The sequence below is a fragment of the Shewanella halotolerans genome (assembly GCF_019457535.1).
Classification (GTDB): domain Bacteria; phylum Pseudomonadota; class Gammaproteobacteria; order Enterobacterales; family Shewanellaceae; genus Shewanella; species Shewanella halotolerans.
On the sequence record NZ_CP080417.1, the window covers coordinates 3,342,530 to 3,573,215 of the forward strand.

191 protein-coding genes, 1 tRNA gene, 1 pseudogene and 1 other annotated feature (2 of these 194 cut by a window edge) are annotated in these 230,686 nt (G+C 53.0%); of the genes and pseudogenes, 85 read left to right on the forward strand and 108 right to left on the reverse strand.

The features are described 5' to 3' along the window. On the reverse strand, positions 1-1,017 hold the 5' portion of the coding sequence (locus K0H81_RS14530; protein WP_220058784.1) for a beta-N-acetylhexosaminidase. 1,650 nt of this gene lie to the left of the window's left edge; the window shows 1,017 of its 2,667 coding nt (coding positions 1-1,017); its start codon is at positions 1,015-1,017; its stop codon lies beyond the left edge, outside the window. Positions 1,018-2,294: 1,277 nt separating this feature from the next. On the opposite strand from K0H81_RS14530, the gene K0H81_RS14535 reads away from it, so the two are divergent. Further along, positions 2,295-3,014: a SapC family protein gene (locus K0H81_RS14535; RefSeq protein ID WP_220058785.1), complete on the forward strand. Its 720-nt coding sequence runs from the start codon at positions 2,295-2,297 to the stop codon at positions 3,012-3,014. Between the two features lie 97 nt (positions 3,015-3,111). Here K0H81_RS14535 and K0H81_RS14540 read toward each other — a convergent pair whose 3' ends face one another. From K0H81_RS14540 to K0H81_RS14550, 3 genes are all read right to left on the reverse strand, one after another. Beyond that, the gene (locus tag K0H81_RS14540) at positions 3,112-4,638 is read right to left on the reverse strand and encodes a tryptophan halogenase family protein (protein WP_220058786.1); all 1,527 of its coding nucleotides are present in this window, start codon (positions 4,636-4,638) and stop codon (positions 3,112-3,114) included. Between the two features lie 137 nt (positions 4,639-4,775). Next, positions 4,776-5,210, reverse strand: coding sequence for an IS200/IS605 family transposase (gene tnpA / locus K0H81_RS14545; RefSeq protein ID WP_220058787.1), 435 nt, complete (start codon positions 5,208-5,210; stop codon positions 4,776-4,778). A gap of 161 nt (positions 5,211-5,371) precedes the next feature. After that, a complete protein-coding gene (locus K0H81_RS14550; protein ID WP_220058788.1) occupies positions 5,372-7,996 on the reverse strand; it encodes a TonB-dependent receptor in 2,625 nt (874 codons plus the stop codon). 412 nt (positions 7,997-8,408) lie between these two features. Between K0H81_RS14550 and K0H81_RS14555 the strand changes: the two genes are divergently transcribed. Beyond that, entirely contained in the window at positions 8,409-9,428 is a 1,020-nt protein-coding gene (locus tag K0H81_RS14555; protein ID WP_220058789.1) for a LacI family DNA-binding transcriptional regulator, read from the forward strand. A gap of 83 nt (positions 9,429-9,511) precedes the next feature. Here the strand turns inward: K0H81_RS14555 and K0H81_RS14560 are convergent, their stop codons facing one another. Beyond that, positions 9,512-9,850 (reverse strand): P-II family nitrogen regulator, encoded by a 339-nt coding sequence (locus K0H81_RS14560; protein ID WP_011864914.1) that lies wholly within the window; start codon positions 9,848-9,850, stop codon positions 9,512-9,514. A gap of 250 nt (positions 9,851-10,100) precedes the next feature. Between K0H81_RS14560 and K0H81_RS14565 the strand changes: the two genes are divergently transcribed. After that, complete coding sequence (locus tag K0H81_RS14565; RefSeq protein WP_220058790.1) at positions 10,101-10,613, forward strand: GspH/FimT family pseudopilin; 513 nt, start codon at positions 10,101-10,103, stop codon at positions 10,611-10,613. A gap of 136 nt (positions 10,614-10,749) precedes the next feature. Next, on the forward strand, positions 10,750-11,235 hold the full coding sequence (locus K0H81_RS14570) for a GspH/FimT family pseudopilin (protein WP_220058791.1): 486 nt from the start codon (positions 10,750-10,752) through the stop codon (positions 11,233-11,235). 40 nt (positions 11,236-11,275) lie between these two features. Here the strand turns inward: K0H81_RS14570 and K0H81_RS14575 are convergent, their stop codons facing one another. From K0H81_RS14575 to murJ, 12 genes are all read right to left on the reverse strand, one after another. Further along, a complete protein-coding gene (locus K0H81_RS14575; protein WP_258406301.1) occupies positions 11,276-11,542 on the reverse strand; it encodes a TapY2 family type IVa secretion system protein in 267 nt (88 codons plus the stop codon). A gap of 29 nt (positions 11,543-11,571) precedes the next feature. Further along, complete coding sequence (locus tag K0H81_RS14580) at positions 11,572-11,964, reverse strand: type IV pilin protein (RefSeq protein ID WP_220058793.1); 393 nt, start codon at positions 11,962-11,964, stop codon at positions 11,572-11,574. Positions 11,965-11,967: 3 nt separating this feature from the next. Continuing rightward, entirely contained in the window at positions 11,968-15,516 is a 3,549-nt protein-coding gene (locus K0H81_RS14585) for a pilus assembly protein (RefSeq protein WP_220058794.1), read from the reverse strand. Between the two features lie 4 nt (positions 15,517-15,520). Further along, entirely contained in the window at positions 15,521-15,955 is a 435-nt protein-coding gene (locus K0H81_RS14590; protein WP_220060869.1) for a pilus assembly PilX N-terminal domain-containing protein, read from the reverse strand. Positions 15,956-15,960: 5 nt separating this feature from the next. Beyond that, positions 15,961-16,947: a PilW family protein gene (locus K0H81_RS14595; RefSeq protein ID WP_434086870.1), complete on the reverse strand. Its 987-nt coding sequence runs from the start codon at positions 16,945-16,947 to the stop codon at positions 15,961-15,963. Next, complete coding sequence (gene pilV / locus K0H81_RS14600; protein WP_220058795.1) at positions 16,948-17,469, reverse strand: type IV pilus modification protein PilV; 522 nt, start codon at positions 17,467-17,469, stop codon at positions 16,948-16,950. It abuts the gene before it with no gap. Positions 17,470-17,700: 231 nt separating this feature from the next. Further along, a complete protein-coding gene (gene ispH / locus K0H81_RS14605; RefSeq protein ID WP_186300593.1) occupies positions 17,701-18,630 on the reverse strand; it encodes a 4-hydroxy-3-methylbut-2-enyl diphosphate reductase in 930 nt (309 codons plus the stop codon). Positions 18,631-18,653: 23 nt separating this feature from the next. Further along, positions 18,654-19,076, reverse strand: coding sequence for an FKBP-type peptidyl-prolyl cis-trans isomerase (gene fkpB / locus K0H81_RS14610; RefSeq protein ID WP_144201175.1), 423 nt, complete (start codon positions 19,074-19,076; stop codon positions 18,654-18,656). A 3-nt stretch (positions 19,077-19,079) separates the two neighbouring features. Beyond that, entirely contained in the window at positions 19,080-19,592 is a 513-nt protein-coding gene (lspA, locus tag K0H81_RS14615; protein ID WP_160794103.1) for a signal peptidase II, read from the reverse strand. A 9-nt stretch (positions 19,593-19,601) separates the two neighbouring features. After that, on the reverse strand, positions 19,602-22,424 hold the full coding sequence (ileS, locus tag K0H81_RS14620; protein ID WP_220058796.1) for an isoleucine--tRNA ligase: 2,823 nt from the start codon (positions 22,422-22,424) through the stop codon (positions 19,602-19,604). A 32-nt stretch (positions 22,425-22,456) separates the two neighbouring features. Further along, a complete protein-coding gene (gene ribF / locus K0H81_RS14625) occupies positions 22,457-23,392 on the reverse strand; it encodes a bifunctional riboflavin kinase/FAD synthetase (RefSeq protein WP_220058797.1) in 936 nt (311 codons plus the stop codon). A gap of 65 nt (positions 23,393-23,457) precedes the next feature. Continuing rightward, complete coding sequence (murJ, locus tag K0H81_RS14630) at positions 23,458-25,017, reverse strand: murein biosynthesis integral membrane protein MurJ (RefSeq protein ID WP_220058798.1); 1,560 nt, start codon at positions 25,015-25,017, stop codon at positions 23,458-23,460. A 247-nt stretch (positions 25,018-25,264) separates the two neighbouring features. Here murJ and rpsT point away from each other — a divergent pair, with 247 nt between their 5' ends. Further along, positions 25,265-25,531, forward strand: coding sequence for a 30S ribosomal protein S20 (gene rpsT / locus K0H81_RS14635; RefSeq protein WP_011864900.1), 267 nt, complete (start codon positions 25,265-25,267; stop codon positions 25,529-25,531). A gap of 219 nt (positions 25,532-25,750) precedes the next feature. On the opposite strand, the gene K0H81_RS14640 is transcribed toward rpsT, so the two are convergent. Further along, complete coding sequence (locus tag K0H81_RS14640; RefSeq protein WP_011864899.1) at positions 25,751-26,047, reverse strand: ArsR/SmtB family transcription factor; 297 nt, start codon at positions 26,045-26,047, stop codon at positions 25,751-25,753. A gap of 135 nt (positions 26,048-26,182) precedes the next feature. Here K0H81_RS14640 and K0H81_RS14645 point away from each other — a divergent pair, with 135 nt between their 5' ends. Beyond that, positions 26,183-27,589 (forward strand): M28 family peptidase, encoded by a 1,407-nt coding sequence (locus tag K0H81_RS14645; RefSeq protein WP_220058799.1) that lies wholly within the window; start codon positions 26,183-26,185, stop codon positions 27,587-27,589. 172 nt (positions 27,590-27,761) lie between these two features. On the opposite strand, the gene yaaA is transcribed toward K0H81_RS14645, so the two are convergent. Together yaaA and K0H81_RS14655 are read right to left on the reverse strand one after the other, a co-directional pair. Continuing rightward, entirely contained in the window at positions 27,762-28,538 is a 777-nt protein-coding gene (gene yaaA / locus K0H81_RS14650) for a peroxide stress protein YaaA (RefSeq protein WP_220058800.1), read from the reverse strand. Positions 28,539-28,665: 127 nt separating this feature from the next. Next, the gene (locus K0H81_RS14655; RefSeq protein ID WP_144201164.1) at positions 28,666-30,144 is read right to left on the reverse strand and encodes an alanine/glycine:cation symporter family protein; all 1,479 of its coding nucleotides are present in this window, start codon (positions 30,142-30,144) and stop codon (positions 28,666-28,668) included. Between the two features lie 426 nt (positions 30,145-30,570). Between K0H81_RS14655 and K0H81_RS14660 the strand changes: the two genes are divergently transcribed. The 5 genes from K0H81_RS14660 (at position 30,571) to K0H81_RS14680 (ending at position 37,588) form a co-directional block, all read left to right on the forward strand. After that, positions 30,571-32,937, forward strand: coding sequence for a phosphoketolase family protein (locus K0H81_RS14660; protein WP_144201162.1), 2,367 nt, complete (start codon positions 30,571-30,573; stop codon positions 32,935-32,937). A gap of 247 nt (positions 32,938-33,184) precedes the next feature. Continuing rightward, a complete protein-coding gene (locus tag K0H81_RS14665) occupies positions 33,185-34,288 on the forward strand; it encodes an OmpA family protein (protein WP_144201160.1) in 1,104 nt (367 codons plus the stop codon). A 272-nt stretch (positions 34,289-34,560) separates the two neighbouring features. Beyond that, entirely contained in the window at positions 34,561-35,517 is a 957-nt protein-coding gene (tal, locus tag K0H81_RS14670) for a transaldolase (protein WP_220058801.1), read from the forward strand. A 13-nt stretch (positions 35,518-35,530) separates the two neighbouring features. Further along, on the forward strand, positions 35,531-37,168 hold the full coding sequence (gene pgi / locus K0H81_RS14675) for a glucose-6-phosphate isomerase (protein WP_220058802.1): 1,638 nt from the start codon (positions 35,531-35,533) through the stop codon (positions 37,166-37,168). Positions 37,169-37,396: 228 nt separating this feature from the next. Continuing rightward, positions 37,397-37,588 (forward strand): DUF3545 family protein, encoded by a 192-nt coding sequence (locus K0H81_RS14680; RefSeq protein WP_011864891.1) that lies wholly within the window; start codon positions 37,397-37,399, stop codon positions 37,586-37,588. A 63-nt stretch (positions 37,589-37,651) separates the two neighbouring features. Here K0H81_RS14680 and K0H81_RS14685 read toward each other — a convergent pair whose 3' ends face one another. The 3 genes from K0H81_RS14685 to K0H81_RS14695 all read right to left on the reverse strand — a co-directional run bounded on the left by K0H81_RS14685 (position 37,652) and on the right by K0H81_RS14695 (position 41,436). Next, a complete protein-coding gene (locus K0H81_RS14685) occupies positions 37,652-38,194 on the reverse strand; it encodes a hemerythrin domain-containing protein (RefSeq protein WP_011864890.1) in 543 nt (180 codons plus the stop codon). A gap of 126 nt (positions 38,195-38,320) precedes the next feature. Further along, positions 38,321-39,415, reverse strand: coding sequence for a response regulator transcription factor (locus K0H81_RS14690; RefSeq protein WP_220058803.1), 1,095 nt, complete (start codon positions 39,413-39,415; stop codon positions 38,321-38,323). Continuing rightward, complete coding sequence (locus K0H81_RS14695) at positions 39,412-41,436, reverse strand: hybrid sensor histidine kinase/response regulator (RefSeq protein WP_258406302.1); 2,025 nt, start codon at positions 41,434-41,436, stop codon at positions 39,412-39,414. Before K0H81_RS14695 ends, K0H81_RS14690 begins: the two co-directional genes overlap by 4 nt. A gap of 132 nt (positions 41,437-41,568) precedes the next feature. On the opposite strand from K0H81_RS14695, the gene nfo reads away from it, so the two are divergent. Next, the gene (gene nfo / locus K0H81_RS14700) at positions 41,569-42,420 is read left to right on the forward strand and encodes a deoxyribonuclease IV (RefSeq protein ID WP_220058805.1); all 852 of its coding nucleotides are present in this window, start codon (positions 41,569-41,571) and stop codon (positions 42,418-42,420) included. On the opposite strand, the gene K0H81_RS14705 is transcribed toward nfo, so the two are convergent. From K0H81_RS14705 to thrA, 4 genes are all read right to left on the reverse strand, one after another. Next, positions 42,417-42,713: a hypothetical protein gene (locus tag K0H81_RS14705; protein WP_011864886.1), complete on the reverse strand. Its 297-nt coding sequence runs from the start codon at positions 42,711-42,713 to the stop codon at positions 42,417-42,419. The two genes, nfo and K0H81_RS14705, sit on opposite strands and share 4 nt — an antisense overlap. Positions 42,714-43,072: 359 nt before the next feature. Then, a complete protein-coding gene (gene thrC, locus K0H81_RS14710) occupies positions 43,073-44,356 on the reverse strand; it encodes a threonine synthase (protein ID WP_220058806.1) in 1,284 nt (427 codons plus the stop codon). A 13-nt stretch (positions 44,357-44,369) separates the two neighbouring features. Then, entirely contained in the window at positions 44,370-45,320 is a 951-nt protein-coding gene (gene thrB / locus K0H81_RS14715; protein ID WP_220058807.1) for a homoserine kinase, read from the reverse strand. Beyond that, complete coding sequence (gene thrA, locus K0H81_RS14720; protein ID WP_220058808.1) at positions 45,317-47,785, reverse strand: bifunctional aspartate kinase/homoserine dehydrogenase I; 2,469 nt, start codon at positions 47,783-47,785, stop codon at positions 45,317-45,319. Before thrA ends, thrB begins: the two co-directional genes overlap by 4 nt. A gap of 717 nt (positions 47,786-48,502) precedes the next feature. Between thrA and slyD the strand changes: the two genes are divergently transcribed. Both slyD and K0H81_RS14730 read left to right on the forward strand, forming a co-directional pair. Next, complete coding sequence (gene slyD / locus K0H81_RS14725) at positions 48,503-49,117, forward strand: peptidylprolyl isomerase (RefSeq protein WP_220058809.1); 615 nt, start codon at positions 48,503-48,505, stop codon at positions 49,115-49,117. A gap of 117 nt (positions 49,118-49,234) precedes the next feature. Then, entirely contained in the window at positions 49,235-49,666 is a 432-nt protein-coding gene (locus K0H81_RS14730) for a hypothetical protein (protein ID WP_220058810.1), read from the forward strand. A 75-nt stretch (positions 49,667-49,741) separates the two neighbouring features. Here K0H81_RS14730 and trpR read toward each other — a convergent pair whose 3' ends face one another. Further along, complete coding sequence (gene trpR / locus K0H81_RS14735) at positions 49,742-50,017, reverse strand: trp operon repressor (protein WP_220058811.1); 276 nt, start codon at positions 50,015-50,017, stop codon at positions 49,742-49,744. 242 nt (positions 50,018-50,259) lie between these two features. On the opposite strand from trpR, the gene K0H81_RS14740 reads away from it, so the two are divergent. Then, complete coding sequence (locus K0H81_RS14740; RefSeq protein WP_434086889.1) at positions 50,260-50,709, forward strand: c-type cytochrome; 450 nt, start codon at positions 50,260-50,262, stop codon at positions 50,707-50,709. 169 nt (positions 50,710-50,878) lie between these two features. On the opposite strand, the gene K0H81_RS14745 is transcribed toward K0H81_RS14740, so the two are convergent. Beyond that, a complete protein-coding gene (locus tag K0H81_RS14745) occupies positions 50,879-51,562 on the reverse strand; it encodes a cytochrome b/b6 domain-containing protein (RefSeq protein WP_258406303.1) in 684 nt (227 codons plus the stop codon). Between the two features lie 274 nt (positions 51,563-51,836). Here K0H81_RS14745 and hpf point away from each other — a divergent pair, with 274 nt between their 5' ends. Together hpf and K0H81_RS14755 are read left to right on the forward strand one after the other, a co-directional pair. Continuing rightward, on the forward strand, positions 51,837-52,211 hold the full coding sequence (gene hpf, locus K0H81_RS14750) for a ribosome hibernation-promoting factor, HPF/YfiA family (protein ID WP_011864877.1): 375 nt from the start codon (positions 51,837-51,839) through the stop codon (positions 52,209-52,211). A gap of 824 nt (positions 52,212-53,035) precedes the next feature. After that, positions 53,036-53,158, forward strand: a sequence feature (Phe leader region). A gap of 40 nt (positions 53,159-53,198) precedes the next feature. Next, entirely contained in the window at positions 53,199-55,163 is a 1,965-nt protein-coding gene (locus K0H81_RS14755) for a chorismate mutase (protein WP_220058814.1), read from the forward strand. A 74-nt stretch (positions 55,164-55,237) separates the two neighbouring features. Here K0H81_RS14755 and K0H81_RS14760 read toward each other — a convergent pair whose 3' ends face one another. The 10 genes from K0H81_RS14760 to ffh form a co-directional block, all read right to left on the reverse strand. Next, positions 55,238-55,573, reverse strand: a complete 336-nt coding sequence (locus tag K0H81_RS14760) for a hypothetical protein (protein WP_144201128.1) — start codon at positions 55,571-55,573, stop codon at positions 55,238-55,240. Between the two features lie 273 nt (positions 55,574-55,846). Continuing rightward, positions 55,847-56,914 (reverse strand): FAD-binding oxidoreductase, encoded by a 1,068-nt coding sequence (locus K0H81_RS14765; RefSeq protein ID WP_220058815.1) that lies wholly within the window; start codon positions 56,912-56,914, stop codon positions 55,847-55,849. Positions 56,915-56,973: 59 nt separating this feature from the next. Further along, a complete protein-coding gene (hcp, locus tag K0H81_RS14770; RefSeq protein WP_220058816.1) occupies positions 56,974-58,638 on the reverse strand; it encodes a hydroxylamine reductase in 1,665 nt (554 codons plus the stop codon). A 245-nt stretch (positions 58,639-58,883) separates the two neighbouring features. Next, the gene (tyrA, locus tag K0H81_RS14775; RefSeq protein ID WP_220058817.1) at positions 58,884-60,023 is read right to left on the reverse strand and encodes a bifunctional chorismate mutase/prephenate dehydrogenase; all 1,140 of its coding nucleotides are present in this window, start codon (positions 60,021-60,023) and stop codon (positions 58,884-58,886) included. Between the two features lie 14 nt (positions 60,024-60,037). Next, positions 60,038-61,129 carry a 3-deoxy-7-phosphoheptulonate synthase gene (locus tag K0H81_RS14780; protein WP_220058818.1) on the reverse strand — a complete coding sequence of 364 codons (1,092 nt, stop codon included), beginning with the start codon at positions 61,127-61,129 and terminating at the stop codon, positions 60,038-60,040. A gap of 380 nt (positions 61,130-61,509) precedes the next feature. Then, a complete protein-coding gene (gene rplS / locus K0H81_RS14785; protein WP_011864870.1) occupies positions 61,510-61,860 on the reverse strand; it encodes a 50S ribosomal protein L19 in 351 nt (116 codons plus the stop codon). Between the two features lie 34 nt (positions 61,861-61,894). Then, positions 61,895-62,641 carry a tRNA (guanosine(37)-N1)-methyltransferase TrmD gene (trmD, locus tag K0H81_RS14790; protein ID WP_220058819.1) on the reverse strand — a complete coding sequence of 249 codons (747 nt, stop codon included), beginning with the start codon at positions 62,639-62,641 and terminating at the stop codon, positions 61,895-61,897. Between the two features lie 15 nt (positions 62,642-62,656). Next, positions 62,657-63,187 (reverse strand): ribosome maturation factor RimM, encoded by a 531-nt coding sequence (rimM, locus tag K0H81_RS14795; protein ID WP_011864868.1) that lies wholly within the window; start codon positions 63,185-63,187, stop codon positions 62,657-62,659. 20 nt (positions 63,188-63,207) lie between these two features. Beyond that, on the reverse strand, positions 63,208-63,459 hold the full coding sequence (gene rpsP / locus K0H81_RS14800) for a 30S ribosomal protein S16 (RefSeq protein WP_012154307.1): 252 nt from the start codon (positions 63,457-63,459) through the stop codon (positions 63,208-63,210). Between the two features lie 205 nt (positions 63,460-63,664). Next, on the reverse strand, positions 63,665-65,038 hold the full coding sequence (ffh, locus tag K0H81_RS14805; RefSeq protein WP_220058820.1) for a signal recognition particle protein: 1,374 nt from the start codon (positions 65,036-65,038) through the stop codon (positions 63,665-63,667). A 292-nt stretch (positions 65,039-65,330) separates the two neighbouring features. Between ffh and K0H81_RS14810 the strand changes: the two genes are divergently transcribed. Then, a complete protein-coding gene (locus K0H81_RS14810) occupies positions 65,331-66,119 on the forward strand; it encodes a cytochrome C assembly family protein (RefSeq protein ID WP_144201115.1) in 789 nt (262 codons plus the stop codon). A gap of 146 nt (positions 66,120-66,265) precedes the next feature. Beyond that, on the forward strand, positions 66,266-67,549 hold the full coding sequence (locus K0H81_RS14815) for an HlyC/CorC family transporter (protein WP_144201113.1): 1,284 nt from the start codon (positions 66,266-66,268) through the stop codon (positions 67,547-67,549). Positions 67,550-67,617: 68 nt separating this feature from the next. Here the strand turns inward: K0H81_RS14815 and K0H81_RS14820 are convergent, their stop codons facing one another. The 12 genes from K0H81_RS14820 to rpoE form a co-directional block, all read right to left on the reverse strand. Beyond that, positions 67,618-68,160, reverse strand: coding sequence for an Mpo1 family 2-hydroxy fatty acid dioxygenase (locus K0H81_RS14820; RefSeq protein WP_220058821.1), 543 nt, complete (start codon positions 68,158-68,160; stop codon positions 67,618-67,620). 266 nt (positions 68,161-68,426) lie between these two features. Continuing rightward, on the reverse strand, positions 68,427-68,828 hold the full coding sequence (gene acpS, locus K0H81_RS14825; RefSeq protein WP_220058822.1) for a holo-ACP synthase: 402 nt from the start codon (positions 68,826-68,828) through the stop codon (positions 68,427-68,429). A 51-nt stretch (positions 68,829-68,879) separates the two neighbouring features. Next, entirely contained in the window at positions 68,880-69,617 is a 738-nt protein-coding gene (gene pdxJ / locus K0H81_RS14830) for a pyridoxine 5'-phosphate synthase (protein WP_220044551.1), read from the reverse strand. Positions 69,618-69,745: 128 nt separating this feature from the next. Then, positions 69,746-70,441 (reverse strand): DNA repair protein RecO, encoded by a 696-nt coding sequence (gene recO, locus K0H81_RS14835; protein WP_144201105.1) that lies wholly within the window; start codon positions 70,439-70,441, stop codon positions 69,746-69,748. A gap of 104 nt (positions 70,442-70,545) precedes the next feature. Then, positions 70,546-71,541 carry a GTPase Era gene (era, locus tag K0H81_RS14840; protein ID WP_011864859.1) on the reverse strand — a complete coding sequence of 332 codons (996 nt, stop codon included), beginning with the start codon at positions 71,539-71,541 and terminating at the stop codon, positions 70,546-70,548. Beyond that, positions 71,538-72,215, reverse strand: coding sequence for a ribonuclease III (gene rnc / locus K0H81_RS14845; protein WP_220058823.1), 678 nt, complete (start codon positions 72,213-72,215; stop codon positions 71,538-71,540). The genes era and rnc overlap by 4 nt, the downstream gene beginning before the upstream one ends. Then, complete coding sequence (gene lepB, locus K0H81_RS14850) at positions 72,216-73,133, reverse strand: signal peptidase I (protein ID WP_220058824.1); 918 nt, start codon at positions 73,131-73,133, stop codon at positions 72,216-72,218. 153 nt (positions 73,134-73,286) lie between these two features. After that, complete coding sequence (lepA, locus tag K0H81_RS14855; RefSeq protein WP_144201101.1) at positions 73,287-75,077, reverse strand: translation elongation factor 4; 1,791 nt, start codon at positions 75,075-75,077, stop codon at positions 73,287-73,289. 108 nt (positions 75,078-75,185) lie between these two features. Continuing rightward, entirely contained in the window at positions 75,186-75,662 is a 477-nt protein-coding gene (locus K0H81_RS14860; RefSeq protein ID WP_220058825.1) for a SoxR reducing system RseC family protein, read from the reverse strand. A gap of 7 nt (positions 75,663-75,669) precedes the next feature. Beyond that, a complete protein-coding gene (locus tag K0H81_RS14865; protein ID WP_220058826.1) occupies positions 75,670-76,602 on the reverse strand; it encodes a MucB/RseB C-terminal domain-containing protein in 933 nt (310 codons plus the stop codon). A 65-nt stretch (positions 76,603-76,667) separates the two neighbouring features. Beyond that, a complete protein-coding gene (locus K0H81_RS14870) occupies positions 76,668-77,270 on the reverse strand; it encodes a sigma-E factor negative regulatory protein (RefSeq protein WP_011864853.1) in 603 nt (200 codons plus the stop codon). 39 nt (positions 77,271-77,309) lie between these two features. Beyond that, on the reverse strand, positions 77,310-77,888 hold the full coding sequence (gene rpoE / locus K0H81_RS14875; RefSeq protein WP_011864852.1) for an RNA polymerase sigma factor RpoE: 579 nt from the start codon (positions 77,886-77,888) through the stop codon (positions 77,310-77,312). A gap of 199 nt (positions 77,889-78,087) precedes the next feature. Here rpoE and nadB point away from each other — a divergent pair, with 199 nt between their 5' ends. Continuing rightward, on the forward strand, positions 78,088-79,701 hold the full coding sequence (gene nadB / locus K0H81_RS14880; RefSeq protein WP_011864851.1) for an L-aspartate oxidase: 1,614 nt from the start codon (positions 78,088-78,090) through the stop codon (positions 79,699-79,701). Positions 79,702-79,712: 11 nt separating this feature from the next. Here nadB and K0H81_RS14885 read toward each other — a convergent pair whose 3' ends face one another. From K0H81_RS14885 to rppH, 9 genes are all read right to left on the reverse strand, one after another. Continuing rightward, entirely contained in the window at positions 79,713-80,168 is a 456-nt protein-coding gene (locus tag K0H81_RS14885) for a protein YgfX (protein ID WP_220058827.1), read from the reverse strand. After that, positions 80,149-80,388, reverse strand: coding sequence for an FAD assembly factor SdhE (locus tag K0H81_RS14890; RefSeq protein WP_041406484.1), 240 nt, complete (start codon positions 80,386-80,388; stop codon positions 80,149-80,151). Before K0H81_RS14890 ends, K0H81_RS14885 begins: the two co-directional genes overlap by 20 nt. Positions 80,389-80,464: 76 nt before the next feature. Continuing rightward, positions 80,465-81,373 (reverse strand): transcriptional activator NhaR, encoded by a 909-nt coding sequence (nhaR, locus tag K0H81_RS14895; RefSeq protein WP_011864848.1) that lies wholly within the window; start codon positions 81,371-81,373, stop codon positions 80,465-80,467. A gap of 20 nt (positions 81,374-81,393) precedes the next feature. Next, positions 81,394-81,777 (reverse strand): hypothetical protein, encoded by a 384-nt coding sequence (locus K0H81_RS14900; RefSeq protein ID WP_220058828.1) that lies wholly within the window; start codon positions 81,775-81,777, stop codon positions 81,394-81,396. Further along, positions 81,774-82,949, reverse strand: coding sequence for a Na+/H+ antiporter NhaA (nhaA, locus tag K0H81_RS14905; protein ID WP_220058829.1), 1,176 nt, complete (start codon positions 82,947-82,949; stop codon positions 81,774-81,776). Before nhaA ends, K0H81_RS14900 begins: the two co-directional genes overlap by 4 nt. A gap of 306 nt (positions 82,950-83,255) precedes the next feature. Further along, a complete protein-coding gene (locus tag K0H81_RS14910; RefSeq protein ID WP_144201092.1) occupies positions 83,256-84,107 on the reverse strand; it encodes a thymidylate synthase in 852 nt (283 codons plus the stop codon). 115 nt (positions 84,108-84,222) lie between these two features. Then, positions 84,223-85,017 (reverse strand): sulfite exporter TauE/SafE family protein, encoded by a 795-nt coding sequence (locus K0H81_RS14915; RefSeq protein WP_144201090.1) that lies wholly within the window; start codon positions 85,015-85,017, stop codon positions 84,223-84,225. A 91-nt stretch (positions 85,018-85,108) separates the two neighbouring features. Continuing rightward, positions 85,109-87,340 carry a phosphoenolpyruvate--protein phosphotransferase gene (gene ptsP / locus K0H81_RS14920; RefSeq protein WP_220058830.1) on the reverse strand — a complete coding sequence of 744 codons (2,232 nt, stop codon included), beginning with the start codon at positions 87,338-87,340 and terminating at the stop codon, positions 85,109-85,111. A gap of 34 nt (positions 87,341-87,374) precedes the next feature. Next, the gene (rppH, locus tag K0H81_RS14925) at positions 87,375-87,899 is read right to left on the reverse strand and encodes an RNA pyrophosphohydrolase (RefSeq protein ID WP_011864842.1); all 525 of its coding nucleotides are present in this window, start codon (positions 87,897-87,899) and stop codon (positions 87,375-87,377) included. A gap of 694 nt (positions 87,900-88,593) precedes the next feature. Between rppH and mutH the strand changes: the two genes are divergently transcribed. Both mutH and K0H81_RS14935 read left to right on the forward strand, forming a co-directional pair. Continuing rightward, complete coding sequence (mutH, locus tag K0H81_RS14930) at positions 88,594-89,265, forward strand: DNA mismatch repair endonuclease MutH (RefSeq protein WP_220058831.1); 672 nt, start codon at positions 88,594-88,596, stop codon at positions 89,263-89,265. Positions 89,266-89,604: 339 nt separating this feature from the next. After that, positions 89,605-90,684: an adenylate/guanylate cyclase domain-containing protein gene (locus K0H81_RS14935; protein WP_041406482.1), complete on the forward strand. Its 1,080-nt coding sequence runs from the start codon at positions 89,605-89,607 to the stop codon at positions 90,682-90,684. Between the two features lie 2 nt (positions 90,685-90,686). Here K0H81_RS14935 and oxyR read toward each other — a convergent pair whose 3' ends face one another. The 3 genes from oxyR to mnmL form a co-directional block, all read right to left on the reverse strand. Further along, positions 90,687-91,604 (reverse strand): hydrogen peroxide-inducible genes transcriptional activator OxyR, encoded by a 918-nt coding sequence (oxyR, locus tag K0H81_RS14940; RefSeq protein ID WP_011864839.1) that lies wholly within the window; start codon positions 91,602-91,604, stop codon positions 90,687-90,689. Between the two features lie 231 nt (positions 91,605-91,835). After that, complete coding sequence (locus tag K0H81_RS14945) at positions 91,836-92,201, reverse strand: Hpt domain-containing protein (RefSeq protein ID WP_011864838.1); 366 nt, start codon at positions 92,199-92,201, stop codon at positions 91,836-91,838. A 173-nt stretch (positions 92,202-92,374) separates the two neighbouring features. After that, positions 92,375-93,310 carry a tRNA modification radical SAM protein MnmL/YtqA gene (gene mnmL / locus K0H81_RS14950; protein WP_220058832.1) on the reverse strand — a complete coding sequence of 312 codons (936 nt, stop codon included), beginning with the start codon at positions 93,308-93,310 and terminating at the stop codon, positions 92,375-92,377. 487 nt (positions 93,311-93,797) lie between these two features. Between mnmL and gltB the strand changes: the two genes are divergently transcribed. From gltB to K0H81_RS15005, 11 genes are all read left to right on the forward strand, one after another. Then, the gene (gene gltB, locus K0H81_RS14955; RefSeq protein ID WP_220058833.1) at positions 93,798-98,246 is read left to right on the forward strand and encodes a glutamate synthase large subunit; all 4,449 of its coding nucleotides are present in this window, start codon (positions 93,798-93,800) and stop codon (positions 98,244-98,246) included. Positions 98,247-98,251: 5 nt separating this feature from the next. Next, on the forward strand, positions 98,252-99,661 hold the full coding sequence (locus tag K0H81_RS14960; RefSeq protein WP_220058834.1) for an FAD-dependent oxidoreductase: 1,410 nt from the start codon (positions 98,252-98,254) through the stop codon (positions 99,659-99,661). An 836-nt stretch (positions 99,662-100,497) separates the two neighbouring features. Next, complete coding sequence (locus K0H81_RS14965; protein WP_220058835.1) at positions 100,498-100,842, forward strand: YggL 50S ribosome-binding family protein; 345 nt, start codon at positions 100,498-100,500, stop codon at positions 100,840-100,842. Positions 100,843-100,912: 70 nt separating this feature from the next. Continuing rightward, positions 100,913-101,308, forward strand: a complete 396-nt coding sequence (locus K0H81_RS14970) for a hypothetical protein (protein ID WP_144201074.1) — start codon at positions 100,913-100,915, stop codon at positions 101,306-101,308. 17 nt (positions 101,309-101,325) lie between these two features. After that, entirely contained in the window at positions 101,326-101,787 is a 462-nt protein-coding gene (locus K0H81_RS14975; protein ID WP_220058836.1) for a GNAT family N-acetyltransferase, read from the forward strand. Between the two features lie 938 nt (positions 101,788-102,725). Then, positions 102,726-103,145 carry a hypothetical protein gene (locus tag K0H81_RS14980; protein ID WP_220058837.1) on the forward strand — a complete coding sequence of 140 codons (420 nt, stop codon included), beginning with the start codon at positions 102,726-102,728 and terminating at the stop codon, positions 103,143-103,145. A gap of 817 nt (positions 103,146-103,962) precedes the next feature. Next, complete coding sequence (gene mtnN, locus K0H81_RS14985) at positions 103,963-104,655, forward strand: 5'-methylthioadenosine/S-adenosylhomocysteine nucleosidase (protein WP_220058838.1); 693 nt, start codon at positions 103,963-103,965, stop codon at positions 104,653-104,655. A gap of 37 nt (positions 104,656-104,692) precedes the next feature. After that, positions 104,693-105,676: a cobalamin biosynthesis protein CobD/CbiB gene (locus K0H81_RS14990; protein WP_220058839.1), complete on the forward strand. Its 984-nt coding sequence runs from the start codon at positions 104,693-104,695 to the stop codon at positions 105,674-105,676. 115 nt (positions 105,677-105,791) lie between these two features. Then, the gene (locus K0H81_RS14995; RefSeq protein WP_011864829.1) at positions 105,792-106,181 is read left to right on the forward strand and encodes a DUF2721 domain-containing protein; all 390 of its coding nucleotides are present in this window, start codon (positions 105,792-105,794) and stop codon (positions 106,179-106,181) included. Further along, complete coding sequence (locus K0H81_RS15000) at positions 106,178-106,798, forward strand: trimeric intracellular cation channel family protein (protein ID WP_011864828.1); 621 nt, start codon at positions 106,178-106,180, stop codon at positions 106,796-106,798. Before K0H81_RS14995 ends, K0H81_RS15000 begins: the two co-directional genes overlap by 4 nt. 1 nt (position 106,799) lies before the next feature. Beyond that, on the forward strand, positions 106,800-107,279 hold the full coding sequence (locus K0H81_RS15005; RefSeq protein ID WP_011864827.1) for a nuclear transport factor 2 family protein: 480 nt from the start codon (positions 106,800-106,802) through the stop codon (positions 107,277-107,279). Positions 107,280-107,424: 145 nt separating this feature from the next. On the opposite strand, the gene tyrS is transcribed toward K0H81_RS15005, so the two are convergent. Then, positions 107,425-108,621 carry a tyrosine--tRNA ligase gene (tyrS, locus tag K0H81_RS15010; protein WP_011864826.1) on the reverse strand — a complete coding sequence of 399 codons (1,197 nt, stop codon included), beginning with the start codon at positions 108,619-108,621 and terminating at the stop codon, positions 107,425-107,427. A 126-nt stretch (positions 108,622-108,747) separates the two neighbouring features. Here tyrS and K0H81_RS15015 point away from each other — a divergent pair, with 126 nt between their 5' ends. The 4 genes from K0H81_RS15015 (at position 108,748) to K0H81_RS15030 (ending at position 112,455) form a co-directional block, all read left to right on the forward strand. Further along, on the forward strand, positions 108,748-110,244 hold the full coding sequence (locus K0H81_RS15015) for a peptidoglycan DD-metalloendopeptidase family protein (RefSeq protein ID WP_220058840.1): 1,497 nt from the start codon (positions 108,748-108,750) through the stop codon (positions 110,242-110,244). A 37-nt stretch (positions 110,245-110,281) separates the two neighbouring features. Further along, positions 110,282-111,391, forward strand: a complete 1,110-nt coding sequence (locus K0H81_RS15020) for an anhydro-N-acetylmuramic acid kinase (protein ID WP_220058841.1) — start codon at positions 110,282-110,284, stop codon at positions 111,389-111,391. Positions 111,392-111,548: 157 nt separating this feature from the next. After that, positions 111,549-111,920, forward strand: a complete 372-nt coding sequence (locus K0H81_RS15025) for a DUF2750 domain-containing protein (protein WP_398351021.1) — start codon at positions 111,549-111,551, stop codon at positions 111,918-111,920. 61 nt (positions 111,921-111,981) lie between these two features. After that, positions 111,982-112,455 (forward strand): hypothetical protein, encoded by a 474-nt coding sequence (locus K0H81_RS15030; RefSeq protein ID WP_434086890.1) that lies wholly within the window; start codon positions 111,982-111,984, stop codon positions 112,453-112,455. Positions 112,456-112,560: 105 nt separating this feature from the next. Here the strand turns inward: K0H81_RS15030 and erpA are convergent, their stop codons facing one another. Together erpA and K0H81_RS15040 are read right to left on the reverse strand one after the other, a co-directional pair. Continuing rightward, positions 112,561-112,911 (reverse strand): iron-sulfur cluster insertion protein ErpA, encoded by a 351-nt coding sequence (gene erpA / locus K0H81_RS15035; RefSeq protein ID WP_011864821.1) that lies wholly within the window; start codon positions 112,909-112,911, stop codon positions 112,561-112,563. Next, entirely contained in the window at positions 112,904-113,821 is a 918-nt protein-coding gene (locus tag K0H81_RS15040) for a DUF6776 family protein (RefSeq protein ID WP_220058842.1), read from the reverse strand. Before K0H81_RS15040 ends, erpA begins: the two co-directional genes overlap by 8 nt. Positions 113,822-113,896: 75 nt before the next feature. Between K0H81_RS15040 and K0H81_RS15045 the strand changes: the two genes are divergently transcribed. Then, positions 113,897-115,606, forward strand: a complete 1,710-nt coding sequence (locus tag K0H81_RS15045) for a chloride channel protein (RefSeq protein ID WP_220058843.1) — start codon at positions 113,897-113,899, stop codon at positions 115,604-115,606. A gap of 55 nt (positions 115,607-115,661) precedes the next feature. Here K0H81_RS15045 and K0H81_RS15050 read toward each other — a convergent pair whose 3' ends face one another. Then, entirely contained in the window at positions 115,662-116,168 is a 507-nt protein-coding gene (locus K0H81_RS15050) for a 2TM domain-containing protein (protein ID WP_220058844.1), read from the reverse strand. Positions 116,169-116,696: 528 nt separating this feature from the next. Between K0H81_RS15050 and K0H81_RS15055 the strand changes: the two genes are divergently transcribed. From K0H81_RS15055 to nhaD, 3 genes are all read left to right on the forward strand, one after another. Beyond that, complete coding sequence (locus K0H81_RS15055) at positions 116,697-117,716, forward strand: aspartate carbamoyltransferase (protein WP_011864817.1); 1,020 nt, start codon at positions 116,697-116,699, stop codon at positions 117,714-117,716. Positions 117,717-117,743: 27 nt separating this feature from the next. Beyond that, entirely contained in the window at positions 117,744-119,030 is a 1,287-nt protein-coding gene (hemL, locus tag K0H81_RS15060; protein WP_220058845.1) for a glutamate-1-semialdehyde 2,1-aminomutase, read from the forward strand. Between the two features lie 587 nt (positions 119,031-119,617). After that, positions 119,618-120,865 (forward strand): sodium:proton antiporter NhaD, encoded by a 1,248-nt coding sequence (nhaD, locus tag K0H81_RS15065; protein ID WP_144201056.1) that lies wholly within the window; start codon positions 119,618-119,620, stop codon positions 120,863-120,865. A 131-nt stretch (positions 120,866-120,996) separates the two neighbouring features. On the opposite strand, the gene K0H81_RS15070 is transcribed toward nhaD, so the two are convergent. Continuing rightward, positions 120,997-122,109: a general secretion pathway protein GspB gene (locus K0H81_RS15070; RefSeq protein WP_220058846.1), complete on the reverse strand. Its 1,113-nt coding sequence runs from the start codon at positions 122,107-122,109 to the stop codon at positions 120,997-120,999. After that, positions 122,109-123,857, reverse strand: coding sequence for an ExeA family protein (locus tag K0H81_RS15075; RefSeq protein WP_220058847.1), 1,749 nt, complete (start codon positions 123,855-123,857; stop codon positions 122,109-122,111). Before K0H81_RS15075 ends, K0H81_RS15070 begins: the two co-directional genes overlap by 1 nt. Before the next feature lie 187 nt (positions 123,858-124,044). Between K0H81_RS15075 and K0H81_RS15080 the strand changes: the two genes are divergently transcribed. Both K0H81_RS15080 and K0H81_RS15085 read left to right on the forward strand, forming a co-directional pair. Next, entirely contained in the window at positions 124,045-125,286 is a 1,242-nt protein-coding gene (locus K0H81_RS15080; RefSeq protein WP_220058848.1) for a multifunctional CCA addition/repair protein, read from the forward strand. A gap of 209 nt (positions 125,287-125,495) precedes the next feature. Continuing rightward, a complete protein-coding gene (locus K0H81_RS15085; RefSeq protein WP_011864811.1) occupies positions 125,496-125,762 on the forward strand; it encodes an Lpp/OprI family alanine-zipper lipoprotein in 267 nt (88 codons plus the stop codon). 289 nt (positions 125,763-126,051) lie between these two features. On the opposite strand, the gene K0H81_RS15090 is transcribed toward K0H81_RS15085, so the two are convergent. The 5 genes from K0H81_RS15090 to folB all read right to left on the reverse strand — a co-directional run bounded on the left by K0H81_RS15090 (position 126,052) and on the right by folB (position 129,628). Next, positions 126,052-126,993 carry a L,D-transpeptidase family protein gene (locus K0H81_RS15090; protein WP_011864810.1) on the reverse strand — a complete coding sequence of 314 codons (942 nt, stop codon included), beginning with the start codon at positions 126,991-126,993 and terminating at the stop codon, positions 126,052-126,054. Between the two features lie 93 nt (positions 126,994-127,086). After that, positions 127,087-127,911 (reverse strand): putative RNA methyltransferase, encoded by an 825-nt coding sequence (locus tag K0H81_RS15095; RefSeq protein WP_220058849.1) that lies wholly within the window; start codon positions 127,909-127,911, stop codon positions 127,087-127,089. 32 nt (positions 127,912-127,943) lie between these two features. Next, a complete protein-coding gene (locus K0H81_RS15100) occupies positions 127,944-128,744 on the reverse strand; it encodes an undecaprenyl-diphosphate phosphatase (protein WP_144201047.1) in 801 nt (266 codons plus the stop codon). Between the two features lie 34 nt (positions 128,745-128,778). Continuing rightward, a complete protein-coding gene (gene folK, locus K0H81_RS15105) occupies positions 128,779-129,270 on the reverse strand; it encodes a 2-amino-4-hydroxy-6-hydroxymethyldihydropteridine diphosphokinase (protein ID WP_220058850.1) in 492 nt (163 codons plus the stop codon). 4 nt (positions 129,271-129,274) lie between these two features. Then, positions 129,275-129,628, reverse strand: coding sequence for a dihydroneopterin aldolase (folB, locus tag K0H81_RS15110; protein WP_011864806.1), 354 nt, complete (start codon positions 129,626-129,628; stop codon positions 129,275-129,277). A 295-nt stretch (positions 129,629-129,923) separates the two neighbouring features. Between folB and plsY the strand changes: the two genes are divergently transcribed. Then, complete coding sequence (gene plsY / locus K0H81_RS15115) at positions 129,924-130,535, forward strand: glycerol-3-phosphate 1-O-acyltransferase PlsY (RefSeq protein WP_011864805.1); 612 nt, start codon at positions 129,924-129,926, stop codon at positions 130,533-130,535. Between the two features lie 165 nt (positions 130,536-130,700). On the opposite strand, the gene tsaD is transcribed toward plsY, so the two are convergent. After that, positions 130,701-131,714 (reverse strand): tRNA (adenosine(37)-N6)-threonylcarbamoyltransferase complex transferase subunit TsaD, encoded by a 1,014-nt coding sequence (tsaD, locus tag K0H81_RS15120; RefSeq protein ID WP_220058851.1) that lies wholly within the window; start codon positions 131,712-131,714, stop codon positions 130,701-130,703. 346 nt (positions 131,715-132,060) lie between these two features. Here tsaD and rpsU point away from each other — a divergent pair, with 346 nt between their 5' ends. The 5 genes from rpsU to K0H81_RS15145 all read left to right on the forward strand — a co-directional run bounded on the left by rpsU (position 132,061) and on the right by K0H81_RS15145 (position 136,798). Continuing rightward, on the forward strand, positions 132,061-132,276 hold the full coding sequence (gene rpsU, locus K0H81_RS15125; protein ID WP_006080725.1) for a 30S ribosomal protein S21: 216 nt from the start codon (positions 132,061-132,063) through the stop codon (positions 132,274-132,276). A 6-nt stretch (positions 132,277-132,282) separates the two neighbouring features. Then, on the forward strand, positions 132,283-132,726 hold the full coding sequence (locus tag K0H81_RS15130; protein ID WP_144201039.1) for a GatB/YqeY domain-containing protein: 444 nt from the start codon (positions 132,283-132,285) through the stop codon (positions 132,724-132,726). A 97-nt stretch (positions 132,727-132,823) separates the two neighbouring features. Beyond that, positions 132,824-134,551 (forward strand): DNA primase, encoded by a 1,728-nt coding sequence (gene dnaG, locus K0H81_RS15135; RefSeq protein WP_144201037.1) that lies wholly within the window; start codon positions 132,824-132,826, stop codon positions 134,549-134,551. A gap of 125 nt (positions 134,552-134,676) precedes the next feature. Then, positions 134,677-136,518, forward strand: a complete 1,842-nt coding sequence (gene rpoD, locus K0H81_RS15140; RefSeq protein ID WP_144201035.1) for an RNA polymerase sigma factor RpoD — start codon at positions 134,677-134,679, stop codon at positions 136,516-136,518. Between the two features lie 203 nt (positions 136,519-136,721). Further along, a tRNA-Ile gene (locus tag K0H81_RS15145) sits at positions 136,722-136,798 on the forward strand. A gap of 104 nt (positions 136,799-136,902) precedes the next feature. Here K0H81_RS15145 and K0H81_RS15150 read toward each other — a convergent pair. From K0H81_RS15150 to K0H81_RS15165, 4 genes and pseudogenes are all read right to left on the reverse strand, one after another. Further along, positions 136,903-137,085, reverse strand: a pseudogene (locus K0H81_RS15150) (integrase core domain-containing protein); the annotation flags it as partial. A gap of 45 nt (positions 137,086-137,130) precedes the next feature. Continuing rightward, on the reverse strand, positions 137,131-138,657 hold the full coding sequence (locus K0H81_RS15155) for a M20 family peptidase (protein ID WP_220058852.1): 1,527 nt from the start codon (positions 138,655-138,657) through the stop codon (positions 137,131-137,133). Between the two features lie 439 nt (positions 138,658-139,096). Continuing rightward, on the reverse strand, positions 139,097-139,546 hold the full coding sequence (locus tag K0H81_RS15160; protein WP_220058853.1) for a response regulator: 450 nt from the start codon (positions 139,544-139,546) through the stop codon (positions 139,097-139,099). A 52-nt stretch (positions 139,547-139,598) separates the two neighbouring features. Next, positions 139,599-143,114: an ATP-binding protein gene (locus K0H81_RS15165; RefSeq protein ID WP_220058854.1), complete on the reverse strand. Its 3,516-nt coding sequence runs from the start codon at positions 143,112-143,114 to the stop codon at positions 139,599-139,601. Positions 143,115-143,355: 241 nt separating this feature from the next. On the opposite strand from K0H81_RS15165, the gene K0H81_RS15170 reads away from it, so the two are divergent. Both K0H81_RS15170 and K0H81_RS15175 read left to right on the forward strand, forming a co-directional pair. Further along, positions 143,356-145,806 (forward strand): EAL domain-containing protein, encoded by a 2,451-nt coding sequence (locus K0H81_RS15170; protein WP_220058855.1) that lies wholly within the window; start codon positions 143,356-143,358, stop codon positions 145,804-145,806. A 132-nt stretch (positions 145,807-145,938) separates the two neighbouring features. Beyond that, positions 145,939-146,877, forward strand: coding sequence for an SPFH domain-containing protein (locus K0H81_RS15175; protein WP_220058856.1), 939 nt, complete (start codon positions 145,939-145,941; stop codon positions 146,875-146,877). A 93-nt stretch (positions 146,878-146,970) separates the two neighbouring features. Here the strand turns inward: K0H81_RS15175 and K0H81_RS15180 are convergent, their stop codons facing one another. The 8 genes from K0H81_RS15180 to K0H81_RS15215 all read right to left on the reverse strand — a co-directional run bounded on the left by K0H81_RS15180 (position 146,971) and on the right by K0H81_RS15215 (position 155,804). Further along, positions 146,971-148,257 (reverse strand): NAD(P)/FAD-dependent oxidoreductase, encoded by a 1,287-nt coding sequence (locus K0H81_RS15180; protein ID WP_220058857.1) that lies wholly within the window; start codon positions 148,255-148,257, stop codon positions 146,971-146,973. 88 nt (positions 148,258-148,345) lie between these two features. Continuing rightward, positions 148,346-149,173 carry an ABC transporter permease subunit gene (locus K0H81_RS15185; protein ID WP_011864781.1) on the reverse strand — a complete coding sequence of 276 codons (828 nt, stop codon included), beginning with the start codon at positions 149,171-149,173 and terminating at the stop codon, positions 148,346-148,348. After that, complete coding sequence (locus K0H81_RS15190) at positions 149,170-150,075, reverse strand: ABC transporter permease subunit (RefSeq protein WP_011864780.1); 906 nt, start codon at positions 150,073-150,075, stop codon at positions 149,170-149,172. The genes K0H81_RS15185 and K0H81_RS15190 overlap by 4 nt, the downstream gene beginning before the upstream one ends. Before the next feature lie 10 nt (positions 150,076-150,085). Further along, positions 150,086-151,222 carry a polyamine ABC transporter ATP-binding protein gene (gene potA / locus K0H81_RS15195; RefSeq protein ID WP_011864779.1) on the reverse strand — a complete coding sequence of 379 codons (1,137 nt, stop codon included), beginning with the start codon at positions 151,220-151,222 and terminating at the stop codon, positions 150,086-150,088. Between the two features lie 98 nt (positions 151,223-151,320). Continuing rightward, a complete protein-coding gene (locus K0H81_RS15200) occupies positions 151,321-152,421 on the reverse strand; it encodes a polyamine ABC transporter substrate-binding protein (protein ID WP_144200993.1) in 1,101 nt (366 codons plus the stop codon). 277 nt (positions 152,422-152,698) lie between these two features. Beyond that, positions 152,699-154,048 carry a glutamine synthetase family protein gene (locus tag K0H81_RS15205; RefSeq protein WP_144200991.1) on the reverse strand — a complete coding sequence of 450 codons (1,350 nt, stop codon included), beginning with the start codon at positions 154,046-154,048 and terminating at the stop codon, positions 152,699-152,701. A 3-nt stretch (positions 154,049-154,051) separates the two neighbouring features. Continuing rightward, on the reverse strand, positions 154,052-154,816 hold the full coding sequence (locus K0H81_RS15210) for a gamma-glutamyl-gamma-aminobutyrate hydrolase family protein (protein WP_220058858.1): 765 nt from the start codon (positions 154,814-154,816) through the stop codon (positions 154,052-154,054). Between the two features lie 439 nt (positions 154,817-155,255). Next, positions 155,256-155,804 (reverse strand): cupin domain-containing protein, encoded by a 549-nt coding sequence (locus tag K0H81_RS15215; RefSeq protein ID WP_011864775.1) that lies wholly within the window; start codon positions 155,802-155,804, stop codon positions 155,256-155,258. A gap of 183 nt (positions 155,805-155,987) precedes the next feature. On the opposite strand from K0H81_RS15215, the gene K0H81_RS15220 reads away from it, so the two are divergent. Further along, positions 155,988-157,292 carry an NAD(P)/FAD-dependent oxidoreductase gene (locus K0H81_RS15220; RefSeq protein WP_220058859.1) on the forward strand — a complete coding sequence of 435 codons (1,305 nt, stop codon included), beginning with the start codon at positions 155,988-155,990 and terminating at the stop codon, positions 157,290-157,292. A gap of 69 nt (positions 157,293-157,361) precedes the next feature. Here K0H81_RS15220 and K0H81_RS15225 read toward each other — a convergent pair whose 3' ends face one another. Both K0H81_RS15225 and K0H81_RS15230 read right to left on the reverse strand, forming a co-directional pair. Further along, positions 157,362-158,222 carry a sulfurtransferase gene (locus K0H81_RS15225; protein ID WP_220060872.1) on the reverse strand — a complete coding sequence of 287 codons (861 nt, stop codon included), beginning with the start codon at positions 158,220-158,222 and terminating at the stop codon, positions 157,362-157,364. A 239-nt stretch (positions 158,223-158,461) separates the two neighbouring features. Continuing rightward, positions 158,462-159,958 (reverse strand): aldehyde dehydrogenase, encoded by a 1,497-nt coding sequence (locus K0H81_RS15230; RefSeq protein WP_220058860.1) that lies wholly within the window; start codon positions 159,956-159,958, stop codon positions 158,462-158,464. 246 nt (positions 159,959-160,204) lie between these two features. Between K0H81_RS15230 and aptA the strand changes: the two genes are divergently transcribed. The 4 genes from aptA to K0H81_RS15250 all read left to right on the forward strand — a co-directional run bounded on the left by aptA (position 160,205) and on the right by K0H81_RS15250 (position 164,337). After that, a complete protein-coding gene (gene aptA, locus K0H81_RS15235) occupies positions 160,205-161,545 on the forward strand; it encodes an omega-aminotransferase AptA (RefSeq protein ID WP_220058861.1) in 1,341 nt (446 codons plus the stop codon). A gap of 50 nt (positions 161,546-161,595) precedes the next feature. Further along, entirely contained in the window at positions 161,596-163,086 is a 1,491-nt protein-coding gene (locus K0H81_RS15240; RefSeq protein WP_220058862.1) for a CoA-acylating methylmalonate-semialdehyde dehydrogenase, read from the forward strand. A 55-nt stretch (positions 163,087-163,141) separates the two neighbouring features. Continuing rightward, positions 163,142-163,507: a cupin domain-containing protein gene (locus K0H81_RS15245; RefSeq protein WP_011864769.1), complete on the forward strand. Its 366-nt coding sequence runs from the start codon at positions 163,142-163,144 to the stop codon at positions 163,505-163,507. Between the two features lie 110 nt (positions 163,508-163,617). Next, a complete protein-coding gene (locus K0H81_RS15250) occupies positions 163,618-164,337 on the forward strand; it encodes a TorF family putative porin (RefSeq protein ID WP_144200979.1) in 720 nt (239 codons plus the stop codon). Positions 164,338-164,454: 117 nt separating this feature from the next. On the opposite strand, the gene K0H81_RS15255 is transcribed toward K0H81_RS15250, so the two are convergent. After that, entirely contained in the window at positions 164,455-164,625 is a 171-nt protein-coding gene (locus K0H81_RS15255) for a hypothetical protein (protein WP_186300584.1), read from the reverse strand. Positions 164,626-164,750: 125 nt separating this feature from the next. Between K0H81_RS15255 and K0H81_RS15260 the strand changes: the two genes are divergently transcribed. Beyond that, the gene (locus K0H81_RS15260) at positions 164,751-165,095 is read left to right on the forward strand and encodes a DUF3634 family protein (RefSeq protein ID WP_011864766.1); all 345 of its coding nucleotides are present in this window, start codon (positions 164,751-164,753) and stop codon (positions 165,093-165,095) included. A 44-nt stretch (positions 165,096-165,139) separates the two neighbouring features. Here the strand turns inward: K0H81_RS15260 and K0H81_RS15265 are convergent, their stop codons facing one another. Then, positions 165,140-165,331 (reverse strand): hypothetical protein, encoded by a 192-nt coding sequence (locus K0H81_RS15265; RefSeq protein WP_144200977.1) that lies wholly within the window; start codon positions 165,329-165,331, stop codon positions 165,140-165,142. A 15-nt stretch (positions 165,332-165,346) separates the two neighbouring features. Next, positions 165,347-166,297, reverse strand: a complete 951-nt coding sequence (locus K0H81_RS15270; protein ID WP_220058863.1) for a polyprenyl-phosphate transporter — start codon at positions 166,295-166,297, stop codon at positions 165,347-165,349. Between the two features lie 213 nt (positions 166,298-166,510). On the opposite strand from K0H81_RS15270, the gene K0H81_RS15275 reads away from it, so the two are divergent. The 4 genes from K0H81_RS15275 (at position 166,511) to bamJ (ending at position 169,726) form a co-directional block, all read left to right on the forward strand. After that, on the forward strand, positions 166,511-166,987 hold the full coding sequence (locus tag K0H81_RS15275) for a hotdog fold domain-containing protein (protein WP_220058864.1): 477 nt from the start codon (positions 166,511-166,513) through the stop codon (positions 166,985-166,987). 371 nt (positions 166,988-167,358) lie between these two features. Then, positions 167,359-168,588: a hypothetical protein gene (locus K0H81_RS15280; protein ID WP_220058865.1), complete on the forward strand. Its 1,230-nt coding sequence runs from the start codon at positions 167,359-167,361 to the stop codon at positions 168,586-168,588. Between the two features lie 227 nt (positions 168,589-168,815). After that, the gene (locus K0H81_RS15285) at positions 168,816-169,166 is read left to right on the forward strand and encodes a DUF1294 domain-containing protein (RefSeq protein ID WP_220058866.1); all 351 of its coding nucleotides are present in this window, start codon (positions 168,816-168,818) and stop codon (positions 169,164-169,166) included. A gap of 86 nt (positions 169,167-169,252) precedes the next feature. Beyond that, entirely contained in the window at positions 169,253-169,726 is a 474-nt protein-coding gene (gene bamJ, locus K0H81_RS15290) for a BamJ family beta-barrel-assembly machinery protein (protein WP_220058867.1), read from the forward strand. Positions 169,727-169,939: 213 nt separating this feature from the next. Here bamJ and K0H81_RS15295 read toward each other — a convergent pair whose 3' ends face one another. From K0H81_RS15295 to K0H81_RS15305, 3 genes are all read right to left on the reverse strand, one after another. Next, a complete protein-coding gene (locus K0H81_RS15295; RefSeq protein ID WP_220058868.1) occupies positions 169,940-171,193 on the reverse strand; it encodes a M24 family metallopeptidase in 1,254 nt (417 codons plus the stop codon). A 326-nt stretch (positions 171,194-171,519) separates the two neighbouring features. Further along, positions 171,520-172,299, reverse strand: a complete 780-nt coding sequence (locus K0H81_RS15300; protein WP_220058869.1) for an ROK family protein — start codon at positions 172,297-172,299, stop codon at positions 171,520-171,522. Positions 172,300-172,457: 158 nt separating this feature from the next. Beyond that, positions 172,458-173,687 (reverse strand): MFS transporter, encoded by a 1,230-nt coding sequence (locus K0H81_RS15305; protein ID WP_258406305.1) that lies wholly within the window; start codon positions 173,685-173,687, stop codon positions 172,458-172,460. A 506-nt stretch (positions 173,688-174,193) separates the two neighbouring features. Between K0H81_RS15305 and K0H81_RS15310 the strand changes: the two genes are divergently transcribed. Further along, on the forward strand, positions 174,194-175,981 hold the full coding sequence (locus K0H81_RS15310) for an aminopeptidase P family protein (protein ID WP_144200961.1): 1,788 nt from the start codon (positions 174,194-174,196) through the stop codon (positions 175,979-175,981). Between the two features lie 82 nt (positions 175,982-176,063). On the opposite strand, the gene K0H81_RS15315 is transcribed toward K0H81_RS15310, so the two are convergent. Beyond that, positions 176,064-177,263 carry an EAL domain-containing response regulator gene (locus K0H81_RS15315; RefSeq protein ID WP_220058870.1) on the reverse strand — a complete coding sequence of 400 codons (1,200 nt, stop codon included), beginning with the start codon at positions 177,261-177,263 and terminating at the stop codon, positions 176,064-176,066. Positions 177,264-177,582: 319 nt separating this feature from the next. Here K0H81_RS15315 and K0H81_RS15320 point away from each other — a divergent pair, with 319 nt between their 5' ends. The 4 genes from K0H81_RS15320 to K0H81_RS15335 all read left to right on the forward strand — a co-directional run bounded on the left by K0H81_RS15320 (position 177,583) and on the right by K0H81_RS15335 (position 182,132). Then, positions 177,583-178,881, forward strand: a complete 1,299-nt coding sequence (locus tag K0H81_RS15320; RefSeq protein ID WP_220058871.1) for a DEAD/DEAH box helicase — start codon at positions 177,583-177,585, stop codon at positions 178,879-178,881. 152 nt (positions 178,882-179,033) lie between these two features. Next, the gene (locus tag K0H81_RS15325; protein ID WP_220058872.1) at positions 179,034-179,702 is read left to right on the forward strand and encodes a peroxiredoxin-like family protein; all 669 of its coding nucleotides are present in this window, start codon (positions 179,034-179,036) and stop codon (positions 179,700-179,702) included. 160 nt (positions 179,703-179,862) lie between these two features. Beyond that, positions 179,863-180,495, forward strand: coding sequence for a DUF2913 family protein (locus K0H81_RS15330; RefSeq protein WP_220058873.1), 633 nt, complete (start codon positions 179,863-179,865; stop codon positions 180,493-180,495). A gap of 137 nt (positions 180,496-180,632) precedes the next feature. Further along, complete coding sequence (locus K0H81_RS15335; RefSeq protein WP_220058874.1) at positions 180,633-182,132, forward strand: carboxypeptidase M32; 1,500 nt, start codon at positions 180,633-180,635, stop codon at positions 182,130-182,132. Between the two features lie 139 nt (positions 182,133-182,271). Here K0H81_RS15335 and K0H81_RS15340 read toward each other — a convergent pair whose 3' ends face one another. Then, the gene (locus K0H81_RS15340) at positions 182,272-184,059 is read right to left on the reverse strand and encodes a flotillin family protein (protein ID WP_220058875.1); all 1,788 of its coding nucleotides are present in this window, start codon (positions 184,057-184,059) and stop codon (positions 182,272-182,274) included. A 54-nt stretch (positions 184,060-184,113) separates the two neighbouring features. Then, positions 184,114-184,749, reverse strand: a complete 636-nt coding sequence (locus K0H81_RS15345) for a YqiJ family protein (RefSeq protein ID WP_011864750.1) — start codon at positions 184,747-184,749, stop codon at positions 184,114-184,116. 355 nt (positions 184,750-185,104) lie between these two features. Here K0H81_RS15345 and K0H81_RS15350 point away from each other — a divergent pair, with 355 nt between their 5' ends. The 3 genes from K0H81_RS15350 (at position 185,105) to K0H81_RS15360 (ending at position 186,505) form a co-directional block, all read left to right on the forward strand. Beyond that, entirely contained in the window at positions 185,105-185,617 is a 513-nt protein-coding gene (locus K0H81_RS15350) for a GNAT family N-acetyltransferase (protein WP_220058876.1), read from the forward strand. A gap of 56 nt (positions 185,618-185,673) precedes the next feature. Continuing rightward, positions 185,674-185,934 (forward strand): DUF2960 domain-containing protein, encoded by a 261-nt coding sequence (locus tag K0H81_RS15355; protein WP_220058877.1) that lies wholly within the window; start codon positions 185,674-185,676, stop codon positions 185,932-185,934. Between the two features lie 61 nt (positions 185,935-185,995). Beyond that, positions 185,996-186,505: an RDD family protein gene (locus tag K0H81_RS15360; RefSeq protein ID WP_011864747.1), complete on the forward strand. Its 510-nt coding sequence runs from the start codon at positions 185,996-185,998 to the stop codon at positions 186,503-186,505. 75 nt (positions 186,506-186,580) lie between these two features. Here the strand turns inward: K0H81_RS15360 and lptG are convergent, their stop codons facing one another. Both lptG and lptF read right to left on the reverse strand, forming a co-directional pair. Then, positions 186,581-187,639: an LPS export ABC transporter permease LptG gene (lptG, locus tag K0H81_RS15365; RefSeq protein WP_011864746.1), complete on the reverse strand. Its 1,059-nt coding sequence runs from the start codon at positions 187,637-187,639 to the stop codon at positions 186,581-186,583. Beyond that, on the reverse strand, positions 187,636-188,748 hold the full coding sequence (gene lptF / locus K0H81_RS15370; RefSeq protein WP_220058878.1) for an LPS export ABC transporter permease LptF: 1,113 nt from the start codon (positions 188,746-188,748) through the stop codon (positions 187,636-187,638). Before lptF ends, lptG begins: the two co-directional genes overlap by 4 nt. 220 nt (positions 188,749-188,968) lie before the next feature. On the opposite strand from lptF, the gene pepA reads away from it, so the two are divergent. Beyond that, on the forward strand, positions 188,969-190,477 hold the full coding sequence (pepA, locus tag K0H81_RS15375; RefSeq protein WP_011864744.1) for a leucyl aminopeptidase: 1,509 nt from the start codon (positions 188,969-188,971) through the stop codon (positions 190,475-190,477). Between the two features lie 135 nt (positions 190,478-190,612). Here pepA and K0H81_RS15380 read toward each other — a convergent pair whose 3' ends face one another. Further along, a complete protein-coding gene (locus K0H81_RS15380; protein ID WP_220058879.1) occupies positions 190,613-191,002 on the reverse strand; it encodes a TonB-dependent receptor in 390 nt (129 codons plus the stop codon). A gap of 298 nt (positions 191,003-191,300) precedes the next feature. Between K0H81_RS15380 and K0H81_RS15385 the strand changes: the two genes are divergently transcribed. From K0H81_RS15385 to K0H81_RS15410, 6 genes are all read left to right on the forward strand, one after another. Beyond that, complete coding sequence (locus K0H81_RS15385) at positions 191,301-193,349, forward strand: winged helix-turn-helix domain-containing protein (RefSeq protein ID WP_220058880.1); 2,049 nt, start codon at positions 191,301-191,303, stop codon at positions 193,347-193,349. A gap of 181 nt (positions 193,350-193,530) precedes the next feature. Further along, positions 193,531-197,277: a S8 family serine peptidase gene (locus tag K0H81_RS15390; RefSeq protein WP_220058881.1), complete on the forward strand. Its 3,747-nt coding sequence runs from the start codon at positions 193,531-193,533 to the stop codon at positions 197,275-197,277. A gap of 69 nt (positions 197,278-197,346) precedes the next feature. Then, positions 197,347-200,949, forward strand: coding sequence for a S8 family serine peptidase (locus K0H81_RS15395; protein WP_220058882.1), 3,603 nt, complete (start codon positions 197,347-197,349; stop codon positions 200,947-200,949). A gap of 232 nt (positions 200,950-201,181) precedes the next feature. Beyond that, on the forward strand, positions 201,182-201,949 hold the full coding sequence (locus tag K0H81_RS15400) for an EAL domain-containing protein (protein WP_220058883.1): 768 nt from the start codon (positions 201,182-201,184) through the stop codon (positions 201,947-201,949). A 149-nt stretch (positions 201,950-202,098) separates the two neighbouring features. Further along, positions 202,099-202,983, forward strand: a complete 885-nt coding sequence (locus K0H81_RS15405) for a tetratricopeptide repeat protein (RefSeq protein ID WP_220058884.1) — start codon at positions 202,099-202,101, stop codon at positions 202,981-202,983. A 145-nt stretch (positions 202,984-203,128) separates the two neighbouring features. Further along, on the forward strand, positions 203,129-203,788 hold the full coding sequence (locus K0H81_RS15410) for a class I SAM-dependent methyltransferase (protein ID WP_258406306.1): 660 nt from the start codon (positions 203,129-203,131) through the stop codon (positions 203,786-203,788). Positions 203,789-203,845: 57 nt separating this feature from the next. Here the strand turns inward: K0H81_RS15410 and amrS are convergent, their stop codons facing one another. Further along, positions 203,846-204,934 carry an AmmeMemoRadiSam system radical SAM enzyme gene (amrS, locus tag K0H81_RS15415; RefSeq protein ID WP_220058886.1) on the reverse strand — a complete coding sequence of 363 codons (1,089 nt, stop codon included), beginning with the start codon at positions 204,932-204,934 and terminating at the stop codon, positions 203,846-203,848. 62 nt (positions 204,935-204,996) lie between these two features. On the opposite strand from amrS, the gene amrB reads away from it, so the two are divergent. The 7 genes from amrB to K0H81_RS15450 all read left to right on the forward strand — a co-directional run bounded on the left by amrB (position 204,997) and on the right by K0H81_RS15450 (position 216,622). Further along, positions 204,997-205,797 carry an AmmeMemoRadiSam system protein B gene (gene amrB / locus K0H81_RS15420; protein ID WP_220058887.1) on the forward strand — a complete coding sequence of 267 codons (801 nt, stop codon included), beginning with the start codon at positions 204,997-204,999 and terminating at the stop codon, positions 205,795-205,797. Then, on the forward strand, positions 205,775-206,350 hold the full coding sequence (amrA, locus tag K0H81_RS15425; RefSeq protein WP_220058888.1) for an AmmeMemoRadiSam system protein A: 576 nt from the start codon (positions 205,775-205,777) through the stop codon (positions 206,348-206,350). Before amrB ends, amrA begins: the two co-directional genes overlap by 23 nt. 1,005 nt (positions 206,351-207,355) lie before the next feature. Continuing rightward, positions 207,356-209,143: an amidohydrolase gene (locus tag K0H81_RS15430; protein ID WP_220058889.1), complete on the forward strand. Its 1,788-nt coding sequence runs from the start codon at positions 207,356-207,358 to the stop codon at positions 209,141-209,143. Positions 209,144-210,228: 1,085 nt separating this feature from the next. Beyond that, positions 210,229-211,764, forward strand: a complete 1,536-nt coding sequence (locus K0H81_RS15435) for a GmrSD restriction endonuclease domain-containing protein (RefSeq protein WP_220058890.1) — start codon at positions 210,229-210,231, stop codon at positions 211,762-211,764. 75 nt (positions 211,765-211,839) lie between these two features. Then, positions 211,840-212,229 (forward strand): hypothetical protein, encoded by a 390-nt coding sequence (locus K0H81_RS15440; protein ID WP_220058891.1) that lies wholly within the window; start codon positions 211,840-211,842, stop codon positions 212,227-212,229. Positions 212,230-213,256: 1,027 nt separating this feature from the next. After that, entirely contained in the window at positions 213,257-213,718 is a 462-nt protein-coding gene (locus tag K0H81_RS15445; protein ID WP_011864729.1) for a DNA polymerase III subunit chi, read from the forward strand. A gap of 24 nt (positions 213,719-213,742) precedes the next feature. Further along, positions 213,743-216,622 (forward strand): valine--tRNA ligase, encoded by a 2,880-nt coding sequence (locus K0H81_RS15450; protein WP_220058892.1) that lies wholly within the window; start codon positions 213,743-213,745, stop codon positions 216,620-216,622. Between the two features lie 136 nt (positions 216,623-216,758). Here the strand turns inward: K0H81_RS15450 and K0H81_RS15455 are convergent, their stop codons facing one another. Beyond that, on the reverse strand, positions 216,759-218,477 hold the full coding sequence (locus K0H81_RS15455) for a methyl-accepting chemotaxis protein (RefSeq protein WP_220058893.1): 1,719 nt from the start codon (positions 218,475-218,477) through the stop codon (positions 216,759-216,761). A gap of 523 nt (positions 218,478-219,000) precedes the next feature. Here K0H81_RS15455 and K0H81_RS15460 point away from each other — a divergent pair. Next, positions 219,001-221,970, forward strand: coding sequence for an ImpA family metalloprotease (locus K0H81_RS15460; protein WP_220058894.1), 2,970 nt, complete (start codon positions 219,001-219,003; stop codon positions 221,968-221,970). 300 nt (positions 221,971-222,270) lie between these two features. Continuing rightward, on the forward strand, positions 222,271-223,809 hold the full coding sequence (locus tag K0H81_RS15465) for an MFS transporter (RefSeq protein ID WP_011864725.1): 1,539 nt from the start codon (positions 222,271-222,273) through the stop codon (positions 223,807-223,809). A gap of 65 nt (positions 223,810-223,874) precedes the next feature. Here K0H81_RS15465 and tnpA (K0H81_RS15470) read toward each other — a convergent pair whose 3' ends face one another. The 5 genes from tnpA (K0H81_RS15470) to K0H81_RS15490 all read right to left on the reverse strand — a co-directional run. Continuing rightward, entirely contained in the window at positions 223,875-224,318 is a 444-nt protein-coding gene (gene tnpA, locus K0H81_RS15470) for an IS200/IS605 family transposase (protein WP_220058895.1), read from the reverse strand. Positions 224,319-224,498: 180 nt separating this feature from the next. Beyond that, positions 224,499-226,610, reverse strand: a complete 2,112-nt coding sequence (locus K0H81_RS15475; RefSeq protein ID WP_220058896.1) for an EAL domain-containing protein — start codon at positions 226,608-226,610, stop codon at positions 224,499-224,501. A 295-nt stretch (positions 226,611-226,905) separates the two neighbouring features. Then, complete coding sequence (locus K0H81_RS15480; protein WP_220058897.1) at positions 226,906-229,170, reverse strand: OmcA/MtrC family decaheme c-type cytochrome; 2,265 nt, start codon at positions 229,168-229,170, stop codon at positions 226,906-226,908. Positions 229,171-229,328: 158 nt separating this feature from the next. Continuing rightward, positions 229,329-230,294, reverse strand: coding sequence for a LysR family transcriptional regulator (locus K0H81_RS15485; protein ID WP_144200904.1), 966 nt, complete (start codon positions 230,292-230,294; stop codon positions 229,329-229,331). Between the two features lie 160 nt (positions 230,295-230,454). Further along, on the reverse strand, positions 230,455-230,686 hold the end of the coding sequence (locus K0H81_RS15490) for a pseudouridine synthase (RefSeq protein WP_220058898.1). The gene runs 479 nt beyond the window's last position; only the last 232 of its 711 coding nucleotides appear in the window; its start codon lies off the right edge, out of view — the gene reads right to left on this strand; the stop codon is at positions 230,455-230,457.

Here is a 230,686-nt window from a genome sequence, read left to right on the forward strand (position 1 = left end):
TAGGGTGTCGAGAGAGATAAGGCTTGTTAGCGACGCCAAGCCATAGGAGAAACCTGCATCATCGCTCGCGTCTATGGTGATGCCATCAGAGGTAATATCGAGGCGATAGCCCCCTTCGGCGAGTTTAGTCGTCGACGGCTCTAACTTGAGTAGAATACCTTGAGGCGATGACTTAACGCCAAGGCGGGCCAGGCGCGCCAAGGCCGCCTCGATAGACGCCTTAGCTACACCGCCAGCATCCAGATGATAGCCAGAGGCCAGGGATAACACTGGGCTTTGACTATTGATTATTTGTCGCTTGGGCGTTGGGATGATCGCGTTGACAGCAAGCTCTGGGCGACTCTCAATATCCTGGTTTGCATCAAACAAGACCTGAGGCGTCGCCCACTTAAGCTTATCGGTATCGCTACGCTTATATTGGCTCTCGGCGCTGACATAGGCCTCGACATAGGGCCGCTGCTCCATGCCGGTACTGGCATCGACAGTCAGCTGAGTGCTGCTGATGATCTCGGGCTTAAGGCCGGGAACGACGATATAGTAGTTGGGCATGGCATCGGTTTCCGACAGCTGCCACAACTCCCCGAGAAAGGCGATGTCGACCGGCTGACCTTTCTGGAAACTGCTAAATTTATCCGTGGGCGTGATGCGATGCAGATCCCCTTTAACCTGAGTCAGCTCAAAGGCATCGGTTAACACCTGTTTCACAGGCCGCATCTGGCTGTAGTAGATAGCCCAATCCTTACGGTCAAAATCGACACCCGGGACTAATTCGATCTGGGCGGCAAAACAGCGGCCATCGACACCTGTTGAGGTGCACTGCTGAGGATAATTGGTCAGGGTGTGATAATTAACGGCAAGGCTAGTAGCAAACTGATACAGTACCTGCTGAGCAGAACTTTCGCTGACCTGCTGCGCCGCGACGCCTTTATCCTTGGCAATTTGGTTAGTGGTTGGCTGACTGCACCCAAACAGTCCCAGGCTCATGAGTAATGTTATTGGAATGAGCTTATTATTCATTGTTATCCTCACTTTTCTCGACTTGAACTATCAAGTCTCATTGCAGCCACCCTTCCCCGTCAGCATAGGCAATCAGCTTCCTGCTATTGCGATATCTGAGATAGCCACCACTTTATGCCAATCCTAATAAATAACTGTTCAAGCTAACTTGTTAAAACGTTCGATAACTGCATTACTTTTTTGATTGTAGAATCACTACTTACCTAAAAATTCAGCCTTGCTCTCAATCGTTTTCCCTGCGCTATTGCTGATCACTTACTTATTGCACTTGGTCTTATTTGCCGCCGCATCTTGCCCTATTTGCAAATAGATGCAACGGCGAAAACAGATCATAGTCAGACTTTTATAAACCTTGCAGATCCCCGAAACCGACCTGACTACGGCTTGCAGTCTGGCTTTGAAAAGCCATCTGACAATGAAAGAAATCTGTTTATTTAATCTGAAGCTCTGCAAGACAGCGAACGCCCTGCTGTGCTTTGCTCGCTGTTGCGCGTTTCCCTAAAGCCCACTCGTCAGGAATCACTCCGATTCAGAAAAAAGCGCTAGATGCATCATGTATCAAGTGCCACCGATAAAGGCGCCTTTTGAGACATAACACATCTAGCCATCTCTAGTATCTGGGGAGAGACTATAGGAAAAAACAAACACAATAACCATTGCTACAAACTTAATGGCTACTGCCAATGCACAGGTTAGGAGACCTCTTCCTAACAATGCAAACCTTACAAAACGAACGTGCCACACAAGCAAATGACAACGCTGTCATTCATTAATCTACCTAATAAAGAACAGAATTTCTACATTTTTTTGACATTCTGAGGCAATTTTTTATCTGCCCGTTGAAAACCGCCAGTCCCAGACACAGCTACAAAGACAGTACCCAACATCAAATGCCACATAAATATGACAACGCTGTCAACTGTTGATAACATCCAGGAGATACTCAAAGCCGAAAACGAGCACCAATGCTAACGAAAAGGACCTATGAGTATGGGTGTGGCGCCAGATGATAGTGTGGAGAAAATGGGAGGTCTTATGAGAAGAGTATCAAAAAGAGCAAGCTTATGCCCTCCCAGTGATAAATTTAATTCGAAGCGCCGAACAGTGAAAATTGCTCAACTTAACGCCTTTATCGCACCACTTTAGCGCCTACTAGATTTAATAGTACTTGCACTATGGTCGCCACTAGCGGTAAAAGATTAACCCAGCGTTTCCCTGCCTAACAAACAATGGGCTGGGAACAGACACCACAAACTAAAATTAACTAAGGTAAAAACATGGCAAAGATTGTCCCCCTATCGACAGAAAAGCATCTCAACATCAAGCTGACTCATTCAAACGATTTCAGCCGTTTCAACAAGGAACACCTGATCCCTGTACTGGCCAGGGAGATCCCTAGCCTGGCAGCCGAATTTCCCATCGTTTTCGTGAAGAATGGCGAGACCGGCCAGTTTATTCCAGTAGCCATCATGGGGATCGAGCCCGAAGTTAACCTCTACTGCCAGAGCAACCAATGGGATGCGCCAATCAGCCCAATCGGCTTTAGCAATGCGCCGCTGTCCATCGCCAGAACCTCGGAGGAAGGCGACAATGTGATCGTCTGCATCGATGAGGAGAGCCCTATGGTGTCAGAGGACGCTGGCAATCGACTCTTCACCGACGAGGGTGAGCGCAGTGAATACCTGACGGCGCGAACCAATGCCCTGCTGGATGTTGCCGCCATGCATCAACAGACACAGGCCGTTTGCCAATACCTGGCAGATAAGAACCTACTGGTTTCTCAGCAGCTAACGATTAAGCTGGAAAGATCTGAGCAGAAGATCAACATCAATGGTGTCTACCTGATCGACGATAAGGTGCTGAATGAGCTAAGCGATGAGGATTTCCTCGAACTTAGAAAGAAAGGCTTGCTGCCTATCATTTATGCCCACAGAGCCTCGCTTAATCAGCTGTCTCGTCTCATCGCCAAGCAAAATGAGTTCGATAAGCTGCAATAAGCATCCGCTATAAGCTAATGACGGGACGTTGGAATTAACAGCGCCCCGCCAAAGCAATTGTGCCCATTCAAAAATCAGGCATCATGGCACTTTGAGCTCAACATTTTTGTAAGCCATATACCGCGATCTTCTCTAGCAAATCCCTATGTTCTGGCAGCTCCTTCATCAGGTGCTCACCCACACTCGTTATCTGCCTAGCCTGGGCCTGGCAGGCTTCTCTGCGATCTTTACCTGCAACTTGAGGCGCCGTTGGATAATGCATGCCATAGAGGACATAGAGATAGTTCTCTAAGTCGAACACCTCAAACTTGCTGAAGAAGTCTTGCCTTATGGGGTAATGGTTTTGCCACAGCTTGAGTCGAGTGGCGAGCTCACTCGGAATCGTTTCCGGATCGCGATTATCGACCCAGAACGGCGAATCACTCCTGTCTGACAGGCAGTAGTGCATCTTGATAAATTCGACGACGCGCTCCCAGGCATAGGTCATCACCTGATTAAATTGTTCAGAGAGCAAGGCAAGCGCCTCACTATCCTTAGGCATGCGATTAGCCACGAAGCCTGCGGCAAAATCGGTCAGCAAGATAGAGGTGGCTTCCAAGGGCTCGAGGAAGCCCTGAGCCAACCCCAAGGAGAGGCAATTCTTATGCAAGAACTCCCTGCGATAGCCAAGCTTCATCGGCAAGACCCGATACTGATACTGGGCGACATCCTGCCCCAGATATCGGGAGAGCTTGTTAAGCGCTGTGTCATCATCCATATGTTTAGAGGAGTAGACAAACCCGACACCGCGCCTATGGGTCAAGGCGATATCCCATATCCAGCCTGCCTGATGCGCCGTCGCCAGGGTATAAGGCGGGATCGCCTCGTTCTCATCGATAGGTACCTGCACTGCTATCGCCTTGTCGGCAAACAGCTGATGAGACTTATCGACAAAGGGCACCTTGAGCGTCTTGTCGATAAGCAAGGATTCAAAGCCACTGCAATCGATAAAAAAATCCGCGCCGATACTGCCCCGGCAATCGGTTTCCAGGGAGGCGATCTCGCCGTTCTCCGTTAACGTGACCTCTTGCACATTGGCCATGATATGTTCGACGTTGAAACGCCTGATGGCATTTTCGGCAAGCAGCTTGGCAAACTTAGCCGCATTGAGGTGATAGGCGTAACCCAGCGCTCCCTCATATTCGCTGTGGGTGATCCGCTTTGGCGCTCGCCCGGCTTCGCACACCTTGTGCTGAGGAGAGACCATGTCGCCGTATGCGGCATTAGCATTATCTAACCAATGTTGGGTCAGATCCTCCCCCAAAGGGCTCGGCATATCGAACAGGTGATGATAGAAATTCCCTGCCCCGTGACGGTCCTTATCCATCCAATTGACGAACTTGATTGACTGCTTGAAGGTGACGTCACATTGACGAATAAACTCAGATTCACTTATCCCAAAGCGTTTCAGGCTCTGACGAATGGCGGGTACTGTACCTTCGCCAACCCCTATGATGGGAATATCGGGAGACTCCACCAGCGTGATGCTCACGTCTTGGCGATGCTCAAGGGCCTTGCCCAAGTGATTGGCCGCTAACCAACCTGCCGTGCCGCCGCCCAATATAAGGATACGCTTAATGTCCATGGTTTCACCTCTGCCCTACTCTTTGTCTAATTAAAGGTCGGTGCGAATAACAAGTTACTACTAAAAAGCCGGTGCTAGTAAAAATCCACCTTCTGAAGAAGGTGGCTTTGTATTAGCCCCCTGAAAGGGGGCGTTGCCTAGTTCAATTCCAACTGCGGCTGTTCCTGCTTTTCAACCTTTTCCTGATGGCGAACATACCTTCTTATGACTTCTTCATTGATTCCTACTGTGTCAACAAAGTACCCTCGCTGCCAAAAGTGGTTACCCCACAACTTATTCTTTCTTAAATAAGGATATTTACTGAAAATTTTTAGAGCTATTTTACCTTTTAGAGCTCCCATCAATTTTGAAATAGACAGCTTTGGAGGCACTTTAATTACTAGATGTACATGATCTATTTGAACATTGAGCTCAACAACAGTGCAGCCTAGCTGTTCACTGTAAACTTGAATACAGCGGTATACATCCTTACCCAATTTGTTTTTTAGAAGCCTAAATCTATATTTAGGCGTCCACACTATGTGATATTGACATCGCCAATACACATGCGATGCTTTCTCATATCTACTCATGTTTTTTGTCCTCTGTTACTTCGCTAAAAGTCAGAGTCCAATTAACATGAGTAGATATTCAGGCAAAGCCTAAATTATGATAACCACCTACTGAAGTAGGTGGTTTAGGGCTGAAAATAAAAAGCCCAGCATAAGCCGGGCTTTGTACACTCATGTGTCGATTAGAAACGCAGTGCGACACCCACCTTGTATCTCGCTTCGCCTTCGAAGCTCCATACCGGGTAGTTATCTTTAAACTCGGCGATCACATCTGGGTTGTCGACAGGCGAGACACCGATCTGGATACTGTCTTCCTCTGTGAGGTTAACGGCTTCGAAGGTCAGATCCATCCAATCGGTCACGCTGTAGTTCATGCTCAGATCCAGCGAGCCATAGTCTTGGTGCTGACGGTTACCATAGAAACCTGGTAGCTCACGCATCATGTATTCGCTGCGCCAGTTGTAGGCCAGACGCGCAGAGAAGCTTTCCATCTCATAGTAGCCCACAAGGTTAACCGTGTGCTTAGAAGAGTCAGAGAAGACACCCACTTTATCTGGGTAGTTCTCGGCAGGAGAGCCTGCATCGGCGAAGGTATAGTTAACCGAGTAGCCAAGACCATTTTCGAACGAGTCTTGCAGCTGTAGTTCAACCCCTTCGATATGACCACCGTTAGCATTGTACTTCTCGCTGACAGTCCAGCAGTCATAGACGCCAACACCACAGGCGCTGTAGCCTTGATCTCTGAGGTTATCGTCTTCGATGCCAATCTGTTGATTTAGCTTCTGACGAGTGGTGATGAAAGAGCTCACGTCTTTGATGAAGTAAGTCAAAGAAGCCAGACCCTCACCGCCGAAGTACCATTCCAGGCTCACATCGGCCTGGGTCGCCTTAAATGGCTCCAGAGCAACAGAACCACGGTTAAGCTTCTCGTTACCTGGCGTGCCATCGTTCAGCCCAGGAAGAGTCGAAGTGGCAAACAGGTCTGCGTAGTTAGGACGAGACATCACCTGAGCCGCTGTGGTACGTAGCAAGAGATCCGGTGCTAAGTCGAACGTCACGTTGATGCTTGGCAATACGTCACTGTAGCTCGACTTGTCTGTGCTCAACTCATCGGCGAACTGACCGCTTGAACTCAGCGCATAGTAATCAGACTCGATATCGGTGGAGATGAAACGTAGACCAAAGTTACCGCGGATCCCTTCCGCCTCGAAGTTAGCCATGGCGTAGGCGGCCAGGTTCTTCTCATTCAGAGTACCGTAACCAGACTTATCGCGGGTGAAGCCATCAACAGAGGCCTTAGCGTCACGGATCATGGCATCGAAATTTGGCTTAGGCAGAGTAAAACCTGCGCCAGATGAGATGGTGCCTGAGTAGTATTCAGAGGCATCCTTAGCCACTATGTCACCCACTATTGCCGCGTCAGTTTGCTGTGTCACGTCATGGTCGGCATAGCGCACGCCGGCTTTAATCGAGGTGATGGCACCAAAATCAACCGGGAAGGTCAGATCGAACTGAGCATAGGTCTCTTCGTCGGTGTTAGGCTGTTTCTTCAGCGCCCAACCTGCAGTTTCTAGCTGACCATTGAAGTCGCCCGCATCGAAAGACTTGTTGGCAATGTCGATAATAATCTTTTCACCGGTAGCGTCATAGTGACCGGCGAAGTCACCAGGCTGACCGATAGAGTTACCATAGTTAGAAGTTAGGCTGGTACCACCATCCGCCTTGGTATTACCTACACGACCTTCGAGGGTAAAGTTGTCACCCTCATATTTAAAATCCAGATCATAGGTGTCAGACGACATCTCGGCTTCACGTGCCCAAGTCTGTGCCCAGGCAAAGCCACCCTCACCCGTATGGGTGATATCGGTACAGACACCTGCGGCGTTGGTCTGATTACAGGTGCTTACGCCTTGCTGAGTCGGGAAGAGGAAAATAGAGGTGTTGGCGTTGTTTGCCTTGAGATCCAGGCTAGTCACCGTTAGGCCAAACTCTAAATTATCGGTCGGACGATACTGGGCTGCTATATTATAGGCGGTGCGCTCACGATCTTGCTGAAAGGTAGTCGGCACAATTTCCCCCCAGCCCAGCAGGGTCTCGATACCGTTACGCTGATAATCGGTTTGAGAGCCAGCAGCTGAGACCAGAACACCGAAGGTCTCGTCCTCGTTTGCCCAGCTATACAGGCCAGAGAGGGCAGGATCTGTCTCTTCAGAGACAGTACCATAGTCGCCCTTGGCACTTAGAAATAGTGTATTGGCTTCTAAATCTAAAGGTTTACGTGTCTTAACCACCACGGTGCCACCAATGCCACCTTCGGTAATGTCAGCCTGAGAAGATTTATAGACTTCAATGCCACTGATCATCTCGGGCGGTAGCAGAGAATAGTTAAAGCTACGGTCGATGGCCTGTTGGTCAAACCAACCTGTCGAGGCAACAGAGTGACCATTTAACAGGGTACGGGTTAACTGAGCCGAGGCGCCACGAATCGACACCTGCTGACCCTGACCAAACTGACGGTTAACGCTAACACCAGGAATACGACCCAGCGACTCTCCTACGTCACCATCAGGGAACTTACCTATATCTTCCGCCGTAACGGCGTCGACAACGGCATCAGAGAATCTTTTGGCGTTAATTGACGCCTTCATCGAAGCACGCAGACCACGTACTTCAATTTTTTCAATATTATCAGTATTGACCGCTTCTGCATCGGCCTCTGCCGCTAAAGCAGAAACAGACACTGCACCACTCATCAGCAGGGCAATATTTGTAGCTAGTACACTTTTCTTAAAAGTAGATGGTCGCATCTCGTTTCCCTTCCATAACTTTATTATCTTTTTTCGTATTCATAACCATCCCCGAAGGAATGACAACGCTGTCATGTGAGTGCAAAGATTACACAACAATTAACAGATGCGCCACAACAAAATAACCAAAAGCAGGAATTTCTTTGGATTTATACATTTATCAAACAAAACACGCTCTTTGCATCTTGTTGCAATTTACTGATAAACAAGGATAAAAATCACTAGCTTTCGAAACGGGACAAATGTAATTCGGGATAGAAATCAATTTGATGATTGCTTAATAGCGTAAAACTCAGCAATATTGTCGCCAGGGGAAGTGAGATCTGCTGTGTAACCATACAGTACATTGTTTGAGACATATTTGAATTCTGAAGCAGCTAGACGCTGTGCAGACACAAAGAGTATCCGCTAGATGAAAGTCACCATTAATGACGTCGCCAAATATGCCGGCGTCTCCATAAAAACGGTTTCACGGGTCACAAATAACGAGCCTTCGGTTCGTCAGGCGACGATTGATAAAGTGAATCAGGCGATTACCGCACTTAATTACCAGCCTAATGTCGCTGCCCGTAATCTAGCCGGCACAAAATCCTATGTGATCGCCTTTGTCTACGACAACCCCAATGCCTACTATGTCATTGATATGCAAAATGGTATTTTGTCTTCCTGTAAGCAAAGAGGCTATGAGCTACTCATCCATCCCTGCGATGCCAAGTCAGATAATATTTGTCAGGAGCTGGTCGATATGGTGCGCCATGCCAGGCTGTCAGGCTTGGTATTAACCCCGCCGCTATCGGAAGACCCAAAAGTCTTGGCGGCCCTGGATCAGATTAACGCCAATTATGTACGCATTATTGCAGGGGAAGAGGTGAGCCCAACCGATGGCTTATCGATCCTGGTCAACGATAAACATGGCGCGGTTTCCATCACCCAGCACCTTATCGATCTCGGCCATAAAAATATCGCCTTTCTAAGCGGTGACCATCAGCACGAATCCACCAAGGAACGTCTCGCCGGTTTTAAGGCCGCCCTGCAAAGCAATCATCTATCCCTTGACGAGTCCAACATCATCAATGGTCAGTATTCTTTTGAGTCGGGTGTAGAAGGCGCTAAAACACTGCTAGCGAAAGCCAATCGGCCGACGGCCATAGTCGCCTGTAACGATGAAATTGCCGCGGGGGCACTCTTCGCGGCCAGATTAGCTGGAGTTGCGATACCCGAGGAACTCTCGATCGTGGGATTCGAAGATAGCCCCTTCTCGAGACAAACCTGGCCTAAGCTAACCACAGTCCATCAACCAAATAAGTTGATTGCGCAAACGGCAACCGAGTTACTTATCGAGAATCAGGGCAACAAGCAGAGTGAGACGACTCACCAGGTCTTCATTCCTGAGCCGGTACTGAGAGACTCATCGGCAAGCCCAAAGGCTTAGGAATTGGCATCAAACTTTGATTAATGATTTCTATAGACAATAAAAAACCGCTGATATCTCAGCGGTTTTTTATAACTTTAGACTTAAACGGCTTCTTCGTTCTCTTCGCCGGTACGAATTCGAATCACGCGTTCGACTTCGGTAACAAATATCTTACCGTCACCTATCTTACCCGTTCTCGCAGTATCGACGATGACTTCGAGCGCCTGATCTAGCTGCTCATCTTGAATAACCAGCTCAATTTTTACCTTAGGCAGGAAATCCACCATATACTCGGCGCCGCGGTAGAGCTCCGTGTGCCCTTTCTGGCGTCCAAAACCTTTGACTTCAGAAACCGTCATGCCGGTAATACCGATCTCCGCCAGAGATTCGCGTACATCATCTAACTTAAACGGCTTAATAATGGCCTCGACCTTCTTCATCAAACGCTCCCTAAAATTCTGCTAACCCAATTCGACAAAACCTAAGTTTATTAGGCACTAGCTTATCACGTCCACCCAAACCACCAAAGATGATTATATCGAGAGATAAAATGATTCAATATTCATAGAGCAGAACAATATATGCCCATCGCCTAAACTTGAGCTAACTCTTCTATACTCAATGAACTCGCCCCAAAAACGAGTTCAGGTCATTGCAGGAAGCATAGACTACATACAGCAAGGATTAGCTATGAAACATCATAATGGATTCACACTCATTGAATTAATGGTCACACTCACCGTTGCGACCATACTCCTCTCGGTTGGCCTACCAAGTCTTACAGATCTCTATCAGGCTTACCGAGCCGATTCAGCGATAAGATTAATCCAACAAACACTTCAGTTTGCTCGAAATTCGGCAATTAATTATGGCGTATGGGTAACGGTATGCCCAGTCAAAGATAATCAATGCGCTAATGATTGGCACTTAGGACTAAGTGTATTTACCGATTCGGGGACCAGCAACCAGCTCGATGGCACTGACAAATTACTGATACAAACAGGTTCATTTGATAGTGGTGACTTTGTCTACTACAACCGCGCCTCTGCTCGTTTTCAACCCGATGGACTTGCATCGGGCAGCAACGGAACCTTAAGGTATTGCCCTGGCTCGGCCAACAGTCCTTACTCCAAAGCCGTTATCGTCAATCAAGCCGGTAGGATACGCTTTTCAAAAGAGAAAAATATCAGCTGCAACCAATAACAGCTCCAAAGCTAACGACTCACGCCAATTTTAATCAAGCCGACAAATTATTGGCATTAAAAAGAATAGCTTATATATACTGAAATCCTAAAACTTCTCGCTTATACTAGTGTTAAGTAAATAGAGGATTTTACTCATGATGAAGAATAAAAATGGGTTCACGCTGGTTGAGCTCATGGTGACTATAGTCATTGCTGGAATTATTATAACAGTTGGGATCCCATCCTTAACAGCTGTATATGAAGGTGTCAGAGTAAATAGCAATATTGAACGAATCAATAGCATAATGTCGTTTGCCAGAAATCAGGCGATAAGTTACGGTGCGACAGTCAATGTCTGTCCTTTTGCCTCGACAACCTCTTGCGGGACAGATTGGAAAGGAGGAGTTAGAGTATATCTAACCGATGCGAGTGGAACCGACAAAGAACTCAGAGTGATTGATAGCTTCAATAGTAAAGACTCTGTCAAAGGTTCTGGCTCGCTGATAACCTTTCGCGCAGACGGCTTGTCTTCTGGAGGTTCGATAATCTATTGCCCGAACGGCAAAAGCAGCGAATCTAAAAGCCTACTCATTAGTAGCAGCGGCCTCATCTCATATGGTGCCGATGGAAATAGCTGCTAAAATTAAAGTCCCTAATAGCAGGGACTTCTATACCCAAATACTACCTGAGGGTACGTTTATCTACAGCATTTGCTTTATCGCTTGTAAAGGAGTTAGACAGCGGTACGCATTCCTCAACTTCTTTAATAAAGTACTTCTTTCCTTTAACATCTGTTAGTTGTTTTCCTGGCAATCCGGCTACTCTAAGCAATAACTGGCTTTCTTCCCACCTATAAAAAACAACTTGCCCTCCTTTTGGGGTGCTACTAATGAAACACTTATAGTCTTGCATCTTCGCATACGCTGGTGTTATCAGTGCAATCGACATTAGACATATCGTTGTGCTAAACAGCTTAATCATTTCCAACACTCCTTTGACGGGCCTTTAATTCCTGCATCCGTCATGGTTATAGTCGCACAAGCCGTATCCCTGCTAGCTTGAGTGCCAATTGCCGTAGCAGTTACCGTGAATGTCGCCCCACCAGTAGAAGCCACTTTATAGTGCTCATGCTCAGTAACCAAAGGATTTGCGCTCATCCCTAATTTGGTTAAATCACTTGCATAAGTTCTATTATCCAAATAATACTGCTCTTGAAGGTTTGCAACCTCCATCACCGCGGCCACGCCCTCAGCTCGTCCACTTTTTGTCACATAATCAATGTATGAAGGATAAGCAATTGCAGCTAATATCCCCACTATAGCTACAGTGATAATAACTTCGATTAAAGTAAAGCCATTTAACTTCTGCATTAATTAATTGCTCTCATCCAGGTGATAATAAATTCTATTTGTACTTAACCCACTACCTAATGATACAGTACCTTTACACTCACCCTCTTCACACTCCCCTTTGCCAACACCTATAATGTAAGCCGTAGATTCTTCCCCCTCTTCTGGCTTAGGTATTACAATCTGAGGCGTATCTGGTACCCGTTCACCAATCTCATAATAGGTTTCGCTGTAAGATCTGGTTCCCTTATGCAGATCAAACACGTATAAACGCCCTTGTCCGGCAAAGCCACATATTCCAGCATCCAAATCGACATCTGTTCGAGTCGGAGGAATAAAGGAAGTGAAGTAAACTTTTCCATCAAATATCAATGACGCAGATAAAGTTTTTTCCCCTGTTACACTATAGTCATAATACCAGCCTCGCTTAGTACCGAAAGTAATTTCTTCACTCTGTGATGACGGTGCTGCAGTGGTGACATCGTAGAGATTACTAATAGTTAATGCCGCTGGCGCATCTGTACTAGTAAAGGTTTTAGTAACTACATTACGATCTTGGAATACATAAAACATATCATTCGTATTTATATCAAGAGGATGAGTTCGATTTCCTGTCCCTATAGTCACAGCATCATATGGCACACTCTGATAAGTGAGTTCGCCACTATTATTATGAATATTATTAAACTGAGTCTGTGCGACAGATGGCTCTGCAAAAAACATCCTGTCATTTGGAGAGGTAGATGTCGCAATAGATGCAAATTTAAATGTAGACCAAGTCGATTGCATTTTTCCTGGCATATCTATACGCCAAATATTCCCACCAATATCGGCAGCATAGATTCTATCCGTTATACCATCATTATTGCTGTCTAAAACAGCAACTTTATTAGGCACACTTGCCATGCCAGTATCAGAAAACTTTTTAATGAAAGCACCAGATTTGGCATTAACAATATAAACCGCCTCTCCCGTACCTTCACTAGAGGCCATCCCCCCCCCAATAACTAACACGGGATCATCAATACCAGGCACAAAGGTGACCACAGGCTCTGACCAGGATTGACCTAGTTCTTCAAATCCAGTCGAATTTGAATCTATTTTCCATTTATAGCTAGGTACATCCGGATTCGTAATATCCAACGCATAATAAGAAGTTCCACCTCTTCGCATACCAAGGAATACCCAAGCCTTGTTGACTTTCCCACTAGAGTCCGTTTCCGTATAGGCTACTGGTGAAAGATCCATTCCATATACGCTATGCTCTCCTGTAGGAGCATTCTCTCTTAACTTAGGGATATTCATCCAAAGTTCTTGAGGCAAAAATGCCCAGGTTTCAGTGACCGAGCCAATGGAATAATCACCACTACCCGAATCAGAATCCTTAAACATGTGAACCAATCCCTGATTAGTTCCCACTATAACCCTCACATCCAGGTTTTCCGTTCCATCCGCATTTGGTTTCTCACCAAAGTTAATCGCTAAAGGTTTAGAATGCAGAGGATCACCCATAATATCTTCTCTGGCATCATAAATATTACCATCTTTGTCATCGTCGTCGACATCAACTCCAAACAACCAATCTAAATCCTCTTGCGAATAAGTTGAAGCAAAACCGGAAGTTCGAATATCCATAATACTAGAACCGGAATTAGTCTTTATATTACGATTTTTTAAAGTCGACCTCAAAATGGGCAGTACGCCGCCAGAATTAACCTTATTCCCATCGACATTATTTGCAGAACAAGTATTCCAATAGGTACAGGTAGACGCGGCAATGTTACCATTAGAATCAATTGCTTTAGAACTTCCTCCTGGACCAACAATCTCTCCTGAAGAATTGACCTTTAACTTCTTAAGATTTCCACTCCATCTTGGCCCCTTTCCGGGTAAGAACATTGCAAAATAAGCGGAGTTATAAGTCTGTGTCTTATCAAAGTTGTTACTAGCAATACTTGGTGAGGTGAATGATGAGTCAATTGATAAAATAGACTTTAAGGCATCATCCATTGCCGCAACAAGATCAAGACCATTCTTAGCAACATAATAACCTTTAGATATACCGGAATCATCTCTAGGGTTACCGCCCCTAAAAGCAGCCTCCTCCAATAATTTGGCCGCAACGTCAGCTCCTTCAGAAAAGCCTATCGTAAATAACCTAACATTCTGTTTATTATCTATACCATTAACATCTTTAACTCCCTTAACCATATCATTGTTATACATATAAGCGGCTAAAGCTGGCAAATAACTGGTTTCCGTATCTCCCCAAGAATTGACAAAATCAAATCCTGAATAGTTTGCACTATTTTCAGCAGAGCTTGCTAAAGATATGATCGCACTATCTGCATTACTATCAATTGTCGGCGCTCCATCGGTAATATAAATAATATAGGCCGTATCAGGACATTTTTTAAATGGCGTAGTATAATTCCCGCCAGTAAGGATACTTGGAGGGGAGTTAGGAATATAGCCATCGATTTTATAACTGCCCTGAGCATTCTTATCATCATTACCAAAAGTAACGGGACCACCGCTAAAGTACTGGTAAGCCTCATAAAGAGTTTCGCATAAAGGAGTGTTGGTTTGAGCAGGCATGCCATTAATCAAAGAAATCAAAGAATTCTGATTTGTAGAGGTCATCTCCTTAATGTCATAAACAATACGCCCGCCATCAGCATCCCCTTCACTTGGATAATTCAAATTAAATACAGCTAACCCAGCATCAATAGGAATAGATAATGATGTCAATGCTGTAGTCAATGCATCTTTAGCAACTTCCAAACGAGTACCTGTCCCACCACTGTTCTGTCCTTCCTCTGTGGTAGTAACCCACTGATACCAAACTAAATAATGGGCTGTATAAAGGGTTACAGGAGTACCTTTGCCAAATTCTGTACCACCTAAACTTGATTCTCTATCAGCAGCAGTTGCTCCTGACGTATACATATCCTTGGTGTCTATAGGATAACCATCCGCAAAGGCAACTGTGCCCCCCCCTTGCTTTTTTCGTCCCGGATTCTTAGGATCGGATTCTAAAATATCCTGATGGCAATCGACAATTTGCCCAGTATTAAACCCTTCATTATCGGCAAGCGGATACCACTTACCAGTCTTCCCACTAGATTTAAACTCGCGTAAATATCCAGTATAACGTCCTCGTTCTTTGAGAGCTATTGCAGCTTTATTACAATTATTATTATCAGCATAAAAACGACGCGAATCCTTCGGCTCATCTGGAGTTGGCATGTTACTGGTATTATCTATACCGCCAGCATTCCAATAAATTCCTTTCTCATTTATATAGCCGGAATAGCCAGCTAAATAATCACCGAAACCATCAGCATAGTCACAAATACCATTTGCTTTATCATCAGCAGAACAATAGGAACTAGTCGCATTCTGATCCTCAGTTGACATACTACCTGAATTATCAAATACAAATAAAACTTGAGGCCTTTTACCCGAGCGAACATTCGAGTCAATCAAATAGAGCTCTGTATCATCAGCTACAGTCATTCCGGAAATTACGACCATAGCCATAACTGTGCTGCATAGTAATTTCTTAAACATAATCCTAGTTTCCTGTAAGTACTTGCTGTTCGATGCCGGAAGCCACTGTTAGAGAGCCAAGATTATCTCGGCCAAAAACGGCAGTACTGGTGACCTGAGCACGACGACAACTCACTAAATTAGCCCCTGTCGCATTGGTAGTTCTTTGACAGCCAACATCCTTAACTGCCGTCTCAGGGAGTGGGGTTATCACTTGCGTGCTACTAAAAGTCGTCTCGGTGACCTGATTAGAAAGATTTGCAAAAGCGGCGCCTGAGTAATTATCAATAACTTGCGAAAGCCCACCGTCCGCTATTGCCTTAGCCTCAATTCTTTCAGAGCCAGCACCAGACATACGAAGAGACTGTGTAGAGTTAACAGCTAACGCAACACCTATCACAGTCATGATAATGAGAATTATCAGGGAAAGAAAAAGCACTATCCCCTGCTGTTTTTTCATCATCTTTAGCTCCTTATCAGTACTGGGTTCTCCAATACCACCGTTGTCGACATAACCTTACGTCTAAAATTATCTTTGATAGGCTGTATCTGCTTATCACCAAGTTGATAAGTTGTCTCGTTCGTATACGAAGGGTCACTCTGGACGGAACGAACTAAGATAAAAACTTTTATCGCAACCAAGCGTTGAAATGATTCATTATCCCACATTAGTGAGGTCACTTGAGATTCGGGAATGTAGCGATCCGGCGTGCTATCGCCATCGTTGTCAAATCCATAAAGGAAACGAACATTTTCTATTCCTTCCACTAATTGCTCAAAATTATTCATTCCCTTATTTGTTAAGGTAATTCGTCGTAATACCGGAGTACCAGATGCATCATCGGCGATATAATAAACATGATGTTGATACTCCCAGATTCTAGGATTAGTTAGGGCTGCAGCAGGGTTAGCACCGACGAAAAATGCAACTTCACTAGAGTTCGTAGCGGCAAATATGGCATCACTATTACCATTTGCAACATTTGGCCCAATAAAGCGTTTCATCTGTAACACATCGGTATTTTTATTAACCGTCACACCAGCCAAGCAGCTTAAAGAGCTACCTCCAACGCCACTTTCATATCCCCACAATCGCCTGAAATGAGCAGGTTGTGTATTAGGAAGCGTCGCATTATTTAATCCAGCGCCAACACAATCAATGAAACCTGATGTGGGCACTTCTAGTACAGTGTTTGTCCCTACAACAAAATCCGTCCCTGTGATATCCCCCATAAATCCAAGCTGAGAGATATCTCGCTCCATTATGGCAAGCGCTATCCGTCCATTTTCTTGCAGCTGATTAAATTGACTTGTAGTCGTTACATTCGAAGACGACATACTAAACATAGTAATCAAGCCTCCACTTAAAAACAGACTTATAACGAGAGCCACCATCAACTCAACAAGTGATAAGCCCTTCTGTTTATTTGTTAATTTCAAAGCCATATCCATCTAAATGATCACTGTTTGTATTGAGTAAAGACGGCGTCGATTGCTTACTGTGCCGCAATCACCCGAGCTTCCGCCATCAGAGGTAGCTCTTATCCCTTTCCACGCCATAACAACATTTACGGTATTCCCATTAACCGTAACGCAAGCTGTCGGAGTATCGAGTCCTCCAACATTTTGCGCTCCCACGACCTCAGCCGCACCGATAAACGCTGAACGCCACTCATATAAATCCCAAGCGACAGTCTGAGAGGGAGAGCATAAGGCTGCGCCAGTACAGGCCGGATTTGGCAGAGTTGGCGCGCCACTATAGGTGCCAGCATAATTTGCTAACTGGCTAGGATTTAACTTCATGCGATTGATAATATCGTTGGCGTAGTAGGAAGCCTGGGTCTGCTGAAAAGACTCGAAGCTGCCTCGCTTGGAAACAACGTGTAGATTAAATATGCCGATCAGGCCAATAACAAGAATGACGAGCGAAACCATCACCTCTATTAGGGAAAACCCTTTCCCACGTTTTACCATGATGTCAAATCTCCGATATTAGCCATACTTTTGACAGTCGTTTCAGTCGTTTAGTCTTTTAAAATCTGAAAGTTAGCATAACTTTAAACTATACTAGTTAATCATAGATTAGTCGAATGTTACTCGCTAGTAATATTAGGTCTAAAAAGGAAATTCGATATGCCAAGGGCAATTTTTAGGCAACAAAAAAGGAGGCTTTAGCCTCCTTTTCTCATCAAAACAGCAAGATACCTAGCGTAGTTCAGCCGGTACGGCAAATACGGTATCTTCTTTACGCCCTTCCACCTCGGTGATCACGCTAGGTGCCAACTTGGCGATAGCATCGATAACCTGTTGTACCAACACCTCCGGCGCCGATGCGCCAGCGGTAACGGCAACCTTCTCGATATCGTTAAACCACTCGGGTTTAATGTCGTCGGCATTATCCACAAGATAAGACTGTGTGCCCTTCTTAATCGCCAGTTCCATCAAACGATTCGAGTTGGAGCTGTTCTTAGAACCCACCACAATGAAGAGGTCGACGTCATCGGCGACGTTACGCACCGCATCTTGTCGGTTCTGGGTCGCGTAGCAGATATCGTCCTTACGTGGTCCCTGGATTGACGGGAAACGCTTCTGCAAAGCCGCAATCACATCTGCAGTATCATCCATAGACAGAGTCGTCTGCGTCACGAAGCAGAGGTTTTCCGGGTCTTTCACCACTAAGGCTTCAACATCGGCCGGCGACTCCACCAACAACACGCCGCCCTCAGGGTTGTCGTATTGTCCCATGGTGCCTTCAACCTCTGGATGACCCGCATGGCCGATAAGGATACATTCGATCCCCTTACGGCTGGCACGAGTGACCTGCAGATGCACCTTGGTCACCAATGGGCAGGTGGCATCGAATACTCGCAGGCCACGTTTTTTCGCCTCGGCACGAACCGCCTGGGATACACCGTGAGCACTGAAGATCACTATGCTGTCGTCCGGCACTTGGTCTAGTTCGTCAACAAATACCGCGCCCCGGTCTTTGAGGTTTTGCACAACATATCGATTATGCACCACTTCGTGGCGTACATAAATTGGCGGCGAGAACAGCTCGAGCGCCCTCTCGACTATGCTGATGGCCCGATCGACACCGGCACAAAAACCTCGCGGATTGGCCAGTTTAATCTGCAGACTTTGAGGAGGTTGCGTCATGATTAGAGCTCCTGAACCACTTCCAATTCAAATGTCACCGCCCGGCCCGCCAATGGATGGTTAAGATCGACGGTTACCGAATCCCCTACTACCTCGCGGACGATACCTGGGATCTCACTGCCACCAGGACCGGCGAAACTGACGATTACGCCCGTTTCGAGCTGCATATCCGCAGGAAACTTACTCCTGTCCATATGGTGAATAGCATCCGGGTTTGACTCACCAAAGGCATCCGCAGCAGCCAGAGTAAAGCTATGCTTATCCCCTTGCTTCAGGCCCTTCAGCTCTGCTTCAAAAGCAGGACTCAAGGTTTGATCGCCTATGTTTAACTTGGCCGGTTTACCAGAGGCCTTAGTGCTATCTGCCGTCGAACCATCTTCCAGCAGGATATTCATATGGCACAATAATGATCGTGTAACTGTCACTTCTTACCCCTTTGCAACGTCTTCGCCATTTGGCTTACGCTCTGAAATAAACGAATCCAAGATGATGAGTCCGGCTCCGACACAGATCGCCGAATCGGCAATGTTGAAGGCGGGGAAATGACTCGTCTTCCAATAGAAATCGAGGAAATCGACCACAAAGCCATGCTGCAATCTATCAATTAAATTCCCCAATGCCCCACCAATCACTAAGGTATAGGCCAGATTCAGTCGCCATAATCCTTTCGATTGCTTACGCAGCCAGACGGTCAGCAAGGTACTAAAACCGACTGCTACCAAGGTAAACAGCCAACGCTGCCACCCACCGGCATCACTTAAAAAGCTAAAAGCCGCGCCATAATTTCTCACATAGGTGAAATTAAAAAATGGCAGTAAGTTGATTGACTCTCTCAGGTCAAAATTGGCTAGTACCCATTGTTTGGATAGTTGATCGGCGATGAACACCAATACAACTACCCAATACCAACGTAAGCCACTCTCTTTCCAGCTAGATGGCATTCGATTCCCTTATGCGAACTGGCGAACTTCGCCGTCACCTTCGATGTTGGTCACGCAGCGTGTACAAAGCAGTGGGTGCGCTTCAACCTGACCCACATCTTCTCTGTGATGCCAGCAGCGATCGCACTTGGCCGCCTCAGTCTTAGCCACTAATAGCTTAAGACCAGCCAGCTCTGTCTCAACTGCATCGTCACCGGCACTCGCCAGCGGGGCAATCTGAGTATTAGAGGTCAGCAGCACGAAGCGCAGCTCATCCCCCAGCAGCGCCAGAGACTCGGTTAGCGCGTTATCGGCATAGAGAGTCACTTCGGCTTCTAACGAACCACCGACACGCTGCTCGCGGCGCGCCTGCTCGATGGCCTTGTTCACCTCATCACGTACTGTGATGAGATTTGCCCAATACTCGTCGCTCAGGTCACTATCTAGGGTCACAGAGACCAGGCCTTCGAACCAAGTCTGAGTAAAGACAAACTCTTCACGTTCACCCGGCAGCGATTGCCATACCTCATCGGCGGTAAAGCTCAGAATAGGCGCAATCCAGCGCACCATGGCTTCGGCAATCAGGAACAGCGCGCTCTGGCAGCTACGACGTGCCAGGCTGTCACCCTTAGCCGTGTACTGTCTGTCTTTGATGATATCCAGATAGAAGCTGCCTAGCTCAACAGAGCAGAACTGCATCAGTTTCTGGGTCACCAAGTGGAAGTTATATTGCTCATAAGCCTCTAAGATCTCGGCCTGCAAGGCTGCGGCGCGGCGCACCACCCAGCGATCCAGCGCAACCATATCTTCGACGGCAACTGTGTCGTTAACCGGATCAAAACCGTTCAGGTTAGCCAGCAGGAAACGCGCCGTATTACGGATACGACGGTAAGCATCGGCGCTACGCTTGAGGATCTCATCGGATACTGTCATCTCGCCGCTATAATCGGTCGCGGCCACCCAAAGACGCAGAATGTCGGCACCTAGCTTGTTGGTGACTTGCAGCGGGGCAATCACGTTACCTATCGACTTAGACATCTTACGGCCCTGGCCATCCACGGTGAAACCATGGGTCAACACCTGCTTGTAAGGCGCCTTGCCGTTCATGGCAGTCGAGATCATCAGCGATGACATGAACCAACCACGGTGCTGGTCGCTACCTTCCAGGTAGAGATCCACCGGATGACCATTGTATTCAGGACGCGCGGCAACCACAGATGAGAAGGTAGAGCCTGAGTCATACCATACATCTAAAGTGTCTGTGACCTTACGGTATTGGTCGGCTTCTTCGCCTAACAGCTCTGCGGCGTCGAGATCCCACCAGGCCTGAATGCCTTCTTGTTCGATGCGATGGGCAACGCGCTCCATCAGGGCAACGCTGTCAGGGTGCAACTCTTCGGTATCACGGTGCACGAACAGGGTGATAGGCACGCCCCAGGTACGTTGACGTGAGATACACCAATCTGGACGATTCTCGACCATCTTCTCGATACGGCTCTGACCCCAGTCAGGGATCCATTGCGTCTTCTCGATCTCGCTCAGCGACTGAGTACGTAAGCCTTTTTGGTCCATAGAGATGAACCACTGCGGCGTCGCGCGGAAGATAATAGGTGTCTTGTGGCGCCAGCAGTGTGGGTAGCTGTGACGATAAGCCACATGATTCAGCAGTGCGCCCTTCTCTTCGAGCAGTGCAACCACATTATCGTTGGCTTTAAAGACATGTTGGCCGGCGAAGAACTCGGTATCTGGCTTGTAGACACCGTTATCCCCTACAGGGTTAGCCACTTCCAGACCATATTTTTGACCGATAACAAAGTCGTCCTGACCGTGGCCAGGCGCCGTGTGTACCACACCGGTACCCGAATCAACAGTGACGTGGTCGCCAATGATGACAGGCACATCAAAATCATAGAAAGGATGCTTAAAGCGCAGCAGTTCCAGCGCCTGACCTTTCACTGTGCCCAGCACGCTATGCGACTCGGCGCCGTAACGCTCGATGCAAGACTCAGCCAGCTCCTGCGCCACAATAATCGCGCGCTTGCTGCCATCTTTAATGAACTCAACCAGATCGTAATCGATATCACCGGCCATTGAGAGGCCGCGGTTAGCAGGCAGTGTCCAAGGCGTTGTAGTCCAGATAACGGTCGCCACTTCGGCGTCAAATTGCTCCAGGCCGAATTTAGCCAGCACAGCCGCTTGATCGACCGCCACAAAGGCAACGTCAATTGCAGGTGAAGTCTTATCTTCATATTCAACTTCCGCTTCAGCCAGTGCAGAACCACAATCGGTACACCAGTGCACAGGCTTAACACCTTTGTGCAGGTGGCCATTGTCGATCACCTTAGCCAAAGAGCGAACTATGTTGGCTTCGGTGTCAAAGTTCATGGTGAGGTATGGGTTTTGCCAGTCACCCAGCACGCCAAGACGGATAAAGTCTTCACGCTGACCATCTACCTGAGCCGCGGCATATTCGCGACACTTTTGACGAAACTCGGCCGCAGAGACCTTCTGGCCAGGCTTACCCACTTTCTGCTCGACCTTAAGCTCGATTGGCAGACCGTGACAGTCCCAGCCTGGAATATAAGGCGCGTCAAAACCCGACAGGGTCTTAGACTTGATAATAATGTCTTTAAGGATCTTATTTACTGAGTGACCAATATGAATGCTACCGTTAGCGTACGGTGGGCCATCATGCAGAATGAATGGCTTAGCACCTGTGCGGCTTTCACGAATCTTTTGGTACAGTTTCTTTTCTGTCCAAGATTTCAACATCTCTGGCTCACGTTGTGCCAGATTACCACGCATCGGAAACTCAGTTTCCGGCAAGTTTAAAGTAGATTTATAGTCGCTCATTGATCCTATACCGTTAATTTAGCTGATTGTTCTCAGCCTGCATCGCAGCCAAGCAGGGCCTTGGCCCTGTCAGCATCATCTTTAATTTGTAGCTTCAGCGCATCTAAAGACTTAAATGGCTGTTCATCCCTAATCTTTGCCACCAGTTCGACTTCGACGGTGCGACCATAAAGGTCTCCTTCAAAATCAAACAGATGGACTTCTAACTGACAATTTTGTCCGTTGACCGTTGGCCTAAAGCCAACGTTGGCCACCCCTTCATAGATATCACTACCATCCCAATACAGCTTAACGGCAAAGACGCCCCTGACCGGCGACACCTTGCGTTTCAAGGCGATATTGGCGGTAGGAAAACCTATGGTGCGACCAATTTTCTCGCCATGGGCAACTTTACCGCTCAGGGCATATGGATGGCCCAGCAGGCGCCTTGCTTGCTCAAGGTTCCCCTTGGCGAGCAGTCCACGAATCTCTGTGGAGCTCACCCGCTTATCCCCTAAGATAAAGCTATGGGTATTGACCACGGCGAAACCATATTTTTCACCGGCGGCCTTTAACATCGCAAAATTACCGCGACGCTGCTTGCCAAAACAGAAGTCATCCCCCACCACCAGGTATTTCACTCCTAGCTGTTTTACCAGGAGATCCTCGATAAAGGCTTCGGCGGGCATGGCGGCAAACTTCTGATTAAAATTGACGCACAGCAGACGATCTATGCCCAGTTCATCGAGCAAGACGATCTTATCACGCAGCAGACTCAGCCTAGCCGGGGCATTATCCCCCTTAAACAACTCTTGCGGCTGAGGTTCGAATGTCATGAGTGTTGCAGGAACCCCATGTTGCTTGGCTTTTTTTACAAGGGCAGCAATGACTTCGGCATGCCCACGATGCACGCCGTCAAAGTTCCCAATAGTCAGCACGCAACCCTGGTGTCTGGGTAAAATATTATGTATACCGCGGATCAGTTCCATTACATTCAATAACTAGCAAGCATAAGTTCGCGGATTATATACCAGCTGAGAAGGATAATCAGCAATCAAAAGCCAGCTTTCATCCTCCAGGGGCGAATTCCCAACAATAACATAGCCAGCAGGTAGACCACAGCCCCTGCGCCAATCAAATAGGCCAGCTGAGTTGCCCTGCCCACAAATGAAAGCGCTAGCCAGGTATCAACGCCTGGTAACAATAGATAAAGCACGGCGATCATCAGCGCGGCGGCAACCAAAGTTTTACCCATAAACACAAAAGTCTGATGCGAGATCTGATACACCCCGGCGCGATGCAGGCCACGATAAAGCAGGCTTGCATTGAGCAGCGCCGATAACGAGGTGGCAATCGCCAAGCCCACATAACCGAATGGAAACACAAAAATCAGATTAAACACCATGTTACTCACCATGGCGACTATGCCGTAACGCACAGGGGTTTTGGTATCCTGACGGGAGTAATAGCCCGGCGCCAGCACCTTGATCAACATGAAACTCAGCAGACCCGAACCATAGGCCATTAAACTATAAGAGGCCATATCCACATCATCTAGCGTGAAGGCGCCGCGCATGAAGAGCACCATCAACATGGGCTTAGCCAGGACGATCAGGCCGCACATGGCTGGCACCCCCATCAGCAGAATCGCCTTAATCCCCCAATCCATCGTCTTGGCAAAACCATCCCCCTCCGCATTAACATGCTTCTTCGACAGCGCGGGCAAGATAACGGTAGCGATGGCGATACCAAACAGACCTAAGGGGAATTCCAGCAGTCGATCTGAGTAGTAGAGCCAGCTGATCGACCCCGTCACCAAGAAACTGGCGATAAAGGTATCGAGCAGCAAGTTGATCTGCGACACAGACACGCCAAACAGCGCGGGTAGCATCAGGGTACGTATCTTAACGACGCCAGGGTGATGCCAGCCCCATGACGGCTTAACCAGAGCCTTCTCTCTAAATAGAAAGGGGATCTGAAACAAAAACTGGATCAGGCCACCGGCGAAGACGCCCCAGGCCAGGCCTATCTCCGGCTGATCGAGCTTAGGCGCCAGAAACAGCGCAGCACTGATGATGGCAACGTTTAAAAACACCGGGGTAAAGGCCGACACTGCAAAGCGGCCACGGGTGTTGAGTATCGATCCCGCCAGGGCGGTAAAGGTAATAAACCAGAGGTAGGGGAAGGTGATCTTCAACATTAGTGATGCCAGCTCGAACTTCTGACCATTTGGCTCATCGTTTAGCCAGGCCAGGAACCAGCCGCCACCAAACAGTGCCGTTAATAGTGGCGAAGCGATCACCCCCACCAGAGTCACTAAAGTCACCACCAGTCCAAGCGTACCTGCTACCTTGGCGAGCAACTCGCGAACCGCCTGGTCGTCATGTTTCTCTTGATATTCGGTCAAGACAGGCACGAAGGCCTGGGCAAAGGCGCCTTCGGCAAATAATCGGCGTAAAAAATTTGGGATCTTGTTGGCAAAAAAGAAGACGTCGGCGCTACTCCCTGCCCCCATTAAATTGGCGATAACCACGTCTCGCACTAAGCCTAAAACACGAGAAATCAGCGTCATAGCACTCACGATCATGCCTGACTTAAATAGTTTCTTGCTCAAAGTTCCCCCTGAAACGAGCACTACAGGTGTATCGAGCAAGTTAAAAAGTCGACTACCCCCTGTCACCAAGCAGCAAATACTGCTAGAATAGCGCACCATATTACACGAGTTAGGTTGAAGAACGCCAAGTCTGCTCTGATTAATTTATCTTTAGGATAAAGATCCGATCATTGTCATTGACAAACTGACGAAAAAAAGGCATATTCCTCGACCTTTAAAAATATCTAACCCTTTTAGGAGTTGCACCTTGGCTAATAGCAAGTCTGCAAAGAAGCGCGCGCTTCAATCTGAAAAACGTCGTCAGCACAACGCTAGCCGTCGTTCTATGCTACGTTCTTACGTTAAGAAAGTAATCGCTGCGATCAACACTGGCGATCACAAAGCGGCAACTGAAGCATTCAATGCTGCACAACCAATTGTTGACCGTATGGCGACTAAAGGTCTTATTCACAAGAATAAAGCTGCCCGTCATAAGGCTCGTCTAAACGCTAAGATCAAAGCACTAGCTGCTTAATCTTTTAGCGATATAAAAAACCGGCTCAGGCCGGTTTTTTTGTGCCTGTCGTTCGAGCACCAATCAATCTCGCCACTTCACACAAACAGCATTCAAGCGGCATTAGTGTCACTCGAAAATTCACAAACACCCTATACCAGCAAACTCCCAGAGCCAAAAAACAAAAAAGCTGACGGCCAGTAGCCCATCAGCTTTCTATCTGCGCTATTTTCAAGCCTTTTAGTGGCAATAGATAGTGTTAAGTAACTTAATAATTTCAGATACTTCCTTGCTTTTCAGCGAATAAAATACCGTTTGCGCTTCTTTTCGCGTTTCGACCAAATTGTCTTTACGAAGCCATGCTAAGTGTTGCGACAGCGCAGATTGGCTAAGCCCTAGCTTTTTATTCATCTCACCGACGCACATCTCACCTTCGCTCAACAAGTAGCATAAGATGAACAGCCGGCGTTCATTTGCTAAAGCCTTTAGCAATACAACAGCATTATCCGCTCGTTGCTGCATCAATTCTATATTCATTACGAGCAATTTCTCCTAAAACAAACCCCGGCACTAATATAGCGTTGACTTAAAGATATAGTCGGGACATAAAGCACACTTTTTGCTAGATTGTTTTCAAAAATGGGACATACGTAATAAAAATAAAGGAAACTCATGAAAAGCTCCCCTCTCATCCTCCTAACGACACTCTTTTTCGGCGGCCTATTTGCCTGTCAAAATGCGGCGGCAACAGACACAAATCAAAGTGTTAGTGCCAAGCTACAGCGGCAAGCACTCTCTTCAAGCCTGGCCTATGATATTGTCGAATCACTCACGGTCGAAGTCGGCCCTAGACTCGCCGGCAGCGACAAAGACTTGGTCGCCGTAGAGTGGGCAGAGAAAAAGTTAGGCTCACTAGGTTTTGATAAGGTCTATAAGGAAGCCGTTCAGGTGCCCGTATGGCAACGAGGCGAGGCCACGGCCAATATCGTCTCCCCTTATGCCCAGCCATTGGTGCTCACCGCCTTAGGTGGCAGTATCGGCACGCCGGAAGAAGGGATTAGCGCGCCAATCGTCCGCTTCGAGACTCTGGACGAACTGAAGCAAGCCGATCAGAGTCTGGTTGCGGGCAAGATTGTCTTTATCGACCACGTCACCCCTAGATTCAAGACGGGTAAAGGCTATGGCATGACGGTTGGCGGACGATCACGGGGCGCCATCGCCGCCGCAGAGAAAGGCGCACTCGCCATAGTGATCCGCTCCATCGGCACAGACCATGACAGAATGGCCCATACCGGCATGATGCGCTATCAAGAAGGGGTAAATAAGATCCCGGCTGCAGCCATGTCCAATCCTGATGCAGACTTGGTCACCCTGATGCTTAAGCGCGATCCCAACGTCGTGCTACATCTTGAGATGAGCCCTAAGAACCTTGGCTACGCCACATCCTATAATGTGATTGCCGAGGTTACTGGCAGCAGAAAACCCGATGAGATAGTGCTTATCGGTGCGCACCTGGATTCATGGGATGAAGGTACTGGCGCCATCGATGACGGTGCAGGCGTGGCCATTGTGACCGCCGCAGGCCATTACATCTCTCAGTTACCCGTTAAACCTGCCCGTACGGTTCGCGTGGTGCTCTACGCCGCCGAAGAACTGGGATTAATTGGCGGTAAGAGCTACGCCAAAGACCATCAAGCCGAGCTGGCGAAACACTATATTGCCACCGAATCTGATTTTGGCGCCGGGCGTATCTACCAGATCGACTTTAACGTTGCCGATAAGGCCTTTGCCGCCGTACAGGCCCATACCGGCTCGATGCAGGATAATGGCGTCGCCCCAGGCAACAACAAGGCCTCTGGTGGCCCTGATGTCTCCATGCTGCCAGGCTATGGCGTACCAGTTGCGTCACTCAGACAAGATGGCAGTGACTATTTCGACTATCACCACACGCCAAACGATACCTTGGATAAGATCGATCCTGAGGCGCTGGCGCAAAATGCGGCCGCCTACGCCCAGTTTGCTTACCTCATGGCGCAATCTGAGATTGAGCTAAGACCGCTAACCCCTAAGGCCAAATAATCAAAGCAAAGGCCTTGATAATCAGCCTCAGATGATAGCCAACGTGCGCTCATGGCCAACGAGAGCTCATTGCATACTTAAGTTAAGTTGGCTTAAAACTAAAAAAAGCAGCCTATGGCTGCTTTTTTTATCGCATTGACAGAGTCTTTCACTCTGCAAATCAGTTTTTAGCTTAGGCTTGCTCTTCTCGCAGAAACACAGGCTCATTAACGCTGGACTCCGCCTCACTGTAGTAATAGCCCGCGATGTCAAACTTAAGAAGCTCTTCATAGCGGCTCACTTTGTTATCAAGCATGTAGCGCACCATCATGCCGCGGGCCTTCTTGGCGAAGAAACTAATCACCTTATACTGACCATTCTTCTTATCCTTAAAGATAGGCGTGATCACCTGTCCCTGGATCTGCTTTGGCTTCACCGCTTTAAAGTACTCGTTTGATGCCAGGTTCACCAGGATATCATCGCCCTGCTCGGCCAGCGCCTTGTTGACCTCCTCGGTAACTATATCGCCCCAAAACTGATATAGGTTCGCCCCGCGGTCATTCGCCAGCTTAGTGCCCATCTCCAGACGGTAAGCCTGCATCAGGTCCAGAGGGCGCAGCAGGCCATAGAGGCCTGACAGGATACGCAGATGCCGCTGGGCGCGCTCCAGGCTCTCCTCAGACAGAGTATCGGCATCCAGCCCGGTATAGACATCGCCACGAAAGGCAAACAGCGCCTGCTTGGCATTGCCCAGATTAAAATCGCGATGCCACTGTGCAAAACGTGCGGCATTGAGCCCTGCAATCTTGTCGCTGACCTTCATCAAGGAGGCGATATCGGCTGGTGTTAGCTCTCGACACACCTTTATCAAGGCTTCACTGTGTTCGAGCAGTGCAGGCAAAGTAAAGGTTTGGGTACTTGCTGGCGTTTCATAATCCAGGGTTTTAGCCGGAGAGACTAAGATCAGCATAAATTATCCTTTGTATCTAACATTAAGCGAGGTGACTATCATACTGACGCAGACAGTAAAAAACCACGCCCTTGGAGCGTGGTTTTTTAGATGGAACTAATAGAGAGGCACGATTAACTCGTTTGGGCTAGACCTCGGGGACGGCAATCGACTTGCCTTCCTCTTTCGCCAAGACATCGGCACTGGGCTTGCCCTTCCAGATCTTCTCATCCAGACCGTTAAGCTCAGGGAAATGCGCCGCATCGAAGGTCGGTACCTTACCAGCCTTTAGCTGCACTTCGTAATCTTTGATCACCGCAAAGGCCACCTTAGAGAGCATAACGATGGCGGCAATATTCACTAGCGCCATCAAGCCCATAGAGACATCGGCAAAGTTCCACACCAATTGCAGAGAGGCCACAGAACCCGCCATCACCATGGCCAAAACCAAGGCGCGGAAAGTATAGAGCACCTTCTTGCTCTTACTCAGGAACAGGATATTACTCTCCGCATAGCTGTAGTTAGCGATGATCGAAGAGAAGCAGAAGAGAATGATAGCGAAGGCGACAAAATAAGCAGCCCAGCCACCCACCTCGTTGGTGAGCGCTAATTGCAACAGACCTATGCCCTTCTGCTCACCCGGCGCATCCAGTACGCCCGATAACAAGATGATGGCCGCGGTAGCGCTACAGATCACTATGGTATCGACAAACACGCCTATCATCTGCACGAAGCCCTGAGAGGCTGGATGGTTAGGATTTGGAGATGCTGACGCCGCAATATTGGCCGCACTGCCCATACCCGCTTCGTTAGAGAATAACCCTCTTGCGATACCCGCCATCATGGCGCCCATAGCGCCGCCGGCTGCTTCTTCCCAACCAAAGGCGCTCTTGACGATATAAGCTAGCGCCGCAGGCACCTGCTCAAGGTTCATCACCAGAACGATCAGGGCAATCGCCAGATAAGCCACCGCCATCACAGGCACGATGAGCTCAGAGGCCTTGGCCACTTTCTTCAGGCCGCCGCTGATGATATAGGCCGCAACAGCGACAATCACCAGACCCACCATAGTCTTATCTAGCCCAAAAGCATTGTTGAGTGCATCAGTCATGGTATTGGCCTGGGCCGCATTGAAGGCAAAACCGAAGGCGATGATCAGTAAGACAGAGAACAGGGAACCCATCCAGCGTTTGCCTAGCCCTTGCTCCATATAATAGGCCGGGCCACCACGGTACTGACCGTCGCTGTCTTTAACCTTGTATACCTGAGCCAGGGTCGACTCGATGAAGGCGGTTGCCATCCCAAGCAGGGCGATGAGCCACATCCAGAACACGGCGCCGGCGCCACCGACTGTAATTGCCACCGCGACCCCTGCCATGTTACCCGTGCCCACACGGGCCGCCATAGAGGTACAAAATACCTGGAACGACGAAATGCCATTGGTTTTTTCACGGCCTTGTAGCACTAACTTGCTACCGTGACCAAACATACGTAATTGGATAAAGCCCAATCTCAATGTAAACAACACGCCCGCAGCGACCAGCACGTAAATCAGCACACTGCCCCACAGCATGCCGTTTACCGCGTTGATAGTCGAATCGACTAAATTTAATACAGATTCAAACATAGAACTTCTATAACCCTTAGGACGTTTATGGTGACCTTGCCGAGCAAGCCGCCACCTTTGTTGAATTTCCTTCCCAATTTGATCGAATATTTTCGGCAGGATTATCTTTTCGAATTATCCTTTCATGATGCCAAAACAACATGCCTGCCGAATTCGACACGCCAAAATAGCATACCATCAAAAAAGCACCATGTGATACAGATCACAGTTACCCATTTACATGACATTGCCATCACGCAATCAGACATAAATAAGCTACTGTATTAACGTAACTAACATGGTGTTTACCACCAAAAAATTAACATTCGGCAAATTTAATGACTTTGCAAAAATAAGATATTGAACACATTTTTGTAATAAAATTACAAATATAGTGCCTCACATGAGCTTTGATTAACTTATTGCTTACTATAAATGGGGTTATTTATGTCACAACAGCAAGAGATCACCGCACTAAAGAAATTTGTAAGAGCGACCAACTTCCTGGCCACCTCGCAAATCTACCTTAAGCAGAACGTACTGCACAAGCGTCCGCTAGAACATAGCGACATCAAACCCAGACTGCTAGGGCACTGGGGTACTTGTCCAGGTATCAACTTCGTCTACGCAAACGTCAACCGTCTCATCAAGAAAACCAACCGTCCTTTCCTCTACCTTGTCGGCCCAGGCCATGGCTTCCCAGCCGTACAAGCTAACCTGTTTATGGAAGGATCTTTGAGTCATTTCTACCCAGAGACGATTCCATACAACGAGACAGGTATCGAAGATATCTGTAAGAAATTTTCAGCCGCCTATGGCTACCCTTCTCACGCTAACCCAGAAGCACCGGGTCAGATCCTCGAAGGTGGTGAGCTAGGCTACTCACTCTCAGTTGCCTGGGGTGCAGTGCTGGATAACCCTAACCTAATCGCTACCGTGCTTATCGGTGACGGTGAATCAGAAACCGGCCCACTGGCAGCCTCTTGGTATGCTAACCGTCTGGTATCTCCAGCCAACAACGGTGCCGTACTGCCAATCGTTCACATCAACGGCTACAAGATCTCTGGCCCAACCCGTATGGGACGCATGAGCCACGAAGAACTTGAGCTTGAATTCAAAGGCCTTGGCTACCACCCAATCATTGTCGACAGCGACCTTGAAGAAGATGTCTACGTGCAGATGACCAAGGCAATGGATGAATCCTATGCCATGATCGACGCCATTCAGACCAAGGCTCGTAGCGGCGAAGATGTTGTTAAGCCTCGCTGGCCAGTAATTCTGATGCGCACCGCAAAAGGTTGGACAGGCGTTGCCGAAGACAATGGTAAGAAGCTAGAAGGCAACTGTGAATCGCACCAAGTTATCGTTAACAAGTGTGCGAAAGACAAACAACACCTTGAAGCCTTAGATCAATGGCTTGCCAGCTACAAGTTCAACGAACTCTATAGCATCAACGAGCAAAACCAGATCGTGTTCGACAAAGACATTCAATCTTTGCTCCCACCAAAAGAGCTTTGCTGTGGTCGTCAGCACCTGAGCTACGGCGGCGAAGTGGTACGTTCACTGAACAATCCTAAACTGGAAGACCTGGCCTACGGTGCAGAAACACCTCGAGGCCAACGTGGTTACTCTATGCTGAAGATGGGTCAATGGATGCGTGATGCATTCAAGCTCAACAGAGACCAGCGCAACCTGCGTATCTTCAGCCCTGACGAAACCTACTCTAACCAGCTGCAAGCTGTGTTTGAAGAGACAGATCGTGCATGGCAGTGGCCTATCGAAAGCTGGGACGAAGATATGTCTCGCGACGGTCGCGTACTCGAGCTACTATCTGAAAACCTGCTGTTTGGTATGCTACACGGCTACACAGTAACGGGCCGTCACGGCATGTTCCCAACTTATGAGTCATTCTCACAGGTGGTCTCCTCTATGGCCGACCAATACTGTAAGTATGTCTATGCAAGCCAAGGCGTACACTTCCGTAAGCCGGTTCCCGCTTGTAACGTAGTGCTCTCTTCACTGCTCGAGCGCCAAGACCACAACGGTTATTCTCACCAGAACCCTTCTTTCCTGGGGGCTATGCTTGAGAAACACCCAGAGATCATCTCGGCTTATCTGCCAGCAGATGCTAACTCTACCCTGGTTTACACAGAACGTGCCTTCGCCGATCGCGATAAGCTCAACATCATCGCCGCCGGTAAGAAAGAGCTCCCACAATGGCTAACACTGGACGAAGCCCGTCAACAGGCTAAAGATGGTGTCATGGTGTGGGACTTCGCCTCAGATGAAAACCCAGACGTGGTACTGGCAGGCTGTGGTGACTATGTCACCCAAGAATGTATGGCCTCTCTGGTCATCCTGCGTGAGCTGCTACCAAGAGTGCGCGTACGCTTCGTCAGCGTAACCGAGCTAACCAGCAGCGGTTTGGGTAGCCGTAAGTTCCAAAGCAAGCCTTGGATGATGGATGAGATCTTCACCGCCGATAAGGGTGTGGTCTTCAACTACCACGGTTATCCAAACACCATCAAGAAACTGGTATTCGATTACAAAGGTAGCCACAGATTCCGCATCAAGGGCTATGAAGAGGAAGGTTCAACCACTACGCCATTCGATATGGGTGTGCGTAACGGTACTTCTCGCTACCACCTGGTTATCGATATGGCTTACAAGCTATTCCAACAAGGTGTGATCGACGAGACACAACACGTTGCCATCACCACTGACATGCTACAGCGTCTGGTTGACCACCGTAACTACATCAAGGCAAACGGTGTCGACCCAGAAAACATCGAAAACTGGATCTGGACACGTTAAGAATAGATTAACGCTACGTTAATTATTCTACTAGAAAAAAGGCGATTCCTAGCGGAAACGCCTTTTTTATTATCAAGTGACCAATGATCCTAAAAAAAATGCCTGTTAATCATGGCAATTTCTATATTCACGTAAGATAATACAAAGGCTAGCGATAATACCAAAGGAATCCCCCCACAAAGTGCTGGCATGTTTTTACAGGATAAAAACAGCATGGGGGAAGATAGTAAAACAAAGGAATTGGAAAATGATGAACAATACATTGAAAGCTATTCTGCTTACATCAATGCTCCCATTTGCAGCCAATGCAGCACAAGAACTCACCCCTTGGTACGTCGGTGGCGGTTTAGGCGTTAACAACTACGAGCCTAACTGCGATCAGAAGACCATGAAACAGTGTGGTGAAGACGATCCTTATGCTTGGGATGTATTTGGTGGTTACCTCTTTAACGACTATTTCGGTGTAGAACTAGGTTATCGTGACCTGGGCCGCGCCGAGTGGGTCGACTATGCCAACAAACTTAACGACGTCGGTGCTCGCGGTATGACACTCGGCCTGGTAGGTTTCTGGCCATTTGCCGACCGTTGGAGCCTGTCTGCCGAAGCGGGTGCAATGAACTACCTACTGTCGAACAACAAACAGTGGGGTAGCGAGTACTACAGCGACAGCGGTGTTGCACCATACTTTGGTGCAGGTATCGGCTACAACTTCACCGACAACCTCAAGCTGCAAGCCAAGTATCGTCGCTATGAGAATCTCGACGAAGACAAGTGGAACACACTTGATATGGAAAGCAACTACTGGGGTCTTGAACTGAGCTACCGTTTCGGTCGCGCAGCACCAGCCGCTGTGGCAGCACCTGTAGTTGTTGCACCAAAAGATTCAGACAACGACGGTGTGACAGACGACAAAGACCAATGTGCCAACACGCCAAGCAACCACAAGGTTGATGCCAATGGTTGTACGGTTTATCGCGAAGTCACCGAAAAGCATGAACTGGGTTCAATTCGCTTTGCCAACAACTCAGCCGAGGTGAACTCTGCGTCTTACGGTCAAATCGAAAAGTTGGCCAACTACATGAACCAAAACCCACGCGCAACCGTGTTAATCGGTGGTCACGCCTCTAACGTAGGTAACCCAGACTACAACATGGACCTGTCTGAGCGTCGTGCCAATGCCGTTGCCGAACTGCTGGTTAGCAAATACGGTATCAGCCAAGATCGCGTCAGCGCAAAAGGTTACGGTATCACTCAGCCTCTGATCGAGGGCCGTAGCGCCGAAGCCAACAAGGCTAACCGTCGCATCGAAGCCCACGTCACTGGCGTGCGTAAAGAGCCGGTTCTAAAGTAAGTCTTTACGATTAACTTAATGATCGACCTCACTAAAAATCGCTGCTTAGGCAGCGATTTTTTTTCCTGTCATAATTTAATGGTTATACTCTAAGTCCGTTTAGCACAAGCGTCGGTCAACTGAACGGCAACGGCTAAAATGCCTTTTACTGATATTTAGCAACTTTTCTGTAATTTTTTTTCATTCATGGTTGGAAATATCGGCAAAATCGCGTCTAATAGCCGTTAGTAAACCACACACTTAAGCTGCTTCTTAAGAAGGATGTAATTTTCATGGCTAATACACTAGAGCAATTCAAATCTATCACTACCATAGTCGCCGATACCGGTGACATCGAAGCCATCAAGCGTTATCAACCACAAGACGCCACCACCAACCCCTCTCTTATCCTGAAAGCAGCCCAAATTCCTGAATACAAGCACCTGATTGCCAATGCCATCGAATGGGCAAAGGCGCAGAGTAACGATCTTGCTCAGCAGGTCGAAGATGCCGGAGACAAGCTGGCGGTCAACATCGGCCTCGAGATCCTAAAGATTGTTCCAGGCCGCATCTCGACCGAGGTGGACGCTCGTCTTTCGTTCGACAAGGCTGGCTCTATCGAGAAGGCACATAAATTGATCAAGCTCTATGAAGAGGCTGGCATAGACAAGTCTCGTATCCTGATCAAACTCGCCTCAACCTGGGAAGGGATCTGCGCCGCCAAAGAGCTGGAAAAAGAAGGCATCAACTGTAACCTGACGCTACTCTTCTGTTTTGCCCAGGCCAGAGCCTGTGCCGAAGCCGGCGTTTACCTAATCTCGCCTTTCGTCGGCCGTATTCTCGATTGGTACAAGAAAGACACTGGCCTTGAATACAGCGCCGCTGAAGATCCAGGCGTTGTCTCAGTCACCAACATCTACAACTACTACAAGCGTCACGGCTACAAGACGGTTGTGATGGGCGCCAGCTTCCGTAACACGGGAGAGATCATCGAACTGGCAGGCTGTGACCGCCTAACTATCGGCCCTGCGCTGCTCGAAGAGATGGCCAACAGCGACACACCAGTCGTGCAAAAACTACAGGCCGCCAATGAAGTGGTCGCCCCTGGTGCGGCGCTGAGCGAAGCCGAGTTCCGTTGGGAATTCAACCAAGATGCTATGGCCGTAGAGAAGCTAGCCGAAGGTATCCGCAACTTTGCTATCGACCAAGGCAAACTTGAAACCATGCTAAAAGCAGAACTCGAAGCCTAAGGGAATAGACGTCATGACTAAGCTTACTCAGCAAGACGCGTGGGCCCAGCTAGAAGCGCAAACAGCTCAGCTGCCTCACATGCGCGAGCTATTTGAGGCCGATCACCAGCGCTTTGACAAGATGTCACTGTCTGCCTGCGGCCTGCTGCTGGATTACTCCAAGAACCGAGCCGATGAGCAGACGCTTGAACAGTTGTTTAAACTGGCCAAATCTGCCGGTCTAAGCGATAAGATCCGCGCCATGTTCAATGGCGAGATCATCAACAACACCGAAAAACGCGCCGTGCTGCACACCGCCCTCAGAGCCGAAGCCGACGAGGTCATTCTGGTCGATGGCCAGAATATCGTTCCCGAGGTAAAGCAGACTCAAGCCAAAATGGCCAAGTTCGTCGAGGCTGTCACCTCCGGCGAGTGGAAAGGCTACACGGGTAAGGCGATCACAGATATCGTTAGCATCGGAATTGGTGGCTCCTTCCTGGGACCTAAAATAGTTACTCAGGCCCTGAGACCATACTGGAATCCGGCGCTCAAGTGTCACTTCGTCGCCAACGTCGATGCCACCTCTCTGTGTGAGAAGCTGCGTCTGGTGGATCCGGAAACCACCCTTTTCGTGATGTCGTCTAAGTCTTTTGGCACCCAAGAGACGCTGACCAACACCCTGAGTGCCAAGGCCTGGTTCCTGGAAAATGGCGGCACCCAAGCGGATATCGCCAAGCACTTTGTAGCCGTTACCTCAAACGTGGCCAAGGCGACCGAATTCGGTATGGATGCGGACAACATCTTCCCTATGTGGGATTGGGTGGGCGGTCGTTATTCACTCTGGTCGGCCATAGGTCTGCCTATCGCCCTGTTGATCGGCATGGACAACTTCTACCAGCTGCTGGCTGGCGCCAAGTCGATGGACAAGCATTTTGTTGAGGCGCCGCTCGAACAGAATATGCCGGTGATCATGGGGCTGTTTTCCCTGCTCTATGGCAACTTCTACCAGGCACAGTCCCATGTGGTATTGACCTATGATCATTACCTCAGAGGCCTGCCGGCTTACTTCCAGCAACTGGACATGGAGAGTAACGGTAAATCTGTCACCCTCAATGGCGACAGCGTCGATCATGCAACCGGCCCTGTGATCTGGGGCGGCGAAGGCACCAATGGTCAACACGCCTACCATCAGTTACTGCACCAAGGCACGGCACTGATCCCGGCAGACTTTATTCTGCCACTGCAGAGCCATAACCCGCTCGGTGAACACCATGTGCAGCTGGCCTCCAACTGTTTTGGCCAGACTCAGGCGCTGATGCAAGGCAGAACCTTCGATGAGGCACTCGCCGAACTCGACGGCAGCTCACTGAGCCAAGAAGAGAAAGCATTGATCGCTAAGCACAAAGTGATGGAAGGCAATAAGCCAAGCAACACCCTGCTGATGGACAAGCTGACACCGAAAACTCTGGGTGCCTTGATCGCCCTGTACGAGCATAGAACCTTCGTTCAAGGTGCGTTATGGGACATCAACTCTTTCGACCAATGGGGCGTCGAACTCGGTAAGACCCTAGGCAACGATGTGCTCGCACGTCTGCAGAGCGATCAAGAGGCTAAGGCACTGGATGCCTCCAGCAACGCCCTCATCAATCTCTTTAGACGCGGCCACCTCTAAGCCTGCAACCTTAGCCGATAAAAAAGCCAGTTTTCACTGGCTTTTTTGTTATCTGCAGTAATATCCACCAGCAAACCTGCGCGACTTCCTATCCTACGGGCAAAAAACCGCTTGGTGCGCCATAAATGATTCACCCAGACTTAACATTATTGAAACATTTTTCTTGCACCATAAATTGGAAGTGTGATATTTAATTGTTGAGAAAAAATACAACAACAGGAGGTTGCCATGAATCGCTTAGATTATGGTAGTGCGCTAGATGATACCGTCATTGAAAGACCCAACAGTCGTTCGCGAAGCTCCAATAAGAAGCGAAAATGGCGAGAGATAGAGGCTATCAAAGAGAAACAGCGTTTGATTAAAGAGCTTCAGGATATCGACAGCAGTTTCGAATACGACTTAGATAACCTTCTGATGTAAATAGATACAAAAATAGCGCCTTAGGCGCTATTTTTGTATCTATAAGTTGTTAGTTGTTAGCTGTTAGTCATCGGCCTTGGCCAGATACTCTTTTAACTCTTCAAAGAGTAGGTTGTCGTCATCGCTAAATAAAGGGTCGCAGATCAGCTTCTCCTGGCATCTGTCTGCCACTTCCTGCCACTGGGCCTCTGTCATTCCCGCCTCCCAGATGGGGAACAACTTACCCTCTTCATACATCATGTGATTTCGCTGCGCCTCGACATACTCCTTCAGGGCCTGACTCAAGGTTTCATTCTGTACCGGGACGTCACTTAAGATAAGGTTTAGGGTAGACATCAAACTGGTTGAGCTTTCGATCAGGTTATGGTGCTCTTCTCCCAATTGCTTCTCCAAGGCCTCTTCGGGATGGGTCTGAATATAAAATTCGTTGATCAGATCCTCGAGCGGGTGATGACTATGCTCAGCATAGCTCTGCATATATTCGACGATATCTCGGATCAGATTAAAGTTGACGGCCTCGCCATGTTGCAGCCGCTGCTGCTTATTTTTGAGAATATTTAACAGTATCGCGATATGTTTATGGTCATTATGAAGTCTCGCTAACATCGTCACCTCCAACCTTCTAGACGCCTTTAGTTACTATAGTAAATTGTTGAACTTTTACTCACACTAATATGTAAGCCGTCATGATGACGTGACTCAGATCAAGAAAAATGAACATAAAATAATCACTTAAGGTACGCTTCCTCCGAGCACGTCCATCACCTTGCCTAGCGCAGATTGCAGGCGGGTAAAGGCCTCGGAGGCCGATTTCACCTCCTTCAGGTTACGCTCAATAAGCGCCGTAAAATAATCTTCCTGCTCTATGGTCATGTCCAGCACATGGAAGCTGCCGCGGATCTCTGTGGTCATGTTAATGAGCGCCGCACTAAATTTCTCATCATGCTCTAGGGTCGCTGCGTTGATATCACCTATCAGAGCTTCGATGTCGAGAAACACCTGTGTCAGCGTCTGTTGACGACTGATATCCAAGACGCGCGCCTCCAGACCTTCAACTACCACGGCGATGATATCCCTCAGCCTGCCGTAGAGAACCTCATCGTTTATCGGCATGTTCTTGATCAAGAAGGAGACATGCTTGTCGTTACATATGGTGCGGCAGCCAAAATCGTACAGGCGGCCATGCTTATCCAATAGCTCGAGAATATTCGACTCTATGGGGCTGATGGCGGCATGCCTGGGCGCAAAATACTCTACCTTCTCTGAGCGTATCTCCAGGCAGGTGTTGAGATTGAGCTGCTGCATCAGATCAAAAAAGGCATCCGCCAGGGTCTGATGATCGTTACAGAGAAAACACTGACGGAAAAACTGCAGCACACAGCCATACTGTGACGACTCAGTCATCGACTGAAAAGCCATGTTGCGTGAGACAGATTCCGCCTGGATCAGCTCCCGCTGCTTCATCACATAGTGGGCGACGCTGTGCACCTTGGCCAGCAACTCCTTGAGCTCAAACGGCTTAGCGATGAAATCCACCGCGTTCACCTCATAGGCCTTGAGACGCTCCTCCAGGGTATTCATCCCAGAGACAAACAGCACGGCCACCTCTTGGTTGCTGGCCTGTAGCTCACGGCAGAGGGTAATGCCATCGGTATCGGGCAGGTTGATATCCATCAGCAGCAGATCCGGCTTCTGGGTTTGCAGGGCGGCGCGAAAATCCGCCGCACCATAGAAGGGACTCACCTTGAACTCATCTTGCAACATCTCGACGATCAGCTCGCAGTAATCCCTGTCATCGTCTACAACCCAAATCTCCATGTTGTTCATCGCAATTCTCCTTGTACAAACTCAATCCCTATCTCCTCGAGGCCGCGTACGAAGGCGCGGATATCGAAGGGTTTCTGCAGCACCTGAAACGGCAGATCTTCCCGACTGCTGATGCCGACATCGCCGACATAGCCTGAGATCAGCAGCACAGGAATCGTTCGGTGCACGCTCAGATCCGTCACCAGCTCATAGCCGTTAATCCCCCCCGGCATCAAGAGATCTGAGATGATGAGATCGATATTATCTATACCATCCTTAAACTGCTCCTTGACCAGCAGAGGATCCGTATAGGCCAGCACCTCCATCCCCATCATCTGACAGTAATCGCACAGCACCTCGAGCAGATCCGGCTCATCATCGACGATAAGCACCTTGATGGGGCGCGCCACCTTGGGATACTCAAGCGGACTGTGCTGGCGCTCAATCTGCCGCTCGACCGGCTTGATAGCCGGAAACCAGAGACGGATCTCAGTGCCATCAGCCCCCGTATGCATGATGCTCATATAACCGTTGGAGCGTTTGACGAAACCATACACCATGGAGAGCCCAAGCCCGGTCCCCTTGCTCTTATCTTTGGTGGTAAAGAATGGCTCGAAGATCTTATCCAGCAGCTTATCTGGGATCCCCCCGCCCTGATCGATCACCGACACCCAAACATAATCCCGGTTATCTGTGCTGACGGTATTGCCCACCCCGGGAAGGTAGCCAGACAGATACTGCTCGCCGGTCACTATGGTGATCTGTCCCTCCCCATGCATGGCATCTTTGGCATTCAGCACCAGATTGATCAAGGCATCCTCAAGGTCGCCGCGATCGACACAGATATCCCGCATCGATGGCTGAGGCTGAATGTTGAGGCTCACCTGGGTGGTCAAGGATTTCTCCAGCAGCTCCTCCAGGCTCTGTAGCACCTCGTTGACCTGCACCGGCTGGGCACTGAATTGTTCCTGCCGGGAAAACTGCAACAGGCGCCGCGTCAGGTCGGTGCCCCGCTGACAAGCCTTGAGCGCCGTAGCCAGATAGCGGGCGATAGAATCATCCTTACCCTTAAGCTCCATCAGCTCCAGATTGCCTTTGAGCACACCTAAGATGTTGTTGAAATCGTGGGCCACGCCCCCCACCAGCTGGCCCATGGCCTGCATTTTTTGGGTGCGGGCCATAGTATTTTGCATCAGCTTCTGCTCCGTGATGTCCCGGCCCACCAGGGTAAACAGGCTGCCATCTTCATACTGCTCGTTGAGGGCAATTAGATGGGTATGCAGGATCACCTTCTCCCCGGTGGCGGTGGAGCAGACCAGCTCGCCGGTAAACTCAAGGCGCAGCTCAATCGCCTCCAGCAGTTCCAGCGCCTTGTCGTCTTGATCGCCGAAGAAGAGTTCGATCGACTTGCCGATAAGCTGACTGCGCGGATATTGGCTGATGGCGGTCGCCGCCGCGTTGGCATACATGATCACCGGCGCCATCCCCTTCTGACGCGACGCAACCACTATCATATCTTCGCTATTACTGACGATAGACTGATACATCTGGGTGTCGATAGACTTGATGATCTGCGCATTACGGCTCTGCAGCCAATCCTGGCTCTGCTGCAGCAACATGCCGCTGATGCTGTCGGCAATGAAGGTCTGATAGGAGGTGAGAAACGACAGCCAGCCCTTACCCGGGCGATAGAAGAAAATATTGACGTCGAGCCCCTCTATGGGCCAAACAACAAAGCGTTGCCACTGGTGTGCCCCCCGCTGGCCATCCAGCAGCGGCCAGTCTTTCACCTGTCGCCACAGGGTGATATAACGCATGGAATCCCGGCACCAACAGGTCACATCGGCCGGCATCTCATCGCTGGCCAGCAGGCGGCGAGAGAGAATCATCACAGACTCGGCGCCGCTGCTATCGGCCAGAATACGACACAGGGGCAAGAGCACATCGTCACCACGAATAAACTGTCCCTGTAACTTCCCCAACTGGGCGATCAAGGCCGGGCCAAAGTCCATAAATTCAGATTGAGAGAGATCCTTAAACACGCTAGAGTCCATTCCACTATTGAAAAATGAAGAAGTCGGGCGAAATGCCTTTCATTGAGCATAGTCCAGCTTAGGAAAATCGCTCAAAATACCGATAAAATTTATAAACTTGTTTAAAGTTAGTGAGGAAAAATGCCAGTCACTCATTGGGTCGGTGCCCATGTTAGCGCCGCCGGCGGTATCGCCAATGCGCCGCAGAACGCACAGAAGATAGGTGCCAATGCCTTTGCCCTGTTCACCAAGAATCAGAGACGCTGGCAGGCGGCGCCGCTCTGCCCTTCACAGATTGACGCCTTCAAGGCCAACTGCGAACAGGCCAATATTCGCCCCGATGCCATTCTGCCCCACGACAGCTACCTGATTAATCTTGGCCATCCAGATGAGGAGCAGCTAGCGCGCTCGCGAGAGGCCTTTCTCGACGAGATGCAGCGCTGCGAACAGATGGGATTGGCCCTACTCAACTTTCATCCCGGTAGTCATCTCAACAAGATAGGCATAGACGAGTGCCTGGCCCGCATCAGCGAATCGATCAACCTGGCACTGGATAAGACGCAAGGCGTCAGTGCCATCATAGAAAACACCGCAGGTCAGGGGTCAAACCTGGGCCATAGCTTCGAGCAGCTGGCGCAGATCATCGACAAGGTAGAAGATAAGAGCCGAGTCGGTGTCTGTATCGACACCTGCCACATGTTTGCCGCCGGCTACGATTTAACCACTTTCGAGGCCTGTGAAGAGAGCTTCGGCCAATTTGATGCCATAGTGGGCAACCATTATCTTAAGGCAATGCACCTCAACGACAGCAAGACACCGCTGAACAGCCGGGTCGACAGGCACCACTCCCTCGGCGCCGGTTATATAGGTATGGACGCCTTTAGCTATATCATGAAACATCCGGCGACCAGGCAGATCCCCCTCATATTAGAGACAATAGAACCTGAGATCTGGCCCCAAGAGATAAACTGGCTACGTAACCAGACACGCTAAAGCAGGCACTTGTAGACCACGGCAATCACCCTGACCTGATTATCCCTGTCGAAGTGATCTTCCTGTAGCCAGACGATATGAGTGCCCTGCAGGGCCTCACCTTGCTGCTTGGCATTATCCTGCGCCGCCCTCAGCGGCGCCTCCCCTCTGCCTATCCCAGTCACCATGGCGAAGCTATCACAATGGGTCACCTCGAAATCATAGGCCTCATTGATTCGAGAATAGAGCTGTGGCTCATTTGAGGCGCAGGCGGTCAGTAAACAAAGGCCAGGTAAAATCACTCTAAGATGCAACACGTCACGGCTCTGTCAAATAATGGCTAAAGAAAAAGGCCTGTAAGATAAGTGATTTAGCACAACTTGGTTGTGATAATCATCACGCCGGTCTCAAGGTCATTGATACATTTGGCAACCTAGGTAATTGGCGCGATTCGATGCAAACGCCTTGCTGATAATGCTAATAAAATACGGCGCAGAGGTTAGCAGCTGCCCCATCTAAACAACTGAATTGAAACAACTGGATTGTAACAACTGGATTGACAGAGCCTAATTGAACTAAAAAGCTGTGCTAAAAGATAAAACAGACAGAAGTGGGCAGAAAAAAGCCAAGGCACTATCGCCTTGGCTGTTAAGCATAAATAACCAGGTAGAAGCTAAGCTAAGGTCTCAAACAGATGAGCCTTGAGGCGGGCAAAATCGGCAGGCAGTTCGGCCGACAGGATAGGCTTATCCTTCACCGCTTGTAGCTCAGGCGGCAGCTTCAGTTCGATATCCAGCGCCTCTTCCACCACCTCTTTAAACTTGGCGGGGTGGGCCGTACCGAGGAAGATCCCCTGCTCATCGGCCGACATGGTTAACGACAGCGCCTTAGCCGCAATCGCTGCGTGAGGCTCGGATAGATAACCGCCACGATAAAGCTCATCCAGCGCCTCCACCGTATCTTGCTCGGAGAGACCGACGCCCACCAATTCGCTCAGCGGCCAGTTCATCACCTCCATTATGGTCTCAACCCTGGGCCAGTTGCTCGGCTCGGCCACATCCATGGCATTCGAGAGGGTCGCGACGGTTGCCTTAGGCGACCACTGACCATCGGCCAGATAGCGCGGCACAGTATCGTTACTGTTGGTGGCCGCCACGAAACGTTTCACCGGCAGTCCCATCGCCTTGGCAAACAGACCCGCCGTCAGGTTGCCGAAATTACCGCTGGGTACAGCAATCACAGGATCGCCTTGGTTAGCCTGTTTAAACTGGGCAACCGCCTCGAAGTAGTAGCAGATCTGTGCCAGCAAGCGGCTGATGTTGATAGAGTTGGCCGAGTTAAGATGCAGGCCATCACGCACATCGCTGTCTTCGAAGGCGGCCTTAACCATATCCTGACAGGCATCGAAATCACTCTCCACCGCCACGGTATGAATATTATCGCCCAGGGTGGTAAACATCTTCTCCTGTAGCAGGCTGATCTTGCCCTTTGGATAGAGCACCACCACCTGCACCTTATCCAGCCCATAGAAGGCATCGGCCACGGCGGCGCCGGTATCACCCGAGGTGGCGGTCAATATGGTGAGTTTATCTTCCTGGGCCAGGCTATTGAGGCACTGAGCCATGAAGCGGGCGCCGAAGTCTTTAAATGCCAGGGTCGGGCCATGAAATAGTTCCAGGCAGAAACGTCTGTCATCTGCCTTGGTCAGCGGCAGCTCAAAATTAAAGGCGCGCTCCACCAGGCCATCCACCATCTCCTGACCCAGCTCGTCGGCCAACCAGGCACCTAAGATCGCCTTAGAGCGCGAAACAAAGTCCATCGCCAGCAGCGCATCGACATTATCTAACTTGGGGATAGAGACAGGAAAAAACAGGCCGCGATCTTTCCCCAGGCCCAGCTTGACCGCCTGAGTGAAACTAACCTTCTGTGAGGGGTGCTTTAAGTTATAGAGTTCCATATTGATCCGCCTATTAATCTAAAATTGCTGCATCTACACGGCGCGTGCCGAGCATATCGATTTGACATATATGGGAAAAACCCGCGCCGGAGGTGACATAGTTTGCATCCAGCCAGGCCTTGGCCTTATTAGCAGTCTCCAGGTTATCTGTCACAGAGAACAGCGTGGGGCCACTGCCCGAGATCCCCGTGGTGGCCATACCGAGCTCGTCTAAGGCCGCGCGCGCCTGCTCATAGCCGGGAATTTCCGAGGCGCGGTAAGGTTCGGCCAGCACATCTTTTAATACCTCTATGGCCAGCGTGGCATCCTGACGGTAACTGGCGTGTACGAATGCGCTCAGGTAGCGGCCAAAATCGATAGCCACCGACTTATCATACTGCGCCGGCAGCAATGCCCGCATCTTAGCGGTCGACAGGGAGATCCCAGGATAAGCCACAACCCAATACCAGTCTTTAAACACGGGCAGGCCCTGACACACGGCGCTAGGGGTATCCAGCATCAGCTGCATGCCGCCAAGGTAACAGGGCGCCACATTATCATAGTGGACCGAGCCGCTGATCTTGCCCTCAAACTCCCCCATCAGCCTCAGTAAGGCGTCGCTATCATAGGGCCTGTCGAAATGCTCGTTAAGGGCGTACAGGGCGGCGACCACAGAGCTGGCGCTGGAGCCAAGACCGCTCCCCACCGGCAGGTTCTTCTCTAAGGTCATGGCAACGCCGGCGCGGCTACCTAGCTGCTCGAGAAAGAAACTCGCGCATTGGTAGACGATATTCTCTTCGCTGGCCGCCGGTAACTTGTCGGCCCAATGACCGGTCAGGGCAAGCGACACCCCATGGGGCGCCGATTCAATGGCGACGCGATCGCCGAGCAGGCTGCCATCTACCGGCGCCAAGGCGGCGCCCAGCAGATCGAAGCCGACTCCGACGTTACCCATGGAGGCCGGCGCATAAACCGTTAAACTCATACGCCCATCTCCCGCGTCCAGTTAAGGGTTCTCAACAGGTCGGCGAAGACACCCGCCGCCGTCACCTCTGTGCCCGCGCCATAACCGCGCAGCACAAATGGGATCGGCTGATAGTAACGGCTATAGAAGGCCAATGCGTTCTCACCGCCCTTGACGCTGTAGAGGGGATCCATCGCATCCACCTCGGCGATCTTCACCCGGCAGCCCTCTTCATCTATCTGTCCCACATAACGAAGCACCTTACCGGCCGCCTTGGCGCTATTTACGCGCTGGGCAAGTTCACCATCAAGTGCGCTCAGGTTCGCCATAAAGGTCTCGACATCGCCAGAGGCGTCGAAATGACTCGGCAAGACAGATTCTACCTGGATATCGCTCAGCTCTATCTGCATGCCTACCTCACGGGCAAGGATCAACACCTTTCTGGCCACGTCCATGCCGCTGAGATCGTCTCTGGGATCTGGCTCGGTAAAGCATTTCTCACGGGCGATACGTGTCGCCTCCGACAGGCTCATCCCCTCATCGAGCATACCGAAGATGTAGGAGAGTGAACCCGAGAGTATGCCGTTGAATTTCTGCAGCTTATCACCGGCGAACAACAGCTTCTTCAGGTTATCGATAACCGGCAGGCCTGCACCAACCGTGGTTTCATAGAGGAACTGGCGACGCTGATGCAAAGCTGTCTGTCTCAGGGCGCGGTAGTAGTCATAGTCACGGGTGTTGGCCTTCTTGTTAGGAGTAACCACATGCAGGCCGGCATTCATTACCGCAACATATTGGTCAGATACCGCTTCATTAGAGGTACAATCCACCAGCACAGGGTTTAGTAGCTGCTGATCTTTGGCCCAGGCGAGCATCTTATCCAAGTCACAGCCTTGCTGGCTGTCGGCCAGGAGTCCCTGCCAATGATTGAGATCTATCCCCTTGGCATCGAGCAGCATGTGGCGAGAGTTAGCCACGCCACAGACACGCACCGTAATGTGCTGGGCCTTCAACATCTCTGTCTGCTGCTTGATCTGCTCGAGCAGGCCGGCACCTACATTACCGCAGCCCACCAGGAAGACATCCAGATAGTGCTGCACATCGAAGAAACTCTGATGACAGGCGGCGATGGCATGCTTGGTCTTACGCAGCTCGATAACCGCCGAGATGGAGCGCTCTGAGGAGCCTTGGGCGATAGCCACTATGTTGACATTGGCCTGGGCTAATGCCTGGAAGAATTTACCGGCGACTCCCTTGTGAGTGCGCATGCCGTCACCGATCAGTGAGACGATGGCCAGATTGTGGCGCATGGCGATCTGCTCGAGGATCTCGCTCTTAAGCTCCAACTCAAACTCCTGCTCCAGCGCCAGACGCACCCGCTCGGCATCCTGGGTCGCCACACAGAAGCTGATGCTGTATTCCGAAGAGCTTTGAGTGATGAGGGAGACTGATACCCCGGAGCGGGAGATGGCGCCCAGGGTACGGCTTGCCATGCCCACCATGCCCTTCATGCCGGGACCGGCGATATCAAACATGGTCTGCTCGTCGAGATTAGAGATAGCCTTAACGTTCAGCCCTGTCTCGTCCACTTGATTCGACACTAAGGTGCCGGGCGCCTGAGGGTTGAAGCTGTTACGTATATAGCAAGGGATATGGTACTGGGCGATAGGGGCGATAGTCTTAGGATGTAGCACCTTGGCGCCGAAATAAGACAGCTCCATCGCCTCTTGATAACTGAGCTGAGTCAAAAGCTTGGCATCGGCGACGACGCGTGGGTCAGTGTTATAGACCCCATCCACGTCGGTCCAGATCTCGCAGCAGCTGGCATCGATACAGGCCGACAGCACGGCCGCCGAATAGTCTGAGCCGTTACGGCCCAGGGTGACCACACGACCATCCTTATCGCCGGCAGTAAAGCCTGGCATCACCCACACCTGATGGGCATCGAGAGAAAGCTCGGCAAAACGCTGCTTGCTGGCAGCGATATCGACAACCGACTCCAGCGCCGGCCCGTGTGCCACAAACAGCTGTTGTGGCACCAGCTGATTGGCCGACACGCCCGCGGCCAACATCAACTGCTCCATCAGCGCCGCAGAGAGGCGCTCGCCACCGACCACGATCTCGGCGCGAACGGAGTCGGGGCACTCACCCAGCAAGACCACGCCTTGCAGCTTGTCTTGCCAGTGCTTGAGCTGCGCCGCCAGAACAGCTTCTAGGCTATCGGACTGCTCGCCGCTCAGTACCTCACTGGCCGCCTGGCCATAGAGGGTCTTAAAGACCTCATGCACATGACTCAAGACGGGAGAGAAATCATCTCCGGCCACCGCCAGGTCGACCATCTCCAGCAAACCATTGGTCACGGTTGCCGGAGCGCTTAACACCACTGCCGTCGGCTGCTCTGCGGCCGAAGCCAAGACGATTTGCGCCGCACTACTAAACCTCTGCCAGTTGGCCAGCGAGGTACCACCGAACTTCATTACCTTCATCTTCTCTCCTTAGTACCGCGCCCCAGAAACAAAAAAACCCGCTCCTTGATGGGGAGCGGGCTTAGTCATTTCAAATCATTTCTTTCGAGTATGCTTAGCCGGCCCCCACGCTGGTAATCGTGGTGGTTGTAATAATGGTGGTTACTACGAGATTAAGGCTAAACATTTAAATTCTTTTTTGTCGTATCAAAACATATTCGTTGAAGTCTCTACAGAATTGCCTTTTTTGCCCCAAGGTGTCAACCCCTGAAATGAAACTTTATAAAAATACACTTTGGGCAGCGGGCGTGCCGCGGGCCTTAAAATCAAATGACGAGAGATAGACTTCCTGTCATTTGAGGGTGAATTAGACTTAACTTCACTGTCAAAACACCTTCATCAATTTGACATATAAAGCACTATTAAACAGCAAGATAAAAAAATGCGAACAATCTAACTCAGTATAAAGCCTGGCTTTAATACAACTAACTCGCCTACCGAAATGAGAGACCCAAAATCTACTGTTAACCCACTAATTTAGCCACCAACAAAATAAAATATTTTCCCACAAATAGTGAATAACAAATCAAAATGAAATTATTAGACCTGCCCGCCTTCTCCCAAAGCCTAGGCTAATGAAAAAAAATTTACCGATTTTCCCTCAAGAAGCTGCGCTAGGTCATCGCCAAGGCAAACAAAGCGAGCTAAAATGCCGCCACATTCTGAATTGGAGGCGATATGATAATCACCCAACACAAAGCTGTTAGCATCCATTACCGCTTAACGAACCAGCAAGGTGAGTTGATCGAGAGTTCATTTGAAGGTGAGCCAATGCTTTACCTTCACGGTGCAGAAAACATGATCCCAGGCCTTGAGCAGGCGCTCGAAGGCAAAAGTGTTGGCGACAAGCTCGACGTTACCGTAGAAGCCGAGCTGGCTTACGGTCCTTACCACGATGGTTTACGCCAAGATGTCCCATTAGCAGCCTTCGGCGATATCGAAGATATCGTGCCAGGCATGCGTTTTATCGCCGAAACAGAGATGGGCCAACGTCCGGTACAAGTCACCGAAGTGAAAGACGATGTGGTCGTCGTTGACGGTAACCACCCACTCGCGGGTCAAACCCTTAACTTTAGCGTTGAAGTACTATCAGTACGCGACGCCAGCGCCGAAGAGATCGCCCATGGCCATATCCATGCGGCTGGCGGCTGTGGTAGCCACGAGCATAGCCATGAAGGTGGTTGCTGTGGCGGCGAAGGTCATGGCCACCATGGAGGTTGCTGTAGCGAAGATCCTGAGAAGCCAGCCAAAGAAGGTTGTGACGGCAACGGCGGTTGCGGCTGCCAGCACTAAGCTCTGACGCTAAGCACTCAATCTAAAGCCTTAGTTGGACGCAGGCGCGTCAGACTCAGGTAGGATTCTGAACAGAGTCGGCCACCTTTTATTAGGTGAAGCCGACTCTTTTATTTTATGCTTCAAGACAGAATCAGCTCGCTGCGTATTAACGATAAGGATATCGACATGATAGCTCAGCCCGTCTATGAAAAACTCCCTGCCATCTACCTGCTCATCGCAGCAAGTACCATATTGCTGAGCCCGGTGCCGCTTCCCGTGCTCTTAGCCGTGATAATCTTCCTGCTCGGCGCGCGTATCTTCAACATGCGCTCACAAAACCGGCGGAGCGACAATCCCAAGCGTCGCAGGCGCGGACTCTTGCCTGAGACCCTCTACAATATGCTGCCCTATGCATACCTGCTAGGCGCCCTATTTGTCTTTCGCCATGGCGACTCTAAATATCTGATGTTCGCCGGCGCAGGATTAGCCAGTTTCGCACTGTTTCGTCTGGCGCAGCGCCGCAGCTATCGCCAGCACCAACTACCCGTGACTATTCGGGTGATCTAGTTAGAGAGCTTCCGGATAGAACTGCTAGTTAACAAACTGAGTCGTTAACAGACTGAGTCCTTAAAGAGCTTGCCGTTAGAGAATGAGCGCCTTGATGCGATCGCGCTGCTCTGCTGGCATATGTTTGAGGTAATTTGAACAACGAGTGATGGTGGCGATACTGATCTCGAACTCGGCGGCAATCTGTCGCTGGCTCATCTCTCCCAGCAGCAAGGCCTGAAACACCTTCAGCCGCCCGGCGATGGCGCTGCGCTCCTCTTCGGTGAGCAGCAAATCGAACAGATCCATCAAGGCGTCGGTGTCTTGATGGTTGACCACTTTCTCTAAAACCAGATCCCAATTTGCGCGCACTTTGGCTCCTAAGCTGTCATTGCCTACCAGTACAAGCAAGTGTACCAAGAAACCTGTCGCGCTGGCTATCTGGGCCATAGATGCTGTTAGTCGAGCGCCTAAGGGTTAGACACATTCGGACACATTTTGGCCGGTGTTTTACAGAAAAATCTATAGTATCTGATAGTTAATTAAGATTAGAATGTTTGCGTTAGATCACATAAAACCACAAAGTAGTGAGAATGATTGCCATGAAAAAACAGATTAAATTAAGCCTGCTAGCCTTAGCCGGCAGTGCCTTACTGGCCTCAGCGGTACAAGCCAATAACTTCAAAGAGACAGACGATGCGCTCCACTATCGTCAATCTGCTTTTGGCCTGATCGCTCACAACTTTGGCGACATGGGCGCCATGCTTAAGGGCAAGAAGCCGTTCGACGCCGAAGTCTTTGCCATGCGTGCACAAAACGTTGCCGCACTGAGCAAGCTACCTGCCGAAGGTTTCGTAGCCGGTTCTGACAAGGGCCACACAGATGCGCTAGCAAAAATCTGGAGCGACAAGGCCGATTTCGACGCTAAGATGAGCGCCTTCCAAGACAACGCCGCTAAACTCGCCGTTGCCGCACAATCAAGCGATCAAAATGCGATCAAGCAAGCCTTTATGAACACAGGCAAGAGCTGTAAGGGTTGCCACGACGTCTACAAGAAAGACTAATTCAAACTCGACTATTGCAGACGACTAATCAGACAACCAGCAAGAGCACTCGTTAGACGAATAAAAAAGGGAGCAGTTAAGCTCCCTTTTTTTATCTTTTGCTTTAGCGCGGCCAATCACGCTTCAATTTACTACCGCTTCAACCTAACAAGGCTAAGACCTAATAACGCTAAAGCATGGCCGCGATTGGCCAAATCAGATAGTTCACCACCAGTCCCGCTAACACGCCGACCAGGGTCAGGGCCATCAGGCCTGAGCTAAACTTAAACTCGGTGACACTCTCACGGCTGACACTCTTATAGCCGGTGATCATGGCGCCCACCAACTTATCACCTTTAATGCCGTGCCAGATCACTGCAAGAATATGCAAAACCGCCAGCAGCAGGAGTAAATTGAAATTTTGCTTATGCAGCCAGGTCAGAGTCCCGGCCAGCTCGCTGCTCACATAACTGTATAGCGGCCCTTCGGTAAAGACTTCGTCTGTGGCAAACAGTCCTGTGGTGAGCTGAGCCACCAGCACTAAGATCATCGCCACCACCATATAACCACCGAGCGGATTATGGCCTATGCTACGCCCCTGTGGCTGTTTGACATAGGCCAGCACCTGAGTCGGCGACTTAACGAAATGGCTAAAGCGCGAGGTCTCGCTGCCCACTATGCCCCAGAGAATACGAAAGCCAATCAAGATCAATAGGCCGTATGCAAATACTTGATGCCATTGCATCTCCCCCACCTCGGCGCTCCACCATAGACCACCGAGCAACGCTATCATGGACCAGTGAAACAGGCGCGTAGGCAGATCCCATACCTTAATTTTTACCTGGCCAGACTGAGGGCTTTCTACTGAGGACATCTTATAACTCATCGCTTTAGAAAATAATGAAATTGATGATATTTGAAGCGATAGGGAGAGGCAAATAGATTTATGTAAGCAGTGTTATCCAGTCAAATATGCAGCCTAAAATAGAGAAATACAAGCCATTCCTAATGTTTATTTTGCAATTTTGTCTAAGGGCTCAAATAACCAACGAACGGAAAATAATGGCGGCAAAAAGTTGATCTAGATCACGTTTTATGAGGGCTAAATTGGTAATCTGAAGTCAAGGAAACAACGAAAGGTTCGACATATGATAAAGATTACAAGTAAAGATTTCGAAGTCACCACTCCTATCCGTGAACGTATCGAGAGCCGTTTAGAAAAACTAAGTAGACACGATGTACAGCTCATAAATCCACATGTAATCATAGGTCAAGAGAAGCAAGGGTTTAAGATAGAAGCTTCAGTCGGTATACCAAGCAACACCTTATTTGCTCAGGCGAAAGACAAAGATCTCTATGCAGCAATCAATGCAATGGGTCAGAAATTGGAGAAACAGCTCAATCGCCTCAGCCACAAACCGGAAGGAGCTCGCTACACAGCTCCAGCGACAAGCCCAACGCCAGAAAGCGCCGAATTAGACGACGAGTATGACGAGACAATAGATAAGGAATACGCGGCGTAACAGATTTAACGGTAAGTGGCGAAACATCGCCTCAGGCATAGACCGAGGAACGAACGCTAACGAACTGGCACAAAAGCCACTTACCCAAACTTGGTGGATAGTTAAATCGCCACCAAAATAGAGGTACAGCGACAGGCAAAAGACGAGGACGGACATTCAAACCAGCCACAGGCCTTCAGTAAGAAGCCGTGGAACTCAGCTAACGAACTAGCTATGTTGTCCGCCCTTGTTATACTTATTATTAAGTGCCGTCTCTGATGTCACATGCAAGCCAACACAGGAGTAAGAGGTCACATTAGCCAAACGCAAGACGTTAATCTTTCACGTTTGATTTATTGTAGGCGACTCACACAACCTAAGGCTTAAGATGAGCCCAAATAGGAACCAGGCATAGCGCCAAACAAGTCGTCCCCGAGAGCCATAGGGTAGCCGCTGAGATAGTCTCAGGTAATTGCACCCTAAGTAGTGAGAAAGGAGCGCAGTCCCATTTTAATATTGAGTGCTTTTTCCCTAACTGAGGCAGCCAGATAGCCAATAAAGGCAAACCAACGTAGTAGACGTTAACAGGCCATTGGATCACCGCTAGTCGATTAGCCCGCTGCCTCTCCCTTATCACCTGCCGCAGTGCTTTCATCTGCAGGCGACAAGCAAAGGAGGATGCCCCATCTTAAATTCTGATCTTTTACTCTCCAGGCGCACCCAAAGAGGTGCGCTTTCTATTGACGACTCCTCCAATCAGGCGGCTTATTCCAAAAGGGATAAATTCTCACTTTGTCCCTTTTTTAATTGACAGAGTATTGAGCAGGGCTTAATTTGAAGGCTATGAAAATGAACACCCAAGCTTTTTTTACTTTCTTTTTTATTCCACCCTTCTAGGGAGGCGGAATTTCGGTGTAAAAACGAAAGTAAGAATTCCAAGGCCTCCCATTATGGGGGGCTTTTTTATTTGCATGAGTAATCGAGAAGCGTTCAACGACAGAGGACAGCATGACCAAACCACATCCCCTTAGCCATACCCGGGAACAGATCACCGCACTCGACAATGAACTGCTGGCACTGCTGGCCAAACGACGGGCACTGAGTCTTGATGTCGCACGCAGCAAAGAGGTCGATATTCGCCCGATACGCGACACCCAGAGAGAGAAAGAACTGCTGGCCCGCCTGGTTAAGCAGGGACGCGAGCAGGGACTCGATGCCCACTATGTCCTCTCTCTCTATCAGAGCATCATCGAAGACTCGGTATTAAACCAGCAGGCCTACCTGCAGGGCCGTGCCAATCCAGACTTTCAGAAACAGCAATACAACATCGCCTATCTGGGCGCCCGCGGCTCCTACTCCTATCTCGCCGCTACCCGCTACTGCGAACGTCGTCAGGTGGGCATGCAGGATCTGGGTTGCAAGAGCTTCGATGAGATAGTGCAGGCTGTGGAATCCGGTCATGCGGACTACGGCTTCCTGCCGATCGAAAACACCTCCTCAGGCTCGATCAACGAAGTCTATGACGTGCTGCAACACACCAGCCTGGCCATCGTCGGCGAGACCACCATAGAGGTAGGACATTGCCTGCTGGCCAAGCCGGGCACCAACGTTAAGCAGATCAAGACCATCTATGCCCATCCGCAACCCATCAGTCAGTGCAGTCGCTACCTGAGCCAACATGGCGAGTTCAAACTGGAATACTGCTCCAGCAGCGCCGAGGCCATGGAGCGGGTACTCGAGGCCGACGACAACAGCGTCGCCGCCATCGGCAGCGTCGAAGGGGGCGCCCTGTATCAACTAGAGGCTGTCGAGCGCGAGCTGGCCAACCAGAAGATCAACCAGAGCCGCTTCATAGTGGTGGCCAGAAAGGCGATTGCGGTGCCCGAGCAGCTGCCAGCCAAGACAACCCTCATCATGGCCACGGGACAGAAGCCCGGCGCCCTAGTTGAAGCCCTGCTTATCTTAAAGGCCCATGATCTCAACATGAGTAAGCTCGAATCCCGTCCTATTCCGGGCACGCCATGGGAAGAGATGTTCTATCTGGATCTCGACGCGAATCTAGCAAGCGACGAGATGCAGCAGGCATTAAAGGAGCTTGAGCGAATCACCCGCTTCATCAAGGTGCTGGGCTGCTACCCTTGCGAAACCGTCAACCCCACCCAGCTAAGCAACAGTCAGCTGATGATTGAGCCCACCACCAGCCGCGAGGCGGACCAACAGGCCAAAGAGAAACAGGACGCCAAACACCAGCGTCACAGCCTGGCCGAACATCCACAGGTCACTAGTGTCATCTGCAGACAGTTAAAGATAGGCGACGGTCAGTTTGGCGCCATCGCCCAACTGGCACTGACCCAGGAGTCTGGCCACTACGGCCAGCTGGCGAAACAGATAAAGGAAGCGGGTTTCCAGGCGGTGACCGTCGGCGAGCTAAACGCCAACCCCATGGCCAATCGCCAATTGAGTGAGATGCGCAGAGCCCTGAACCAGTTTGATCTCGCCTGTATCGTCGCCATCGAACACGATAGCGAGCTGACCCTCGCCTGTGATCACGCCGACATGCTGCTGATCAGCGGCAAGCAGATGCACAATCGCGATCTGCTTGAACAGGTGGGCGCGCTGCACATGCCGGTGATCTTAGAGCGCAACACCATGGCCAGCCTGGATGAGTGGCTGGGCGCCGCCGAGGTCATCTTGGCCGCGGGCAATCAACAGTTGGCCCTGAGTGAAGCCGGCATCAGGACCTTCAACGAGCAGCAGCGACCCACCTTAGATCTCTCGGGACTGATCAGCCTCAAGGAGAGAAGCCACCTACCGGTACTGCTCAACACCCGCTACGCCTGTCAGCAAGAGGAACTTGCCAGCCAGGCGGGCGCGGCCAAGGCGCTCAAGGCCGATGGCCTGGTGCTGGGCGTGAGTGACCCACAGCAACTTAACGCCCATAGCGACATTCTTGCCCGTCTCTACCGCGGCTAGTCACTTGTGTCATAACAAGAGCTGCTAAGTCATAAAAAAAGAGGACCAGAGGTCCTCTTTTTTTGCCGATAAGCTTAAATCGCCAGGCCATCCACCAGATTCATCCAACCTTTGATGGTGCGATGACAAAACCACAAGAGCGCCAGCAGTGACAGACTCACGGCCATCCAGCCTTGAGGCACTAAGTAGGCCAGCAATAATAGCGAAAACAGAGAGATAATCGACCAACGCTGCCAACGTATGTGAGAATAGAGCAGGCTACTCATCTTATCCCCCTTCTGCCCGAGACTGATCACCAGGGCAAACAGGGGCGGCAATAACAGCAGCGGAAAAGCCGACATCAAGGCATACAGGAGATGGCCAAGACTATGATCGTCTAAAACGACAGGCTGTGACGTAGTCGATACCATAAAGGGCGCTCCACACAAATTCCACACAGGGGATAAAGAGTGAACCAGATGCCATACTGCGCCTAGTCCTTATCATTAACCATACTGTGTCATCGTCTTTTGCGCAAATCTTGCGATCGATTTATCCCATCGCAACAATCTTGCTGGCAGAGTGCCAAACTGTCTGCGCTGGCAATAGCGCCTCAGCCAAATGAGATGCCGAAAAAACTGGCGAGGTCCTTGATGAAAATCCTCGCCTTTGCCAGCAAATACCTCTTATCCAGCCAGCACCTCCTATGCCAAAGAGAGGGTCACATCAGACTTTAATCGCGTCGAGCAGGCGAGAATAAAGCCCTGCGCTACCTCGGCCGGCGTCAGCGTCATCTCGCTGCTGGACTCTGTCTCGCCGCTTAGCACCTGACACTTACAGGCGCCGCAGACCCCTGAGCGACAGGCGGCGATAATGGGCAACCCTTTCGCCTCTATCCCCTCCAGTACCGTCTGCTCTCCAGTGAGCGGCGTAGACAGCTCACCAATTTGCAGCATGAAGGGAGTAGAACCCGCAACCTCGTCCACCCCTTCTACTTGCTGTGAAGACGCAGAGGACGGCGCGCCGAAGCTCTCCTGATGATAACGACTCATGTCGAAACCGACATCTTGCAACATTGCCTTCACCGCCTGCATATAGGGCTCTGGGCCACAGACGAACACTGTGCGCTCAAGATAGTCGGGCACGGCCTTCGCGAGTATCTCCAGATTTAATCTGCCCTCGAAACTAGCACAGGCCTCAAGCGACTCTCCAGACTCCAAGCTGTAGTGCAGCGCCATATTGGGATGACGCTGGGCCATCTTCAGCAGCGCCTCATGGAAAATGAGATCTTCCTTGGCCTTGGCGCTGTGCACGAAGGCGATATCGCTGCCCACCAGAGTGTCCGTCAGCCAGCGCGACATGGAATACATGGGGGTAATCCCACTGCCGGCGCTTAAGAAAAGGTAACGACTGGCGGGAATATCGATCAGATTAAAGGCGCCAGCCGGGCCGCTGACATTGACGCTGTGCCCCGCCTTGAGGTTATCGATTAGGTAATTGGACACCCGCCCGCCAGGAATGCGCTTGATGGTTACTACCAAAGAATAGGGGCGCGAAGGCGACGAAGAGATGGTATAGCTGCGGGCAACCCGCTCTCCCTGAATGTCCAACAGGAAGGTGATGAACTGCCCAGGCTTAAAATGAAACTTAACCGGCTGGGCACCTTGAAAGCGAAAGCTGGTCACATCATGGGTTTCCTGCCAGCGCTCGACACAAACAAGCCTAGTCTCGCCTGTTTGCCAGTTGGGTGATAGATAATCTTGTTGATTCATGGGTGACTTACCAAAAAGAAAAAACGCCCACGGCAGTACCGTGGACGTTTGGGGGCGTTTTAGGCAACGTTTAAGATGGCGTTAAGATCTTGCTCCACCGTGGTGGTAGAACGCAGGCCAAACTTGTCTTCCAACACCTGAAGCAGGTTTGGCGTCAGGAAGGCTGGCGCGCTAGGGCCTGTGCGTATGTTCTTCACCCCCAGTGACAGCAGAGTCAGCAGGATAACGATTGCCTTCTGCTCGAACCAGGAGAGCACCAGGCTCAATGGCAGCTCGTTGATCTCGCACTCGAACACCTCAGACAGGGCGATCGCCAGCTGAATCGCCGAGTAGGCATCGTTGCACTGACCGATATCCAGCAAGCGTGGTATCCCGTTGATATCACCGAAGGCCAGCTTGTTAAACTTATACTTACCACAGCCTAAGGTCATGATGATGGAGTCTTTAGGCGCCGCCTTGGCGATGTCGGTAAAGTAGCTGCGCTCGGCCTTGTCACCGTCACAACCACCGACCAGGAAGAAGTGCTTGATGGCACCACTCTTCACATTCTCCACAACGGCAGGCGCGGCGGCCATTAACGCATTGCGAGCGAAACCTATGGTGATGTGATGGGGGATCTCATCATAGGCGAAGCCCTCAAGGGATAAGGCCTTATCGATCACCGCAGAGAAGTCATCCCCCACGATATGGGTCACGCCCGGCCAACCCACTATGCTGCGGGTAAAGATACGGTCGGCGTAGTCGCCCACGTTAGGATCGATAATACAGTTAGAGGTCATCACCACCGCACCAGGGAAGTTGGCGAACTCTTTCTGTTGGTTTTGCCACGCACTGCCGTAGTTGCCGACCAGGTGTGGATACTTCTTCAATTCGGGATAGGCCAGCGCCGGTAGCATCTCGCCATGGGTGAAGACGTTTATCCCCTTACCCTCGGTCTGCTGAAGAATAAGCTCGAGATCTTTCATGTCATGACCAGAGACCAAAATCGCCTTGCCCTTCACCGCAACTGTGTTGACCTGGGTCGGCTCGGGATGACCGAAGGCCTGGGTCTCGCCCTCATCGAGCATGGCCATCACGCGATAGTTCAGCTGACCTATCTCCATCGCGGTGGCAAACAGCTTATCGGCATCGACAGAATCTGAGCCCAGGAAGGCCATGATCTCATGAAACTTGGCCGCGACCTCGCTATCGGTCTGATCCAGCACGCGGGCATGCTCCATGTAGGCGGCCGCGCCTTTAAGACCATAGAGACAGAGCAGACGCAGGCCCATGATATCCTCGTTGACCTCCTCTTTGCCGCGATTAGGCAGCGCCTGAGCGGCCTGGGCCAGCATCTCTTCTTTCACACTGGCGAGTACCAGGCTGGCGGCGGGTATCAATGTCTCGACTGGCTGACCTTGCGCCTTACAAGCCACCTCATAGGCCGCCTGAAGCTGGGCGCGGTAGGCATAGGCCTGCTGGGTGTAGGCCATGATGCGTTCGTCATCGAAGTTCACATTGGTCAGGGTAGCGAAAAATGCCTTAGGCACGAAGGTGTCGATGGCCGGGTCAATGATGCCGAAGGCGCGCGCCTTCTCGGCATAGGCAGATACGCCTTGTAAGATATAAATCAGCAGATCTTGCAGATCTGAGGTGGCCGCTAGTTTGCCACACATGCCTTGGGAATAACTACAACCATTGCCGGCAGGGGTACGAATGGTTTGCTCACACTGAATACAAAACACAATACTGCTCCTTTATTTAATCATGCTTTTTCTTTGCATGTTTTAAGCGGAGTCTACTGTGGTAAACACAGGCACAAAAGTGAAACTTGCGAGCAATGTGAGAAACTATGAAGCGGATCAAATTAGCTCATGCGAAACTAAACTGTTAAAAAATATGGTAAAACAATTTAAAACAGCAAGTTATCCTTTAAATAAGCCCAAAAGAAAGACGGCGCCTCACTCGGACGCCGCCAGGGAGCTTTAATCTAGCCTGTCTTCATGTCATTAACCGACTGCAACATGGCCCGGCTTTCGCGCTGGAACTGAGGTGCGAAATCCCCAAACCAGGCCGCCACTTCCTCGAATTCGCGAATGAAACCTTGCCTGTCACCGCGCTTCAGGAGTTCGAGCGCCTGGGCATAGTTATCCAGGTAATCCCCTATTGCGGTCAGGCTCTCCTGCTGGGCGAAGATGATATCGGCATAGAGTTCGGGACTCTGGGCAAACAGGCGCCCGACCATCGCCAGCTCCAGCCGGTAGATGGGCGAGCTGAACTGCAACAGGTTGTCGATATCCGCCGCCTCGCGATAGAGGTTCAGACCGTAGACGAAGGAGGAGAAGTGGCGCATCGCCTGCACCAGCTGCATCGCCTTGTCGTGCTGCTTAGCATCGGCCTCGACTAGGCGAGCGCCCCAGATCCCTATCTGTTCCAGCAACCATTCGTACTGCTCACGGCCGCGGCCATGACACACCACCACCACCTGCTTGGCCAGGCTGCCCACATCTGGGCCGAACATGGGGTGCAGACCTACTACCGGGCCCTGATGGCTGGCGAGCATCGCCTCAAGCGGCTTCTCCTTGATAGAGGTGAGATCGGCCAGGATGCATCTGCTCGGTAGGCTGGTAAGCTTGTCGCGAATCAGCTCACAGGTGATGCTAATGGGTACAGTGACTATCACCATCCCTGCCCCGTCAAATATCGCGTCCGCCTGCTGCCAGTCGTCTTTATCAAGAGATTTCACCTGATAGCCGGACAGACTCAGCATCTGCGCAAACAGGCCGCCTAGCTTGCCCTGACCACCGACGATCACCACATGGCCCAGATCTGTCTTCACCTGCTTGAAGCCGACATCTTTCTCGTTGAGATAGGACTCGCGCATCAAGCGGCGCAGAATATCTTCGATCAGCTGGGGCGAGACATTCATCTTGGCCGCCTCTTCCCGGCGCTTGGCCAACATGGAGGCCTCGCGCTGAGGCGCGTAGATGGGCACACCGGCCGCATGCTTGACCCCGCCCACCTGGGCCACGAGGTCCAGGCGTTTACGTAGCAGATGCAGCAGCTGTTGATCGACGCTGTCGATATGCTCTCTCAGTTTTTCCAGTTCGTTAGTGGTTTTCTCACTCATTTGCGCGTGTTCCATCAGGCATTGACCGCCTTGAGCATAGCAAATCTGCCTGGTAAAACCGATGCCAATTGTGCCGCCCCCTGACGTAGAAGATCTTCCGTGGTCTGCCAGTCGATGCAGGCATCGGTTACCGACACCCCGTAGGCCAACTCACTCATCGGCTTGTCGCTGCTCTGATTGCCTTCGTTCAGATGACTCTCCAGCATGACGCCTATGATCGACTTGTTGCCGTTGGCAATCTGATCAAACACATCCTGACAGACGCTCAGCTGGCGGGTGTGATCTTTACTCGAGTTGCCGTGGCTGCAATCCACCACCAAGCGGGCGTTGAGCTTGGCCGCATGCAGCTGCTGCTCACACTCGGCCACGCTCGAGGCGTCATAGTTAGGAGTCTTGCCGCCGCGCAGGATCACGTGACCATCTGGGTTACCGGCAGTCTGTAGCAGCGCTACCTGACCCGCCTGGTTGATCCCCATAAATCTGTGGCTGCTGGCCGCCGATTGCAGCGCGTTGATCGCCACCCCCAGCTTGCCGTCGGTACCATTCTTGAAGCCCACTGGCATGGAGAGACCGGACGCCATCTCTCTGTGGGTCTGAGATTCTGTGGTGCGCGCGCCGATAGCCGACCAAGTGACCAACTCAGAGATGTATTGCGGGCTGATAGGATCCAGCGCCTCGGTGGCCACCGGCAGTCCCAGCTCCGCCAGCCAGATCATCAACTCGCGCGCCTGACGCAGGCCCTTCTCGACATCGAAAGACTCATCCATATCGGGATCGTTGATCATCCCCTTCCAGCCCACCGTGGTACGTGGCTTCTCAAAGTAGACCCGCATCAGGATGTAGAACTCATCTTTAAGCTCATCGTGTAGCGTCTTGAGGCGCAGCGCGTACTCTTTAGCCGAGGCGATGTCGTGGATAGAACAGGGGCCGCTGACCACCAGCACGCGGTTATCACGCTTATGGACTATATCCGATACGGTGCGGCGCGCATTAAGCACATAGTGATAGGCGGCAGTCGACAGGGGCAGTTGTTGTTTTAACTCTTCCGGGGTCACCAGCACCTTCTCCGAGCTGATGTGAACATTATTAATTGTGTCTTGCTGCATACCTGTCACCAACCTAGTGTGTTTTCTCATACCTAAAACGCAATGCCGTAATGGTGCACCATTACACCTGTGAGCTAACTATGCCTGCTGCATAAATTTAGATCAAGCATAAATTTGCTTTTCAAGAATAATTCACGATCGAAGCGGTAAAAGCCTCATTGAGACCTGGCTGAAAAGAGAGATTTTGCCACTAGAGTGGATTTAACAAGAGAGGTTTAGCCAAGTGGGGTCAGCCAGGCAAGAGAATAGGAAAAGGGAAAATGCACAAGGCTATGCTAAGGATGACAGCGCCCCCATTAGTGAACGCCTAAAAACAAAAACCCGCCATAAGGCGGGTCATTGTGCGAACACTGCATCTTTTTTTACGTTTTAGCGAGTGCTTACTTAGCAAGCTTCTCGCGGATACGTGCAGACTTACCTGAACGCTCACGTAGGTAGTAAAGCTTAGCACGACGAACACGGCCGCGACGCTTAACTTCGATGCTAGAGATGAGCGGGCTGTGAGTTTGGAACGCACGCTCAACACCTTCGCCATTAGAGATCTTACGTACAGTGAATGCAGAGTGCAGACCACGGTTACGCTTAGCGATAACAACACCTTCGAACGCCTGTAGACGCTCTTTACCGCCTTCAACAACACGTACTTTTACAACTACTGTGTCACCTGCACCAAATTCTGGTACGTCTTGCTTCATTTGCTCATCGTTGAGCATTTTAATGATGTTATTCATGAATAAACTCCATACTAGTAATAACTGACCACTTTTACTCGCCTGCTTGGGCGGTATTAACAAACTCGGCTAATAGCTTGGTTTGTTCATCAGTCAGAGCTAGATTTTCAAATAATTCTGGTCGCCGCAGTAAAGTTCTTCCGAGACTCTGCTGCAATCGCCAGCGTCTAATATTTTCGTGGTTGCCGCTAAGCAATACCGCCGGTACATCGATACCATCTAGGCTTTCAGGGCGAGTATAGTGGGGACAATCCAGTAATCCGTCAGAGAAGGAGTCCTGCTCTGCCGACGCTTGTTTACCTAGCACGCCAGGAACCAAACGAGAAACCGAATCGATCAGGGTCATCGCTGGGAGTTCACCGCCCGAGAGCACGTAATCTCCAATCGACCACTCTTCATCCACTTCCGTTTGAATAATGCGTTCATCGATACCTTCGTAGCGACCACACACTAAAATCAAACGCTCAGATTTAGCTAACTCTTCGACGCCCTGCTGTGTCAGCTTACGTCCCTGAGGAGAAAGATAAATCACCTTAGCCTTCTCACCCGCAGCGGCTTTCGCTGCATGGATGGCATCACGTAGAGGCTGCACCATCATCAACATGCCAGGTCCGCCGCCGTAAGGCCTGTCGTCCACTGTTCTATGTTTATCATGGGTGAAATCTCTGGGATTCCACGTTTGCAACTCTAACAAACCGTTACTTACGGCCCGACCCGTTACACCAAAGTCTGTTACGGCACGAAACATCTCTGGAAACAGGGTTACTACCCCTAACCACATCTGCTGCCCCTTGACTTAGAAGTCCGGATCCCAATCCACTAAAATTTGTTTTTCCGCCAGATTCACCTCTAGGATGAACTGCTCGGTAACAAAAGGAATCATACGTTCCGTTTTGCCAAAGCCATCTTTCGCGTTGGCCTTCACAAGCAGCACGTCGTTCGATCCTGTTTCCACGATCTGGTCGACCTTGCCCATCTTGTAGCCTTTAGTATTCACCACCTCACAGCCGATAAGATCACGCCAGTAGAATTCATCTTCCGGCAGTGCCTTCATCGCCTCAGCGGGAATGGCAATCTCACAGTTAGTGAGCATTTGCGCTTGGTCTCGAGTGGTTACGCCTTCAAGGGCGGCGATAATCGCCTTACCTTGGTAGCGCCACTGTGCAACCTTGACTTCGCGCCATTCGCCTTGCTCTTTAATCAACCAAGGTGAATAGTCAAAAATATCTTCGACAGAATCGGTATAGCTAGTGATCTTCAACCAACCTTTAATGCCGTGACTAGCGCCTAATTTGCCTAGTACGACAGGTTCTTGGTGACTACTCATCAATCTATACCTAAACGCTATTAAGCAGCAGCTTTACGAGCGTCTTTGATCAGTTTCGCTACACGATCAGTAGTAGCAGCACCGTTAGCAACCCAGTGTTCTACACGATCAAGATCTAAGCGAAGAGCTTCTTCTTGACCACGAGCAACAGGGTTGAAGAAGCCAACACGTTCGATGAAACGACCGTCACGAGCGTTACGGCTATCAGCAACAACGATGTTATAGAATGGACGCTTTTTTGCGCCGCCTCGAGCTAAACGAATGGTAACCATGCGTCTTTTATCCTCTAATGATTTGCTTCGTTCTGAAGCAAAAATAAAAACTGGAACCCCGTGTTCGCGAAGAGTCCCAGATAGAAAGCCGCACGATTCTACCTGAACCGGCGACAAATGCAACGTTTTTCACGCAAAAATAGCAAGCCCACTAAGGGCTGAAAACCCTTAATGGACTTAGCTAAATCTATACAAAGTCAGACGATTAACGTCCCGGCATCTTCATCCCGGGAGGCAGCATTCCACTCATGCCGCGCATCATCTTTTTCATGCCGCCTTTACCGGACATCTTCTTCATCATCTTCTGCATCTGAGTGAACTGCTTGAGCAGACGATTGACGTCCTGGATCTGGGTACCTGACCCCATGGCGATACGACGCTTACGAGAACCCTTGATGATCTCTGGACGCTTACGCTCGCCTGGGGTCATGGAGTTAATAATAGCCTCCATTTGTCCCGTTAGCTTGCCGTCTTGCACCTGAGCCAGGGCTTCTGGAGGGAGTTGACCGACACCGGGCAGCTTTTCGAGCATGTTCATCATGCCGCCCATGTTCTTCATCTGTTGCAGCTGTTCACGGAAGTCTTCTAGGTCGAAGCTACCACCTTGCTTGACCTTAGAGGCCAGCTTCATCGCCTTCTCTTTGTCGACGCCGCGCTCAACCTCTTCGATCAAGGAAAGCACATCGCCCATACCCAGAATGCGCGAGGCAACACGGTCCGGATGGAAAGGCTCGAGCGCATCTGTCTTCTCGCCCACACCCAGGAACTTAATCGGCTTGCCGGTAATATGGCGAATCGACAGCGCCGCACCACCGCGAGCGTCACCGTCGACCTTAGTCAGTACCACGCCGGTCAGCGGCAAGGCTTCGTTGAAGGCCTTGGCGGTGTTAGCCGCATCCTGACCTGTCATGGCATCGACCACAAACAGGGTTTCTACCGGTTTGACCGCGGCGTGTAGCGCCTTGATCTCGTCCATCATGCTCTCGTCGACGTGCAGACGACCCGCGGTATCGACGATCACCACATCGATAAACTTGAGCTTGGCATGAGCCATGGCCGCATCGACGATGTCGATAGGCTTCTGCGAAACATCCGATGGGAAGAACTCGACCTCGACCTCATTGGCCAAGGTTTCCAGCTGCTTGATCGCCGCCGGACGATAGACGTCGGCGCTGACCACCAATACAGATTTCTTCTGTCTTTCACGCAGGAACTTAGACAGCTTGGCGACACTTGTGGTCTTACCCGCACCTTGCAGACCGGCCATCATGATCACCGCTGGCGGCTGCGCCGAGAGGTTTAGCGCCTCGTTGGCTTCGCCCATGGCATTTTCGAGCTCACTCTGGACGATCTTAATGAAGGCCTGGCCTGGACTCAGGCTCTTGGTGACCTCTTGGCCTACGGCGCGCTCTTTAACGCTATTAACAAAGGCGCGTACAACGGGCAAGGCGACGTCGGCTTCCAGCAGCGCCATGCGCACTTCGCGTAACGTTTCTTTAATATTGTCTTCTGTAAGGCGACCACGACCACTAATATTTTTCAGGGTGCGTGATAATCTGTCGGTGAGGTTCTCAAACATTATCGCGTTCTTTACCGTTTAGAATTTACATGGTTGGGGCAGTATTATAGCGATGCGCAGATATTATGCTACCGCGCAGCGTAAGTTATGGCTTAGGCAAGTTAGCTGCTGTAGGGTAAAAATGTCAAAACTTAGGAGTAACGCTCAGAAAGTGCTAATTTTTGTGTGTAAAGCCTCTGCCCAAAATAGCATCCATCGTGTTATTCTAACGATCAACTAAGGATAAAAACTCGACCGCCTCGCGCTGGTCGATGACCACAAGAAAGCTCACATAACGATAGGTTAATTTTCGATGGTGATTTTTTCGGCTTCAGCCATTTTCTTCTACAGTATCGCACTCGTCTTGGTCGTCAGCCGACTGTTTCATGCCGATGGTCCAAACCGTAAAGCCGTAGCCGCCTTCGCCGCCGTGGCCGTGGTGCTTCATGCCGCCGCCCTGTCTCAGGCCATCTTCACCGGTGACGGTCAAAACTTTAGCCTGACCAATGTGATCTCCATGGTGAACTGGATCATCTCCTTCACCTTCACCATCTTGATGTTCCGCCTCAAGGTGATCGTGGTCGTGCCTGTGGTCTACGCCTGCTCCGTCATCTCTGTGGCCCTATTGTGGCTATTACCGCCTAAATATATCACCCACTTCGAGCTTTACCCCGAGGTGTTAGCCCACGTGGTGCTGTCGCTGATGGCCTACAGCGCCCTGATGATCGCCGCGCTTTATGCCATCCAACTGGCGATGATTCAAAACAAGCTGAAGAAAAAGCAGCTGATGCTGAGCCCGGCGATACCGCCGCTGATGACGGTAGAGAAGCAGCTCTATCATCTGGTGATCATCGGCGTGGTGCTCTTGAGTCTGTCGCTGGCGACCGGCTTTATCTTCCTCGATGATATGTTTGCCGACGGCCAAGGCCACAAGGCGATCCTCTCTATCATGGCTTGGTTTACCTATATCGCCATGCTGGCACAGCAGTACTGGGTAGGTTGTAAGATCCGCACCGCCGTGGCCTACACCCTGACTGGCGCAACCCTGCTGTCACTGGCCTACTTCGGCGCCCGCATCGTCAAAGAGTTGATCCTGCAATAGGCCTGACACCCTAAATTCCGCTCAATTCACCTAGGTCAAGATGGACGAAAGTGCGACCTAGGTGAACTTGACTCACAGCCCAAATCGCTGTATTTACTTAATCTTAACGCTATTCTTACTCATCAACGCCAAAGTGGGGCCACTGATTGGAAGCTATATCCACCAGCGTACTTGTCATCATCCTGTTCGTACTCATCATCATCTCCGCCTATTTCTCCGGCTCAGAAACCGCCATGATGTCGCTCAATCGCTATCGCTTGCGTCATCTGGCCAACAATGGCCATAAGGGTGCGAAACGCGCCATTAGATTGCTAGAGCGCCCAGACAGACTGATCGGCTTGATTCTGATTGGCAACAACCTGGTGAACATCCTCGCCTCGGCCATCGCCACCATATTGGGGATTCGCTTGTTTGGTGATGTTGGGGTGGCCATCGCCACGGGTGTGCTCACTCTGGTGGTATTAGTCTTTGCCGAGGTGACGCCAAAAACTGTGGCCGCCCTGCACCCTGAGCGTATCGCATTTCCGTCCAGCGTACTGCTCAAAGCCCTGTTGGTGGTGCTCTCCCCCCTGGTGAAGATAGTTAACTTTATCACCTCTACCTTCCTGCGCCTGCTGGGCATCCGCTCGGTGAAGGCCGATGACGCCTTGAGTCAGGAGGAGCTGCGCACAGTTGTGCACGAGGCCGGCGCCCTGATCCCCCAGCGCCACCAGGAGATGCTGCTCTCTATCATGGATCTGGAAAAGGTCACGGTCGAAGACATCATGATACCGCGATCGGATCTCTACGCCATCAACGTTAACGACGACTTTAGCCGCATCAATAAGCAGGTGATTCAGAGCCCGCACACCCGGGTTTTGCTCTACCGGGATAACATAGACGATGCCGTCGGCTTTGTTCACCTAAGAGATGCCCTGCGCCTGCAATCCAAACAGCAGTTTAGTAAGTCATCCCTGCTGCGGGCGGTAAAAGAGATCTACTTCATCCCCGAGGGGACTCCCCTCAACGTGCAGCTGGCGAACTTCCAGCAGAACAAGGAACGTATCGGCTTAGTAGTAGACGAGTATGGGGATATTCAGGGGTTGGTAACGCTGGAAGATATTCTCGAGGAGATAGTCGGCGACTTTACCACCTCTATGATCACCACGCCTAGCGAAGATATCAACCAGCAGCAAGATGGCAGCTTCCTCATCGACGCCACCATCAACATCCGCGATCTCAACAAGGAGATGGACTGGCACTTCCCCATCGATGGACCTAAGACGCTCAACGGTCTGATCCTTGAGTATCTCGAGGAGATCCCCGAGCCTAACACCTCGATGCGTCTCTCAGGCTACCCGCTTGAGGTAGTCGAGGTGGCCGACAACATGGTGAAGACGGTGCGGGTCATGCCCCAGCACTACAAGGCGCCCAAGGGCAGTCGCAACTAGTTCTCACCATGGCTCAAAAAAGGCGCTCTAAGGCGCCTTTTTGTTATCCTATATCGACCACTCATTCACTAGCTCTCAGTCTTAGTCGCATGGGTCAGGGCCCGGCGCTTATCTCTCGCCAGCGGGGTGATCGCCTCGTCTAAGTCGCGCTCTAGTCCAAGCATGAAGTAAAGCTCGGCCATCAGGAAAAAGGGGCCGATCAACAGCTGGTTAAGATCGTCGATAAAGGCCGGTTTAGCCTTCTCATACTTGTGGCCGATCAGCTGGAAGATCCAGCCAATCACGAACACGCCGATGGCGATGGGCCAGGCCTGTTCCATCCGCGATACCAAGAAGGAGGTGTAAAGCACGGGCAGGATAAATAGCACCAGCCCCAGCGCCAGTTTGGCATGCAGCGCAAAGTAATAGAGCAAGACACCGCAGGCAAACAGCACAGCTACGTTCAGCTCCAGCCCTATAGAATCGAAGCTATACAGGCTAAAGGGGATGGTGTTTAACATCACGAAGGCCGACCAGATGATCAGCGGGATACCGACAAAGTGGGTCTTGATGTTAGTGGGGTTGAGGTGAACACTCTTGTAGGTGGATAACTGCTCGATCGCAGATTTCATGGCTCGGCTCCATCGTCTTTTTATCTTGCGAGACCAAAGCCAGCCCTATCTTGGCAACCGCCATTAAGGTAATTAGGCTAAGTTTGACGCTCGTCTCAGTTAGCCTAACCTAAAACATTTTATTAACAGATGCCAGTGCGATGCGTCGACACAAGGCGCCGAAAACGAAATTAAAACAGCCTGTATTTCTGAACCTTAGCGCAGATGGGACTAATGCACAGTCAGTTAAACAGCAGCTGCATTACCCCATCTATCAAGGCCAATAGCTAGTTTGACTCGAGGATCACGGTCGCCGTGGCATAGTGTTTCTCATCGGCGATGGAGAGATGGGCACGGCAGCCGCCCAACAGACTCAGCCGCTCGGCCGCACCGCCTTGAAAGGCGATAAGCGGCGCACCGTTAGCATCGTTACTGATCTCGATATGCTGGAAGGAGACACCGCGTCCAATGCCGGTACCCAGTGCCTTGGCGGCCGCCTCTTTGGCGGCAAAACGCTTCGCCAAATAGCGACCGGGTTGGGAGGAAGCCAAGAATATTGCCATCTCGGTTTGGGTCAACACACGCTTGGCCAGCGGACACTTGGCTAGCGCCTCTTCATCTCCCGCCGCAGGCACCTTGTCGGCGACGCGCGCGATCTCGACAATATCAGTCCCTAAACCAACAATCATACGCTCTTCCCTACCCGCCACGACATGATATCAACCCCGATGCTCAGACGACTACTGACCGCTGCGACCTTCGACCATCAGCTGTTTCATGTCACGCACAGCCTTATCCAAACCGTCGATCGCGGCGCGGGCGATGATGGCATGACCGATATTAAGCTCATAAAGCTCAGGAATGGCCGCGATAGGCTTCACATTGTGATAATGAAGACCATGGCCCGCGTTGACCACCAGCCCCTTACCGTGGGCGTAGGTTGCCATCTCGGTAATGCGTGCCAGCTCCTTGGCTTGCTCTGCATCTGTCTCGGCGTCGGCATAACAGCCTGTGTGTAGCTCGATAACCGGCGCGCCTACGGCGACGGTGGCGTCGATCTGCACAGGGTCGGCATCGATAAACAGCGACACCTTGATACCCAGGGCTGTTAAACGCTCGACCGCGGCGCGGATCTTATCCTGCTGGCCCGCCACATCCAGGCCGCCTTCTGTGGTCAGCTCTTCACGCTTCTCAGGTACCAAACAGACATAGGCTGGCTTCACCTCACAGGCGATATCCAGCATCTCGTCGGTCACCGCCATCTCGAAGTTCATACGCGTCTTGATGGTCTTGGCCAGCAGGTAGATGTCTCTGTCGCAGATATGACGTCTGTCTTCACGCAGATGCACGGTAATACCTTCGGCGCCGGCATGCTCGGCAACGGCTGCAGCGTGGACAGGATCCGGGTAACTGGTCCCACGGGCCTGACGTAAGGTGGCAATGTGATCGATATTAACGCCTAGATGAATACGGCTCATGGAAAGTCCTTAAGTGTAGAGTGTCGCGATTGGAATTTTGTGCCTATTTTACTAAAGCTTAAGGGAAGGCCACAAGGGAAACACCCGATGAATGTGCGCAACTCTCTACTGCGAACATGGATGGGGAGCTACTTGCTGTAACTCGATGGCCTGTTGCCCTTTAAAAACAGCGCCCGCGACTTAAGCGGCTTGTCCCCCAGCAGCGGCGACAGTAACTGCCTCATCAGCAGCTTAGCCTGTTTAAAGTCGGCCTCTGCCAGCCTGTCTTCCTCCAGGGCGCGCAGCATCTCGCCGCTAAAATGGTTTGGCTTGGGGCCGAGCGCCGTACTAAAGCCCTCTTCGGACAACAGGCGATAGTAGAAATCGGTCTCTATAGGACTACCTTCGATATCCAGATTCAGCGATGGCATCACCCCAAGCTCCTTGAGCAGCGAAAGCTCAAACTGTCTGAGCTGCGCCTCGCTAAAGGCGGCGGCCATGGCCATCAGCGTCTTGTGATAGGTAAAGAAGAACTGCTCGGCGCCATGCTCTACTGACAAGCAGCGCACTAACAGCTCGTTAAGATAGAGGCCAGCAAAGCTATCGCTGCCGCTCAGGGGCACAGCCGGGCTGGCGGCCTCTACCTGATACAGGCTCTTGAGGCTGCTTCGTCCCGATAGCTGAAACAACAAAGGCTGAAAGGGTTGCAGTATGCTCTTTATCGAGGTCTTGCCACTGCCCAGGCGCGCGACGGCATCTACCCTGCCCAGACCGTCGACCAACAGATTGACCAGCACGCTCGACTCCCGATAGGGACGGGTGTGCAGTACATATCCCCTGTGCATTGCCCTATTCCTTAATCCCTGCTTACCAAAAACAATGCCGACAAAAAAGCCGAGACAACCACAACGTTAGCGTGACTATCTCGGCTTAACATTAATCTGTCGACTTAGCTCTCGCCGTAGCCTAATGAGCGCAGGGCGCGCTCATCGTCGGCCCAGCCAGACTTAACCTTGACCCAGACCTCGAGGAAGACCTTGTTATCGAACAGGACCTCCATATCTTGACGGGCTTGGGTGGCAATGGTGCGTATACGTTCACCCTTGTTGCCGATCACCATACGCTTCTGGGTCTCGCGCTCCACCAGGATCAAGGCATTGATCTGATAGACGCCGTTTTCCATCATCTTAAACTGCTCTATCTCTACCGTGGCATCGTAGGGCAGCTCGTCGCCGAGGAAACGCATCAGCTTTTCGCGCACTATCTCAGAGGCCATAAACTTCTGAGAACGGTCGGTGACATAATCCTCGGGGAAGTAGTGCGGAGACTCAGGTACCGACTCTAAGGCCAGCTCCATGATGCGCTGCACATTGGTGCCATGGGTTGCCGAGATAGGCAAGATCTCATCAAATTCAAACTTGGCCGCCAGGGTCTGCAGATGCGGGAACAGCGCCTCTTTGTCCTTGATGTTATCCACCTTGTTGATGGCCAGAATCGTCTTGCGGCCATCGTCACGGTTATGAAGCTTCTTCAGCACCATCTCATCGTCGGCGGTCCAGTTAAGACCATCGACCACGAATACCACCAGGCTAACCTCGGCCAAAGAGCTGGACGCCGCGCGGTTCATCAGACGGTTGATGGCGCGCTTCTCTTCAATATGCAGACCTGGGGTATCGATAAACACCACCTGACGCGGGCCATCGGTATGAATGCCCATGATGCGGTGACGCGTGGTCTGCGGCTTCTTAGAGGTGATAGAGATCTTCTGACCCAGTAGCTTATTCAGCAGGGTCGACTTGCCGACGTTAGGGCGGCCGACGATGGCCACCATGCCGCAATAGGTCACCTCATATTGGCTACCACTGCGGCCGCTGTTCATCCTCGCCAGCAGCTCGTCTAGACTCGGCTCTTGTGCGCCTTCAGGCTGCTCGGGTTTGTTACTCATTTCTTAATACGCTCCAACACTTCTGCTGCGGCAATCTGCTCCGCCTTTCTACGGGAATTGGCCACGCCGATAACGGCTTCTTTTAGCTGCTCCACCTTACACTCCACGGTGAAGGTTTGCGCATGGGCTTCGCCGCTGATGTTCACCACTGTATAGACGGGAAGCGGCTGCTTAAATCCCTGCAGGTGCTCCTGCAGCAGGGTCTTGGGATCTTTCTGATTGACTGGCTCGATCACCGCAAGGCGGCTCTTATACCAGTTTAGTACTAAAGTACGACAGGTCTCGATATCGGCATCCAGATAGATGGCGCCTATGATCGCCTCCATGGCATCGGCCAAGATAGACTCACGGCGAAAGCCACCGCTCTTGAGCTCACCAGGGCCCAGCTTGAGGTAATCGCCGAGCTTAAACTCCTTGGCGATCTCCGCCAGCATCTTACCGCATACGAGCGTCGCGCGCATCCGGCTCAGGTCACCCTCGGTCGCCTTGGGAAACTGATGATACAAGGCGTCAGAGATGACGATAGAGAGAATAGAGTCGCCTAAAAACTCCAGTCTTTCGTTATGCTTGCTCGCCGCACTGCGGTGGGTTAACGCCTGGTCCAGCAGTGCGATCTGCTGAAATTGATAACCTAATATTCTACCCAAACGCGGTAGATTCTTAATGGGTTCCATCTACACAATTCCGCCTACACGGTTAAAGCGTACGCCTGTCGGTACCCAAGTTGGTAAAAAGTCCGACGGCTTGCGCTCAAATTCAAAACTAATCCAGATCGCAACCGCCTTGCCGACCAGGTTGGCCTCGGGCACGAAGCCCCAGAAGCGTGAGTCTGTGCTATTGTCGCGGTTGTCACCCATCATGAAATACTGACCTTCAGGCACGACAAACTCACCCACCGCCAAATTCCCCTCGCGGAAATAGTAAGAGGTCGGCTCGCCGCGTCCTGGGTTAATCAGGATATCGTGGGTCACATCGCCCAGCTGCTCCTTGTAACGCAGCAGCGGGATATTATCCTGGGTAAATTCGCCCTGATTGACACCGGCGCGCTCTATCTTCTCTAGCTTAGGACACTCGCTCTGTCCCTCTGGGCAGGCTTTTTGAATATAGAGGTCCTTGTTGCGATAGACGATGCGATCCCCCGGCAGGCCGATGACTCGCTTGATGTAGTCGATCTGCGGGTTTTCTGGGTATTTAAATACCGCCACGTCGCCGCGCTGTGGCTTGCCTGTTTCGATAAGCTTGCTACGCCACACAGGATCTTTCAGCCCATAACTAAACTTCTCTACCAGGATGAAGTCGCCCACCAGCAAGGTTGGCATCATAGATCCTGAAGGAATCTGAAAAGGCTCGTAGATAAAAGAGCGTAGGATCAACACGAAAGCGATAACCGGAAAAATAGAACGCGAGGTCTCCACTATGGCAGACTCACGCACGATTTTTTCGGCGCTCTCTTCGCTAATCTCCTGGTTGGCCGCCTGAGCCATGGCCAGCTTCTGCTGACGCTTGGGGGCTAAGACTAAGGCATCGAACATCCAGATCAGGCCGCTGCCTAGGGTCACCAAGACCAGGATAAGGGAAAAATAAGCCGCCATACGCTAACTAACTCCTGAAAAATGCTCCAGCAAAATAAGGGGGATATCGCCTGCCTAGCAGGCCATTAGCCCATTTATACTGTAACAAACAAAGCGCCGCAAACCGCGGCGCTCATTATCAATCACTATTAACAATTATTAACTAAAAAGTGATTACTCATTGATCTTCAGCACGGCGAGGAAGGCCTCTTGCGGGACTTCGACGTTACCCACCTGCTTCATGCGCTTCTTACCCTCTTTCTGCTTCTGCAGCAGCTTCTTCTTACGGGAGACGTCGCCGCCGTAACACTTAGCGGTTACGTCTTTACGCAGGGCCTTGACCGATGAACGGGCGATGATCTGGCTGCCGACGGCCGCCTGAATCGCAATATCGAACATCTGTCTTGGGATCAGTTCCTTCATCTTGTTCACCAAGGCCAGGCCTTGATAACGCACGTTCGCCTTGTGAAGGATCATCGCCAGGGCATCGACGCGATCGCCATTGATCAGTACGTCCAGACGCACCATGTCCGCCGGCTCGAAGCGTTTGAAGTTATATTCCAGCGATGCATAACCGCGACTGGTCGACTTCAAGCGGTCGAAGAAGTCCATCACCACCTCGGCCATCGGCATATCATAGGTGATCGCCACCTGGTTGCCGTGGTAGACCATGTTGGTCTGCACGCCGCGCTTCTCGATACACAGGGTGATCACGTTACCCAGGTACTCTTTTGGTACCAGGATGTTGGTCTCAACGATAGGCTCACGCATCTCTTCGATGTTGTTCATCGGCGGAAGATCCGATGGGTTATCGACGTAGATGGTCTCGCCCTTGGTGGTCACCACCTCGTAGACTACGGTCGGCGCCGTGGTGATCAGATCCAAGTTATATTCGCGCTCGAGACGCTCCTGAATGATCTCCATGTGCAGCAGACCCAGGTAACCGATACGGAAACCAAAGCCCAGTGCCGATGAGGTTTCCGGCTCGAAGAAGAGTGAGGCATCGTTCAGGCTCAGCTTGTTGAGCGCGTCACGGAAGTTCTCATAGTCGTCGGTCGAGATAGGGAATACACCGGCATAAACCTGCGGCTTCACCTTCTTAAAACCAGGCAACGGCTTGTCGGCGCCATTCTTGGCCAGCGTCAAAGTATCACCCACAGGCGCGCCGTGAATCTCTTTGATGCCCGCAATCACGAAGCCTACTTCACCTGTACTCAGCTGAGCCGTGTCTGTCTGCTTAGGCGTGAAGATACCGACGCGATCGGCCGTATGGGTCTGGCCGGTCGACATCACCTTGAACTTGTCACCCTTCTTGAGCACACCATTCTTGATACGCACCAAGGAAACGACGCCCAGGTAGCTGTCGAACCAAGAATCGATGATCAACGCCTGCAGCGGCGCTTCAGGGTCACCTTCTGGTGGCGGGATCTGCGCAACGATAGTTTCCAGTACGTCGCTGATACCTAAACCTGTCTTGGCCGAGCAGCGCACCGCATCGGCGGCCTCAATACCCACGATATCCTCGATCTCCTCGGCGACACGCTCTGGGTCAGCCTGGGGAAGGTCTATCTTATTCAGTACAGGCACCACGTCCAGATCCATGTCCAGCGCGGTATAGCAGTTTGCCAGGGTCTGAGCCTCAACGCCTTGACCGGCATCGACCACCAAGAGGGCACCTTCACAGGCAGCCAGCGAGCGTGATACTTCATAGGAGAAATCCACGTGACCAGGGGTATCGATGAAGTTCAGCTGGTAGGTTTCACCATCTTTAGCTTTGTAATCGAGAGTCACACTCTGGGCTTTAATGGTAATGCCGCGCTCACGCTCGAGATCCATTGAGTCCAATACCTGCGCCGCCATCTCACGGTCAGACAGGCCGCCGCACTCTTGAATAAGACGGTCAGAAAGGGTTGATTTGCCGTGGTCAATATGGGCAATAATCGAAAAGTTTCTAATATGCTTCATTGTGCGAAATGACTAAACTCGAAATTGAAATTGATCTAAAAGTGCCGAATTGTACCCGATCGCTAAACTAATACCAATTGGAATCCATCGGACAAGGAAAATAATAGACTAGTTGGCAGGGGAAATGCCGTCTATGGCCCGGCCAAGGCGGGAGAGGATCACCGGCTGGCTGTTGATCTCCAGCGATTTTGCCCAGCGCCGCCCCAGCCACCAGGCACTTGCCGCGCCGCTCAGACCAAGGGCGATAGTCAGCAGATCGCTGCTCACGAGTCCTGCCAGACCAGCGAGGAAATGTCCCAAGGTGGCACCAATAAAAAGGCCCGCCAGCGGCATAAGGTAGACGATGGCGGCCGCCTTTAAGATCACACTCTCAGGCAGGCCAAGCTTTAACAGTTCACCGGGTTCATACTGGGTGTCGCTAGGCAGCGAGAAGCGCTGCACCTTGGGCGAGAACGCCTTAGACACGGCAGAGGTGCCACAGGTGTCATTGTTATCGCAATGATTACAGGCATTTTTAACTTTCACTTCTACCGTGACCCAGCCATCGCCCGGGCACCTGATCACTGTGGCGGTTTCTTCCATCATAGCGGGATCACTCTATGGTGATGCTTTTGGCGATGCGGCTGAGTGTCTCGGCCGGCACCTTGCCCACGGCAACCACCTCAGCATTGCCCACACGCTCGGCGGCCAAAGAGAGACCGTTGCGTGTCATCAGCTCGTCAGGCAGCGCCGTCTCGCCGGCTCTGGCCACATACACAGAGATGTTCACCAGGCCATCGCTCAGGGCGATATACTCGACCGACTCGTGGCTGCCGATGAGCCTGTGATTATCCTTGACCAAGATCTTAAAACCTTGCGGTAACCATTTGAACTGCCAGTTGTCAGCCTGCTCACGCTGGGGCTGAGGCATGATCTCGGGCCAATCCTGCTTATAGGCTTCGCGCAGAATCGCCGGCGCATCGTCAAGAACAATCAACTCAACCACCAGCACCTGCTCCAGCAGCTGCTTCTCTAGGTTCAGCATGTCGTAACGCAGCGGCAGATAGGTATCCATATCCAGCCATACCTGATAGCTATAGCGATTGTCATCGTTGGGGATAATCCGCACTAACTGGCTGGGACGCCCGGCCAGACGCGAACGTCCACCCAGGACAAACTGATAACCCGACTCTAGATCAGAGATAACGCCGGCAAACGCAGGTGGCAATACGCCTTGAATACGCTCGGCGCGCACGCTGTAGGCAGGTTGGTCATGTTCGATAAAGGTAACTGTATTGCCCACGCGCACGGCATTTTTCGGCGGGCCATTGAGGTGCTCGAGAAAAGCGACTTCTTGGTCTTCGACCTTGCCGTGAAGATAAACCAGGGGGCGTATGTGATCCGCTTGCAGATGGATCAGGGACATCTTGAATTCTTGCCCTTTCAAGGCGAGGCTCATATTTTCGAGCCAAGCCTTAGCGGACAACTCTTCCTGCGCACTGGCAGGGAAGACGAGGACTAACAGGGCCAACCAAATAAGACGCAAGCTAACTCCTTAATAATACCAATCGACACAAAGAGTATAGTCAGTGTGACCAGTATAAATAGCTTTTAGTGATTCACCGGGATAGGCGTAAGCTCACCATTGTCGTCTATATTGGCACTGTTATTCAATCTTTGCTGCAGCATATGATCTTGAATATAGGTGTTGATGCGATGACGCTGCTCCATCACACGCTCATTGGTATAACTTTGATTCTGTTGTACCGGGCCAGTCTGTAGGCTCACAGGCGACGCGCTGCCAATCAGCGGACGGGTATTGAGCACTGGCATAGGAGCATCTTCGACGCCACCCTGATTATAATTCTGCACGCCGATCACGGCGACCAAGGCGACGCTGGCGGCGATGGCATATTGACCAAACTGCTTAAACAGCGGAACCACACTCGCAAGTTGACGTTGAGGCGCCACCTCAGGCGTTTCGACACGCTTAGGCACAAGGATACTAGGCTCAAGCTCAATCGCTGCGGCAATGTTGGCACTGAGATCGAGATTGATCGCAGCGGGCAACTCACCACGCATAGCATCACCTATCATGTGATAATCACGCCACTTCTCATGTGAATCCGTATCGGCGGCGAGTTGCGCCAACTCCTGCTCGTCGATTTCACCATCAACGGCAGCGGAAACCCATTCCTGACCTAACTTATCCATTTATCACCCATATAAATTTAGTGTATCGAATAAAATGCTTCATCGTTCCAGCAAAGGCTGCAACTTCTTGTCGATGGCTTCACGCGCCCTAAAGATACGTGAACGCACTGTGCCCACTGGACACTCCATCACATTGGCAATCTCTTCATAACTCATGCCATCGAGCTCACGCAGAGAGATAGCCATCTTCAATTCTTCCGGCAAGGTATCGAGCGTATCGAAGACCACTTTCTGAATCTCATCTGACAACATGAGACGCTCAGGGGAGGCAAACTCCTTTAGCGCATCACTGCCGTCGTAATATTCGGCCTCTTCCGCATCGACATCGTTGGCAGGCGCTCGCCTACCCTGTGCCACTAAATGATTTTTCGCAGTATTGACTGCGATGCGATACAACCAAGTATAAAACGCACTCTCACCCCTAAAGTTAGGCAACGCACGATAAGCTTTGATAAAGGCTTCCTGTGCCACATCTGCCACGTCGGCCTGATTACGCACATAACGGGCAATCAGATTAATCACTTTGCTCTGGTATTTATGTACCAGCAGGTTAAAAGCGTTTTTATCTCCTTGTTGCACTCGCTCAACGAGTTGTTGATCACTTATCTGTCCACTCATCCGAGCCGACTACTCCTAAATCTAAAATGCTGATTTCTCAGTCGCTCGAATCATATTCACATATGTAGACTAGCCCACATCGAAAAAGTTCTAAAAAAAATTGCGATATCCACATTTATTTTCTACGGCGAGATCAGTATCCATAAATGGCGTCTTGGTTTACCATAGACAATACTCGCATAACTTACCATGATACCTGATGAAACAAGTAGTTGAACATCAATCTGACGTTTTGGTTATCGGCAGCGGGGCTGCTGGTCTGACTTTAGCGCTACATCTGGCTGAAAAATCAAACGTTATCTTACTCTCAAAAGGCCCACTCAGCGAAGGCTCAACCTACTACGCCCAGGGCGGTATCGCGTCAGTGTTCGATGAAGAGGATACCATCGAATCTCACGTCACCGATACCTTGATCGCCGGGGCCGGGTTATGCGATGAAGAAGTTGTGACCTTTACCGCCGAAAACGCCAAGAGCGCCATGGAGTGGTTGATTCACTGCGGCGTCGCCTTCGATAAAGAAGAAACCGCCGACGGCGATGAAAGCAAGGCGCCCTATCATCTGACCCGCGAAGGTGGCCATAGCCACAGACGCATCCTGCACGCGGCCGATGCCACGGGTAAAGAGGTGCAGGTGACGCTACAGGAGCGTGCCCTGAGTCACCCCAACATCAAGGTACTGGAGCGCTACAACGCCATCGACCTTATCACCACACGTAAGCTCAAGCGCCCGGGCAACCGCGTCCTCGGCGCCTATGTGTGGAACCGTAACGAAGAGCATGTTGAAACCGTTAAGGCTCGCTTCGTCGCACTGGCCACAGGTGGCAGCTCTAAGGTGTACCAATATACCTCTAACCCAGATATCGCCTCGGGCGATGGCATCGCCATGGCCTGGCGCTCGGGCTGCCGGGTGGCCAACATGGAGTTCAACCAGTTCCACCCCACCTGTCTATACCACGCCGATGCCCGCAACTTTTTGTTGACCGAGGCACTGCGCGGTGAAGGCGCCTACCTTAAGCGTCCCGATGGCAGCCGCTTCATGCCGGACTTCGACGAGCGCGGCGAGCTCGCGCCTCGCGACATCGTTGCACGCGCCATCGACTATGAGATGAAACGCTTAGGTGTCGACTGTGTCTACCTAGATATCAGCCACAAGCCGGCCGACTTTGTCATCAAGCACTTCCCCACTATCTATAGACGCTGTCTGGAACTGGGCATAGATATCACCAAAGATGCTATCCCTGTGGTACCGGCAGCCCACTATACCTGCGGCGGCGTGATGACAGACCTGCATGGTCAGACAGATCTCAATGGGCTCTACGCCATCGGCGAAGTGGCCTATACCGGTCTGCACGGCGCGAACCGTCTGGCCAGCAACTCGCTGCTTGAGTGTCTGGTGTTTGCCCGCGCGGCAGCCGAAGATATCGAGAGCCAGCTGGCCAAGATCCCTATGCCGGGTACCCTGCCCGCCTGGGATGAGAGTAAGGTATCGAACTCGGATGAAGAGGTAGTGATCGCCCACAACTGGCACGAGCTACGTCTGTTCATGTGGGACTATGTGGGGATTGTGCGTTCAGACAAGCGCCTCGAACGCGCCCTGCGCCGCTGCGCCATGCTGCAGCAGGAGATCCAGGAGTACTACAGCAACTTCCGCGTGAGTAACAACTTACTCGAGCTGCGTAACCTGGTCCAGGTCGCTGAGCTGATCATCCGCTGCGCCATGGAGCGTAAGGAAAGCCGCGGCCTACATTACAATATCGACCATCCCAACAAGAGTAATAATCCGCTACCAACCATATTGCATCCAGAGCAATAGCGGTAAGGGCGTTAGCCAAATCTCAGTAGCAGGCGACACAGGTGCCGATAACCTGTGTCGTCAAACATATCCCGCCATAAGATAACCAGGCGTTTCTGCTCTCCCTCGTATAACCAGAACAACACTACCAAGGGGCTCACCCAAATCCTGCGATAACTAAGCTGTTGTTCGATTGCTTCGTCAACCTGCTGCACTTGCGTATGCGAATCTAACTCGTCGTGGATAAAACCAATTCTGCCCGACTCATCCAGCCAAAAGGCTAGAGACCAACGTCTTAGCGCAATAAACTGATAGAGGAAGAAAGTGATTGTAGCCGTTAACAGGCCATACTTGAGGGTGAGAAACCAGAGAGAGGCAATTGGCGGCCAGACCAGAAAAGCACTCAGGCACAGGGCCGCAAAACAGACCAGCGAGAGTCGCTGGTCGAAGGAGACTGTCAGGTGAAAGTTATGGCGCCGCCCGGCCACGAACTTTGACCACCATGTCGGCGAGCTGCGGGTCTGGACAGGCCTCATGGCCCATAAACCAGGCAAACAACTCAGGATCTTCACACTCTAACAGACGAACGAAAACCGCCTTATCATCTATAGACAGCTGTTCATATTGGGTCTCAACAAAGGGTTGAAACAATACATCAAGCTCTAACATGCCCCGTCGGCACGCCCATCTTACTCTGGCTATGTTCATTGGCTCTGACACACAACTACTCCCTTATTTTCGATTGGCGATAGTGTACCAGTTAGGCCGCCGGCTTCACACCGTTTTATAACCGCTCCACCTCGAGATCCTTACCGGCGAAGAGATCGCTAAAGTCGGTTTCCAGCAGGGATTTTACCGCCGGATGTTGGATCATCCGCTCGGCAAACATCACATGGTAGACCTCCTTGATATCGTCAGTCTCACCCAGAATCTGCATATCGTGGGCGAGAATATCCTGCTTATAGATAGATGGCGCCACGAAAATACCCTGCTTGAAGAAGCCAAATGCCTTCATCATGGCCGCATCATCGAACTCGCCGAGTATGGTGACATCCAGGCCATTCTCATCGAACCAGTGATGTAGTTGCTGGCCGAGCGAGGTGCGCTTGCCCGGGATCAACAACTTGCCCTCCTCCAGACAGGCGGGAAAGGGTTTGTCATAGGTGGTCGAAGAGAAAAACGCCACGCCGCACTCGCCAAGCTTCTTCGATAGGATCTCCGGATACTTGAGCGACTCTCCGGCGCAGTCGGATAAGATCATATCCAGCTTGTGGGCCCTTAAGCGCTCCATCAGGCTCTCGTGGGTCGCCTCATAACAGGCTAGATGCATGGAGCCATCGCTGGGCACAACCGAGAGCAGCACCCGACTGGCTAGCGCCTTAGAGAGTGCATCGGCGATACCCACCTCAAACAAGATATTATTATCCTTTTGATAATTCAGGATATCTAACATCTCATAGCTCAGGCTGAACATCTTATCGGCGTAGCGAAAGACCAGTTCGCCCAGCTCGGTGGGCTCGAGATTACGCCCCACCCGCTTAAACAGGGTGCCGTTGAGGCGCTGCTCGAGTACGCGGATCTGCCCTGTTACCGTTTGCGGGGTCAAACATAAGGTTTCGGCGGCCTTGGCCACCGAGCCCTTCTTATGCACCATCCAGAAATAATAGAGATGGTTATAGTTCAGATGCGACATCAAGGCTCGCGTCTCTCCTGCTATTTAAGACGTTGGCAATCCATCATGTTGTACATGACTTCGCTTAGCGTCTCTATCGAGTCTACCTTGCCCATATCCAAGGCCTCAGAAAGTCCCTGCACCAGGCTGTCGCGATCGGGCAGGCGTCCCTCGCAGTAGGTACGATTAGCCTCTTCAAAGCGCTTGCCACTGCGGTACTTGAGAGCACGGGACTCATACCCATTAGTCTCGACCCGCTTGCCCATCGCATTAGGCTTAAACATGAGGGCACCGTCGACAACCCCCTCCAAGTAATACTGACAGGCGACGCTGTTGACATCTTTATCGCACGCCTCTAGCTGGCTGGCATAGGCGCCCCCGGTCAAGCCGAATGAGAGCATGAGTGTCACGACGAGTTTTTTCATGATTTTTCTCCTTTCTCTGGAAGCACCTTAGATAACCAAAAATATCCTATCACCGCCGACATGATCGACCCGGTCAGAATGCCAAGCCGTGCCAGATCGCCGTAAGCCTCGCCATCGCCGATAAAGGCCAGGGATGAGATGAACATCGACATGGTAAAGCCGATACCGCACATCACGGCCACGGGGGCGATATGACGCCAGCCCATGCCATCTGGCAATGCAGCCAGCTTAAGCTTGACCGCCACGAAGCTAAACAGCAGTACCCCAAGCGGTTTACCCAGCAGTAGGCCAAGAGCGATACCCACAGGCACAGGAGATAACAGATCCCCAAGGCTCATGCCCGACAGATCGACCCCGGCATTGGCAAAGGCAAAGATAGGCAATATGACAAAGGTGCTCCATGGGTGCAGGCTATGCTCAAGATGTTCTGACGGTGAGCTACCATCTTTGGCCCGCAGCGGAATACAGAATGCGATGATCACACCGGCCAGGGTAGCGTGTACCCCAGATTTGAGCACGGCGATCCAGAGGATCAGGCCCACCACCCCATAAGGAGCAAGCGCGGTCACGCCCTTACGATTTAGCCCCACCAAGATCACTATCGCCAGCGCAGCAACCACTAAGCTGATGGCAGAGAGATCTGTGCTATAGAACATGGCGATGATCACCACTACGCCCAGGTCATCTATGATGGCCAGCGCCAGCAGGAAGACCTTAAGCGCCACCGGCACTCGGCTACCCAGCAGCGCCATGATACCCAGCGCGAAGGCAATATCGGTCGCGGCAGGAATAGCCCAGCCCGCCTGGGTAATAGGATCTGCATAATTAAAGATCAAGTAGATCGCTGCGGGGAAGATCATGCCACCTATGGCGGCAAAGGTTGGCAAGGATGCCTGCTCGCGGCTCGACAATGCGCCTTCCAGCAACTCACGCTTCACTTCCAGGCCGATCAACATGAAGAACAGCGCCATCAGGCCGTCGTTAATCCAGTGGATCAGCGTCTTATCAATATCCAGACTGCCCACACGCACCTGCATCTCTGTGTGCAGGAAGCCTTGATACAGACCTGATAGCGGGGAGTTCGCCATTATCATCGCCAAGATAACGGCCGCCATCAATAAGATGCCACCGGCCGATTCCTGGCTCAGAAAATTTCTAATCGCCTTTTCCATAAATAAACTCCAAAAACACTTAATGTATTGAGTCTAGCGGAATGCAACCTAGCTGAATAATCGTTTGCATCGGCATTAAACATCGGTAATTCCGAGGTATTAAGTGTAGTCAGTCACCGCTGACTAATCAATAGCATGCAGTTTTACTTAGCGGGAGTGGCGATTAAAACCATATGTGACAGGGATCACAGGCAGATTAAGATTGAAAGGGAGATTTTTTATGCAGAATAAATTAATAAAGCGCGGCGACTCACAAAGAGTCTGCCGCGCCTTACCTCAGAAATTCCTCAGTCTTAAGGATGACACTTAAACAGAGAAGGGATACTGAATCGCCTCGTGGTGCTGATAACCAGTCACCTCGAAATCGTCCATGGTGACCCAGGTCTCGAGATCTTCCAGCGACTTGATATCCGGATTGATGCTTAGCTTAGGCGACGGGAAGGGCTCGCGCTTAAGCTGCACCTCCTGCATCAGGGGTAACTGATCTTCATAGATGTGCGCATTGACTATCTTATGGTAGGCCTTACCCGGTTTGTGACCTGTGATCTGCGCCACAATCGCCAGCAGGGCAAACACCTGCACCTGATTGAAGTTTAGCCCTAGGGGAACGTCGCAGGAGCGCTGGAAACTGTTGAGGTATAAGGTATCGCCCAGCAAAGAGAAGTTATGGGTGTGCATGCAGGGACGCAGACAGCCCATATGAAATTCACCTGGATTGTAGAAGCTTAAGATCTCGCCGCGATCATCGACTCCTTTAGACAGGTTGTCGATTATCTTTCTTAGCTGATCTACTGTGCCGCCATCTGGCTTTGCCCAGGCTCTGCCCTGCACCCCGTAAACCCGGCCCATATCGTCATGACCCTTACGGTGAGGGTTATTCAGCCAAGCGCTGTTTTCATTGGCGTTGGCATCCCAGGTCTTGGCGCCCAATTTTCTGAAGTCGGCGGCATTGTCATAGCCCCTGAGGTAACCCAGCAGCTCGGCAATCGCCCCCTTCCAGAAACTCTTACGCGTGGTGATCAGGGGAAACTCGTTGGCGGCCACATCATATTCCAGATCGGCATTGATCACGGTTAAACAGCGCTTTCCCGTGCGCTCGTTTTCAACCCAGACGCCCTCATTGATGATTCGTTCACATAATGCCAAATACTGTTTCATCTTATCCTACTTATCATTGTTGCTTGGATGGGGACTTTAGCGCCCTTCCCTAATCGAGTCTTAATCTAGCTTTAGCCGAGCCTTTGTTCTATCAACCGCTTTTTTACGGCCATCTCTAGCTGAGGGCTAACTTGATCCCGGTAAAGAATAACATGATGGCGAAGATTTTCTTCAATCTTGCCGTGGGCCAGACACTGGCCGCCTTCGCCCCCAGTGGCGCCGTCAACATAGAGGTGCAGACGATGCCGAACAAGGCGGGTAGATAGATATAGCCTAGGGTGTATTCGGGCAGCCCTTGAGTCGCCCAGCCAGCAAACACATAGCTGAGACTACCAAACAGGGCGATCATCAGCCCTGTCACCGAGGAGAAACCTATGGCGTGGCGCATCTGCACGCCGCACCAGGTCAAAAATGGGATAAACAAGATGCCGCCGCCTATGCCCATTAGTGCGGCTATGATGGCGACAAACATTGCGGTAACAAACAGAGAGGGACTCGCGGGTAAGCTACGCTCGCCCTCTGCCGCCTTAAAGGGAAACACCATCTGCAGCGCCATCAACACCAAGAAACCAGCAAATACCTGCTTGAGTAGCTGAGCAGAAAACAGCGAGGAGATAAAACCTGCGGACAGGGCACCAACTATTAAGCCCGGCAGCATGATGGTGAGTAGATGCCAGGGAATATTACCGCGGGCATGATGAGCCCGGGCAGATGAGGCCCCGGTTAGAATGATCGCCGCCAGCGAGGTGGCAATAGCCACATGGGTCAAATGCTCAGGCACCACGCCCGCCATGGGCAGAAGAAACAGCAATACAGGTACGGCTATCACGCCACCGCCAATGCCTAACAGGCCCGCCATAAAACCGATGAAGGCCCCCAGGGCAATACAACTGACAACTATGGTGAACATGTAACCTCGACGGCAGTGGCGAAAGGAGGCATTAGCTTAAAGGAATTACCGACAGATTGAAATTGCCTAACGCTCACAGAGAGAAACTCACTTATAGGAATTCGTCCAGACCTTTCTCTTTCAGATACAGCGTCAGCAGTTCCCTCACCTCGAAGCCGTTGGTGAGTGACAACGCCTGGGCAAGCAGCTCACTCAAGTCCTGATAGGACACCCTACGGATCAGATAATTGATCTTGGCAAGACTGCCCTGGTTCATACTCAGCTGGGTATAGCCCATGGCGACCAGCAGCAATACGCCCATGGGTTCGCCTGCCAGCTCGCCACAGACGCTGATCGGCAGGCGATACTCTCGGCACGCCAGCCTCGCCTGGGTCAGCGCCCGTAAAATGCCCGGATGATAGGAGTCATACAGGGTACTGACTCTTGGATTGTTTCTATCGACCGCCAGCAGATATTGGGTCAGGTCGTTCGAGCCGACAGAGATAAAGTCGACCCGTTTGGCAACCTCTTCGAGCTGAAACAATAGTGCAGGCACCTCCAGCATTATGCCTATCTTAGGCCGCTGCAGGTCTGGATGAACATCTTGCTTCACCTCGAGATAAGCCTGCTCCAGATAGGCGATGGCCTGATCTATCTCGTCCAAACAGCAGACCATGGGCAGCAGAATATGCAGCTGCTCACCGCCCCCCGAAGCATTGAGCATGGCTCTGAGCTGCACCAGAAACAGCTCGGGATGATCCAGCGTCAGACGGATCCCGCGCCAGCCGAGGAAAGGGTTCTCCTCGATAATAGGCAGATAAGACAATGGCTTGTCACCGCCCACATCCAGGGTGCGCATCACCACGGGACGCCCAAGCGCCGCATTCAACACCTGACGATAGACCTCGACCTGTTCGGCCTCGCTGGGGAAACGGGTCTGCAACATGAAAGGGATCTCGGTGCGATACAGGCCGACGCCGTCGGCGCCCTCGGCGATCTCCGAGGCCAGGCTGCTTAACAGCCCGGCATTAAGATAGAGATGAATTCGGCGCTCATCTAAGGTCAATGCAGGCTTAGACAGCTCCTCGGCATAACGTTTCTGCAGCGCCTTCTCCGCCGAGATCAGGCTGCGATACTCACCGATCAGCGTCGGTGTGGGCGAGATCAGCACCTGTCCGCGGTTGGCGTTTAGGATCAGCTGTTTGCCATCGATACCGGCATTGAGGATCCCCTCGACACCTATCACCGCCGGGACGCCGAAGGCGCGCGCTAAGATAGCCGCGTGGGAGTTAACCCCACCTAGCTCTGTTACTATGCCCACCAGCTTGTGCTGGGGGAACTCGGCGAGCATGGTCGCCGTGGCTTCCTTGGTCACCAGGATCACGGGCACATCCAGTTCCAGCTGCATCTTCTGCGGCTCGATCAGCTCACGCAGCACCCTCTGGCCCAGATCGCGAATATCCGTCGCCCGTTCCTGCATATAAGGGTCTTGCATCTGCTGGAAATGATCTATGTAGCGCAGCGACACCCGGCTCACCGCCGAGATAGCCGTCCAGCCCGCCTGGATCTCCCGCCCATATTCACCGCCCAGGCTGGTATCATCCAGCAGCAGTTGCAGGGCGGAGAAGATAGACTGCACCTCTTTCTCATTTTCGCCATCGAAGCGCTGTGACAGGGCGCTCAGGGTGTTGCGACAGGCATCCAGCGCCTGACTCAGGGCCTGTAATTCTTCGTCAACCTGCTGGGTGCGACGCCCCTGCTGCTCAAGGGGGATCTCGCCCCCCAGCACCATAGCGTGAGCGATCACCACGCCACTGGCCGCCGAGGTGCCGGTATAGACACACTTGTCCGGCGCCGATTTCACCTCGGCCTTCTTACGCTGCTCACGCACCGCCACCGCCAACTGGGCGGCGAGCGTCATCAGGAAGGCCTCTTCGGCCTCGCTAAACTGGCGCGCATCGGCCTGCTGCACCACCAGCACGCCTAGGATTAATTTCTGATAAATGATGGGGACGGCGAGAAAGGCACGAAAATCTTCCTCGTCGACTTCGGTGAATAGCTTAAATCTGGGGTGTTGCTGAGCATCAGCCAGGTTGACCGGCTCTTCGCGTTCGGCTACCAGACCGACCAGGCCCTGGCTCATGGGCATCTTGACCTTGCCCACGGCTCTCGGGTCCAGGCCATCGGTGGCCGACAGCACCAGCTCCTGCTCTTCCAGGATATAGATGGAGCAACACTGGGTCTCCATCGCCGACTTGGTCTGGCTGACAAGCAAAGAGAGGGCTGATTGAAGATCATCGGCTGCGGCTACGGCCTGAGTGATGTCTCTGAGCGTCTTTAACACAGCCTACCTCTCCCTCTATTACTTGCCATCTTAGCTACCTGCGGCGACCTCTTCTTCTGCCGCCTTGAGTATTTTCCTGGGCCTGAAACGGCAAGGCCGTCGGCGCAAACTCTTTCATTACCTTTCGGTACACGTCTCGTTTAAAGGATACCACCTGTCTGACCGGATACCAGTAACTGACCCAACGCCAGTCATCAAACTCCGGGTGGCCGCTTGCCGCCAGATCGATGGCAGACTCCTGACTCTTCAACTGTAATAGAAACCACTTCTGCTTCTGTCCGATACATAAGGGTTTACTGTCTTGCCTAATTAACCGTTTAGGTAATCTATAACGCAACCAGGAACGAGTTGAGGTTAACACTTGCACATGTTCAGGCCTTAACCCAACTTCTTCATACAACTCCCGATACATGGCTTGCTCGGCGCTTTCGCCTTCATCCACGCCACCTTGCGGAAATTGCCAGGAATGTTGACCAAATCTTCTGGCCCACATCACCTGCCCAAAGCGATTACAGATAATGATGCCTACATTTGCACGAAAGCCGTCACTATCAATCACATGGACTCCAAAATGAAATATTCTAATGAATCGATTGTTTCACAAAGCGGCGTCGGCGGCAATTCCCCATTAACAGATATTGTTTGGATAAAAAACTAAAATTTTTACTTTTATCAACAGAGCCTGGCGAGCAAACTCGGGGATATCCACAAAATCTGTGGATATCTCTGTTTGAAACTCAGTTAAAATTGTCAATTTAGCCAAATCACAGATCAAAACCCAAGCAGATACCAGCCGAAATTCAAACGGTAAATAACTGTAATTAAATAAAAATTAATTATTCACACTATGAGATCATTTGTTCACACTCAGAGATCGCACAAAAAACACCCAAAGCCTGTGTCAAGTAAAAAACCAAATAAAGCCCCCAAAGGTTATTCACAGACAAATAGATTTATCGACTCTTACAGCGGAAAAATGTCATCAAAATCCCCTTGACAAGGGTTTTTTTATTCTGCCCTGTGACAGACTTATTCAGTTATCCAATAAATCTGTGGATAAGTGTGTTGGAAAGGGTGGGGAAATCACAGAGTAACTTAAATAACTCTCGATGAACCTAAATGAACAACCTAGCTAAAGCGATGTTTTTCAGTCACTTAATTTAAAAAGGCTCAAGGATCTCCTTGCCCTAAAAAGATCGCACAATTTTTAACCTCGATTGATTAAGTGCATAACTCGGGTAAAATCCCTCCCCATGAAAAGTAAAATTCTTCCCCCCGAATCCCTCGACGAGCTGATGCAGCGCGCCCAGGAGATGGCCGGACTCTCTCTGGGGCAGCTGGCCGAGCTTCACCATGTCGCCGTGCCGAGCAACCTGAAACGAGACAAAGGCTGGATAGGCCAGCTTATCGAACTCGAACTGGGGGCCACCGCCGGCTCTAAGCCGGAGCAGGACTTTCTCCATCTCGGCGTCGAGCTCAAAACCATCCCTGTGGATGAATCGGGTAAGCCGCTAGAGACCACCTATGTCACCGTCGCCCCGCTGATGAATATCAACGGCCTCAGATGGCAGGAGAGTCTGGTGTACCACAAGCTACAGCGGGTGCTGTGGATCCCGGTAGAGGGCATTCGCCACAAGCCGATTGGCGAGCGGCGCATCGGCAGTCCCATCCTCTGGACCCCGAGCGAAGAAGAGATGGCGCAGATACGTCAGGACTGGGAAGAGATCATGGAGCTTATCGCCTTAGGCAAGGTCGAGCAGATCACCGCCCGTCACGGCGAGGTGCTGCAGCTCAGGCCCAAAGGCGCCAACAGCCGCGCGCTCACCCAGAGCATAGCGCAGGATGGTCAGGTTAAACTCACCAACCCGCGGGGCTTCTATCTTAAGATCCCCTTCACCCAGCAGATTTTGAGCCGCTATTTCTAGGCGATTTGAGCTGGCCAGTCGTGGCTATTCGAATCGCTATTTAAAGGTGATTCGAACCGCAATTTTCCTTCTAGTTAAAAGGGGTGACAGAGAAGGGTCATTTCTCACACTTTAGACTTTTAGATAGTCGACAAAGTGCGCCCCTTTCTGTCAGCATTCCCCAAGAAAAAAACAATCACCACGGTCACTTAACACTTGTTCAACATAAATTTGTCGCTTTTTTGGCACATCTAGACTTCATTTGACTTAGATCACAAATATCACTGGAAATTGTAGGGGTGTTTTCTATACACTAGCGCATCCTGAGATTTGTGCAGCATTTAGGAATTTTCTGTCACTGTGAGAGCACGCATTCAAGCAAAGAAGCTCGTATTTGCCATTTTCGCTTGGGCTATTGCCATGGCGGCCTTTGTGTTTTTCCGCTATGCGCAAACACCAGAGCTGCCCCAATGGGCGGTAGGCACAGCCGATCTCGCGACCCTGGCGATCTATATGGGGATCATCTTTGGTAGTCTGCACTGGATGTCGAACCTGATCGCCGACTTTAGCGCCATCAATCGCCTGCCCTATCTGTTTTCGGTGATCTTCAAGGGACTCTTCCTCTTGCTTGGGGCGACCACCCTCGCCTACATGACCCAGTTCCTCAACATGTGGGCCATTGAGAACCATATGTCGACCCTCAGGCAGATGTTGACCGCACATATTCTCTACAGCCCCTCGTTCCAGGCCCTGATCATCTACCTGGTGGTGGTGCGTGTCGGCCTGGCCTTCATCGAGCAGATGGCGCTGTTAGTTGGCCCACGTATTCTGTTTAATATCGGCCTGGGTAAATACCACAGGCCAAGGTACGAACAGCGCCTGTTTCTCTACCTGGACATGGTGGCCTCGACCACCCACGCGGAATCTCTGGGTGACTATCGCTTCAGTCGCCTGATCCAGGACTGCTTCAGCCTGTTATCGGACACTGTGGTCAACAACGACGCCGAGATCTACCGCTACATGGGCGATGCCGTGCTGATCCACTGGCCACTGGAAAACGGCATCATAGAAGATCGCAGCTTCAATATTTATTATGAGTTCAGCCAGCAACTTAACTGGCAGCGCAAGTATTTCGAAGAGCAGTATGGTTTCGTGCCTAAGTTTAAGGCGGCGGCCCACTGTGGTCAGGTGGTGGCGGCTGTGGTTGGGGTGCAGAAGCAGGAGATCAGCTTCTTCAGCGATGTGCTCAATACCCTGGCGAGGCTTCAAGATCAGTGTAACCCTCTGGGGCAGCGGATGTTGATCTCAGGCTCACTGCAGTCGCTTATCGATACTGGCGACAGTCACTACGACTTTACCAACCTTGGTCCAATCAAACTCAAGGGGAAACAACACTCTATCGAGGTGTATGGCGTTTCCCCCAAGGGTAGCAATAGTTAAAACTAACTTTCCGCCTCCGCCTGTTCCAACAAGCTTTGAATCGCCTTGCCTAAGGTTCTAAAGGTCATGATACGGCTGGAGGTCTGACGCCAGACCAGGCCGATATCCCGGTAAGGCGCCTCGCCCGGTGGCGTCAGGGCGGTGAGATCCGTATCGTTCAAAATCCCCGCATCTATCGCCATCTGTGGCAAGAAGGTGGTCCCCAGCTTGCTGTTTACCATCTGCACCAGTGTGTGCAGACTCGTCGCCGCGAAAGGGTTGATCTTGTCGCTATCGGCCAGACTGCAGGCGCTGATGGCATGGCCGGTAATACAGTGTTCCGACTGCAACAGGAAGATGCTCTCATCGGGCAGCGCCTTGTAATCTATGGGCTGGTGCACCTCACTGCTGAGCTCCTTATGCATCACCAGCTTGAAGGGATCTATTCCCACCTTCATGCTGTGGTAACCACTGGTGTCGGCCGGCAGAGCCAGCAGCAACAGATCCAACTCGCCCTTACCCAGGGCGTCCAAAAGCCGCTCCGTGGTGTCTTCCTTCAAAAACAGCGTTAGCTCAGGATATTCCTGCTGGCAATGCTTCACCACCCGGCTAAGCAGAAATGGCGCGATGGTGGGAATACAGCCCAGGCGAATATCCCCTGTCATCGGCTGCCCCTGATGCTTAACCAGTTCCACCAGATCGTCGACGTCGGTCAGCAGCTTACGGGAACGCTGCACCACCTCCTCGCCGATGGCGGTGAAGATGAAGGATTTATGATCGCGCTCGATCAGTTGATGACCCAGCTGCTCCTCCAGGTTTTGAATCCCACTCGACAGGGTCGACTGGCTCACGTGGCACAGCTTGGCCGCGCGATTAAAATTCTGTTCCTGATAGAGATTGACCAGATAGTAAAGGTTTTTCAGGCTCGGCAGATGTTTCATAAAATCGATTACCAACTTCCATTTACATTCAATTACTCAATCTAACTCTAGCACAAGCGGCTCCGGGATTAACCCTCTCTTTTGCCAGAATTGTGAAGCGCTGCCCAAAAGCGGCCAAATAGTGCACAAACAAAAACGCCCCCGATGATCTCTCATCGAGGGCGTTATCAATCTTTGCTGGCTTTTATGTACAGGCTTTAGCGTACAGGCTTGGCCTACTACTTTGCCGTTTTATGCCTTAGATTCCAGGTAAGCCTTCAGCTCGGCCAGATCTTGGCTGGCGTTGTCCACGATCACCTGCAGCCAGGTGCCGTGCTCAGCTGGCCACTCGGCCGCCTCACCGTGTTGCAGTAGCTGAGCATACTGCTGGATACGTTTCAGTCCCACAGAACCGGCAGCGCCTTTGAACTTGTGCGCCTCAGAACATAAGGTATCTTTGTCTTGTGCTTCCTTAGCGTTGACCAGGTTGCCAACATACTCCGGCATCAACTGTTCAAACAAGACGACACTCTTTAGCAGAGTGCCCGCACCGATAGCGCTGCAGTACTGCTCAAGTGTGTTGAGATCCAATATTGATTCTAACTCGGCTGTTGCCATCTTAAGGCACCTCTCGAAAAAAGCTGACGGGACAAGAATAAAATTCACCCCATAATAGCGCCTAGAATGACGGGCGCAACTAATTGAAGCATATGCAAGTTAAATACCTCCTTATTTAACCTTTCATTAACCATGCGTTAAATTAATTGCTCAATTGTTCACGTTTTTTGCGCCTAAACCGACAATTGATCACCTGCCGAATCGGTCAAATAATGACCCTGACCGCCCAGGCGTTCCAGGTTCTTGACGATGGCCACCAACCCCTCCCAGCGATAGGCACACCAGTCGGGTGCCAGCAGCATAGGTTTCTTGGCATAGGCGGTAACACGATGAAAAATCACCTCTTTAGGCGTGAGACGAATCAGCTCGCCGACGCTCTCTGCGTAGGCTTCCTGGGTCAATAAACTCATGCGCCCGGCCCGCCAGGCCTTGGCCATGGTGCTGCCCTCGACGATATGCAGTGGATGAATTTTGAGCCCATCGACCCCAGCATCCAGCACCGCCCTGTGACTGGCTAAAAAGTCCTCATGGTTCTCACCAGGCAGCCCTAAGATCAGGTGGGTACACACCTTTAATCCCGCCTTTCTCGCCCGGGTGACAGTATCACGATACTCCTCGAAACCATGCCCGCGATTGATCCGCTTAAGCGTCTCAAGGTTGGCACTTTGCAGGCCGAGCTCCAGCCACACCTCCAGGCCACGGGCTTGATAACCGGCCAGCAGGGCGATCACCTCGTCGCTGACACAATCGGGACGGGTGCCGACACACAGGCCGACGATATCGCTGTCGGCCACCGCCTCATCATAGCGCTGCTTGAGCAACTGATACTCGTCATAGGTGCTGGTGTAGGCCTGAAAGTAGGCGATGAACTTGCTGGATTTGCCCTGGGCGCGCACGCGGCCATTGGCCAGTTGCACGGCGATGCTGTCTACCGAGCCATGCTCATGGCTGAAGGAGGCCACATTACAGAAGGTACAGCCACCCCGTCCCAGGCTGCCGTCACGATTGGGGCAGGTAAACTTGGCATCCAGGGTCAGCTTCTTGAGGCGCTGGCCATACTGACGCTTGCAATGCAGGCCAAAGGTGTTGACATGGCTATCCAGTCCCACGGGGTATTCTCTCGTTCGATAAAAGGGCGGCGATTGTAACTGGCTTGATGGCGCCATTCTTGGTGCTACATCAATTTTTGGCGCCTTTCCCGGCGCGCCAGCTCACAAAGCTGGTGCAAACTTAGGGGCGCAGCACAGTATCGGCTAATACATTGGTCTAAGATTTGTTAAATAATTCACTGTATATGCAATAAAAATCACTTTTTTAGATTATAAGACAATAATCCTTTTTGTTACATTTTGGTAAAAAATATTCAGGACAACTTCCAAAATTCTTTTTATTCATAATGTTATACAGCAACTTTTACAGTTGACGTTAACGTAAGGTTAAATTATAAACCGTATTAAACGCCCTACCCTAGTCATACTTTATGCATAAATTTGAATTGACCTTTTACTAGGCAAAAGTTAATTTGGATGGTTCGGGTGCACATCAATCGCTTGAATTTCCCCGACGTAGTATTGGTTAGTATTAGGGAGTTTTTATATGAGCTTGTATCACCCCAGTTTTGAACGAGATAACTGTGGTTTTGGCTTAATCGCCCAGATGGATGGCGAAGCCAGCCATAGAATTGTACGTACAGCCATTCATGGCCTGGATCGCATGAAACACCGTGGTGGTATTGCCGCCGACGGTCGTACCGGCGATGGTTGTGGCCTACTTATGCAACTCCCCATTAAATTCTTCGAAGCCGTGGCCAGCGAGAACGACTGGCACCTGAGCCGTAAGTTTGCCGTGGGCATGCTGTTCTTAAGCCAAGATGAGGAAAAGGCCAACTACACCAAACGCACCCTGGAACGTGAGCTGGAGAAAGAGACACTGAGTGTGGCCGGTTGGCGTGAAGTCCCGGTCAACCCTGAGGTATTAGGCCCCATAGGCCAGGCCAGCCAGCCCAAGATCTGGCAGGTGCTGATCAACTCGCCCATAGGTTGGCGTGAGAAAGATCTCGAGCGTCGACTCTATATGGCCCGTCGCCGTCTCGAGCAGCAGATGACAGACTGTAAAGACTTCTATGTTGCCAGTCTCTCTGGCCAGGTGATCGTCTACAAGGGCCTGATGATGCCTGCCGATCTGCCGGCCTTCTATCCGGATCTGGCCGACATACGTCTGCAAAGCGCCATCTGCCTGTTCCACCAGCGCTTCTCAACCAATACCTCGCCCAAGTGGCCGCTGGCACAGCCGTTCCGTTATCTTGCCCACAACGGCGAGATCAACACCATAACCGGTAACCGTCAGTGGGCCCGCGCCCGCGCCTACAAGTTTAATGCCCCACTGCTGCCAGATCTGCAGCAGGCGGCGCCCTTCGTTAACGAGAGCGGCTCCGACTCTTCTTCACTCGATAACATGCTGGAGATGCTGCTTGCTGGCGGCATGGACCTCTACCGCGCCATGCGCTTGCTTATTCCGCCCGCATGGCAGAGTAACCCAGAGATGGACGACGAGTTGAAGGCCTTCTACGACTTCAACTCCATGCATATGGAGCCCTGGGACGGCCCGGCAGGCATAGTGATGACCAACGGCCGCCACGTGGCCTGCGCCGTCGACCGTAACGGCCTGCGCCCGTCACGCTATGTGATCACCAAAGACCGTATCCTGACCCTGGCCTCTGAGATCGGCATCTGGGACTATGCTCCGGACGAGGTGGTCGAGAAGGGCCGTGTCGGCCCGGGTGAATTGTTGGTGCTCGACACCCTCAACGGTCAGCTCTACTCCTCGTTTGAGATCGATAACGACCTCAAGCGCCGTCACCCCTACAAGGAGTGGATGGCCAAGAACAGTCAGACCCTGATCCCCGCCGAGCAGATGCCGAGCGAAGCCCAGGGCGTTTGCGAGTTCTCCGCCGATACCCTGCTGCAATACCAGAAGCAGTTCGGCTATTCTCGCGAGGAGCTTGAGCAGGTGATCTGGGTACTGGCCGAGAAAGGCGAAGAAGCCACAGGCTCCATGGGCGACGATACGCCTATGGCCGTGCTGTCGAAGAAGTCCCGTACCCTGTACGACTACTTCCGCCAGAAATTCGCTCAGGTGACCAACCCGCCAATCGATCCGCTGCGTGAAAAGCATGTGATGTCTCTGGCCACCTGTGTCGGCCGCGAGCAGAACCTGTTCAACGAGACCACGGGCCACGCCTACCGCGTGATGTTCAGCTCGCCTATCCTGCTCTACAGCGACTTCAACCAGCTGCTGGCACTGGATTCGACCTACTACCGCGCCAACACTGTCGATCTTAACTATGACCTCAGCGAAGGCTTAGAGGCAGCCATTCGCCGCGTCTGCGACGAGGCCGAGCGCCTGGCGCGTACCGGCACCACACTGCTGATCCTCTCCGACAGGGCGACCGACAAGAGTAAGCAGGTGATCCCCGCCGCCATGGCCGTGGGCGCCGTGCAGCGCGTGCTGGTCGACAAGAGCCTGAGATGCGACACCAACATCATAGTCGAAACCGCCTCGGCCAGAGATCCGCATCACTTCGCGGTGCTGCTGGGCTTTGGCGCCACCGCCATCTACCCTTATCTGGCCTACGAGAGCATCTCGGCACTGGCCAGCCGTCATGGCGTGCGCGAGACCCAGCAGCTGATGCTCAACTTCCGCCAGGGCATCGACAAGGGACTGCGTAAGATCATGTCTAAGATGGGGATCAGTACCGTTGCCTCCTACCGCTGTAGTCAGCAGTTCGAAGCCATAGGTCTCTCATCTGAGGTGGTTGAGCTCTGCTTCAAGGGTGTGGTCAGCCGCATCGAAGGCGCAAGCTTCGCCCTGCTGGAGAAAGATCAACAGACACTGCAAAAGCTCGCCTTCCAGCCCCATCAGCCGCTGCCTCAGGGCGGCCTGCTGAAATATGTTGAAGGCGGTGAGTACCACTGCTTCAACCCAGATGTGGTCAACACACTGCAGCAGAGCCTGCGCGATCAGGACTATGGCGTCTACAAGCGCTTCACCGAGTTGGTGGACGACAGACCCGTGGCGACCCTGAGGGATCTTTTCACCGTCAAGGGTGACAATCAGGCTGTCGAGCTCGACAAGGTCGAGGCCGCCGAGACCCTTTACCCAAGATTCGACAGCGCCGCCATGAGTATCGGCGCCCTCAGCCCAGAGGCCCACGAGGCGCTGGCCGTGGCCATGAACCGCCTGGGTGGTCGCTCCAACTCGGGCGAAGGCGGGGAAGATCCGCGCCGCTTCAACTCTGAGCGTAACTCGGCCATCAAGCAGATCGCCTCGGGCCGCTTCGGCGTCACGGCGCACTATCTGGTGAACGCCGAGGTGCTGCAGATCAAGGTCGCCCAGGGCGCCAAGCCCGGCGAAGGCGGTCAGCTGCCTGGCGACAAGGTGAGTGTAGAGATCGCCGCGCTGCGTAACGCGCGCCCAGGCGTCACCCTGATCTCGCCACCGCCACACCATGATATCTACTCCATCGAAGACTTGGCTCAGCTGATCTTCGACCTCAAGCAGATTAACCCCAAGGCGATGATCTCGGTCAAGCTGGTATCCGAGCCAGGCGTCGGCACCATCGCCACCGGCGTGGCCAAGGCCTATGCCGACATGATCACCATCTCTGGCTACGATGGTGGCACGGGCGCCAGCCCTATCACCTCGGTGAAATATGCCGGTAGCCCGTGGGAGCTAGGTTTGGCTGAGGTGCATCAGTCGCTGGTCGCCAACGGCCTGCGCCACAAGATCCGCCTGCAGGTGGACGGTGGCCTCAAGACGGGGACAGACGTGATCAAGGCGGCCCTGCTGGGCGCCGAAAGCTTCGGCTTCGGTACCGTGCCTATGATCGCCCTGGGTTGTAAGTACCTGCGTATCTGCCACCTGAACAACTGCGCCACCGGCGTGGCGACCCAGAACAAGCAGCTGAGGGACAATCACTACCACGGCCTGCCCGAGCGCGTGATGACCTACTTCGAGTTTATGGCCCGCGAGATCCGCGAGTGGATGGCCGCTCTCGGGGTGACCGAGTTCGAACAGCTCGTAGGGCGCAGCGACTGGCTCGCGGCGCTTGAAGGCGCCACAGACAAGCAGCAACAGCTGGATCTGTCCGCCATCCTCTACAAACCAGAGGTACCAGAGGGCTGCGCCCTCACCTGGCGCGAGACCAACCCGACCGACGACAAGGGCGAGCTTAACCAGAAGATTTTGAACCACTGCCAAGCAGCCGTCGATCAGGGCGAGCCACTGACCGCGCGCTTCGAGATCAACAACACCGACCGCTCGGTAGGCGCGGCGCTGTCTGGCTACATTGCCACCAAAGTCGGCCGTCAGGGTGCCAAGGCGCCGATACAGCTTAACTTCAGCGGCAGCGCGGGCCAGAGCTTCGGCGTCTGGAACGCCCCGGGCCTATCACTGGATCTGTGCGGCGATGCCAACGACTATGTAGGCAAAGGCATGTCGGGCGGCAAGATCACCCTCTATCCGCCTGTGGGTAGCATGTTCCAGAGCGAAAAGAGCGTCATCCTGGGCAACACCTGTCTCTACGGCGCCAGCGGCGGTAAGCTGTTTGCGGCCGGTCAGGCGGGCGAACGTTTCGCCGTGCGTAACTCGGGCGCCATCGCCGTGGTCGAAGGCCTGGGCGATAACGGCTGTGAGTATATGACTGGCGGCATCGTGGTAGTGCTGGGTAAGACGGGCGTTAACTTCGGCGCCGGCATGACGGGCGGCTTCGCCTATGTGTTCGATCGCTTCGGCCACTTCAACCGCCGTCTCAATACCGAGATGGTGGATATGCAGAAGGTGACGGCGCCGATACAGCAACAGCACCTCAAGGGGCTGATCGAAGAGCACGTTGCCGAGACCGGCAGCGAGCACGCCAAGATGTTGTTAAACGATTTTGAAAACTGGATCGATTGTTTCGTCCTGGTCAAGCCTAAGAATGTGGCGCTCGATGATCTCCTGCGTCTGGAACAAACTGAACCTGCATTAGCAGTGGTAGCGGGGTAATGGCCATGAGTAATGATTTTCAATTTATTGAAGTAGGCCGTAAGGATCCGACCAAGCATGACGCCAAGCATCGCGCCACGCAGTTTATCGAGATCTATCAGCCCTTTGCACAGCCTCAGGTTAACGAGCAGGCAGACCGCTGCCTAGACTGTGGTAACCCTTACTGTGAGTGGAAATGCCCGCTGCACAACTATATCCCCAACTGGCTGAAGCTGGCCAAACAGGGACGCATACTCGAGGCGGCCGAGCTGGTCCATGAGACCAACACACTGCCTGAGATCTGTGGCCGCGTCTGTCCCCAGGACAGGCTGTGTGAAGGCGCCTGTACCCTCAACGACGACTTTGGCGCCGTCACCATAGGCAATGTGGAGAAATACATTACCGACACCGCCATCGCCCAGGGCTGGCGCCCGGACATGAGCAAGGTGGTCAAGCGTCAGGAACGCGTCGCCATCATAGGCGCGGGCCCCGCCGGCCTCGGCTGCGCCGACATCCTCGCCCGCAACGGCGTCAAGGCGGTGGTGTTCGACAAGCATCCTCAGATAGGCGGCCTGCTCACCTACGGCATTCCCGCCTTCAAGCTGGATAAGTCTGTCATGGAGATTCGCCGCACCGTCATGGAAGGCATGGGCATAGAGTTCAAGCTGGGCGTCACCGTGGGCCAAGATATCGGCTTCGACACCCTACTGGCCGAGTATGACGCCGTCTTCCTCGGCATGGGCACCTACACCCCGATGAAGGCCGGGCTGGAAAACGAAGATGCCAAGGGCGTCTACCAGGCCCTGCCCTACCTGATTGGTAACACCCATAACGTCATGGGCACCACAGACGAAGAGACCCCTTACCTGAGCCTCGCCGGTCAGAAGGTAGTAGTACTCGGTGGCGGCGATACCGCCATGGACTGTGTGCGCACCGCCGTCAGACAGGGCGCCAGCGAGGTGACCTGCGTCTATCGCCGCGACGAGGCCAACATGCCGGGCTCACGCCGCGAGGTGCAAAACGCCCGCGAAGAGGGGGTCAACTTCCTGTTCAACCGTCAGCCGACGGCCATCAAAACCATTGACGGCGCGGTCAGTGGCATCGAATGTGTCGAAACCGCCCTGGGCGCACCGGACGACTCGGGTCGTCGTCGCCCAGAGCCGATCGAGGGCAGCGAGCAGCTGATCGAGGCCGATGCCATCATCATCGCCTTCGGCTTCCAGCCAAGCCCCGCCAAGTGGTTTGGCGACTATGGTATAGAGTTAGACCAATGGGGCCGCGTGGTGGCACCTAAGGTCGCCGATAACCCCTTCCAGACCAGCAACCCTAAGGTGTTCGCCGGTGGCGACATGGTGCGCGGCTCAGACCTTGTGGTCACCGCCATCGCCGAAGGCCGCGATGCGGCGCTCGGGATATTAAACAGCTTCGAGGCTTAAGTCTGAACCGGCTCAGTGTCTGAGCTGCACAGTTTGGCTTGTGATTGGCGCTTTAACTTTGAGTGAGAGTTAAAGCGCTTTTTTTTGCCTGGGGAAAACCAGCCTGGTTTTTTGGTGGTTTAACCTTCGCCCTCTTCGATATCTAATAATTTGATTTGAATTCGCACCTTCATGGTTATCTAACGCCTGCCCGGCGGGGGGTGTGCAGATACCCTTGTGAGACGCCGCAAGTACGCTCCCTGTAGGCTCTGCCGTTTCATCTGACCTCCAGGGAAGGAGGGAATGCCAAAAAATGTCGGGAACATTTTCGGCCCTGTCACGGAAGCTCACCAGTGTATCTACACTCGGTATCTAACGTCTCTTCGATTTAGCGGTATTTGATACGAGTAGCTAATCAGCTAAAGGGGGTCACTTCATGGCTGCCTAGCGCCTGCTCGGCGGGGGCGTGTGGGGATCTTATAGGTTGTAGCGTCTACCTGTCTGAGTGTTTGATGGATTGTTGAAGATCGCACCTTCATGGCAACCTAACGCCTGCCCGGCGGGGGTTGTGCAGATACGTCCGTGACACGCTGTACGCCATCCCTGGCCGCTCTGCGGTTTCATCTGACCTCCAAGGAGGGAGGGAATGCCGAAAAATGTCGGGAACATTTTCGGCCCTGTCACGGAACCTCACCAGTGTATCTACACTCGGCATCCAACGTCTCTTCGATTTAGCGGTATGTGATACAAGTAGCTAATAAACTGATTATTGTGGATATTTGTGAGGTGTCGATTTAAAGTGGGGCACTAGCCGAAATCTGTGGCTAAAAGACTCAGGCGTTATTCAGGGAGGATTGATGAAGATTAATAAGCTAGAAAACAAGTCGAAGCGTTTAAGAAAGAAGCTGTATTTGGGTGAGTTTGCCACCTTAGGCTTCTATGCCAATTGCCAACTCGATGCCGATCTGGGTGGCGATTTTGATACCTTCTTAGACGACATTATCGCGTTTATCGAAAGCAGAAATCTGATCGCCGGTGGTGGCGGCTCACCAGGAGAGATGAATCTGTTTCTCTGCTCCAATCAGCGTTATGGCTCTGCAACACAAGATGACAGAGCTGGGCTCCAGCAGTGGCTCGAACGTCATGAAAAGGTGAGCGCAGCACAAGTCGGCGAACTCGTCGACGCCAACTACCAGGCCTAGCCAACTATCGAGCCTAGTCAATTAGGCTCTTTGACTTCCCCTTGACTCTTTAAGCTGTGAATCAAGTATTTTGAAAGAACCTGACTATAAAACCTACTCGCTCGCCGAGCTTATTGAAGTGAAAGCAAATATAGATAAGACGGCTTACCCAGAGCGCTATCAGTCCCTCATCGACGAGATTGGCTTAAGGGAGCGCCATCCCGAACGCGAGCCCAAACGGGCAGAGGAAACTCAGGCCTCTCCACTATTCCTGATAAAAATCTTATTGGGCTTTGCTGTATTACCCTTTTCATGGCACCTAATTCAAGCATTCAAAACCGGAAGCATAACAAGCAGAGGCCATGTGGTTTACGATCTAGCCACGAATCCACCGGGGTTTTACTTAATCTTCTTTTGGCATTTAGCAGGTTTGATTTTTCTTATCTACTTTATTTGCTTTGGAAAGTTAGAAGAAAAAATCGAATAAACATAACGGAGCTTTAAATGGAACTTACTCTCCTGGCGGATGAACCCGCCGCCGCAGAAACCGTCGCCAAATGGTATTTCGACCAATGGTGCCTTGATTCGGGCAGGCACTCCTTCGAGTTTGTCCTTGAAAACGTCACCAAGGCAACCCGGCGGGACGATGCGCCCCTCTTGGTGCTTGCCAAGATAGATCACAAACTCGTTGGTGCAGCAGAACTAAAACTCCATGAGATGGAGATGTTTCCCGAATATCAACATTGGCTCGGCGGCGTCTACGTGAGAGCCGACGCCCGAGGACAGGGCATAGCATCCGCCCTAGTCAGCGAAGTGATACGCCTTGCCCGCGAGGCCGGCATCACACACCTCTACCTTCAAACCGAAGATCTCTCGGGCGGTTTGTATAACCAATTTGGTTTTAAATCACTACATGAGGTTGATTCAAAAGGAGTTCAGGTTTCGGTCATGATGGTGGAACTTTAATTTTCCCCTTTTAGTGAATGGAAGTCCTTTCAGGCTATAGCGTCTGGCTGTTTGGGTATTTGATGGATTATTGAAGGTCGCACCTTCATGGCAACCTAACGCCTGCCCAGCGAGGTCATGTGTTTGTTTTATAGGTTGTAGCGTCGACCTGTTTGAGTATTTGATGGACTATTGAAGGCCGTACCTTCATGGCAACCTAACGCCTGTCCGGCGGGGGGTGTGCAGATACGTCTGTGACACGCAGTCCGCCATCCCTGGCCGCTCTGCGGTTTCATCTGACCTCCAGGGAAGGAGGGAATACCAAAAAATGTCGGGAACATTTTCGGCCCTGAAACCGAAGGTCACAGACGTATATACACCCGGTATCTAACGTCTCTTCGATTTAGCGGTATATGATACGAGTAGCTAATCAGCTAGAGGGTGTCCCCTCATGGCAATCTAGCGTCTACCCGACGGGGGAATGTGGAATACTTTCGGGTTGTAGCGTCTACCAGTTTGAGTAATGGGTGGATTATTTAAGGTCGCACCTTCAATGCTACCTAGCGCCTGTCCGGCGGGGGTTGTGCAGATACGTCTGTGACACGCTGTGCGCCATCCCTGGCCGCTCTGCGGTTTCATCTGACCTCCAAGGAAGGAGGGAATGCCGAAAAATGTCGGGAACATTTTCGGCCCTGTCACGGAAGCTCACCAGTGTATCTACACTCGATATCTAACGTTTCTTCGATTTAGCCGCTTTTGATAACGTTTAGGAAAACTAAATCAGCATTCTGTAGATTGCTCGCCTTGTTTTGGGCCAGCTCACTTTCTCCTTGTTATGTAATGTTGTTATTGATATAAATTTCAGACATTTAAAAAATTATGCTGCAAGTTGCATTAGGTAGTGGTTATTTACATATCCGGCATTCTCATTAATAAGAGTTATAGCTACAGGGAAACGTATGCGTATTATTCAAGTCCTGTTAATTACTTTGCTTGTACTAAGCCCTGAGCTTAAAGCTATACCAGATCTTCATGTACCGTTAAATAAGTTAACTCTCGTGTCAGATAAGCTGACCCTTACAATATTTCGTGATGGGGATAGTGATAGGGTTAAAAATGTAGAGGTAAAGTCAGCAAATAGTACATTCACTATTGACTCAGAAGTGTTTGATTTGGCTTATGCTGTCGATTTACAGGAAGTGACACTTACTCAAACTATTGATCTCGAAAATGGCCTAATGGAAGACTACCAACTGTACATACCATATAACCTTCATTCAGACGATGGTTTAGAACCGCCTGAAGAACAGAAGTTAAAGACTCAAAAGTTGGTAATCTATTTTGATAATACACAGGTCAAAAGGATATTTACCAAGTAGCTAAAACAAATTACTAAAAAGGACGTAAAACGCTTGGCTTGCACTCCTTCGTCGCTAATTTTAGCCAAGCATTTATGCGCCCATTAGTAATGGCGTTAGCACATAGAAAAATTAATCTGAAACTCATTAATATGGAACTAAAGTACTAACACGAAAATGTCCAAAAAAATTAATGCATCCATGCACTGCACCTGCTGCCAAGCAATTCAAAACTATGTAGCATTGGTCTTCAGTAGGCAAAATTCATTTCCACAAAACCTTGGCCATTCACGCCCTATTCAAATACCTATGCTTATCAAATACGGTCAAATCGAAGAGATGAAAAACCGGATGTAAACACGCTTTTGGCCTTCGAAATCATGGATGATTTCGCAGAGCATCCAAGGATGGACTCGGACAACATCCATGTCTAAAAGCCAGCTCGGCATCCATGCCTCTCGTTCGTTAGCGCGAAGCTACGCCTCACTTACCGTGCCAAAAGCGTGTTTGCACATGAGCCTGCCGCAGGCAATAGATAAACCATGACGTCATGGTTATAAACCACACCTCAAATACCAAGTCGGGTAGAGTTCAAATAGCAAAATGGAATTGCCGCAGGCAATTCAAAGAAATAAAGGTCAACGCTGCCACCAGCAAATACAAAGCCATAACGCTGATGGCCACCAACAAAGAAACTTCCTAACTTGTTTTCCAACAAGCTAGCTAGCGATCCGCAACCTCGCCACCGAACCACTTTATTGCTATATTAGCGCCCATTATCTTAAGACAGGCTGCGCCTTCGCGCGGCCAGATCCACCTAGACCATAAAGGGTATTCAATGAAAATTGGTATTATCGGCGCCATGGAGCCAGAAGTCGCTCATCTTATCGCGTCTATGACAGACACTCAGACCCAGACCATCGCCGGCATAGAGTTCGTCGCCGGACAGCTTGAGGGTAAAGAGGTGATCGTCACCCGCTCTGGCATCGGCAAGGTTACCGCCAGTGTCGCTACCACACTGCTGATTGAGAAATATGCCCCAGATTATGTGATCAACACAGGCTCGGCGGGCGGCTTCGTCGACAGCCTGGCCATCGGCGATATCGTTATCTCCTCTGAGGTGCGTCACCATGACGTGGACGTAACCGCCTTTGGCTACGAGATTGGCCAGATGGCCCAGCAACCGGCGGCCTTCATGCCAGACAGAACACTGGTCGAGGCGGCCAAGAAGGCGATAGCGGATCTGGGCGAGGTGAAGGCTATCGAAGGGCTTATCTGCACCGGCGACAGCTTTATCTGCGACCCTGAGCGCACTAAGATGATGCTGAATAACTTCCCGACCATGGCGGCCTGTGAGATGGAGGGCGCTGCGATTGCCCAGGTATGTCACCAGTTTAAGGTGCCTTTCGTGGTGATCCGCTCGCTGTCTGACAACGCCAACAACGACTCGCCGGTAGATTTTGACAGCTACCTGGTGAAGGCGGGCCATCATTCGGCGCTGATGGTGATCTCGCTGCTGAAACACCTGTAACTGACAGACTCAGGGACGGTACACAGACCGCGACGCGATGCACGATCTCATCCAACAGCTACTGCTCGACAGCCCCTTCTATCAGGGGGCTGCCATCTTGTTGGTGGCCATCTTCATGGCGCTGCTGGCGCCGCTGCCAAGAGAATACCAGGCCTTTTACTGGTTTTCTCAGCTGGCGCGCAGCCTGTCGGCCAAGGTGGCGAGAGCTGATCGCTCCGCAAATCAGCAGCGAGTGGCGGGCAGCCTCTCTGTACTGCTCCTGGTGCTGCCCTTCTGGCTGATCCTGAGCTTCCTTTTGGAGCTGGCAGCCTTCCCCTGGTTCTTCGAGTGTCTGTTTCTCTATCTCTGCCTATGCGACGAGCAGTTTCACAAGGTGGCAGAGGAGACGGGCCAGGCCCTAGCACGTCAAGACAAGCAACGCGCCCGTCGCCTGCTGAGCCAGTGGGTCTATCGCGACACCCGAGAGCTCTCAGAGGTGGGCATGAGCAAGACGGTGATCGAGAAGTTGATGACCACCTCCATCTACGGCACGGTCGCCACCATACTCTTCTTCGCCGTCGGCGGTGCGCCGCTGGTGCTGGGCGCGCGAATGATCAAGCAGCTGGAATACACCTGGCCGGCGCTTAACCCGCAATACCGCGAGTTTGGTCGCCCCGTCTATCTGCTGAGCTCCCTGCTCTACTGGCTGCCGACCCAGGCCTGGAACTTCACCCTGGCGATCCAGGGCGGCCCCGGCGCCCTGATGCAGCTACTGAGGCCCACCAAGAGCCCACTGCCGATAAACAATCATCTGGCCACCTGCGCCCTGGCGGCCAAGGTGCTCGACACCGAGCTCGGCGGCCCACAGAAGTTTGCCGGGCAGAGGGTCGATATCGCCCGTATCGGCACTGGCCCCAAGCCCACGCCCCACACCATCACGGCGGCGCTCAGGCTGCTGCGTCTGAGCAAGGGGATCTGGGTGCTCTCTGTGCTGCTAATCCCCTGCCTGTGGGCCACGCTGCGGCTACTGGCGCACGCTTAATCGCCACTCTGGGGAGCGCTGCCTCTACCCCGGCGTCTTTTGACTAGACAAGCCAAAAACCCTTGGTATTATTCCCCTCTGGCGGCAACATATTGACACAATAGGCATAACGACTTTGTTTGAGAATCTTCACATTTCCCTGACCACACCGGCGCTGCTGTTTCCGGCGATCTCACTGTTACTCCTGGCCTATACCAACCGCTTCTTCTCGCTGGCGGCGCTGATCCGCAGCCTGAGCGCCGAGGGCAAACCTGTGCACTCTGGGCAGCTTAAAAACCTGCGCCGCCGCATCGTCATCATCCGCCGCATGCAGGAAGCGGGCGTCTCTAGCTTTGCCCTGTGCGTCCTGTGCATGATCTTCATCTATGTGGGCTTTAACAAGACCGGCTCGGTCATCTTCGGCTCCAGCCTGCTGCTCCTGCTCTACTCTCTGTTGCTGTCTGTGCTGGAGATCCGCATCTCGGTCGATGCCCTCAACTACCACCTGCAAGAGCTAGATCAATGAAGGAGTGGATCTACTTTTTCGACCTCTGCGGCACCGCTGTATTCGCCCTCTCTGGCGCCCTGGCGGCCGGGCGTCATCGCATGGATCCCTTTGGGGTGATAGTGCTTGCCTCGGTCACCGCCATCGGCGGCGGCAGCATACGTGACGCTCTGCTCGGCACCACGCCGGTGTTTTGGATCCGCGACCCCAACTACATCATAGTGATCCTGGCGACCGTGCTGCTGGCCCTGCTGTTTATTCGCAAGCCAAAGAAGGTGCCCCAGTACACTCTGCCGGTGGCCGACGCCTTCGGATTAGCCTTGTTTACCGTGATCGGGGCGGAAAAGGCGCTCAATCTTGGCCTCAGCGGCATGATTGCCGTAGTGATGGGCTTGATAACTGGCGTCGGAGGCGGCATTATTCGAGACATACTCTGTCGCCAGATCCCCATGATATTGCGCACCGAAATCTATGCGACCGCCTCCATCTTCGGCGGGATAAGCTATACCTGTGCCATCACCTGGGGTTTGGCCGATAAGGTGGCCCTGGCCATCGCCATGATAAGTGCGCTCGTCATTCGCTTGGCGGCCATCAAGTGGCACCTGAGACTACCGGCGTTTGAATTAAAGAAAACATAAGATGATCAAGCAGTTTTTAGTTAGCATTCTGATGATATTGCCCCTGGCCGCCCAGGCGGCTCCCGGCGATATGCCCGCCGAGCAGCAGATGGCGATCAAGTATATTCAAGCGCTGACGGATCACGACTACCGCACCCTGGCCTCCTTCTACAACCGCGACAGCGTGTTTAAGGATCGCACCGCCAGCAAGACCTACACGGGCAGACGCGACATCATAGAGTTTTTCGAGCGCGCCCATCGCGGCGTACTGGAATACGATTTCAACATAGAGCACATGTACAACTCGGGCTCACTGGTGGTGATGATAGGCAACTACCACTATCGCGGCCCCGGCAGCCTGTTTGGCAAGCCGGGCAAGGTGATCGAACTGGCGATCCCCGGGGTGACTACGGTCAAACTCGATCTCGCCAACCACAGGGTGAAGGAGCATGAAGATCTGATGGACTATCAGACCATGCAGGATCAGCTAGCCACTCAATAAGCTGCTCTAACCTAGCGCTAGCCACTTTCAAGCTCTCCAAACTACAAGCTTTAGCCTCGCCAGCTTCTTAACTCTTAAACTTTTCACCAAACATAAAAAAGGCCTGCATTAAGCAGGCCTCTTGAAATGATTCGACGTTAAATCGTTAAACCAGGGTGATCTTGGCAAACTTGCGCTTACCTACCTGGAACACGCCCGTCATGCCGGCGTTAAGTACTAGGCGGCTGTCTTCAATCTTGTCGCCATCCAGCTTAGCCGCGCCCTGCTTGATCATACGCATCGCCTCAGAGGTCGAGCTGACCAGGCCAGCATCTTTAAGCACGTTGGCGATGCCGATACCATCACCGGCGGCAATCTCGATCTCCTGGATATCATCTGGGATCGCGCCCTTCTGGAAGCGGTTGATAAACTCCTGATGCGCCGCCTCGGCTGCCGCCTCGTCGTGGAAACGGGCGATGATCTCTTTCGCCAGGGCGATTTTCACATCTCTTGGGTTGGTGCCGTTGTCGACGTCGCTCTTAAGCTGGGCAATCTCTTCCAGTGGACGGAAAGAGAGCAGCTCGAAGTAGCGCCACATCAGGTCATCAGAGATAGACATGATCTTGCCAAACATCTCACCGGCAGGCTCGCTGACGCCGATATAGTTGTTGGCCGACTTAGACATCTTCTTCACGCCGTCCAGACCTTCCAGCAGCGGCATCATGATCACCGCCTGTGGCTTCTGACCCGCAGCCTTTTGCAGCTCACGGCCCATCAGCAGGTTGAACTTCTGATCCGTACCGCCAAGCTCGACGTCGGCTTCCAGCGCAACAGAGTCATAGCCCTGCAGCAGTGGGTACATAAATTCGTGGATGGCGATCGACTGACCCGAGGCATAACGCTTCTTAAAGTCGTCACGTTCCATCATACGCGCAACTGTCTGCTGTGAGGCCAAACGGATCATGCCCGCCGCGCCCAGCTCCTCTAGCCAGCTCGAGTTGAACTCGATGCGGGTCTTGGCCGGATCCAGGATCTTGTAAACCTGTTCCTTGTAGGTTTCGGCGTTTGCCAACACCTGCTCGCGGGTCAGCGGCGGACGCGTGCTGTTCTTACCACTCGGGTCACCCACCATGCCGGTGAAGTCGCCGATCAGGAAGATCACTTCGTGTCCCAGCTCCTGGAAGGCACGCATCTTATTGAGGATCACAGTATGGCCAAGATGAATATCCGGCGCGGTTGGGTCGGCCCCCAACTTGATGCGCAGAGGACGTCCCTCTTTTAATTTTTCCAGCAGATCCGATTCGAGCAAGATCTCGTCGGTACCACGTTTAATTTCTGCTAATGCTTGGTCTAAATTAGCCATCTTGGCAGCTACTCCTAAGAGCCGATAGGTAAATAATGGGGACTAATGTTACTTGTTAGCCAGCACAAATGAAAGAGTGTACACTAACAGGATCGGCTTAAGTGTTAGAAATTGGTATCGGAGTCAATGGGAAAGATCATCACACTCTTAAAACTATTACCCAGATTGCATCAAATCATATTGAGTGTCTTAGTGATGATCACCATAGGCGTGATATTTATCCCCTCCGACGATGCCGAGGCCTCCCGCTCAACCAATACCTCACTAACGGGCAAGATTCGCCTTAGCGAACAAGCAGGTAGCGGCACATCAGGCGAAAACGCTACGAACGACACCAAGACAAACGGCTACGCCTATCCCGTGCCCCTCGCCTTTCGTACGCCCGAGCCCCCCAGCGCCGATGAGATCGCCCGTAATACCCAGGAGAGCGGTAGCCTAGACCTTAACGGCAATCTCGACCTTAATGGAAGTCTCGACCTAAATGAGAGCCCCCTGACCCAGGTTACCGATAACCCAGTCGTCGCCGAGCCTGAAGAGGAAAGGGAGAGCAGCGAGGAGTTTACCGTGCGCAGCGGCGACACCCTTGCCGCCCTCTTTAAGCGCGCCGGACTCTCGGCCCGTGACGTGTATGAGATAACCCAGCTCCCCAAGGCTAAGAAGAACCTGTTAAAGATCATGCCCGGCGAAGAGATCATTATCGTCAAAGATGATGCCGGTCAGCTCAAGCGGGTGGTCTATCATCTTGACCCCATCTCGACCCTGAAGATCTGCAAGGACGATAAGGGATACAGCGAAGAGATCATCAAGAAGACGGTGGAGAACCGCACCAAGTTTGCCAGCGCCACCATCAGCAGCAATTTCTGGAACGCCGGCGTCGGCGCGGGCTTAACGCCCAACCAGATCATGCAGCTGGCCACCATCTTCGGCTGGGATATCGACTTTGCCCTGGATCTGCGCCAGGGCGACAACTTCGCCATCCTGTTTGAAGAGGAATACGCCGACGGCGAGTTCCTGCGTAACGGCAATATCCTGGCCGCCGAGTTCTACAACCAGGGGGATCGCTACACGGCGGTGCGCTACAAGGACGGCAACTACTATTCCGACGAGGGCCGTAGCATGCGCAAGGCTTTCCTGCGCTCGCCGGTGGACTTCAAGTATGTCAGCTCCAGCTTCAACCCGCGCCGCCTCCACCCGGTCACTGGCCAGGTCAAGGCCCACCGCGGTGTAGACTATGTGGCCGCCGTCGGCACCCCCATCAAGGCCGCGGGTAAGGGACGGGTGATCAAGTCCGGTTACAACCAATACAATGGTAATTATGTCTTCATCAAACATAATGAGACCTATACCACCAAGTATCTCCACCTCAAGAAACGTAAGGTCAAGCAGGGCCAGACGGTGAAACAGGGACAAATCATCGGCACCCTGGGCTCAACCGGCCGGGTCACAGGTGCCCACCTGCACTATGAGTTTATCGTTAACGGCGTGCACCGCAATCCGCGCACGGTCAAACTGCCGCAATCTCTGCCAATAGATCGCAAGGAAAAATCCAGCTTCCTCGCCCTGAGTAAGCAATTGATGGCTAAACTTGAACAGAACAAGCAAGTGCAATTGGCCTCCCAGTGAGTCTCTCTTTTGGGTCAACAGACCCCAGGACACCTAGATGAGCAAACATTACTATATCGGCCTGATGTCGGGCACTAGCATGGATGGCGTCGACGCGGTATTGGTCGACTTCACCGACGATAAGATCACCCTGGTCGACACCCATACCGAGCCGCTGCCCAGCCATCTGCTGAGCGGCCTGCAGCGCCTGTGTCAGTCGGGATCCGACGAGATCAACCGCATGGGCATACTGGACCGCAGCGTCGGTAAGCTGTTTGCCCAGGCGGTCGAGGGCCTACTAGCCAAGAGCGGCATCGACAGGCACCAGATCATGGCCATCGGCAGCCACGGCCAGACGGTGCGTCACATGCCCAACCTGGAGCTGGGCTTTACTTTGCAGATTGGCGACCCCAACACCATAGCCGCCCTCACGGGCATAGATGTCATTGCCGACTTTCGCCGTAAAGATATCGCCCTGGGCGGTCAGGGCGCGCCTTTGGTGCCCGCCTTTCACCAACAGCTATTTGCCAGAGCCGGCCACCAGCGGATGATCCTCAACATAGGCGGCATCTCCAACATCACCTATCTGCCTGGGGATGCCAGCGCTGTAATTGGTTTCGATAATGGTCCGGGCAATACCCTGATAGACACCTGGATAAAACAGGTCCAGGGCGAGGCTTTTGACAGGGACGGCGCCTGGGCGGCCAGTGGCAAGACAGACGAGCAGTTGCTCAAGCAGATGTTGTCCCACTCCTATTTCTCCCTCAGCGCCCCCAAGAGCACGGGGCGCGAGCTGTTTAACCAGGCCTGGCTGGAGCAGCAGACCGCCGATTTCGGCTATCTGCACGAGGCGGATATTCAATCAACCCTGCTGGATCTCACCTGCCACAGCATCGCCAACGACTGCCTCAAGCTCACCGATAAGGCCGAGCTCTATGTGTGCGGTGGCGGCGCCTTTAACACCGAGCTGCTAACACGCCTGGCGGCATTGCTGCCCGGCTATCAGGTGCACACCACCGCCAGCCTAGGGGTCGATCCTCAGTGGGTGGAAGGCATCGCCTTCGCCTGGCTCGCCATGCGCCACAAGCTGGGGCTGCCGGGTAACCTGCCGGCGGTCACGGGCGCCAGCCGGGAAACCGTGCTCGGCGGCCTCTTCCCCGGCAACTGAGTAAGCCGTCTGAGTAAGGCAACTGATCACAACAACTAACACTATCCAAGGCGCTCTGCACCGCCCGGCCCAGGGACAAAACTGTTAGCCTAGGGCGGCGCAGATTGCTATTATGGCGGCCAATCGGCCCAGCCACTAATTGATGAAAGAGACCGCAATGACCAAGAGTGCACAACAAGCCAGCCAGATGACCCCAGAGGCCCGTTACGACTATCTCGTCGAACAAGCCAAGGCCACCAAGACCCTATGGACCCTACAGGATGTCGATGGCTGCGTCATGCTGACCACAGAAGATGAAGACTGCATCCCAATGTGGCCATGTGAAGAATCCGCCAAGCAGTGGGCCGTCGACGACTGGGCCGACTGCATCCCACTGGCCATCCCGCTGGACGAGTGGCTGGAGCGTTGGGTACCCGGCATGCAGGACGATGACCTGTTTGTCGCCGTGTTCCCGGTACAGGACGATCTCGGCGTGGTGATCCCACCCTATGAGCTTGAGCAGCGCCTGACGCCCAAGCCGCGTCACTGATCGGCCAACGTTAACGCTATCGGTTCAGACAATGGAAGAGAACAAGGTGTCGATGCCAGAGATGACTGAGACAAACGGCCAGGCTGACAAGGCACAAGCCGCTGAACTCACAAAAGCCGCTAATCAGCAACCTGTGAAGCCTAAGCTGCCCAAGCGTCTGCTGGCCCTGCTGCTTCTGCTGACCCTGGCCTCCGTTAGTGGCCTGATGGCCAAGCAGGGGGTGCTGTTTTGCATGCTGACCCTGCTGATGGTGATTGCCGTGCTGGGCCGCCAGAAGGCCGGACTCTATATGCTCAGGGGCTACACCATCATACAGCTCGGCTTGGTGAGCCTACTGCCGGTGATCTTATATGACCCTGACAACCTGGTGGCCGGTCCCTCGACCTTTCACCTGGGCGATTGGCAGGGCAAGCTGCCAGATTGGTTAGTGTTCACTGTGCTGATCCTGCTGGCCGTGGTGCAGGTATGGATAGCCTTTACCCCTAAGGTAAAGGCCTACTGCCATATCAAGAACAGCATGAATATCATGAAGTAGCCCAAGGCTCACGGTTTTCAGCTAAGCCCAAATAATAAGCACAAAAAAAGCCAGCATAGCTGGCTTTTTCTTTAGGCGCTCTATGCACCGGCTCGCTTTCGGGGCTTAAACCGAGAAGCTGGCACCACAACCACAGGTGGTGGTGGCGTTAGGGTTCTTAACGAAGAAACGAGAGCCTTCCAGGCCCGAGGTGTAATCCACTTCACCGCCTACCAGGTATTGCAGGCTCATTGGATCGACAACCAATTGAACCCCTTGTTTCTCAACGGTAAAGTCACCTTCATTGACCTTCTCATCGAATGTAAAGCCATACTGAAAACCTGAACATCCGCCGCCGGTTACGTAAACACGTAACTTAAGTGCGTCGTTTTGCTCTTCCTCCAATAAGGTTTTAACCTTGGCCGCTGCCGCGTCGGTAAAACGAATTGGCATTGTATCTTCAGCTTGTTCAGTCATTACTACCTCTTACATCGGTTTGCTGAGCGGAATTATCCGATACCTGACTATTTTGTTCAAGTAATAGTCGTGGCTCTGTTGAAATCTGTGAACCTTCGCCCTCCTCGGCGGGAGCGTAACCCTCCTCCCCATGGGGCTCCTCTACCGCGTTGGGCTCGCCGCCTGAGCGGGCACCTACGTCAGTTTCACCCTCTGGCGTGGCCAGCAGCTCCTGGGCGCTAAAGCTCTGCTGCGCCTTGGCCCCTTTACTCCAGCGACTGGCCGGCACTATGACCTCGGTCTCGACCCGAGACAGCTCGAAATCACTCGGCAGGGTAATCTGCGCCTCAAGGGTTTGGAAATAACGGAAGCTGAATGCAAACTTGGCATCGGTGAGCGATGAAAGTGGCAGAGTCACCATCTTGCCCTGCTGCACGCCGACAAAAACGAGCTTGGCCTGGCCCTTTAACGCCTGCTTGCGTTTTTGCAGCTGAGTAAGCACTAACTTGACCTGATACTGATTGTTCAGCAGGCCCGGTGTCATCTCCAGTCCGTGGATGGCGACGCCATCGGCCTGATGCTCTGGCGCCATGATGCTGCGGTAGAAGGCCAGCTCTCTGTCGAGGGATTTCTGTTTCTGATGCTGCTCGAGAAACATCTTCTGCATGTTACTGTTGGCTTCGCGCTCCAGCGACAGCTCGAGATTACGCGAGGCCAGCACCTCGGCCTGCTCCTTGAGCGCCTGGCGTAGCTCGGCCTCGCGGCCATTGGATTGGGTCGGTGTCACCGAATGATTGGCGGACCAGAGGTCCCAGGTCAACACGCCGAGTAAGAAGGCCACGATCACTAAACAAAACAGATAAACGCTCGAAGGTCTAATTTTTCGTTCGAGCACTTGCATGCGATCGACCCAGCGATGATAATTTGGCATTAAGTACTAGCCCCTTATGATAATTTCTTCATTCGTCCCGCGAAGCGTTACTAACGATTGATCCGGAAGGTTACTGTGCAGCTCAGAATAAACAGCGCCATACAGCAATGCCAGAAATACCTGAATACCGACCTCAAAGACAAATTGGCCCAGGCCAAAATCAGCGTACAGCTTTGTGGCCTCGCCCTCGCCTTCGCCCTGGTGGCCTCTGGCGTGATCATATTGTTTCGACTTCTGCTGCTGTGGCTCAACCAGCTCACCCAGACCCAAGAGTGGCAGTTTACTGGCAACTTAGGTGACTGGCGAGTCCTATTGCCACTTTTGGGGGCGATCTTAATCTGGTTTGTGGCCGTTTTGGGATCCAAGCGCTATAAACGCATGGGGATCGCCTATGTGATGCAGCGGATGAAATTGCACTACGGTAAGATCCCTCTGCAGTCCGCGCCGGGACAGTTCTTTCAAGCGCTGTTTGCCCTGGCGACCAACTTCTCCGTAGGCCGTGAGGGCCCGGCGATTCACCTGGGCGCGGTGAGCGCCAGCGTGATGGCAGAGAAGTTTAAACTGCCCGACAACAGCGTGCGCATCATGTGCGCCAGTGGCATCGCCGCCGGGATTGCCGCCACCTTCAACGCCCCGCTGGCGGCGGTGATCTTCGTCTTCGAGGTGATACTGCGGGAATACAAGGTGCATTACTTCTTTCCCATCATGCTCTCGGCCATCTGCGGCGCCCTCTCCAGCCAGCTGGTGTTTGGCAATATCCATGAATATGACCAGATAGGGGTGAGCCATATTCCCCTGTCGCAATACCCCATACTGGCGCTATGCGGCGTCACCCTGGGTTGTATCGCCGCCCTGTTTAATCACACCCTGCTGAAAGTTACCGCCAAAGGGCAGCAACATCCCCTGATCCTGCGTCTGCTCATCGCCGGGCTTATCACCACCATCATAGGTTTCTTCCTGCCACAGGCACTGGGCAGCGGCGACCTGGCCATCAGCCACGCCATCAGCGAGCACCCCAGCCTGGCGCTGCTAGTCGGCTTGTTGCTGGGCAAAATCATCGCCACCATCGCCGCCATCGGCCTGGGAATACCCGGCGGCATCATAGGCCCGCTGTTTGGCATAGGCGCGCTAATTGGCGCCATCCTCGCCGTGGTCAGCGCCATGCTGTTTCCCACCATCACCCCCTATGTAGGCCTCTACACCATCATAGGCATGACGGCCATGATGGGGGTCTGCCTCAGCGCGCCCCTGGCGGCCCTGGTCGCCCTGCTGGAGCTGACCAACAACGCCGCCATCATCTTGCCGTCCATGTTCGTGACCATTCCAGCGTTCCTGATCGCTCATCAGGCGTTCAATACCAAGTCGCTGTTCTACAAACAGATAGAGCTGATGGGGCTGGACTATAAGGTCTCCTCAGTCAAACTCGGCCTACAGAAACAGGGCGTGCGCGCCGTGATGGACAAGCGCTTCGTTATCGTGAAAGACAACGACGAGCTGCTGTTGGAGGTGCTTAAGCGTGCCGAGGGGCGATCTGTGTTGATGCAGAACAATCAGGGGCAGATGGAGATGTTGCAGATAGAGCTGCAGGTCACAGAGGAGATGAGCACCCTGACCCGTCACCCCATTGAGGGATTAGTGGATACCGCCACCCTAAAGGAGGTCTACGACATTCTCTCCAAGGAGCGTCGCGGCGAGGTGTTTATCTATCAGGATAAGCGCGACAATGTGGTCGGGGTGATCAGCTGGGTGATGCTGCAAAAAGAGATCAACCAGGGGCAGATATAGCAGGCGACAGCTTTTATAAACCAGGCATAGCGGCACCTGCTAAAGGCCTAAATAATTACAGCCTACGCTTGAGTCGCTTCTCAATCTGGCGTTTCTCCCAGCTCGCCCCAAACAGACTAAAGGGCTCGAATACTGAGATGGCGTGCAGCACCAGGCCGCCGCCCCATCCCATTACCACCCACCAGACCCACATATAACCTGGGCTTATCATCAGATTCAGCAGGTAGAGCAGCGGCAAGACAATCGCCATGGTCACCAGGTTGCTGTAAAAGCCTTTCAGCTCTTTGACATATTCGATGGCGGCGCGCTCATCACTGCTGACCGGCGCCAGGCTCTCATTAACTGCTTCATCGGTTTGCTTGTCCATTGTCATACTCATATCCATCTCCTGTTGCAGCGCCTCCAGGGGCACCTCAAATACCGCGGCTAAAGATTTCAATGATTCGAGACTCGCCTTCTGTCCCCGCTCCAAGCGCTGTATGGTGCGCACATTAAGCCCTGAATGCTGCGCCAGTTGCTCCTGCGACCAGGCCCGTTGAAGACGTAGTTTACGAATAATCATTGTTTTCCTTAACCCTCTGTTTAATTGGAGATGCCAGCTTAGCCCCGGCCAACTTGCCCCACCACGGCGTTTAGCCGACTTGTACACGACTTAAGCATGACTTTGATAAAACATCAGCACGACTTATACACGACTTGAGCACGACACGCCTGCCGACTCAGACAAGAGAACAGCGCGACACGCGCGTGACTCGCCTTTAATTTCAACAGGTTAAATACAAAAAACCTGAGATGCGAACTAATCCACACTAAGTCGCTTGGCGCACTTACCCGCTTCATGTCCCGACTACTTACCCCGGCTACTTATTGCCGACTACTTATCCCTGTTACTCGCCTCTACATTCGGCGCCAATCTGGCTCACAGGATCTAGCCAAACAAAGCTTGTGCCAACACGCAAATTTGCCCGGCGGGTTATTCCACCGCCTCGCTATGTCTGGTATAGTGTCGCCTCAGCCACCCTACATAACTTAGGGCGAAATGACCATCTGCTTCGGCCATTTTGCCCCCCGAAATTGGAAATAAAGGCTGATGACTCAGTTTCAAGGTTCACACATCCTCTCGGTAAACCAACTCAATCTAGATGCCGTACAAGAGATCTTTAGCGTTGCATCGCGAATGACTCCCTATGCCCTCAGACGCAAACGTACCACGGTACTCGACGGCGCAATTCTGGGTAATCTGTTTTTCGAACCCAGCACCCGCACCCGGGTCAGCTTCGGCAGCGCCTTCAACCTGCTGGGCGGCAAGGTCAACGAAACCGTCGGCATAGGCACCTCATCCCTCTCTAAGGGTGAGTCTCTGTATGACACCGCCCGCGTACTATCTAGCTACTCGGATGTGATCGCCATGCGTCATCCCGATGCCTATTCGGTGCGTGAGTTTGCCGAGGGCAGCCGAGTACCAGTGATCAACGGTGGCGACGGCCCGAACGAGCACCCGACCCAGGCGCTGCTGGATCTGTTCACCATTCAGAAAGAACTGGCCGCCGGTGGCCGCAGCATCAGCGGCATGCACATCGCCATGGTGGGCGATCTCAAGTTTGGCCGCACGGTACACTCGCTGTCACGCCTGCTGTGCATGTACAAGGATGTGAGCTTCACCCTGATCTCACCAAAAGAGCTGGCAATGCCAGACTATGTGATCGATGACATTGAAAATGCTGGGCATAAGATCACAATAACAGATCAACTTGAAGGCAATTTAGATCAGGCTGATATACTCTACCTGACGCGTATTCAAGAAGAGCGTTTTCCTTCTCAGGAAGAGGCCAACAAGTATCGTGGTAAGTTCCGCTTAAACCACAATATTTACACACAGCATTGCAAATCGAATACAGTGATCATGCATCCGCTGCCCCGCGATTCGAGAGAGCAGGCCAACGAGCTGGACAATGACCTCAACAGTCATCCAAACTTGGCCATCTTCAGACAGGCAGACAACGGATTGCTTATCCGCATGGCGCTGTTTGCGTTGACATTAGGTGTTGATTCACAGCTTGAACAGCACGAATGTCCGGTAAATTGGTATTCACAAAAAGCCGATTTTTAATCTGGCGACGACTTTAAAGGATCTAGAATGACCCGTTCTGAAACCCTATTTGAGCAGGCTAAGAAAACTATCCCTGGTGGCGTTAACTCACCCGTACGTGCCTTCAACGGCGTGGGTGGTTCACCACGTTTCATCGAAAAAGCCGACGGCGCTTACATCTATGATGCCGACGGCAAGGCCTATATCGACTATGTTGGCTCTTGGGGCCCGATGATCTTGGGTCATAATCATCCAAAGATCCGTCAAGCCGTATTGGACGCGGTAGAGAATGGTCTCTCTTTCGGCGCGCCAACCGAGCTTGAAGTGCGCATGGCCGAGAAGGTGATCGAGATGGTGCCTTCGATGGAGCAGGTTCGTATGGTAAGCTCAGGCACAGAAGCCACCATGAGTGCCATCCGTCTGGCACGCGGCTTTACCAATCGCGACAAGATCCTCAAGTTTGAAGGTTGCTACCACGGCCATGCCGACTGTCTGCTGGTAAAAGCGGGCTCTGGCGCCCTGACCCTAGGTCAGCCAAGCTCTCCGGGTATCCCAGAAGACTTCGCCAAACACACACTGACCGCGGTTTACAACGAGCTGGAATCTGTGAAGGCACTGTTTGAACAGTACCCAGAAGAGATCGCCTGTATCATCCTTGAGCCAGTTGCCGGCAACATGAACTGCATCCCGCCAATTCCAGGCTTCCTGGAAGGCTTGCGCGCCCTGTGTGACCAGTATGGCGCCCTGCTGATCATCGACGAGGTGATGACAGGTTTCCGCGTCTCTAAGAGTGGTGCACAAGGCCACTACGGCATTACGCCTGACCTAACTACGCTTGGTAAGGTAATCGGTGGCGGTATGCCTGTGGGCGCCTTCGGTGGCCGTAAAGAGGTGATGCAGTTTATCGCCCCTACCGGTCCTGTGTATCAGGCAGGTACCCTGTCGGGCAACCCTATCGCCATGTCGGCGGGTCTTGCGCAGATGGAAGAGCTGTGCGCCGAAGGTCTGTATGAAGAGCTTGCCGCCAAGACCAAGCGTATCGCCGAGGGCTTCAAGGCCGCGGCCAACAAGCATGGTATCCCGCTGAGCATCAACTATGTGGGCGGCATGTTCGGTTTCTTCTTTACCGAGCTGGAGCAAGTGACCCGCTTCGATCAGGTCACCCAGTGTGATGCAGAAGCGTTCCGCATCTTCTACCACGGCATGCTGGACGAAGGCGTTTACCTGGCGCCTAGCGCCTATGAGGCAGGCTTCCTCTCTATGGCACATGGCGAGAAGGAACTGGAAGAGACACTGGCCGCAGCGGACCGCGTCTTCGCCCGCATGGCTAAGTAATAGCTAGCGCCAGTCATTCGAACGCGCAATCGTAACGAAAAACAGAAAAGGACGCCCAGGCGTCCTTTTTTATTGCCCGGCTTCTACTCATAGTCTAGGCCTTTGCTCCTTGCCTAAATCTTTGGCTCAATGCCTAAGCCTTAGTCTCAGTGCCTGTGCTCCCCCACGCTTTCTCCCCCAAATCGGCATGCCTCACATCTACCAATTTCGAGATGCTAAACATCGATTCGCCTGGCAGGACGCCAATCGTAAACAATTTATTCCAACTTGACAGCTGCAGCCAGTAGAGACTCTTGTAGAAATGACAATATTCAGGGGAATACCCCAAACCAAGTAAAGCGGAAGGCGAGAATTCAGCAGCTTTCACCACAGATTTGAGGAATCAAAATATATTCCGCTATTTCAAATGCCTTGATGTGCGCGAGATCGCATTTTTCAGCGAAATTAGACTAAGGTAACACTTGCGTATTATCCCATCCTATGGTCAGATCGCCGCCTAACACAACAACCTTAACCAAACCTTGATGTAAATCATGCCGTCTCACCTCTGCCGGACGGGATTTACTATCAGCCGTAGGAACAAATGTATGCTCAACATTTTCCTGATCACACTTGCTGTGCTAGCGCTATTAAGCATTATTTTTGAAGAAGTTACCCACATTAATAAGGCTAAAACCACCCTCTTCTTCGGCTGTGTTGCCTGGATCACCCTGTTTGTTGCGGCGCGGGATCCCAGCCACCAGCACTTAGTGGCAGAGGAGCTGGACCACAACCTGTTGGAAATCGCCACCCTCTGGCTCTTCCTGATGTCCACCATGACCTTCGTGGCCTACCTGAACGCCAAGGGCATGATTCAGATCCTGGTGCAGAAGCTGTTCCCCCAGAAGGTTTCCGTACGCATGCTGATGATACAGGTGGCGCTCTTCTCCCTGGTGCTGTCGGCCATCTGTGATAACGTGACCGCAACCCTGGTTTCCTTGGGCCTATTGACCACTTTCCAACTCGAAAGCCAGATGAAGCGCCGCATGTCGGTACTCATCATCTTCGCGGTGAACTCGGGCGGTGTGGCGCTGATCACAGGTGACGTGACAACCCTGATGATCTTCCTCGGCGGCCATGTCCATATCTCGCAGCTACTTATGCTATTTATCCCGGCGGCGGCCAGTGTGATGCTGCTGGCGGTGCTCTTCTCGCTGAAGGCGGAAGGCTATGTGAGCACCACTCCCATCAAGCGCCAATACAACAAGCTGGATGTGTTTATCGCCCTCATCTTCCTGATCACCATCATAATGACCATGGTGCTCAACATCTTCTTCGGTATTCCGCCTGTGCTGACCTTCCTGTCGGGCCTGTCGGTGATGTTCCTGATGGGCACGCTGCAGCGCAGCAACAAGGAGGAGCTACAGATCCTCGAATATATCCGTCAGGTAGAGTTCGAAACCCTGCTCTTCTTCCTGGGGATCTTGCTGCTCGTGGGCATGCTAAAAGAGATTGGCACCCTGCATCTGCTGACAGATGTCTATGCCAAGTTTGACCCTAACATCTCTAACTTCGTGACGGGTATCGGCTCGGCGATTCTGGATAACGTACCGCTCACCGCGGCGCTATTGAAGGCCGAACCTGTGCTTAACACCCCAGAGTGGCTGGGCCTCACCTACTCTGTAGGCGTGGGCGGTTCTCTGCTGGTGATTGGTAGTGCGGCGGGTATCATCGCCATGAGTAAGGTGAAAGAGCTCACCTTTGTCACCTACCTCAAGTATGTGCCTGCACTGGCCCTGTGTTATACCTGTGGTTACGGTCTGACGTTGCTACTGGCCTACGAGTTCTTTGGCTAGACATTCTTTGTTTAGGCACTGAGACCAAACAAGACTCAAACGAAAAAGGCGATGAATGATTCATCGCCTTTTTTCTTACTGATTTGGCATCTGCTGATTTTACTTAGGCTAAGCAGCTACCCAAATTGCGCTTAGATAGCGGGCACCTTAAACTCGGTACCGGCCACCTCTAACACCACATCCCTCGGGCGTATCTCGACAATCTTCAGCTTGCCACCAATCATGTCACCCTGTTGCAGCTCGGCGCCATCCACATTCAGCCAGCGGTTCTTAGGATCGTTGGCATAGACATGGGCCAAAATATTAAACTCGGGCACCTGTAACTGAATCCCCGCCGGTAGCTGGCCATATTTGGGCAGCTCGTCGGGCTGCGCCGCTGGAATAGGGTCCAGCTTAGGCTGAGTCACGGGTGTGGCGACGGCGTTCTCCTTCTCCACCTCCTTGAGCGCCGCCTCAAAGGCAGCGACCAGCTTGCTGGTATCCTTCACCACTGGGCGCTGCTGGGCTTCCGGCTCTGCTTGTTGCTCACTTGCTTGGTCGAAAGCCTCTGCTAAGTCTTGATTTGCGCGCTGCTCCTCGGCATAAGTTGACTCCAGGCCGACATCGGCCGCCGCCTCATCCACCTGCGCCTTGAGAGAGCTGAGTAGCTCGCGCCCACGCTGATTGGCGTTGGCGCCTAAGATGATCGGCTCCTCTGCGCCCTGGTTGTTCGCAAAGCTCTGGTTATTCAAATTGCTAGTATTCGCAAGGCTAGTATTTACACGGCTTTGCGCGGCCTGCTGACGCCTTGGCTGAGTGGTAGATGCCGTCAAGGGTTCACTCGTCCGGGCTTGAACGCTGGGGCGCTCCACCGGCAATGGCAGGGCGACCTTACCCGCCAGTTTGATGCCTGTCTGAGGATTCTGCTCAAGAGAAGGCTTAGCGGTCTGCTGTTCAGCCACTCGCTGTTGCTGGGACTGTTGCTGGGGCTGGGCTTGTGTCTGCATCGCTGAGGTTTGTTGGCTAGATATGCTAGATACGTTAGATAGTGATGCGGCCTGCTTTTGCGCGCCTAGCTCTCCCTGCCCACTGAGCACCCAGGCGAGGGCGATGGCTCCGCCAAGGCCAGTGCCAAACAAACCTAATTTGACGACCAGAGGCCACTTGGGCTGCATCGCTTCATACTGGGCCCTTGGGGTGATCACAGGATCTAGCTGCCGATCTTGCTGTTTCGCGCGGGTCACCGCATCGAGAAGGATAGACATCAGTAGCGTCCCTCGCCTTGCACTCTTCCCTGCAATCCTGTTTGCTGCTCCTGCAATCTCGGGCCCTTATCGCTGAGGTAGAGATTGAGCTGTACTAAGGTCTGGCTACCGGCGATGGCATCGGCGCGCAGGCCGTGCTGACGCTGGAAGTCCATCAGGGATTGCTCCAGCTCAGCATCAAAATAGTCGACCACACGGGCGGGCTTGTTCTGGATCTGCGCCAGGGCATTCTCCAGCCACTGGATCTGCGCCGGCGCCGAGCCTCGGCCTATCTCCTTAGGCTGATAGCTTGGTGCCTGCCACAATAGCTCGAAGGTGCCGGCAAAGTGGCGAGTAAACCAGTCTCTGTCGACCCAAAGCTGCTGCTCCGCCAGCTGCAGCAACAACTGCTCGCCCTGGCGGGACACGACGGTACCGTAGAAGGGCTCGCCGCGCTCATCCTGCAAATAGACCACGGCCGGATAGTTGAGGCGTACCAAGGAATGCCAGTTACCCTGCTGCTGGAAACAATCCAGCCCCTGCTGCTTGGCCGACTGACAGGCGGTCAGACCAACGTAGGGCGCCTTATCCCACAGGCCGAGTATGGCGGCGTAGGCGGTGTCTATGCTGCGGCTCTGATTGATCGCCTGACGTAATATGCGCTGATCGGCGCTCAAGCTGGCATTGCTCTCTTCGCCTTGACGGCTTGCCAGATTGGTTTGAGTTTGTGGCTGAATTTGTGACTGGACGGCTTGTGAATGGTTCTGATTAGCCTGCTGCCCACCTGTGGCACTCGGCTCATTTGCCTGCACTGCGCCAGCCTGGGCCTTATTTGCCTGAGCTGTGTTTGCCTGAGCTATGCCGCCCTGCCCCTGCAGGTTAAAGAAGTAGAAGGCGCCGGCAAAGGTCGCCAGGATAAGCGTTGCGGCCGTCGCCGGCCACAGCAGTTTGCGCTGCTTAATCTCCTCGCCCAAGACTTCGCTGGCGGCGGTTCTCACCATGTTGGCGTCGATAGGCACCTTAGACTGAGCATAACCAGCCATCAGGGCACGTTCACACAAGAGGTTAATCAGACGCGGAATACCGCCACTGTATTGGTGGAGCGTCTTGATGGCGCTGCGGTGAAACAGCGGCTCATGACGCCCGGCCACCTGTAGCCTGTGCTGCACATAGAGGGCAATCTCCTGCTGGGTCAATGGCAGCAGGTGATAACGCGCCGTGATGCGCTGGGCCAGCTGCCTGAGCTCCTGACGCTTGAGTAGCTGCTGTAGCTCTGGCTGACCGATTAGGATCACCTGCAGCAGCTTCTTGGTATCTGTCTCCAGGTTGGTCAGCAGCCTGAGCTGCTCCAACACCTCGGCCCGAAGATGCTGCGCCTCGTCGATGATCAGGACGGTATTGCGCCCCTTCTCATGGTTGGCCAGCAAAAACTGACTCAGCTTATCGGTGAGCTGTTTCAGGGTGGGCGACTCGCCATAATGCACCCCCAACTCGTCACAGAGGGTGGCCAGCAACTCAAGCTCAGTCAGCGAGGGGTTTAGGATAAAGGCGGTATCGGTATTTTCAGGCAGTTGGTTGAGCAGGCAGCGCGACACTGTGGTCTTTCCCGTGCCCACCTCGCCGGTTAACAAGACAAAACCACCGGTTTCACCCAATCCATAGGTTAAATGAGCCAACGCCTCACGATGCCTGTCGCTCAGGAACAGATAATGAGGGTTGGGTGCGATCGAAAACGGGTTATCGCTAAGTCCGTAAAACGCCTTGTACATGCCGTCTCAGTCCCAAAATAATAATGACGGTTCAAATTAATCCCTAGGGGAGACGTTGTCAAAAATTCCCCCCAAATAATTGCGCCAAAGCAGCGCCTCGAGCCTGCTATCTAAGCCGCGAAAGGGTGCGGTTTAACAACTTGCCATGATAAGCTTAGGCCAATACAAAGATTTCCCTTGGTGAGACGTGAAGATCTATTTAGTTGGCGGCGCCGTCCGCGACCAGTTACTCAATATTCCCATTAAAGATCGTGACTACATGGTGGTGGGCGCGACAGTGCAAGAGATGCTCGACAAAGGCTATCGCCAGGTGGGTAAAGACTTCCCCGTATTTCTCCACCCCAAGACCCAGCAGGAGTATGCCCTGGCGCGTACCGAGCGTAAGACAGGCGTCGGCTATGGCGGCTTTAGCGTCTACGCGGCGCCCGATGTCACCCTGGAGGAAGACTTGCTGAGGCGGGATCTCACCATCAACGCCATCGCCCAGGATGAAACAGGGCAAGTCTTCGACCCCTATGGCGGCCAGGCCGATATCGAGCAGCGCCTGCTCAGGCATGTGTCGGAGGCCTTCGTCGAAGATCCGCTACGAGTGCTCAGGGTCGCCCGTTTCGCCGCCCGTTTTCAACCGCTGGGCTTTAAGGTCGCCCCAGAGACCATGGCGCTGATGCAACGCATCGCTGCAAGCGGGGAGCTCGAGGCGCTAACGCCAGAGCGGGTATTTCAGGAGCTGGATAAGGCGCTAACCACAGAGGCGCCCCAGGTGTTCTTCGAAGTGCTCAGAGAAGCTGGCGGCCTGGCCATACTCTTTCCCGAGATAGAAGCCCTGTTTGGCATCCCTCAGCCAGAGCAGTGGCACCCAGAGATAGATACCGGCGTGCACACCCTCATGGTGCTTGAGCAAGCCGCCAGACTCAGCCAAGACAAGCTGGTGCGCTTCGCCGCACTGGTACACGACCTTGGCAAGGCGCTGTCGCCCAAGGAGCATCTGCCGAAACATCACGGCCATGGCCAAAAGGGCCTGCCCCTCATTCGTGCCCTGTGCGAGCGGTTTCGCGTCCCCAACGACTATCGGGATCTGGCCCTCTTGGTGAGTGACCAGCATCAGAACATCCATAATGCCTTGGAGCTACGAGCCGAGACCATGGTCAAGCTGTTCGGCAAGGCCGACCTCTGGCGTAAGCCCGAGCGACTGCCGCAACTCCTGCTGGCCTGCGAAGCCGACAGCAAGGGACGCACAGGCCTGGAGGAGCGTCCATACCCCCAAGGGGCCTATGTGCAGCACTGTTTTGAGCTTGCGCGCAATGTGGCGATAAAACCTATCATAGAGGCGGGATTTAAAGGCGCCGATATCAAGACGGAATTACACAAGCAAAGGGTCGAGGTCATCGAGCAGTACAAGCGAAAAACCGCCGTAAATGCAAAGCCATAGCTAATCCAAGGTTAAATTTTAGTGATCATTAGCCAAAATTTGAGCAAAAACCCTCGACAAGCTTGATTTTGCACAATCATAAGATATTGTATTACGACCTTAGGGTGAAAATTCATAGCAAAATAAAATGGCTATGACATAATTAACCAGTTGCAGTTGTACTTTTCGGCTGCTCCAACTCAATCCAACTTATTTAAAGGGATTTCCCAATGAACAAAAAAGTACTGATGATTGCTGGCGTAGCAATGACTGCCCTTCTTGGTGGTTGCGCAAACACTACTGCTCTAGAAGAAAGCGTTGCTAACCTAGGCAACAAAGTTGATCAATTATCAGCTGAAGTTAGCTCTCTGAAGTCTGAGCAAGGTGCTCTTGCTGCTGACGTTAAAGACGCAAAAGCTGCTGCGATGGACGCACAAGCTGAAGCTAAGCGTGCTAACGACCGCATCGACAACATCGCTTCTTCTTACAAGAAGTAATGTGTCTGTATCGGCAACACGTCTGTGTTGCCGATATGTTTTCCCACTGCGTTAACTTTCAAGTCTCTCCTAAGCATTCCCCACTCTTCATCTCAAATTTCTCTGACTCAGTTCATCCTCTAAGCTGCACCGACTGTATCTTAGTTTTCGTTTTAGCCTGTAGCACCTAGTCACGCACGGCTATTTAAGACACTCACTCCAGACCTCCACTAAAAAACGCCCACAAAAAAGGCGCCCTATGGACGCCTTAGATATAGTCACCAGTCACTCAAACCTAAGCTTCTAAAATCTAGGGAGTGATCTCTAAATCCTGAGCCGCCGTTAACGGTGGATGTGAGATCACCATAGGGATGCCGTTCTGGGTCAGCAGGGCATCGTTTGCCTTGGTGTTATCGACGCTCTCCTGGCTGATAAATTTCACCACCTTGCTGCTCAGGCTGATCACCTTCTCACGGGGCTGATCTTCCGTCTTAGACAGGGGCGAATGCACCTCGATGATCTGACGGCCATCGGGCTCGGTAGCAATCTTTACCGTTTGATTGATCACCCGCACGCTGTCGCCATATTTAGCCTGGTGAAACAACCACTCGATATCATCTGGGTTTAGCCTGATACAACCTGCGCTGACGCGCATGCCGATACCAAAATCCTTGTTGGTGCCGTGGATCAGGTAGCTGCCATCGCCATAGGAGAGCTGCATGGCGTATTTACCCAGGGGGTTATCCGGGCCAGCGGGCACCACGGGCGGCAATACCTCGCCACGCTCACGCAGATGCTCGGCGCGCAAACTCGCCGGCGGCGTCCAGCTCGGGTTAGGGATACGCGCCTTGATCTTGGTGGTCATCTCCGGGGTTTCACGACCGATGCGGCCAATGCCCACAGGAAAGACATGCACCTCGCGGCCATTCTTAGGAAAATAGTAGAGACGCAGCTCCGGCAGGTTGATCACTATGCCCTTGCGCGGCACGTCCGGCAGCAACATTTGAGTGGGGATCACCAACTGGGTGCCCGGAGTCGGCAGGAAAGGATCCACCCCAGGATTGGTTTCCATCAACTCCAAGATACCGATATTGTATTTATCGGCGATGGTTTTGAAGTAGTCGCCCTTCTCGACCACATGGGTCTGCAGCTCGCCGATGAGGCGGCCGCCATTGGCCGGCAGGGAATAGACATTAGCAAGTAACTGCAGTGGTGCGAGACTCAAGATGAGCAACAGCAATTTACGCATCATCAAAACGGTTTTCCAAAAATCGAGTTAAAGGTTTGGCTCAAAGGGTAACCCGAGCCGCCGGGATTTTCTAGTGGTGAACAAATGTACTTTCACCTAAGCATCTTTCGTCGCTAGGGTGAGGTAAAGATCTATCTCCAACGCCGCAAAATCCTGCAGGGCGATCTGCCGCTTTATCTTATCGTTGGCCCGCCAGGCAAAGGGGGTCATCTCAAGCAACGTCAGCGCCTGCTCGCCGCTGAGCGCCAAGGAATAAGTAATATGCTCGCTCGCCACCAGAGTGACACCCTTGGGCTGCTGCGGCTCACCGCCTTTCTCGGTTAAGTTAGGATAGATAAACTCTCTTATCTGCCACAGATGACGCGGGCCTGGCGATAACCAGATAAAGGTGCCGCCGGGTTTAAGCACCCGCAGGGGCTCCTTGCCTTTGAGCGGCTTATCGAACAGGCTCACCAGATCGAAGCTGGCATCAGCGAAAGGCAGAACCTTGAGCTGGCTCTGAATCAGACTGGCCTCAGGCTGGGCCTTCGCCGCCACAAACAGGGCATTCTCCGCCTCGGCAACACCTGTCTGCTCATAGGTTTGGCCAAGCGCGTTAAACACGCCTGCCAGCGCCCGCAGGTAATAGCCCTCGCCGCTGTCGACATCCAGATGCGACAGTGTGGCATCCCTCGGCAAAGACTGACTAAGCTGACGCTGAATGGCCTCAACCACGGGGGCGAAGATATCAGACTCCAACAGGAAGTGTTTGGCGCGCATCAACTGGCGCGAATCGATATGAGGCTTCTTGGGCTGACTGAACACCCAGTACCCCTGCGGCCCCTTATCGAAATGGTGCTTGTTGGCGCAGTGCAGCCCTTGGCTGCCTTGATGCACCATCAGCGGCGCTTGGCAGAGGGGACACAAATAATGACTATTCATAGGGCTCTCTTAATAACTTAACTTCGCGGCCATCAGGCAAAAATCACTACACACAGGATAGCCCCTAAGGCGAGACGATAGATAACGAAAGGCGTCATCCCCATGCGGCTGATGATCTTCAGGAAGTAATGGATGCAGAGATAGGCGGCCACAAATGACAGCGCCGTACCCAAGACCAGCGCCTGATAATCGATCGCCTCCTGACTGGAGAGCAGATCTTTCACCACCAAGATGGCCGCGCCCAGGCTGACGGGCACAGACATGAGAAACGAGAAGCGCGCCGCCGCCTCACGGCTTAGGCCCAGTGCTAAGGCCGCGGTAATGGTCGCGCCTGAGCGTGAGGTACCTGGGATAAGCGCCATCGCCTGGGCGAAGCCGATCAGCAGCGCCTTCTTCCAGCCCACCTGAAACTCGCTAAAACCTTCTCGGTTTAACTTATCGGCCCACCACAGCAGCAAGCCGAAGACGATAGTCGTTGTCGCGATCACCTCGATGTTTCTCAGGTGAGTCGAGATGAAGTCTTTGGCGGTAAAGCCAAAGATCACCGCAGGAATGGTTGCCAGAATGATCCACCAGGCCAGCTTACTCTCCTGGGTCTGCTGACGCGTCACCAGGCTGCCGGTCCAGGCGGTAAACATGGAGAAGAGCTCACGGCGAAAATAGATCACCACGGCCAATAAGGATCCGGTATTCACCGCCACGTCGAAGGTTAGCCCCTGATCCTGCCAGCCAAGCAGCTGGGCGGGTAAGATGAGGTGGGCAGAGCTAGAGATAGGTAAAAACTCAGTCAGGCCTTGGATAAGGGCCAAGACTATTACCTGAAAAATATCCATGATTATCCTTTACGATTTGGGTCGGCTAATGAAATTAATAAGACCATTGAAATTCGACAGGCCACAGCTTCTGCTGCGACTTATCATAATTGTCCCATAGGGTCTGATAAGAAAGCTGCGCCACGGGATGGACCCGCTCGGGGGCGATCTCCGCCAGCGGCCAGAGCACGAAGGCATTGGTGGTGATCTCGGCGCGCGGCAGCACTACGGGCGTCTCGGTCACCAAGTCGTCATAGAGCAACAGGTCGAGATCTAGGGTGCGAGGGCTAAACTTCTTCGCCCCCGGCAGCCGGCCATTATCCGACTCTATCTGCTTAAACAGCGCCACCACCTCGGCGATACCAAGCTGAGTATCGGCGGCAACCACCATGTTAAGAAAATTGCTGCCATCGAAACCGACCGCCTCGCTCTCAAATACGCTGGAGAGGCATAGGTTATCGAAATGAGTGCTTAAGGCCTTGAGGGCGGCGTTAAAGTAACCCTCAGGGTGAATATTACTGCCAATGCTGATGAAGATGCGTGCCATAAGGTTACAGATGACCTCGCTCTATCTCGACACCCACGGCCTGAGCGCTGGGCACGGCGCCGGGCTTCATCACCCTCACCTTCACCCAAGGCACGTCAAACTCATCCATCACACAGTCGGCGCAGATCTGCGCCACCGTCTCGATGAGTTCTATCGGCTTCTCGGTGATCAGGGCCGTGAGCCGGTTAGAGACGGTCTCGTAACACAGGGCATGTTGGTAGTCGTCGTTGGCGGCCGCCAGACTATTGTCCCAGGCCATCTCGAGGTCGATCAGCAGGTTTTGATGGATCTGCTTTTCCCACTCGTAAATACCGATCACGGTTTCGACTTTAAGCTGTGAAATAAGTACCTTGTCCATGATGCCTCCCGATAGGCAAAAAATTAGGTAATAGAAGAGGTCTAATAAGCTACAAGGACCAATATGGTTATAATGCCCCGGATCACACAGATATCTGTGATTTCCCCTTTCGTACAGCCGAAAACCCAAGTAGGATAAGCGACTGTAATGACAACGAATCAGGGATAAGAAAACGGATGCCAAATCGCCCGTTATCATTACATGGCCAATCAACCAGTGCGTAAAATACTAGGTTTAATCAGCCGCCTCAATAACTAGGGCGGGATAATACCTTAAGAAGGATAAGGAAACCAATTTGAGCTTAACGCTGCTGACTCTAGCGATGATATTGACCGCCTACCTGGCAGGCTCGATATCCAGTGCCGTGCTAGTTTGTCGACTCAGAGGATTACCCGATCCTCGTAGCCAAGGCTCAGGCAATCCAGGCGCAACCAATGTGCTGCGTATCGGTGGCGCCAGCGCCGCCGCCATGGTGTTGCTGTTCGATATGCTCAAGGGCGCGGTGCCCGCCTATGTCGCCTTCCGTCTCGGCGTCGATGCCGTCTCCCTCGGGGTGATAGCCATCGCCGCCTGTCTGGGCCATATCTTCCCCATCTTCTTTAAGTTTAAGGGCGGAAAAGGTGTCGCGACTGCCTTCGGCGCCATGGCGCCCATAGGTGCCGATCTGTCGCTGGCACTGATCGCCACCTGGGTCATAGTCGTGTTGATCTGCCGCTACTCCTCACTGGCCGCCATAGTCACCGCCCTGCTGGCCCCCGCCTATACCTGGTATTTCGACGAGCGCTTTACCGTGCCCGTGGCCATGCTCTCCTTGCTGATCATCATACGCCACAAGGAAAACATTCATCGCCTGCTCAAGGGCGAAGAGTCTAAGGTATCGCGTAAGAAGCGCACCGACGGCAACTAAGTCTTATCCCAATTAAACCGCACAATAGCTAACCCGAACAATAGTTAACCCGCATAGCTCAGCAGCTAAGCTAAGCCTGTCGTTTAAGCAAAATCATAGGTTCACCAAATACAAAAAAGCCCTTCGTAGGAAGGGCTTTTGTCGCAACGATAAGGAGCGAGTTGATTAGACCGGCGGTAGCGAGTCCAGCGGCCAGCGAGGCATGCCCTTCACCGCCAACGGCTCTAGCTGGTCGGCCTTGAGTCGCTGCATGCCGGCATAGGCGATCATGGCGCCGTTATCGGTACAAAACTCGCCTCTCGGGTAATAGACCCTACCACCGAGTCCCTGCATCATCTCCGCCAGGCTCTCGCGCAGACGGCTGTTGGCGCTCACGCCACCGGCGATCACCAGACGGTTATAGCCAGTCTGTTTCAGGGCGCGTTTACACTTGATGGCCAAGGTGTCGACCACGGCTTCTTCAAAGGCGCGAGCGATATTGGCGCGGGTCTGCTCATCATCGGGCTCATCGGCGATGGTATTGGCGGCAAAGGTCTTAAGACCTGAGAAGCTAAAGTCCAGCCCTGGACGGTCTGTCATCGGGCGCGGGAAACGGTAGCAGTTAGGCTCGCCTTGGGCGGCAAGCTTAGCGAGTCTGGGTCCACCGGGATAATCCAGCCCCATCAGCTTAGCCGTCTTATCGAAGGCTTCACCGGCAGCGTCATCCACAGATTCGCCCAGCACCTGATAGCGACCTATCCCCTCGACCGCCACCATCATAGAGTGACCGCCTGAGACCAGCAGCGCCAGGAAAGGAAACTCGGGCACATCCTCTTCCAGCATGGGCGCCAGCAGATGGCCTTCCATATGATGCACGCCTACCGCGGGTTTGCCCCAGGCAAAGGCCAGCGAGCGGCCCACACAGGCCCCCACTAACAGGGCACCCACCAGGCCAGGGCCCTTGGTATAGGCGATGGCATCGATATCATCCTGAGTCGAGTTAGCCTCTTTCAGGGCTTGCCTTATCAGCGGGATGATCTTGCGCACATGGTCGCGCGATGCGAGCTCAGGTACTACCCCGCCGTAGTCGGCGTGTAGTTTAACTTGACTGTAAAGCGCATGAGATAACAGGCCTTTTTCGTCATCATAGACGGCGATACCTGTCTCATCACAAGATGTCTCTATACCTAAAACTCGCATTTTTCCTCGTCACGCTAAATAAAGTGGCGGCCAATTTTACCTGCTTGCCCGCGGAAATACCAATGGATTGCACACTCACCTAGTATCGCCCGACGATCCCGGCCGAGCCCAGACTTGATGGGGGATGCACTAAGGGCCCTCAACTGGTCGGTCATGATGTCTGCCACGATATAGACACAAGGAAATGCTAAACTTAAGGACGTTGCCCCGAAAAAGGATCCCAAAAGGATCGCTATAAGGGGGTTTACAAAAGGTCGACAGTCGGTATAGAATTCCGCACCATTTTTAAATTAACTTGGGTTAAGAAATTAACTCAATACAAACTACACCTAAGGGGTGATGGCGTATGCCAATTATTAAAGTACGTGAGAATGAACCATTTGACGTAGCTCTACGTCGTTTCAAGCGCTCTTGTGAAAAAGCTGGTATCTTAGCCGACGTTCGTGCTCGTGAATTCTACGAGAAACCAACTACTGCACGTAAGCGCGCTAAAGCTGCTGCAGTTAAGCGTCTTGCTAAGAAGCTTTCTCGCGAAAACGCGCGTCGCGTACGTTTATACTAATCTCTTATGAGCCTAGTTGATCAGCTAAAAGACCAGATGAAGGAAGCCATGCGCGCCAAAGATAAGGTGCGTCTGGGTACGATTCGTATGGCGCTGGCTGCCATCAAACAGATCGAGGTGGATAGCCGCGAGACGCTGAATGATGATCAAGCCATAGCTGTCTTAACCAAAATGGTTAAACAACGTCGCGACTCTATCGCTCAATATGAAGCGGCGGGTCGTGACGAACTAGCCCAAGCAGAAGCCGGTGAGATTCGAGTCCTCGAGACTTTCCTGCCTAAGCCTCTTTCTGAAGAAGAGGTTGCCGAGCTAGTCGATGCCACTATCCAAGAGGTAGGCGCATCATCCATGGCGGATATGGGCAAAGTAATGGGAGCATTGAAACCTAAGGTACAAGGGCGAGCTGACATGGCGTCAATAGGCGCACTGATCAAGGCAAAACTCAAGTAACCTTAAGTTCTATGTATGAATGAGCCGTGCCTACGCACGGCTTGTTTGTTTCTACTCTTTCGGTTTAATTTCGCGAAAAGGCGGCATTTATACAGCAATGGCGATACCTCGTGAGTTTATTAATGAGCTTGTAGCTCGCACCGATATAGTCGATCTTATCGACGCCAAGGTCCCCCTGAAGAAGGCGGGCAAAAATCATTCTGCCTGTTGCCCCTTCCATAGCGAAAAGTCACCCTCTTTTACCGTCAGCAGAGACAAACAGTTTTATCACTGCTTCGGCTGTGGCGCCCATGGCAATGCCATCGATTTCGTCATGGAGTATGACAGGCTCGACTTTGTCGATGCCATCGAGGAACTCGCCGGCCGTTTAGGCTTGGAAGTCCCCAGAGAGCAAGGCACAGGCAAACGCCGCGACGAAGGCCTAAGCCGCGACCTCTACCAACTGATGGAAGAGGCCAGCCGCTACTTTCAAAGCCAGCTGAAACAGCACACCGACAAGCAGAAAGTGATCGACTATCTCGCCCACCGTGGCCTGTCCGATGAGGTGATTGAGCACTTCAACATCGGCTTCGCCCCCGATGGTTGGGATGGCCTTTTAGGGCGTTATCGTCAAAACCAGGATGCCCAGGACAAGCTGCTCACCGCAGGAATGGTGATCGAGAACGACAGCGGAAAGCGTTACGACAGGTTCCGCGACCGTCTCATGTTCCCCATTCGCGATCGCCGCGGCCGAGTAATTGGCTTTGGCGGCCGAGTCTTAGGTGACGGCACGCCGAAATACTTGAATTCTCCGGAAACGCCCATATTTCATAAGGGCTATGAACTCTATGGCCTGTATGAACTCAAACAGAGACACAGGGATCCCAGTCAGATCCTGATTGTCGAAGGCTATATGGACGTGGTGGCCCTGGCACAATTTGGCGTCGACTATGCGGTAGCATCACTCGGCACCTCGACCACGGCAGATCAGTTTCAATTGCTGCTGCGTAGCGCCAAAGAGGTGATCTGCTGCTATGACGGCGACAAGGCAGGTACCGAGGCGGCCTGGCGGGCACTTGAAACCGCCCTGCCACTGCTCAAGCCCGGCGACCAGGTAAAGTTTATGTTCTTGCCTCAGGGGGAAGATCCCGACTCGTTGGTGCGTCAGATAGGCAAACCGGCCTTCGAGCAGCTGATTGCCGAGGCCAAGCTACTACCGGAATTTCTGTTCGACACTTTAGCCAGCCGCTATGGCACGGACAAAGGCACCCTGGCCAAACAAGCCATGAGCCTGATAGAGAAAGTACAAGACACAGTTCTGCAGAGCCTATTGCTTGAGAATCTCGCCTACAAGCTCGGCATGAACAGTGCGGAAGAATTGCAGCGTAAGCTCGGCTTTAAACGCATTGACGCAAATAAGCCCCTGCAAAATAAAGCGCTTAAGGGACGCGGTACCCCATTGCGACTAGCCATCGCCCTGCTGGTACAGCACCCGCACCTAGGTAATAACCTACCGGTGCAGCCTGCGCTAAAACATATCAAGATGGCTGGCATAGATTTGCTCAGCCTCTTACTCGACAGAACTCGCGCCGAGAAGGTCAACAGCGCACAACTACTTGAACAGTTCAGGGGTGACGAACAGCTAGACACCCTGAAGAAATTAGCCCAATGGGAGCATCAAGTGGCGGATGAAAACCTTCAGCAAGAGTTCAAAAAAGCCCTGATTTGGTTGAACAATCAGTATATTGAACAACGTTATCAGGAATTGAGCTTAAAACAGCACCATACTAAAGAAGAGCGGATGCAACTTAAAAAGCTCATTGCAGTGATCCAAGGGCAAGCTTAGAGCAAAATTTGTCTCACAAAGTAAACACTTGGACTAGCACAGCACAGTGCACACGGCTATAATTGACGATTTGCGCGGCACATATTGCCCGTCGTTGTAACAGTTACCCAACTTGGATGATATCTATGGAGCAAACTCCGCAGTCGCAACTTAAATTGTTGCTTGCCAAAGGTAAAGAGCAAGGTTATTTAACCTATGCAGAAGTGAACGATCACTTGCCTGCAGATATGGTCGATTCTGACCAGATCGAAGATATTATCCAGATGATTAATGACATGGGTATTCGCGTCTATGAGCAGGCGCCGGATGCCGATGAGATCATGATGTCTGAAGACAGCACAGATGAAGATGCTGCCGAAGAAGCTGCCGCAGCACTGGCTACGGTTGAAGCTGAACTGGGTCGTACCACAGATCCCGTGCGTATGTACATGCGCGAGATGGGTACGGTAGAACTTCTGACCCGCGAAGGCGAAATCGTAATCGCCAAGCGTATCGAAGAAGGGATCAACACGGTTCAAGCGTCTGTAGCCGAATATCCTCAAGCGATCGCCATGATCCTTGAGCAATACGACCGCTACGAAGCTGAAGAAGTCAGACTATCGGACATTATCTCTGGATTTGTTGACCCTAATGCCGAAGATGTTGCGCCAACTGCGACCCATATCGGCTCGGAATTGTCGGACGACGATCTCGACGACGAAGATGATGAGGGCGATGACGAGGACGAAGACGGCGATGAAGACGATTCGCCAAAAGGCCCAGATCCGGAAGAAGCGCGCGAGCGTTTCACTCAGCTGCGTGAAGCTCACGAAAAAGCCCTAAAAGTAATTGAAGTTAAAGGTCGTGAGCACCCAGAAGCGACTGCCGCCCTGTTCGAAATTGGCGAGATCTTCAAAGAGTTCCGTCTGGTACCTAAGCAGTTCGACCGCCTGGTAAAGAACATGCGCGAAATGATGGATAAGGTGCGTATTCAAGAGCGCCTCATCATGAAGCTGTGTGTCGAGCAGGCCAAGATGCCGAAGAAAAACTTCGTTAAGGTCTACACCTCTAACGAGAGCAGCATCGAATGGTTCAACGAAGAGATTGCCGCCAAGAAGCCTTATGCCGAAGGGCTGGAGATGGTTGCCGAAGACGTTCAACGTTGCCGCGCCAAGCTCGATGCTATCGAGAATGAAACCGGCCTGGCCATCGCCGCCATCAAGGATATCAACCGTCGCATGTCTATCGGTGAAGCTAAGGCTCGCCGCGCTAAGAAAGAGATGGTTGAGGCTAACCTGCGTCTGGTAATTTCTATCGCGAAGAAATACACCAACCGTGGCCTACAGTTCCTGGATCTGATTCAGGAAGGTAACATCGGCCTGATGAAGGCGGTAGACAAGTTTGAATACCGTCGTGGTTACAAGTTCTCGACCTATGCAACCTGGTGGATCCGCCAGGCGATCACGCGTTCGATTGCCGACCAGGCACGTACCATTCGTATCCCGGTTCATATGATTGAGACCATCAACAAACTCAACCGTATCAGCCGTCAGATGCTACAAGAGATGGGACGCGAGCCGTCACCGGAAGAGTTGGCCGAGCGCATGTTGATGCCTGAAGATAAAATCCGCAAGGTACTCAAGATTGCCAAAGAGCCTATCTCAATGGAAACCCCTATCGGCGATGATGAAGATTCGCATTTAGGTGATTTCATCGAGGATACTACCCTCGAGTTGCCACTGGACAGCGCCACAGGTGAGAGCCTGAAGAATGCCACCCACGAAGTGCTTGCCGGCCTAACGGCTCGCGAAGCTAAAGTACTGCGTATGCGTTTCGGTATCGATATGAACACGGACCACACCCTAGAGGAAGTGGGTAAGCAGTTTGACGTGACCCGTGAGCGTATTCGTCAGATCGAGGCCAAGGCGCTGCGTAAGCTGCGTCACCCGTCTCGTTCAGAGATCTTGAAATCCTTCCTGGATGAATAGACTCGCTAACAGCGTCTAATACAGAGCAGAAAAGCCAGCCACAGTGCTGGCTTTTCTATTTTATGCCCCTGCTTATAAGCCGATTGAACAACAGATAAGCAGTTGAATTCAAAGTTCAGAATTCTTGCCAGATCGGTGGTGACAAGCGCTTTTAAACCTCGTATACTTCTTTGCGCTTTCGATAGTGACGACTATCTTAAGTCGGCCCCTTAGCTCAGTTGGTTAGAGCACACGACTCATAATCGTTAGGTCCACAGTTCAAGTCTGTGAGGGGCCACCAATTCTGATAAGGCGTAGCAGGTTAGTACTTGCTACGCCTTTTTCATATCTGGCGTTTGACCTTACCCCAAGATTAGTACCAATCCCTTAATGAGATTTTCCTTCTTATGCCGCTTGTTTAGCATATTCAACCGGCGGCATGTAATTCAGTAAACCATGTGGGCGAACATGGTTGTAGTATTCACGCCATAGCTCGATTTCGTATCTGGCATCGTCCAAGGTTCTGAACCAGTGCTGGTTCAAACCTTCGTTCCGAAATTTGCCATTAAGGGAACTGATAAACCAGTTTCAATCCCTATATGCCTGGCGTAGCCAGGCATATAGCATAATGACTTACAGTTCTTCTAAGTTATCCATCAACTTGTAGAAGAAGCCAATGGTGCGACCATATTCATCGACTCGGATACGCTCATTGACGCCATGGAATCCGGCGAACTCCTTCACCGACTCCAGTTGCAAGCCAGTAATGGTATAAACATCGGGGGCAAACTTACGTGCCTGGAAGTGCTTAGAGTCTGAGCCACCGATCACGAAGAAAGGCGACACGATGAGATCGTTGCCGTAGATCTGACGTATGGTCTTTTCAAGCTGCTGATAACTCTTGCTACTTGGGTCGGCCACATTGGTTGCGGGAGTCGACGCCGAGATATCCTTAACCGTGATGCGATCGTCACCTATGGCTTTCTTAACGTGGGCAATGATCACCTCAGGCGTGTCACCCGGCATGGGTCTGAAATTCACCACGGCCGTAGCCGAAGGCGGTAACACGTTATCTTTGATACCGGCATTAAACATAGTCACCGCGATAGTGGTATGCAGCATGGCTCGGGTCACCTGCTGGCTCGCCATCTCATCGATAAACTTCTGCTCTAGCGGCGTGATCTCGCCATCCTTACCAAACGCTACCGCCGCATACATAGGCTGCTTATCTTCACTCAGTTCAGGGCCCATGTAGCGATACTGATGACGCACCGCCTCATGGATACGATAGGGGAACTGCGCCGCCTCCAGCTTGGTAATGGCTTTAGCCAGAATACCGATATTGGACTCTTCAGGCGGCTGAGAGGAGTGGCCGCCTATGCCATTCATTGCCAGTTCGAGACTCACAAAGCCTTTCTGGGCAATACCGATCAGGGCGGTGTTATCTGGAATGCCGGGAAAGATACCCGGAGTCAGCGGCGCCGACTCATCGATGACGAAGGCAAATCGCTTAATACCACGCTGCTCTAACACATCGGCAATATACTTGGCCCCTTCGGGTCCACCCACCTCTTCATCCTGACCGAAGACGAAATAGAGAGTACGTGACGGCTGCCAGCCCTCCTTAATCTTCATCTCGGCCGCCTCTAAGATGCCGTGGATCTGGTTTTTATCGTCTAAGACGCCTCGGCCCCAGATATAACCATCTTTCACCGCACCGGCAAAGGGATCGACGGCCCACTGATCTCTCGACTCACTCGGGACAGGTACAACATCTTGGTGGGCATAAAACAGCGCAGGTGGCAGGGAGGGATCTTTACCTTTCCAGGTATATAACAAACTGAATGGTCGGGGAGATCCTAACACTTCGCGCTTGAGCGTCTTATGCACATTAGGATATGCCGTTTCTAAAAATTGGTGATAATCGGTAAAAGCCTTCTCATCGAAGTCATTTCTATCTTGATTTGAGATGGTGCGAAACTGCACCGCCTTAGACAAACGCTCGACAGCTGGGTCAAGGTCTACCTTCACCGACACCTGCTCAACCCCTTTCATCTGCATAGAGGAAAAATCATTATTTTCCTTGGCTTGTATAGAGAAACTTAAACCGAGCAAGGCTATCTGAGAAACAACAACCCCATATTTAAAACACTTTGCCATAATCGCTTTTCCTTAAGTGAAAGACACATTTGTTAATTATCGGTTAAGCAATTATGCGCTCACTTCACTCCATTTCCGTGACGCGCATCACACTACAAGCCGCACTAAGAAGGATGAGAAAAGAAATAACGACAGTACAAACAAAAGATAAAACGTTTTAATGACAACCTAATATTCATAATAATCATTAAAACAACTTAAAATAATAACCACTTATCAAGATGACTTAACCGACTAAGACGGCTAATAAGACAGATGTTGGATAACGGCAGCAAAAACACCATATGAATCGCCACGAACTCAACAAATTCATCTTCCTTAGGTCCACAGTTCAAGTCTGTGAGGGGCCACCAATTCAAACAAAAAAGCCTGCATCTTGCAGGCTTTTTTGTTACTCGAGTTCACTCAGCTTTTTGTTGCCACACTTAGCTCGACACGCCTAGCTCGAAACACTGCGAGTCGCCTCCTGTTTGAGCATGAAGCGCAAGAGATCCGATTGGCGTTTCAACAGCATCTGATTCTTAACCCTTGCCTGGGTGATCACAGCATTGAGCGGTTTATGGATAAAATCCACCGCACCCAGCACAAATCCGCTCACCTCCTGCTCCTCGTCGTGGTGGGCAGAGACAAAGATCACCGCGATCTCCCGGGTGCAGGGTTCAGATTTCAATTGGCGACAGACCTCGAACCCCGACATTCGCGGCATCTCGATATCCAAGAGCAAAAGATCCGGTTTGAAGCTGTGGCACAAGGCCAGCGCCTCTTGACCACTCAAAGCAGAGGCTATCTCATACTCCTGGCTCAGGAGCTGCCTGAGTATGATGATATTCACCTGCATATCATCGACGATCAGTATTCTCCCCTTACGAGAAAAAACTAATGGAGACATATCGTTATTCTGTTCCATCAACTACCTTTCGGCCTGTTATTATTGAAATTCGTTAAGTCTGGGCAGAAGCGTTTTGTACCTCTTCCTTGGGCTCTAGCGTCTCCTGCAGCCGCTCCATCAGTTTGGCATAGCAAGGCTTTATCACCCCAAAGAGTAGGTTCAACTTATCACAGTTTTTCATCTTGGCCTCCATCTCCAGGCTCAAAAACTGCTCCTGAAGCTGGATGGCGCCTATGCTGCTGGAGAGTCCCTTGAGGCCATGGCTGAGCTGACGCACCTTCTCATAATCCTTCGCGGCGATCGCTTCCTCCAGCTCGCCAACTTGTGCCGGCGACGTGTCGTGATACATCTGGCAGATCTCGGCAAACAGCACCTCATTGTTCATCAACCGGCTCAGGGCCAATTGACGGTTCCAGACATAATCTTCATCCTTCACCAGGATCTCTTCATGGGGCGCAGCCTCAACTAAAGTAGGCAAGTCACCAAACTCACAGACAGAGATCAGCCAATCGACCACCTTCTCCTGCAGCCGCTCGGCTACGATAGGCTTAGTGATGTAGTCATTCATGCCCGCCTCGATGCACTTGTCACGCTCGCCCATCATGGCACTGGCCGTCATGGCAATAATGGGCGTATCGACAAACGCCTCACCCGCCTCCCCGGCGCGGATCGCCCGGGTGCAGTCATAGCCATTGAGGATCGGCATCTGGCAGTCCATCAAGATGCAATGCACGCCCAGCCCCTCTTGCTCGCACTCCCTCAGTCTGGTCAACGCCTCCTGACCATTGATGGCCCTGACAAATTCCAACGGCAACTCGGACAATATCCCCAGGGCAACCTCTATGTTGATCTCGTTGTCATCGACCACCATCACCCGCGCTCCTTTGATGCGCTGGGCCGCCTCCACTGAGATAGTTAGAGTCTCATCCTGACGAGTAGACGCGATGCCAGTGCTTGCTCTCTGGGCACCAAACTTCTGCATAAATTCAGAGAAGAGTAGCGGGTTATTGAGATACTCAAGCTCGATATTTCTCAGCGACTTATTGCCATCTGCGCTCTTTTGAAACGCTAACACCCGCGGCAATCGCTTATGGGTCGCCGCCAGCGTCGGCCAGAGACTGTCGAGATCGGTAAGCAAGGAGTGACGCTGCTCGACTATCAATACATGGGGCAGAACATCTGGCACAGGGGCATCCTGATTAAGCCAGTCACTAATGGGTGAGCCTGGCAACAACTTACCACCTAACCTGGCAATTGCCGCCTCGACACAGGCCTGCTGCGCCTCATTTACCAGCAGGACACTGCAGGTCATCTCATGTAGCAGCGCCTCGGGCGCCATCAGCTTAAATTCGCCCTGATGTAACACCATGGTGAAGGTGAAACAGCTGCCCTCGCCTTGGTGGGACTCGAAACTCATCTTGCCGTTAAGAAGCTCGCTGAGCTCCTTACAGATTGAGAGCCCCAGCCCTGTCCCGCCATATTGAGCCGCAATACGCGAGGTGGCCTGCGAGAAGGCAGTAAACAGCTTGGCCTGATTCTCCTCGGCAATGCCGATACCTGTGTCAGACACCTCACAGATAAATTCGAGATCCCCTGTCTCTCTAAGACGGCTGTGAGCCTTGACCTTAATATAGCCATGGTCGGTAAACTTGATGGCATTATTCACCAGATTGGTTAGGATCTGGGTGATCCTATGGGGATCACTCTCTATGCTCTGGCAGCGAAGGTCGACCACATCGATGACAAACTCTATTCCCTTCTCCTGCGCCTTCACAGCCATGCTGCTGCAGATGCTCTCAATCAGGTTAAGCGGATTGAAACTGCTCATGTCTAAGTCCAGCTTGCCCGCCTCTATTTTGGAGAGATCCAGCACATCGTTAATCAATGCAGACAGGGCGTTAACGCTCACCTCAGCCATCTCAAGATAACGCGCCTGGCGCTCGGTGACAGCGTCTTTGCGCACCAGATTCAAGGTGCCCACTATGCCGTTTAGCGGCGTGCGCATCTCATGGCTGATGTTAGAGATAAAGGTGCTCTTCACTAAGCTTGCCTTCTGTAGCTCCTGGGTCCTGATCGCTACCTTCTTCTCGAGCTCGGCGTTCACCAGTTGTATCTTCTTGGCCGCCTGCTTCTCAATGGAGACATCACGTATGATGATGGCCACCCCTAATGCCTGTTTGTTTTCCCCTAGGATGGGCGAAACCGACACATAGAGATCGACGATGCGCCCCTCGTTCAGCGGCAGTTCGGCGTCCAGATTAAGCGTCTTGTTCCCCTGATTGGCCTTGGCGACCAAGGCCGCCAGGTCTACCTCGGGCAGCAGCGCCAGCTGATCGATAAGGTGCCCCTTGGCATAGTCGGCATCATAGCCAAACAGCAACTCGGCGGCGCGGTTCCAGTTGTTGACCACACCGCTGGTGCCCACACCTATGATGGCATCCTTGGAGCCGTCGATGATCGCCGCCGACTGCGCCTTCTCCTTGGCCAGCGCCTGACTGCTACGGGCGCTGCGCCCCAGTATGATGACCACAAACAGAAACAAGACTCCCACGGCCAACATGAAGCTGTAGACACTGATGCGCCGGGAGACCGCGAGTTCCTGCACATATTGCTTGGGCGCCATTAGGGTCGCGCTGAGCCGACCGCTCTGGGCATCGTTAGAGAGCGTGATGGCGCGGCGATAGGCATAATAGGGCTTATTATCGTGATAACTGTCGAGCACCAACTCGAAGTTACGCTTAAGTGCCTTGCTCTGCTGATAATGTTTATCCCACACCAACTCGGGATGCAGGTCGCGGCTAAAGCGCATCTCCTCATCGGGGTGCACCAAGAAATACCCCTCACTGTCGGTCAGTACAAGTTCTATGGGGGCTGGCACCAGGCGCTTAAAAGAGGCGAGAAGATCGTTAGCATTGATGTTGACGATAAGCAGACCAAATCGGCTGCCATTGTCATCGAAGATAGGCGTCGCCAGGCGTAACATGGGCCGGTAAGGGTAATCTATCTTGCCAAACTCACGGTTCAAGTTGATGGGCGAGGTATAGATCTCCCCCTGCTGCAGATCTTTGCTGGCCTGAAAATAGTCCCGCCCCTGCTTATTTTGCAAGTTGGTATCCTCTATCACCTGCACGGCGCCGCCACGCCTATCCACCCGAATTAGCTCCATGCCATCACTGCTCAATATGCGCAGCTGCTCATACTCATGATTATTCTGCAAGAAGGCGACGAAGATGGTTTCCAATCGGTGGCGCCACTGGTCGTAGCGGGTCTCATCCACTGGGTCAATCCCCTGATTATTCTGAGCCCGGGAAAGGCCAGAGATAGGCGGGGTCTCAAATAAAAAACGTAGGTTGTTGAAGTAACGGTTAAGCCTGTCCTGGGCCTGATTGTTGACCTGCTCGCTCTGAGCCTCAAGATCTGAACTCAGACCATCGACGATATTCTGATTTAATTGAGATTCGAAGCTGGCGATGATGACAAGCGCCACCAACAGCACTAACAAGGAGGCGGCCAGCAGCAGTGAACGTCCGCCAAAGAGAGAAGATAAGCGTGAAATCTGTCGCACCATGGACTATAACTCCTTTTACTATCCAGCCTCAGTAACACACTGTTATTCAATCAATACGCTTTCAGCATAGGCGATAAACTGCGCGGTGTTCTATCGGAGAATATGGTCAATTACCCGCAGCTAACTAACTAAAAAGTAGTATTTAATCTGGTTTTCAGCATTAAGCGCGAAAAACCTTAAGCAAACTGATTATAGTCGGCTAAGCTGAATATAGACGGCAGATTTGAAAAGGAATTCTTCTATGCTTTTCGGCAACGATGTAGAGACTCGACAAAAAATATTAGTTGTCGACGATGAGAGCGCCAACCTACATCTGCTGGAGCAATCCCTCACAGATCTGGCCGAGATCATCTGTAGTACGGGTGGTCAGGACGCACTGGATAAGGCCGAGCAACACCAACCCGCCATCATATTGCTGGATATCGAGATGCCACAAATGAATGGCTTCGAGATGTGTAAGCGGCTGAAGAATAACCCCAAGACCTGCAACAGCGCGGTGATCTTCGTGACCGCCCATAGCGAGAGCAGCTTCGAATATAAATCCCTCAGCTCAGGGGGGATAGACTTCATCCACAAGCCTATCGATCTCGCCACCTGTCGCCTGCGGGTCAAGAATCATCTACTACTCAAACGTCAGGAACAGACCATCATAGAGGCGCGCCAGGATATGCAGGCCCTGGTCAATCAAATCCCCTCTTACATCTCCTATTGGTCCAAGGATCTGCTCAACCGCTTTCATAACGACTATAACGGCAGATGGTTCGGCACTATCCCCCAAGATGCACTGGGTAAGCCCGCCTCTAGCCTGCTCCCTAAGGCCCTGTATGAGGAGATACTGGCCCGTATCGCCAGCAATAAACCTAAGCATCAGTTCGAGGTTGCCCTGGAAGATACCCCGGGCAAGATAGATTATGCCCAGGCCCATCTCACCATCAGGAAACAAGATGGACACGTGGCGGGCATGCTGCTGACCCTGACGGATATCACCTCCATCAAGCGCGCCAAGAGCCAACTGGATACCGAGAATCGGCGCCTGAAGATCATGCTCAACGCCATCGGCGACGCCGTCATCGCCACCGATAGCGAGGCGATGATCACCTTCATGAATCCCATCGCAGAACGCCTCACCGGCTGGGTGTGTCGCGACGCCATCGGCCTGCATATCGAGCAGGTGATGGATCTGTGCGATGCCAAGACCAAGTACCGCAGCCCCAATCCGGTCACCATCGCCATCAAGGAGAAACGCAACGTCGCCATGGCCCTCAACTGCCAGCTCAACAGCTTGGATGGCACCATCTTCCAGATTGAAGACTCCGCCGCCCCCATCACAGACAGTGAAGGCAAGGTCACCGGCGGCATAATAGTCTTTCACGACTGCAGCGAGTCTGTGGCCATGTCGCTCAAGATGAGCCACCTGGCTAATCATGATCAGCTCACCGACCTGCCTAATCGCATCTTGCTCCATGACAGAATCAACCACGCCTGCGCCGTGGCCGACTCCTATGACAAGAGCGTCGCCCTGATGCTGATCGACATAGATCACTTCAAATACCTCAACGACTCCCTGGGCCACAGCTATGGGGATCAGGTGATCAAGCAGGTGGCGAAACGACTGCAGTCCCTCATCGACCCCAACGCCACCCTGGGGCGCATCGGCGGCGACGAGTTTGTCCTACTGCTGCCTTCGCTCACCGCCACCAGCCAGGTGGACTCTATCGCCACAGATATCGTCCGCAGCCTCAACACGCCGTTTCGTATCGACGGCCAGGAATATACTCTGTCGGTCAGCGTCGGGATCAGCATCTACCCTTCGGACGCCCTCAGGGCCGAGGAGCTGATGACCCATGTGGATGCCGCCATGTACCGCGCCAAAGATCTGGGGCGTAACCGCTTCTGTTACTTCTCCGAGGATCTCGAGCAGGAACTGACGAAACGCCACGAGCTGGTCACCCTGCTACGCACCGCCATCGACACGGAAGCGATAGAGGTCTACTACCAACCAAAAGTGGATCTCAAGACCAAGGAGATCATAGGCGCGGAGGCGCTGGCCCGATTACACGACCCCAGCGGCAAGCTGATCTCACCGCTGGACTTTATTCCCCTTGCCGAGGAGACAGGCCTCATCCATCAGCTGGGTGAGATCATCCTCAAACAGAGCTGCATGGCCGCAAAGGCCTGGCAGAAAAGAGGTCGGCCACTGCAGATCGCCGTCAACATCGCCGCCAAGCAGTTCACCAACCCCGAGTTTTGTGACTCTGTGGCCAAGGTACTGGAGCTCACCGGGCTCGACAGCAGCTTCCTCGAACTCGAGGTGACAGAGAGTTCCCTCATGTATGATTTCGACGAGGCGTTAAATGTGCTTAACACCCTCTCCTCACTGGGGCTGAGCATCGCCATCGACGACTTCGGCACCGGCTACTCCAGCCTCAGCTACCTCAAGTTCTTCCCGGTCAACACCCTCAAGATAGATCAATCCTTCGTCAAAGATATGCTGGGGGATGAGCAGAGCCTGGATATCGTCAAGGCGGTGATCCATCTGGCCAAATCCCTCAAGCTCAAGCTTATCGCCGAAGGCATAGAAGATGCCGAGCAGCTACAAAAACTGGTGGCGCTGGAATGTGAGCAGGGCCAGGGCTATATGTTCAGCAAGCCACTGCCCCTCAAAGAGTTCGATCAACTCCTCAGCCACTAACGCCCCCCTCTCCCTTGACTCAAAGGGTAAATAACGTAATATCCTCAGCGCCTTAACCCAGGCATAACCTTGGCGTAACACCCATCGCCAACAAGCAGTTGCCGCCAAGAGACACAGTCACAAGGAGAGAGAATGACCACACTACCTAAGGATATCGCCAACCTATCGACGATAAAGACCAAAGGCAAAGGCGCCCTGGTGTTAATCGCCGGCCTGCTTTTCGCCCTCGTCCTGTTCAGCCAGACCATGTACACGGTCGATGAGGGCCATGTGGGCATCATCAAGCGTTTCGGCCAGGCCACAGAACAGGTCAATCCCGGCCTACACGTGAAGCTCCCCTTCGTCGACAAGGTCGAGGTCTTAGAGATACGTACCCGCAAGAATGTCGAGAAACTCAACGCCTCGACCCACGAACAGATGCCGGTCACCGCCGAGGTGTCCATCAACTGGACAGTCAATCGCGACCAGGCCTTCGACCTGTTTAAGAGCTATGGCGGCCTGAGCCAGTTCGAGTCGCGCATCCTGGACCCTAAGCTAAGATCTGCCGCTAAGGATGCCCTGGCGCGTTACAAGGCCGAGGAGATCATCCAAAACCGCAGCCGAGTGATCGCCCAGATAGAAGATTTTCTTGTCGAAGAGATGAAGGAGTACCCGGTCAAGCTGGACTCCGCCCAGCTAGAAAATCTTGGCCTGCCCCAGAAATATATCCAGTCGATCGAGACCAAACAGACAGAGAAAAACCTCGCCGCCGCCGAGAAACATCGTCTGGAGCGGCAGAACCTGGAGGCCCAGCGTGAGGTGAACACCGCCAACGCCAAGCGTGACGCCGCCAAGGCCACCGCCGACGGTAAGGCTTACGCCATTCAGACCGAGGCGATTGCCGAGGCTGAAGCGATTCGCCTGAAGGGTATCGCAGAAGCAGAGGCGATCAAGAAGAAGGCCGAGGCGCTGAGAGAGTCTCAGACTCTGGTGGATTATGTGCGTGCCCAGCAGTGGAACGGTCAGATGCCGACCACCATCATGGGCAGCGATCAGAGCGTGCTGTGGAACATGACCAGCAAGAAGCAGTAACAAGAGGAAACAAGCTGCCTCTGCTTGCGCTTTCAAGCCTAACCAACACAAAAAAGCCCGCATCGAGCGGGCTTTTTAATGGCTATAACTTGGCTAGACACCCAGCTTGTCGCGCATCGTGTAGTACCAGGCGCCAATAGCCGAGAAAGGCACCTGTAGCAGATGACCGCCCGGGAAGGGGTAATGGGGCAACTGGGCGAAGGCGTCGAAGCGTTTCGCCTGGCCATTGATGGTCTCGGCCAGTATCTGCCCCGCCAGATGGGTATAGGTCACGCCATGGCCGCTACAGCCCTGAGAGTAATAGATGTTGCCACCTATACGCCCCACCTGCGGCAGGCGCGACAGGGTCAGCAGGAAGTTACCCGTCCAGGTAAAGTCTATCTTCACATCCTTAAGCTGCGGGAAGGTCGCCAGCATCTTGGGACGGATGATCGCCTCGATGTTAGCAGGATCCCGCGCGCCATAGACCACGCCGCCGCCATAGATGAGTCGCTTATCACCCGAGAGCCTGAAGTAATCCAGCAGATAGTTACAATCTTCGACGCAGTAGTCCTGGGGCAGCAGCGAGTGCGCCAGCTCCTCACCAAGCGGCTCTGTGGTGATCACCTGAGTACCGCAGGGCATAGACTTAGCCTGCAGCTCGGGCAGCAATCCCTTGAGGTAGGCGTTACCGGCGACGATGACAAACTTACACTTCACCGAGCCTTCCTGAGTATGCACCACAGGGTTCTCGCCCTGATCGACACGAACAACGGCAGAATCTTCGAAGATCTGTCCGCCCAAGGATTCCACCGCATCGGCCTCACCCAGCGCCAGGTTGAGCGGATGAATATGACCGCCGCTCTTGTCAAGCAAACCACCGACATAGCGCTCGGTATCCACCACGTCGCGAATACCCTGCTCATCCAGCAGCTCTAAGTGCCCCAGATGACCATGCTTCTCCCACAGCGCCTTCTGCGCCTCGAGATGGCCCATCTGTTTCTTGTTCAGCGCCGCAAACACGCCGCCATCTTTCAGATCGCACTGGATCTTGTATTTAGCCACCAGCCCCTTGAGGATGCGGCCACCTTCGAAGGCCATCTGACCAAACAACTTGGCCTGCTCTGTGCCCACAACCTTTTCTATGGTGTCGATATCCCGGCTGAAGCTGTTGACTATCTGCCCGCCGTTACGCCCTGAGGCGCCGAAGCCAACCCTGGCGGCTTCCAGTACCGTCACCTTAAAGCCCGCCTCCAGCAGATGGATCGCCGAAGAGAGGCCGGTATAGCCGGCGCCTATGATACAGACGTCGGTCTCTATGTTATCGCTTAACTTGTCGCGCAGCGCCTTGGTATTGGCAGATGCCGCATAATAGGAATTTGCATGAGGTGTACAGGTCATATCATTCACCCTGAATCGTTATAATAATGGCTTGGGTTGACAGGCGCCGCGGCGCGGCCGCCTGTCGTCTTGAGCTAACGCTGCGAGCCTAGTCGCTGACCATACGGCTGCGTTTATCGGCGCGGCGGGCCAGATACCAGGAGATGAAGGCGATCAGCGAGACAATCAGTATGATCAATGTCGCTAAGGCGTTGATCTTAGGCGAAACCCCCATGCGCACAGAGGAGAAGACCACCATAGGCAGGGTCGTCGCCCCCGGTCCCGAGGCGAAGCTGGCAATCACCAGGTCGTCCAGCGACAGGCTGAAGGAGAGCAGCCAACCCGCGATCAGCGCCGGCGAGATCATAGGCACTGTGATATGGAAGAAGGTCTTGAGCGGCGTCGCCCCCAGATCCTGGGCCGCCTCCTCGATAGACATATCCAGTTCACGCAGCCTGGATGAGACCACCACGGCCACATAGGCGGCGCAGAAGGTCGAGTGGGCGATCCACACGGTCAACATGCCACGCTCGGCGGGCCAACCTAACAGGTCTGCCATGTGCACGAATAGCAGCAACAGCGAGAGACCCGTGATCACCTCAGGCATAACCAGGGGCGCAGTGATCATGTTCGACAGCGTCATCTTGCCCCATGAGCGGGCGAAGCGCGTCATCACGAAGGCCGCCATGGTGCCGAGGATCACCGCCATGGTGGAGGCGAAGAACGCCACCTTTAAGCTGGTCGCCACCGCATCGAGGATCTGGTCGTCGCGGAACAGCTCGCCATACCACTTGGCCGAGAAGCCGCCCCAAACCGTCACCAGCTTAGACTCGTTAAACGAGTAGAAGACCAGGATGAACATGGGCGCGTAGAGGAAAAACATCCCGCCCCAGAGCATCAGGGTGGAGAAACTCAATTTTCTTAGTCTGTTGCTCATATCGTCTTCTCCATACTTCTGGACTGATAACGATGGAATAGGGTGATAGGGATGATCAGAAGTGCCAACATCACGATGGCGAGCGACGAAGCGACCGGCCAATCACGGTTGTTGAAGAACTCCTGCCACAGCACCTTACCTATCATGAGCGAATCAGGACCGCCCAATAGCTCAGGGATCACAAACTCCCCGACCACAGGAATAAACACCAGCATGGACCCGGCAATCACACCGCCTTTCGACAGCGGCAGCGTTACCTTCCAGAAGGTATTGAGGCTGCGTGAGCCAAGATCCGCCGCGGCCTCGAGCAAGCTGCCATCGAGCTGTGACAGGTTGGCGTACAGCGGCAAGATCATAAAGGGCAGATAGGTGTAGATGATACCGATATAGACGGCAAAATTAGTGTTAAGCATCTGAATCGGCTCGGAGATCACCCCCAGCCACATCAGCAGGTTATTGATCACCCCGTTGTTACTCAAGATACCCATCCAGGCATACACCCGGATAAGGAACGAGGTCCAGGATGGCAACATCACCAAGAGGATCAGCACTGTCTGATGCTGCTTAGGCGCTCTGGCAATGGCATAGGCCATGGGGTAACCGATTAGCAAACAGCCGATGGTGGTGACACAGGCCATCTTGAGCGAGCCCAAGTAGGCATTGATATAGAGATGATCTTCGAAGATCAGAATATAGTTGCCCAGATTGAGCATGATCTGCAGCGACTCGTCGGCATATTGATACAAGGCCTCATAGGGCGGAATCGCCACGGCCGGGGTCGACAGACTGATCTTCAGTACGATGGCAAACGGCAAGGCAAAGAACATCAGCAGCCAGAAATAGGGCACGCCTATCGTCCAGCACTGCCCCTTGGGCAAACGAAACTTCAATGACTTCTTCATAACGCCCCCGTTAAGATCTCAGTACAACGGCACTGGTCGCTTCCCAACTGACGAAGACATCCTCTTCCCAGGTGGGCGAGTCGGCGCGGCGGTCACTGTTGGTCATCACAGACTGAATGAGCTGTCCGTTACACAGGCGTATGTAGTAAACCGAGATGCCGCCCAGATAGGCGATATCTTCCACCTTACCGGCGCACCAGTTACGCGCATCCTCTGGCTGCTCTCGGCTGATATGGGTCTTCTCGGGACGAATCGCCACCCACACCTGGGTAGTATCCACACTGGTCGACACCCCGTAACCCACGTAGAAGGGCTGAGGAATGTTGGCCACATTGATCACCACGTGGTCCACCTCATCCTCGACAATGTCCCCCTCGAACAGGTTAACGCTGCCGATAAACTCTGCCACCATGCGGTTAGCCGGGCTCTCGTAGATATCCATTGGCGAACCGGTTTGGGCGATCCAGCCATCGTTCATGATGGCGATACGCTCGGCCATGGTCATGGCCTCTTCCTGGTCATGGGTTACCATCACACAGGTCACCCCAACCGCCTCGAGAATGTCCACCACCTCGAGCTGCATCTGAGTACGGAGTTTCTTATCCAGCGCCCCCATGGGCTCGTCGAGTAGCAAAAGCTTTGGACGCTTGGCCAGCGAACGGGCCAGAGCCACGCGTTGGCGCTGACCACCTGAGAGTTGGTTCGGCTTACGCTTGGCGTAAGGCTCCATGTGAACCAGCTTGAGCATCTCTTTCACCCGCTGCTCAATCTCGGCCTTGGGCATCTTGTCCTGCTTGAGTCCGAAGGCGATATTCTGCGCCACCGTCATGTGTGGAAACAGGGCGTAAGATTGGAACATCATATTAATAGGACGCTCATAGGGCGGCATGTCGGTAATGTCTTGCCCATCGAGATAGATGCGTCCCTCTGTCGGCTTCTCAAAGCCGGCCAGCATGCGAAGCAGCGTCGATTTCCCCGAACCTGAGCCGCCAAGCAATGCAAAAATTTCCCCACGATTAATATTTAGCGAGACGTCGTCCACTGCACGAACATCGTCAAATAGCTTGCTGACTCTCTCTATCTTCAGCAACACCTCTCCTTGCGTCTTTGTTGTCGGTTTGTTGGTGACGCCCGAATTGCTAGCCATAATACTTCTCCACAAAAAGCACCGCTAAGGCACCTACTGCAATAGTTCAGATGATCTAAGAAATGGAGGGCAAGCGAACTTGCCCTCGGGTGTAGGCATTACATGCCAGATTTGACTTTGGTCCATACGCGAGTCATGGCGCGCTGGGCTTTCATCGGACGTACATCGGCCACATACAGGCGTGACAGCACTTCAGGGGTTGGATAGATAGCCGCATCGTTACGGATCTCTTCTTCCACCAGCTCCTGGGCCGGCACGTTAGGGTTAGCGTACGCCACATAGTTGGTGATAGGGGCAATCACCTCTGGACGTAGCAGGTAGTTGATAAAGGTGTGAGCGTTCTTCACGTTCTTGGCATCGGCAGGGATCGCCAACATATCGAACCAAAGGTTAGAGCCCTCTTTCGGGATGGCATAGCCGATCACCTGACCGTTCTCAGCCTCTTCGGCGCGCGCGGCGGCCTGGAAGACGTCACCCGAATAACCGAATGCCACACAGATGTCGCCATTGGCCAGATCGGTAATGTAACGTGATGAGTGGAAATAGGTCACGAAGGGACGGATCTTCGCCATCACCTCGCCCGCCTTGGCGTAGTCTTCACTCTTAGTGCTGTTAGGATCCAGCCCCAGGTAGATCATCGCCATCGGCAGCATCTCGTCGGCGCTGTCCAGCAGCGAGAAGCCACACTTAGCAATCTTCTCGGCATACTTAGGATTGAAAATCAGCTCTAAAGAGTCGACCGGCGCGTCTTCACCCAGTACCTGCTTCACCTTGGCCTCGTTGTATCCGATACCTGTAGTGCCCCACAAATACGGCACGGCGTGCTCGTTACGTGGATCTGCGGTTTCAAGCTGCTTCATCAGCTCAGGATTAAGGTTCTTGTGGTTGGTCAGCTGTGACTGATCCAACTTCTGGAAGGCGCCCGCCTTGATCTGCTTAGCCAGGAAGTTGTTTGACGGCACCACGATATCATAGCCTGAACGACCCGATAGCAGCTTGGCCTCGACCACTTCGTTGCTATCGAACACATCGTAGATCACCTTGATGCCCGTCTCTTTCTCGAAATTAGCCAAGGTATCTTCGGCAATATAATCAGACCAGTTATAGACCCTAACCACCTCTTCAGCACTGGCGACAGAGCTTGCAAATACTCCGGCGGTGACCAGAGCGAGTGTTGTCATTTTCTTTAAAAGCTTCATGCTATCTCCTTGTTAGCTTGCCAGTAGTCTGATGATTACTGCCATTGCATTGCCGCTTGTGACGGCTTTCATTGTTATTATTGCCAATGCTACAGCTTACAACTGCATCGAACCTGTTTAACATTCATCGCTAGTGTAAAATCGAATAATTTCACCATCAATATGAATTTATATCTAATTACACCGGTTAGTTACCCATGACTCAACCAGGGGGTTAATTCCCCGGCAATCTTGCTTCATATTGTCGCCAGCCCTGCCCCAAACTGGTGCAGAGTGGCTAAACGGTCAACAGCAGGAACTCACGTTCCCATGAGCTGATCACCCGGCGGAAGTTTTCCAGATCCGCCTGCTTCACCGCGATATATCCTGTGGTGAAGGTGTCACCCAGATATTCCCTCACCGCCGAACTTTCCGACATCACCGCCAGCGCCTCTTCTAGAGTCAGCGGCAGGCTGATCCCCTGACGATTCTCGTTGGCGCGTCCCTGTACCGGCGTCGATGGCTTCACATCTTCCACCATGCCCATGTAACCACACAACAGCGTGGCGGCGATGGCCAGGTAGCTGTTGGCATCGGCACCTGCGATACGGTTCTCGATACGACGGTTCTGGGGTGACGACTCGGGGATCCGCAGACCACAGGTGCGGTTCTCATCGCCCCACTCCAGATTCACCGGCGCAGAGGTGCCCGGCAGGAATCGTCTGAAGGAGTTGACGTTCGGGGCCATCAGAGGTAACAACTCGGGAATATACTTCTGCAGGCCGCCTATGTAGCACAGGAACTTAGCACTTTTCGTGCCGTCCTCATTGGTAAAGATGTTCTTGCCCGTCTTGATATCCACCACACTCTGGTGAATATGCATGGCACTGCCCGGCTCGTCGGTGACTGGCTTAGCCATAAAGGTGGCGCAAACGTCATGCTTGAGGGCCGCCTCACGCAGGGTACGCTTAAACACAAACACCTGATCCGCCAGCGACAGGGCATCACCATGGCTGAAGTTGATCTCCATCTGGGCCGTGCCCTCTTCGTGGATCAAGGTATCAATATCCAGCCCCTGGGCCTCGCACCAGTCATACATATCTTCGAACAGCGGGTCATACTCGTTGGCGGCGTCGATAGAAAACGACTGACGGCCCGATTCCTTGCGGCCACTGCGGCCCACGGGTGGAATCAATGGCATATCAGGATCTGAGTTTCTATGGGTCAGATAGAACTCCATCTCGGGAGCGATCACCGGCTTCCAGCCCTTATCTTCATAGAGTTTGAGCACCTTCTTGAGCAGGTTACGGGGCGACAATTCTATCGGGTTCCCCATCTTATCGAAGGTGTCGTGGATCACCTGGGCGGTAGCTTCGACCGTCCAGGGCAACATGAATACTGCATTTTCATCGGGCACACACACGAAGTCGATATCCGCCTTGTCCAGCAGGCTGTCATACAGGTCGTCATCCACATAGTCGCCGGTCACGGTCTGCAGCAACACACTCTCGGGCATACGCATTCCCTTCTCGTCGATAAACTTATCGACTGGCGCAATTTTGCCGCGGGCGATACCTGTCATATCGCTGATGACACACTCGACCTCGGTGATCTTATTGGCTTTCAAATAATCGATTAACTTCTTCATGCTTCACTGTCTCTTTCGTTGAGCTGCTCTGGCTTGGCAGGCTTGACTAAAGGCGCTAAAAATCGAGCGGTAGAAAGGGTTCTCTAACACCTTCCATTCGGGGTGGAACTGCACCCCCAGCGCAAAATTTTTCGCATCTTTGACCGAAAACGCCTCGATTAATCCATCGGGGGCATAGGCTTCTGGCCGCAATCCAACACCCAAACGGTCAACACCTTGAGTGTGCACAGAGTTCACCTCTGCCAAATTGCGGCCCCAAGCCTCGTGGAGCAATCCCCCCGGTTCTATCTTCAACGGATGAGACAGGCCATATTGCACCCCGACGTCTGCCGTCTTGTCTTCTCTGTGTTCAATATAATCGCCAACTTCATGCAATTTCTGATGCAGGCTGCCGCCGTACACCACATTCATCTCCTGAAATCCCCGGCAGATGGCCAGCACAGGCACGCCGGCGTCAATCGCCGCCTTCAGCAGCGGCAGATTGGTCGCGTCGCGCTTGGGATCATGTAGGGTATCTGGGTCACTCGCCACACCGTCGTAGTGGTGGGGCTCGATATTGGAGGGCGAACCGGTGAACAGCAGGCCATCGAGTCTGGGCAATATCGTCTCGGCCGGGCAATGGCCAAGCGCGGGGATCACCAAGGGCCAGCCTTGGGTGGCATCGGCAATACCCAGCAGGTATTTCTCGCCAACGATATTGAATGGGTGCAGGCCTATCTGTTGATTACAGGCCGTAACACCGATAACAGCAAGTCCTTCATCGGACATAGTTCACCTTTAGCTTTGTTGCGTCTTCTTATAGTTATAGCAATGAACAGACTTCAATCAATGTTCATTTTTTCACACACTACACTGAAATAATGAACGAGGCAATAGGCCGCTGAAAACAAAATATACAATAGAATAACAATTAGAATAAAACCCAATTAAAACAACATTAAAAGGCAATTAAAATTAATGTAAAGCCAAAAATAGGCGAAAATCAGCTCACGGCTTTTGTGAACCAGCTCCCACAGAAAAGTCCGCTTAAGATTTTTACTCGGCGGCCTTAATGGACAAAATTATTTACAAAAAGGCGCAGGAGTGACTCGGCCTCATGGCATGAAAAAAGCTCACACGCGGCGGCGCAGAGAGTGTCACAGGAGTTTTAGTAAAACGGAAGGGGTTTGAGAGGCCGGGCGACGCCCAGCCTAACAGGAATGCTTAGTTAGAAGTTTGCCGGTGTGGTGGCGCTGACGATACGACACGGCTTGTCGAAGGGGTTGCGGAATCTGTGGGGCAGTTCGCTGTTGAAGTAGTAGCTGTCGCCCTCGCTCAGCACATAGACCTCATCGCCTATGGTGATCTCCAGCTGACCCTCGATCACCATGGCCGCCTCTTCACCCTCGTGCTGCAGCATCTCTTCACCGGTATCCGACCCAGGTGGATAGACCTCGTTCATCACAGACATGGCACGGTTGGGGTAATCTCTGCCGATCAACTTGTAGTCCAGGTTGCCATCGCCAATATCCAGCAGCTCGCCGGAGCGGTAGACCACCTTCTGCTCGGTAGGCATGCTCTCCTCGATAGAGAAGAAATCCACCAGTGACATAGGCAAACCCGACAAGACTTTCTTCAGGGAACTCACCGAAGGACTGACGCTGTTCTTCTCGATCATGGAGATGGTGCTGTTGGTCACGCCGGCACGCTTGGCCAACTCGCGTTGCGATAACCCTTTCATTTTACGAACAGCTTTGAGATTTGCGCCTATATCCAAAAAACATCTCCTATCCAACCAGACTCAGGAAGAAACAATTTTCCATACTAGTTTGTATCAAACTAAAAAGCATGTTAAATATAATCAACAGGTGTGAATTATAACCAACTCAAGGGTCAAAAGTATACTTACTCTGGCCAATTTAGTCGAATAACAAGAATAAAACCCTCACTCGGAGCCCAAATGACCACCAAGCGCCCTGTCCACAGTGACCAATATCCCGACTCTTTCTATCATGCCACCGCCAATGCCCTGGAAGCCCTGCCGCAGCTCACAGAGCGGATCAGCGCCGATGTCTGCATCGTCGGCGGCGGTTTCAGCGGCATCAACACCGCCATCGAGTTGGCCGAGAGAGGCTTCGAGGTGGTATTGCTGGAGGCGAAACGGATCGGCTGGGGCGCGTCGGGCCGTAACGGCGGCGAGCTGATCCGCGGCATAGGCCATAATGTCGAACAGTTTCGCAACGAGATTGGCTCAGAAGGCGTCGCGGCCATCGAGCAGATGGGCTTCGAGGCGGTTGAGATAGTGCGTAACCGCGTCGCCAAGCACAATATCGACTGTAACCTGCAGATGGGCTACTGCGATCTCGCCACCAAGCCCAGACACATGAAGGAACTCGCCGCCGACTATCAGGAGATGCTCCACCAGGGACGCGAGGGCTTTAAGCTGCTGGAGAAGCACCAGCTTGGCGAGGTGATCGGCTCAGATCTCTACTGCGGCGCCCTGGTCGACATGAACAGCGGCCATCTGCATCCCCTCAATCTGGCACTGGGCGAGGCCAAGGTGGCCCGCAGCCTGGGGGTCAAGATGTTCGAATACAGCGCCGCCACCAAAATCGTCAAGGGCGAGCGCCCCTGCGTACATACGGAGCATGGCCGCGTCGACTGCCGCTATCTGGTACTCGCCGGTAACGCCTATATCGGCCATGAACTCAACGGCTACATAGGTGGTAAGGTGCTGCCCGCCGGCAGTTATCTGCTGGCCACCGAGCCTTTGTCCCAGGAGATGTGCGATGAAATTATCCCGCAAAACATGGCCTTCGCCGACATGCGTATCGATCTCGACTACTTCCACCTCTCCCAGGACAATCGCCTACTGTTTGGCGGCCTGTGCACCTATTCGGGTAAAGATCCCAAAGATATCGACGCGGCGCTGCGTCCCAACCTGGAGAAGGTATTCCCCCAGCTCAAGGGGGTGAAGATAGAGTATGAATGGGGCGGCATGATAGGCATAGGTGCCAACCGCCTGCCACAGATAGGTCGGCTGCCGGACTGCCCCAACATCATCTACGCCCAGGCCTACGCCGGCCACGGCGTCAATGCCACCCATATGGCGGCCAGGCTTATCGGCGAAGCCCTGACGGCTCAGGCGGAGCGGTTCGATATCTTCGACAGGGTACAGCATATGACCTTCCCTGGCGGGCCGAGATTCCGCTCCCCCATGCTGGCGGCCGGCATGCTGTATCACAGGCTGAAAGACCTGTTTTAGCCAAAAATCGATTACCCAAAAGAGTCAGCATAAAAAAGGTGCCCTAGGCACCTTTTCTTTTCACTGGAATTAATTCCCCTGCTCGATAGGTAGCTCAGGGTTGCTGCCCCAGTCGGCCCAGGAGCCATCGTAGAGCACCGCCTTGTCATGGCCCGAGGCCACTGAGGCTAAGATCAGGATACAGGCGGTGATACCTGAGCCGCAGCTGAAGATCCGCTCTGCTTCCTGCTCTCCTACCTGCTCCCCAACCAGCTGCTCAAACATGGCCTGCAGATCCTCGACCCGCTTCATCCGATGTTCGCGCAGCAGCTCTCCAAAAGGCAGATTTACCGAGCCGGGAATATGACCGCTGCGCACGCCGGGTCTGGGCTCACTGACCTCGCCGGCAAAACGCCCCGCTGCCCGCGCGTCCAAGATAACACTGTCGCCTCCCAGGGATTCGAGCACATAGTTGGCGTCACAGATAAGCTCGGGCTGGAAATCCGCCACATAGGGCACAGACTCTTCATCTATTACCGTGGGCTGATAGCGCTCGCTGGTCATGCGCTCCTCGCTGAGCCACTGGGGCAGGCCGCCATCGAGCACATAGACATTCTCGTGGCCCATCAGCTTAAACATCCACCAGGCGCGCGGCGCGCTGTAGATCCCCTGGTTATCGTAGATCACCACTAGGCTGTCTCTGTCTATGCCTAGGGCCGTGGCCCCATGCTCAAACTGCTCAGGGGTCGGCATGGCGTGCAGCTGCGATGAAGTGGTATCGCAAAACACCTGCTCAATATCAAACTTTTGCGACCGGGGAATACAGACAAACTCATCATAGAGTATGGGTTCTTTGCCCACCACACTCTGCATACTGGCGTCGAGCAACACCAGATTACCCTCAAACAGATTCGCCTCAAGCCAGGCGGTGGTAACTAACGGGTATTCCAATTCCATAGTGACTCCCAATGTGGGGGCTAATCAGCATCTGCCCGCCCCTCTTATCAATAGTATGACGCTTATCTGTAAAGACAATATACGATGGGGGGGGCCAAGGACAAGTGACTTATTTTAACCCTGCTAACAAACTGGCATAAAAAAAGCCCTTTATCGCTAAAGGGCTGTGATTAAAGCGTTTTGTATAGCGGGTTTCTTGCCGCTAAGACGGGGGCTTTCCCTGAAAGGCTTTTCTATAGCGCGATCCAGGTCGCCTTGATCTCGGTATATTTGTCGAAGGCATGCAATGACTTGTCGCGGCCGTTACCCGACTGCTTATAGCCACCAAAGGGCGCCGTCATGTCGCCACCATCATAGTGGTTGATCCACACCATGCCGCTACGCAGCGCCTTGGCCGTCTTGTGAGCCTTGCTGATATCTGAGGTCCAGACACCGGCCGCCAGGCCGTAGATGGTATCGTTACCGATACGAATCGCCTCCTCCATGCCATCGAAGGTGATCACCGACAGCACAGGGCCGAAGATCTCCTCCTTGGCGATGGTCATCTCATTCTTCACGTTGGCAAAGATGGTCGGCGCCACATACACACCGCCGGTCTCGGCCAGCACCTGCTGACCACCTTGACGCAGCTGCGCCCCTTCGGCCACCCCGGCGCGAATATAGCGCAGCACATTCTCCAGCTGCTGCTTGTCCACCACAGCGCCACAGGTGGTGGCAGGATCCAGCGGGTGCCCCGGCTGCCAGGCCTGCATCTCGGCTTCGATCAGGTTAATAAGCTCTTCCTTCACCCCCGACTCCACCAGCAGACGCGAACCCGCGGTGCAGACCTCGCCCTGGTTGAAGGCGATGGCCGAGGCCGCGGCGATGGCCGCCTCTTTAAGGTTCGGCGCGTCGTTGAAGACGATATTCGGGCTCTTGCCCCCCGCCTCCAGCCAGACACGCTTCATGTTGGACTCGCCGGCATAGATCATCAGCTGCTTGGCAATCTTGGTCGAGCCGGTAAACACCAGAGTGTCGACATCCATGTGCAACGCCAGCGCCTTACCCACGGTATGGCCGAATCCTGGCAACACGTTAAGCACCCCCTTAGGGATCCCCGCCTCTATTGCCAGCTGCGCCATGCGAATGGCGGTCAGCGGTGACTTCTCTGAGGGCTTTAACACCACGCTGTTACCTGTGGCCAGCGCAGGGCCCAGCTTCCAGCAGGCCATCAAGAGCGGGAAGTTCCAGGGCACGATAGCCGCCACCACACCCACCGGCTCGCGGGTGATCATGCCAATCTCATTGTGGGCCGTTGGGGCAATTTCGTCGTAAATCTTATCCACCGCCTCGCCCGACCAGCGTATGGCGCGAGCCGCGCCCGCCACATCGACGGCGCCGGAATAACGGATAGGCTTACCCATATCCAAGGTTTCCAGCAGGGCCAGCTCATCCCTGTTTGCCTCCAGTAGATCGGCGAAGCGAATCATCACCTGCTTGCGTTTCACCGGCGGCAGCTGTGACCAGTCGCCGCGCTCAAACACCTCGCGGGCATTGGCAACGGCGCGGTTGGCATCCAGCAGATCGCAACTGGCCACCTGGGTCAGCACCCTGCCATCGATAGGGCTGATACAGTCGAAGGTGTCATTCGAATCGGCGGCGCAGTATTCGCCATTGATAAATGCCTGGCCCTGAATCACCAGGTTGTCCGCCATCTCTTGCCATTGTTCGCGATTTTGTGGAGTACTCATTCTGACCTCTTAACGGGTGATAATTGCTCTAGCGTCAATGCTAATGCACGTCCACGCCCTCTCTGGCGCGACTGTGCCTGCCCTAGATTACGCTCAACCCTCAATCAATTTCAATATTTTTTACAAAAAGTTATTTTTTGCTATAAATAATGAACAAAAAGCTTTCATGTTCATTATTTCTGACATAGCATAGCGAATATCAACCACTCAATAAAACAACAATTACACAGAACCAGGGTAGATGATATGGAAGATTTTAATAAAGCTGACCAGGTAGCAACAGGCACGCTGGAACACTATTGGATGCCCTTTACCGCCAATAGACAGTTTAAACAAAGTCCCCGCCTCCTCGCACAGGCAGAGGGGATGTACTACAAGGATGTAAACGGCCGTCCCGTACTCGACGGCACTGCCGGTCTCTGGTGCTGTAATGCCGGACACGGTCGCAAGGCGATCTCCGAGGCGGTCAGCAAACAGATCCACGAGATGGACTATGCACCCTCGTTCCAGATGGGCCACCCACTGGCCTTCGAGCTGGCCGAGCGTCTCGCCGCCATCGCTCCCAAAGGGATCAACAAGGTATTTTTCACCAACTCTGGCTCTGAGTCGGTCGACACGGCGCTGAAGATCGCCCTCAACTACCACAGGGCCCGTGGTGAGGCGACCCGTACCCGTTTCATCGGTCGTGAGCTGGGCTACCATGGCGTCGGCTTCGGCGGTATCTCGGTCGGTGGCATAGGCGGTAACCGCCGCACCTTCAGCCAGCAGCTACTGCAGGGAGTCGATCACCTGCCCCACACCTTGGATATCCAGCAAAACGCCTTCTGTAAGGGCTTGCCGGAAACCGGCGCGGAGAAGGCCGAGGTGCTGGAGCAGCTCGTCACCCTACATGGCGCCGAGAATATCGCCGCGGTGATCGTCGAACCCATGTCGGGTTCGGCCGGGGTCATACTACCGCCTCAGGGCTATCTCAAGCGCCTAAGAGAGATCACCCGCAAGCATGGCATCCTATTGATCTTCGATGAGGTGATCACCGGCTTTGGCCGTGTGGGCGACGCCTTCGCCAGCCAGCGCTGGGGCGTGACGCCGGATATGATCACCACAGCCAAGGCGCTTAACAACGGCACCATCCCCATGGGCGCCGTGTTGATCGACGATGCCATCTATGATGCCAGCATGGATGCGCCAGAGGGCGCCATCGAGCTCTACCATGGCTACACCTATTCGGGCCATCCGGTAGCCGCAGCTGCCGCCATCGCCACCTTAGATATCTATCAGGAAGAGCAGCTGTTCGAGCGTACCAAGTCGCTGGAAGGCTACTTCGAAAAGGCGATCCACAGCCTCAAGGGGCTGCCGAACCTTATCGACATTCGTAACACAGGCCTGGTAGCCGGTATCCAGTTTAGCCCGAGCGATAAAGGCATAGGCAAGCGCGGCTTCGGCATCTTCGAGACCTGTTTCAAAAACGGCACCCTGGTCAGGGCAACGGCCGACACCATTGCCCTGTCGCCGCCACTGATCGTCGACGAGGCCCAGATAGATCAGATGGTCAACACCCTAAGCGATGCCATCACCACAGTTGGCTAACCCAGAATAACCAAGACACATTAGAGATTTTTGCAGGGAAATAACGCGCTATGCAGCAGATAAACCACTACATCAACGGCCAGCACACACAGCCCAGCGCCCGCAGCGCCGCCGTCTTCGAACCCGCCACCGGCGAGCACAAGGCCAACGTCTCCCTGGCCAGCGCGCTCGAGGTGGATGCGGCCATCGAACTGGCCAAGAAGGCCCACGGCCCCTGGTCTGAGATGACCCCCCTTAACCGCGCACGCATTCTGTTTAAGTTTAAGGCACTGGTCGAAGCCAACATGGACGAGCTGGCCGCCATGATCACCCGCGAACACGGCAAGGTGCTCGACGATGCTAAGGGCGAGATCATCCGTGGCCTAGAGGTGGTGGAGTTTGCCTGCGGCATCTCCCATCTGCTCAAGGGCGAGCACACAGAGCAGGTCGGCGGCGGCGTTGATGCCTGGACGCTCAACCAATCCCTGGGCGTAGTAGCCGGCATCGCCCCCTTTAACTTTCCTGTGATGGTGCCAATGTGGATGTTCCCCATCGCCATCGCTGCGGGCAATACCTTTATCATGAAACCGTCGGAGAAGGATCCGACCTCTGTGATGCGCATGGCTGAACTCCTCACCGAAGCAGGTCTGCCAGACGGCGTATTTAACGTGGTCAACGGCGACAAGGAAGCGGTCGACACCTTGCTGACCCACAAGGACATTCAGGCGGTGAGCTTCGTCGGCTCCACGCCGATCGCCGAGTATATCTACCAGACGGCGGCGGCCCACGGCAAACGTGTACAGGCGTTAGGTGGCGCAAAGAACCACATGCTGTTGATGCCAGATGCGGACCTCGACCAGGCGGTCAGCGCCCTGATGGGCGCCGCCTATGGCAGCGCTGGCGAGCGTTGCATGGCGATCTCTGTAGTGCTGGCCGTCGGCGATGTGGGTGATGCCTTGGTAGAGAAACTGCTGCCACAGATCCAGGCGCTCAAGGTCGGTAACGGCCTGGAAGGCGAGATGGAGATGGGACCGCTGATCTCGGCGCAGCATCTCGCGAAAGTGCGCGGCTATGTGGACAGAGGCGTGAGCGAGGGGGCGACCCTGCTGGCCGATGGCCGTCAACTCACGGTCGCCGATCACGAGCAGGGCTACTTCCTCGGTGGCTGCCTGTTCGACCATGTCACCCCAGAGATGACCATCTACAAGGAAGAGATCTTCGGCCCTGTGCTGGCCATCGTCCGAGTGAAGGATTATGCCGAGGCGCTGACCCTGATCAATGAGCACGAGTTTGGGAACGGCACCGCCATCTTTACCCAGAGCGGCGAGGCGGCGAGACACTTCTGCCACCATGTGCAGGTTGGCATGGTTGGGGTCAATGTGCCCATCCCAGTGCCTATGGCCTTCCATAGCTTCGGCGGCTGGAAACGCTCCCTCTTCGGCCCGCTGCACATGCATGGCCCGGACGGCGTGCGCTTCTACACTAAGCGTAAGGCGATCACCGCACGCTGGCCCAAGGGCAAGGGTAGTCAGGCTGAATTTGTCATGCCTACCATGAAATAAACTAAGCTTAAGGCGCCTCGCTGCGCCTTAAGTCTATCTGTAAATTGGAGCAGAAATGACACAGACTATTGATGCCATCATCAACTTTGGCCAGCATAAGGTTAAGACGGAACACTATGAGGTGGCACCGGAAAAAGTATTAAGCGGGGAGCCTAAGCAGCAACTGGAGAACCATTACTCCAGCCCCTGCGATCAATTTCACGCCGGGATCTGGCAGGGCCAGGTCGGCAGTTGGAAGGTCAACTACAGCGAACATGAGTATTGCGAGATCCTATCGGGCAGTAGCGAGATCATTGATGAAGCAGGCAACAGCCTGACGGTCAGCAAAGGCGATCGCTTCGTCATCCCCGCCGGTTTTAAGGGCGTATGGCGAGTGCTGCAGGAGTGTCGCAAGATTTACGTCGTATTTGAGCAAAAATAACTAAAATCATTGCCATGTAGTCTCAGCTAACTAGCTGTTGTTTGGCTTAATCTGATCCGGATAGCTCGCTACCCGGGTCGGTGTCAACCAAGTGAAATGGAGAAACCACCGTGTATAAAAAATTTAATAAGAAACGGATAGCCCAGCTAGCTGGCTTAACCTTGGCAACCGCGCTAATCACACCTTTGGCACAAGCTGAAGTCTCGGGAGAAATTGGCGTCACCAACGATTACCGCTTCCGCGGTATCTCACAAACCGCAGGCGACTTTGCCGTTCAAGCCAGCATAGATTACAGCATGGAAAGTGGTTTCTTCATCGGTGCCTGGGGCAGTAATGTCGATGATGAAAGTTATGATGCCGATGTCGAAGTCGACTTCTATGCCGGTTACGCCGGCGCCTTCGGGGAAGACGACGCAGTGGAATATGACTTCACCCTGACCTACTACACCTATCCGGGACAGGATGAGAGCACTAAGTATCTCGAGGCCTCACTGGGCTTCTACTTTGCCGACTTCCACTTCGCCCAGTGGTACACCAACGACTACGCCAACGCCGATGTGTCTCTGCACTACAGCGAGCTGAACTACTCCTACGAGTTTATCGAGAACTGGAGCATAGATGCTCACGTGGGCTACAGCTATGGCGACGGGGCAGACCTAGACTGGGGTGAGAACTATGTCGATTACTCCATCGGCGTCTCCACCGAGATCGGCGGTGTCGGCCTGTCGCTGGCCTGGTTAGACACTAACCTGAGCAGCGACAACGAGATCAAGGACGGTCCATGGAAGAACGAAGGCACTATTCTGGCCACCGCCAGCTACGCCTTCTAACCCCCAGCCCTCCCCAACCAAGTGATTGTAAAAAAACCGCCTTCATTGGCGGTTTTTTATTAGGGGTATATTTACGAGTTTAAGGACAATCTACTCCTAAACTCGACAATATCTAGCTTACAACTTCAGGCTCTCCCCCCGGCGGACTCGCTCACCTAGGGCGCGCCAGTAATTCACCAACTCCTGATGCGCCTGCGCGCGTTCGGGAAAGGTTTGCGATAACCCTTGTAGAATATTGGCTTGCTGATGACAAAGTTTTTCCCAACGGCGGGCATTAGACAGGTGCATAGTGTTTTCCTTAACGTATTAAACTCCTTCGAAGAGTATAGCCAGTTTATTAAAAATTTGATCTAAGCCGCTAGGAAAAACCCTTAGCCGGGAGTATCTTCAAACTATAACGCTAAGGAGTGACTATGACTGAAACCCTATTGAAAATCGCCTTTATCCTGGTGGGCCTCTTTCTGATCTACAAGCTGATCTTCTCAGGCAAACGTGGCTTAAGCCTTTTTGAGATGCATTTTAAAGATGGCCGTCTCATCTCCCACAAGGGCAAGATCCCGGAGAAGTTTCAGCGGGAATGTAAAGCCATCGCCAAGAGTGAGAAACTGACCTGTGTGGTACGCGCCGAGAAGAGCGGCAGCGTCAGGCTGCATGTGTCGGCCAACGTCAGCGATGCCATCATACAGCGCATCCGCAACCAATTTCCGTTCGAATACTACGACAAGAAAACCGTCGATAATTCGCGTCAGGCAGGCTAGGCCCGCCCTAAGCTAAACCTAGCCTAAGCAGAGGCCGCCACAGATTACGGATTCAGATACTGATCCAGGCGGCCATCTTCCTTGGCATCGTCTATGATGCGTTGATTATCCTGTGACATGGGGTCTTTGACCTCCAGCGGATCCCCTTGGGGCTCAGACTCAGCCGTCACACTCATGTTTATCCCGGTCGAACAGGCGCTCAAACCGAGCGCTACCAGCAGTATCCACTTATTCATCTATCGCCCCCACGCCTAGTTTTTAGCGATGTTCTTACTTTTAGTGCTAGCAGCATTGTCGCCAGCAAAATATTCCAGTGCCCATACCAGAGCGATACCCGCCAACATGGCGCAGATGGCCAGCTCAAGCTGCGCCGGTTGCCCGGTCAGCTGCTCAAAATTCATGGGCGACAGGTTCTGTTCCAGCAGAGGTACCTGCTCGCCTGCCGAGTTTTCACGCCAGGTGAGCACCTGCTTCCAGGGCCAGATCTTACCTAGGGTGCCGAGCATCAAGCCGGTGAGGAAGATCAGCGTCGCATCATGGTATTTACGCAGCAGCGCCGACAGCAGATGACTGAATGAGAGCAAGCCTGCCACGCAGCCGCTGGCGAAGGTCAGTAGCACGGGGATATCCAGGCTCTTGGCGGCGCCCAGCACTGAGGTGTAAAGGCCGAGTAGCAGCAGGATGAAACTACCTGAGATCCCCGGCAGCAACATGGCGCAGATGGCAATACTGCCGCCGATGAAGACATTCAGATAGGTCATCTGCATATCGATTGGATGCAGCACAGTGATCCCCCAGGCAAAGGCCACGCCCAGGGCAAACAGCGCCAGGCGTCCCACAGTGAAGCCCTTCACCTGCTTGAGCATATGTACCACAGAGATGATGATGAGACCGAAGAAGAAGGACCACACGGGGATCGGATGACTATGCAGCAAATAGGTGATCAGCTTGGCCAGGGTAAAGATGCTGGTGAGGATACCGCCGAACACGGCGATCAGGAAGGGGCCGTTAATATGCATAAAGGCGGCCTTCAGTCCCTGCTGGCGGATCACCCCGATGAGGCTGGGGTTAACCTTACGTATGCTGTTGAGCAGGGGGTCGAGGATCCCCGTGATGAAGGCAATGGTGCCCCCGGAAACGCCGGGCACCACATCGGCGGCCCCCATGGCCATCCCTTTGAAATAAGTCAGCAGATATTTCACTCAAGATCCTTAAGTTAATGATTTTCTTTAAGCCAAAAGCCTTAGCGCTCGATTATACGCGCCCGGCGCAGCCAAAGGAAAATGAAGTTTGGTTTAGACGGCCAAATCACGGCGCTATTGTTAACCACTTGTTATTCGGCTAGTCTAACAACTCATCTGACCAGACAAGCTTTTTCTTAAACCAGACAAAGCATTTTAATGACGAGTAAGCCAATGAATAACAAACCGACACGAGTGATGGCACTCTACCGCCGCCTGACCAAGTGGCCACTGGGCCATAAGTTTTTCTCCCTCATGGTGTCACGCATGGCGCCCTACTTCGCCACACTTAAGCCCCTGGTTACAGAGCTGAGACCCAACTACTGCCAGGTGCTGGTGCGAAAGCGTAAGGCGGTGCAAAACCACATAGGCACAGTGCATGTCATCGCCATCTGTAATGGTCTGGAGATGGCCATGGGCACCATGGCCGAGGCGTCAATTCCCGCCCACCTGCGCTGGATCCCCAAGGGTATGAGCGTCGACTATACCGCCAAGGCCGGCAGCGACATCCGCTGCATCGCCGAAGTCACGCCCGAACAGTGGGTCGAGGGCGACATGCTGGTCAATGTTACCGCCTTGGATGAAAACGATGTGGTGGTGGTCAAGGGCCATATCAAGCTGTGGATCTCCCTCAAACCCACAAAAGCCTAGCCACTCTTTAACACAGATTTGCTGGGTAGTTTACCTACGCCGCCCAGCAAGCACATGGCACTATCGATAATCCTATGAAAACTTGACAATTTAGCCTCTGTCTCTCAAGTTAGTGGCATACTTTGGCATCAGGGACGCGCCACATGAGCTCGACATTAAGGACAATATCTAGCTACACCCTTTTATTGGGATACCTTTGCCTCACGGCTAACGCCACAGCCTCAGACAATGATGGCGATAAAAGTGCCCGCATCTTAGACAAGCAGCCTAACTGTATCGAAACGACGTTAGCACCGATATCGCTGACTCTTACGAGTAAAAAGTATCCTGCAGAGACTAAACCTCTTGAAAGCGAAGCCTTTAAATCAGCGTTGAATCAGTTAACTCAACAAGCGACAGACAGAGGCGCCGAAGTCATCGTTCTCACCCAGGTGAGCAACCACATTGTCAGCAAGATGAAGGAGAAGAAGCTTTCTCAACGCTCCAGCCAGGAGATGGTTAAGGTCACCCAGTTAAAGACCCTTCTCGAAGCACAGCTATATCGTCTCTGCGAGCATGACAAAAGCCTGTCACAAACAGCAGCTGCCTATGACAGTAAGGGCTATGAAATTCGCCAGTCTCGCTTCGAGTACACCTTTGAGGCCCCCACACCTCAATCGGCCGCCAAACTCGCGGCGGCGAAGAGCCTGCCTCCCGCTTTAGTATCGTTAGACAATGGCGTATATGGCGCCAAACTCGGCATAAGTCCCGAAGCCCTCTATGAATTACTCGGCCCCGCTAGCATAGAGTTACCGCTTAGCAAGCAAGATTTTGTCTGGGGTTACGGTAGGCAGCTCTGGTTTGTGTTTACCAAAGAGCGGCTCGTCGCCATCTCGACAGAGTTCAGCCCCTTGAACAATACCGGCCAGAATCTTATCGATTATCGCGACGGATTCGACGGTGCCCCTTGGTTAATTAACGGTGAGATCGCCTATCGCACTCCCATCTCACAGGTCATTCGCACCTTGGGTGCCAACCAAGCCCAGCGACAGGGCGACCACCTAAACCTCAGTGACGGCAAGCAGCGCTTGACCCTTAACTTTGATACCTATCTCCAGAGCGGCGAAGCGACGTCCGAATCTCAATTAACCGGCTTTAGCCTCTATCAAGACAAGACGAAGCTGACGCTGCGAGGAAAGCAACCCAACAAGGAGGCGCTCCAACCACTGCTAAAACAGCTCACCCCTTCGTTTGTCGGTGAGCGTCCTAGCCTGCAGCAACTGCAAAAGGCCTATCCCAGCATGGCGAGATTAGCTATCTCGAGCGATGGCGAATGGTGGCTGCTAGGCAACCATCTGCAACTTAGGTTCGACGGCGACACCTTACATAGGGTTAGACTCGCTTCAGGTATTTACCCACAAGCAGACGATGCGGATCTTGCCGTGCTATGCGATAAGATGGCGGTTCCATCGCAAAAGGATAAGCTGCTTGCGCAATTCGAACAGGCTAACGATGAATTCGACAGCGTCGATATTTATGAAAAAAACTTTTCGCTGGTGGCGAAATATGACTCTTATGATGACGACGCGACGCTATACGAACTGGAGATCACCTATTTCTAAGTGATATAAAACCCACTGCCCAAATTAACGCAAGAGCATCAATGAGACAGAATAGTCCTAACAGTCACAGTGCAACACCCAGGCAAAGCGTAAAACCTAGGCAAAGCATAAGGGGGCCTGGAAAAACAACAGGCCCCAAGACATCAAGCTCCAAGCGCCCTCATGGGGGAAAGATCAGACAAAAAGGGACGAGATGGACCCTAGCCGATAAACTACGCCTCCTGCTGATGATGGCACTGTTTATCGGCCTACTACTTGCTAGTTTGTTGCAACGACTACCAATAGCAGTCTTCATCTATTACGTCGTCATAAGCCTCATCACTTTTACCAGCTACGCCATCGACAAACGTGCCGCCAGGCAAGACACCTGGCGCATTAAAGAGAGTCGTCTGCATTGGTTATCCCTACTGGGTGGCTGGCCGGGGGCCATGCTGGGGCAGCAGCACCTGAGGCACAAGTCCAGTAAGCGTGCTTTTCGTGTTGTGCTCTGGCTGACCGTCATCATCAACCTCAGCCTGTTAGGCGCCCTGGTATCACCTCAAGGGCAAGCCCTGCTGACACAGCTAGGGGTTAACTAGCCTATTGGTCCAGATGAGCCCTCCTCGTTTACCCACAGGGCACAATTGGCTATGATGAAGGCCGCACTTTTATAGGAAAATCAAAGATGAGAATGATATTAGCAGTCGTGGTGATCGCCGGCGTCTTGTTTTACTTCTTTACCAGCATGAACAACCAGAAGGCGGCTAAGGAGAATATCGCCAAGGGCGAGACCTTTCTAGCTCAGAACAAGACAGAGGAGGGGGTTATCGAGACCGCTTCGGGGCTCCAGTACAAGGTTTTGGCAAAGGGTGACGGCAGTGTCCATCCCAAGGCCAGCGATACCGTGACGGTTCACTACCATGGCACACTGATCGACGGCACAGTGTTTGACAGCTCGGTCGAGCGCGGCGAGCCTATCGCCTTCCCGCTTAATCGCGTCATCAAGGGCTGGACCGAGGGGGTACAGCTGATGGTCGAAGGGGAAAAGACCCGCTTCTTTATTCCCAGCAGCCTGGCCTATGGTAACCGCAGCGCCGGCAAGATCCCCGGCGGTTCTGTGCTTATCTTCGATGTTGAGTTGATTAGCATAGATAGGTAGAGACAGTGACTTACGACATGAAAAACGCGCCCTAAGGCGCGTTTTTTGTATCGTACCAATCACGGTAAGTAAGTGATCGGAAATAGCACAGGAAAAACGTTCGATAACAAGGCGAAGTTCTTTGATAAGTAGTTATTCTACAATCAAAAATAGTAACGCAGTTATCGAACGTTTTAACAAGCTAGCATGCTCAGTTATTTACTAGGATTGGTATTAATACCCGAAGGGATTGTCGATAGAGTGAGCCGGTTGGGTAAACCACTTAGGACCACTCTGTGTCATATAGAAGTGATCCTCGTGGCGCACCCCAAACTCACCCGGCACACACAGCATGGGCTCGTTACTAAAACACATGCCAGGGGCCAGCGGCGTATGGTCATTCAGCACCAAGTAGGGCCACTCATGGATATCCAGGCCGATGCCATGTCCCGTCCTATGAGGCAGACCCGGCAGGTCATAGCCAGGGCCGAAACCTGCCTGCTCGAGTACGTCGCGGGCGGCGCGATCTACGCTTGAACAAGGTGCCCCCACCTTAGCGGCCTCGAAGGCGGCCAGCTGAGCATCTTGTTCCAGTTGCCACAGCTGACGCTGACGCTCGCTCGGCGTGCCGTAGACATAGGTGCGGGTAATATCTGAGTTATAGCCGTGCAGCTGACAACCGGTGTCGATCAACACGGTATCGTTAAGCTCGAGCGCCTTAGGCGACTTGACCCCATGGGGATAAGCCGAGTCTTCACCGAAGAGCACGATACAGAAATAGGAGCCAGCCGGGGCGCCTACGGCTTTATGGGCCTGGTGAATAAAGCTCTCCACCTCGCCGACTGTGATCCCTTGATGCAAGATGCGTGCGGCGGCCTTGTGCACCTCAAGGGTCATATCCTTGGCACGCTGCAACAGAGCTAGCTCTGTCTCAGACTTGATCATGCGACAGGAGGCGGTAACCGTCTTACCGTTAACGAATTCAAATGCCGGCGCCAGTTGACGCACGCCATCGAAGATGAAAAACGCCGCCGACTCATCCATCGCCAGCTTGCCTTGGCTTATGCCAAGTTCACCGAGTCGCTGAACGAACAGGCCATAGGGACTCTCATCCTCATGCCAGCAGTTCACCCGCCCCTCGATAACCATATAACCCTTGAGAGTATCGAGTTCGAACGCGGGAGCGATATATTCAAGCTCACCCTCCGCCGGCAATATGGCGCCCACCATACGCTCACTGGCGTACCAGCGCGTGCCGGTAAAGTAGTAGAGGTTAGTGCCGGCGTTGAGATAGATAGCCGCGATCCCCTGCTGACGCATCAGCTGCTGTGCCTTGTCGATACGCGCCCTGTACTCCTGCGCCGAGATCCCTTCGACCCCTTGGGTCATATCGGACAGCTTGGCTAGCTCCTGCTCGGGCGTCGAGCCGCCAACGCCTACAGTCGTGATTAAACCAGTGCCAATTAAGCCTGTGGTATTTACACTCATAGTTAACACCTTTGACGGCAGTCGCGGGGCCAACCCGCAACCACCATGGAAAAGAAGAATGATAGGCAGCCTTTTTAGCATAATGTATACAAAAAAGCAGTAGCTAACAGAAAGAAAAATCTTCAAGGTGCGCAGGCAAGCAACGCCTAGGGAGGGATTACTTAAAGGGGAACAGCAATCGTTTCGACAAACCTAAAAGCAGAATAAAGACTAAATCGAATTAGTGCCTTCTGATTTTGCTCGCAATGCTTTTACTCGTAATGTTTTTACTTCTGTTGGCTTTAGGAGCTGTGGCTTTAGGAGCTATGACTTTATGAGCTAGGACTTCACTCGGCGTGCTGGGCCAGCAATACCTTGAGGCCGCGGCACACCAGGGTCTCCATATCATCGACCCGGGCGATGTTAACATCCCCCAGCGGCGCCGTCAGCGCCAGTTGTCTCAGGGACTCGACACAGCCCTTGTAATAGTCCGGCTGATTCATCATAGGGCCAGCAAGCCAGATACGATTAGGGTTCAGCAGGTTGATGGCCCAGGCGATCCCCATCCCCAGGTAACTACCGGCGCGGTAGAGTTCCTGCGGACTCTTGAGGCCGCGAATGCGAATCGACTCGCCACTGGCCAGCTGCTCCAGACTGTACTCGCCCCCTTCACTCATCACCCGGCAATGGCCCAGCTCGCCGGCTACGCCGCCGGCACCGAGAAACGGCTCGCCCTTAATGGCGATCGCCATGCCTATGCCGGCGCCGCTCATCAGCAGCAATTCGCAGGCATTTTTGGGGTCACAGACCGCCAGCATGCCGGCATCGATATCATTGTGAAGCAGGCTAAAGCGGGCCTGAGTCTTGAGCTTGGCCAGCGACAGGCCGTTGAGCTTGGGTGCCACCTTGCAAGCGATCAGGGTATCTTGCTTCACCAGTCCGGGCACCGCCACCCCTAAGGCATAGTCACTCAGGCCGTAGTCCACTTCGATGTCGGCGATGTGGCGGTTGAGATCGGCCAGGGTGAAGTGTTCGCCGGTGGCGATTTTATATTGCTCGGTGCGCCCCTGAGTCTCAATTTCGAACAGGGCGGTAGTCGCGCCAATATCTATGGTCAGGGATTGCATAACGAGCTCCGTAGCCGACTAGCTCATCACGGCGAGAGCCTCTCGGCGCAATGAGTAGAAGAGTTGTGTATCGCTAAATTTTATCACAAAAACCATCAACTAAGGCTATATAAAATGCGACTAACACCTTGCTTTGATTGAATTTCCATCAAGAGCTATCAGGTTTCATCTATTTTCTGCTCATTTGTCAGCCTAAGGGGCACCCGCCCCCAGGCCATCAAGAGTAGATGAATGGCCAGCAGCGGGATACAGGTGAGCAGCATCACCTCCCAGCCTAACCAGTGCAGCACCCAGCCGGCGCTCAAGGAGGCTAGGGCCTGGGAACCGAAGACGAAGGTATCGTTAAAGGCCTGAACCTTAAAGCGTTCTTCACTGTGGTAATAACGCGGCAACAAGACGGTTCCGGCCACAAACAGCAGGTTCCAGCCGACGCCGAGCAGCACCAGAGCCACCCAGTAGTTCAACAACTCCCGCCCGAGCAAGGCTACCGTGATGGTCACACCATAGGCTGCCAGGCCCACCAGCATCATGCGGCTGGTGCCAAACTTGGCCACCAGATAGCCGCTAAACAGCGATGGGAAATACATGGCGATGATGTGACTTTGGATCACCCACTTGGTATCGGCCAGGGAATAATGCTCCATGTGATGCATATGCAGGGGTGTGGCCGTCATGATGAAGCTCATCATGCCATAGCCTATGGTCGCCGCGCCGATGGCGGTCCAGATAGAAGGTTGCAACAAGATGTTGCCAAGGGGGCGCACTACCTGATGAGATGCCACATGGGCCGGTTTGTCCTGGCGATTTTCCTGATAGAAACAGAGCACCAGCCCCGCCATCAGGCAGACGCAGATCAGAAACAGGAAGGCGCCCACATGAGGCGTGGCAAACAGGTTTTCACCCAGCACCGCAAGTTCTGGCCCCATGATGGCGGCCACCAAACCACCGACCAAGACCCGGGAGGCCGCCTTGGCGCTATCGAGTGCCGCCACAGACTCCATGGCCGCAAAGCGGTATTGCTGTACTATCGCCCCGGCAGAGCCCAAGAGCAGACCACTGAGACAGAAAGGCACGAAGAGCTGCGCCTGAGTGGCGAAGGCCGCCAAGAGACCACCGCTTGCCCCCAAGCCACTGCCCAGCAGAAAGATCTTCTTGCGGCCGAAGCGACGCATCAAACGACTAACAGGCACCACAGAGATGGCCACGCCTATTACCATGATGGCAATCGGCAGGGTGGCCAGCGCCGGGGTTGGCGCTAATTCGGCGCCAATCAGGCCGCCGAGCAACATCATCATGGGGGTGGCACTCATGGCAAAGGCCTGAGCCAGGGTTAATACCCATACATTTCTTGGCATAAAAGTTAGGATCTGCTGATCTTTCGCGTTCATTTATGCAGCATTCTGTATCGATTTAATGCAAGCCATAAGGCTTGCAATCTAGTGCGCTAGATGAATAAGCGATAACCCAGTAGAAATATGATACAGACGCTGCCCCTAGGCTTCATCTTGAAAACAAAATTTGTGCTCAAAAGGTCAACAGCCCCTAATCACAAATCGTTCACTTATAAGCAAAATACTGACTCGCGACAAACTTTACCAGCCTAGAACGCAGATATTGGCGGATATCACGCTGAATCTCTGCCCCTCTGGGCTATCTGATGCAATGCCCACAGCCCCCCGATTCAATAACCACAGCACATCCGGCGGCTCACGCCAGACTTTACGCCGTCCTTGATACGCTTTTTCGCGCCTCCCTTCCAACTCACCCGCTGAGCTGCGATAATCAGCGGCAACTCAGCCAATATCTCACCTCTGGAGATAAGGCCAAGCCTATTCGCTCAAGCCCAGAAGGCCACGCTTAGATGGCCCCGCAACTGGGTACTAAAGGAGACTTCATGACATCTGTAACCGCACAACGTCTGGACGCCATAAGAGGCGACATGCTCAGCCAAACCCTCGATGCCTTCATCGTGCCCCGGGCCGACGAATATCTGGGCGAGTATGTCCCCGAGCGTAACGAAAGACTGCACTGGCTCACCGGCTTTACCGGTTCGGCAGGCATGGCCATAGTGCTCAAAGAGCGCGCCGCCATCTTCATCGATGGCCGTTACACGGTTCAGGTCAAGCAGCAGGTAGACAGTGCTCAGTTCGATTATCAGAGTCTCACCGACACACCACAGATTCCTTGGCTCATCGCCCAGCTTAACGAAGGCGCTCGCATCGGCTATGACCCACGCCTGCATACCCTGAGCTGGCAACAACAGGCCGAGGCCCAGTGTCAGCGCGCCGGTATAGAGCTGATTGCGATGACAGACAACCCTATCGATCGCCACTGGCAAGAGCGCCCCGCCGCCTCCAGCGCCCCAATCACCCTCTTTAGTGAGCAGAGCGCCGGCGTCAGCAGCGCCGTGAAACGTGAGCAGATAGGTAAGGCCGTGGCGGCAGCCGGTGCCGATGTGGCGCTCATCAGCGCACTGGACTCCTTCTGCTGGCTGCTGAACATTCGCGGCAACGACGTACCTCGTCTGCCCGTGGTCTTAGGCACGGCCCTGCTGTATAAGAATGGCGAGATGACACTCTTTACCGATCTCGCCAAGCTACCAGAGGGGATCCAGGCCCATGTGGGCGCTGGCGTCAACTTCATGGCCGAAACCGAACTCGAAGGCGTGTTATCTAAGTTCGATGGCGTCAAGCTACTGGCCGACCCAGACAGCGCCAACGCCTGGATGCAGCTAACGGCAAAGCAAGCCGGTGCCAGGCTGATCGCCGGGCAAGATCCGGTTGCCCTGCCCAAGGCGCAGAAGAATCCGGCCGAACTCGCCGGCCTTAGCGCCTGTCATATTCGCGACGGCGTGGCCGTGAGCCGTTTCCTCGCCTGGCTCGACGCCGAAGTGGCCGCCCAGCGTCTCTATGACGAAGGCACCCTGGCCGACAAGCTTGAGAGCTTCCGCCTGGAAGATCCCCAGTATCGCGAGCCGAGCTTCGATACCATCTCGGCCGCCGGTGCTAACGCCGCCATGTGCCACTACAACCACAACAACGGCACCCCAGCCATGATGACCATGGACAGCATCTACCTGGTGGACTCGGGCGCTCAGTATCTGGATGGCACCACAGACGTTACCCGCACCATCGCCATCGGCGAGGTCACCGACGAGCAGCGTAAGATGGTCACCCTGGTATTGAAGGGCCATATCGCCCTGGATCAGGCCAGATTCCCTAAGGGCACAACGGGCCAACAGCTCGACGGCTTCGCCCGTCAATACCTGTGGCAGCATGGCTTCGATTATGACCACGGCACGGGCCACGGCGTGGGCCACTTCCTCAGCGTCCATGAGGGACCGCAGCGCATCGCCAAGAACAGCAATGCCGTCGCCCTGCTGCCAGGCATGGTGGTGTCGAACGAGCCGGGCTACTACCGCGCCGATGCCTTTGGTATTCGTATCGAAAATCTCATCACAGTGCAGGCCTGCGAGGCCCTGGCCGGCGCCGAGCGTGAGATGTATGAGTTCCATGCCCTCACCCTGATCCCGATCGACACACGTCTTATCGATAAGCAGCTGCTGAATGACGCCGAGATCAACTGGCTCAATGGCTACCATCAGAGAGTCAGAGAGACCCTGAGCCCGCTGATGCTGGGCGCTGAGCTCGACTGGCTACTCAAGGCGACCGAGGCCATATAAAGCAAAGGTTATATAGGACAAAAGCCATATAAAAGTTAGGCTTTTTATCCATAAAAACAGCACCCTAAGGTGCTGTTTTTGTTTATGCCTGAACCAGACGCTCGCGGGCCTTTAGCCAGCGCACCAGCTCGCTGTAGGGTTTAGGACGGCAGATGAGGTAGCCCTGCAAGGAGATATCTTCGATCTGCTCCAGATAGTTGAGATCATGGATATCCTCTACTCCCTCGGCCACCAGATGAATGCCGAGCTTGCCACTGATCGCCTGCATAGATTTGAGTATGGTCTGGGAGACAGGGTCTTTATGTATGCCATGAACCAGGCTGCGATCCAGCTTCAGCTCGCTGATGGGCAGAGTGCATAGCTGGGAGAGATTGGTATAGCCGGTGCCGAAGTCGTCTATGGCCACACCGATACGGTTCATCCTCAACTGGCTGATGGTGGAGTGCTGACGCTGTTTATCCAACACCTGATTTTCGGTGATCTCCACCGTCAGGCGCGACGGCGACAACAGGTTTTGCTCACAGTACTGCATCAGGCGGGTATGCCAGCCACTCTGATTGAGCTGCTTAGGGGTCAGATTGATCGACAGGTGGCACTGTTTGCACGACTCAAACTGGCTGATCAGCGCCCACTCTGGGATGGCGTTATTCAGCAGCTTAGTGGTCAGGCTGTTGAGGGCGTTGTTGCACTCGGCCACATCGATAAACTTATCTGGAGTGATCAACTGCAAGCGAGTGCCCTGCTGCAGGCGGCACAGCACCTCGAACCCCTTTATCTTGCCGCGGGCGATATCCACCTGCGCCTGATAATAGGGAATGATCTTATTGGAGTTGATGGCGCGGCGGATCTCGTCGATGCTCATCAATCCCTTGTGGCGCACACCGTTGCCCTGAAAGGCCATCAGACGATAGCGTTCGACACAGACCCTGAGCTGCTCTGTGGTGACCGGTTTCATCAGGGCGCCCAGCAGCCTGAGCTTGGAGGCCTCCACCAGCTGAGAGGCGGCCTCGACGATACGCGACTCCATGCCAGAGGCGATGATGATCCCCCCTTTAAACTCCATCTTACTCAGACGCATCAGAAACTCTATGCCGTCAACTTCGGGCATATGCAGGTCCACCACCACTATCTGGTAGTCATCGCTATATTTACTTAAGGTTCGAATGGCGCTGCGGGCGTCGCGGCAGAACTCCACCTTGTCCACATCCAGCAGCAAAAAGTGACGACTGAGCACGCGGCAGGCGCTCAGCGAATCATCGACGATCAAGACATTTATCGACATGACATCCCCTCATCCAAAGCAGGATGCTGCCTCGCAGTTGGGGCATACCAAATATACACCTAAGCCTCCATGCCTGTGACAACCTCCAAACGTTAACTTAATAAGGTTAGTTCAGCGCGCTTAAGTGTCAAATTGACCCAAATTATCGGCACAGGCGATAATTGCGGCAGATAAAAGTGCAGGTTTTAACCGAAAATTTTGCTATACTCCGCGGCCGCCTTTGTGGCCCAGGGTGGTAATGGGTTAAGGTACAGCTCGAGTCTGGACTAAACTCAATTTGATATGTCGTTATTTTAAAAGGTAAACAACAGGATATCCCATGAGATTTGAATCTTTCAGTTTTGCTCCCGAGATTTTGCGCGCCATCTCAGAATGTGGGTACCAAAAAATGACGCCCATTCAAAAAGAGGCCATCCCGGCGATCCGTCGCGGACAGGATGTGCTGGCCAGCGCCCAGACGGGTACCGGCAAGACGGCGGCCTTCGCCCTGCCTATTCTGCAAAAGATGTTCGATAGCCCAAGCGACACTCAGCGCTCCAACACCCGCGCGCTAATCCTGGCCCCTACCCGCGAACTGGTGGCTCAGGTGGCCGACAACATAAAGCAGTACAGCCGTTACCTGCCCATCTCAGTGCTGACCGTCTATGGCGGCGTCAAGATGGATACCCAGGCGGCTAAGGTAAAGAAAGGCGCCGACATCATAGTCGCCACTCCAGGCCGCCTGCTGGAGCACTTGCAAGCCTGTAACCTCAACCTGTCTAACGTCGACTTCCTGGTACTGGATGAGGCCGACCGCATGTTGGACATGGGCTTCATCACAGACATTCAGAAGATCCTGCAGCAGGTTAATCGCGACCGTCAGAACCTGCTGTTTTCCGCCACCTTCTCAAGTGCCGTCAAGCAGCTGGCCAACGAGATGCTGGTCAAGCCTAAGCTGATCGCCGTCGACAAGCAGAACACCACGGCGGTGACCGTCAGCCAGGTGGTCTACCCTGTGGAGCAGCGCCGCAAGCGTGAACTCCTCTCAGAGCTGATCGGCAAGAAGAACTGGCAACAGGTATTGGTATTTACCGCCACCCGTGAGGCCGCCGACGTCCTGGTGAAAGAACTCAACCTGGACGGCATCCCCTCAGCTGTAGTTCACAGCGAGAAGGCCCAGGGCAATCGTCGCCGTGCGCTGCGAGAATTTAAAGAGGGTAAGGTGCGCGCCTTGGTGGCCACCGAGGTCGCCGCTCGCGGCCTGGACATCCCCGAGCTGGAATATGTGGTCAACTTCGACCTGCCCTTCCTGGCCGAAGACTATGTCCACCGCATCGGTCGTACCGGTCGCGCCGGTCGCAGTGGCGTCGCCATCTCGCTGGTGAGCCGTGAAGAGGAGCGCACCTTAGCCGACATCGAGAAATTGATCGGCACTAAGATCCGCCGCATCACCATCCCAGGCTATGAGGTGGGCAGTCGCGATCTCTTGATCAAACAGCTGCAGAAGCGTCGCAGCTTCGCCAAGAAGCAACAGCGCAGCGACAACGTGGGTGCTCAGGTGATCGCCGAGAAGAACATGGGGTCTCGCCGGGTGAAGGTGAAGAACTCATCCAATGCGAAAATAAAGAAGCAAAAATAATCGACGTACGGTCACAAAATTATTATCTAATCAAATAAGGCACTTAACAGTGCCTTTTTTGTTCGCATCGATTAATTCCACATCAGGGTGAAAGTTTACGGCCGCCGCCTGGGTCTGTTCGACAGTTAAAACAATCACGAGAAGGCCACCCTATGACCAAGACACAAAATTCACGCGCTGGCGCCCTGCTTAGCGCCCTACTCTTTACCTTGATGAGCCTGGCGCTCATCGCACCCTCAGCATCAGCTAAGCCGATAGCTGAAAGCCCGACATCTATCTCGCCGCTACTGAACGGTCAGACGGTGCCCGCTATTCAGGTAAAGGATCTTAAGGGCAATTCGGTAGATCTGCAGCAGATGCTCCAGGGGAAGCCCAGCGTACTCTTCTTCTACCGCGGCGGCTGGTGTCCCTTCTGTAACGCCCAGATGGGTCAGCTGCAGGCGATCGAAGGCGATCTCCTCAAGATGGGCTTTCAACTAATCGGCATCTCACCCGATGCGCCAGAGGAGCTGCGCGCCTCCATGACCAAGAACGATCTCAACTACACCCTGGTCTCGGATGCAGACCTCAATGCCATGCGCGCCTTCGGCCTGGCCTATTTCACCAGTCAGAGCATATCGGATAGATACATGGCCAAGATGCACCTGAAAAATAAGCTGTGGAAGAACGCCGCCGGCGAGTCCCGCCTGGTGCTGCCGGTGCCCGCCGTCTATGTCACGGACAAAACGGGGCTGGTGCACTTTCAATACATCAATCCTAACTACAAGGTGCGCGCCGAGCCTAAGCTTATCCTCACCGCGGCGAGTCTCATCCCCCAGTAGGCAAAAGTGCCGACAGCGCTAGCCAATGACAGGGCTTACATATAGACAGACCGCCGCACAGCCAAAGCGCGGCGGTTTTCTTTATCCTGCCGATATTGATAAGCGCGCCGATAGGGTATACTCAGCGCCGCATCCCTTTTTTCTTTTGCGTGGAGACGCAATGACAGAGCAAAGCTACAACCAGGCCCTAGTGGCATTAGCCCAGGCGGGCCTCGCCGATCTGGCGGCGCGCAACGCCAATCCAGGCAGCATCAAGACCCCGGCGGCAGAGAGCCATTTCCTCTGCAACTGGATGGTGCAATCACTCAAGGAGCGACGCTTCTCCAAGTTGGTGGCCGATGACCTGGCCCTCTGGATCCGAGAAGGGCGCAGCAAGGGCGCCGGCGCCCAGCTCCCCCAGCTGCTGCAGCGAATCGAAACCCAATACCTACCGGCCATGGAAAATGCCGAGGTGGGTCAATCGCTGCTGGCGCTGATTGCCGACCTCGAAGCCCAGGGTTGGCTGGTTATCCTCGACTGTGAGGTGAGCGGCAAGCTCAGGCTCGACAGCGACGGTCAAAACAGCCTGGTGATCTCGGTCGAGCAGTATGAGCAGCATCTGGTCGAGGGTAAGCTTATCAAGCCCATCACTCTCTATATGCGCGCCGACGAGCAGTTGATCGCCCTGCACGCCGTTAAGCACGCGCTGCTGCTGAGCCAAGGCGACAAGAAAGCCAGCTGCATCAAGCACCATAAGGCCTATCGCCTCTATCCAGGCAACCGCCAGCCCGCATTGGCACTGCTGAAAGCCTAAACACGCTTTAGCTCGCCTTCTGTACAGGCCGTCTTAACCAGGACGGCCCTGCTTATCGACACTCGCATATCAACACTCGTTTTCGGCCATTCTCGTGTTAGCATGTCAGCCAGGTTAACTTAAGGTCGACAGCCACTATGACAGCAAACAAGCAAGATTCGGCGACGCCGCACTATGACGCCCTGTGCGCCGCCTTTAAACAGATCCATCACTTCCAGCATCTGCAAGCCCTGGGGGATTGGGATCAGGCCACCATGATGCCAAGTGGCGGCAGCCAAGGACGGGGCGAGGCCATGGCCGAGCTGGCCCTGCATATTCACACGCTCAAGACCGCCCCCTCTTTGGTCAACAACTTGTCGGCGGCGGACGAAGAGGCCTTAACCGCGTCGCAGAAGGCCAATCTGAGAGAGATGCGTTATCACACGCTGCAGGCCACCGCCCTGCCCGGCGAGCTGGTGCAGCAGAAGACGGCGCTCACCTACGCCTGCGAACATGCCTGGCGTCAGCAACGCAAAGACAACGACTGGCAGGGCTTTCGGCCAAATCTGGAGAAGGTGATCGCCCTGGTACGCGAAGAGGCGCAGATCCTCGGCGAGGTGCAGGACCTTTCCCCCTATGACGCCCTGCTCAATAAGTTTGAGCCAGGTTGTCAAACGGCGGCGCTGGACAAGGTATTTGGCGAGCTGAGGACCTGGCTGCCGGAAATGATCCAGCAGGTGCAAGCCAGGCAGCAGAGCTGGCAAGCCGTAGCCATCCCCCACAGCAGCCCCCGTGCCCAGCAGGCCCTCAACCTGGATGTGATGCGCCTCCTTGGCTTCGATTTTAATCAGGGACGCCTGGACACCAGCAGCCACCCCTTCTCGGGCGGCGTGCCCGGCGATGTGCGCATCACCACCCGTTATGATGAAGCCGATTTTGCCACCTCCCTCTATAGCACCATCCACGAGGTAGGCCATGCCCGCTACGAGCAGGGACTGCCCATCGACTGGCGCGGCCAACCTGTTGGGCTGGCGCGCTCCATGGCAATCCACGAAAGCCAGAGCCTGTTTTTCGAGATGCAGCTCGCCAGAAGCCCGGCGATGATTGCCCTGCTTACAGAGAAGATTAATCATCATCTGGGCAGCCAATTCACTCAGGATTCCCTGACACACCTGGTGCAGCGAGTGACGCCTGGCCTGATCCGGGTCGATGCCGACGAGGTGACTTACCCTTGCCACATCATGCTGAGATATGAGGTAGAGAAAGGCCTAATCGACAAGAGTCTGCAGGTCGCCGACCTTCCCGAGTTTTGGGACCAGCAGATGCAGAGCCTTTTGGGGCTATCCACCCGTGGGGACGATCGCAACGGCTGCATGCAGGATATCCACTGGCCGGTAGGCGAGCTAGGGTACTTCCCAAGTTACAGCCTGGGCGCCATGTACGCGGCCCAGTTTAAGGCGAACATGGTCAAGGTGCTGGGCGATATCGACAGCCTGATTGAACAGGGCAATATCACCCAGGTTATGGATTGGCTCAACCAAAACATCTGGTCTCAAGGATCGCTTCTGACCACAGATGAGCTGGTGACTCAAGTGACCGGCGAGGTGCTCAACCCGATCCACTTCAGGCGTCATCTGGAGCAGCGCTACTTAAGTTAAGTTCGGTTAAGTTAGGTTAAACCACCTGACAAACAAAAAGGCTAGCGCAATGCGCTAGCCTTTTTCCTTCTATTACCGACAGCTATTTCTTGCTGACAGCTAACTTTTCTAACAGCTAAATATCGTCAGCCCCATTCGCCTAGTTAGCGGCATCGCCCTCGCGCGGCGTCTTACCGTTCAAGGGAGAGTGCGCCCCTTGACTCTCGTCACTCATCTCGCCGGCGCCCAGCATCTCCTGGGTGATCATGTTGTGGCCTTTAAGCAGGTCGTTGAGTCCGCCATGCTTACCATCCACCATGCCCAGCTCTCTGAGCATGGCATCTACGATAGGCGCGTTGGCGCGGTAATTCAGCGCCGCTGAGGTCACCTGCTCTGCGATACCGCCCTGGCTAAGTACAGCCTCGCCATTGCCCTGAGTCGCTCCCGAGGTGCCGTACCCCTGGAGGATCTTGATCCCTTCGATGTTCTCCAGCGGCTTGACCGCCTGAGCCACCACTTCCGGCAGGGCTTTGAGCATGGCCAGCGCTTTTTGCAGCTCGATCTGCTCGCTGCTGAGCACGTTTTCCGCCTCGTGCAATGCCTGCTTACCGGCCGCCTCGACGGCGTATACCTTCTCGTCTGCCTCTGCCTTGAGCTTCTTGGCATCGGCTGCTGCCTTAGCCTCGGTAAGGATCGCACTCGCCTTATCTTCGGCGGCACGTTTCTCGGCTTCCGCCTCGACCGTCACGCCCACCGCATCACGCTCGGCTTCCTTGCGGGCATCGATCACCTCGATCTCTTTGCGACGGTTAGCCTCGGCTACCTGACGTACGGTAATCACCGCTTCCTCTTTCTCTACCTTGAGCTTCTCTGCCTCGGCCGCCTTGGCGCGGGCTGCTGATTCCTCTTCAGACTTCTGCGCCACCGCGATCTGCTTGTCCTGCTCGGCCACCTCGATATCGCGCTGCTGCTGAATGCGTGACTGCTCAATTGCCTTACGCTTCTCGATCTCGCGGGTCTCGATATCTTTGGTCTTCTCAATTTGCGCCGTCTCTACCGCGCGCTCCTTGGCGATCTCTGCCTCACGCTCTTCGCGGCTCTTCTGCTCCTGCTTCTTGAGGATCTCCGCCTTCTGCTCGGCGCGCTTAAACTCCAGTGCCTGTTGCTGCACCAGACGCGCTTCCTCTTCGGCCTTCTCGATCTCCAGCGACTCCTTCTCGGCTTCCAGGTTCCGCTGCTCTATCTTGATGCGATTTTCCTGTTCGATGTCGTTGGTCTCTTTGCGCTTCTCCTCGATGATCTTGGCAAGACGTGCGCGACCCTCGGCATCGAAGGCATTATTTTCATTGAAAAATTGCAGGTCTGTCTGGTCGAAACCTGTCAGAGACACCGATTCCAGCTCCAGACCGTTCTTCTCCAGATCGTTGGCGACGTTGTTCTGCACCCGCTGCACGAAATCGGCGCGCTGCTCATGCATCTCAGTCATGGTCATCTCGGCCGCCACCGCGCGTAGCACGTCGACAAACTTAGACTCCATCAGCTTCTTCACCTCTTCGACCCGAGTCGTGCGGGTACCTAAGGTCTGCGCCGCCATGGAGATCCCCTCGACACTCGGCGCCACGCGCAGATAGAAGTCGGCGCGCACATCCACCCGCATGCGATCTTTGGTGATCAGCGCATCTTTCTGCATCTTCTCCACCTCGATTCGCAGGGTGTTCATGTTAACGGCTATGGTCTCATGCAGCACGGGCAGCACTATGGCGCCGCCATCTTTGATGATCTTCTCGCCGCCAAAACCTGTCCTCACAAAGGCGGTCTCTTTCGAGGCCCGTCGATACAACTTGGCGAAGATCATGCCGATCACCAAGATACCGATTAACACAGCGCCAGCGGCAATAAACACAAAGCTGCCACCCAATGACACGCCTATTCCTTCAACTTCGTTCATGTTTCATCCTTAATCTAAGCTTGTTATAAGCAGGTTTTACGGCAGCAAGGCTGCCTAAATTTCATCGTTAAATTGCACCACAGACCAGACCTGGCCATTGCGATTGAGCAGCACCACAGAGGTGCCCTGGGAGAAGGCCTCGCCCGCCAGCTCAGGTTCCACCAGCACATAATGCTTCTGCTGATAGGCATCTTTCACCACGGCCTCGCTGGGAAATCCCTTGCGGGCACAACCTAAGGTCACCACGCCCACCAGACCGCTGAGCTCGTCCACCGAGACCGCCGAGGTTTCGTTCTTGGGCAGCAGATTGGCGAGACGGGCGCCGAGGATACGGCAGGAAAATGCGCCGAGCACTATGGCGAGCGGAATACTTAGGGGCGCCGGCAAGGCGCCGTGAAACGAGATCGCCAGATAGTTGATCGCAAAGCCGGCGATGGCGAAGCTGGTCAGCGCCAGCACCAGCCAGATAAGCAGTGGCAGGCGATCCAGGCAGAGCCAGCCGGCCACGCCTGTGACCCCAGACACGCCGGTATCGACGTCGGCGTCCATCTCCATGGGCGTCAGATCATCCAGCAGGCCAAACAGGCTCAGGCCAAAGACCATAGAAAAGCCTTCGACCAGGCCCAAGAGGATCACCAAGGCCAGCGCCAGGCTGTAGGGTAAGTTATCGGTAAGCAGTAAAAAATCCACTGTCTCTCTCCATGAGATAATGCCAAAAACCCTCGTGGGGATTTAAGGCCCGCTTAATATCGCGCACGTATATTGCTATACGTCGGTTTTTAAACAGCTAGTTCTAAACGGATATTGCTAGTATTCCTAGATGGGCGACTCAGACAAGATACGACTTGCCAAGGCAGGCGAGCCACCGAGGTTAGAGAATAACAGACTGAATAATTGAGTAAATAGCCAATATTCACATTTGTTTTTACTAATCTTAACCCCCTTACCTGTGCCATTGATAAGGCCTAAAAGCTGTGCGAACATCTAACCTTTGCCCCAAAGCCCCCTTAAGGGCTCCAGCCCCTCAAAATTAGAAACATTAGTAATGCAAATACGAGAGATACAGGCCCAGGATTGGCCAGCCATATTAACCATTCAGGATGAGTGCTATCCCGATATCGAGCCCGAGTCCCTCGCCGCCCTGCAGAGCAAGGCCCGCCTCTCCCCACAGACCTGTTTTGTGGTCACGCAAGACGATACCGTCATAGGCTATTGCCTGGCGCACCCCTGGCAGCGCGACCTGCCACCGAGTCTGGAGCAGGTGCTCGACGCAGCGCCCAAGCAGGAGACCCTCTACCTGCACGATATCGCCTTTTCTGCCAAGGCACGGGGACTGGGGGCCGGCGCGGCCGTGTTTAGCCGGCTCATCAAACAAGCCAAAGATAAGGCTCTGGGAAGTATCTCGCTAGTGGCCGTGGGCGGCGCCCACACATATTGGCAACGTCTGGGCTTTAAATCGCGTATAATCGACAAATCCTTAGACAGCTACCCGGAAGATGCCTGCTACATGGTGTATGCCATCGACGCAGATATCCCTGGCTATGCCTATCGGGACTAAAAGAAACTATTTTAAAAGAATCCTTATTTAAGAAAGTGATAATTTAAGAGAATGCTATGGCCCGCAGAGTCGGTTATACCTTTAAGAATCAATACAAAGAGATCAACTTCGTCTACGACAAGTTTCACGACATCTATGAAGCCGTGGCCGCAGCCGAGGGAATCGATCTGACCCGCTACCTCGCCATGGAGGCTCAGGTCGCCATGACCTCCAAGGGTTCCCAGGCGGTGAAAGACTATCGCCAGAAGGAGTTCGCCCGCTTCGGCTTTAGCGACATCCACTTCATTCGAGATGAAAACGCTCAGGATGAAAGCTAAGGCCAAGTTCGCTAGAATAAGCCACCCATTTTCGCCTTTTACCAGATGATGTAGGCCCTGAATGTCTAATATTGAACATGCCAATTTTCCCAGAGCCGGCTTCTTTCGCCGCCTGGGCGCGATAGTGTACGACCTGCTGCTGGCGGTCGCCGTCTACATGGTGGCCGGAGCCATAGGCTTTGGTATCTTTACCGCCCTCACTAGCAGTGGCCTGCTGGCCATGAATGGCTTCGAGCATGTCTCAGACCTGCTGAACGGCACACCGCTCTACAAGGGCGTGTATCAGCTGTGGATCGCCTTCTGCGTCGGCCTCTTCTATGTGCTGTTTTGGAGCTATGGCGGCCAGACCCTGGGCATGCGCGCCTGGCGTTTGAAGATCCAGCATCCCAACGGCCAGAGCCTGAGCATGATCACCGCCACCGCCCGCCTCGTCTGGTCGCTGCTTGGCATAGGCAACCTGTGGATCTTGATCAATGGCGATAAGCTGGCGCTACAGGATATGATGACCCGCTCGGAAGTGGTGGTTCTCTCAAAAGAAGCCAACCAGATGCGTAACTGGCACGGCGTGTAAGCTAAACCCAGACATAAAAAAGGACCCTAGGGGTCCTTTTTTATTGGCCAAATTCCAATAGGAATAGTTCGGTCGCTAGCGGCGAATATAGTAGATGGCCGCGCTACTGAAGATGAGCGGCGGCATCACGGCGCCCAGCACGGCCGGCAGACCATAAACCAGGGTCATGGGGCCGAAGATCTCGTTACAGATATAGAAGCTGAAACCGGCTACCACACCCAGCAGCACCCGCGCGCCCATGGTCACAGTTCGCAGCGGACCAAACACGAATGACAGGGCCACCAGCATCATCACGGCCACAGTGATCGGCTGCATGATCTTACGCCACAGCGCCAGCTCATAACGGCCCGAATCCTGGTTATTGACCCTCAGGTACTCTAGGTAATCCACCAGCCCCTGAATCGACAAGGCCTCGGGTTTTACCGACACTACGCTCAGCTTATCCGGGGTCAGGGTCGACTCCCAGCGATACAGAGTAAGATCCGTCAGGCTCACCTGCTCTGGAGTGATCTTGGTCTGACGCACATCTAACAGGCGCCAATGATCCTTAGAGTAGACGCCACGGCGCGCCTCTATGGTGCCCACCAGATTCAGCTTATCGTCAAACTCATAGAGTACAATATTGTGCAGGCTGTTGATATCCTCTATCTCGCCTATGTTGACGAACAGGTCGCCATCTTTGGCCCAAATCCCCCGGCTCGACTTAAACAGGCTACCCCCTGAGAGTTTGACCGCCTGCAGCTCCTTGCCATGACGCTCGGCCACCGGCGCGCCCCATTCTCCCAGGGCCATCACCAAGAGCATCAGTGGCACCGCCGTCTTCATCGCCGACAGGGTGATCTGAAAACGCGACAGGCCCGCGGACTGCATCACCACCAACTCGGAGTTCGACGCCAGCATGCCCATGCCGATCAACGCCCCCAGCAGCACCGCCATGGGGAAAAACATCTCGATATCCCGCGGGATCAGAAACAGCACATAGATGCCGGCATCCACCATGGTGTAGGTACCGCGTCCCACCAGACGAATCTGATCCACCCACTTGATGATGCCTGACAGGCCAGTTAACACCAGCAGACACAGGGCCGAGGTGCTCAGCAGGACACGGGCGATATATAAATCTAGAATTCTCATGCCGCCACCTTCTTACGCTTGAGCAAGCCAGAAAGTTTGGCCCCCGCAGGGCGCTCCTTACTCAGCAGCAACATCCCCAAAAACAGCGCCGAGGCATGGATCCACCACATGCCGAGATAGGCTGGAATCACCTCATCTTCGAGCGCCTTACGCCCGGCAATCATCAAGCCGAAATAACCCAGATAGAGCAAGATAGCCGGGAACATCTTGGCAAACTTACCCTGGCGAACATTCACCCGCGCCATGGGCACGGCGATCAGCGTCATGAAGGGGATCGCCAGCGGAATGGCCAGACGCCAGTGAAACTCGGCCACCGCCTCGGGTCCCTCGGTATCTAGCAGCTGATCGATTGGCAAAGCCGACAATTTACGGCGGCGCTGGTCCACCTCCTGCTCCTTGATCTGCATCTCGTAGCCGGCAAACTGCACCACCTGATAATCGAGCTGGTTCTGCTTGCTCTGGTACTGGATACCATCGTTGAGCTTAAGGCGCTGCTCGCCGCTTTCATCCTCTACCACACTGCCCCCTTGGGCCACCACGATATTGGACTGGCTGGCACCGTCTTCCGGGTCTGGCAGCTGAGCCACGAACACCTTGTCCAGTTGATTGTCGCGGCCGATCCGCTCGACGAAGAGTACTGCGCGGCCATTAGGACTGGTCTGGAAGCGTCCCTGGGTCAATGCCGCCAGGCCTGCCTCAGACTGGGCATTTTCCAGCACACGGTTTTGGGTCTCTTCGGCCCAGGGGGTGACATAGATGGCTAAAAAGCCAGTAAACAGCATGTTGGCGACGGCGAGTAACAGGGTCACCCGGGTGACATACCATTCACTCACGCCAACGCTGTGAAAGACCACCATCTCGCTTTCGGCGTACATACGGCCATGGGCCACCAGGATCCCCAGAAACAGACTCAGAGGCACCACAAGCACGGCAAGATAGGGAAGATTAAGGCCTAGGAGGGTCATCACCAGAGAGGCGGGAAACTCGCCATCGGATGCATCAGCGAGTACACGAACAAAATGTTGGCTAATAAAAATAGCTAACAGTACTAAAAGCACTGCCATCTGCGCTTTTAAAACTTCACGAATCAAGTATCTAAATACAATCACAGGCAGGATCCAGTCCCTAAACTTATATTTATGCTGGTATCAGCCCACTTTTCATGTAGACTGTCTACTTTTGGTAGTTTTGTGACCAGCCTTTAACTAAAAATGGCAGAAAAACACCTGAAAAATTAACATTGGTGTACCAATTTTAGGTCCGTTTTGGACACAAGCAGACATTATCTAATAAATAATAATATTTGTCTTTAAGAATCTAGGAGAGCTCATGGAGTTTAGCGTTAAGAGCGGCAGCCCGGAAAAACAACGTTCGGCCTGTATTGTCGTTGGTGTCTATGAACCTAGACGCCTCTCTGGTATTGCTGAGCAACTGGATAAAATCAGTGAAGGCTACATTAGCAACTTACTTCGCCGCGGCGACTTAGAGGGTAAGCCGGGTCAGATGCTACTTTTGCATCATGTGCCCAACGTGTTGAGTGAACGCGTCCTTCTTGTAGGTTGTGGCAAAGAACGAGAACTAGACGAACGCCAGTACAAGCAGATCATCACTAAAACCATCAACACCTTAAACGACACAGGTTCAATGGAAGCCGTTTGCTTCCTGACCGAACTGCACGTTAAGGGCCGTGATACCTATTGGAAAGTACGCGAAGCCGTTGAATCGACTCAAAATAGTCTGTACAGCTTCGACGCACTCAAGACCCGTAAGGGCGAAACCCGTCGTCCGCTGCGCAAGCTGGTCTTCAATGTACCGACCCGCCGCGAACTCACTGTGGGTGAGCGTGCCATCGAGCACGGCATGGCCGTATCGACCGGTACCCAGCTATGTCGTGACGTGGCCAACATGCCACCAAACATCTGTAACCCGGCTTACCTGGCCTCTCAGGCACGTCAGATTGCCGAGAACCATGAAAACCTCACCGTCACCACGGTAGGCGAAGAGCAGATGGCCAAGCTTGGCATGAACTCATACCTGGCCGTCGGCCGCGGCAGCCATAACGAGTCGGTCATGACCGTCATGGAATACAAGGGCGCGGTAGACAGCACAGAGAAGCCAATCGTGCTCGTGGGTAAGGGTCTTACCTTCGACTCGGGCGGTATCTCACTCAAGCCTGGCGAAGCCATGGATGAGATGAAGTATGACATGGGCGGCGCCGCAGGCGTTATCGGTACCATGCTGGCCCTGTGTGAGCTGAAGTTGCCGATCAATGTAGTGGGCATCCTGGCAGGCTGTGAAAACATGCCGTCGAGCAACGCCTACCGTCCAGGGGATATCCTGACCACTATGTCGGGCCAGACAGTCGAAGTGCTCAACACCGACGCCGAAGGCCGTCTGGTACTGTGTGACGTGCTCACCTATGTAGAGCGTTTCGACCCTGAGCTGGTCGTCGACACGGCAACCCTTACCGGTGCCTGTGTGATCGCCTTGGGTAAACACGCCTCGGGTCTCTTCTCTTCACACAACCCGCTGGCCCACGAGCTACTGAACGCCGGCGAGCAGAGTGGTGACCGCGCATGGCGCATGCCGCTGTGGGACGAGTACCAGGAGCATCTGGAAAGTCCATTTGCCGACATGACCAACCTGGGTGGTCGTCCTGCCGGTGCCATCACAGCTGCCTGCTTCCTGTCGCGCTTCGCCAAGAAGTACAACTGGGCGCATCTGGATGTGGCCGGTACCGCGTGGAACAGTGGCGCCAACAAGGGCTCAACCGGTCGTCCCGTACCGCTGCTGACTCAATTCCTGATCAACCGTGCAGGCGTTGAACAGGGCGAGTAATCCACTCTTCTAAACACGGCATAAGACTGTGTTTAACACAAAAAAGGTGAAGCACTGCTTCACCTTTTTTTTATGGGATTTACTCTTCCTAGATGGATTAATTTAGAAACCTAGCCCCCTGCTTAGCCCGCCTGCTTAGTCCACCTGCCTGGTCTTAAGCAGCTGCACCATCATCAGCAAGACGCCGCCGAACACGCTAAAGGAGGCGATCGCCAGGAAAGGGTCAACCACTTCCAGCGCCACAAACTCGCCATAGAGCAGGAACAGGCCGATGGCGACCCCTATGGTGCCCAGCTGATGCAACCAGAACTGCGCCGTGACCAGTTTCCCCGAATGCGCCCCCGTAGAAGCCTCTAGCCAGAGGCGATAACAGAGGGCATAACTGAAGGAGATCAGAAAGCCTATCATCATGATGTGGGCGTGGGTCACCAGCTGTCCATGGTCGTGGGAGGCCGCCATGTAGAGGCCCAAGGCTAGCCCGAGCAGGGCGTAGCTAAAGGCCGTTAAAAGATATCGTCTATCCATCTCTGTCACTCCGTTGGGGCCAAATGCCCAGTAAACCTATCTACTCAGTGTAGGTCAGCCTGGCTCAGAGATAGCGACTGGCGGCCGTTTCACCGCTTTGTAGCAAATTGTAACCTTTTAAACTATTTAAGAAACAGTATGTTAGAAGATGCTGTAATAATAACTATTCAAGGACTCTTGAGCCAAACTCGACTCTCCCCCTATGATGATCACATAAGAATAACAATAATGTACGGACCCTCATTTAATGACCAAGCTCAGTTACCAGATAGGCGGATGCGAATTAGACTGCAAGTTAATGTCATTAAAACACGCAGACAGCAGCATAAAACTCTCCTCCAAAGTATTCGAACTCCTGATGCTCTTCATCGACAGTCCAGACAATGTCGTCTCGCGCCAACAGGCGATCGACACCATCTGGCTGGGCAACGAAGGGGTAGGCAAGAAGGGCTTCACCAACGGCATCTGGGTACTGAGAAAAACCTTTAAGGAGCTGGGCATCGAAGAGGAGGTGTTTAATACCCTGCCTAAACTCGGCTATCAACTCACCCTGACAGTGCAGCCTATCGACAGCCAAACGGCCCCTAGTCCGACTCGCTCCTATACACGCTATTTTCGCCATGCAGCCTTCGTCACGCTCTCGCTCGTTGCTGCTCTGCTCCTTTGGCTGGGTTTGAGCGACATTTCCGACCAGCAACCCGTGCAGATCGGCCAGCTACGGTCTGTCACAAACCCAACCAAACTCAAGGTGACCAACTATGGCGGGGTCGAGGAGCATATCGCCGTGTCTCACGACGGCCAGCGACTGGCCATGCAGTGGCGAGACAACTCACTGAGCGGCAAGATCTATATTAAGGAGCTGAGTCAGGTCGATGCACCGCTGACCCTGATCTCCTTCGAGAACAACGAAGAAGCCTCCCCCGCCTGGTCACGCTCCGATGAGAAACTGGCCTATGTGCGTCTCGACCCGGCCGGTGGCTGTCAGGTCAGGGTGAGAAACCTTTTGGATAACACAGACCAGCTCATCGCTTCTGACTGTTTCTACATCCCCTATAAGCGCATCGTCTCCTGGTCCGGGGTCGACGACAAACGCCTGCTCTACGCCAAGAAGATGCAGGACCGCGTGGCCCTGATGGCCTACAACTTCGATACGGCCGAGCATCAGCAGGTGAGTTTTCCCGACAAGAACGAGATAGACTACGCCCCCAAATGGCTGGACCAGGATACTCAGCTGGCCTTCATTCGCGAGCGGGCGGCCTCCAACTTGCTCAGCCTGATCCTACAAACCGGGGATGGCAGTGAACGAGAGCTTATCCAAAACAGTCCCAGCATAGTCGATTTCGACTACTCGGCCCGCGAGCAGCTATTCTATGTCAACAATCTCGACGGCGCGGCGGCCATCATCTCCCGTATTCACCGCGACGGCAGCCAGCTGGCACCGCTGGCGCAATCAGGCTTACCCAGCAGCATCAGCCTGTCTGACACAAACGCCATGCTCTATGTGACCGAACATATCTCCAAGGAGTACATCACCCAGCAGGCCTACGGTGATGGAAAGCAGCTCAGGCGCATCTCCTCCTCCTCCCGCGACATGTATGGCAAGTATGCCAATGCCACTGGCGATATCCTGTTCCTCTCCAACCGCTCCGCTCTCTGGTCGATTTGGCGCAACAACAAGGTGAGCAGTAAAAACATCACCCATTCTCTCGGTAATGTCGGCGTGCCGGCTATCTCCCCCGTCAGCAGCGACTTTGCGGTCAATATCATCACAGACACGGGCCGTACCCTCTACATAGGCAACATAGAATCTGAGAGCTTTCGCGCCATCGATATCCAGGGGATCGAGGCTGACAACTTGAGCTGGTCGGCGGATGGCGAAGCCCTCTACTTCAAGGGCTTCGCCAAGGAAAAAAACGGCATCTTTAAGCTGAATGTTAAATCTGGCGAGCTTGAAAAGATCACCCAGCAGCAAGGTGTCTACGCCATCGAGGGTCAGGATGCCAACCATCTCTATCTCTCCAAGTTCGACCAGAACGGCATCTGGCATCTGGATCGCACCTCGAACCAGATAACGCTGATCACCGACAAGTTAGCCAAGTATGACTATGGCGCCTTCTATTATGAGCAGGGCTATCTCTATTTCTTAAGCCGTGACGCCGAGCACGACGCCATCATGCGTATCTCTCTTGCCGACAAGGACCACAAGCCTGAGTTAGTGCAAAGTTTTGCCCCAGATGCGGTGCGTAAGTTTTTCGGCCTTGCGCCGGCGGATGGTCACTCCTTCCTGGTCACCCTAAAACTGGCCAACGAGGCCGATGTCTTCGGTTACAAGCTGGTGACAGAATAGATTTAACTAATTGATCTAATTTGGATTAGACTTTTTTAAGAGATAAAAAATGCCCTCATAGAGCAAAAAACGGCGAATAATCGAGACGCCCTTCGTTGTGCGCTTATTACCTTCACGTTATTAAATTGTGACAGTCAAAATCCATTGACTCGACAGCACACAATAACAAGAAGGAAAGGACATGAAATTTAACAAATGCACCCTAGCATTATGCGTCTCGACCGCCATTCTCTCAGGGGCCTTGCAGGCCAAGACAGAATCGATCGTGGCTTTCGGTGCCGAGCAGGCACAGTCCAAGGGAACCTATACTTTCTCTTTAGCGCAATCAGAGAAAGATTCTGGCAAGCAGATTCTGGACACTCAGCAGGTACTCAAGCAACAAGCAGAACTTCTAGCACAAATTAAAACCATCGACCCACAAGCTCGTCTCGTGGGCAGCACTCATCTGCTGGCGAATACCATCACGCTGGAAGTGCAAAGCAGCGCGCTAGCAGAGATCCGCAAGTTAGATGCCATAGCCCAAACCTTCTACGGTCAACAGCTGCAAACCGCCAAGCAGGCTCCAAATAATCATCAGGTAATGAATACTTCACCTGCCGAAGAGATCAGCCTGATGACGCCCTACATGGGCAAAGAAACCGCCGGTAAAGGGGTCAGCGTAGCCATCATCTCTACCGGTATCGACTATACCCTACCTATCTTTGGCGGCTCTGGCGTTTATGGCGAAGATAACGACCCAGAAACGCCACCACCAGCGGGAAGCTATCTAGAAGCCCTCGAAAACGGCGCCATAGAATACAGTGGATTTCCAACTGCTGTGGTGAAAGGCGGCTGGGATTTCTCTAGCGAGAACTATGGCAACGATGCCAACCCAATCGATCAAAACTTAAATTATGAATCCTACAACGGCTGGGTTTACCCCACTGGACTAGGCACCGAGCTGGCAAGTATCGTTCACCAACTAGCCCCAGGTGCAGAGCTACACGCCTACAAGATCTACAACGTTTCGGAAAATAATGGCTGGGTATCGGCTTCAGCACCGACGCTGGATAAGCTCGTCTCGGCGATGGAGCACATCATTGACCCTAACCAGGATGGCGACACCAGCGACCATCTGGATATCGCCCTGATCGACGCGGCGGGCGCGGGCGCCTTCTTCGACATCGATGGCAACGCCTCTCCAAGCCTGATTCAGATGCTGATTGAGCAAGCCTCAGCACAAGGGGTAACAATAGTGACTCACGCGGGAGACCTGGCAAAATACTCGCTATTTGGCGATGCTGAAGCCAAGCACCGTAACTGGATCTCTGCAGAGGGAAGTTCAACTTCGGCAATCACCGTGGGTGCGGTCAACTATGCCGACGATGGTGAGACCTTGATCATTCCAGACTGGGCCCCTATGGGACCGGTTCGTGGTTCTCAAACCCTTAAGCCTGAAATCGTCACACTAAGCGACAACCAAACCGTTGCTAAGATCTCTAATGCTGATGAAACAGCACCTAGGCTGGGTAGCCGCTCAGGCGCGCTGACAGGTGCAGCACGTATCGCGGCGGCGGCAGCCGTGATCAAGAGCGAGTTCCCAGGTTTCGGCCCTGCAGAGATCAAGGCCATACTCGCTAACACTGCTGATGTAAGCGCCGTTCTGGAAAGCGATGGCATGACCCCGGCTGAACTTTATGCTATGGGTCACGGCATGGAAAACCTAGAAAACGCCGTTGCTTCACCAATTGTGGCCTGGGAAACCAGCAGCAATCAGCCTTATGTGCAGTTTGGCATGCATGAGGTGGAACAAAGCAAGACGCTACATAAGCGCATCACGTTAAGAAACGTCTCAGATACCACCCAGACGTACCAGATCGCCTACAAGATGAATGGCGAAAAAGCGGCTCACGATGCTCTTAGTTTCAACATGGCAGAAAGCGTGAGCATTCCAGCCAACTCTAGCGTGGTCCTACCGATCACTATCACGGTCGATGGCAGCAAATTGCCACAATGGCCGCTGATGAGTACCGGTGACCACACAGATGCCAATCTGAAAGCCACCGAACTCAACGGCTACATTAACCTGACTTCAGAATCCCACCCAGAGATCAATTTAGGCTGGATGCTAAAGGCGCGTAGCAGCACCCATATCACTCAGCGTCCAAATGCTATCGAGTATCCAAACTACCTCGGCTACAACTCAGATCTGGGCAAAATCGAATGGGCCCACCTGAACTGGGGTCGTGAGCTTTACCCAGACACTGAGAATGGTTCACTGAACTATCAGGGCTATGTGGCGTCGTTCGTTAACGAGTCTAATACAGCAACCACCTATCAGGCTTATCCGTTACTGCTGCAAAACCCAAGCTTGCCAGAGGAGCTACAAGGCCTAAAGGGACACATGATCAAGGCCGTCGGTGGCGCTATTTATGATGACGCCCAGTGTAGCGTAACGGGTAAAAAACTGAACATCGCCGTCAGTCTGCACTCACCTGCCGATGTTGCCTTAGCGAACTTCTTCGACCGCGGTCCACGCCTGTTTACCTATGACCTCTTCTATGAAGCAATGGTGAAGGAAAATGGCTGGGATGAGAGTTTCGAAGGTGCTTATATCTATGACGAAGCCCAACGCGTCAATCAACCTTTCGTGGCGCTCAATGATAAAGGTCAGCCGACCACCTATGTGATCGACTTTAACCTGCCTATGGACTATTCAAACCCTAGCTCACGTTACAAGGAGTCATCGCTGCCAACTTTCTTTGCCAATAACGGGAGAAATATCGTGTCGCAGGTCTGTCTGGAAGATATGTTCCACCACGAGCTAGATAGCGTCGAAGATTTCGACCAAAACTTTGGTTTCCATATCCAAACTGACCGTCACACGGGCAGGGATCAATATGAGCCTATGGTCCAATTTAACCCCATCAAGGGCGGTAGCTACACCGTAGAGCAGTCTTGCTACCTGGATTGGTTCAGTGGCGAAGAGGTGTGTTCTGATACCGTATTCGACCGCTCCGTTAAAGTGGGTTTTGCCGCAATGGAAGAGGGCAAATCAGCCGGTGAGCTGGATTATCAGCAGACCTTTACCGCACAGCCTGGCGAGGAAGTTTATATCGCCTCTGTCGGTACCTCGGAAATGGGCGGCTTCGGCCAAATTCCAGAGCCTAAAGGTTTCATGGTCGTCAGTCTCAACGATGACTTCATGCAAGTGGGCTACAACTCTTTCATCGATGACGATGGCTCAATCATCGCTAAGGCGCAGGCTGGACAACACTTCCAAGTCGAAGAAAATGCTGAAATGGGTACGGTTGTGGGCAGAATTGAGCTGGACACCCAAGGCTTCTTCACCTCAGGCTCAGACAAATACACTGCATTTGAACTGCTTATCAGCAATACACTGATCGGTACCCCATTTGCCATCAATCAAGAGACTTTCGAGCTGTATGTGGTCAACCCTGATGCGCTCGACTTCGAAAACAACACTGAGTTCGAAGTGAAGGTTACACCGAAACGCGGCCAAAGCATTGGTGAAACAGAAACCCTTACTGTCTCGGTTATTGATGTCAATGATATGGCACCACAGGTCAATGAAGCAGTGGCCGCTTCGCTATCGGTACCAGAGCTCATCTTCAAGTCTGGTTCATCGGCAAACTTCACCTTAGATATTGCCGGCCTGTTCAACGAAGCCGAAGGCAATAGGCTGAGCTACGAAGTGGAAGGCACTGGCTTCTCGTCGCTGTCTGTTAACGGCACCGAAATCACAGGTCAAGTGGAGAACGAAGGTAGTCACATGCTGACCATCATCGCCTCTGACGGCGTGCATCAGGTCACTCATACGCTAGAAGTCGAAGCAAGCTTTGAACCTGAAAGCGATGGTGGCTCACTAGGCTGGATGTCGCTCATCCTGGGTACCTTGGCGCTAGTTCGTCGTCGCACTTTACGCTAGTTAGCAACCCCCTTGTGGGATAGTCGGTAAAACGGCTATCCCCCATTTCACAACCCTTTAGGTAATCAAATGAAATCAAGTCGTAGAAATTTGTTACTGAGTGCACTCTCGGTTGCCATCGCCAGCGCTTGCTATGCCAACCCTGGCGCCGCTGGCTTTAGCGATGATACCAAGCCATTGCAGACCATTATTCCCGGCCAAGAAAAACTCAAACTCGAACGCGCCGGTAAACAACGCAGCGACGGCATGTACTTCGTCCGCTTCAAAGAGGCCCCGGTCGCCAGCTATGATGGCTCGCTGGCGGGCTTTGCCGCCACCAATATTCAAGTCAACCAGTCAAACAAGCAGGCATCTGGTCTGCTGAACAGCCAGTCTAAGGCCAGCCTGCAATACAGAGGCTACCTGAAACAGCAGCAAGCCAAGGTCAAGCAGAGACTAAACGGCAAACTCAAACGTATTCTGACCCCGACCCAGGAATACCAGCTGATCGTCAACGCCATGGCGGTAAAGCTTAAGCCGGGTGAGGCCGACATCATAGCCAAAGACCCTGCAGTTCTGAGTGTCGAGCCCATAGGCCTACACTTTATTCAAACCTCCACCGGGCCCGAGTTTATCGGCGCCAAGCAGGTCTGGCAGGGCGATGAAATCGTCGAGGCTACAAAAGGGGAAGGGGTAATCGTCGGCGTGATGGACACAGGGATCAACGCCAATCACCCCTCCTTTGCTGAGGTAGGCGCCGATGGCTACCAGCACAAGAACCCCCTAGGCGACGGCCAGTATCTGGGGGATTGCCAGCAGTATAGCCAGTTTTGTAACGGCAAACTCATAGGCATCATCAGCTATCCCGAGCTTATCCAATATCGTCAGGACACGGCCGACAGCCTGGACGATCCCGCCTATGAGGATCTCGCCAACAAGGTCAAGGTGGGCTATGACTTCAACGGCCATGGCTCCCATGTGGCCTCTACCGCGTCGGGCAACATACTGCACAACGTCAACTTCTATCTGCAGGTGCAGGAGGAAGATGGCACAATCATCGCTGAGAAGAGCGCCTTCGAATTTGACGCCATCAGCGGCGTGGCCCCCCATGCCAACTTGGTGTCCTACCAGGTGTGTGACGATGCCGGCTCCTGTTATCCAGAATTTACCCTCAAGGCGATTGAACATGCCATAGAGAACGGGGTACAGGTGCTCAACTACTCTGTGGGCGGCTCGGCCAAAGACCCTTGGTCCTCCATCGACGCCGAAGCCTTCCTCAACGCCCGCGAGGCGGGAATTCATGTGGCCGTGGCCGCGGGTAATGCGGGCCCAAGCGCCAGCACCATAGGTTCGCCGGGCAACGCCCCTTGGGTGACGACGGTCGCCGCCTATACCCACGACCTCGAGTTTAAACAGAAATCCCTCACCAACATGAGCGGCGGCGAGACGCCACCCGGCGACATGATGGGCTTTGGCGTGACCAAAGGGGTGAACGGCAAGGTGGTTCTGGCGGCCAGCGTCGATTCTGACAACGCCCAGTGCACCGACCCTTTCGAGGCCGGCAGCTTCGATGGTGAGATCGTCGTCTGTGAACGCGGAACCAACGCGCGGGTGCGCAAGGGGATCAATGTTAAAGAAGGCGGCGCCGGCGGCATGATCTTGATAAACATGCCTGATGGCATAGATTCGCTGCACAATGACAACCATGTTCTGCCTGCCATTCAGCTTAATGCCGCCGATGGTGAGCGTCTGACCCAGTGGCTGGCCAGCGGTGAAGGTCACCAGGCGACAATTGAAGCCACAGAAACCACCAGAAACGCCAGCCTGGGGGATATCGCCGGGGTCTTCACCTCTCGCGGGCCTAACCTGCCCTATCCCAACATCTTCTCGCCGGATATCGCCGCGCCCGGGGTCGATATCTACGCCGCCAACGCCGAAGACAGGCTGTTCGAGGGGCAGATTGGCCATATTCCATTCGCCAGCCTATCCGGCACCTCTATGGCCACGCCCCATGTGACCGGCGCCTATGCCCTGCTCAAGGCCGCGCATCCAGACTGGACACCGGCTCAGGCGCAATCGGCCTTCATGAGCACCGCCCATCAAACCACCTACAAGGACGATGACTATGATGGCACTCTAGAACGCTCCGACTTCTTCGACCAGGGCGCGGGCAGCCTGCGTATCAACCAGGCGCTGAAGGCAGGCCTGCTGCTGGATATCGACAAGGCAGGATACCTGGCGGCTAACCCTGAGATGGGCGGCGATCCCAGTGCACTCAACACCAGCTCCATGGTGCAAAACCAGTGTATCTCCAACTGCAGCTGGACCCGCACCGTCACCGCGACCCAGGCCAGCAGCTGGAGCGCCGAGTATGAATATCTCAACCCAGGCTTCACCCTGGAGATCACTCCGTCAAGCTTCTCCCTCAACGCGGGGGAATCTCAGGTGCTCACCATCAAGGCCACCGCCAACATCAATCTGGTGGATGAGTGGGTGCACGGCTACATCAAGCTAAACAATGCCGACACCAACATGAGCGACACCCACCTGCAGGCCACCATAGGCTTCAAGGCGGGCCAGGTGGCCGAGGAGGTCTCTGCCGAGATGAACAATGTCGACAACCAGCTGGTGATCGAAGATATCTTCACCTCGGGCAGTAATGCACTCCAGGTCAAGGGCTTCGGCCTGTATAAGGCGCAGTCCTTTACCGGCAGCGCGATTGGCTCCTCTAACGATGCCGAGCGTGGCAGCCCGCACTCGAATCCTGAGGTGATCTTCAGCGTGCCGACCGTGGTCAAGCCCTACACCAAACGCCTGGTGGTAGAGATAACCGACACCACCTCACCCGACATGGATCTCTATGTCGGCATAGATGAGAACGGTGACGGCATGCCTGATGCCTATGAGATGTACTATTCACTGCTCTGTCTGAGCGGCGAGATAGACTCTAAGGAGCGCTGCGTCCTGGAAAATCCGCCAACCGGCAACTATTGGATATTTGCCCACAACTATGAGGGCAGGGTCGAGGATGAGGCCGACGAGGTGACCCTGGAGATCACTCACGTGAACTACAGCAACCAGGCGAGCTTCGACATCACGGCGCCGAGCCAGGTGGCGCAGGATGAACGCTTCGACGTGAGCCTGTCGGTCAACGGCTATCTGGATGACAGCCTGAGTCTGCAGCCGCTTGAAGCCGGCGGAACCTACTATGGCCTGCTCGAGATGGGCACCACAAGCGAGCTTAAGCGCAACATAGGCGCCACCCTGATCAAGGTGAAAGGCCTAGAGCCGGTTGAGGTGCCGCAAAACACCGCGCCCGTGCTGGCCAACCCGATTGCCGACCTTCAGACCCAGCTAAGCGAACAGGGCAGCGCAGTGGTCAGCCTAGATCTCAGCCAGGTCTTTAGCGACGCCGAGGGCGATACCCTCACGCTATCGGCGACGGGTGTCGAAGGGCTAACCTTAGATGGTACTCAGCTTGAGATGAACTTTACCGCCAGCGGCGAATACCCAATAGTCATCTCGGCCAGCGACGGGGAGTTCAGCACAGAGACGCAATTTACCGTCACTGTGACAGTGGCGCCGATAGTACCTGTCGAGCCACCGAGTGAATCGAGTGGTGGCGGTGCCATTGGCTTGTATGGCCTGTTAAGCCTGCTCCTTCTAGGGGTACGTCGCAGACAATACTCGTAACCACAAAATAAATAAAAACAATATCTTGAATTAAGTTTTGGCTAACAAGGATGTTAGCCAATATTTTTGAGCCTACACACCTCTGCTGTCTGAATTCACTTCAAAAACCAGTAAAATCACGACTATACTGAATCCATTATACTCTCCGGCAAGTCGACTCAAGCTGCACTGTGTGTATGTTTTCGACATCTCAGCAGGAGAAAAAGCGGTGCGCTAAATAAAGGATATCTAGATGGAAACCGATCAACCTCAGTTCGTCACCAAAGGCTGCCAGCAGTGCGCTAACAATCTGCATCTCGACTTCGATTTCACCATGGCATTTCAGCCAATCATAGATGTGAGTAAGCAAGAGATATTTGGCTACGAAGCCCTGGTACGAGGCCCCAACAACGAATCCGCCTATTCGGTAATATCCAGGGTCAACGACGACAACCGCTATGCCTTCGATCAATCCTGTCGGGTCAAGGCAATCGCACTGGCGGCCAAGTTAAACCTGAAGTCCATATTGAGTATTAATTTCCTGCCCAATGCCATCTACCAGCCTGAGCGCTGCATACGTACCACTCTGGCAGCCGCCAAAGATTACGGCTTTCCGACGGATCGTATCATGTTCGAATTTACCGAGGCGGAGAAAATCGCTGACAGTGGCTACATCAAACATGTGGTGGAATACTACCGAGAGCTTGGCTTTATGACTGCCATTGACGACTTTGGTGCGGGGTATGCGGGGTTAGGTCTGCTAGCCAACTTTCAGACCGATATCATCAAGCTGGACATGGAACTGATCCGAAACATAGATAGCGATGAAACCAGGCAGGTCATCGTTACTCACCTGCTCAGCATTTGCCGCCAACTCAAAATCACATGCCTGGCCGAAGGCATAGAGACCCTTGCCGAGATGCGTTGGCTTAAGGGGGCTGGCGTTGAACTTATGCAGGGATACCTGTTTGCTAGGCCGGGCTTCGAGTCGCTGCCGGAAGTAACTTTTCCCATAGCCTAATGGGCCCCAGCCCTATTACCGCCTCTATCAATCGGTCATGGGCTTAACCTATTTTGATTGGTGCAATTAGATTGGCATCAGGCACCCAATGTTGTTAGTGTGACCCTAGATTAGGACGACTCACACCAAATAAACGACGGAAATCAGTTATGCCACGCTTACTTTGCATGTTAATCGCCATCATTTCATTCTCCACATCCTTCGCACTTCAGGCAGCCACAGAGACCGAGATTGAACAGCCGAAAGCCAGCTTGCCCCACTCCCAGACGCCTATCCTCGACCGTCCCCTGGTGGAGCGTTACATACTGGATGAGCTCAAGGCATTGAGGATGGAGCAGCAAGATCTCGAGCGCCGCATGACGGTGGAGATCACCGACCGTGAGCTGGCGGTGGCCGACAAGTCGCTGAACTATGCCAACGTGACGGTTACTTACTTCTTCTACATCATCGCGGGCGTCGCATCCTTGATCGCCTTCATCGGCTGGCAGTCCCTTAGAGAGATCAAGACCAACACCGCCAAGCTGGCGGCCGAGCAGCTGCAATCCATCACAGAGCAATACGAAGAGAAGTTCAAGGTACTGGAGCAAGACCTTAAGCGTAAGAGCCGCATCATCACCAAGAACAACCGTGAGATCGAGATCATCAACGAGATCCACACCCTCTGGCTACACGCCCAAAGTGCCCAGACCCCGGAGCAGAAGATCGCCGTCTATAACGAGATCCTCACCATACGCCCGGGCGACCTGGAGGCCATGACCTACAAGGCCGACGCGGCCATGGAGATGCGCGAGTTTAACTGGGCGCTGAGCCTATGTAACCGGGTGCTTGAGGTCGACGGCAGCAACGCCCACGCCCTCTATCAACGCGCCTGCGCCTTCGCCTGTCTGGGACAGGAGGAGCGTGCCCTGTCGGATCTTGAGCAGGCTATTGAAAACAGCGTCTCCTTCAAGGAGGTGGCCGCCAACGAGGACGACTTCAGTAACCTGAGAAGCAACCCCAGGTTCGACATACTGATCTCTTCCAGCGAGAGCTAACTGACGCTGGGCACCTGCAAAACTCTCCTCCCTAGCGCTAAGCGGCGCAGGTGTCCCTTTTCGCCGCTAACGCCCATACTTAAATAAGCCATTCATCATATGCCGCCGTGAGCCTGTGGGCGCGGCGTGTGAACGGGAGGCCGATATGTCACGTATCATCGCCTATTGTTACGACAGCTTCATGCGCGGGCCCGAGCAGGCCTGTCTCATCGACTGGCGCCGTAACTTACTCAGCCAGGTCAGCGGCCGGGTGCTGGAAATTGGTGCCGGTACCGGTGCCAGCCTGCCACTCTATCCGAAACACAAGGATCTGGAGCTGGTACTGACCGAGCCCGATGTGGACATGATGCGCCTCTTGGAGAAGGCCGTCGCCGAGCGCCCGGGTAGCAATATCACCCTGCTGGACTGCCCGGCAGAGTCCATCGACAGTGAAGATTCGAGCTTCGACTGGGTGTTTGTCTCCCTGGTGTGCTGCACGGTCCAGGACCTGCCCGGGACACTGGCGGAGATCTGGCGGGTACTCAAACCCGGTGGTCGCCTGCTATTTCTCGAGCATGTCGCCGCCGAACCTGGGACTCGCAGACGCCGCTGGCAAGACAGACTCAACTTCATCTGGCGCCGTATCGCCGGCAATTGCCACCTCAACCGCGAGACGGAGGCGCAGATCCGCCGCGCGGGCTTCGAGATAGAGTCGATCACCCGGGAGAGCATGCGCAAGGCAATGCCTCTGGCCAGGCCGACGATTCGCGGCGTAGCGCTCAAACCCTTAGCCTCATCTAAGCACAGAGCCCCATCTGAGCCCTAAGCCCTATCTAAGCCGTAAGCCCCACCTAAGCCACAAGCATCCTCTCAACCATTCACCTCAGTCGCGATGGATCCGCACCGCGATCCGCCGTGCGCCAAAGTCTTCCCGCACCCTGGCGAAGCGTCCTGGCAGCGGCGCGCCGCAGTATCGGCAGGCACCCTGCTCATCCAGCGCATACTGCCCGAGCTGATACCAGTCACGCTCGATCAGGCGTTTGTGGCAGTTGGCGCAGTAGGTGGCGTCGGAATCTGGGTCATGCACATTGCCGCAATAGACATAATGCAGGCCGTGATTGAGGGCGATGCGCCGCGCCCGTTGCAGCGTACTTAGCGGTGTCGGCGGCCTGTCGAGCAGCTTAAAGTCGGGGTGAAAGGCGCTGAAATGCAGCGGCACATCTGGCCCCAGGTTTTCCACCAGCCACTGACACATGGCATTGAGCTCCTCATCGCTATCGTTCTCGCCGGGGATCAACAATGTGGTTATCTCAAACCATACCTGGGTCTCATGCTTGAGGTAGAGCAGGGTCTCAAGCACAGGTTGCAGCTGGCCGTGACAGATCTTGTGATAAAACGACTCGCTAAAGGCCTTGAGGTCGATATTGGCCGCGTCCATATAGCGATAAAACTCAATCCTCGGCGCATCACAGATATAGCCCGCGCTCACCGCCACGCTCTTAAGCCCAAGTTCATGGGCCGCCTGGGCGGCATCTATGGCGTACTCCATAAACACCACAGGATCGTTATAGGTAAAGGCGATGCTCTTGCAGCCGTGGCGACGGGCGGTGGCCGCCAGCTCGTCTGGCATGGCGCTGTCACACAGGGTATCCATCTGGCGCGACTTACTCATGTCCCAGTTTTGACAGAAGAGACAGCTCAGGTTGCACCCGGCGGTGCCGAAACTGAGCACGCTTGAGCCGGGGTAGAAATGGTTCAGCGGCTTCTTCTCGATAGGGTCGATACAGAAACCCGAGGAGCGACCATAGCTGGTCAGCACTATCTCGCCTTGATGGTGCATGCGCACAAAGCAGGCGCCGCGTTTGCCCTCGCGCAATGTGCACTTGCGCGGGCAGACGTCGCAGCACACCCGCCCGTCATCCAGGGCATGCCAATATTGGGTCTGAAAGTATGCCGGTGGTGCAGTTAACATGGGAGTTTGCCTGTCGTTGACCTACACTGAAAGTATAGTTGACGCCCTGCTAGGGGAGAGAGATGAAGTACCGACAAGCCGCCGTCGCCGGGCGATTCTATCCGGCCGAACCTGGACTACTCACCCAGCAACTTACCCACTATTTCGGCCAGGCTCCCAGCGTTCACATTATCCCTAAGGGCCTCATTCTGCCCCACGCCGGTTATCTCTACTCTGGCGAGGTGGCCGCCAAGGCGGTAAACCTGCTGCGCAATCGCCCAGACGGCTATCGGCGCGTCGTCCTGTTAGGCCCCAGCCACTATGTGGGCCTCAACGGCTGCGCCCTGCCCCGCAGCGACCGCTTCATCACCCCCTTGGGTGAGATCCCCATCGACAGAGTAGGCATCGAGCAGTTGCTCAACCGCCGACTCGCCATCGCCTCAGACATGGCCCATCAGAGAGAACATGCTCTGGAGGTGGAACTGCCGCTACTGCAATTCTGTCTGGACGACTTCATCCTACTGCCCGTGGTGGTGGGCAGCGCCAGCCCAGAGTCGGTATGCCAGCTGATCCAGGCGGTCGCCGATAGCGATACCCTGATCGTGGTCAGCAGCGATCTCAGCCACTACCACCCCTATCTGGATGCCAACCGGATAGACACAGACACCCGCAGCCACATACTGGCACTCGACCCACACCTGGCGCCGGAACAGGCCTGTGGCTGTCATGCCCTCAACGGCCTGCTGGCCTATGCCAAGTTAATGAATTGGCAGATAAAGTGCGTTACCCACACCAACTCGGGTGACGTGACCGCGCGCGCCCAGGCCCGACGCCCGAGGGATGATGAGGAGGTGGTCGGCTATGCCAGCTTCGCCCTCTATTGAACTGACCGCCAGCGACAAGGCCTGCCTGCTGGATCTGGTGTGGCAGGTGATAGATGCCGGGTTAACACAGGGAGGATTGACGCTACCAGAGGCTCCCGAGAGTGAGGCCCTGCTCACCCCGGCCGCCTGTTTCGTCACCCTGCACCAGGGCGGTGAACTCAGGGGCTGTATCGGCCGGGTAGATGCCTGCGAGCCCCTGTGGCTGTGCGCCTGTGAAAACGCCTATGGCGCGGCCTTTAAGGACCGCCGCTTCGCCCCGCTGCGAAGTGAAGAGCGCGAGTCGCTCACCTTAGATATCTCTATCCTCTCGCCGCTGACTCCTATGGAAAACCAGGGGGAAGCGGCCTTGCGCTCCAGCCTGCGTCCCAACATCGACGGCCTACTCATGGATGACGGCCACCGCCGCGCCCTGTTTCTCCCCTCGGTATGGCAGAGCCTGCCAGCCCCCAAGGACTTCGTCGCCGCCCTCAAACAGAAAGGCGGCTGGTCCCAGGATTATTGGCGTGACACCATCACGCTGCATAGGTTTACCACTCAGGTCATTGCATCATGACCTTTGGCACAGCTTTGGCCAAGCAGTAGTTGGCATAGGCTTGGGATTTGGCATAGGTTGGGGATTTAGCATCTGGCTGATTGGATACTCGGCATGGGTGTTGTAGGTCATACCTTCATTCTTACCTATCGCCTGCCCGGCGGGGATGGAGGACATTGTGATTAATGTCAGAAACTGAAGGTTAGCGCATAGCGTTGTGGTCGTTTGCTAGGTGAAATTGAAGGTCGCACCTTCGCTTTAACCTAACGCCTGCCCGGCGGGTGCTGTACATGGAAGTGCGAATGTCGTGATCACAGGGAAGTGAAGGAACGACGTATGTGCAAGCACTCAGTATCTAACGTCTCTTCGATTTAGCGTCGATTGTTATCGATTAGGAGGCAGCATTTGGCCACATTTGTATTTGCGGGGGATTTGAAGGTCGCACCTTCATTTGTGACTTATCGCCTGCCCGGCGGGGATTGTGAAGATAAGCCTGTGACACGGTGAGTGAAGCGCAGCTTCGTGCTCACGAACGAGAGGCATGGATGCCGAACTGGCATTTAAACACGGATGTTATTTGAATAAGTCCCTTTAGGCTCTGCGAAATCATCTGACCTCCACGGATGCAGGGAATGCCAAAATGTCGGGAACATTTTCGGCCCGGCCATCGACGTCCGCAGATGCATCGACACTCGGTATCTAACGTCGGTTCGATGTGACGGCATTAGTGTGAATATGGACATGAGACACTAACCGACTTATACCACGAAAGAGCTAGTTGCCAGTCAGTAAGTTGCAATCGGAGAAGACACAAATGCAGATCCAACCATCTTTTACGCAGAGGGGCTTGTCCTGCTCTGCCGCCTCCTAGCAAGCAGATTTAGCATGAAATAGAGATTGAGTATCCACAGTTAAATGATGATTTCCAACGTAAAAATAAAAATAACCTATTATATATAGACCGCATCGCGCCTTTATTCTTGATTCCTGGGCGCTTGGCATAACGACAAGATGGAGAATTGCACTATGAATCCTATCCGCTCGCTTATTCTGTTAATGACTTCTGTGCTGGTATACGTCGGCGGCGCAGTCGCCCAGACATCCCCCGCACCTGAAAACGGACAGGCATTCGATTCGGGTATATCGAACCGAAACTACCCACATTCGGACTGGGCGTTGATAAATGGCAAGATCTACACGGTAAACCCAGACCAGCCCTGGGCCTCGGCGATTGTGGTCGAGGACAACAAGATCACCTATGTCGGCGATGCGGCAGGCCTCAAGAATCATATCGGTATCACAACCGAGGTCGTGGACCTAGAGGGTAAAATGGTGGTCCCCGGCTTCGTCGAAGGGCACTTTCACGTGGTTGCCGGGGGGATTGTCGCCCAGGGGGTCGACCTGCAAACCGACAACAAGGATGAGGTGTTTGAAAAACTTCGCCAGTACGTGAAGGACAATCCGGATCTCAAGGTAATCGAGGGATATGGGGTGCGCCTCAGTACGTTCGCGGATGGTTTGCCAACAAAGGCTATGTTCGACAAGATAGAATCCAAACGCCCTATCTATCTTTGGACAGTTGACGGCCACAGTGCCTTTGTGAATTCCAAGGCACTCGAGATAGCTGGCGTAGACAAGAATACACCCGACACGGTTCCCGGTTATTCTTCCTTCGATAGGGATTCGAATGGTAATCCAACGGGCTTCATCATCGAAGTACCCGCGCAGTTGCAGGTACTGTCCAAGCTCAGAACATTCGATGCAGACACGGTTCTTGAAGGCGTTAATGATTGGCTGCCAAGGTTCTCGGCCGCTGGCATCACCACGGTTTTTGACTATGGCGTGCAAGGCCTAAGCAACGAGGAAGCCTTCGACTGGTTGCAAAAGCGTGAAAAAGAAGGCGCACTTCCTATTCGTTTACAAGGCTCCTTTTACTGGAACGATCCCAAGAGCGATCCGATAGCTCCGCTGCTGGAGCTAAAACAGAAGTACAATTCAGAGCTGGTTAAAGTCGACACACTCAAGATCAACCTCGACGGCGGCGACGAAAAGTGGAGTGCGCTCCTAACAGCCCCCTACGCCGACAAGCCGGACATCAAGGTCGAACCTATCATCCCCTACGACATCCTCAACAAGGTCGTACAGGAGGCCGATGCCAAGGGGCTCAATATCACCTGTCATTGCTTTGGCGATCTTGCCGTACGCAAGCTGCTCGACGCTGTCGAAGGGGCAATTAAGGCCAACCCGGCAAGGGAACGCCACCACACGGTCTCCCATGCCGTGTTAGTGCATCCAGACGACATTCCTCGCTTCGGTCCGCTTAGCGTGACCTACGACACCACAGGTTTCTGGATGAGTCTGGATCCGCTGCTTCAGAGCATTACTACTGATCGCTTTGGCGCGGAGCGTGTCCAGGCGATGTTTCCGATGAAGCAAATAAGGGAAGCAGGTGGAAACATCTCCCTAGGTTCAGACTGGCCTGCATCCGGATATCTTTCCGAATATCGCCCTCTTCTGTCCATCCGCACAGCAGTCACCCGTCAGTTGCCGGGACGCGACGATGTTCCGCCGCTTGGTGGTGAAGACGCACGGGTTCCTTTGGAGATGGCAATTTACGCGCAGACTCTGGGGGCGGCTAAGGGCAGAGGTTTAAACGACAAGATAGGCTCTCTGGAAGTTGGCAAGTTAGCCGACATGGTCGTACTGGATCAAAATCTGTTCGATATCGAGCCGCATGAAATCGACAAAACGAAGGTCCTGTTCACCATCATGAACGGCAAGGTGACCTATGACCACCTTGCCGTAACCAAGTAGGGAAGCAAGTAGCAGAAAGAGTCATTAAATAAGAATTTAGCCTGACCGGCTTGCGTTCTAACAGTTTTGTGAACGCAAGCCGGTTTTGTTTTAAATCAAATCAACACTGTTGAGCCAAAAACCTAATTGGCTTGCGTCCAAAAACGACTTCGCTTTGACTGGATGATGAATATCAAACGCCTGCCCGGCGGGGATATGTGACAACACCTCAAGGTTTAATATTCCCTATTTAGATTGGTATCACTGAGCGTCGCTATCATTGGTTTAGTGGATTTGAAGGTCGTACCTTTGCTGTAACCTAACGCCTGCCCGGCGGGGGTTGTGCAGATACGCCTGTGAGACGCTGTGCGCCATCTGACCTCCAAGGATGGAGGGAATGCCAGTATATGTAGGGAACATATTTGGCCCTGGCCGCTCTGCGAAATCATCTGACCTCCAAGGATGGAGGGAATGCCGAGAAATGTCGGGAACATTTTCGGCCCTGCTTTCGAAGGTCACCGGCGTATCTACACTCGATATCTAACGTCTCTTCGATTTGGCTTCATTGTTGTCGATTGGGAAGCAGCATTTGGCTGCATTGATATTGGCGGGAGATTTGAAGGTCAAACCTTCGCGGCAATCTATCGCCTGCCCGGCGGGGGTTGTGCAGATACACCTGTGAGACGCCGTGAATAAATCCCTTTAGGCTCTGCCGAAACATCCCTGTTTCGGAAGCTCACCGGCGTATCTACACCCGGTATCTAACGTCTCTTTGATTTAGCTTCATTGGGGGGCATTGAGACAAGTTATTATTTTTAAGAAAAAAACGAACAAAAATGTGACCGAAGATGTTGATTACTACCTGACCAATAGCTTAATGTGTAACCAATCAAGGACAGAGCTAGGCCTACTCGAATCAAAATCGACACGCCATTCAGGGAATGAAAAAGCCAACCACCACACGCCAATCACCTCCCTCAAAAAGTTAACTCTGCCTCATTTATTTACATGCTTGGTCTCCTACCATACAAGGTAGCGTACCTTGCAAGGTCTCACTAATAAATTGTTAGCTATACGTAGATTTATATACTCAAAGGACTTTAAAAGTGGCGAAAGTTAACTTAGATGCACTAATTCAGAGAGAGGATTTCACCGTTGATGGCGGGGCCGGCGCTCAAAATTTAGCGGACAAGCTCAAGGTAAGTGAATTAGTCAAAGGCGAAAGTTTCTTCTATTCCTCTTTGAGAAAGCCTGATTTTCAAAGAGAAACATCTGACTGGGATAAGGGGAAAATAAGCTCTTTTATTAAGAGTTTTATTGAAGGGGATCTAATACCATCCATTATTCTGTGGCAGGCAGGACAATATACATTTGTAATTGACGGGGCTCATCGACTTAGTGCGCTAATTGCGTGGGTTAACGGAGATTATGGCGATGGATTTATCTCTCAGTCATTTTTTAATCATGAAATAGATTCTGAGCAGAGGAGAGTTGCTGATCAAACTAGGCGTCATGTGGATCGAGAAGTGGGCTCATATTCTAGTTTTATGAATGCGATTAAAGACCCTGACAATGCTAACCCTAGCATTCTTGCTATCGCTAACAAGCTTGGATTTCTGTCTCTACAGTTACAGTGGGTAACAGGTAGTGCAGAGAAGGCTGAAAGCTCATTTTTTACAATCAATCAAAAAGCAACACCTATTAGTGATACAGAAATCTCCCTTCTAAAGGCAAGAAAAAAACCATATGCAATGGCCTCAAGGGCAATACTTCGATCAGGTGCTGGACATAAATATTGGGATTCATTTGATCCTGTGACACAAAGCGAGGTGGAGAAGTTAGCAAAAGAAATTAATGACAATTTGTTCACCCCAGAAATGAAAACACCAGTAAAAACGCTGGATCTTCCACTTGCTGGTAAAGGCTATTCTTCTAGAACCCTGCCTCTGATATTTGACTTGGTAAGGCTGTCAAATAATGTGTCTGAAAAGGAAGTGAGTGAAGATACAGATGGCAAAGAAACAATTCAGTATCTGAAAAATGTGAACAAAGTTATACGACGTTTTACAACTACTCATCCATCATCTTTGGGTCTACATCCTGCAGTCTATTTTTATAGTGAAAAAGGAAGGTACCAGCCCACAGCATTTATGGCTTGGATCGAAATTGTTAAGGACTTCGAAAGGAAAGGTTTTTTCAATAAGTTTACTGACATGCGTGAAAGACTGGAGGCGGCATTAATTGAATACAAGTATTTTACTAACCAGGTAACTCTTAAGTATGGGAGCGGCCTTAAGGGGTATCTCCAACTAAGAGATGTATACGATAAAATGATCGAATTGGTGGCGGATGAGGTTGACGTAGCAAATATAGGTGGACAGTTGAAAAATAACTTTTCCTATTTGAACGTCGAGTACAGAGGGGACCAGCCCCAATCTAAAGATTTTAATGAAAATACCAAGTCTGAAGTTTTTCTAAAGTCTGCTCTTCAGAGTGCAAATAAATGTCGCATATGCAACGGGTATATACACGTCAAGTCCATTTCAATAGATCATGTTGATAGAAAAGAAGATGGTGGAATAGGAGTTGCAGATAATGGCCAAATCACTCATCCATATTGCAATACGACTTACAAAAATTAGCTAACAAAGCACTGCTAGGGACAAACCTACGCTGTGCTTCGATTTGCCCCAGAGCGCGGCGTTAGCTGTAAAATTATGATCACATCAGAATTCGATAAATTTAGCTTTCATGATGCCGCAGTGATTAAGATTACTAGAGGCGATGGTTCAATTTCAATTGAGTTCGAAGGTGCCTTCATGAGCAAAGAGCACTCTGAATCCAGCGATACTGATTGGATCATTGATCAGGGTGTATTGCACCTGGGCAATGTGTCGAAAGAGGTGGCGTTGTTCTGGTATGACAACATCGAAGGTAAGCCTCATCCATCACCGGAGCGGCCCTTAGATGAAATCACCAATTTGGGGTTTAATGGGGTGCTTTTTGATTTTGGTGGTTTCCTTAATCGGGAACCATGGGCCCAATGGCAGGTATATGCCACAGAGTTCAAAATTGAAATCAAAGGTAAGCACGTTGCGCACAGCTAATAAAATTAGTGGGGGCAGAGTAAACATTCAACAAATACTAATTCCCATAATGATTTTACGGCTAGACCTACTTAAAAGGTCAAATCGAAGAGATGGATAACTCGGTGTAGGTACGGCTGTGACCTTCCGTGACAGGGATGTCACGGCAGAGCCTACAGGGAACGTACTTGCGGCGTGTCACAGCAGTACCTGCACGAAAGGCCTGCTGCCAAGCAATTCAAGACAATGAAGCATTGGTCTTCAGCAAGCAAAATTCATTTCCACAAAACCTTGGTCATTCACGCCCAATTCAAGTACCTAATGCTTATCAAATACCGCCAAATCGAAGAGATGAAATAACCCAGTGTAAACACATTTTTGACCTTCCGAGGCATGGCAGCTCTTTGACATCCATGTCATCGCTGCATTTGTGAATCCATTCACATCAGATGCCGCCGCGGAGCGTATAGGGACATATCCACAGCGTGCCAAAAGAGTGCATGCACATTCCCCGCCGGACAGGCGATTGATTAAACATGAGGCTATGGTTTAAAGCCCTCCCGACCAAGTACCCTAGTCAGGTAGATGTTTCAATAACTACTTACAGCCTCACTGAAACATAGGCCTCTCTAGGCAAACGCAACTTCAATACGATCGGATATCAAATACGGCCAAATCGAAGAGAGATAATCACCCAGTGTAAACACATTTTTGACCTTCCGAGGCATGGCAGCTCTTTGACATCCATGTCATCGCTGCATTTGTGAATCCATTCACATCAGATGCCGAGGCAGAGCTCACAAGGACGTGCTCGTAGCGTGTCAAAAATGTGTTTGCACATGAGCCCACCGCAGGTGATAGGTTGAAATAAAGGTTAACGCTACCAGTAACTGGTAAACACCAATCAAAGTTAACCGCTACCACGAAAATATTACCCAATTTGTTATTCGACAAATCCCCTCCCCCTCTGGTTTAACAACTCACTTTTAGTGTAAAATCCTCTCTTTCGTCAACGCCTAGCCAGACACGAGCGACATAGAGCCAAATAATGCCTAACGCCTTGTTTTACTTGATGCCACAAGCCAGTTCTGCCGCAACTAATGTTGCCAAGGCGGAGCAAGAGAGTGTCTATCTTTTCGCCTGCCGACTCGCCGAGCAGGCGTATCGTGGTCAACAGCTGGTGTATATCCACTGCAATGACCAGCAGCAGGCCTATGAAGTTGACGAAATTTTATGGCAATTTGAACCCAGCGCATTTGTGCCCCATAACCTCAAGGGCGAAGGGCCGACGGGTGGCGCGCCGGTGGAGATAGGCTTCGATAAATTGGGCCCAAATAAAAATCGTCACCTTCTGATTAATCTTGCAGACCAAGCGCCGCAATTTGCGGTAAACTTTGGCCAGATTATCGACTTCGTTGCCAACGATGCTGCCATGAAAGCGACCGCGCGCGATCGTTATCGCCAGTATCGCGAGTTAGGGATCCCCCTGACGACCCAACAACCAAATTAATTAGTTTGAGAAGCACACGCTCCTATGGAAAAGACATACAACCCACAGTCAATCGAACAGGCTCTGTACCAGAACTGGGAAGAGAAAGGATACTTTAAGCCCCACGGCGATGAGTCGAACGGCAATTACTGCATCATGATCCCGCCGCCAAACGTGACCGGTAGCCTGCACATGGGTCATGCCTTCCAAGACACCATCATGGATACCCTAATCCGTTACCAGCGCATGAAGGGCAAGAACACCCTGTGGCAGGTAGGTACCGACCACGCGGGTATCGCCACCCAGATGTTGGTGGAGCGCAAGGTAGAGGCCGAAGAGGGCAAGAGCCGTCACGACCTGGGCCGTGAGACCTTTATCGACCGTATCTGGGACTGGAAAAACCAATCTGGTGGCACCATCACCAAGCAGCTGCGCCGCCTGGGCGCCTCGGTCGATTGGGACCGTGAACGCTTCACCATGGATGAAGGCATGTCGGCCGCGGTGCAAGAGGTGTTTGTGCGCCTGTACAACGACGACCTCATCTACCGTGGTAAGCGTCTGGTTAACTGGGATCCTAAGCTACACACAGCCATCTCAGATCTCGAAGTCGAGAACAAAGAGAAACAGGGCAGCATGTGGCACTTCCGCTACCCACTGGCCGACGGCGAACTGACCGCCGACGGTAAAGACTATCTTGAAGTGGCCACCACGCGCCCAGAAACCATGCTGGGCGACAGCGCGGTTGCGGTGCACCCAGACGATGAGCGCTATCAATCGCTGATCGGCAAGTTCATCCTGCTGCCTATCGTTAATCGTCGCATCCCTATCGTCGCCGACGACTATGTGGACATGGAGTTCGGTACCGGCTGTGTGAAGATCACCCCGGCCCACGACTTCAACGACTATGAGGTAGGTAAGCGTCACAACCTGCCTATGTTCAACATTCTGACCATAGATGCGGCTATCCGCAGCCAGGCAGAAGTCATCAACTCAGATGGCACCGCCAACGACGAGCTAGACGGCAGCCTGCCAGAACGCTTCGCCGGCATGGATCGTTTCAAGGCCCGCACCGCCATCGTCGACGAATTCGAGTCACTCGGCCTGCTGGGCAAGATTGACCCACACGCCCTCAAGGTGCCTTATGGCGACCGCTCTGGCGTGGTGATCGAGCCGCTACTGACAGACCAGTGGTATGTGGCCGTGGCCCCTATGGCCAAGACCGCCATCGAAGCGGTTGAAAATGGCGACATCAAGTTTGTGCCGCAGCAATATGAAAACATGTACTTCTCATGGATGCGCGACATTCAAGACTGGTGTATCTCGCGTCAGCTGTGGTGGGGTCACCGTATCCCGGCATGGTACGACGAAGCCGGTAAGGTGTATGTGGGCCGCGACGAAGCCGAAGTACGCGCCAAGCATAACCTGGACGATTCAGTGGTGCTGCGCCAAGACCCAGACGTACTGGATACCTGGTTCAGCTCTGCGCTGTGGACCTTCTCAACCCTAGGCTGGCCAGACGATACCGAGGCGCTCAAGACCTTCCACCCAACCGATGTGTTGGTGACAGGTTTTGACATCATCTTCTTCTGGGTGGCGCGCATGATCATGATGACCATGCACTTCATCAAAGATGAAGATGGCAAGCCGCAGGTGCCGTTCAAGACAGTCTATGTGACCGGCCTTATCCGTGACGAGCAGGGCAACAAGATGTCCAAGTCTAAGGGTAACGTACTGGATCCGCTGGATATGATCGACGGTATCGATCTCGAAGCCTTGGTTGAGAAGCGCACCGGCAACATGATGCAGCCTCAGCTGGCGGCCAAGATCGAGAAGAGCACACGTAAAGAGTTTGCCGACGGCATCGAGGCCCACGGCACCGACGCCCTGCGTTTCACCCTGGCAGCCATGGCCTCTACCGGCCGTGACATCAACTGGGACATGAAGCGTCTCGACGGTTACCGCAGCTTCTGTAACAAGATCTGGAACGCGTCGCGCTATGTGTTGATGAACACAGAAGAGCAAGACTGTGGCCCGCAATCTCCAAACGGAAAAGCTGGCGGCGAGATGCAGCTGTCGCTGGCGGATCGCTGGATCATCGGCCTGTTTAACCAGACGGTTAAGGCCTTTGACGAGCACATGGAAAACTACCGTTTCGACCTGGCGGCCAATACGCTGTACGAGTTCACCTGGAACCAGTTCTGTGACTGGTACCTGGAGCTGACCAAGCCGGTACTGCAAAACGGCACAGAGGCCGAGCAGCGCGGTACCCGTCACACCCTAGTGACCGTACTGGAAGCCATGCAACGTCTGCTGCATCCTATGATGCCATACCTGACAGAGACCATCTGGCAGCGCGTTAAGCCGCTGGCAGGTGTCGAAGGTGACACCCTGATGCTGGCCGAGTTCCCTGTATATCAGGCAAGCAAGGTAGATGAAGCCGCCATGGCGGATCTCGAGTGGGTCAAGCAGGTGATTGTTGCCGTGCGTAACATCCGCGCCGAGCTGAATATCGCCCCAAGCAAGCCGTTAAATGCCCTGCTGCGCAGCGTCAGCGCGCAAGATAAGGCACGCGTCGAAGCTAACCAGACCTTCTTCGCCACCTTGGCCAAGCTGGAATCTATGACGATTCTGGCCGACGGTGAAACCGCGCCTATGTCGACCACTCAACTGGTTGGCGAGATGGAGCTGTTGATCCCTATGGCAGGCCTTATCGATGTGGCCGCCGAGATGGCCCGTATCGACAAGCAGCTTGAAAAGCTAGTGGGCGAAGCCAAGCGTATCGAAGGCAAGCTCAATAACCAGGGCTTCGTGGCCAAGGCGCCGGAAGCGGTTATCGAGAAGGAGCGCGCCAAGCTGGCCGAGTTCCAACGGGATATGGACAAGCTAGGCGAGCAGAAAGCCGAACTGGCTAAGCTCGAAGGCTAACCCGCCCCCGGTTTGAAACACTAAAAAAGGCAGTCAGTTGACTGCCTTTTTTCTTACCCGCGATTTTCTTCCGGGCCGTTTAACGCCTCGACACTTATCAACTCATCCTGACCAACTGACTAGTACTTACCTCAGGCTACACCTTATAGTGGGCGATATCCGCCTCCATAGATTCTGCCAGTCTGGCCAGATCTTCGGTGGCACCGCTGCTCTGTCTGGCGCCCTCGGCGGTCTGATCTGAGATCTCGCTGATGTTGGTGATATTGATGTTGATCTCCTCGGTGACCGAACTTTGCTCCTCCGAGGCAGTGGCTATCTGGGCGTTGAGGGCATTGATCTCTTCGATGCTGTTTAAGATCTGCTGCAGGGCATCGCGCACCATAAGCGATTTATCCACGCTGAGTTTCACCTGCTCTGTGCCGCTCTGCATCATCTGCATTGAGTCCCGCGCCCCCTGTTGCAGGCGCTGGATCATCTTCTGGATCTCCTCGGTGGAGTCCTGGGTACGTTTGGCCAGCGATCGCACCTCGTCGGCCACCACCGCAAAGCCCCTGCCCTGCTCGCCCGCCCGCGCCGCTTCGATGGCTGCGTTCAGCGCCAGCAGGTTGGTCTGCTCGGAGATCGCTTGAATGACGTCCACCACAGTGCCTATCTCATCCGAATGCTGGGCTAGTAGTGTCATCGCCTCACTGGCCCGACTCAGCTCCTGGGCCAGCGCCTCAATCACGGCGATACTCTCATCCACCACGCCCTGGGCGCCGTGAGCGGCGCCGTTGGCATCCTGGGAGGCGGTGGCGGCCGAGGCGGCACTCTGGGCCACCTCTCGCACAGTGGCAGTGAACTCATGGATGGCGGTGGCGATCAGCTGGGTCTGCTGCTGTTGATCCAGCACGTTGCGCTGAGTCTGAGTCGATACTACGGCATTCTCTTCCGCCGCGCTGGCCAGGCGCGAGGTCGAGGCGTGGGTATTGGTCACCGCCTGCTGGAAATCGCTTGCGATGCGATTCACATGCTCGGCGATATGGGCAAACTCATCGTGGCCGCCGAGACGAATACGCTTGGTGAGATCGCCGGCGGCGATATCCACCGCCGTCTCTTCCAGCTGCACCACAGACAGGCTCACCCGGCGAATGATAAATACCGAGCTGACGCTGATAGCAAGCATGGCGACGCCAGAGAAGATGGCCACCAGCCAGATGTAGAGGGAGACGGTCTCTTGTGAGGCCTGATAGCTAGTCTTAGCCTCGGCAATCTGCATATCCAGGAAGGCCTGAGCCTGGTCGGTGATATCCTTAAACAGGGGGTTAATCTTCTCTAGCAGCAACTGATTGGAGCGTTTATATTCCCCCTGACTCAAGGCCTGGATGGCGGGGTTAAAGCCCTCCTGAGTCACCTTGTCCAAAAGCGACACCAGGCGATTGACCTCGGCGCGCTCATCACCTTCGAGATCCGACGCCAAGATCTGATTGTCTATGATGTCGTGCAGCGTCTTAATCGAGGCGCGACTGGCATCGATATGGAAGCTCAGGGGGTGGTTGTGCATGTCGGCAAAGGCGTTGGCGGGATCATGTTGGAAGCCGAGCAGCAATCCGCTGCGGGCCTTCTCCAGCTCGTTGAGCACCTTACCCGCCCGGATGCTGTGCTGCATCCCCTGACCGTAGAGATCCCCTATGGCATCACCCGCATCCAACATGCCGGTGATCCCCTTATAGCCGAGGAAGATGAAGGCGAAGATGATTAAGAAGATATTGAGTTTTAATTGAAATCTTACCGACTTGATCCGCTCCATCAAGCCTGCTCCCTGGGTGGACGCTGCCGTCATCTCATGTGCCTCCTGGCGTTTGTGTTCAGACATAATCGCTTCCTTTTATTGCCAATTCATTGCATCTAGGCAAGGCGGCATCACGACTGCTAAAGCCATGGCACCTAAAATCACAGGCCTAATTTCAGGCCATCAAAAATTGCGCCCAAGACTTACGCCGGATGAATCAGGCAAAGATAGTTAACTTAATAATACTTAAACTAATAACCCTTATTGCTACAGAGTGCCAGCAGATACCTTTACCTAATTAGTGGTAGATCACATTTGCCCCATCTTTTTGGCCAACCTACTCGCTAACGCCTGACTTTCGACTTGCTTATGCCTTACTTATGCCGCAGTGGATAATTAGAAAACGATGGCGGGAAACGGGTATAGCTTTAGCTGCTCGCTTGCCACCGCGTTCGCCTCGCTTGCGCTTTTATCGCCTTGGCGTCAAAAAAACGCAGACGTCAAAATATCGACTTAATCATTGTTTTTATTGAATAATTTTTCATTTTCATTTGATTTAGGCGACGTTTGCAATCAGAATGTCGCAAATTGAAAATGAGGTGTAACAATGAAACCATGGATACTCCCCGCCTGTATAGCCCTAGGGCTGACGGCCTGCGGCGGTTCAGAGGATAGCAACACGGATGCGGGTAACGGCGGCGCAGTCACGCCCCCCTTGGCCCAGGCCCCGAGTGTCGAGCTCGGCCCGGATCAACAAACCTGGAATCATGAAACCCTCTCCCTCAAGGCGAGTGTCACCCTGTTTAATCCGGGCACGGCCAGCTACCAGTGGCAGCAGACCAGTGGGCCGAGCGTCAAACTCGGCGGCCTAAGCAGCGACACCCTCACCCTGGATGCCAGTGACCTGCTGCAGGATGAAGATATTGCCCTCTCCCTCAAAGTCACGGACGCTGCCGGCCTGAGCAGTGAGGATAGCCTCATCCTCAAGCTCAAGGACAAGATAAGCGCCGCCAGCCAGAGCGGCGATGCCAGACTCATCGAGGGCCTTGAGCCTAAGGTGATCGCCCGTGGCCTCAAGCTCATTCAAGACTATCGCGGCGCCCAGAAGAGCTTCTTAAACACCATCTATCAGGCGGACAGGGTCAGCTACGATTCGGGTCAACACTCGCAGATGATCCAGATGCCGCTAGCCAGCAAGGGCTTCCCCCTCAAGCAGAGTTTCGAGCTGGTACGGGGCAATCAGGGGCGCCTGTTTGCCGCGGCGAGTGACCTAAGCGGTCAGCGCAACGCCGCCTTCGGCACAGATATCATCTCTAGCATGCAGGGCGGCAACAACCTGGGCTTCGAGCCTAGCATGATGCGTCTACTTTCCTGGCTGACGGGTGAGGCGCAAGCAAACCTGGCGGCGACCAAGCAGGTGCGCCTGTTCCTCATCAGCGACTGGAGCAAGAGCCGGGTGACAAACTGGCTCACCAGTCACTACCCCAACTGGCAGGTGAGCCGCTGCGATGTCGCCAGCGAGTTGGCCAGTTGCCTAAGCGAGGCCGAGCTGGTGATCACAGGCTCCCTCGAGGCGTTCGATGAAGCCGAGGTGGCGGCAAGACTCGATGCGCTACAGCAGGCCAAGATCCCACTGCTCTATCTGCACATGCACGCCTGGAACAGCGTGCCGCTCACTCAAACCGTGCTGGGGGCCATGGGCTTTGCCATGCAGGGCCCTGGCAGCCCCGGCAACTACTTCAGCCCAGACAAGGCGGATTGGAACGACTATCTCGCCATGCAGGCGGCTAATCCAGCGCTGAGCCAGGAAGCCCTCTGGCTCGAACTGCTGCAGAGCGAAAATCCAAGCTTTAACCTAGCCAACTGCGCGGACACCTGCGACAGCCAATTTAGCGAAGAGTACCGCAGCGCCCTGGCGCATATTCGCAGCAGCATCAACCGCCTGGACACAGAGAAGACGGCCATCTTCGACAGCCCAGAGTATCAGCTATACAAGTACCTGATCTTGCTTGGCGATCGTTATCGCAGTGAGATTGACTACCCCATGGATGTCAGCACCACGGCGCCAATGAGCTACCTAAAGGCACTCTTTGCCGACAGCAGCGTGTACAACAGCCGCCGCATCAATCCTGTGCCTGCGGATCTGGGTAACTTCAGCCGCACCGACTTTTCCCATGTGACACCGGTGGATAAGACAGTCGCGCTGAGCAGCAAGGCGCCGTTTCGCGCCGCAGGCGTCTACGCCCTGCCGGGACAGACCTTTAGCGTGAAACGCACCGACAACAGCCAGGTAGAGACCAAGCTGTTCATCAATACCCAGCGTTCTGGCTCTACCCAGGAATATGCCAGCAAGGGCTATAACCGCCCCAAGTATCTACAATCGCCAGCCATAGCGATAAAACCGGGGGAAACTATCACCCTTACCTCCCCCTATGGCGGCCCGGTGCAGATAAGATTTAACGCCAACGACCTGCCGGTAGAATTTACCTTTAGCCATGTGGGCCTGCACCCCTTCTGGCGCAGTGACAAGGACGATCAGGCCTTCATCCAGGGACTCGCCAAGGGCGACTACGACTGGGCCGAGCTGGCAACCGAGCACTTCGAAGTCCACTCGCGGCTCAATAAGATGCAAGAGACCATGAGCCATGAGCCCAGATGGGACACGCCGCAGAAGATGAGTGAGGCCATCGGCACCTTTGTACACAACTACCCGCACCTGCTGGCAGGCTTTAAGGGGCCGGGGATCGACAGCGTCGATGAGATAACCAACTTTGCCGCCAGTAAGGGCTGGCAGCTAGATCAACTCGACATGGTCAAACATATGAACGCCGACCAACCCACCTGTGGGTCGGGCTGTTCGGGCAACCCCTACGATGCCTCTTGGTCATTCAGCCCAACCGGCCATGGTGACATCCACGAGCTGGGCCATGGCCTGGAGCGGGGACGCCTGAGATTCGACGGTCACGAGGGCCACGCCTCCACCAACCCTTACTCCTATTACACTAAGTCCCGCGCCTATCTGGAAACCGGCAAGCTGCCCGAGTGCCAGGGCCTGTCGATTCAGGATGAGTTCGATGTACTGCAGGCCAGTCAACGCCAGGCCGATCCCTTCGCCTATGTGCAGGCGGCTAAGCTCACCAGCTGGTCGAGCGGCATGGCCACCATGCTACAGACCATGATTGCCGCCCAGAAACAGGGCGCGCTGCAAAACGGCTGGCATCTGCTGGCCAGGCTGCACATATTACTGCGGGCGTTCGAGCGCGCCCAGGCCGACGAGGCCAGCTGGCTGGCCAAGCGCGACCAACTGGGCTTTGGCAGTTTCGACCTTGCATCGGCCAAGGCTCTAAGCAACAACGACTTTCTGATGATCGCCATGAGCTTCTCTACCGGGCTCGACTATCGCGACTTCTATCAGATGTGGGGACTGGCCACCTCAGATGCCGCCAAGGCCCAGGTCGCCAGCTTCGCCTACCCAGCGGTGCCAAAGAGCATCTATGTCTACACCCCAGGGGATTACTGTTATGGCCTGGATCTGCAAGGGGTTGCCGTCGATGGCGAGCAGGCCTGGCCACTCTAGCCTTGTTAAACGAAACATAACCACAGAAGCAAACTATAAAAACAACACCATAGAAGCCTAACCCTGAACTAAATCCATAGTTGTCACACCCTTTTTGGCGAGCCGGAGCGCTCGCCTTTTTTTTACCTGCTGATCACACCAGTTTGACCCACTGTGAATGATTTTGGTCTTTAAGGTCATTTTTAGGTAAAGTGTGCTGTCAAATGACGAGCTATCACCCCAATAGCGAGTGCTTGTCACAAACCAACACGAGATGTTGCAGCCAAGCAGCACAACAAAAAAGATAAATTAAGGAAGGGTATGAGCGACGCCAATGATGCTTACGCAGATAATGATCTGCGTGAAGTTAAGCAGCTGGGAATGTGGGCCTCCATTGCTAGCCTAAGTTATATTTTCTGGATCGTCGGCGGCATGGAGCTGGTCGAACGTATCGCCTACTATGGCGTGAAAGCCAGTGCCGGCCTCTACGCCAAGGCGCCCGTCTCCCAGGGCGGCCTGGGGATCAGCCTACACGACTATGGTGTCATCATCTCGGTGTGGGCCCTGATGCAGACCTTTATTCCTGTGTTTACCGGCGGCATCTCAGACCGTGTCGGTTACAAAGAAACCATCTTCGCCTCGACACTGATCAAGATCTCCGGCTACCTGGTGATGGCCTTCTTCCCTAACTTCTGGGGCTTCCTCTTCGGCGCCATACTGCTGGCAGGCGGCACAGGTATCTTCAAGCCAGGCATTCAGGGCACCTTGGTGCTCTCTACCGGCCGGCAAAACACCTCTATGGCCTGGGGGATCTTCTATCAGGTGGTCAACATAGGCGGCTTCCTCGGTCCTCTTGTGGCCGTGCATATGCGTCAGCTCTCCTGGGACAACGTCTTCTACGCCTGCGCCGCCATCATCTCGCTCAACTTCCTCTTCCTGCTCGCCTATAAGGAACCGGGAAAGGAGGAGCGCATCGAGCGCAACCGCAAGATCAAGAGCGGTGAGATCACCCAAGAGGCTCTATGGAAAGATGCCCTGCACGAGCTGAAGAAGCCTGTGGTGATCTACTACATGTTGGTGTTTGCCGGTTTCTGGTTCCTGTTTAACTCTCTGTTCGATGTCTTGCCGATTCATATCGCCGAGTGGGTCGATACCAGCGTGATCGTCACCAGCCTGTTTGGCAGTGAGGGCACCTCAAACGGCATCTTGCAGTTCTGGCTCGGCCTGGATAACTCGGGCACTAAGGTGATGCCAGAGGGGATGCTAAACCTCAACGCCGGCATGATCATGACCAGCTGCTTCCTGGTTGCCGCGCTCACCGCCAAATACCGCATCACCACCGCCATGCTGGCGGGCTGTCTGCTGAGTATCATCGCCTTCGTGCTTATCGGCGCCACCAACGCCGCCTGGATGATAGTGCTGGCGATTGCCATGTTCTCCTTCGGCGAGATGATGATCAGCCCCAAGAAGAACGAGTTTATGGGTAACATCGCCCCTAAGGGCAAGAAGGCCATGTACCTGGGCTTCGTGATGCTGCCACAAGGGATAGGCTGGGGACTCGAAGGCTACTTCGGTCCAAAGCTGTATGAGATGTACGCCTCGAAAGAGATCTTCTCTCGCGAACTGCTGCTCGATCGCGGCATGAGCGCCAGCGATATCGCCGCCATTCCTCAGGGTGAAGCCTTTACTACCCTGGTGAGCTACACAGGTGAGTCGGCGCAGTCATTGACGACCCTGCTCTACAACAGCCACAACATAGGCATGGCCTGGTATATCATCGCCGCCATAGGCACCATCTCGGCCGTGGGGATCTTCATCTACGGCAAGTGGTTGCTGACATTGCAGCGCGCCCGCGCCTAGTAAAAATCCACCTGCATAGCAGGTGGATTTGCTTTTGAGGCACCCTATAAGGGTGCCTTTGAATGTTATGAAAGCTCAAGTTGTTGCTGACGTTCTGCATCTTCTTTAGCTTTTCTATCCTGATGCTTTACGTATCTTCTAATTATCTCTTCGTTGGCACCAACTGAATCTACAAAATATCCTCTCTGCCAGAAATGGTTACCCCATAACTTCTTCTTTCGTAAGTATGGAAATTTATTAAATAACCTTATCGCCGTACGACCTTTCAAAGTCCCCATTAGCTCTGAAACACTCAAGCTTGGAGGAGTTCTTACCACAAGATGTACGTGATCTACTTGAACATTCAATTCCACAACAGAACATTTCTTCATGCTACAAAACACATAAATACTTCGATAAAGCTCCTTGCCAACATTTCCTCTCAAAATCTTATATCTATACTTCGGGGTCCACACAATGTGACACTGGCAACGATAGAAAACGTGAGAAGCGGATTCATATCTGCTCATGCTATTTACTCCTTTTATTTGCTGGTAACAAACAACTGTGAGTATCTAGCATGAGCACTCTACGGGCATAGCCCAGAAGGAACGATCACCACCTCCATAGGAGGTGGTTTCAGATTGCCAATAAAGAGAGGGAGCCTAAGGCTCCCTTTTTATTGGCTGCTCGGCGTCAGGCGCAGCCTTTTATTCAGCCTTTGAGTTAGTCTTTGAATTGGCCTTTAACTCTGTCTTTAATTCTGTCTTTAACTCAGCCTTCGACTCTCCCCTTGAATCAGCTGTCTGCTCGCTGAAACTCTCCTGCAGCAGGGCGTAGCGCTTGGCCTCGGCGGCCGGCATCGCCTTGGCATACAGCCACCCCTGTACCGTCGAGACCCCGGCTGAGGCGACGAAGGCCTCCTCGGCCTTGGTCTCTACCCCCTCGGCCACCAGATTAAAACCCAGGCTGCGACACAACATGCAGGTATGGCGATAGAGCACCTGCCCCTTGTGATGCCCGGTATTTTCCAATATCGACCTGTCCAGCTTAACCCCATCTATGGTGATCTTGCTCAGCAGGCTGATGCTGGAAAACCCCGTGCCGAAGTCATCGAGCACGAAGGAGAAACCATACTGGCGCAGGTGGGCCATGCTGGCCTCGACGGCATTGAGGTCCGCCACAAACATAGACTCGAGCACCTCGATATCGACTCTGTCCGCCATGTCGCCAAGCAGCTCGATCAGCATAGACTGCACATCCTGACTCAAGACACTGTTGGGATTGAGGTTGATGCTGACTCTGGGGTAGAAGCCCTGCTTGGCCCAGGCCTGCAGGTCGTCACGCAGGCGCCGAATGACGAAGCTGTCGATCAGGTTAGAGTAGCCGGCCTGATCGAAGGCGGGAATAAAATAGGGGCCCTCCACCTGACCACGCTCGTTTCTCAGCCTTAGCAGCGCCTCATAGCCGACTACCCGCCTGTCACTCAGGCTCAGCTTAGGCTGGTAATAGAGCAGCAACTCACCGTTAAGCACCGCCTTGATGGTCTTCTCCAGGTTTAGGTTGGCGGCAAGATCCTCGGACTGCTGACGGGCATAGTTTCGCTCGCTGATCTTCTCGATATCCTGCTGCAGCTGCACCCGCTTGATCAGGTCCCGCTCGAATCCCTTATTGCCCACCAGCAGACTATAGCGGCGCACGAAAGGCAGATAGATAAAGACCCCGGTGCACACCAACAAGAGCTGCACCAGGGGCAGTGCCAGGGTGCCGCCCGCCACATAGCCGTTGAGGAAGATGGGGGTGATCCAGGCAAAGTCGTTACCGGCGAAGCTCACCCAGCCGCTGACGATCAACAGGGTGCCTATCAGGGTGTTAAACAGGGGCACCAACACGAAGGGTAGCATCAACCTGGGATTAAAGATGATCGGCAGGCCGTAGATGAGGATCTCGTTGATATTAAACAGGGCGAAGGGCAAGGCCAGCTTGGCCACATTGACGGCGTTCTTATCTTTCGAGGCGATAAACAGCGCAATTAGCAGCGAGTGAGTGGCGCCGCTACCGCCGAGCAACACGAAGAGATCGGTAAACTGGGACAGCGTCAGATTCGGCGCGACCTGCTGCAATCCATTGTCGACCCCAAGTACCAACATATAGGCGATATCCCCATGGACGCCGAAGCACCAAAGCACATGGGTGGCTAGCACCCTGACAAACAGCTGAAACAGTGCGCTGCTGGCGGCAAGGGAATCCACCAGCGGACTTAGCACCATGCCCAACAGCTCCCCTACCCAGTAGATGCCGGTGGTCACCAGCACGAAACAGAGGATCAAGGGAATAAACAGGTTGAGGTGCAGCTTAAGGTAGCTGCTCAGGCTGGTACTTTGCAGCAAATTCAGCGCCTTAATCGCCATGAGGCGTTGCAGCAGGTAGGCTACCAGAATCGGCGTGATAATCGCCCTGGCATCGCCAAACAGAAAATCGAAGCCATTGCTGAGGTCGATAGCCTCGCTGCCGTGGATATGCAGGGCAATCTGACTGCCGATGGAGAGTGATGCCACCACCACAGCCGAGACATGGAGATACTTGGCAAAATGAAATGACAAGGAGAGCAGCGCCATCAAGGGAAAGAAGCTAAACAGTAGGCGACCAAACTGACTCAGCCAGGCATAGGCGGCACTGCCCTGCCAACTGGGCTGCCACACATCCACCAGGGCGACGATCAGTGCCAACAGCGAGTTAACGAAGATAAAGGGCAAGAGGGCAATAAAAGACTCTTTTATCGCAATGAGAAACAGGCTGGAAGAGGTATCTTTGACCGCCAAACTACGGCCCCCGAGATCTGCTGATGGACTCTATTTAAGTTAGTCCAAGATACTGAATAGACCAAGATGCTGCATAGACCAAGATGCTGCATAGACCAAGAGACTGAAAATAGACAGTCCAGCGCGAGCGACTGAGAAAACCAAGGTAAAACGAATACAAAACAGATACAAAACATGACAGCAAAAGCCGGGCATAAAAAGGGGGAACCTAAATCAGGTTCCCCAAGATTACTGCTATCTCATTGGGCATTTAGCAGGGGTATGCCCAATTAGCGAGAATTATTATTGTTGGCGTCTAGTGACCACCACCGGCGTGAACTTTATCAACACCGTATGTCTTACCTTCGGCGTGACAGGTTGCACAAGACTCGACTGGCAGGTCAGCAGATGTATCTGCCTTACCATCTACAGTCGCACCATTGCTCTCGAAGTGAGCGAGTGCAGAGGCACTGATGTGACATGTACGGCAAGTCTCAGCCACTGGAGAAATGTAGCCAGTAGGCACTTGGATAGAACGCTTACCAGAAGTCAAACCACCGTCGGCCGCGAAGAAGGTTGCACCATCTTTGTGACAGGCTTCACAGTCTGTCGCAAGGGCTGGGTAACCAACAGTTTCCAGGTTCTTATCTAGGTAGATACCACCACCGAAAGTACCAGTGTGGAAACGGTGAGCCACAGTCATCAGGTCACGGTTAGCGAAGGTTACACCTTCAACTGGCGCCATGATTGGGTTGCCATCGCCATCAACCTCACCTGTGTCATATTCAACAGCACCATGGTAAGAGCCTGGGTATCTGTTGTTGTGACAATCCATACACTGAGTAAACTCGGTCACACCATGACGTGGTGACTTGATATGAGTCAGGTTACCGTGACAGCTATTACACTTGGCTTCGCTCACAGTGACGCGATCGGCATCGCTCATGCGGGCTTGCAACGGTGCAACGGCAGGGTCATCCAGGTTGTAGTACTTAACAGGTGAACTGGCTGCAACTTGAGTGTAATCGCCGTCTGCACACATTACGGCCTTACCACCGGCGCCACAGATCATCACTTCTGCAGTCACATAGATAGAACCAGTCAGGCGAGCAGAGTCGAAGTTCTTAGTCGTAGTCAGGATACCACCAGTAATAGCCACTCCGTTGACAGGCATACCTAGACCACGAATCGGCGTGCCTTTCGCGTCAAGGTTACCAATCAGCAGACCGGTAGACAGACGTGGCATGTATGGATCCAGCATAGAGCCATCGGCTGGTGCTGCACCATTGACTGTCACCTTAGTGGTTACTGTCAATGCGCTGGTACCGTCGCCGTTGTCAGTCACTGTCACACCTTGGAAATCAAGAACGACTTGTTCCTGCTCAACCGCTCTGTTACCCACCTTGTGAACCACTTCTGGGCTCAGGTTACCAATGTGACAGTTCATACATTGAGAATCATCAGCCTGTGGTAGCTGGAAGTCAGAGTGGCCTTCACCGGTTTCGAAGTTAACGGTTACGTGACAACCTACACAAGCTTCACGGTAAACGTTTTCTTTCCACTGGTTACCATTGTCGTGACAGGTAGTACATTCGTTTAGCTCAGCTGGGAAGTGAACGCCGGCAAACTCTTCAGCATCACCTTTTAACACGCCCCACTCGGCAAGATGACCACCGGCGTGGATGGTGTGGATCATTGCGTTGAAGTTAGGGTTAAAGCCTTTTTCTGGATCGTTCTGATCGGCGGCATAAGCAGGGTTATGACACGCGATACAGTTTTCAACTTTCTGATAGTTATGGTGAGCACCGATGTTCGCAATACGTTTGTCGCCATCATCATAACCCATCAACTCGCTGTGACATTGAATACAGGCAGCGCTTGATACCGAGTCTTTAGCCGATACGGCCATCTCACCGGTCGCAGGAATAAAATCGAGCGGAGTAGAGAGAAGTTTGTCGGAAATCGATACGCCAGTTGCATCGGTCACATTGTAGGTACGCACCATGACGCGGAACATGCTAGTAGGATCGCCATCGGCTACCACAACAGGTGCGTTGCCATCATGCTCCCAAGTACCTGTGTAAGTACCAGGATTTTCAGCATCCTCTACTAAGGTACAGGCATCGACTTCGGCGCCGCCACGTGCCTCCGCCTTACCTGTAGGCGTACAGTACATGCTAGAACCAAATTCGTTAGCCAGGGCGTTGTTCGACCAGAGCATAGGTGCGCCACTATCAGTGGTGTTAGCCACCTGATTGGTCACATAGAGAGCTACCTTGTCCAGGCCAGTAAACGGAACATCATCTCCTTTACTATTTTTACCTGTCGCGGTGAACTTAATAGAGAAGTCATCAGCTCCTACTACTACGATGTCGGCAGGTTGTAGAGTTAGTTTGAAGTCTGCGGCAGTGGCTACTGTATCAACGGTAGATCCCGCTGGTGCGCCAGGTGTACCTGGAGTACCAGGAACGCCAGGCTCACCTGGCGCTCCATCTTTACCATCTTTACCATCACTACACGCGCTCACACCAATGGCACACATGAGTGCCATGGCTAATAAGGTAATTTTATTTTTTTTCATCGCCATATCCCTTTATAGGTATTTCTGCTATTGCAGTACCTCAAATATAAGGGAGTGACGATAAATTGTTAGATAATTGAGTCCAAGTTGTGACTGCAATTTAAAGATTCATTAACAGAAATTTCAAAATTTGAAAGCGTAAATTTCAAATTTTGAAATTAACATTTAACGAGTAGCTGTTTGATAAGCTGGATAATTAATTCTCTCTGTTCCAGCGAGTAGCGTCGATACTCGGCTGGATTTTCCAGTAACAGGTATTGAGGCGACATGCTTTCACCGTGGAGACGTCCCACCTCCTCGTCAGACAGGCGCACCACGCGGATCCCCGGCAGGGCGCCGCAGATCTCGGCCTCTGAGCAAGGCAGGAAAGCCACCGAATTCATGGTCAGCAGATGACTGTACCACTCGTCTCGTGAACAGACTCTTTCTATGCTGTCGATGTCGGCACCGTTTTGACGAGCGAACACCTCCAAGGGGTCGATCTTGTCATTAAAGCCCTTACCATCCAGGCAGAGAAAGGGGTGACGACAGACGGTTTCCAGGGTCAAAGGCTCGCTCTGGGACCAGATGGCATGCTCTTCATTGGCGGCCAGACAAACACCGTTCAGACAGCCTAACGCCTCAACCGATAACGGATGCTCATTGCAGGCATCGAACGTCACCCCCATATCCAGTTCACCGTTATGGATCTGATCGGCAGAGTCATCCCCCCAGACCACAAACTGTAACTGGCTAAAGGCGTCTCTGGCATTGCTACGGGAAAAGGCCAGGGAGAGGCTGGCCATGATACTCGGGGTAACAGCAATTCTCAGGCGTTCACTGGCCAGCTCGCTGCTCTTTTCGCTAATAGACTGTTCTATTTTCAGGACGGCTTCACAGAACTGACACACGGGCTCGTAGAGAAATTCCGCCATAGGTGTCGGCTTGAGCCCGAGCTGACGACGATAGAAGAGCTCGTCATCGAAGGTGGCACGTAACATATTCAAACAGCGACTAATTTTAGGGGCTGACACATTAAGTTGCTTAGCCGCTATGTTGGCATGTCCGGTTTGAAAAATGACTTTAAACACCATCAAACAAAACACATCGAGTTCGCTGATTTTCTTAAGTGTTTGATTGCTCATCGATACTATTGTTTATATTAGTAATCTAATATTTATAACACATGATTTGCATCAAACGATATAGCCATTAGTCACACATTTACGCTTGGCTTGTTGAACTAAGAAATTAGTGCTAGGTGAAGCGATAAAGTCAAAATCTTGTGCTAGACAAGACTGACTTTCAGCCGAATATGCTAGCCACCTCCAGTGGCGTCAGCGGGCGATACTCCCCTACAGCCAAGGTTTCATCCAGGATTAGGTTACCCACGGACAGCCTGTGCAGCGCCATCACCTGATTGCGAAAACGGCCAAACATGCGCTTGATTTGATGGTAGCGCCCCTCATGCAGGGTGACTCTGGCCAGATGGGGTTCGAGGATCTCAAGCTGTGCAGGCTGAGTGGTAATATTCTCA

What these genes read in the sequence shown, in the direction of transcription:
- K0H81_RS14535 (WP_220058785.1), top strand. Translation starts at nt 2,295, where the DNA reads ATGGCAAAGATTGTCCCCCTATCGACAGAAAAGCATCTCAACATCAAG.
- K0H81_RS14540 (WP_220058786.1), bottom strand. Translation starts at nt 4,638, where the DNA reads ATGGACATTAAGCGTATCCTTATATTGGGCGGCGGCACGGCAGGTTGG.
- tnpA (WP_220058787.1), bottom strand. Translation starts at nt 5,210, where the DNA reads ATGAGTAGATATGAGAAAGCATCGCATGTGTATTGGCGATGTCAATAT.
- K0H81_RS14550 (WP_220058788.1), bottom strand. Translation starts at nt 7,996, where the DNA reads ATGCGACCATCTACTTTTAAGAAAAGTGTACTAGCTACAAATATTGCC.
- K0H81_RS14555 (WP_220058789.1), top strand. Translation starts at nt 8,409, where the DNA reads ATGAAAGTCACCATTAATGACGTCGCCAAATATGCCGGCGTCTCCATA.
- K0H81_RS14560 (WP_011864914.1), bottom strand. Translation starts at nt 9,850, where the DNA reads ATGAAGAAGGTCGAGGCCATTATTAAGCCGTTTAAGTTAGATGATGTA.
- K0H81_RS14565 (WP_220058790.1), top strand. Translation starts at nt 10,101, where the DNA reads ATGAAACATCATAATGGATTCACACTCATTGAATTAATGGTCACACTC.
- K0H81_RS14570 (WP_220058791.1), top strand. Translation starts at nt 10,750, where the DNA reads ATGATGAAGAATAAAAATGGGTTCACGCTGGTTGAGCTCATGGTGACT.
- K0H81_RS14575 (WP_258406301.1), bottom strand. Translation starts at nt 11,542, where the DNA reads ATGTCGATTGCACTGATAACACCAGCGTATGCGAAGATGCAAGACTAT.
- K0H81_RS14580 (WP_220058793.1), bottom strand. Translation starts at nt 11,964, where the DNA reads ATGCAGAAGTTAAATGGCTTTACTTTAATCGAAGTTATTATCACTGTA.
- K0H81_RS14585 (WP_220058794.1), bottom strand. Translation starts at nt 15,516, where the DNA reads ATGTTTAAGAAATTACTATGCAGCACAGTTATGGCTATGGTCGTAATT.
- K0H81_RS14590 (WP_220060869.1), bottom strand. Translation starts at nt 15,955, where the DNA reads ATGAAAAAACAGCAGGGGATAGTGCTTTTTCTTTCCCTGATAATTCTC.
- K0H81_RS14595 (WP_434086870.1), bottom strand. Translation starts at nt 16,947, where the DNA reads ATGGATATGGCTTTGAAATTAACAAATAAACAGAAGGGCTTATCACTT.
- pilV (WP_220058795.1), bottom strand. Translation starts at nt 17,469, where the DNA reads ATGGTAAAACGTGGGAAAGGGTTTTCCCTAATAGAGGTGATGGTTTCG.
- lspA (WP_160794103.1), bottom strand. Translation starts at nt 19,592, where the DNA reads ATGCCATCTAGCTGGAAAGAGAGTGGCTTACGTTGGTATTGGGTAGTT.
- ileS (WP_220058796.1), bottom strand. Translation starts at nt 22,424, where the DNA reads ATGAGCGACTATAAATCTACTTTAAACTTGCCGGAAACTGAGTTTCCG.
- ribF (WP_220058797.1), bottom strand. Translation starts at nt 23,392, where the DNA reads ATGGAACTGATCCGCGGTATACATAATATTTTACCCAGACACCAGGGT.
- K0H81_RS14640 (WP_011864899.1), bottom strand. Translation starts at nt 26,047, where the DNA reads ATGAATATAGAATTGATGCAGCAACGAGCGGATAATGCTGTTGTATTG.
- K0H81_RS14645 (WP_220058799.1), top strand. Translation starts at nt 26,183, where the DNA reads ATGAAAAGCTCCCCTCTCATCCTCCTAACGACACTCTTTTTCGGCGGC.
- yaaA (WP_220058800.1), bottom strand. Translation starts at nt 28,538, where the DNA reads ATGCTGATCTTAGTCTCTCCGGCTAAAACCCTGGATTATGAAACGCCA.
- K0H81_RS14655 (WP_144201164.1), bottom strand. Translation starts at nt 30,144, where the DNA reads ATGTTTGAATCTGTATTAAATTTAGTCGATTCGACTATCAACGCGGTA.
- K0H81_RS14660 (WP_144201162.1), top strand. Translation starts at nt 30,571, where the DNA reads ATGTCACAACAGCAAGAGATCACCGCACTAAAGAAATTTGTAAGAGCG.
- K0H81_RS14665 (WP_144201160.1), top strand. Translation starts at nt 33,185, where the DNA reads ATGATGAACAATACATTGAAAGCTATTCTGCTTACATCAATGCTCCCA.
- tal (WP_220058801.1), top strand. Translation starts at nt 34,561, where the DNA reads ATGGCTAATACACTAGAGCAATTCAAATCTATCACTACCATAGTCGCC.
- pgi (WP_220058802.1), top strand. Translation starts at nt 35,531, where the DNA reads ATGACTAAGCTTACTCAGCAAGACGCGTGGGCCCAGCTAGAAGCGCAA.
- K0H81_RS14680 (WP_011864891.1), top strand. Translation starts at nt 37,397, where the DNA reads ATGAATCGCTTAGATTATGGTAGTGCGCTAGATGATACCGTCATTGAA.
- K0H81_RS14685 (WP_011864890.1), bottom strand. Translation starts at nt 38,194, where the DNA reads ATGTTAGCGAGACTTCATAATGACCATAAACATATCGCGATACTGTTA.
- K0H81_RS14690 (WP_220058803.1), bottom strand. Translation starts at nt 39,415, where the DNA reads ATGAACAACATGGAGATTTGGGTTGTAGACGATGACAGGGATTACTGC.
- nfo (WP_220058805.1), top strand. Translation starts at nt 41,569, where the DNA reads ATGCCAGTCACTCATTGGGTCGGTGCCCATGTTAGCGCCGCCGGCGGT.
- thrC (WP_220058806.1), bottom strand. Translation starts at nt 44,356, where the DNA reads ATGGAACTCTATAACTTAAAGCACCCCTCACAGAAGGTTAGTTTCACT.
- thrB (WP_220058807.1), bottom strand. Translation starts at nt 45,320, where the DNA reads ATGAGTTTAACGGTTTATGCGCCGGCCTCCATGGGTAACGTCGGAGTC.
- thrA (WP_220058808.1), bottom strand. Translation starts at nt 47,785, where the DNA reads ATGAAGGTAATGAAGTTCGGTGGTACCTCGCTGGCCAACTGGCAGAGG.
- slyD (WP_220058809.1), top strand. Translation starts at nt 48,503, where the DNA reads ATGATAATCACCCAACACAAAGCTGTTAGCATCCATTACCGCTTAACG.
- K0H81_RS14730 (WP_220058810.1), top strand. Translation starts at nt 49,235, where the DNA reads ATGCTTCAAGACAGAATCAGCTCGCTGCGTATTAACGATAAGGATATC.
- K0H81_RS14745 (WP_258406303.1), bottom strand. Translation starts at nt 51,562, where the DNA reads ATGTCCTCAGTAGAAAGCCCTCAGTCTGGCCAGGTAAAAATTAAGGTA.
- hpf (WP_011864877.1), top strand. Translation starts at nt 51,837, where the DNA reads ATGATAAAGATTACAAGTAAAGATTTCGAAGTCACCACTCCTATCCGT.
- K0H81_RS14755 (WP_220058814.1), top strand. Translation starts at nt 53,199, where the DNA reads ATGACCAAACCACATCCCCTTAGCCATACCCGGGAACAGATCACCGCA.
- K0H81_RS14760 (WP_144201128.1), bottom strand. Translation starts at nt 55,573, where the DNA reads ATGGTATCGACTACGTCACAGCCTGTCGTTTTAGACGATCATAGTCTT.
- K0H81_RS14765 (WP_220058815.1), bottom strand. Translation starts at nt 56,914, where the DNA reads ATGAATCAACAAGATTATCTATCACCCAACTGGCAAACAGGCGAGACT.
- tyrA (WP_220058817.1), bottom strand. Translation starts at nt 60,023, where the DNA reads ATGAGTGAGAAAACCACTAACGAACTGGAAAAACTGAGAGAGCATATC.
- K0H81_RS14780 (WP_220058818.1), bottom strand. Translation starts at nt 61,129, where the DNA reads ATGCAGCAAGACACAATTAATAATGTTCACATCAGCTCGGAGAAGGTG.
- rplS (WP_011864870.1), bottom strand. Translation starts at nt 61,860, where the DNA reads ATGAATAACATCATTAAAATGCTCAACGATGAGCAAATGAAGCAAGAC.
- trmD (WP_220058819.1), bottom strand. Translation starts at nt 62,641, where the DNA reads ATGTGGTTAGGGGTAGTAACCCTGTTTCCAGAGATGTTTCGTGCCGTA.
- rimM (WP_011864868.1), bottom strand. Translation starts at nt 63,187, where the DNA reads ATGAGTAGTCACCAAGAACCTGTCGTACTAGGCAAATTAGGCGCTAGT.
- rpsP (WP_012154307.1), bottom strand. Translation starts at nt 63,459, where the DNA reads ATGGTTACCATTCGTTTAGCTCGAGGCGGCGCAAAAAAGCGTCCATTC.
- ffh (WP_220058820.1), bottom strand. Translation starts at nt 65,038, where the DNA reads ATGTTTGAGAACCTCACCGACAGATTATCACGCACCCTGAAAAATATT.
- K0H81_RS14810 (WP_144201115.1), top strand. Translation starts at nt 65,331, where the DNA reads ATGGTGATTTTTTCGGCTTCAGCCATTTTCTTCTACAGTATCGCACTC.
- K0H81_RS14820 (WP_220058821.1), bottom strand. Translation starts at nt 68,160, where the DNA reads ATGAAATCTGCGATCGAGCAGTTATCCACCTACAAGAGTGTTCACCTC.
- acpS (WP_220058822.1), bottom strand. Translation starts at nt 68,828, where the DNA reads ATGATTGTTGGTTTAGGGACTGATATTGTCGAGATCGCGCGCGTCGCC.
- pdxJ (WP_220044551.1), bottom strand. Translation starts at nt 69,617, where the DNA reads ATGAGCCGTATTCATCTAGGCGTTAATATCGATCACATTGCCACCTTA.
- recO (WP_144201105.1), bottom strand. Translation starts at nt 70,441, where the DNA reads ATGCACAGGGGATATGTACTGCACACCCGTCCCTATCGGGAGTCGAGC.
- era (WP_011864859.1), bottom strand. Translation starts at nt 71,541, where the DNA reads ATGAGTAACAAACCCGAGCAGCCTGAAGGCGCACAAGAGCCGAGTCTA.
- rnc (WP_220058823.1), bottom strand. Translation starts at nt 72,215, where the DNA reads ATGGAACCCATTAAGAATCTACCGCGTTTGGGTAGAATATTAGGTTAT.
- lepB (WP_220058824.1), bottom strand. Translation starts at nt 73,133, where the DNA reads ATGGCGGCTTATTTTTCCCTTATCCTGGTCTTGGTGACCCTAGGCAGC.
- lepA (WP_144201101.1), bottom strand. Translation starts at nt 75,077, where the DNA reads ATGAAGCATATTAGAAACTTTTCGATTATTGCCCATATTGACCACGGC.
- K0H81_RS14860 (WP_220058825.1), bottom strand. Translation starts at nt 75,662, where the DNA reads ATGATGGAAGAAACCGCCACAGTGATCAGGTGCCCGGGCGATGGCTGG.
- K0H81_RS14870 (WP_011864853.1), bottom strand. Translation starts at nt 77,270, where the DNA reads ATGGATAAGTTAGGTCAGGAATGGGTTTCCGCTGCCGTTGATGGTGAA.
- rpoE (WP_011864852.1), bottom strand. Translation starts at nt 77,888, where the DNA reads ATGAGTGGACAGATAAGTGATCAACAACTCGTTGAGCGAGTGCAACAA.
- nadB (WP_011864851.1), top strand. Translation starts at nt 78,088, where the DNA reads ATGAAACAAGTAGTTGAACATCAATCTGACGTTTTGGTTATCGGCAGC.
- K0H81_RS14890 (WP_041406484.1), bottom strand. Translation starts at nt 80,388, where the DNA reads ATGAACATAGCCAGAGTAAGATGGGCGTGCCGACGGGGCATGTTAGAG.
- nhaR (WP_011864848.1), bottom strand. Translation starts at nt 81,373, where the DNA reads ATGTCGCATCTGAACTATAACCATCTCTATTATTTCTGGATGGTGCAT.
- K0H81_RS14900 (WP_220058828.1), bottom strand. Translation starts at nt 81,777, where the DNA reads ATGAAAAAACTCGTCGTGACACTCATGCTCTCATTCGGCTTGACCGGG.
- nhaA (WP_220058829.1), bottom strand. Translation starts at nt 82,949, where the DNA reads ATGGAAAAGGCGATTAGAAATTTTCTGAGCCAGGAATCGGCCGGTGGC.
- K0H81_RS14910 (WP_144201092.1), bottom strand. Translation starts at nt 84,107, where the DNA reads ATGAAACAGTATTTGGCATTATGTGAACGAATCATCAATGAGGGCGTC.
- K0H81_RS14915 (WP_144201090.1), bottom strand. Translation starts at nt 85,017, where the DNA reads ATGTTCACCATAGTTGTCAGTTGTATTGCCCTGGGGGCCTTCATCGGT.
- mutH (WP_220058831.1), top strand. Translation starts at nt 88,594, where the DNA reads ATGAAAAGTAAAATTCTTCCCCCCGAATCCCTCGACGAGCTGATGCAG.
- oxyR (WP_011864839.1), bottom strand. Translation starts at nt 91,604, where the DNA reads ATGAAACATCTGCCGAGCCTGAAAAACCTTTACTATCTGGTCAATCTC.
- K0H81_RS14945 (WP_011864838.1), bottom strand. Translation starts at nt 92,201, where the DNA reads ATGGCAACAGCCGAGTTAGAATCAATATTGGATCTCAACACACTTGAG.
- gltB (WP_220058833.1), top strand. Translation starts at nt 93,798, where the DNA reads ATGAGCTTGTATCACCCCAGTTTTGAACGAGATAACTGTGGTTTTGGC.
- K0H81_RS14960 (WP_220058834.1), top strand. Translation starts at nt 98,252, where the DNA reads ATGAGTAATGATTTTCAATTTATTGAAGTAGGCCGTAAGGATCCGACC.
- K0H81_RS14965 (WP_220058835.1), top strand. Translation starts at nt 100,498, where the DNA reads ATGAAGATTAATAAGCTAGAAAACAAGTCGAAGCGTTTAAGAAAGAAG.
- K0H81_RS14975 (WP_220058836.1), top strand. Translation starts at nt 101,326, where the DNA reads ATGGAACTTACTCTCCTGGCGGATGAACCCGCCGCCGCAGAAACCGTC.
- K0H81_RS14980 (WP_220058837.1), top strand. Translation starts at nt 102,726, where the DNA reads ATGCGTATTATTCAAGTCCTGTTAATTACTTTGCTTGTACTAAGCCCT.
- mtnN (WP_220058838.1), top strand. Translation starts at nt 103,963, where the DNA reads ATGAAAATTGGTATTATCGGCGCCATGGAGCCAGAAGTCGCTCATCTT.
- K0H81_RS14990 (WP_220058839.1), top strand. Translation starts at nt 104,693, where the DNA reads ATGCACGATCTCATCCAACAGCTACTGCTCGACAGCCCCTTCTATCAG.
- K0H81_RS15000 (WP_011864828.1), top strand. Translation starts at nt 106,178, where the DNA reads ATGAAGGAGTGGATCTACTTTTTCGACCTCTGCGGCACCGCTGTATTC.
- K0H81_RS15005 (WP_011864827.1), top strand. Translation starts at nt 106,800, where the DNA reads ATGATCAAGCAGTTTTTAGTTAGCATTCTGATGATATTGCCCCTGGCC.
- tyrS (WP_011864826.1), bottom strand. Translation starts at nt 108,621, where the DNA reads ATGGCTAATTTAGACCAAGCATTAGCAGAAATTAAACGTGGTACCGAC.
- K0H81_RS15015 (WP_220058840.1), top strand. Translation starts at nt 108,748, where the DNA reads ATGGGAAAGATCATCACACTCTTAAAACTATTACCCAGATTGCATCAA.
- K0H81_RS15020 (WP_220058841.1), top strand. Translation starts at nt 110,282, where the DNA reads ATGAGCAAACATTACTATATCGGCCTGATGTCGGGCACTAGCATGGAT.
- K0H81_RS15025 (WP_398351021.1), top strand. Translation starts at nt 111,549, where the DNA reads ATGACCAAGAGTGCACAACAAGCCAGCCAGATGACCCCAGAGGCCCGT.
- K0H81_RS15030 (WP_434086890.1), top strand. Translation starts at nt 111,982, where the DNA reads ATGACTGAGACAAACGGCCAGGCTGACAAGGCACAAGCCGCTGAACTC.
- erpA (WP_011864821.1), bottom strand. Translation starts at nt 112,911, where the DNA reads ATGACTGAACAAGCTGAAGATACAATGCCAATTCGTTTTACCGACGCG.
- K0H81_RS15040 (WP_220058842.1), bottom strand. Translation starts at nt 113,821, where the DNA reads ATGCCAAATTATCATCGCTGGGTCGATCGCATGCAAGTGCTCGAACGA.
- K0H81_RS15050 (WP_220058844.1), bottom strand. Translation starts at nt 116,168, where the DNA reads ATGATTATTCGTAAACTACGTCTTCAACGGGCCTGGTCGCAGGAGCAA.
- K0H81_RS15055 (WP_011864817.1), top strand. Translation starts at nt 116,697, where the DNA reads ATGACTCAGTTTCAAGGTTCACACATCCTCTCGGTAAACCAACTCAAT.
- hemL (WP_220058845.1), top strand. Translation starts at nt 117,744, where the DNA reads ATGACCCGTTCTGAAACCCTATTTGAGCAGGCTAAGAAAACTATCCCT.
- nhaD (WP_144201056.1), top strand. Translation starts at nt 119,618, where the DNA reads ATGCTCAACATTTTCCTGATCACACTTGCTGTGCTAGCGCTATTAAGC.
- K0H81_RS15070 (WP_220058846.1), bottom strand. Translation starts at nt 122,109, where the DNA reads ATGTCTATCCTTCTCGATGCGGTGACCCGCGCGAAACAGCAAGATCGG.
- K0H81_RS15075 (WP_220058847.1), bottom strand. Translation starts at nt 123,857, where the DNA reads ATGTACAAGGCGTTTTACGGACTTAGCGATAACCCGTTTTCGATCGCA.
- K0H81_RS15085 (WP_011864811.1), top strand. Translation starts at nt 125,496, where the DNA reads ATGAACAAAAAAGTACTGATGATTGCTGGCGTAGCAATGACTGCCCTT.
- K0H81_RS15090 (WP_011864810.1), bottom strand. Translation starts at nt 126,993, where the DNA reads ATGATGCGTAAATTGCTGTTGCTCATCTTGAGTCTCGCACCACTGCAG.
- K0H81_RS15095 (WP_220058849.1), bottom strand. Translation starts at nt 127,911, where the DNA reads ATGAATAGTCATTATTTGTGTCCCCTCTGCCAAGCGCCGCTGATGGTG.
- K0H81_RS15100 (WP_144201047.1), bottom strand. Translation starts at nt 128,744, where the DNA reads ATGGATATTTTTCAGGTAATAGTCTTGGCCCTTATCCAAGGCCTGACT.
- folK (WP_220058850.1), bottom strand. Translation starts at nt 129,270, where the DNA reads ATGGCACGCATCTTCATCAGCATTGGCAGTAATATTCACCCTGAGGGT.
- folB (WP_011864806.1), bottom strand. Translation starts at nt 129,628, where the DNA reads ATGGACAAGGTACTTATTTCACAGCTTAAAGTCGAAACCGTGATCGGT.
- tsaD (WP_220058851.1), bottom strand. Translation starts at nt 131,714, where the DNA reads ATGCGAGTTTTAGGTATAGAGACATCTTGTGATGAGACAGGTATCGCC.
- rpsU (WP_006080725.1), top strand. Translation starts at nt 132,061, where the DNA reads ATGCCAATTATTAAAGTACGTGAGAATGAACCATTTGACGTAGCTCTA.
- K0H81_RS15130 (WP_144201039.1), top strand. Translation starts at nt 132,283, where the DNA reads ATGAGCCTAGTTGATCAGCTAAAAGACCAGATGAAGGAAGCCATGCGC.
- dnaG (WP_144201037.1), top strand. Translation starts at nt 132,824, where the DNA reads ATGGCGATACCTCGTGAGTTTATTAATGAGCTTGTAGCTCGCACCGAT.
- rpoD (WP_144201035.1), top strand. Translation starts at nt 134,677, where the DNA reads ATGGAGCAAACTCCGCAGTCGCAACTTAAATTGTTGCTTGCCAAAGGT.
- K0H81_RS15155 (WP_220058852.1), bottom strand. Translation starts at nt 138,657, where the DNA reads ATGGCAAAGTGTTTTAAATATGGGGTTGTTGTTTCTCAGATAGCCTTG.
- K0H81_RS15160 (WP_220058853.1), bottom strand. Translation starts at nt 139,546, where the DNA reads ATGTCTCCATTAGTTTTTTCTCGTAAGGGGAGAATACTGATCGTCGAT.
- K0H81_RS15165 (WP_220058854.1), bottom strand. Translation starts at nt 143,114, where the DNA reads ATGGTGCGACAGATTTCACGCTTATCTTCTCTCTTTGGCGGACGTTCA.
- K0H81_RS15170 (WP_220058855.1), top strand. Translation starts at nt 143,356, where the DNA reads ATGCTTTTCGGCAACGATGTAGAGACTCGACAAAAAATATTAGTTGTC.
- K0H81_RS15175 (WP_220058856.1), top strand. Translation starts at nt 145,939, where the DNA reads ATGACCACACTACCTAAGGATATCGCCAACCTATCGACGATAAAGACC.
- K0H81_RS15180 (WP_220058857.1), bottom strand. Translation starts at nt 148,257, where the DNA reads ATGACCTGTACACCTCATGCAAATTCCTATTATGCGGCATCTGCCAAT.
- K0H81_RS15185 (WP_011864781.1), bottom strand. Translation starts at nt 149,173, where the DNA reads ATGAGCAACAGACTAAGAAAATTGAGTTTCTCCACCCTGATGCTCTGG.
- K0H81_RS15190 (WP_011864780.1), bottom strand. Translation starts at nt 150,075, where the DNA reads ATGAAGAAGTCATTGAAGTTTCGTTTGCCCAAGGGGCAGTGCTGGACG.
- potA (WP_011864779.1), bottom strand. Translation starts at nt 151,222, where the DNA reads ATGGCTAGCAATTCGGGCGTCACCAACAAACCGACAACAAAGACGCAA.
- K0H81_RS15200 (WP_144200993.1), bottom strand. Translation starts at nt 152,421, where the DNA reads ATGAAGCTTTTAAAGAAAATGACAACACTCGCTCTGGTCACCGCCGGA.
- K0H81_RS15205 (WP_144200991.1), bottom strand. Translation starts at nt 154,048, where the DNA reads ATGAAGAAGTTAATCGATTATTTGAAAGCCAATAAGATCACCGAGGTC.
- K0H81_RS15210 (WP_220058858.1), bottom strand. Translation starts at nt 154,816, where the DNA reads ATGTCCGATGAAGGACTTGCTGTTATCGGTGTTACGGCCTGTAATCAA.
- K0H81_RS15220 (WP_220058859.1), top strand. Translation starts at nt 155,988, where the DNA reads ATGACCACCAAGCGCCCTGTCCACAGTGACCAATATCCCGACTCTTTC.
- K0H81_RS15230 (WP_220058860.1), bottom strand. Translation starts at nt 159,958, where the DNA reads ATGAGTACTCCACAAAATCGCGAACAATGGCAAGAGATGGCGGACAAC.
- aptA (WP_220058861.1), top strand. Translation starts at nt 160,205, where the DNA reads ATGGAAGATTTTAATAAAGCTGACCAGGTAGCAACAGGCACGCTGGAA.
- K0H81_RS15240 (WP_220058862.1), top strand. Translation starts at nt 161,596, where the DNA reads ATGCAGCAGATAAACCACTACATCAACGGCCAGCACACACAGCCCAGC.
- K0H81_RS15245 (WP_011864769.1), top strand. Translation starts at nt 163,142, where the DNA reads ATGACACAGACTATTGATGCCATCATCAACTTTGGCCAGCATAAGGTT.
- K0H81_RS15255 (WP_186300584.1), bottom strand. Translation starts at nt 164,625, where the DNA reads ATGCACCTGTCTAATGCCCGCCGTTGGGAAAAACTTTGTCATCAGCAA.
- K0H81_RS15260 (WP_011864766.1), top strand. Translation starts at nt 164,751, where the DNA reads ATGACTGAAACCCTATTGAAAATCGCCTTTATCCTGGTGGGCCTCTTT.
- K0H81_RS15265 (WP_144200977.1), bottom strand. Translation starts at nt 165,331, where the DNA reads ATGAATAAGTGGATACTGCTGGTAGCGCTCGGTTTGAGCGCCTGTTCG.
- K0H81_RS15275 (WP_220058864.1), top strand. Translation starts at nt 166,511, where the DNA reads ATGAATAACAAACCGACACGAGTGATGGCACTCTACCGCCGCCTGACC.
- K0H81_RS15285 (WP_220058866.1), top strand. Translation starts at nt 168,816, where the DNA reads ATGATGGCACTGTTTATCGGCCTACTACTTGCTAGTTTGTTGCAACGA.
- bamJ (WP_220058867.1), top strand. Translation starts at nt 169,253, where the DNA reads ATGAGAATGATATTAGCAGTCGTGGTGATCGCCGGCGTCTTGTTTTAC.
- K0H81_RS15295 (WP_220058868.1), bottom strand. Translation starts at nt 171,193, where the DNA reads ATGAGTGTAAATACCACAGGCTTAATTGGCACTGGTTTAATCACGACT.
- K0H81_RS15300 (WP_220058869.1), bottom strand. Translation starts at nt 172,299, where the DNA reads ATGCAATCCCTGACCATAGATATTGGCGCGACTACCGCCCTGTTCGAA.
- K0H81_RS15305 (WP_258406305.1), bottom strand. Translation starts at nt 173,687, where the DNA reads ATGAACGCGAAAGATCAGCAGATCCTAACTTTTATGCCAAGAAATGTA.
- K0H81_RS15310 (WP_144200961.1), top strand. Translation starts at nt 174,194, where the DNA reads ATGACATCTGTAACCGCACAACGTCTGGACGCCATAAGAGGCGACATG.
- K0H81_RS15315 (WP_220058870.1), bottom strand. Translation starts at nt 177,263, where the DNA reads ATGTCGATAAATGTCTTGATCGTCGATGATTCGCTGAGCGCCTGCCGC.
- K0H81_RS15320 (WP_220058871.1), top strand. Translation starts at nt 177,583, where the DNA reads ATGAGATTTGAATCTTTCAGTTTTGCTCCCGAGATTTTGCGCGCCATC.
- K0H81_RS15325 (WP_220058872.1), top strand. Translation starts at nt 179,034, where the DNA reads ATGACCAAGACACAAAATTCACGCGCTGGCGCCCTGCTTAGCGCCCTA.
- K0H81_RS15330 (WP_220058873.1), top strand. Translation starts at nt 179,863, where the DNA reads ATGACAGAGCAAAGCTACAACCAGGCCCTAGTGGCATTAGCCCAGGCG.
- K0H81_RS15335 (WP_220058874.1), top strand. Translation starts at nt 180,633, where the DNA reads ATGACAGCAAACAAGCAAGATTCGGCGACGCCGCACTATGACGCCCTG.
- K0H81_RS15340 (WP_220058875.1), bottom strand. Translation starts at nt 184,059, where the DNA reads ATGAACGAAGTTGAAGGAATAGGCGTGTCATTGGGTGGCAGCTTTGTG.
- K0H81_RS15350 (WP_220058876.1), top strand. Translation starts at nt 185,105, where the DNA reads ATGCAAATACGAGAGATACAGGCCCAGGATTGGCCAGCCATATTAACC.
- K0H81_RS15355 (WP_220058877.1), top strand. Translation starts at nt 185,674, where the DNA reads ATGGCCCGCAGAGTCGGTTATACCTTTAAGAATCAATACAAAGAGATC.
- K0H81_RS15360 (WP_011864747.1), top strand. Translation starts at nt 185,996, where the DNA reads ATGTCTAATATTGAACATGCCAATTTTCCCAGAGCCGGCTTCTTTCGC.
- lptG (WP_011864746.1), bottom strand. Translation starts at nt 187,639, where the DNA reads ATGAGAATTCTAGATTTATATATCGCCCGTGTCCTGCTGAGCACCTCG.
- pepA (WP_011864744.1), top strand. Translation starts at nt 188,969, where the DNA reads ATGGAGTTTAGCGTTAAGAGCGGCAGCCCGGAAAAACAACGTTCGGCC.
- K0H81_RS15380 (WP_220058879.1), bottom strand. Translation starts at nt 191,002, where the DNA reads ATGGATAGACGATATCTTTTAACGGCCTTTAGCTACGCCCTGCTCGGG.
- K0H81_RS15385 (WP_220058880.1), top strand. Translation starts at nt 191,301, where the DNA reads ATGTCATTAAAACACGCAGACAGCAGCATAAAACTCTCCTCCAAAGTA.
- K0H81_RS15390 (WP_220058881.1), top strand. Translation starts at nt 193,531, where the DNA reads ATGAAATTTAACAAATGCACCCTAGCATTATGCGTCTCGACCGCCATT.
- K0H81_RS15395 (WP_220058882.1), top strand. Translation starts at nt 197,347, where the DNA reads ATGAAATCAAGTCGTAGAAATTTGTTACTGAGTGCACTCTCGGTTGCC.
- K0H81_RS15400 (WP_220058883.1), top strand. Translation starts at nt 201,182, where the DNA reads ATGGAAACCGATCAACCTCAGTTCGTCACCAAAGGCTGCCAGCAGTGC.
- K0H81_RS15405 (WP_220058884.1), top strand. Translation starts at nt 202,099, where the DNA reads ATGCCACGCTTACTTTGCATGTTAATCGCCATCATTTCATTCTCCACA.
- K0H81_RS15410 (WP_258406306.1), top strand. Translation starts at nt 203,129, where the DNA reads ATGTCACGTATCATCGCCTATTGTTACGACAGCTTCATGCGCGGGCCC.
- amrS (WP_220058886.1), bottom strand. Translation starts at nt 204,934, where the DNA reads ATGTTAACTGCACCACCGGCATACTTTCAGACCCAATATTGGCATGCC.
- amrB (WP_220058887.1), top strand. Translation starts at nt 204,997, where the DNA reads ATGAAGTACCGACAAGCCGCCGTCGCCGGGCGATTCTATCCGGCCGAA.
- amrA (WP_220058888.1), top strand. Translation starts at nt 205,775, where the DNA reads ATGCCAGCTTCGCCCTCTATTGAACTGACCGCCAGCGACAAGGCCTGC.
- K0H81_RS15430 (WP_220058889.1), top strand. Translation starts at nt 207,356, where the DNA reads ATGAATCCTATCCGCTCGCTTATTCTGTTAATGACTTCTGTGCTGGTA.
- K0H81_RS15440 (WP_220058891.1), top strand. Translation starts at nt 211,840, where the DNA reads ATGATCACATCAGAATTCGATAAATTTAGCTTTCATGATGCCGCAGTG.
- K0H81_RS15445 (WP_011864729.1), top strand. Translation starts at nt 213,257, where the DNA reads ATGCCTAACGCCTTGTTTTACTTGATGCCACAAGCCAGTTCTGCCGCA.
- K0H81_RS15450 (WP_220058892.1), top strand. Translation starts at nt 213,743, where the DNA reads ATGGAAAAGACATACAACCCACAGTCAATCGAACAGGCTCTGTACCAG.
- K0H81_RS15455 (WP_220058893.1), bottom strand. Translation starts at nt 218,477, where the DNA reads ATGTCTGAACACAAACGCCAGGAGGCACATGAGATGACGGCAGCGTCC.
- K0H81_RS15460 (WP_220058894.1), top strand. Translation starts at nt 219,001, where the DNA reads ATGAAACCATGGATACTCCCCGCCTGTATAGCCCTAGGGCTGACGGCC.
- K0H81_RS15465 (WP_011864725.1), top strand. Translation starts at nt 222,271, where the DNA reads ATGAGCGACGCCAATGATGCTTACGCAGATAATGATCTGCGTGAAGTT.
- tnpA (WP_220058895.1), bottom strand. Translation starts at nt 224,318, where the DNA reads ATGAGCAGATATGAATCCGCTTCTCACGTTTTCTATCGTTGCCAGTGT.
- K0H81_RS15480 (WP_220058897.1), bottom strand. Translation starts at nt 229,170, where the DNA reads ATGAAAAAAAATAAAATTACCTTATTAGCCATGGCACTCATGTGTGCC.
- K0H81_RS15485 (WP_144200904.1), bottom strand. Translation starts at nt 230,294, where the DNA reads ATGAGCAATCAAACACTTAAGAAAATCAGCGAACTCGATGTGTTTTGT.